At 61.5% G+C, this 221926-nt stretch carries 230 protein-coding genes, 1 tRNA gene and 2 pseudogenes (2 of these 233 only partly in view); 123 read left to right on the top strand and 110 right to left on the bottom strand.

Annotated features, from left to right (window positions below):
- The 5 genes in view from ACT54B_RS03470 to ACT54B_RS03450 are tightly spaced (at most 35 nt apart) and all read left to right on the top strand, a layout consistent with a single transcriptional unit that may run on beyond the window.
- Window positions 1-1537 carry the 3' portion of a hypothetical protein gene (locus tag ACT54B_RS03470; protein WP_476042861.1) on the top strand. It extends 332 nt beyond the left edge of the window, so only the last 1537 of its 1869 coding nucleotides appear in the window; its start codon lies off the left edge, out of view; it ends in the stop codon at window positions 1535-1537.
- A gap of 1 nt (window position 1538) precedes the next feature.
- A complete protein-coding gene (locus ACT54B_RS03465; protein WP_476042860.1) occupies window positions 1539-2384 on the top strand; it encodes a hypothetical protein in 846 nt (281 codons plus the stop codon).
- Window positions 2377-3135 carry a DUF6339 family protein gene (locus tag ACT54B_RS03460; RefSeq protein WP_476042859.1) on the top strand — a complete coding sequence of 253 codons (759 nt, stop codon included), beginning with the start codon at window positions 2377-2379 and terminating at the stop codon, window positions 3133-3135. Before ACT54B_RS03465 ends, ACT54B_RS03460 begins: the two co-directional genes overlap by 8 nt.
- Window positions 3136-3170: 35 nt before the next feature.
- A complete protein-coding gene (locus tag ACT54B_RS03455) occupies window positions 3171-4952 on the top strand; it encodes a hypothetical protein (protein WP_476042858.1) in 1782 nt (593 codons plus the stop codon).
- Window positions 4949-5932, top strand: a complete 984-nt coding sequence (locus ACT54B_RS03450; protein ID WP_476042857.1) for an HNH endonuclease — start codon at window positions 4949-4951, stop codon at window positions 5930-5932. Before ACT54B_RS03455 ends, ACT54B_RS03450 begins: the two co-directional genes overlap by 4 nt.
- Before the next feature lie 35 nt (window positions 5933-5967).
- On the opposite strand, the gene ACT54B_RS03445 is transcribed toward ACT54B_RS03450, so the two are convergent.
- Window positions 5968-6915: a hypothetical protein gene (locus tag ACT54B_RS03445; protein WP_476042856.1), complete on the bottom strand. Its 948-nt coding sequence runs from the start codon at window positions 6913-6915 to the stop codon at window positions 5968-5970.
- A 201-nt stretch (window positions 6916-7116) separates the two neighbouring features.
- Here ACT54B_RS03445 and dcm point away from each other — a divergent pair, with 201 nt between their 5' ends.
- From dcm to ACT54B_RS03405, 8 genes are all read left to right on the top strand, one after another.
- Window positions 7117-8373 (top strand): DNA (cytosine-5-)-methyltransferase, encoded by a 1257-nt coding sequence (gene dcm / locus ACT54B_RS03440; protein ID WP_476042855.1) that lies wholly within the window; start codon window positions 7117-7119, stop codon window positions 8371-8373.
- The gene (locus ACT54B_RS03435) at window positions 8366-8818 is read left to right on the top strand and encodes a very short patch repair endonuclease (protein WP_476042854.1); all 453 of its coding nucleotides are present in this window, start codon (window positions 8366-8368) and stop codon (window positions 8816-8818) included. Before dcm ends, ACT54B_RS03435 begins: the two co-directional genes overlap by 8 nt.
- A gap of 1 nt (window position 8819) precedes the next feature.
- Window positions 8820-10037, top strand: coding sequence for a type II restriction endonuclease (locus tag ACT54B_RS03430; RefSeq protein WP_476042853.1), 1218 nt, complete (start codon window positions 8820-8822; stop codon window positions 10035-10037).
- A 104-nt stretch (window positions 10038-10141) separates the two neighbouring features.
- Window positions 10142-10381 carry a hypothetical protein gene (locus ACT54B_RS03425; protein ID WP_476042852.1) on the top strand — a complete coding sequence of 80 codons (240 nt, stop codon included), beginning with the start codon at window positions 10142-10144 and terminating at the stop codon, window positions 10379-10381.
- A 136-nt stretch (window positions 10382-10517) separates the two neighbouring features.
- The gene (locus tag ACT54B_RS03420; RefSeq protein WP_476043497.1) at window positions 10518-10682 is read left to right on the top strand and encodes a DNA -binding domain-containing protein; all 165 of its coding nucleotides are present in this window, start codon (window positions 10518-10520) and stop codon (window positions 10680-10682) included.
- Window positions 10636-10848, top strand: a complete 213-nt coding sequence (locus ACT54B_RS03415) for a DNA -binding domain-containing protein (RefSeq protein ID WP_476043496.1) — start codon at window positions 10636-10638, stop codon at window positions 10846-10848. The genes ACT54B_RS03420 and ACT54B_RS03415 overlap by 47 nt, the downstream gene beginning before the upstream one ends.
- Window positions 10849-10982: 134 nt before the next feature.
- The gene (locus ACT54B_RS03410) at window positions 10983-11186 is read left to right on the top strand and encodes a transcriptional regulator domain-containing protein (RefSeq protein ID WP_476042851.1); all 204 of its coding nucleotides are present in this window, start codon (window positions 10983-10985) and stop codon (window positions 11184-11186) included.
- A 100-nt stretch (window positions 11187-11286) separates the two neighbouring features.
- The gene (locus ACT54B_RS03405) at window positions 11287-11766 is read left to right on the top strand and encodes a DUF2285 domain-containing protein (RefSeq protein WP_476042850.1); all 480 of its coding nucleotides are present in this window, start codon (window positions 11287-11289) and stop codon (window positions 11764-11766) included.
- A 13-nt stretch (window positions 11767-11779) separates the two neighbouring features.
- Here the strand turns inward: ACT54B_RS03405 and ACT54B_RS03400 are convergent, their stop codons facing one another.
- Window positions 11780-12067: a DNA -binding domain-containing protein gene (locus ACT54B_RS03400; RefSeq protein WP_476042849.1), complete on the bottom strand. Its 288-nt coding sequence runs from the start codon at window positions 12065-12067 to the stop codon at window positions 11780-11782.
- A gap of 459 nt (window positions 12068-12526) precedes the next feature.
- Here ACT54B_RS03400 and ACT54B_RS03395 point away from each other — a divergent pair, with 459 nt between their 5' ends.
- The 10 genes and pseudogenes from ACT54B_RS03395 (at window position 12527) to ACT54B_RS03350 (ending at window position 21943) form a co-directional block, all read left to right on the top strand.
- Window positions 12527-12799: a helix-turn-helix transcriptional regulator gene (locus ACT54B_RS03395; RefSeq protein ID WP_476042848.1), complete on the top strand. Its 273-nt coding sequence runs from the start codon at window positions 12527-12529 to the stop codon at window positions 12797-12799.
- Window positions 12800-13942 (top strand): annotated as a pseudogene (locus ACT54B_RS03390) (replication initiator protein A).
- The gene (locus ACT54B_RS03385; RefSeq protein ID WP_476042847.1) at window positions 13939-14457 is read left to right on the top strand and encodes a DUF2840 domain-containing protein; all 519 of its coding nucleotides are present in this window, start codon (window positions 13939-13941) and stop codon (window positions 14455-14457) included. Before ACT54B_RS03390 ends, ACT54B_RS03385 begins: the two are co-directional and overlap by 4 nt.
- Window positions 14454-15020, top strand: a complete 567-nt coding sequence (locus ACT54B_RS03380) for a S26 family signal peptidase (RefSeq protein ID WP_476042846.1) — start codon at window positions 14454-14456, stop codon at window positions 15018-15020. Before ACT54B_RS03385 ends, ACT54B_RS03380 begins: the two co-directional genes overlap by 4 nt.
- Window positions 15021-15022: 2 nt before the next feature.
- Window positions 15023-15355 (top strand): DUF736 domain-containing protein, encoded by a 333-nt coding sequence (locus ACT54B_RS03375; RefSeq protein ID WP_476042845.1) that lies wholly within the window; start codon window positions 15023-15025, stop codon window positions 15353-15355.
- A 3-nt stretch (window positions 15356-15358) separates the two neighbouring features.
- On the top strand, window positions 15359-16267 hold the full coding sequence (locus ACT54B_RS03370) for a lytic transglycosylase domain-containing protein (protein WP_476042844.1): 909 nt from the start codon (window positions 15359-15361) through the stop codon (window positions 16265-16267).
- An 871-nt stretch (window positions 16268-17138) separates the two neighbouring features.
- Window positions 17139-18644 carry a DUF3363 domain-containing protein gene (locus tag ACT54B_RS03365; RefSeq protein ID WP_476043495.1) on the top strand — a complete coding sequence of 502 codons (1506 nt, stop codon included), beginning with the start codon at window positions 17139-17141 and terminating at the stop codon, window positions 18642-18644.
- Window positions 18645-19147: 503 nt separating this feature from the next.
- The gene (locus tag ACT54B_RS03360) at window positions 19148-20146 is read left to right on the top strand and encodes an AraC-like ligand-binding domain-containing protein (RefSeq protein WP_476042843.1); all 999 of its coding nucleotides are present in this window, start codon (window positions 19148-19150) and stop codon (window positions 20144-20146) included.
- A gap of 183 nt (window positions 20147-20329) precedes the next feature.
- The gene (locus ACT54B_RS03355) at window positions 20330-21037 is read left to right on the top strand and encodes a helix-turn-helix domain-containing protein (protein ID WP_476042842.1); all 708 of its coding nucleotides are present in this window, start codon (window positions 20330-20332) and stop codon (window positions 21035-21037) included.
- 501 nt (window positions 21038-21538) lie between these two features.
- On the top strand, window positions 21539-21943 hold the full coding sequence (locus ACT54B_RS03350; RefSeq protein WP_476042841.1) for a Ros/MucR family transcriptional regulator: 405 nt from the start codon (window positions 21539-21541) through the stop codon (window positions 21941-21943).
- Window positions 21944-22085: 142 nt separating this feature from the next.
- Here the strand turns inward: ACT54B_RS03350 and ACT54B_RS03345 are convergent, their stop codons facing one another.
- Window positions 22086-22811, bottom strand: a complete 726-nt coding sequence (locus ACT54B_RS03345) for a M48 family metalloprotease (RefSeq protein WP_476042840.1) — start codon at window positions 22809-22811, stop codon at window positions 22086-22088.
- A gap of 286 nt (window positions 22812-23097) precedes the next feature.
- Here ACT54B_RS03345 and ACT54B_RS03340 point away from each other — a divergent pair, with 286 nt between their 5' ends.
- From ACT54B_RS03340 to ACT54B_RS03330, 3 genes are all read left to right on the top strand, one after another.
- Window positions 23098-23886 carry a hypothetical protein gene (locus ACT54B_RS03340; RefSeq protein ID WP_476042839.1) on the top strand — a complete coding sequence of 263 codons (789 nt, stop codon included), beginning with the start codon at window positions 23098-23100 and terminating at the stop codon, window positions 23884-23886.
- Window positions 23887-24200: 314 nt separating this feature from the next.
- A complete protein-coding gene (locus ACT54B_RS03335) occupies window positions 24201-26405 on the top strand; it encodes an autotransporter outer membrane beta-barrel domain-containing protein (protein WP_476042838.1) in 2205 nt (734 codons plus the stop codon).
- Between the two features lie 309 nt (window positions 26406-26714).
- A complete protein-coding gene (locus ACT54B_RS03330) occupies window positions 26715-27545 on the top strand; it encodes a sulfotransferase family protein (protein ID WP_476042837.1) in 831 nt (276 codons plus the stop codon).
- A 78-nt stretch (window positions 27546-27623) separates the two neighbouring features.
- Here the strand turns inward: ACT54B_RS03330 and cysN are convergent, their stop codons facing one another.
- Both cysN and cysD read right to left on the bottom strand, forming a co-directional pair.
- Window positions 27624-29501 carry a sulfate adenylyltransferase subunit CysN gene (gene cysN / locus ACT54B_RS03325; RefSeq protein ID WP_476042836.1) on the bottom strand — a complete coding sequence of 626 codons (1878 nt, stop codon included), beginning with the start codon at window positions 29499-29501 and terminating at the stop codon, window positions 27624-27626.
- Entirely contained in the window at window positions 29501-30406 is a 906-nt protein-coding gene (gene cysD, locus ACT54B_RS03320) for a sulfate adenylyltransferase subunit CysD (protein WP_476043493.1), read from the bottom strand. The genes cysN and cysD overlap by 1 nt, the downstream gene beginning before the upstream one ends.
- Window positions 30407-30985: 579 nt before the next feature.
- Here cysD and ACT54B_RS03315 point away from each other — a divergent pair.
- From ACT54B_RS03315 to ACT54B_RS03200, 24 genes and pseudogenes are all read left to right on the top strand, one after another.
- Window positions 30986-31201, top strand: a complete 216-nt coding sequence (locus ACT54B_RS03315; protein ID WP_476042835.1) for a hypothetical protein — start codon at window positions 30986-30988, stop codon at window positions 31199-31201.
- A 41-nt stretch (window positions 31202-31242) separates the two neighbouring features.
- A complete protein-coding gene (locus ACT54B_RS03310; RefSeq protein WP_476042834.1) occupies window positions 31243-31800 on the top strand; it encodes a helix-turn-helix domain-containing protein in 558 nt (185 codons plus the stop codon).
- Window positions 31797-32762 carry an EAL domain-containing protein gene (locus ACT54B_RS03305; RefSeq protein ID WP_476042833.1) on the top strand — a complete coding sequence of 322 codons (966 nt, stop codon included), beginning with the start codon at window positions 31797-31799 and terminating at the stop codon, window positions 32760-32762. The genes ACT54B_RS03310 and ACT54B_RS03305 overlap by 4 nt, the downstream gene beginning before the upstream one ends.
- Before the next feature lie 261 nt (window positions 32763-33023).
- Window positions 33024-33749, top strand: a complete 726-nt coding sequence (locus ACT54B_RS03300; RefSeq protein ID WP_476043492.1) for a SapC family protein — start codon at window positions 33024-33026, stop codon at window positions 33747-33749.
- Entirely contained in the window at window positions 33746-34405 is a 660-nt protein-coding gene (locus tag ACT54B_RS03295) for an invasion associated locus B family protein (protein ID WP_476042832.1), read from the top strand. Before ACT54B_RS03300 ends, ACT54B_RS03295 begins: the two co-directional genes overlap by 4 nt.
- A gap of 200 nt (window positions 34406-34605) precedes the next feature.
- Window positions 34606-35499: a LysR family transcriptional regulator gene (locus tag ACT54B_RS03290; RefSeq protein WP_476042831.1), complete on the top strand. Its 894-nt coding sequence runs from the start codon at window positions 34606-34608 to the stop codon at window positions 35497-35499.
- A gap of 344 nt (window positions 35500-35843) precedes the next feature.
- Window positions 35844-37824 (top strand): annotated as a pseudogene (locus ACT54B_RS03285) (conjugal transfer protein TraG).
- Between the two features lie 11 nt (window positions 37825-37835).
- Complete coding sequence (locus tag ACT54B_RS03280; protein WP_476042830.1) at window positions 37836-38285, top strand: ribbon-helix-helix domain-containing protein; 450 nt, start codon at window positions 37836-37838, stop codon at window positions 38283-38285.
- Between the two features lie 115 nt (window positions 38286-38400).
- Window positions 38401-39366 (top strand): hypothetical protein, encoded by a 966-nt coding sequence (locus ACT54B_RS03275; protein WP_476042829.1) that lies wholly within the window; start codon window positions 38401-38403, stop codon window positions 39364-39366.
- A gap of 314 nt (window positions 39367-39680) precedes the next feature.
- On the top strand, window positions 39681-40676 hold the full coding sequence (trbB, locus tag ACT54B_RS03270) for a P-type conjugative transfer ATPase TrbB (protein WP_476042828.1): 996 nt from the start codon (window positions 39681-39683) through the stop codon (window positions 40674-40676).
- Window positions 40673-41005 (top strand): TrbC/VirB2 family type IV secretion system protein, encoded by a 333-nt coding sequence (locus tag ACT54B_RS03265; RefSeq protein WP_476042827.1) that lies wholly within the window; start codon window positions 40673-40675, stop codon window positions 41003-41005. The genes trbB and ACT54B_RS03265 overlap by 4 nt, the downstream gene beginning before the upstream one ends.
- Window positions 41005-41283, top strand: a complete 279-nt coding sequence (locus ACT54B_RS03260) for a VirB3 family type IV secretion system protein (protein ID WP_476042826.1) — start codon at window positions 41005-41007, stop codon at window positions 41281-41283. The genes ACT54B_RS03265 and ACT54B_RS03260 overlap by 1 nt, the downstream gene beginning before the upstream one ends.
- Window positions 41284-41295: 12 nt before the next feature.
- Window positions 41296-43734 (top strand): conjugal transfer protein TrbE, encoded by a 2439-nt coding sequence (gene trbE, locus ACT54B_RS03255; RefSeq protein WP_476042825.1) that lies wholly within the window; start codon window positions 41296-41298, stop codon window positions 43732-43734.
- A 2-nt stretch (window positions 43735-43736) separates the two neighbouring features.
- On the top strand, window positions 43737-44504 hold the full coding sequence (trbJ, locus tag ACT54B_RS03250) for a P-type conjugative transfer protein TrbJ (protein WP_476042824.1): 768 nt from the start codon (window positions 43737-43739) through the stop codon (window positions 44502-44504).
- A 20-nt stretch (window positions 44505-44524) separates the two neighbouring features.
- Entirely contained in the window at window positions 44525-44803 is a 279-nt protein-coding gene (gene trbK-alt / locus ACT54B_RS03245; RefSeq protein ID WP_476042823.1) for a putative entry exclusion protein TrbK-alt, read from the top strand.
- A 3-nt stretch (window positions 44804-44806) separates the two neighbouring features.
- Window positions 44807-46162 carry a P-type conjugative transfer protein TrbL gene (gene trbL / locus ACT54B_RS03240; RefSeq protein WP_476042822.1) on the top strand — a complete coding sequence of 452 codons (1356 nt, stop codon included), beginning with the start codon at window positions 44807-44809 and terminating at the stop codon, window positions 46160-46162.
- Window positions 46162-46851, top strand: a complete 690-nt coding sequence (gene trbF / locus ACT54B_RS03235; RefSeq protein ID WP_476042821.1) for a conjugal transfer protein TrbF — start codon at window positions 46162-46164, stop codon at window positions 46849-46851. Before trbL ends, trbF begins: the two co-directional genes overlap by 1 nt.
- Window positions 46848-47801 (top strand): P-type conjugative transfer protein TrbG, encoded by a 954-nt coding sequence (gene trbG / locus ACT54B_RS03230; RefSeq protein WP_476042820.1) that lies wholly within the window; start codon window positions 46848-46850, stop codon window positions 47799-47801. The genes trbF and trbG overlap by 4 nt, the downstream gene beginning before the upstream one ends.
- Window positions 47802-47839: 38 nt before the next feature.
- The gene (locus ACT54B_RS03225; protein WP_476043490.1) at window positions 47840-48952 is read left to right on the top strand and encodes a TraB/TrbI/VirB10 family type IV secretion system protein; all 1113 of its coding nucleotides are present in this window, start codon (window positions 47840-47842) and stop codon (window positions 48950-48952) included.
- A 3-nt stretch (window positions 48953-48955) separates the two neighbouring features.
- Window positions 48956-49177, top strand: a complete 222-nt coding sequence (locus ACT54B_RS03220) for a DUF2274 domain-containing protein (RefSeq protein ID WP_476042819.1) — start codon at window positions 48956-48958, stop codon at window positions 49175-49177.
- 145 nt (window positions 49178-49322) lie between these two features.
- Window positions 49323-49649, top strand: a complete 327-nt coding sequence (locus ACT54B_RS03215) for a hypothetical protein (protein ID WP_476042818.1) — start codon at window positions 49323-49325, stop codon at window positions 49647-49649.
- Window positions 49646-49999 (top strand): toxin-antitoxin system TumE family protein, encoded by a 354-nt coding sequence (locus ACT54B_RS03210; protein WP_476042817.1) that lies wholly within the window; start codon window positions 49646-49648, stop codon window positions 49997-49999. Before ACT54B_RS03215 ends, ACT54B_RS03210 begins: the two co-directional genes overlap by 4 nt.
- Window positions 49996-50385 carry an HVO_A0114 family putative DNA-binding protein gene (locus ACT54B_RS03205; RefSeq protein ID WP_476042816.1) on the top strand — a complete coding sequence of 130 codons (390 nt, stop codon included), beginning with the start codon at window positions 49996-49998 and terminating at the stop codon, window positions 50383-50385. Before ACT54B_RS03210 ends, ACT54B_RS03205 begins: the two co-directional genes overlap by 4 nt.
- Window positions 50382-52037, top strand: coding sequence for a recombinase family protein (locus ACT54B_RS03200; protein ID WP_476042815.1), 1656 nt, complete (start codon window positions 50382-50384; stop codon window positions 52035-52037). The genes ACT54B_RS03205 and ACT54B_RS03200 overlap by 4 nt, the downstream gene beginning before the upstream one ends.
- Here the strand turns inward: ACT54B_RS03200 and ACT54B_RS03195 are convergent.
- Window positions 52008-52084 (bottom strand) — tRNA-Arg (locus ACT54B_RS03195). The two genes, ACT54B_RS03200 and ACT54B_RS03195, sit on opposite strands and share 30 nt — an antisense overlap.
- 413 nt (window positions 52085-52497) lie before the next feature.
- Here ACT54B_RS03195 and ACT54B_RS03190 point away from each other — a divergent pair.
- A complete protein-coding gene (locus ACT54B_RS03190) occupies window positions 52498-52938 on the top strand; it encodes a MarR family winged helix-turn-helix transcriptional regulator (RefSeq protein ID WP_476042814.1) in 441 nt (146 codons plus the stop codon).
- A 126-nt stretch (window positions 52939-53064) separates the two neighbouring features.
- Here the strand turns inward: ACT54B_RS03190 and ACT54B_RS03185 are convergent, their stop codons facing one another.
- From ACT54B_RS03185 to ACT54B_RS03175, 3 genes are all read right to left on the bottom strand, one after another.
- The gene (locus ACT54B_RS03185; RefSeq protein ID WP_476042812.1) at window positions 53065-53871 is read right to left on the bottom strand and encodes an ATP-binding cassette domain-containing protein; all 807 of its coding nucleotides are present in this window, start codon (window positions 53869-53871) and stop codon (window positions 53065-53067) included.
- A 12-nt stretch (window positions 53872-53883) separates the two neighbouring features.
- The gene (locus ACT54B_RS03180) at window positions 53884-55206 is read right to left on the bottom strand and encodes a sugar ABC transporter permease (RefSeq protein ID WP_476042811.1); all 1323 of its coding nucleotides are present in this window, start codon (window positions 55204-55206) and stop codon (window positions 53884-53886) included.
- Window positions 55207-55461: 255 nt separating this feature from the next.
- The gene (locus ACT54B_RS03175; protein WP_476042809.1) at window positions 55462-56502 is read right to left on the bottom strand and encodes a substrate-binding domain-containing protein; all 1041 of its coding nucleotides are present in this window, start codon (window positions 56500-56502) and stop codon (window positions 55462-55464) included.
- Window positions 56503-56724: 222 nt separating this feature from the next.
- Here ACT54B_RS03175 and ACT54B_RS03170 point away from each other — a divergent pair, with 222 nt between their 5' ends.
- Complete coding sequence (locus tag ACT54B_RS03170) at window positions 56725-57957, top strand: ROK family protein (protein ID WP_476042807.1); 1233 nt, start codon at window positions 56725-56727, stop codon at window positions 57955-57957.
- A 6-nt stretch (window positions 57958-57963) separates the two neighbouring features.
- Here ACT54B_RS03170 and ACT54B_RS03165 read toward each other — a convergent pair whose 3' ends face one another.
- The 3 genes from ACT54B_RS03165 to iolG form a co-directional block, all read right to left on the bottom strand.
- On the bottom strand, window positions 57964-58338 hold the full coding sequence (locus ACT54B_RS03165; RefSeq protein WP_476042805.1) for a helix-turn-helix domain-containing protein: 375 nt from the start codon (window positions 58336-58338) through the stop codon (window positions 57964-57966).
- On the bottom strand, window positions 58331-58651 hold the full coding sequence (locus ACT54B_RS03160) for a type II toxin-antitoxin system HigB family toxin (protein ID WP_476042804.1): 321 nt from the start codon (window positions 58649-58651) through the stop codon (window positions 58331-58333). The genes ACT54B_RS03165 and ACT54B_RS03160 overlap by 8 nt, the downstream gene beginning before the upstream one ends.
- Before the next feature lie 92 nt (window positions 58652-58743).
- Complete coding sequence (gene iolG, locus ACT54B_RS03155) at window positions 58744-59736, bottom strand: inositol 2-dehydrogenase (RefSeq protein ID WP_476042803.1); 993 nt, start codon at window positions 59734-59736, stop codon at window positions 58744-58746.
- Window positions 59737-59923: 187 nt separating this feature from the next.
- Here iolG and ACT54B_RS03150 point away from each other — a divergent pair, with 187 nt between their 5' ends.
- Complete coding sequence (locus tag ACT54B_RS03150; RefSeq protein WP_476042801.1) at window positions 59924-60151, top strand: hypothetical protein; 228 nt, start codon at window positions 59924-59926, stop codon at window positions 60149-60151.
- Window positions 60152-60162: 11 nt separating this feature from the next.
- On the opposite strand, the gene ACT54B_RS03145 is transcribed toward ACT54B_RS03150, so the two are convergent.
- From ACT54B_RS03145 to ACT54B_RS03125, 5 genes are all read right to left on the bottom strand, one after another.
- Window positions 60163-61683, bottom strand: a complete 1521-nt coding sequence (locus tag ACT54B_RS03145; protein ID WP_476042800.1) for an ABC-F family ATP-binding cassette domain-containing protein — start codon at window positions 61681-61683, stop codon at window positions 60163-60165.
- A gap of 276 nt (window positions 61684-61959) precedes the next feature.
- A complete protein-coding gene (locus tag ACT54B_RS03140) occupies window positions 61960-62460 on the bottom strand; it encodes a hypothetical protein (RefSeq protein ID WP_476042799.1) in 501 nt (166 codons plus the stop codon).
- A gap of 78 nt (window positions 62461-62538) precedes the next feature.
- The gene (locus ACT54B_RS03135) at window positions 62539-63372 is read right to left on the bottom strand and encodes a transglutaminase family protein (RefSeq protein ID WP_476042797.1); all 834 of its coding nucleotides are present in this window, start codon (window positions 63370-63372) and stop codon (window positions 62539-62541) included.
- 27 nt (window positions 63373-63399) lie between these two features.
- Window positions 63400-64341 carry an alpha-E domain-containing protein gene (locus ACT54B_RS03130; RefSeq protein WP_476042796.1) on the bottom strand — a complete coding sequence of 314 codons (942 nt, stop codon included), beginning with the start codon at window positions 64339-64341 and terminating at the stop codon, window positions 63400-63402.
- Between the two features lies 1 nt (window position 64342).
- Entirely contained in the window at window positions 64343-65737 is a 1395-nt protein-coding gene (locus ACT54B_RS03125) for a circularly permuted type 2 ATP-grasp protein (RefSeq protein WP_476043488.1), read from the bottom strand.
- Between the two features lie 268 nt (window positions 65738-66005).
- Between ACT54B_RS03125 and ACT54B_RS03120 the strand changes: the two genes are divergently transcribed.
- Entirely contained in the window at window positions 66006-66890 is an 885-nt protein-coding gene (locus ACT54B_RS03120; RefSeq protein WP_476042795.1) for a DMT family transporter, read from the top strand.
- 77 nt (window positions 66891-66967) lie between these two features.
- On the opposite strand, the gene ACT54B_RS03115 is transcribed toward ACT54B_RS03120, so the two are convergent.
- From ACT54B_RS03115 to ACT54B_RS03100, 4 genes are all read right to left on the bottom strand, one after another.
- Entirely contained in the window at window positions 66968-68473 is a 1506-nt protein-coding gene (locus tag ACT54B_RS03115) for a DEAD/DEAH box helicase (RefSeq protein ID WP_476042794.1), read from the bottom strand.
- Window positions 68474-68757: 284 nt separating this feature from the next.
- A complete protein-coding gene (locus ACT54B_RS03110; RefSeq protein ID WP_476042793.1) occupies window positions 68758-70149 on the bottom strand; it encodes a sensor histidine kinase in 1392 nt (463 codons plus the stop codon).
- A complete protein-coding gene (locus tag ACT54B_RS03105; protein WP_476043487.1) occupies window positions 70146-70805 on the bottom strand; it encodes a response regulator transcription factor in 660 nt (219 codons plus the stop codon). Before ACT54B_RS03105 ends, ACT54B_RS03110 begins: the two co-directional genes overlap by 4 nt.
- On the bottom strand, window positions 70805-71128 hold the full coding sequence (locus tag ACT54B_RS03100) for a PepSY domain-containing protein (protein WP_476042791.1): 324 nt from the start codon (window positions 71126-71128) through the stop codon (window positions 70805-70807). Before ACT54B_RS03100 ends, ACT54B_RS03105 begins: the two co-directional genes overlap by 1 nt.
- 133 nt (window positions 71129-71261) lie before the next feature.
- Here ACT54B_RS03100 and ACT54B_RS03095 point away from each other — a divergent pair, with 133 nt between their 5' ends.
- Together ACT54B_RS03095 and ACT54B_RS03090 are read left to right on the top strand one after the other, a co-directional pair.
- Window positions 71262-71540, top strand: a complete 279-nt coding sequence (locus ACT54B_RS03095) for a PepSY domain-containing protein (RefSeq protein ID WP_476042789.1) — start codon at window positions 71262-71264, stop codon at window positions 71538-71540.
- Entirely contained in the window at window positions 71540-72103 is a 564-nt protein-coding gene (locus ACT54B_RS03090; RefSeq protein ID WP_476042788.1) for a cytochrome b/b6 domain-containing protein, read from the top strand. The genes ACT54B_RS03095 and ACT54B_RS03090 overlap by 1 nt, the downstream gene beginning before the upstream one ends.
- Window positions 72104-72115: 12 nt before the next feature.
- On the opposite strand, the gene ACT54B_RS03085 is transcribed toward ACT54B_RS03090, so the two are convergent.
- Together ACT54B_RS03085 and ACT54B_RS03080 are read right to left on the bottom strand one after the other, a co-directional pair.
- Entirely contained in the window at window positions 72116-72421 is a 306-nt protein-coding gene (locus ACT54B_RS03085; protein ID WP_476042786.1) for a DUF1905 domain-containing protein, read from the bottom strand.
- Between the two features lie 25 nt (window positions 72422-72446).
- Window positions 72447-72743: a hypothetical protein gene (locus ACT54B_RS03080; protein ID WP_476042784.1), complete on the bottom strand. Its 297-nt coding sequence runs from the start codon at window positions 72741-72743 to the stop codon at window positions 72447-72449.
- 93 nt (window positions 72744-72836) lie between these two features.
- Between ACT54B_RS03080 and ACT54B_RS03075 the strand changes: the two genes are divergently transcribed.
- Window positions 72837-73508 (top strand): helix-turn-helix transcriptional regulator, encoded by a 672-nt coding sequence (locus tag ACT54B_RS03075; RefSeq protein ID WP_476042782.1) that lies wholly within the window; start codon window positions 72837-72839, stop codon window positions 73506-73508.
- A gap of 141 nt (window positions 73509-73649) precedes the next feature.
- On the top strand, window positions 73650-73817 hold the full coding sequence (locus ACT54B_RS03070; RefSeq protein ID WP_476042781.1) for a hypothetical protein: 168 nt from the start codon (window positions 73650-73652) through the stop codon (window positions 73815-73817).
- A gap of 51 nt (window positions 73818-73868) precedes the next feature.
- On the opposite strand, the gene ACT54B_RS03065 is transcribed toward ACT54B_RS03070, so the two are convergent.
- Window positions 73869-75455 carry a trimethylamine methyltransferase family protein gene (locus ACT54B_RS03065; RefSeq protein ID WP_476042779.1) on the bottom strand — a complete coding sequence of 529 codons (1587 nt, stop codon included), beginning with the start codon at window positions 75453-75455 and terminating at the stop codon, window positions 73869-73871.
- Window positions 75456-75679: 224 nt separating this feature from the next.
- On the opposite strand from ACT54B_RS03065, the gene ACT54B_RS03060 reads away from it, so the two are divergent.
- A complete protein-coding gene (locus ACT54B_RS03060; protein WP_476042778.1) occupies window positions 75680-79414 on the top strand; it encodes a response regulator in 3735 nt (1244 codons plus the stop codon).
- Here the strand turns inward: ACT54B_RS03060 and mnmC2 are convergent.
- Window positions 79401-80111: a tRNA (5-methylaminomethyl-2-thiouridine)(34)-methyltransferase MnmC2 gene (gene mnmC2 / locus ACT54B_RS03055; protein ID WP_476042777.1), complete on the bottom strand. Its 711-nt coding sequence runs from the start codon at window positions 80109-80111 to the stop codon at window positions 79401-79403. The two genes, ACT54B_RS03060 and mnmC2, sit on opposite strands and share 14 nt — an antisense overlap.
- Between mnmC2 and ACT54B_RS03050 the strand changes: the two genes are divergently transcribed.
- The 5 genes from ACT54B_RS03050 to uraH all read left to right on the top strand — a co-directional run bounded on the left by ACT54B_RS03050 (window position 80110) and on the right by uraH (window position 83684).
- Window positions 80110-81303 (top strand): NAD(P)/FAD-dependent oxidoreductase, encoded by a 1194-nt coding sequence (locus ACT54B_RS03050; protein WP_476042776.1) that lies wholly within the window; start codon window positions 80110-80112, stop codon window positions 81301-81303. The genes mnmC2 and ACT54B_RS03050 overlap by 2 nt on opposite strands.
- A gap of 104 nt (window positions 81304-81407) precedes the next feature.
- On the top strand, window positions 81408-82334 hold the full coding sequence (puuE, locus tag ACT54B_RS03045; protein ID WP_476042774.1) for an allantoinase PuuE: 927 nt from the start codon (window positions 81408-81410) through the stop codon (window positions 82332-82334).
- On the top strand, window positions 82334-82831 hold the full coding sequence (uraD, locus tag ACT54B_RS03040; protein ID WP_476042772.1) for a 2-oxo-4-hydroxy-4-carboxy-5-ureidoimidazoline decarboxylase: 498 nt from the start codon (window positions 82334-82336) through the stop codon (window positions 82829-82831). The genes puuE and uraD overlap by 1 nt, the downstream gene beginning before the upstream one ends.
- Window positions 82831-83331 (top strand): ureidoglycolate lyase, encoded by a 501-nt coding sequence (locus ACT54B_RS03035; RefSeq protein WP_476042771.1) that lies wholly within the window; start codon window positions 82831-82833, stop codon window positions 83329-83331. Before uraD ends, ACT54B_RS03035 begins: the two co-directional genes overlap by 1 nt.
- Window positions 83328-83684, top strand: coding sequence for a hydroxyisourate hydrolase (gene uraH, locus ACT54B_RS03030; RefSeq protein ID WP_476042770.1), 357 nt, complete (start codon window positions 83328-83330; stop codon window positions 83682-83684). Before ACT54B_RS03035 ends, uraH begins: the two co-directional genes overlap by 4 nt.
- Before the next feature lie 12 nt (window positions 83685-83696).
- On the opposite strand, the gene ACT54B_RS03025 is transcribed toward uraH, so the two are convergent.
- From ACT54B_RS03025 to ACT54B_RS03000, 6 genes are all read right to left on the bottom strand, one after another.
- Window positions 83697-83939, bottom strand: coding sequence for a hypothetical protein (locus ACT54B_RS03025; protein WP_476042769.1), 243 nt, complete (start codon window positions 83937-83939; stop codon window positions 83697-83699).
- Window positions 83936-84367 (bottom strand): putative toxin-antitoxin system toxin component, PIN family, encoded by a 432-nt coding sequence (locus tag ACT54B_RS03020; protein WP_476042768.1) that lies wholly within the window; start codon window positions 84365-84367, stop codon window positions 83936-83938. The genes ACT54B_RS03025 and ACT54B_RS03020 overlap by 4 nt, the downstream gene beginning before the upstream one ends.
- Before the next feature lie 49 nt (window positions 84368-84416).
- Window positions 84417-85745, bottom strand: coding sequence for a guanine deaminase (gene guaD / locus ACT54B_RS03015; RefSeq protein ID WP_476042767.1), 1329 nt, complete (start codon window positions 85743-85745; stop codon window positions 84417-84419).
- Window positions 85742-86983, bottom strand: a complete 1242-nt coding sequence (puuD, locus tag ACT54B_RS03010; protein WP_476043486.1) for a urate hydroxylase PuuD — start codon at window positions 86981-86983, stop codon at window positions 85742-85744. Before puuD ends, guaD begins: the two co-directional genes overlap by 4 nt.
- Before the next feature lie 141 nt (window positions 86984-87124).
- Complete coding sequence (locus ACT54B_RS03005) at window positions 87125-87460, bottom strand: hypothetical protein (RefSeq protein WP_476042766.1); 336 nt, start codon at window positions 87458-87460, stop codon at window positions 87125-87127.
- A gap of 93 nt (window positions 87461-87553) precedes the next feature.
- Window positions 87554-88462, bottom strand: coding sequence for a LysR substrate-binding domain-containing protein (locus ACT54B_RS03000; protein ID WP_476042765.1), 909 nt, complete (start codon window positions 88460-88462; stop codon window positions 87554-87556).
- Window positions 88463-88560: 98 nt separating this feature from the next.
- On the opposite strand from ACT54B_RS03000, the gene ACT54B_RS02995 reads away from it, so the two are divergent.
- Complete coding sequence (locus ACT54B_RS02995) at window positions 88561-88746, top strand: hypothetical protein (protein WP_476042764.1); 186 nt, start codon at window positions 88561-88563, stop codon at window positions 88744-88746.
- A gap of 11 nt (window positions 88747-88757) precedes the next feature.
- Here the strand turns inward: ACT54B_RS02995 and ACT54B_RS02990 are convergent, their stop codons facing one another.
- Both ACT54B_RS02990 and ACT54B_RS02985 read right to left on the bottom strand, forming a co-directional pair.
- Window positions 88758-89168: a DUF6691 family protein gene (locus ACT54B_RS02990; protein ID WP_476042763.1), complete on the bottom strand. Its 411-nt coding sequence runs from the start codon at window positions 89166-89168 to the stop codon at window positions 88758-88760.
- Between the two features lie 10 nt (window positions 89169-89178).
- A complete protein-coding gene (locus ACT54B_RS02985; protein WP_476043484.1) occupies window positions 89179-89595 on the bottom strand; it encodes a YeeE/YedE family protein in 417 nt (138 codons plus the stop codon).
- Between the two features lie 510 nt (window positions 89596-90105).
- On the opposite strand from ACT54B_RS02985, the gene ACT54B_RS02980 reads away from it, so the two are divergent.
- A complete protein-coding gene (locus ACT54B_RS02980; RefSeq protein WP_476043482.1) occupies window positions 90106-91431 on the top strand; it encodes an HD domain-containing phosphohydrolase in 1326 nt (441 codons plus the stop codon).
- Window positions 91432-91657: 226 nt separating this feature from the next.
- Entirely contained in the window at window positions 91658-92083 is a 426-nt protein-coding gene (locus ACT54B_RS02975; RefSeq protein WP_476042762.1) for a hypothetical protein, read from the top strand.
- 12 nt (window positions 92084-92095) lie between these two features.
- On the opposite strand, the gene xdhC is transcribed toward ACT54B_RS02975, so the two are convergent.
- The 4 genes from xdhC to ACT54B_RS02955 all read right to left on the bottom strand — a co-directional run bounded on the left by xdhC (window position 92096) and on the right by ACT54B_RS02955 (window position 97675).
- Window positions 92096-92881, bottom strand: a complete 786-nt coding sequence (gene xdhC, locus ACT54B_RS02970) for a xanthine dehydrogenase accessory protein XdhC (protein WP_476042760.1) — start codon at window positions 92879-92881, stop codon at window positions 92096-92098.
- 42 nt (window positions 92882-92923) lie between these two features.
- Window positions 92924-95272: a xanthine dehydrogenase molybdopterin binding subunit gene (gene xdhB, locus ACT54B_RS02965; protein WP_476042758.1), complete on the bottom strand. Its 2349-nt coding sequence runs from the start codon at window positions 95270-95272 to the stop codon at window positions 92924-92926.
- A 3-nt stretch (window positions 95273-95275) separates the two neighbouring features.
- Window positions 95276-96748: a xanthine dehydrogenase small subunit gene (gene xdhA / locus ACT54B_RS02960; protein ID WP_476042757.1), complete on the bottom strand. Its 1473-nt coding sequence runs from the start codon at window positions 96746-96748 to the stop codon at window positions 95276-95278.
- A 153-nt stretch (window positions 96749-96901) separates the two neighbouring features.
- A complete protein-coding gene (locus ACT54B_RS02955; protein ID WP_476042756.1) occupies window positions 96902-97675 on the bottom strand; it encodes a 3-hydroxybutyrate dehydrogenase in 774 nt (257 codons plus the stop codon).
- A gap of 213 nt (window positions 97676-97888) precedes the next feature.
- Between ACT54B_RS02955 and glpK the strand changes: the two genes are divergently transcribed.
- The 5 genes from glpK (at window position 97889) to sbmA (ending at window position 103942) form a co-directional block, all read left to right on the top strand.
- Entirely contained in the window at window positions 97889-99382 is a 1494-nt protein-coding gene (gene glpK, locus ACT54B_RS02950) for a glycerol kinase GlpK (protein ID WP_476042755.1), read from the top strand.
- A 103-nt stretch (window positions 99383-99485) separates the two neighbouring features.
- Window positions 99486-100526, top strand: a complete 1041-nt coding sequence (locus tag ACT54B_RS02945; RefSeq protein ID WP_476042754.1) for an LLM class flavin-dependent oxidoreductase — start codon at window positions 99486-99488, stop codon at window positions 100524-100526.
- A gap of 64 nt (window positions 100527-100590) precedes the next feature.
- Entirely contained in the window at window positions 100591-101346 is a 756-nt protein-coding gene (map, locus tag ACT54B_RS02940; RefSeq protein WP_476042753.1) for a type I methionyl aminopeptidase, read from the top strand.
- Between the two features lie 77 nt (window positions 101347-101423).
- Window positions 101424-102590, top strand: a complete 1167-nt coding sequence (locus ACT54B_RS02935; protein WP_476042752.1) for a YbfB/YjiJ family MFS transporter — start codon at window positions 101424-101426, stop codon at window positions 102588-102590.
- 113 nt (window positions 102591-102703) lie between these two features.
- The gene (gene sbmA / locus ACT54B_RS02930; protein ID WP_476042751.1) at window positions 102704-103942 is read left to right on the top strand and encodes a peptide antibiotic transporter SbmA; all 1239 of its coding nucleotides are present in this window, start codon (window positions 102704-102706) and stop codon (window positions 103940-103942) included.
- A 16-nt stretch (window positions 103943-103958) separates the two neighbouring features.
- Here sbmA and ACT54B_RS02925 read toward each other — a convergent pair whose 3' ends face one another.
- The gene (locus ACT54B_RS02925; protein WP_476042750.1) at window positions 103959-105005 is read right to left on the bottom strand and encodes a polysaccharide deacetylase family protein; all 1047 of its coding nucleotides are present in this window, start codon (window positions 105003-105005) and stop codon (window positions 103959-103961) included.
- A gap of 108 nt (window positions 105006-105113) precedes the next feature.
- Between ACT54B_RS02925 and ACT54B_RS02920 the strand changes: the two genes are divergently transcribed.
- From ACT54B_RS02920 to der, 3 genes are all read left to right on the top strand, one after another.
- Window positions 105114-105704, top strand: a complete 591-nt coding sequence (locus ACT54B_RS02920) for an NnrU family protein (RefSeq protein ID WP_476042749.1) — start codon at window positions 105114-105116, stop codon at window positions 105702-105704.
- A 98-nt stretch (window positions 105705-105802) separates the two neighbouring features.
- Window positions 105803-106474, top strand: coding sequence for a tetratricopeptide repeat protein (locus ACT54B_RS02915; protein ID WP_476042748.1), 672 nt, complete (start codon window positions 105803-105805; stop codon window positions 106472-106474).
- A gap of 89 nt (window positions 106475-106563) precedes the next feature.
- Window positions 106564-107988, top strand: a complete 1425-nt coding sequence (der, locus tag ACT54B_RS02910; RefSeq protein WP_476042747.1) for a ribosome biogenesis GTPase Der — start codon at window positions 106564-106566, stop codon at window positions 107986-107988.
- Window positions 107989-107994: 6 nt separating this feature from the next.
- On the opposite strand, the gene ACT54B_RS02905 is transcribed toward der, so the two are convergent.
- Entirely contained in the window at window positions 107995-109083 is a 1089-nt protein-coding gene (locus ACT54B_RS02905; protein ID WP_476042746.1) for a glycosyltransferase family 4 protein, read from the bottom strand.
- Between the two features lie 90 nt (window positions 109084-109173).
- Window positions 109174-110103: a sugar kinase gene (locus ACT54B_RS02900; RefSeq protein ID WP_476042745.1), complete on the bottom strand. Its 930-nt coding sequence runs from the start codon at window positions 110101-110103 to the stop codon at window positions 109174-109176.
- A 225-nt stretch (window positions 110104-110328) separates the two neighbouring features.
- On the opposite strand from ACT54B_RS02900, the gene bglA reads away from it, so the two are divergent.
- Window positions 110329-111978 (top strand): beta-galactosidase BglA, encoded by a 1650-nt coding sequence (bglA, locus tag ACT54B_RS02895; RefSeq protein WP_476042743.1) that lies wholly within the window; start codon window positions 110329-110331, stop codon window positions 111976-111978.
- 87 nt (window positions 111979-112065) lie between these two features.
- The gene (locus tag ACT54B_RS02890; protein ID WP_476042741.1) at window positions 112066-112524 is read left to right on the top strand and encodes a hypothetical protein; all 459 of its coding nucleotides are present in this window, start codon (window positions 112066-112068) and stop codon (window positions 112522-112524) included.
- A 24-nt stretch (window positions 112525-112548) separates the two neighbouring features.
- Here ACT54B_RS02890 and ACT54B_RS02885 read toward each other — a convergent pair whose 3' ends face one another.
- Genes ACT54B_RS02885 through ACT54B_RS02870 form a run of 4 tightly spaced genes read right to left on the bottom strand, consistent with a single transcriptional unit; the run spans window position 112549 to window position 115930 of the window.
- Window positions 112549-113334 (bottom strand): ion channel, encoded by a 786-nt coding sequence (locus ACT54B_RS02885; protein WP_476042739.1) that lies wholly within the window; start codon window positions 113332-113334, stop codon window positions 112549-112551.
- Window positions 113335-113342: 8 nt separating this feature from the next.
- A complete protein-coding gene (gene ade / locus ACT54B_RS02880; RefSeq protein ID WP_476042738.1) occupies window positions 113343-115037 on the bottom strand; it encodes an adenine deaminase in 1695 nt (564 codons plus the stop codon).
- Window positions 115038-115076: 39 nt separating this feature from the next.
- Window positions 115077-115604, bottom strand: a complete 528-nt coding sequence (locus ACT54B_RS02875; RefSeq protein ID WP_476042736.1) for a GNAT family N-acetyltransferase — start codon at window positions 115602-115604, stop codon at window positions 115077-115079.
- A complete protein-coding gene (locus tag ACT54B_RS02870; protein WP_476042734.1) occupies window positions 115601-115930 on the bottom strand; it encodes a type II toxin-antitoxin system TacA family antitoxin in 330 nt (109 codons plus the stop codon). The genes ACT54B_RS02875 and ACT54B_RS02870 overlap by 4 nt, the downstream gene beginning before the upstream one ends.
- Before the next feature lie 325 nt (window positions 115931-116255).
- Here ACT54B_RS02870 and ACT54B_RS02865 point away from each other — a divergent pair, with 325 nt between their 5' ends.
- Window positions 116256-116480, top strand: a complete 225-nt coding sequence (locus ACT54B_RS02865) for a hypothetical protein (protein ID WP_476042733.1) — start codon at window positions 116256-116258, stop codon at window positions 116478-116480.
- Here the strand turns inward: ACT54B_RS02865 and ACT54B_RS02860 are convergent.
- The 7 genes from ACT54B_RS02860 to ACT54B_RS02830 form a co-directional block, all read right to left on the bottom strand.
- Window positions 116453-116803 carry a GFA family protein gene (locus ACT54B_RS02860; RefSeq protein WP_476042732.1) on the bottom strand — a complete coding sequence of 117 codons (351 nt, stop codon included), beginning with the start codon at window positions 116801-116803 and terminating at the stop codon, window positions 116453-116455. The genes ACT54B_RS02865 and ACT54B_RS02860 overlap by 28 nt on opposite strands.
- 184 nt (window positions 116804-116987) lie before the next feature.
- Window positions 116988-118316 (bottom strand): omega-aminotransferase AptA, encoded by a 1329-nt coding sequence (gene aptA / locus ACT54B_RS02855; RefSeq protein ID WP_476042730.1) that lies wholly within the window; start codon window positions 118314-118316, stop codon window positions 116988-116990.
- Window positions 118317-118798: 482 nt separating this feature from the next.
- On the bottom strand, window positions 118799-119116 hold the full coding sequence (locus ACT54B_RS02850; protein WP_476042729.1) for an ArsR/SmtB family transcription factor: 318 nt from the start codon (window positions 119114-119116) through the stop codon (window positions 118799-118801).
- Window positions 119117-119225: 109 nt separating this feature from the next.
- On the bottom strand, window positions 119226-119975 hold the full coding sequence (locus ACT54B_RS02845) for a HugZ family pyridoxamine 5'-phosphate oxidase (protein WP_476043481.1): 750 nt from the start codon (window positions 119973-119975) through the stop codon (window positions 119226-119228).
- 32 nt (window positions 119976-120007) lie between these two features.
- Window positions 120008-121060: a choline ABC transporter ATP-binding protein gene (gene choV, locus ACT54B_RS02840; protein ID WP_476042727.1), complete on the bottom strand. Its 1053-nt coding sequence runs from the start codon at window positions 121058-121060 to the stop codon at window positions 120008-120010.
- Complete coding sequence (choW, locus tag ACT54B_RS02835) at window positions 121057-121932, bottom strand: choline ABC transporter permease subunit (RefSeq protein WP_476042725.1); 876 nt, start codon at window positions 121930-121932, stop codon at window positions 121057-121059. Before choW ends, choV begins: the two co-directional genes overlap by 4 nt.
- A 138-nt stretch (window positions 121933-122070) precedes the next feature.
- Complete coding sequence (locus ACT54B_RS02830) at window positions 122071-123027, bottom strand: choline ABC transporter substrate-binding protein (protein ID WP_476042723.1); 957 nt, start codon at window positions 123025-123027, stop codon at window positions 122071-122073.
- Window positions 123028-123264: 237 nt separating this feature from the next.
- Between ACT54B_RS02830 and ACT54B_RS02825 the strand changes: the two genes are divergently transcribed.
- The 7 genes from ACT54B_RS02825 (at window position 123265) to ACT54B_RS02795 (ending at window position 131278) form a co-directional block, all read left to right on the top strand.
- The gene (locus ACT54B_RS02825) at window positions 123265-123858 is read left to right on the top strand and encodes a thymidine kinase (protein ID WP_476042721.1); all 594 of its coding nucleotides are present in this window, start codon (window positions 123265-123267) and stop codon (window positions 123856-123858) included.
- Between the two features lie 128 nt (window positions 123859-123986).
- Window positions 123987-124370: a c-type cytochrome gene (locus tag ACT54B_RS02820; protein WP_476042719.1), complete on the top strand. Its 384-nt coding sequence runs from the start codon at window positions 123987-123989 to the stop codon at window positions 124368-124370.
- Between the two features lie 239 nt (window positions 124371-124609).
- Window positions 124610-125698 carry a hypothetical protein gene (locus ACT54B_RS02815; protein ID WP_476042718.1) on the top strand — a complete coding sequence of 363 codons (1089 nt, stop codon included), beginning with the start codon at window positions 124610-124612 and terminating at the stop codon, window positions 125696-125698.
- A 41-nt stretch (window positions 125699-125739) separates the two neighbouring features.
- On the top strand, window positions 125740-126891 hold the full coding sequence (locus ACT54B_RS02810; RefSeq protein ID WP_476042717.1) for a hypothetical protein: 1152 nt from the start codon (window positions 125740-125742) through the stop codon (window positions 126889-126891).
- A gap of 3 nt (window positions 126892-126894) precedes the next feature.
- Window positions 126895-128823, top strand: a complete 1929-nt coding sequence (locus tag ACT54B_RS02805) for an AAA family ATPase (RefSeq protein WP_476042715.1) — start codon at window positions 126895-126897, stop codon at window positions 128821-128823.
- 45 nt (window positions 128824-128868) lie between these two features.
- On the top strand, window positions 128869-130167 hold the full coding sequence (locus ACT54B_RS02800; RefSeq protein ID WP_476042713.1) for a DUF6638 family protein: 1299 nt from the start codon (window positions 128869-128871) through the stop codon (window positions 130165-130167).
- Window positions 130160-131278, top strand: coding sequence for a DUF2333 family protein (locus ACT54B_RS02795; RefSeq protein WP_476042711.1), 1119 nt, complete (start codon window positions 130160-130162; stop codon window positions 131276-131278). The genes ACT54B_RS02800 and ACT54B_RS02795 overlap by 8 nt, the downstream gene beginning before the upstream one ends.
- A gap of 38 nt (window positions 131279-131316) precedes the next feature.
- Here ACT54B_RS02795 and ACT54B_RS02790 read toward each other — a convergent pair whose 3' ends face one another.
- The 4 genes from ACT54B_RS02790 to ACT54B_RS02775 all read right to left on the bottom strand — a co-directional run bounded on the left by ACT54B_RS02790 (window position 131317) and on the right by ACT54B_RS02775 (window position 133834).
- Entirely contained in the window at window positions 131317-131763 is a 447-nt protein-coding gene (locus ACT54B_RS02790) for a PAS domain-containing protein (RefSeq protein WP_476042709.1), read from the bottom strand.
- A gap of 73 nt (window positions 131764-131836) precedes the next feature.
- The gene (locus ACT54B_RS02785; RefSeq protein ID WP_476042707.1) at window positions 131837-132559 is read right to left on the bottom strand and encodes a helix-turn-helix transcriptional regulator; all 723 of its coding nucleotides are present in this window, start codon (window positions 132557-132559) and stop codon (window positions 131837-131839) included.
- 175 nt (window positions 132560-132734) lie between these two features.
- Window positions 132735-133196 carry an Lrp/AsnC ligand binding domain-containing protein gene (locus ACT54B_RS02780; RefSeq protein ID WP_183364542.1) on the bottom strand — a complete coding sequence of 154 codons (462 nt, stop codon included), beginning with the start codon at window positions 133194-133196 and terminating at the stop codon, window positions 132735-132737.
- A 110-nt stretch (window positions 133197-133306) separates the two neighbouring features.
- Window positions 133307-133834, bottom strand: a complete 528-nt coding sequence (locus ACT54B_RS02775) for a TIGR00645 family protein (RefSeq protein WP_476043480.1) — start codon at window positions 133832-133834, stop codon at window positions 133307-133309.
- A gap of 226 nt (window positions 133835-134060) precedes the next feature.
- On the opposite strand from ACT54B_RS02775, the gene ACT54B_RS02770 reads away from it, so the two are divergent.
- Entirely contained in the window at window positions 134061-135740 is a 1680-nt protein-coding gene (locus tag ACT54B_RS02770) for a formate--tetrahydrofolate ligase (protein ID WP_476042705.1), read from the top strand.
- Between the two features lie 204 nt (window positions 135741-135944).
- Here the strand turns inward: ACT54B_RS02770 and ACT54B_RS02765 are convergent, their stop codons facing one another.
- Both ACT54B_RS02765 and ACT54B_RS02760 read right to left on the bottom strand, forming a co-directional pair.
- A complete protein-coding gene (locus ACT54B_RS02765) occupies window positions 135945-136346 on the bottom strand; it encodes a type II toxin-antitoxin system VapC family toxin (protein ID WP_476042703.1) in 402 nt (133 codons plus the stop codon).
- A complete protein-coding gene (locus ACT54B_RS02760; protein ID WP_476042702.1) occupies window positions 136346-136585 on the bottom strand; it encodes a type II toxin-antitoxin system Phd/YefM family antitoxin in 240 nt (79 codons plus the stop codon). The genes ACT54B_RS02765 and ACT54B_RS02760 overlap by 1 nt, the downstream gene beginning before the upstream one ends.
- Window positions 136586-136894: 309 nt before the next feature.
- Between ACT54B_RS02760 and ACT54B_RS02755 the strand changes: the two genes are divergently transcribed.
- Together ACT54B_RS02755 and queF are read left to right on the top strand one after the other, a co-directional pair.
- Window positions 136895-139084: an anthranilate synthase gene (locus tag ACT54B_RS02755; protein ID WP_476042700.1), complete on the top strand. Its 2190-nt coding sequence runs from the start codon at window positions 136895-136897 to the stop codon at window positions 139082-139084.
- Between the two features lie 115 nt (window positions 139085-139199).
- Entirely contained in the window at window positions 139200-139664 is a 465-nt protein-coding gene (gene queF / locus ACT54B_RS02750; RefSeq protein ID WP_476042699.1) for a preQ(1) synthase, read from the top strand.
- A gap of 31 nt (window positions 139665-139695) precedes the next feature.
- On the opposite strand, the gene ACT54B_RS02745 is transcribed toward queF, so the two are convergent.
- Window positions 139696-140211 carry a HupE/UreJ family protein gene (locus ACT54B_RS02745; protein WP_476042698.1) on the bottom strand — a complete coding sequence of 172 codons (516 nt, stop codon included), beginning with the start codon at window positions 140209-140211 and terminating at the stop codon, window positions 139696-139698.
- 252 nt (window positions 140212-140463) lie between these two features.
- Between ACT54B_RS02745 and ACT54B_RS02740 the strand changes: the two genes are divergently transcribed.
- The 3 genes from ACT54B_RS02740 to ACT54B_RS02730 all read left to right on the top strand — a co-directional run bounded on the left by ACT54B_RS02740 (window position 140464) and on the right by ACT54B_RS02730 (window position 143327).
- On the top strand, window positions 140464-141048 hold the full coding sequence (locus tag ACT54B_RS02740) for an ATP-dependent Clp protease proteolytic subunit (protein ID WP_476042696.1): 585 nt from the start codon (window positions 140464-140466) through the stop codon (window positions 141046-141048).
- Window positions 141049-141211: 163 nt separating this feature from the next.
- On the top strand, window positions 141212-142108 hold the full coding sequence (locus ACT54B_RS02735; RefSeq protein WP_476042695.1) for an alpha/beta hydrolase family protein: 897 nt from the start codon (window positions 141212-141214) through the stop codon (window positions 142106-142108).
- A gap of 31 nt (window positions 142109-142139) precedes the next feature.
- The gene (locus tag ACT54B_RS02730) at window positions 142140-143327 is read left to right on the top strand and encodes a benzoate/H(+) symporter BenE family transporter (RefSeq protein WP_476042694.1); all 1188 of its coding nucleotides are present in this window, start codon (window positions 142140-142142) and stop codon (window positions 143325-143327) included.
- On the opposite strand, the gene ACT54B_RS02725 is transcribed toward ACT54B_RS02730, so the two are convergent.
- Window positions 143321-143941, bottom strand: a complete 621-nt coding sequence (locus tag ACT54B_RS02725) for a DUF2799 domain-containing protein (protein WP_476042693.1) — start codon at window positions 143939-143941, stop codon at window positions 143321-143323. The genes ACT54B_RS02730 and ACT54B_RS02725 overlap by 7 nt on opposite strands.
- Before the next feature lie 422 nt (window positions 143942-144363).
- Between ACT54B_RS02725 and leuA the strand changes: the two genes are divergently transcribed.
- Window positions 144364-146079 (top strand): 2-isopropylmalate synthase, encoded by a 1716-nt coding sequence (gene leuA / locus ACT54B_RS02720; protein WP_476042692.1) that lies wholly within the window; start codon window positions 144364-144366, stop codon window positions 146077-146079.
- Window positions 146080-146085: 6 nt separating this feature from the next.
- The gene (locus tag ACT54B_RS02715) at window positions 146086-146847 is read left to right on the top strand and encodes an alpha/beta fold hydrolase (RefSeq protein ID WP_476042691.1); all 762 of its coding nucleotides are present in this window, start codon (window positions 146086-146088) and stop codon (window positions 146845-146847) included.
- A gap of 33 nt (window positions 146848-146880) precedes the next feature.
- On the opposite strand, the gene ACT54B_RS02710 is transcribed toward ACT54B_RS02715, so the two are convergent.
- On the bottom strand, window positions 146881-147441 hold the full coding sequence (locus ACT54B_RS02710; RefSeq protein ID WP_476042690.1) for a tetratricopeptide repeat protein: 561 nt from the start codon (window positions 147439-147441) through the stop codon (window positions 146881-146883).
- A gap of 56 nt (window positions 147442-147497) precedes the next feature.
- A complete protein-coding gene (locus ACT54B_RS02705; protein WP_476042688.1) occupies window positions 147498-148448 on the bottom strand; it encodes a metallophosphoesterase family protein in 951 nt (316 codons plus the stop codon).
- A 40-nt stretch (window positions 148449-148488) separates the two neighbouring features.
- On the opposite strand from ACT54B_RS02705, the gene ACT54B_RS02700 reads away from it, so the two are divergent.
- Window positions 148489-148977: an NUDIX domain-containing protein gene (locus ACT54B_RS02700; protein ID WP_476042686.1), complete on the top strand. Its 489-nt coding sequence runs from the start codon at window positions 148489-148491 to the stop codon at window positions 148975-148977.
- 4 nt (window positions 148978-148981) lie between these two features.
- Here the strand turns inward: ACT54B_RS02700 and ACT54B_RS02695 are convergent, their stop codons facing one another.
- Both ACT54B_RS02695 and ACT54B_RS02690 read right to left on the bottom strand, forming a co-directional pair.
- A complete protein-coding gene (locus ACT54B_RS02695; protein WP_476042685.1) occupies window positions 148982-149887 on the bottom strand; it encodes a homocysteine S-methyltransferase family protein in 906 nt (301 codons plus the stop codon).
- A gap of 12 nt (window positions 149888-149899) precedes the next feature.
- Window positions 149900-150877: a glutathione S-transferase family protein gene (locus ACT54B_RS02690; RefSeq protein WP_476042684.1), complete on the bottom strand. Its 978-nt coding sequence runs from the start codon at window positions 150875-150877 to the stop codon at window positions 149900-149902.
- A gap of 254 nt (window positions 150878-151131) precedes the next feature.
- On the opposite strand from ACT54B_RS02690, the gene ACT54B_RS02685 reads away from it, so the two are divergent.
- Window positions 151132-151635 (top strand): GNAT family N-acetyltransferase, encoded by a 504-nt coding sequence (locus tag ACT54B_RS02685; protein WP_476042683.1) that lies wholly within the window; start codon window positions 151132-151134, stop codon window positions 151633-151635.
- A 6-nt stretch (window positions 151636-151641) separates the two neighbouring features.
- Here the strand turns inward: ACT54B_RS02685 and ACT54B_RS02680 are convergent, their stop codons facing one another.
- Genes ACT54B_RS02680 through ACT54B_RS02665 form a run of 4 tightly spaced genes read right to left on the bottom strand, consistent with a single transcriptional unit; the run spans window position 151642 to window position 158443 of the window.
- Complete coding sequence (locus ACT54B_RS02680) at window positions 151642-153708, bottom strand: hypothetical protein (protein ID WP_476042682.1); 2067 nt, start codon at window positions 153706-153708, stop codon at window positions 151642-151644.
- Window positions 153708-156512 (bottom strand): DUF4159 domain-containing protein, encoded by a 2805-nt coding sequence (locus tag ACT54B_RS02675; RefSeq protein ID WP_476042681.1) that lies wholly within the window; start codon window positions 156510-156512, stop codon window positions 153708-153710. The genes ACT54B_RS02680 and ACT54B_RS02675 overlap by 1 nt, the downstream gene beginning before the upstream one ends.
- Window positions 156509-157426: a DUF58 domain-containing protein gene (locus ACT54B_RS02670; RefSeq protein WP_476042679.1), complete on the bottom strand. Its 918-nt coding sequence runs from the start codon at window positions 157424-157426 to the stop codon at window positions 156509-156511. The genes ACT54B_RS02675 and ACT54B_RS02670 overlap by 4 nt, the downstream gene beginning before the upstream one ends.
- A gap of 3 nt (window positions 157427-157429) precedes the next feature.
- Entirely contained in the window at window positions 157430-158443 is a 1014-nt protein-coding gene (locus ACT54B_RS02665) for an AAA family ATPase (protein WP_476043478.1), read from the bottom strand.
- A gap of 147 nt (window positions 158444-158590) precedes the next feature.
- Between ACT54B_RS02665 and ACT54B_RS02660 the strand changes: the two genes are divergently transcribed.
- Genes ACT54B_RS02660 through ACT54B_RS02650 form a run of 3 tightly spaced genes read left to right on the top strand, consistent with a single transcriptional unit; the run spans window position 158591 to window position 161140 of the window.
- Window positions 158591-159214 carry a DUF1285 domain-containing protein gene (locus ACT54B_RS02660; RefSeq protein ID WP_476042678.1) on the top strand — a complete coding sequence of 208 codons (624 nt, stop codon included), beginning with the start codon at window positions 158591-158593 and terminating at the stop codon, window positions 159212-159214.
- Window positions 159198-159863 carry a CoA pyrophosphatase gene (locus ACT54B_RS02655; RefSeq protein WP_476042677.1) on the top strand — a complete coding sequence of 222 codons (666 nt, stop codon included), beginning with the start codon at window positions 159198-159200 and terminating at the stop codon, window positions 159861-159863. Before ACT54B_RS02660 ends, ACT54B_RS02655 begins: the two co-directional genes overlap by 17 nt.
- Window positions 159860-161140 carry a CCA tRNA nucleotidyltransferase gene (locus tag ACT54B_RS02650; protein WP_476042675.1) on the top strand — a complete coding sequence of 427 codons (1281 nt, stop codon included), beginning with the start codon at window positions 159860-159862 and terminating at the stop codon, window positions 161138-161140. The genes ACT54B_RS02655 and ACT54B_RS02650 overlap by 4 nt, the downstream gene beginning before the upstream one ends.
- 21 nt (window positions 161141-161161) lie before the next feature.
- Here ACT54B_RS02650 and ACT54B_RS02645 read toward each other — a convergent pair whose 3' ends face one another.
- The 3 genes from ACT54B_RS02645 to hemF all read right to left on the bottom strand — a co-directional run bounded on the left by ACT54B_RS02645 (window position 161162) and on the right by hemF (window position 162835).
- Complete coding sequence (locus ACT54B_RS02645) at window positions 161162-161350, bottom strand: DUF1059 domain-containing protein (RefSeq protein ID WP_476042673.1); 189 nt, start codon at window positions 161348-161350, stop codon at window positions 161162-161164.
- Window positions 161351-161496: 146 nt separating this feature from the next.
- Window positions 161497-161808, bottom strand: a complete 312-nt coding sequence (locus ACT54B_RS02640; RefSeq protein WP_476042672.1) for a hypothetical protein — start codon at window positions 161806-161808, stop codon at window positions 161497-161499.
- A gap of 115 nt (window positions 161809-161923) precedes the next feature.
- Window positions 161924-162835, bottom strand: a complete 912-nt coding sequence (hemF, locus tag ACT54B_RS02635) for an oxygen-dependent coproporphyrinogen oxidase (RefSeq protein ID WP_476042671.1) — start codon at window positions 162833-162835, stop codon at window positions 161924-161926.
- Window positions 162836-162999: 164 nt separating this feature from the next.
- Here hemF and ACT54B_RS02630 point away from each other — a divergent pair, with 164 nt between their 5' ends.
- Window positions 163000-163257, top strand: coding sequence for a hypothetical protein (locus ACT54B_RS02630; protein WP_476042670.1), 258 nt, complete (start codon window positions 163000-163002; stop codon window positions 163255-163257).
- Window positions 163258-163263: 6 nt separating this feature from the next.
- Here ACT54B_RS02630 and ACT54B_RS02625 read toward each other — a convergent pair whose 3' ends face one another.
- From ACT54B_RS02625 to ACT54B_RS02615, 3 genes are all read right to left on the bottom strand, one after another.
- A complete protein-coding gene (locus tag ACT54B_RS02625; RefSeq protein ID WP_476042669.1) occupies window positions 163264-164121 on the bottom strand; it encodes an EAL domain-containing protein in 858 nt (285 codons plus the stop codon).
- 18 nt (window positions 164122-164139) lie between these two features.
- Window positions 164140-164361, bottom strand: coding sequence for a hypothetical protein (locus ACT54B_RS02620; RefSeq protein WP_476042668.1), 222 nt, complete (start codon window positions 164359-164361; stop codon window positions 164140-164142).
- Window positions 164362-164482: 121 nt separating this feature from the next.
- On the bottom strand, window positions 164483-164953 hold the full coding sequence (locus tag ACT54B_RS02615) for a tRNA (cytidine(34)-2'-O)-methyltransferase (RefSeq protein WP_476042667.1): 471 nt from the start codon (window positions 164951-164953) through the stop codon (window positions 164483-164485).
- A 328-nt stretch (window positions 164954-165281) separates the two neighbouring features.
- Between ACT54B_RS02615 and ACT54B_RS02610 the strand changes: the two genes are divergently transcribed.
- Window positions 165282-167186, top strand: coding sequence for an ABC transporter ATP-binding protein (locus ACT54B_RS02610; protein WP_476042666.1), 1905 nt, complete (start codon window positions 165282-165284; stop codon window positions 167184-167186).
- A 37-nt stretch (window positions 167187-167223) separates the two neighbouring features.
- Here ACT54B_RS02610 and ACT54B_RS02605 read toward each other — a convergent pair whose 3' ends face one another.
- The 3 genes from ACT54B_RS02605 to ACT54B_RS02595 all read right to left on the bottom strand — a co-directional run bounded on the left by ACT54B_RS02605 (window position 167224) and on the right by ACT54B_RS02595 (window position 168400).
- Window positions 167224-167562, bottom strand: coding sequence for an addiction module antidote protein (locus ACT54B_RS02605; RefSeq protein WP_476042665.1), 339 nt, complete (start codon window positions 167560-167562; stop codon window positions 167224-167226).
- On the bottom strand, window positions 167552-167854 hold the full coding sequence (locus tag ACT54B_RS02600) for a type II toxin-antitoxin system RelE/ParE family toxin (RefSeq protein ID WP_476042664.1): 303 nt from the start codon (window positions 167852-167854) through the stop codon (window positions 167552-167554). Before ACT54B_RS02600 ends, ACT54B_RS02605 begins: the two co-directional genes overlap by 11 nt.
- Before the next feature lie 84 nt (window positions 167855-167938).
- A complete protein-coding gene (locus ACT54B_RS02595) occupies window positions 167939-168400 on the bottom strand; it encodes a hypothetical protein (protein ID WP_476042663.1) in 462 nt (153 codons plus the stop codon).
- Window positions 168401-168492: 92 nt separating this feature from the next.
- Here ACT54B_RS02595 and ACT54B_RS02590 point away from each other — a divergent pair, with 92 nt between their 5' ends.
- The 6 genes from ACT54B_RS02590 (at window position 168493) to ACT54B_RS02565 (ending at window position 174636) form a co-directional block, all read left to right on the top strand.
- Window positions 168493-170361 (top strand): ABC transporter ATP-binding protein, encoded by a 1869-nt coding sequence (locus tag ACT54B_RS02590; RefSeq protein ID WP_476043476.1) that lies wholly within the window; start codon window positions 168493-168495, stop codon window positions 170359-170361.
- Window positions 170362-170634: 273 nt separating this feature from the next.
- Window positions 170635-171213: a ubiquinol-cytochrome c reductase iron-sulfur subunit gene (petA, locus tag ACT54B_RS02585; protein ID WP_476042662.1), complete on the top strand. Its 579-nt coding sequence runs from the start codon at window positions 170635-170637 to the stop codon at window positions 171211-171213.
- Window positions 171214-171226: 13 nt separating this feature from the next.
- Complete coding sequence (locus ACT54B_RS02580) at window positions 171227-172495, top strand: cytochrome b (RefSeq protein ID WP_476042660.1); 1269 nt, start codon at window positions 171227-171229, stop codon at window positions 172493-172495.
- Between the two features lie 27 nt (window positions 172496-172522).
- The gene (locus ACT54B_RS02575) at window positions 172523-173398 is read left to right on the top strand and encodes a cytochrome c1 (RefSeq protein WP_476042659.1); all 876 of its coding nucleotides are present in this window, start codon (window positions 172523-172525) and stop codon (window positions 173396-173398) included.
- Window positions 173399-173512: 114 nt separating this feature from the next.
- A complete protein-coding gene (locus ACT54B_RS02570; RefSeq protein WP_476042658.1) occupies window positions 173513-174055 on the top strand; it encodes an adenine phosphoribosyltransferase in 543 nt (180 codons plus the stop codon).
- A gap of 122 nt (window positions 174056-174177) precedes the next feature.
- Entirely contained in the window at window positions 174178-174636 is a 459-nt protein-coding gene (locus tag ACT54B_RS02565; RefSeq protein WP_476042657.1) for a DUF4440 domain-containing protein, read from the top strand.
- 78 nt (window positions 174637-174714) lie between these two features.
- Here the strand turns inward: ACT54B_RS02565 and ACT54B_RS02560 are convergent, their stop codons facing one another.
- On the bottom strand, window positions 174715-175182 hold the full coding sequence (locus ACT54B_RS02560; RefSeq protein WP_476042656.1) for a MaoC family dehydratase: 468 nt from the start codon (window positions 175180-175182) through the stop codon (window positions 174715-174717).
- Window positions 175179-175649, bottom strand: coding sequence for a MaoC family dehydratase (locus tag ACT54B_RS02555; protein ID WP_476042654.1), 471 nt, complete (start codon window positions 175647-175649; stop codon window positions 175179-175181). The genes ACT54B_RS02560 and ACT54B_RS02555 overlap by 4 nt, the downstream gene beginning before the upstream one ends.
- Before the next feature lie 67 nt (window positions 175650-175716).
- Here ACT54B_RS02555 and ACT54B_RS02550 point away from each other — a divergent pair, with 67 nt between their 5' ends.
- From ACT54B_RS02550 to ACT54B_RS02535, 4 genes are all read left to right on the top strand, one after another.
- Window positions 175717-176379 carry a Crp/Fnr family transcriptional regulator gene (locus tag ACT54B_RS02550; protein ID WP_476042653.1) on the top strand — a complete coding sequence of 221 codons (663 nt, stop codon included), beginning with the start codon at window positions 175717-175719 and terminating at the stop codon, window positions 176377-176379.
- Between the two features lie 77 nt (window positions 176380-176456).
- On the top strand, window positions 176457-176663 hold the full coding sequence (locus ACT54B_RS02545; RefSeq protein ID WP_476042652.1) for a YgaP family membrane protein: 207 nt from the start codon (window positions 176457-176459) through the stop codon (window positions 176661-176663).
- Window positions 176664-176753: 90 nt separating this feature from the next.
- Window positions 176754-177848: a hypothetical protein gene (locus ACT54B_RS02540; RefSeq protein ID WP_476042651.1), complete on the top strand. Its 1095-nt coding sequence runs from the start codon at window positions 176754-176756 to the stop codon at window positions 177846-177848.
- A gap of 75 nt (window positions 177849-177923) precedes the next feature.
- Window positions 177924-179759 (top strand): acyltransferase family protein, encoded by a 1836-nt coding sequence (locus tag ACT54B_RS02535; protein WP_476042650.1) that lies wholly within the window; start codon window positions 177924-177926, stop codon window positions 179757-179759.
- A gap of 6 nt (window positions 179760-179765) precedes the next feature.
- Here ACT54B_RS02535 and ychF read toward each other — a convergent pair whose 3' ends face one another.
- From ychF to ACT54B_RS02505, 6 genes are all read right to left on the bottom strand, one after another.
- A complete protein-coding gene (ychF, locus tag ACT54B_RS02530) occupies window positions 179766-180869 on the bottom strand; it encodes a redox-regulated ATPase YchF (protein ID WP_476042649.1) in 1104 nt (367 codons plus the stop codon).
- 89 nt (window positions 180870-180958) lie between these two features.
- A complete protein-coding gene (locus tag ACT54B_RS02525; RefSeq protein ID WP_476042648.1) occupies window positions 180959-181189 on the bottom strand; it encodes a hypothetical protein in 231 nt (76 codons plus the stop codon).
- 234 nt (window positions 181190-181423) lie between these two features.
- On the bottom strand, window positions 181424-182149 hold the full coding sequence (gene pth / locus ACT54B_RS02520) for an aminoacyl-tRNA hydrolase (RefSeq protein WP_476042646.1): 726 nt from the start codon (window positions 182147-182149) through the stop codon (window positions 181424-181426).
- Between the two features lie 90 nt (window positions 182150-182239).
- Window positions 182240-182992, bottom strand: a complete 753-nt coding sequence (locus ACT54B_RS02515; RefSeq protein ID WP_476042645.1) for a substrate-binding periplasmic protein — start codon at window positions 182990-182992, stop codon at window positions 182240-182242.
- Window positions 182993-183125: 133 nt separating this feature from the next.
- Window positions 183126-185504 (bottom strand): EAL domain-containing protein, encoded by a 2379-nt coding sequence (locus tag ACT54B_RS02510; RefSeq protein WP_476042644.1) that lies wholly within the window; start codon window positions 185502-185504, stop codon window positions 183126-183128.
- A 314-nt stretch (window positions 185505-185818) separates the two neighbouring features.
- The gene (locus ACT54B_RS02505) at window positions 185819-186412 is read right to left on the bottom strand and encodes a 50S ribosomal protein L25/general stress protein Ctc (RefSeq protein WP_476042643.1); all 594 of its coding nucleotides are present in this window, start codon (window positions 186410-186412) and stop codon (window positions 185819-185821) included.
- A gap of 256 nt (window positions 186413-186668) precedes the next feature.
- Between ACT54B_RS02505 and ACT54B_RS02500 the strand changes: the two genes are divergently transcribed.
- A complete protein-coding gene (locus ACT54B_RS02500; RefSeq protein ID WP_476042642.1) occupies window positions 186669-188114 on the top strand; it encodes a hypothetical protein in 1446 nt (481 codons plus the stop codon).
- An 86-nt stretch (window positions 188115-188200) separates the two neighbouring features.
- On the opposite strand, the gene ACT54B_RS02495 is transcribed toward ACT54B_RS02500, so the two are convergent.
- From ACT54B_RS02495 to lgt, 6 genes are all read right to left on the bottom strand, one after another.
- Window positions 188201-189133, bottom strand: coding sequence for a ribose-phosphate pyrophosphokinase (locus tag ACT54B_RS02495; RefSeq protein ID WP_476042641.1), 933 nt, complete (start codon window positions 189131-189133; stop codon window positions 188201-188203).
- A 218-nt stretch (window positions 189134-189351) separates the two neighbouring features.
- Entirely contained in the window at window positions 189352-190185 is an 834-nt protein-coding gene (locus tag ACT54B_RS02490) for a hypothetical protein (protein WP_476042640.1), read from the bottom strand.
- A 110-nt stretch (window positions 190186-190295) separates the two neighbouring features.
- Window positions 190296-191447, bottom strand: a complete 1152-nt coding sequence (locus ACT54B_RS02485; protein WP_476042638.1) for a M24 family metallopeptidase — start codon at window positions 191445-191447, stop codon at window positions 190296-190298.
- Between the two features lies 1 nt (window position 191448).
- Entirely contained in the window at window positions 191449-192243 is a 795-nt protein-coding gene (pgeF, locus tag ACT54B_RS02480; RefSeq protein WP_476042636.1) for a peptidoglycan editing factor PgeF, read from the bottom strand.
- Between the two features lie 60 nt (window positions 192244-192303).
- The gene (locus ACT54B_RS02475; protein ID WP_476042635.1) at window positions 192304-193410 is read right to left on the bottom strand and encodes a class I SAM-dependent methyltransferase; all 1107 of its coding nucleotides are present in this window, start codon (window positions 193408-193410) and stop codon (window positions 192304-192306) included.
- Entirely contained in the window at window positions 193407-194288 is an 882-nt protein-coding gene (gene lgt / locus ACT54B_RS02470; protein ID WP_476042633.1) for a prolipoprotein diacylglyceryl transferase, read from the bottom strand. Before lgt ends, ACT54B_RS02475 begins: the two co-directional genes overlap by 4 nt.
- Window positions 194289-194500: 212 nt before the next feature.
- Here lgt and ACT54B_RS02465 point away from each other — a divergent pair, with 212 nt between their 5' ends.
- The 4 genes from ACT54B_RS02465 (at window position 194501) to ACT54B_RS02450 (ending at window position 196883) form a co-directional block, all read left to right on the top strand.
- Complete coding sequence (locus ACT54B_RS02465; protein WP_476042631.1) at window positions 194501-194761, top strand: accessory factor UbiK family protein; 261 nt, start codon at window positions 194501-194503, stop codon at window positions 194759-194761.
- A gap of 455 nt (window positions 194762-195216) precedes the next feature.
- Entirely contained in the window at window positions 195217-195717 is a 501-nt protein-coding gene (locus tag ACT54B_RS02460; protein WP_476042629.1) for a type III secretion system chaperone family protein, read from the top strand.
- 2 nt (window positions 195718-195719) lie between these two features.
- Window positions 195720-196538: a pyrroline-5-carboxylate reductase gene (proC, locus tag ACT54B_RS02455; protein WP_476042627.1), complete on the top strand. Its 819-nt coding sequence runs from the start codon at window positions 195720-195722 to the stop codon at window positions 196536-196538.
- A gap of 3 nt (window positions 196539-196541) precedes the next feature.
- Complete coding sequence (locus ACT54B_RS02450) at window positions 196542-196883, top strand: tRNA-binding protein (RefSeq protein ID WP_476042625.1); 342 nt, start codon at window positions 196542-196544, stop codon at window positions 196881-196883.
- Between the two features lie 7 nt (window positions 196884-196890).
- Here the strand turns inward: ACT54B_RS02450 and ACT54B_RS02445 are convergent, their stop codons facing one another.
- From ACT54B_RS02445 to ACT54B_RS02435, 3 genes are read right to left on the bottom strand one after another with little or no spacing between them, the layout of a single operon-like run.
- Window positions 196891-198282, bottom strand: a complete 1392-nt coding sequence (locus ACT54B_RS02445) for an ATP-binding protein (RefSeq protein ID WP_476042623.1) — start codon at window positions 198280-198282, stop codon at window positions 196891-196893.
- A gap of 53 nt (window positions 198283-198335) precedes the next feature.
- The gene (locus ACT54B_RS02440; RefSeq protein ID WP_476042621.1) at window positions 198336-199040 is read right to left on the bottom strand and encodes a response regulator; all 705 of its coding nucleotides are present in this window, start codon (window positions 199038-199040) and stop codon (window positions 198336-198338) included.
- On the bottom strand, window positions 199037-199528 hold the full coding sequence (locus tag ACT54B_RS02435) for a MarR family winged helix-turn-helix transcriptional regulator (protein WP_476042619.1): 492 nt from the start codon (window positions 199526-199528) through the stop codon (window positions 199037-199039). The genes ACT54B_RS02440 and ACT54B_RS02435 overlap by 4 nt, the downstream gene beginning before the upstream one ends.
- Before the next feature lie 235 nt (window positions 199529-199763).
- On the opposite strand from ACT54B_RS02435, the gene ACT54B_RS02430 reads away from it, so the two are divergent.
- A complete protein-coding gene (locus tag ACT54B_RS02430) occupies window positions 199764-200411 on the top strand; it encodes an MBL fold metallo-hydrolase (RefSeq protein WP_476043475.1) in 648 nt (215 codons plus the stop codon).
- 59 nt (window positions 200412-200470) lie between these two features.
- On the opposite strand, the gene ACT54B_RS02425 is transcribed toward ACT54B_RS02430, so the two are convergent.
- From ACT54B_RS02425 to ACT54B_RS02415, 3 genes are all read right to left on the bottom strand, one after another.
- Window positions 200471-200905, bottom strand: a complete 435-nt coding sequence (locus ACT54B_RS02425; protein WP_476042617.1) for a BA14K family protein — start codon at window positions 200903-200905, stop codon at window positions 200471-200473.
- Between the two features lie 350 nt (window positions 200906-201255).
- Entirely contained in the window at window positions 201256-201471 is a 216-nt protein-coding gene (locus tag ACT54B_RS02420) for a cold-shock protein (protein WP_476042615.1), read from the bottom strand.
- A gap of 366 nt (window positions 201472-201837) precedes the next feature.
- The gene (locus ACT54B_RS02415) at window positions 201838-202731 is read right to left on the bottom strand and encodes a DMT family transporter (protein WP_476042613.1); all 894 of its coding nucleotides are present in this window, start codon (window positions 202729-202731) and stop codon (window positions 201838-201840) included.
- Window positions 202732-202877: 146 nt separating this feature from the next.
- Here ACT54B_RS02415 and ACT54B_RS02410 point away from each other — a divergent pair, with 146 nt between their 5' ends.
- Window positions 202878-204242, top strand: a complete 1365-nt coding sequence (locus ACT54B_RS02410; RefSeq protein ID WP_476042611.1) for an NAD(P)/FAD-dependent oxidoreductase — start codon at window positions 202878-202880, stop codon at window positions 204240-204242.
- A gap of 24 nt (window positions 204243-204266) precedes the next feature.
- On the opposite strand, the gene ACT54B_RS02405 is transcribed toward ACT54B_RS02410, so the two are convergent.
- Together ACT54B_RS02405 and ACT54B_RS02400 are read right to left on the bottom strand one after the other, a co-directional pair.
- On the bottom strand, window positions 204267-204434 hold the full coding sequence (locus ACT54B_RS02405) for a hypothetical protein (protein ID WP_476042609.1): 168 nt from the start codon (window positions 204432-204434) through the stop codon (window positions 204267-204269).
- 117 nt (window positions 204435-204551) lie between these two features.
- Window positions 204552-205490: an EAL domain-containing protein gene (locus tag ACT54B_RS02400; RefSeq protein ID WP_476042608.1), complete on the bottom strand. Its 939-nt coding sequence runs from the start codon at window positions 205488-205490 to the stop codon at window positions 204552-204554.
- Window positions 205491-205728: 238 nt separating this feature from the next.
- On the opposite strand from ACT54B_RS02400, the gene ACT54B_RS02395 reads away from it, so the two are divergent.
- Window positions 205729-206931 (top strand): pyridoxal phosphate-dependent aminotransferase, encoded by a 1203-nt coding sequence (locus ACT54B_RS02395; RefSeq protein ID WP_476042606.1) that lies wholly within the window; start codon window positions 205729-205731, stop codon window positions 206929-206931.
- Window positions 206932-207181: 250 nt separating this feature from the next.
- Entirely contained in the window at window positions 207182-207445 is a 264-nt protein-coding gene (locus ACT54B_RS02390) for a DUF2188 domain-containing protein (RefSeq protein ID WP_476042604.1), read from the top strand.
- A gap of 4 nt (window positions 207446-207449) precedes the next feature.
- Here the strand turns inward: ACT54B_RS02390 and ACT54B_RS02385 are convergent, their stop codons facing one another.
- Both ACT54B_RS02385 and ACT54B_RS02380 read right to left on the bottom strand, forming a co-directional pair.
- Window positions 207450-207836, bottom strand: coding sequence for an ACT domain-containing protein (locus tag ACT54B_RS02385; protein ID WP_476042602.1), 387 nt, complete (start codon window positions 207834-207836; stop codon window positions 207450-207452).
- Window positions 207837-207852: 16 nt separating this feature from the next.
- On the bottom strand, window positions 207853-208731 hold the full coding sequence (locus ACT54B_RS02380) for a LysR family transcriptional regulator (RefSeq protein ID WP_476042601.1): 879 nt from the start codon (window positions 208729-208731) through the stop codon (window positions 207853-207855).
- 95 nt (window positions 208732-208826) lie between these two features.
- Here ACT54B_RS02380 and ACT54B_RS02375 point away from each other — a divergent pair, with 95 nt between their 5' ends.
- Window positions 208827-209792, top strand: coding sequence for an NAD-dependent epimerase/dehydratase family protein (locus ACT54B_RS02375; RefSeq protein ID WP_476042599.1), 966 nt, complete (start codon window positions 208827-208829; stop codon window positions 209790-209792).
- A 40-nt stretch (window positions 209793-209832) separates the two neighbouring features.
- Here ACT54B_RS02375 and ACT54B_RS02370 read toward each other — a convergent pair whose 3' ends face one another.
- The 4 genes from ACT54B_RS02370 to trxB all read right to left on the bottom strand — a co-directional run bounded on the left by ACT54B_RS02370 (window position 209833) and on the right by trxB (window position 213919).
- Window positions 209833-210957: an alkene reductase gene (locus ACT54B_RS02370; protein ID WP_476042597.1), complete on the bottom strand. Its 1125-nt coding sequence runs from the start codon at window positions 210955-210957 to the stop codon at window positions 209833-209835.
- A 58-nt stretch (window positions 210958-211015) separates the two neighbouring features.
- Entirely contained in the window at window positions 211016-211309 is a 294-nt protein-coding gene (locus ACT54B_RS02365) for an ArsR/SmtB family transcription factor (RefSeq protein WP_476042596.1), read from the bottom strand.
- 708 nt (window positions 211310-212017) lie between these two features.
- A complete protein-coding gene (locus tag ACT54B_RS02360) occupies window positions 212018-212914 on the bottom strand; it encodes a LysR family transcriptional regulator VtlR (RefSeq protein WP_476043473.1) in 897 nt (298 codons plus the stop codon).
- A gap of 30 nt (window positions 212915-212944) precedes the next feature.
- A complete protein-coding gene (gene trxB / locus ACT54B_RS02355; RefSeq protein WP_476042594.1) occupies window positions 212945-213919 on the bottom strand; it encodes a thioredoxin-disulfide reductase in 975 nt (324 codons plus the stop codon).
- A gap of 235 nt (window positions 213920-214154) precedes the next feature.
- Between trxB and ACT54B_RS02350 the strand changes: the two genes are divergently transcribed.
- Window positions 214155-214622 (top strand): Lrp/AsnC family transcriptional regulator, encoded by a 468-nt coding sequence (locus ACT54B_RS02350; RefSeq protein WP_476042592.1) that lies wholly within the window; start codon window positions 214155-214157, stop codon window positions 214620-214622.
- Window positions 214623-215133: 511 nt separating this feature from the next.
- Window positions 215134-216363 carry a phosphoethanolamine transferase gene (locus ACT54B_RS02345; protein ID WP_476042590.1) on the top strand — a complete coding sequence of 410 codons (1230 nt, stop codon included), beginning with the start codon at window positions 215134-215136 and terminating at the stop codon, window positions 216361-216363.
- A gap of 24 nt (window positions 216364-216387) precedes the next feature.
- Here the strand turns inward: ACT54B_RS02345 and ACT54B_RS02340 are convergent, their stop codons facing one another.
- Window positions 216388-217443, bottom strand: a complete 1056-nt coding sequence (locus ACT54B_RS02340; protein WP_476042589.1) for a glycosyltransferase family 4 protein — start codon at window positions 217441-217443, stop codon at window positions 216388-216390.
- 37 nt (window positions 217444-217480) lie between these two features.
- Window positions 217481-217957, bottom strand: a complete 477-nt coding sequence (gene greA, locus ACT54B_RS02335) for a transcription elongation factor GreA (protein WP_476042587.1) — start codon at window positions 217955-217957, stop codon at window positions 217481-217483.
- 280 nt (window positions 217958-218237) lie between these two features.
- On the opposite strand from greA, the gene ACT54B_RS02330 reads away from it, so the two are divergent.
- Window positions 218238-218777, top strand: a complete 540-nt coding sequence (locus ACT54B_RS02330) for an SRPBCC family protein (RefSeq protein ID WP_476042586.1) — start codon at window positions 218238-218240, stop codon at window positions 218775-218777.
- A 35-nt stretch (window positions 218778-218812) separates the two neighbouring features.
- On the opposite strand, the gene ACT54B_RS02325 is transcribed toward ACT54B_RS02330, so the two are convergent.
- The 4 genes from ACT54B_RS02325 to carB all read right to left on the bottom strand — a co-directional run.
- Window positions 218813-219283, bottom strand: coding sequence for an SRPBCC family protein (locus tag ACT54B_RS02325; RefSeq protein ID WP_476042584.1), 471 nt, complete (start codon window positions 219281-219283; stop codon window positions 218813-218815).
- 3 nt (window positions 219284-219286) lie between these two features.
- Window positions 219287-219742, bottom strand: coding sequence for an SRPBCC domain-containing protein (locus ACT54B_RS02320; protein WP_476042582.1), 456 nt, complete (start codon window positions 219740-219742; stop codon window positions 219287-219289).
- Window positions 219723-220079 carry an ArsR/SmtB family transcription factor gene (locus tag ACT54B_RS02315; protein ID WP_476042581.1) on the bottom strand — a complete coding sequence of 119 codons (357 nt, stop codon included), beginning with the start codon at window positions 220077-220079 and terminating at the stop codon, window positions 219723-219725. Before ACT54B_RS02315 ends, ACT54B_RS02320 begins: the two co-directional genes overlap by 20 nt.
- Window positions 220080-220271: 192 nt before the next feature.
- Window positions 220272-221926: the final stretch of a carbamoyl-phosphate synthase large subunit gene (gene carB, locus ACT54B_RS02310; RefSeq protein WP_476042579.1), read on the bottom strand. Its footprint extends 1828 nt past the window's final position; the window shows 1655 of its 3483 coding nt (coding positions 1829-3483); its start codon lies off the right edge, out of view; the stop codon is at window positions 220272-220274.

Raw genomic sequence — 221926 nt, 5'->3', positions numbered from 1 at the left:
AAACACCACAGGCTTGACGGGACCTATCGATGACCCCGGCTCCGTATTCACGGCCCTTGTGAAAGGGGATGGCATCACCAACAAGCCCGATGAAACGTCCGCCGGTTCATTTGGTATCGGTAAAAATGCGGCTTTTGCCATATCCGAACTCCAGACGGTCATCTATTCGACCTGCTATGAAGATTCAGACAATGTTGTCCAGTTCGCCGCACAGGGAAGGCTACGTCTGATCTCTCACAATGACGGAGAGCGAAAATGCTCGGCCGAGGGTTACTGGGGGGATTCAGGTTTCAGGGCCATTGAAGATCCTGCCGCGGTACCGGAGTGGCTGGCTAGGGAAGAAATCGGTACCTCGATTTATGCGATGGGCTTTGATGAGCGTGATCATTGGGCATCGCGAATGACGCTGTCACTTGTTACCAATTTCTTCGTCGCGATTGACCGCGGTCAAATCGAGTTTGTCGTCGATGGCTCCGTGATCAATAGTACGTCACTGGATACCGTGCTGGAAGACAAAGGTCTGGAGGCGCTTGCGCATGAACATGATCAGCTTGCTGAACTGGATCGTGCTCGCCGACTTCTGTTATGCATAAGGTCAGAAGCTGCGACACGGCATGGCATCACTATCTCGGGGCTCGGGGATTTTACGCTCCACCTGCTCGTCAGCGAACAGCTTCCCCGCGAAGTGCACGTGTTGCGCAACGGCATCTACATCACCGACAATTTCGCAAAGTTTTCGCAGCCGATGCGCCAATTTCCGGGTACCAGAGAATTTATTGCTGTGCTTGAACCTGCTTCGGCAGATGAAGGTCGCGCTCCGAGCGCGTTGCTCAAGCAACTCGAAAATCCTGCTCACGATGCGTTTGAGCCGGACCGGATTGTTGATGAGAAAGGTCGAGCGCTCGCGCGTGAGCAGATCAAAAAGCTTATCAGCGAGGTACGCAAAATCATCCGCTCGGTAGCCAAGATCGATGAGGTGCAAAACAGCCGCCTCGATGAACTCTCGTCGATGTTCGCGGATACCGGTACGACGCGCGATGAGGGCCGCGAAGACGAAGAACGAGATCCCGACGCTTACATCTACCAGGAGCCGCGGCGGGGGACACGTCGACAGGCCACGGGAGCGACCGGGAAGGGAAAAGCCAAAAAGCGGGGCGGCACTGGCCGCAGCCAGGTCGGTTCTAGGACAGGAGAGAGCCGCAAAACTCAACGCAGGATGGGAACCGGCGCTGCGGTGCCTCTGGATGCCATACGTTCAACGGCGAGAGCCGGCAATCCAACAATCCGTAGCGTCTGGTTCACGCCGACCGCATCTGGCAACATCGAACTCGCACTCGAGGCTTCGGGTCTTACTGATGATGTCAGTCTCGACGTGCAGTCGAGTTCTCCTGGAACGGTCAGCAAAGGGCGGGTGCAAATGAATGTTCGCGCCGGCCAGCGCGTGCAGCTTGAGATCACGCTTACCGAGCCATTTGCGGGTCCAGTTGAGCTCAGTGCGGTCAAATTCACCGCGGCTGAAGAAAAGGAGCCCGTGTAGGATGAAAATTTCGGAAACCACGAGCTACCCGCATCCGGTGCTAGCACCCTGGTCGAGTGATATTGATGGAGCTTCATTTCATGCAGAGCTCACATTGCGTGAGGATGGGGCGGCGCAGCAGGTCGATATTCATTGCAAGGTAACGCTGGAACAACCTGAGCTGGTAGCGCTGATTGAGCAGGGTGACGCTACGTTTGGATGTTTCATCACCTGCGTTGCTACAGGCTTTCGCCGCCTGCAGCGCTTCGGATTCCCCTCTGGATCACACCAGTTTGCGCCGGGTGCTTTGCTGGGCCGGGTGCAGATCCGGCCTATGGTCTGGGCATTGCGTCCTATTGCAGCCTATGCTCCAAACGGGGGCCATCCCGAGTTCGGCGGCCCGATCGATGTTGAGGTCGGACAAATACTCGCTTTGGATGACGAGCTCCGGGTTGACGTGCTGCGTCCCGCCTTACCCTCGATTGAATCGATTTTCGAAATATTTGCTTCCAAGGAGGTCCCCGAAGGAGAGTTCGAAGTCGACCTCTCAGGAGACAGGATTCACATCATGATGGGGGAAACTTCGTTCTCTCTGGTTCAGGGTTTAAGACAGACGGACGAGGCAACGCGGGGAGTGGTGATGAATGCACTGTATGTGCCGGTCGTCATGGAGGTTCTCCAGCAAATAGCTGGAGGGCCTGACCAGCACTCTCACTGCAGATGGTTTGAACCCTTCCGGAAGCGCAGTGAACTCCTTGATATCGACCTGAAGTCACCGGATTTGCTTACGGACGCCCAGATACTGCTTGGCAAGCCCTTCGCTGGCCTGAACCGGTTGATCGAACAGGAGGATCTCGTGAATGACTGAGGCCGTCAGACTTGTGTCGCAGCCGGTGGTCGATCGGCTTGCAGAGACGATAACGCAAAACATCGATCGGTATCGCACTGGTGATTTTTCCGATCTTGCTAGAGAAAACGGCTGGGCGATCGAATCGCGGATTGCGGCCTGGGATCCCGGGATTGCTTCCAAGCTTGATCCTGCTGGAACGCCCGAAGCTGAAATCCAGAATTCACTCCTCGTCTGGAATGGGTTTTCCGGCATGACGCCCGCGCTCGCCCGGGAAGAGAGGCTCTGGACACGTCTATGTCACGTTGAATGCCTTGATTTCGCGCGCGGTCGCTGGCTAAAGGGCAACGACAAGGACGCCAACATGGTCAGGATTCACTTTTTTGCCAACGGCATCACAGGTTGCCGCGACGACAATGCGATTGGCCGGCTCTGGTGGAACGGTCACGTTGCAGCCTTGGCTTCTCCGGGGAACGTTGAGCGTGGGTTGCGTCGGTTGCTGGCCCGGGCGAATTACCGGATGCAGATCATTGAGAGAGCCAATACGGGCTTCCGTGAGCCGCTGGTACGCGGGATCGTGCGTTTGCTGGACCAGGAGCCTTGGCTCAATATAGACGATGAAGCAATTGTTGATTTCATGGTCGAGGTCAACAAACGCAGCGGTAGCTTTGTGTTCGAAGCTCTGGATGATGCGGGGATTGATCTTCATCTGCAACACTGCGTCGCGTTCGCAAAAGCTCGCAAGCCACGGGCAGCATGGGTAGCCGCTTGAGCAAGTGGGAAAAGCAAAAGATCAGCGGCTCCTGAATGACACCTGACGAGCGGGACATTATCAGGGACTTCCTGAATCAGCTGGCGAGTGAGGAAGAGACTCTTCATCGCGACATCCGGCTGGATCGCGTCGGCCTCGCGTTTCGGACGGCCATCAATGAACTTGACTGGTACGTGTGGAACTACCGGCAGCAGCAAGAACCGACCGAGGAACAGGAAGAACAGTATTACCTCATCTCGCTTGGTGTAGCGCGTCTGGTTTTGCTCTCAATGCAAATACACCGCGGCTATCCCGTTCCAGCGCTCACTTTCAGGCGGCAGCGCCGGCTGTATGGCGAGGTTCTGTCGCTGGTCAGTCATCTTGGTTTTATCCAGCATGGTCGTCGAGTTTCCGACTCGGCTTTCGCGGGCTTTTGTCAGGTCACCCGCGATACTGAAGGGCGCTTTAATTTCATTCTGCCGGCGGGCATTATCGATCACGGTGCTGTAGAAGATGATGTCAGTCACCATTTCTCGCGGGAAATGGCGCGGGTCAGGCATGATTTCATGCGAACATCGGAGGGCCGTAATCTTCAAAACGTCATTGATGAGCTACACACTGACAATGTGTTTGTCTTTCGCGAGCACTTCATGGGCTATAATGCTGACCCTCTGCTTGACGAATTTTATTTTCAGGCAGCCTGGAGCGATCTTAAAAATGCGATCGGGTTTGATTCATTCAACGAGCTTCGCGAGTTTGGAGGCATCTCCTACCTAAAATACACGCTTGCAGCGGCATTTGTGGCTTCGCTCTGCCTTAAGCACGAAGCGTTCTGCCGTGTCATGGTGAAGAAGCATCCGGAAATCCGGATTGAGGATATCCTGACGATATCCGCAGATAAGGCGGGATTTATAACGTCTATCCGCGAGGCTCTCAATTCTTTTGGTCTCAACTTCCGCCACTACACCACCACAACGGAAGACCAGGCAGAAAGGATCTATGAAATAATTGCAATCACCCCTCGTAACGCCAATCTTCTGAACAATTCGAGCCCGGCGCTGCCCTGTGTAATCGAATTTGCGAACGACGGAATCATCAAGTGTCTCTCCGGAAGACATCATCAGATGGAGTTTCTGCTTAACTCGCTGAAGCATACCTACCCCCGCGAGTACGATTCGTATCAGCAGCTTCGAGAGGGGTCATTCCAGACTGCAGTTGAAGGTTTGCTTAAGTCGTCATTCCCTGATCTCGTCATACGGAGAAACATCAAGCTTCGTAAGGACGGAAGGGAATTAACCGATGTCGATGTGGCTGTTATCGACAGGCGGCATGGTTACCTGCTGCTTGTGCAGTTGAAGTTTCAGGATAGCGCTGCCCGTGATTTCCGGGCGGACGCCTCGCGGATGGCGCGATTTCGAGAGGAATCCCTACGATGGCTCGATGTCGTGTCGACCTGGCTTGAGGAAGCCGACGAACAGATGCTGCGGTCGGCATTTCGCATACCCCGTGGCACGCAGATCAGGCAAATCCGCAAGCTGGTACTCGGCAGACACCATGCCTGGTCGTTGCGATCCGTCAGTCTCGACAACGATACGTCCTTTGCTTCATGGAACCAGATGATCAATACCGTCATGCTCATGGAAAAGCAGCAAGGGGATTTCCGCACACTCGGCGGAGTTCATACACTGCTCCGCAAATATGTCGTAGATGCGCCCGACCGCCACCATCGCGACCAGGCTCCCGTCGAATATGTTCTTGATAAACTGAAATTTTCTGTCGTGCAGACCCGCAAGGACGAGCCGCCTGTTTCCGGCTCTGCAGAGACCAAAGCATCATGAACCGCGTCTGGTCTCTTCTTACAATCGACGGCGACCGTCAGTATGGCGGCAACACGGGTTATCGAGATGATCCGGGAGCTGTTTATCGATATGACAGTGACGTCGCCAATCATCTGCGCGTTCAGGTTGGCGATATCATATTTGTCCGTTCTCGTTCCGAAGTGCTGGGCATCGCTGAAATCGAGAGCATTTCTGAAGGAGCAGGTCCGAAGGATCGGTTGCGTTGTCCGGAATGCAACGCGACAAACATCAAACGGCGCATAACCAGGATGCCGCCTTGGGCATGCAAAAACGGTCATTTTTTCAGCGAGCCGATCAACGACCCTGTCAGAGTGACCACTTACGAGGCACAGTACGCCAATTCATTCCGCCCCGTATCTCCCGAGCTGACAGTAAGCCGGCTGCATGAGGCGGTGCTGAGGCCCAGTGACCAGATGTCGATCAAGGAAGTTGATCTTTCCCGTCTTGAGCCCTTTCTCGATAATAATGCATTCGCACTGTTGAGGCGTTACGTCCGTCGAATGCAGGTGCCTGAGGAAAACCGATCACGACTAAAAGATGATTTCCCATCGATTGTGGCGAGGCGGCGCCGTGTTTTACGAGAAATCAGTCTCCGTCGGGGCCAGCCGCAGTTTCGTGAGAGACTTCTGCGGCGTTACGGAATGCGCTGCCAGATAAGCGGTTATGGTTTTGCCGAGGCCCTCGAAGCTGCCCATATCAGGCCCTATGCAATCCATGAAGAAAACGGCGTCGGGAATGGACTTTTGCTGCGCAGTGATCTTCACACGCTGTTCGATCTCGGTTTCATCGGTGTTGATCCCAATACCCTTCGTGTTTCATTCAACCCGGCTTGCTTGTGCACGGAATATGCTGCCTACGATGGGATTGTCCTTTCCATCAATGGTTCCAGCGGGCCAGATCCCAAGGCTCTTGAAGAGCATTGGGAAATCTTCCAAAGTCGAATGTCGGGAGAAGCATAGCTGGAAACCGCGACTATAGCGTTCAGGTCCACGATTCAGATCTGTTCCAACGCTTTTGCATCGAGTTCGCGGAATGCAGTGCGGGGGATTCTGACAACCATGCTCGTGCTTCCTCCCATGCTTTGCCCGCCGCTTCGAGGCACCCAGGACGCATATTGAGCTAACTTGTCGAACTCGGTGAACAGCCAGCGTTTGAAGGTACGCGTTGTTGGATCCTCGATTTCGCGCACAACGAATAGCGAATGCAGGTTTCCACGTCTTGCTGCGTAGTGGGCCAGTTTGACGAACGGCCCGGTATCCAGCCCAAACCACTCTCCTATATCGTTGTCACGGGCAGGAGCTTTCTCCTTGATTTCGATGGGGTATGTGTATCGCTCGCCCCAAACAATCCCGTCGATATCGGATGTCTCGCACATGAAGCGGTCTTCGACAAAGACCCTCAGGTTCTCATGAGAAAACTGTACGAGAACGTCCGCATCGGATAGCGACGATACATTGGTGCTGTATCGCAGATAGTTGTATCTGCGCGAGCGACGAATAAACGCTGTAAAGGCCAAATCTGCATCCGCAAACTCGGTCTGCCATGGAACCCCAAGCTGAATGAGTTTCCAAACCACAACTTTTCCCGTACTTCCTCCGGAAATCACCGGATGTGCGTAGAAACTCCTTATGCCGATCTGATGCATAGTTGCGCAGATTGTGTGCAGGGTAAGTGGGATATCGGTGCGTGAAGGCTCCTTCGAGTAGTCACGGTCAGCATCCAGACAATGTGGGAACACTGCGACAGTGCTGTTTCCGAAATCGTGTTCTCCCTTTTGCCGAAAAATCCAGCCGCCCGGTGAAACCCGTTGCGATGCGCCCAGACTCTGAACGTAAGATCGAAAGCTGGCTTCGGCTTTCATGCCGTGGAGTTTATTGGCATTGAGGCTGGAAGTCGACCGTTCAAGATAGGCCCTCATCTCCGGGATTGACATTTGCTGCATGGTTTCCGATCCGGAATGGTAATCGCGGTTGTGGTACGGCCTTATCGCGGAAGCTCGCGCCTGTTCAAGAGAGTTGTAGTCAAATGGATTTGAGGGGTTGATATCCCAAAAAACTTGAGAACAATAAGAGAACAACGATTGCTATCTGGGAAATTTTTTGTCAGTTTGGCAAAAAATTACCCAGAGAATGGCAGGTGATTCGTGCAGCAGACACGTCAGGACGAAAACGAGTTCAACCAGCTGTGTCAGCGAGCAGGGCTCACGCCGGGTGAGGCCGGTACAGTACTTGCTGTTTCAGACCGCACAATTGCCAGGTATATAAACGGCAGCAGCCGTCCGACCGATCTCGCTGTTCGCACGTTGAAGCAGGAAGCTGAAAAGAGGAGTGCTGGTACCGGGCCGATCTCATTCCGTTTCATTGATCTGTTTGCAGGCATCGGCGGGTTGCGTATTGGCTTCCAGGGTATCGGCGGACATTGTGTGTTCACGTCGGAATGGGACCAGAATGCCCAGAAGACCTATGGCCTGAACTTCCGCGATAGTCATCGCCTTGCGGGGGATGTTCGCGAATACGCCGAAAACCCGGACCTGATCCCTGAGCATGACATCCTGCTTGCGGGCTTCCCCTGCCAACCATTCTCGATCGCCGGCGTTTCGAAGAAGAATGCCCTTGGTCGCCCCCACGGGTTTCTATGCGATACCCAGGGCACGCTGTTCTTTGATACCGCCCAGATCATTGCGCATCATCGACCCGCAGCTTTTGTGCTCGAAAACGTCAAGAACCTTGAAAGTCACGACAAGGGCCGGACGTTCGCCACGATTATCAATGTGCTCACGAACGAGCTTGGCTATCACGTTCAGACGCGGGTGATCAGTTCCGAGCACTGGGTACCGCAGCGCCGCGAACGTATTTTCATTGTCGGTTTCCGTGAACCGACCGACTTCGATCTGAAATCTCTCAAGCTTCCGGGAAATGGACCGAAACTTGGCAGCATTCTTGAGCCGCATGAAGAGGTCGACCCGAAATACACCCTGACCCCACGTCTTTGGGAATACCTGCAGGCCTACAAGGAAAAGCATAATTCGAAAGGCAACGGGTTCGGATACAGCCTGTTTGGTCCTGATGATGTGACGCGGACGCTCTCTGCCCGCTACTACAAGGATGGGTCGGAAATTCTCGTCGCTCAACCTGGTAAGCGGCCACGTCGACTGACGCCCCTTGAATGCGCCCGTCTGATGGGCTTTGACAGGGGCGATCGCCGCTGGAAGATACCAGTTTCGGATACTCAGGCTTACCGTCAGTTTGGTAATGCTGTCGTGGTTCCGGTGGTAGAGTTCCTTGCGGACTCGATGAAGCCATTTATTGAGTCCGCATTGCTGAGAGGCGCCGGTCGCTCATTGGCAGCGCCTGTGACTGTAACTCGCCCCGATCGGGAGCCAGTTAGCGCGCATGGCTGATATCGTCCCGGCTGAAGTTCGCAGCCGGATGATGTCGGGCATCCGTGGTACCAACACGAAGCCGGAACTTCTGCTGCGCAAAGGGCTCCATGCTATGGGGTTTCGCTTTCGGCTGCATGATCGCTCGCTTCCCGGCAAGCCGGACATTTTCCTTCCGCGCTACAAAGCGGTGATATTTGCACATGGCTGCTTCTGGCATGGCCACGATTGCCACCTGTTCAAATGGCCCTCAACCCGCCCGGAGTTCTGGCAGACGAAAATCGCGCGCAATCGCGCTGTCGATGAGCGGACTGATGCAGCTCTGACAGAAGCTAGTTGGCGCCAGGCAATCGTGTGGGAATGTGCCCTGAAGGGCAAAACGCAACAGCCTCTCGAGGACGTCATTCAGTCGTGTGCCGAGTGGCTGAGATCGGACCGGCCGCGACTGGAAATCAGGGGAGGGTAGAATGCGCCGCGGGCTTTTGTCAGATCTCTTTACCGGAGTTGTCGCCAAGCGTTTGACGCTGGTTGAAACCATCACGCACAAATCGAACCAGCACGAATTTCAGGGCACAAGACCACTTCGCCGGCTTCTGGGCGACGATGATCGCAGAGGTATCGCGACACGCTTCATCTGGATATCCGGCGAGCAGGAGGCCTTGGCGGAAGAAGGCTTCATGAGCTGGTCTAATGTCCGCAAAGGAAAGCCGCGCGCACCCGAGTATCACCTCTACTATTCCTCAAACGCCGTCACCGAGCTGATGCAGCCTGGCGACATGCTGTTTCTGGCTTTGCAGCAAGATGGCTCGATCCTCGTCGTTGTAACGCCCTCTGCTACGATCCAGAACCAGCTTCTCTGGTTGTTTGCGCTGGAGGAGCAGCCCGAATTCGCTTTCACATTCCAGGAGATCGACGGCGCACATAGCGCCGAACTCGATTTTGCAGCGCGCTATATTCTTGATGAGTTGGGGATCGAGCCGGAAGAGCCTGAAGCCGATCGGCTCGATAGCCTCATCGAACGGTTCGGTCTCGACTTCCCGAAAACACGCGTGTTCTCTGAGCTTGCGCGGACATCGATGCCGGAGGTTTCTGCTGCCGACGATCCAGACCTTGCGCTGATCTCATGGATGGATCGCGAGGAGCAGCTTTTCAAAAGGCTGGAACGGCGTATCGTCGCCGCACGTATTGGAAGCGGCTTTGGTGCGGCTGGCGACGCTGACGTTGAAGGATTTCTGGCGTTCTCGTTGAGCGTCCAGAACCGACGAAAGGCGCGGGCGGGACAGGCTCTCGAAAATCATCTTGAGGCAGTTTTTGCCGCCCAGCAGATTCGCTACGTTCGGGGCGCGGAGACAGAGAACCGGAACAAGCCCGATTTTCTGTTCCCGGGGCAGAATGAGTATCGTGATCCGCTGTATCCGGAAGCAAGGCTGACGATGCTCGGTGCCAAGTCGACGCTGAAAGATCGCTGGCGCCAGGTTTTGTCGGAGGCTCTACGCATCCCGGAAAAACACCTTCTTACCCTTGAACCCGGGATATCAGAAAACCAGACGGACGAGATGCAGGCCAAGAAACTGCAGCTCGTCGTGCCGAAGCGGTTGCACAATACCTATCGGCTGACACAGCAGGCGTGGCTGATGGATGTTGCCGACTTTGTCTCTGTGGTGCGATCTCGTCAGGAGACCTGATCCACTCGCTCAAGTTAGCAAGTGCTGCGGTCGCGGGCTCTCACAGCCCGGCATACGGAACGTGCCATGCGGGGTCAGTCGGTCCCGCTTCTTTAGCGACCGCTATGCTGAAGCTCCTGCGGCTGACCTGTTTCCGCCTGTCCCGTGTCGAGAACTCCCGAAATCCCGCTTGCCGCGGCGCTATGCTGATTTCTCCGGTATTCTTCATTGTTCCTCTGAACGATCGCTATCAGGCGATCGAGGCAACTCGCCGTACTTCGATTGGTACCGGTCGCCGGGTGCACGCCAGTTTTTCAGGAAATCCAGAGGATCTATGCTACCCATCATTCGGCGAGCGAGTTTGACCCGCTCTTCCAGGAATTGTCGCTGCTCTTCAGCCGCCTCCACCAATCGATCCTCGACATCATTGAAAAAGCGTTCAACGAGCATTGCCTTGCCCCAGACCAGCCTATCTCGACTTTCTGTGGAACAGTCCTGCCGATGGATGACCTCTACGATCCACGCGCTCACGCCGCCCGGAGGCTTTGGCGCTCTCTCAAAGGCCCACCGCCCGGTCCTGATTTTCGCGCGCTGCCGGACCTGCTTCGGCAATGGCAGAATCTATCCCTGCGCGCACTCGACGCCCGTCTTCGCAGCGAGAGCTAACCGCGCGATCGCTGAAGTTCTGCTCGGCTTCCGTGGCACCAAAGAGGATTTTGAGGTCGACCCGCGCAAGAACAAGGCCCGTCGCCTTGTCGCCCATGGCATAAAGATGATGCGCGGTGACTATCGGCTGTTGCTGCATTATCCGATCAAAGCGTTGGACAAGTAAACCTAGATAAGTGGCGCAGCGATCTGATTACACGCTCCAGTTATCTGAATAGAGCGGCTACAAAGATATTGTCGGCTCTGTGACCATCTCCGTCCGGGCTTGGTCCTGCATCGCCCGGATTGGGGAGGTGAGCCATGCTGAGTATCGACTGGCGCTCTCCGGCGGCCTATGCGCACACAAAAACCATCACCGCCGCCGGTTTTGCTTGGGAGTATCTTCGTCGCAACGACGAATACCGGGAGGATTTCCTGTCTGCCAGGGCAGAAGGGAACGCTGGCGTTGATCGCCTCGAACACTTAATTCGGCGCTGGGGGTTGCGATTTCCCATGCGATCCTGACGCACCGCCCGATCTTGAGCCTCCGGTCTGGTCGCCGCGCTTACGGCCGCAAGCGGTCATGTTGTCGTCCGCCGAGTTTAGGGACGGCAAGACAGAACCGATGATCGTGCTCGCGCATCTCGACGGCCTTCAACTGCGTCAGGCCGAAGATGGCTGGCACGGCATCTGGCAGGCCGATGGCGTCGTGCATCAATTCTGGCTGCGCGTCGCCGTACCGGACGCCGCCGCCTCCTATGCCGCATTCCTGCCGATGGATTCCTATCTGGAGCTTCGCGCCCACGCCGTGCGGCGTCTCTGGCGCGCGCTGGCCGGACGCCCGCCAGGCGCGGACTTCCGGGCGCTGCCCGCCCAACTTCGACAATGGCATATCCTATCGCTACGCGCGCTCGACGCCCGGCTAGGTGGCGAGAGCTATCGCGCCATCGCCGAAGTCCTGCTCAGCTTTCATGGCAGCAAGGAAGATTGGGAGGTGGATCCGAGCAAGAACAAGGTTCGTCGCCTCGTTGCGCACGGCGTCAAAATGATGCGTGGCGGCTATCGCTTGCTGCTGCACTATCCCATCAAATCGGATACGCGCTGACAGCATCAGTCCGTCAGGGCTTATTGGCCGCCGCCTCTTCCAATATACGCCGATAGCCTTCGCGCGACAGCCATTGCGCGCGTTCGAGATGGCTTTGCCAGCAGCGCCGGGTGCGCAGTTCATCGGCGACCGGATCACGATGCAGCACGATTTGCGCGACTTCCCGCCAGTCCGCGTTCTCCGCTTTGGCGTCCAACAGCCGCATGTACGTCACAAAATGCCGCTCGTCATAGGGCGTGATCACATCGCCGTTCGGCGCTTCGTCATCCACATCGGGATCGAGTTCGGGAGGTGTTTTCATCGTCGTTCCCTCTACCTTTGGAGAGGGGTAGTCTGCGGTACGCCCCCGCAAACATCCTCTCTGACTCCTGGTGATCGGGGAGTTAGTAACCGCGTTGGACGGCCCCATGGCCTTTAGTTCGAAGAACCTGTTGCATACACCACAGGCTCCCCGACCATAGGATCAAGGAGTGTGGTGCCGTCACGGCCGGCACCAACCGCCAACAGGGGTTACTACGCCCCCGGAACAGCGCGTCACTGCTCCTAGCCCACCTTTATCTGAAGCAGGCGGAAAAGTCTCTCCCTATTCGGTGCAACAGGCGGTGAGCCGCTGAAAACTCTTGTCTTTTCGGTCTCATAGGGGTGCCGCCAGTGCATAGGCGCAAATGCGGCACGCTACCGACCGCCGATCCCTCGCCATGGTTCGCCACAGCCCGCTCGCCTTGTGGCAGCGGCATCAACCACGAACCACAGGTGATCCATGGCCATCCGCCCCAATGCGGATTTGCCGCCGCGCTTGTTGCGCACACAGGAAGCCGCGCGCTTCCTCGGCATTTCCATCCGAACCCTTGAGAAGCACCGCACCTATGGCACCGGCCCGACCTATCGCAAGGTCGGCGGCCGCGTCCTCTACGCCGTGCGCGATCTCGAAGCCTGGACCGAGATCGGTTCGCGCAAATCCACCCGTGACACCAATGCCGGTAGGGTCTTTCCGGCCCGCCCGCTGACGCCGCAAGAGCGGGGTGAGTGCTGAATGCTGCGCGACAACGATCATTACCGCGCTGACGCTCACGGCCGCGATTCCAGCGAGCGCAGCCGCCTCGAACCCTTCGTGGTCGTGACCGGCGATGCCGCGCCCCGCGACCAGCGCGACCTGATGGAACGGCCGTTCTTCTCGCTTGCCAAGGCCAAACGCACTGAGCCGATCCTCTACGAATCCGCGGACGTCCGCGTCGAGGTGTTTGCCGGGGCCGATTGCGGTATGGCGACAATCTGGGATGCCGACGTACTGATCTGGGCTGCCTCGCAGATCGTTACCGCCGAGAACAATGGGCTGCGAACCTCGCGCTTCTTCCGTTTCACGCCCTATCAGCTCCTTATGGCGATCGACCGCGCCACCGGCGCGCGCGAATATCGCCTGCTGAAGAGCGCTCTGATCCGCCTGCAATCGACGTCCATCCGCACGACGATCCGGCAGGGCGAGCATTGGCGGCGACATCAATTCTCCTGGATCAACGAGTAGGAGGAGCTGATGACCCGTGACGGCCGTGTCGAGGGTATGGAATTGGTCCTGCCCGATTGGTTCTATCGCGGCGTCACCGACCGATCGCTGGTGCTCGCGATCGACCCAGCCTATTTCCGCCTGACCGGCGGCATCGAACGCTGGCTCTACCGCGTCGCCCGCAAACACGCCGGCCATCAGCAACACGGCTGGCGCTTTGAGGTTGCGCACCTTCACCAGAAATCCGGCTCGATGGCGCGGATTTCGGATTTCGCGCTCGACCTTCGCCGCATCGCCGCCAAGCAATCGCTGCTCGGATACCGCCTCGAAATTTACCGCGAGGGCCGCCGCGAACTACTGCACATCCGGCCCGTCGGCGAATCCACAGTGCCTGTTGAAAAGGGTGTGGAAACACTCGTGACTTCGGGCGCAAAGGGTATCGGGACTTCGGGCGCAGCACTATCGGGATTTCGGGCGCACAAGCCGCAGTTAAGCCTTTGGCCCGGCGAGCTGAATCCGACCGCTAACTTAGAGTCTAACCCAGAATGTAACTTTTCTTCCGAGGCGCACGCGTACGCGATGCGTGGTGCCAGTGCCGCCCGTTCCGTTGCCGACGTGCTGCGCGACCTGTTCACGCCCGACCCATCTGACAGCAACGGAGGGCGGCGCTTATGAGTGGCAAGGAATCGCGCCACGCACATGGCCGTCAGCAGCCGGACGGGCCTGCGCCTTTCACCACGCTGGTCGAACTGACCTTCGAGAAACGCCGGATCGAGCATTGGATCAGGTTCGGCCACAAGAGCTACGAACAGATTATCGACCGGCGCCGCAGCATCGTCGGCTTTGCGCCCGACAGCCTGTTCGCCTTCGTCCGCTGGGCGGCCGGCCAGCATGGCACCGTCGTCTCGCGCATCGACGTCGTGCGGGCTATCCGGCGCGGCGAGCCGTTCCAGACGCTGTCCTTCGTCCGGCCTGGCGGCGATATCCTGCTCAGGCTCGACGGCTGGCCAAAGGTCCAGCGCGTCCTTGCCGCGATCGACGCGGTGGAAGCGCTGAGCGTCGATCCGGCCGACGCATCGCCTGATCACTGGCGGCACGTCCATAACCGGCTCAGTTCCGGGCTGGAGCCGAACGCCTACACGCCCGAGCGTCATGCCGCTTGGATCGGTCGCCGGAGGATCGAGCCATGAGCCGCCGCATCCTTGGCGTTGCGCTGCTCGCTGTCGTTGCTGTCGCCGCGCCCTTAGCCGTCGACATGCCGACGGAGCTCCTCTGGAACGCCACCGCCAGCGCACCGCTCGGATTATACGTGATGCAGCCGGCCGACCGGCTGACCGCGCCCGAACTGGTCGCCGTCATGCCGCCCGAACCGCTCGCCGCCTTCATGGTTGGCCGCGGCTATATCGTCGACGGTGTGCCGCTCCTGAAGCGCGTCGCCGGTCTGCCCGGCCAACGCGTGTGTCGCACCGGCCGCGCCGTCACGGTCGACGGTGTGGCGATAGGCGATGCGCTCGATCGGGACCGCATCGGTCGCGATCTGCCCGTCTGGCAGGGATGCCGCGTCATCGCAACGGGCGAACTCTTCCTCATGAACAGCGGGATCCGCGACAGCCTGGACGGCCGCTACTTCGGTCCCATCCCCGCGCGCTTCGTCATCGGTCGGGCGGTTCCGCTCTGGACCGATGAGGAAGGCGTCGGCCGCTTCGGTTGGCGCGCGCCGACGTCCGATTTCCGCCAACGAGAAGGAGACTGACTATGGACAACCTGATCTTTGAACGCACCGCTGACGGCTATGCCGGCCGAATCCGCCTGTTCGGCATCAACGAGGCGATCGTGCTTATCGCGGTTGATCCGGGCGACGCCGAGAATGCGCCCGCTTTCCGGATTCACATCGACGATGAGGACGGCCCCGAGATCGGCGCGGCGTGGAAGCGTGTCGGCGAGCGCGCCGGCGACTACATCGCGCTGGAGATCGACAGCCCGCTTTTCCCCGCGTTGTTTCGTCCGGCGCTGTTCCAAGCCGATGACGAAGCACGCACCCTCCGGCTCGCGTGGAAGCGGCAAAAGCCGCGCGAGGATCGGAGCTAGGCGATGTTCGTTCCGATTATTCTTTTGTTCGCGAAAAGGCCGTCTCATTCCTTCGTCCCGCTCGACCGCAGGACGGCCGGCGCTGCGCGCGCACCCTTGACCGCAGCGAGTGCGCTTGCAGGCTGGCGTCGCGGGGGAGACATGTTCGCCCGGCGTTCTGCTGTTCTCGTGTCTCTGGCGATACTGGCGATCACGTCGGGACCGGGCGTGACGATAGCGCAATCGGCTGTCGTCACGCGGCTCGTCGACGATTCTCATGGCGTGCATATCGTTGAGGCGTCGCAGCGCTTCGGCATCCCCGAGCACTGGATTCGCGCCGTCCTGCGCGCCGAAAGCGCGGGCGACTTGCGCGCGGTCTCGACATCCGGCGCGCTTGGTCTGATGCAGGTCATGCCCGAAACATGGGCAGGCCTGCGCGTGCGCTACCGGCTTGGCCGCGATCCCTACGATCCGCGCGACAACATCCTCGCAGGCACCGCCTATCTGCGCGAGATGTGGGACCGTTACGGCAATGTCGCGGCGATGCTCGCCGCCTACAATGCCGGCCCCGGCCGCTATGACGATTATCACACGACCGGCCGGCCGCTGCCCGCAGAGACTCGCGCCTATGTCGCGGCTCTCCTGCCGCTGCTCGGCGGGGCCGCGCCCACCGATGCGCCGGAGAAGCGCGTCGAACCGCCGCTCGATTGGCGCGAGGCTCCGCTGTTCATTCCGCGCGCGGGCGACATCCGCAATGCCGCCGAAACGTCATCCGGCCCGCGGCCGAGCGTATCGGACGGGCAAACCGACGCACAGTCCGGCGAACAATCGAGCGACGGTCGCGCTGCCATTGCGGTGCGCGATCCTGTCGATGCGGAGCGGCAGGGCGGCACGATGTTCCTCGCCCGCGCGAACCGCGGGGGATTGCGATGAGCATTGCGTACCCGCGTTCTCGCGAGTTTGTTCCGGTGTGCAGTCGGGTCGGCGGTCGCCTGGCTGCATATCTGGATCGAAGGGCAGAACGGGAAGAAAGGGCGGAGGGCAAGATAAAGGAAACCGGCACTGCGTTGGCGCGGTTTCGGGGCAAGCCTTTGTCTGCACACTGTTTTGGGGCGGCGCGGACAGCACCTTTGTTTTGGAGGCCGCGTGCCGCGACTTCGCGCAAAGCCTTGGCTTTGCTTGGTTTTGAGCGGCACCATGGCCCGAATTCGGCGGTTTTCCGCGGCTTTTCCTCGGAGGCGCTGGCTTGAGCGACGACGATGAATTCCGCTTCCGTCCGAGGCCGAGCCGTGTGCGCGTCGATGCGCCCAAGCTCGGCAAGGCCAAGAGCTTCCTGACGCAGGCGAAGAAGATTGCCCGCCAGCATAGCAACATCCCATTGCGCTCATCGGCAGCATCGTCGCAGCGTTCCCGATCGCAAGGCACGCCCAAGGGCACGAAGGCGTCGCGGAAGAACGGCGGCCCGGGCCTGAAACGGGGACGCGGCGCGGCCTTTGTGCGCGCCCGCACCCTGTCGGGCGGCTGGCGTCACGGCGCGCCCGGCGCGCGTCGCGTCGTCGTCAAAACCCGCTATGTCCAGAGCGCGGGCAAGAACGGCAAATCCGCCGCGCATCTGCGCTACATCCAGCGCGACGGAACCTCGCGAGAGGGCGAGCGCGGTCAGCTCTATTCGGGGAACGAAGATCGCGCCCACGGCGCCGCCTTTGTTGAGCGTGGTGCCGACGATCGCCACCAGTTCCGCTTCATCGTCTCGCCCGAAGACGCCGCGGACCTCTCCGACCTTACCGCCTATACGCGCGACCTCATGGTCCAGGTCGAAACCGATCTCGGAACCCGGCTCGATTGGGTCGCGGTCAATCACCACAATACCGGCCATCCCCATGTCCATGTCATCGTGCGCGGCGTGGACGAGCTGGGCGGGAACCTCGTCATCAACGGCGACTATCTCGCCAACGGCATCCGCGAGCGGGCGAGCGGTCTCGTGACGCTTGAGCTTGGTCCCGTCACCGAGATCGAACAGGGCCGCAAGCTCACCGCCGAGATCGGCCAGGACCGCTTCACCCGTATCGACCGCGCCATGACCGAGGAAGCCGAAGATCGCTTCCTCGACCTGCGCAACGAGCCCGCCGATCCGAAACGACAGTTCGACAGGACCTGGCGCCTGCGCCGTCTCTCCAAGCTGGAGAACATGGGTCTCGCCACCGAACACGCGCCGGGCGTCTGGGAATTGAGCGAGCGGATGGAACCGGCGCTGCGCGGGCTGGGCGAGCGCGGCGACATCATCCGCAACATGCACAAGGTGCTAAAGGCCGATGGGCTGGACCGAGATCCGATGACCTTCCAGCTTCACGACGCCCCGCCCGAAGTCCCGATGGTCGGCCGCGTCGTCGACAAATATCTGACCGACGAGCTGGGCGAGAGCCTGACCGTCGTGGTCGACGGGATCGACGGGCGCACCCATCATCTGCCCGGCATCGACCCGGCTCGCATCGAGGACGCGCGTATCGGCAGCGTCGTCGAGATCGGCCCGGCCGAGACCGCGAGCCGGCCATCCGATCGCACCATTGCGACAATCGCCGAGGGCGGCGTCTATCGGCCAAGCCGTCATCTCGAACAGGCGAAATTCGAGGGCCGCGTGCCCGGCGGAGACTATGACGGCTATGTCGACGCCCATGTGCGCCGGCTGGAGGCGCTGCGCCGCGCCGGCGTCGCCGAGCGGATCGACGCCGACCAGTGGCGCATCCCCGACGACTTCGAGACCCGTGCCGCGGCCTATGACGCCGGCCACAATAAGCAGGCCAATGCGCGCGTCCTCTCGACGTTCGATCTGGAAAAGCAGATCGGCGCGGAAGGCGCGACCTGGCTCGACCGGCGGCTCATGTCATCGGAAACCTCCGATCTTTCATCGTCCGGGTTCGGCCAGCAGGTGCGTGAGGCGATCGACCGCCGCCGCCAGCATCATATCGACCGCGGTGACGCGACGCCCGGCCCGAACGGCAGCACGCTCTATCGGCGCAATCTCCTCGCCACGCTGCGTGCGCGGGAAATAGAACGCACCGGCGGTGAGATGGCCGCTAGGAAGAATCTGCCGTTTCGCGCCGTGACCGATGGCGAGACTGTCAGCGGCAAGTTCACTGGCACCGTTCAACTATCGAGTGGTAAGTTCGCGGTGGTGGAGCAGAGCCACGATTTCACTCTTGTCCCGTGGCGGCCAGTCATCGACCGGCAGCTCGGCCGCGAGGTCAACGGCGTCGTGCAAGGCGGATCGGTGTCCTGGCAGTTGGGCCGGCAGCGGGGTTTGGGTCTCTAGCTGCATTCTACAAAAAACCTGGATTCTCAAAATGAATGCTCCGAGGGACCGGTGCGCTTCACATCGCCTTGTACAAAACGCCTGATGTCGCATGCAAGCAACGGTGTATCCGCCAGAGGACCACTTGAATCGATTGGATCGATGCTTCCGCCAGAAGATGGCGATCCTAGTCGTCCTCGAATTAAGCATTCTAGGAATGATTTTTCGCAGAATATGAAAGGGACGACCTTCCACTGTTTGGTAATGATGCAGAAGGCACAATACCTCCATCATCGGGAGCGCCGGCACCATACGTTCCGGTCCGCTGAAGGAGGTCTTTTTGAGATTCCTCGACTTTGGCCAGCCAGCCCTTCGTTACCTGAGATGTTGAGAAAGGGTGACGATCCGCGCCATTCCAGCGAATTCGATTCGAAGGCACCTGCTCCTTCAGAACTGAAGGGGGCTTCAATCATGTTGAGCGCCAGGACTAAGATGTTATGCTCTAACTAAAATTGGCGAGTTCAATGCTAGAATTTGCACATTTGACAACGGGTCTCGTGAGTTCGCAAACGAAATTGTTGCTCGCAAGCAATGATATCGATGAAACCTTGGACATATGCCAACGCACTCTAAGGCCACATCTACTGACAGTCAGTGGGCAATACGAAGAATTCAACGCAAACCTCTATAGCATAAATTGCGGAGATCACGTTTCGATCAATCGACTTCGTTATGGTGCGCCTGTCGACATCACCTCGGTCGTTCCGCAGGATAACGAATTTTGCATTTGCATACCGCGAAGCGGCACAGCCAGATTCCACTCTGGATCGAACGCGATGGATCTCTCTCCTGGAAAAGGCGCGATAATCGGGCCTTATGAGAGCTTCCGGTTTGAACTGGACAGCGCGTTTGATCAGGTCATCGTGAAAATCGACCGTGTTTTTGTTGAGAGCGCTCTCGCGAACATAGTGGGTATTGAAGCGGCAAAACAGGTTCGTTTCGACGTCGCATTGCGCACCGTTCCTCAATTGTGGGCCAACCTGGTCGAAGCTGCGACAAATCTGGCTGCGCTGGACAACACATCAACACGGCTACTGTTTCCGCAGTTGCAGGACATGTTCGCGACCTCGCTTCTTTTGAGTCAGCCGAACTCCTGGAGCGAAAGGATACACAATTTCTGTAGTGCTGCCCCTCATCTTCAGGTTCGTCGCGCCATGGAATACATGTGTGATCACATCGCAGAGCCAGTGCGGCTGAGCGATGTCGCGAAAAATTGCGGAGTGAGCCTGCGGAGCCTGCAGGCAGGCTTTCAACGTGATCTCGGAATCTCTCCCTGCCGGTGGCTCCGGGCGCAGCGCCTGGAGAGGGTTCATGACGCGCTCCGCATAGCTACGCCGGATTGTACAACGGTTACTGAAATTGCGCTGCGATGGGGCTTCTGCCACCTTGGGGAGTTTGCAGCCCAATATAATGCCCGGTACGGGGAAAGACCCTCTGAAACTTTGGCCAAGATGCCGCGCTGACGATCTCCTTCGCGGAAAAATGCACAAATCCGATAAAGCCGAGCGCAATTCCGCTAGCGCCTAACCCCTCAATTTTTGGATTTACGACAGCAGAAGACGTTGCTCGTCGGGGTTCCTTAAATAGTGGGGGGAATAGATATGCTATTTGTTCTCGTTCCCCCTCACAAGTATAGGGATGGGACCTTGGATCAGCTACGCTCGCAGCTGGAGGCAGCCGGACTCGAAGTTCATATGCCGTTGACCGATGGTCGCCTGATCAGCGACGAAAAGAATGTCCCGCTTTCAAGCGTCATTCAATCTGTTTTCGCCTTCATAAAGGACTATGTGCTGCTCGATCGCAATGCTAGCAGTGGCGTAAGTTCGCAGATCGCCATCGGGATGCCGGATTGTTCTCCCAGCCGGCTTGTCAAGGCATTTGAGGGTGTTCTCTCGGCATATCTCGCAAGTGACTACTCGATCACCGATGTCCAGCCGCAGGAGACCGCAAGTGTTGAAAGACCTCTAGACGGGCGCCGCTTGGCGCGCGTGATAGAGTTTGTCCGTGCAAACCTTGACGGTGAACTTACCGTCAGCCAGATGGCAAAGGTCGCCAATATGAGCACGGCTCATTTTGCGCGCCGCTTCCGACTCGCTACGGGTTATCCACCACATGAAATGGTCAGCCGCGAACGCTTGGCGGTAGCAAAATTGCGCCTGCTCAGCGAAGAGAGCCCCATTAGCGAGATTGCCTTCGCTGTAGGGTTCTCATCGCAAGCGAACTTCGCCAGGGCCTTCCGAAAGTCGGAGGGTGTTACTCCTTCCCAGTTTCGCAACCAGACGGGTCACCGGCAGCAACCTCATCGTGCGCCAAATGGCGCGGCTGCGGGGCAATCCCCAGTGTCCTTTCTGTAGATCCGAGCGACGGCACAATGCGGAGACTGTCGAGCCACTTCAGGACTCAGTCGCTCCGGATGGACGCCTCAGATCTGAAAGAGTCCGGTGGCCATCGTCTTCATCTGCAGCCATTATGGCGGCCCCGTTGGTGTTGACTTCGCCCTGCTGTGCACCTTTCCGCAGCGCGTCGCATCAATCGGCGCAGCGAGCTGTTACCGCGCCCGGAGAACGGTAGAATTGCAGCGAGAAGACTGACCACAACGTACAGATCGACTCCCGCGGAGCAAAACTGTTCGAATGAGACATATACCGGGACTGCATCTTCCAACTTGGTCTCTGCGGCCCCCATTTCTCAGTCTAGGAATGCGCTTTCGCAGTCCCTGAAAAGCGACGTTTTTGCCGCCCCGGTATCCTCACCCGATCGATCTTTGTAACAGTCCACCGTTTGGGCCGCTTAACAAGGTTTTAAGTGACATCGTGATCGGGCTCACGTCTCGGTCATCCAACTCTTTGGAGCGAATGATGGCTGAGGCCAGAGAACACCTAATCGGTCTGGTTGCCGATATCGTTTCGGCTTATGTTTTGAACAACCACGTGCCCACAACCGATCTTCCAAACCTGATCGCAACCACATATGCAGCCATTGCTGGCCTGGGTGGCGGCCGTACGCGTCTAGCTGAGGAAAAGCTGATGCCTGCGGTGTCGGTGACCGAGTCGATTTCCACCGATTTTTTGATCTGCCTTGAGGATGGAAAGAGATTTAAATCGCTGAAGCGGCACTTGCGGACCTCTTATAACATGACCCCGGACGAATATCGTACGCGTTGGGGGCTTCCGCCTGACTATCCCATGGTTTCTCCTGCCTATGCTGAAGTTCGATCCGTATTGGCCAAGAAAACTCGGCTAGGTCTGAAGCATCGGTAACCTTGGTGCGCTGCCACACAACCAAGGTGGGAATGATTGCGGCGTCGGCCTCACTCGGATTGGCGAGCAGCCCCTGCCTGCCGCAGAATTGATGCGCCAACCCCTGCTTCTAAAGCCGTGCGACTGTCTTCCGACGCAGCCTTCAGGAAGGCGTCATGTCGCGAACGGCGTTCAAAAATGCTTTGCGGTCGCGATTGCCGGTACCGGGCGGACCAAATTGTCGCGCTTCGTTGATCGCGTAGTTGATGCGAACAAGCGTGGAGGGGTGCATCGCCGGGGTGTCTGGCTTGGCTGACTTGCATTTCTGACTGGCACACAGCGCTCGCTGTGTGGCCGAGCGATCAAGGGATTGCAGCATGCGCACAGCGCCATAGGGGTCGTAACCTGCTTGGCCGATGACCTTGACGCTTATTGCATCGGCCTCGAGTTCCTGTTGGCGTGTGACGCTTGCCAACCGTTGCGCCTGTCCGGCCTTTTCGAGCTCAATGCGCAGCAAGGAATGCCTAGCAATCACGTGGGCGATCTCGTGAGCCATAACTGCGGCCACCTCCGAGCCATCGTTAGCCAGCGCAAGAAGGCCAACTGTGATGTAGAGATCGCCAGACGGGACGGCAAAGGCATTCGCTTTCGAGGACCTCAAAACGGTGACGTGATTGATCTCTGTTTGCCCACCTGACGAGGCAGAGAGCTTGGTGAGCATCTCATCGAGATATCGCTGAAGTGGCGCATTTCGATATAGGTCCTCAAAGAAAGGCGTTGGGCTTTTGCGCTCGACAAATCTGTCATCGTCGCGCACGGAGCAAGCGCTAAACATAAGTATATTTGCAATAATTATGCATTTTTTTGTTTCAAAAATCCTGATTATCATCGGATTGTTGCTTTCTTAGCTCTGTTTTGTTTCCAAATAGAGCCGACTGTGTTTCAATTATAATTGATGCCGTCCCAGCCGCCTTAGGGCGGCGTCTCGAGTGTGTGTCGACTATTGCTCCATCTGGGGCGCAATCCAATTCAGCGCCCCCGCATTTCGCAGTCCGGGAATGCTCTTCCGCAGTCCCCGAAAAGCGTAAACGCCCCCAACTCGGTAAAAATGCGCAAGCAATGCGTGAATCTACCGTAGCCACCGGCGTGCGGTCTTGACGGGGATGTGAGAGAATATGAAAGACATTATCGAAAGCAATACTACAGAATACTTGCCATCCTCCACCACAAACCCGATTTTCGGACTTAAGACAAATGACTGCCGCAAGGCTCGTTCGCTTCCCGTACGTCGGGCGCTCTTACTCGGCACCGTGGCTCTGACTGTGACCTTTGCTGCCGCGCTCGTGGCGCCTGTGGCGTATGCTGCTGACTTCACGGGCGGCGATGGGGCCGGTAAAGCGGGTACCGCAAACGGCGGCGGCGGCGGGGGCGGAGCCGGCGCGGGCGGTGGGGGCGGAGCCAGTCCTCAGCCTTTTGCCGGAGGTAACGGTGGTTCCTACGGCGTCATCGTCGGCGGCAATGGCGGGGCGACGAGCAGTCAGGCGGGTGCCAACGGGACCGCGACTGGATCATCCATCACCACTAGTGCTGGCAATAAAATTCAAGGTGGTCGGGGTGGCCTCGCGAGTTACAGCGGTGGCGGTGGTGCCGGCGCGGGCATCGGTGGCGGTGGCGGTGGCGGCGGCAAATATTCAGGGCGGAGCACTTCCGGCGTTGGTGGCGGCCTGAGCGGTGGCTTTACCATCTACAACGCGGGCACGATTCAGGGTGGCAGTGGTGTTTCCGTAAACGCCACCTTCAATGGCGGTGGTGGCGGTGCCGGTGTCGGCGGCGGCGGGGGCGGCGGCTTGGGCAACAGAATCGAAAGCCTTGGGGGGGCTGGCGGCGATATCAATGGCGATGTCAACATCATCAACAAGGGCACCATCGTTGGTGGGAATGGGGGTGGGGGGGCTCGAATCTAAGTCAAGGCGCAGGCGCAGGTGGTGCGGCGATTGGTCGTGGCGGCGCGGGCGGCGGCGCAAGTGGCAGCTCTGGTGGCCAAGCATATACACGAGGTGGTGCGGGCGGCACTATCAATGGTAATGTCACGGTCGTAAATTACGGGACAATCCAAGGAGGCAAAGCTGGCGCTGCCGGTGCCCACTATCATGGGGAGCGTTATACGAACAATACAGGTGGCGACGGCATTGGCGGCGTTGGCGGCACGCTGACGATCACGAACAATGCAGGAGCGACCATCCAGGGCGGACAAGGCGCGGTCAATAAGAAGGGCGGCGTGTCAACGGTTGGCGGTTCGGGTTTTTCGGGCAGCAATGTGACCGTAGTCAACGCCGGCACGATCAGCGGCGGCATGGATGGCAGCAACACCAAGCGGGCCAATGCCGGCACCTTTACCGGCGGCACGAACAGCTTCGAATTGCAGGCGGGATATGAGGTCAATGGCAATGTCGGCAATGCCAACGCGTCAACGGTGGCGACCAACACGTTTATCCTCGGTGGCGACGAAGACGCGGAGTTTGACGCCTCGAAGATCGGGCAGACCGCTCAGTTTCGGGATTTCTCCGAGTACGACAAGAACGGAGCTAGCACCTGGAGACTGACCGGCACGACGACGGCGCTGACGCCCTGGAGCATCAACGAGGGCACGCTGAGTATCTCGGACGATGGCAGTCTCGGCGATGTGAGCGGCGGATTGACGCTGAACGGTGGAACGCTGCAAACCACGGCGAACATCACCACCAGCCGCAACATCAACGTCACGGCAAACAGCGGTATCGACACCGCTGCCGGCACGACCCTCCAGCTGGATGGATCGATCACCGGGTCCGGATCGTTGACGAAAGGTGGGGCCGGCAGCCTGGTACTGAATGGCGACTCCAGCAGCTTCACGGGTACGACCACTGTCGCTAACGGCACGTTTGTTCTCAATGGCAAGCTGGGTGGCACGATCACCGTGGCCGCTTCCGGTAAATTGGAGGGCACCGGCAGCTTTGGCGACGTTATGGTCGATGACACCATTTCGCCCAGCGACCCGGTGACCGGGGGTGCTTTCGGTACGCTCGATGTCAACACCATCACCTTCAATGCCGGCTCTATCTACGAGGTCGACGTGAATGCAGAAGGGCAGAGCGACAAGATCAATGCATCGGGTACAGCCACGATCAACGGCGGCTCCGTCAAAGTGACGGCGGGCTCGGGCAATTATGCCAAGGGGACGACCTACACCATCTTTACGGCAGCGGGCGGAGTGAGTGGCACGTTCACGGGCGTGACCACGAACCTCGCTTTCCTCGATCCCTTGCTCAGCTATGACGCCAATAACGTCTATCTGACGGTCGCCCGCAACGACATTAGCTTTGCCAGTGTCGGCATCACCCGCAACCAGGTGGCCGTCGGCGGCGGTGTTGAGGGCCTCGGCCTGGGCAACGCGGTCTACGATGCTGTGCTGAACCTCTCGGCTCCGCAGGCGCAGAATGCCTTCGACCAGCTCTCCGGCGAGATCCATGCGTCTGCCCGCAGCACGATGATCGAGGACAGCCGCTTCCTGCGCAACATTGTCAACGACCGCATTCGCGCGGCGTTTGATGGGGGCGGCGCAACGCCGATGCCGGTCATGAGCTATGCGGAAGGAGGGCCGCAAAACGTGCCCGCCACCGATCGCCTCGCGGTCTGGAGTCAGGGCTTCGGCTCCTGGGGGCAGACCAATGGCGACGGCAATGCCGCGCGTCTCGACCGCTCGACCGGCGGCTTCCTGATCGGTGCAGATGCACCGGTCTTCGATACCTGGCGCTTCGGCGCGCTTGTCGGCTACAGCCGCACCAGCCTCGATGCGAAGGATCGCCATTCGTCGGGAACCAGCGACAACTACTCCATCGGCCTCTACGGCGGCACGAGCTGGGGTGACCTCGCCTTCCGGACCGGCGCGGCCTACACCTTGCATGACATCTCGACGTCGCGGAATGTGTCGTTCCCGGGCTTCAGTGACAGGCTGAAGGGCGACTACAATGCCGGCACGGCGCAGGTCTTCGGCGAGGTTGGCTACGGCATCCGCGCGGGCAACGTCGCGTTCGAACCCTTCGCCAACCTCGCTTATGTGAACCTCCATACCGACGCCTTCTCCGAAACCGGCGGAGCTGCGGCTCTGACCAGCCAGGGGACGACGACGGATGCGACATTCACGACGCTGGGCCTGCGCGCCTCAACCACCTTCGACGTCAACGGCGCGACCCTGACGGCCAAGGGGATGCTCGGCTGGCGGCATGCCTATGGCAACGCGACGCCGCTCTCGAAGGTGCGTTTTGGCGGTGGCGACGTCTTCTCGGTCAGCGGAGTTCCGATTGCCCGTGACGCAGCAGTGGTCGAAGCCGGTCTGGACTACGCGCTGACGCAGAATGCCACCCTCGGCATCAGCTATGGCGGCCAGTTCGGCTCAGGCGTCTCCGACCAGTCCGTCAGAGCCAACTTCAACGTCAAGTTCTGAGGGCGGCACTACCCCACTGCCGCACTCAGTCATCGGGGGGAGGCGCGATCCTCTCCCCGATGACCATTTTCGCCGATCGGGCCAAGGCGGGCCCGCAATGACAACGGGTCGAGGCTGTTCCGCAAAGACCATGCCGTGATGGAAATGGCGGGCGGACCGTAGCAAGAGCCTAACGGCTCTGGTGTTGAGAACGATCAGCCAATTCAAGTGCTTTCGTCGGATACCGTCATGCGTACCAGGAAAAGGTTAGGACCGGTCGGCATTGGCGCACAACCACTGTTTTTCCTCTATTGAATCTAGGAGATGTTCTTGACTGGAGAAGCCCTAAATCGTCGCTTTCATTTTATCTCTGGTCTTCCAAGGTCCGGTTCGACGTTGCTGTCAGGCATTCTGCGGCAAAACCCGCGCTTTCACGCTAGCATGAGCGGACCAGTGGGGGGTGTCGTCGATACACTGACGAACGAGCTTAGCGACCGCAACGAAAGCGCGGTTTTCATTACCAACGACCAGCGGCAGCGAATCTTGATGGGCATCTTTGACGGCTACTATGGGCCGGAATTCGACGCCGAAGTGATCTTCGACACCAATCGCGTTTGGTGCAGCAAGTTGAATCAGCTTAAGCAGCTCTTTCCGCATGGGAAAGTCATCGCTTGCGTTCGAGAAGTGTCATGGATTGTCGACAGCATCGAGCGGCTTGTTTCCCGGAATCCGTTTCAGCCTTCAGGCATATTCAACTACAACGCCGGAGGCACTGTTTACTCGCGAGCCGAGGGCGTTTCCAAAGGCGATGGCATGGTCGGCTTTGCCTACAATGCGCTGAAACAGGCGTTCTATGGTGCTGATCCAGCCAACCTGATGTTGCTACGCTATGAAACGCTGACCAGCGAGCCCAAGCGTGCAATCGCTGCCGTCTACGACTTCATAGGCGAGCCTGTATTTGCCCATGACTTCAACAATATCCGTTATGACGCTGACGAATTTGATCGACGGTTGGGGACGCCCGGCTTGCACACAGTGCGCCCGAAAGTCGAGCCAACAAAGCGTGCGAGCATTCTGCCGCCGGATCTGTTCGCTCGGTACCAAAACGATGTGTTCTGGGACAACCAGGCTCTCAACCCGCATCATGTGCAAGTGGTATAAGGCGTCTTCTTGCAAAATATGAAGAAAACACTGTGGATTTTGCCCTTGTCGGCAAGATCCATGGAGGATCGCATGTCTCTATCGCTTATTGAGAAGTGTGCAGAGCAACTTAGCTAGCTCGTCGGGCGTCGTATCGAGAGTTTCGAGATGGACTTCGGGATTTTCCGGCACCTCATAGGGTGAACTGATCCCCGTGAAATTGGCTATTTTGCCCCCCATCGCTTTCTTGTAGAGGCCCTTTGTGTCTCGCCGCATGCATTCTGTGATCGGCGTGTCAACAAACACTTCGATGAACTCGCCTTCGACCATGAGTTCGCGGGCAAAGCGCCGCTCGGATCGGAAGGGGGATATGAAGGATACGAGAACGATCAGACCTGCATCGGTCATCAATCGTGCGACTTCGGCCACTCGGCGGATGTTCTCGACGCGATCCTGAGCCGTGAAACCGAGATCCTTGTTCAGGCCATGGCGAATATTATCCCCGTCGAGCAGGCACGTATGGCGCCCGCTGGCATGCAAAAGTTTTTCCAGACGATTGGCGATTGTGGATTTGCCGGAGCCGGACAGGCCAGTGAACCAGACGACGGCAGGCTTCTGGTGCTTGAGGGCCGCTCGCGCTTCACGATCGACATCGATCGCCTGCAAATGTACGTTCTCAGCCCGACGTAACCCGAAATCAATCATGCCGGCTCCAACCGTGCGGTTGCTCATCCGATCAATCAAAATGAAGTTCCCGGTCACGCGATTGGCGGCATAGCTATCGAAGGCAAGCGAGGAGCGGGATGCAAAGTTGCAGACAGCGATGCCATTCATGCTGATTGCCTTGGCGGCAAGGCGGGCCAAGGTGTAAACGTCCACTTCATATTTGATAGCGGTCACGGTTGCTTCTGTGCAGTCCGCTTCGGTGCGAAGGATATATGTGCGGCCGGGGATCATGGGGACCGCGTCGAACCATATGACATGGGCCCGGAATTGATCGGCGACAGTCGGGCGGTCGTCGGACGCTACGAGCATGTTACCGCGGGAGAGCTCAAGCTGATCCTCAAGCACGAGCGTTACTGCCTGCCCTTCGACAGCGTGATCCAGCGATCCGTCCCAGCTAACAATCTTCTTAATCCTTGTCGTTTGGCCCGATTTTGCAACAGTCACATGATCGCCTACAGCGACGGTTCCTGACGCAATCTGGCCCGAGAATCCTCGGAAATCGAGATCCGGGCGGGTCACGTATTGCACAGGAAACCGAAAGGGCTTCTCACTATCGACATGTTCGATCTGAACGGACTCGAGATGTTCGAGTAGGTGGGGCCCGCGATACCAAAGTGTATTCTTCGAATGCGCCGTGACATTGTCGCCTTGGCGGGCGGACACCGGGATCGCCAAGAGCGTTGCGAGTCCAAGATTGTCTGCAAAGGCCCGAAAGTTCGCGACGATGCCGTCGAACACTGTCTGGTCGTAGCCGACGAGATCGATCTTGTTCACGGCGAGCACAATGTGTCGAATGCCAAGCAACGAAGCAATGAAAGCATGGCGCCGCGTCTGGCGCACAACGCCCTGGCGAGCATCGACCAGCACGATTGCGAGATCGGCAGTCGAGGCCCCGGTCGCCATATTGCGGGTGTATTCCTCGTGGCCAGGCGTATCGGCGACAATGAATTTTCGACGGGACGTCTCGAAAAAGCGATAAGCGACATCGATCGTGATGCCCTGCTCGCGCTCAGCTTCCAGCCCGTCGACCAGAAGCGAGAAATCGAGCTCGCCGCCTGTCGTGTCACGCTTGCGGCTATCTCGTTCCAGCGCGGCGAGCTGGTCCTCGAAAATCAGCTTCGTGTCGTAGAGCAAGCGGCCGATCAAGGTCGACTTGCCATCATCCACGGAACCGCAGGTGAGTAAACGGAGCAAGGACTTGTGTTCCTGCTCACGCAGATAGTCGGTGAGCCCCGCGGCGGCGGCCCCCATCAGAAGTATCCCTCGCGCTTCTTCTTCTCCATTGAGCCGGCCTCATCCCTATCGATCATACGGCCCTGGCGTTCAGTGGTGCGCGCGGTCAGCACTTCGCGCACCACGTCCTCCAAAGTGGAGGCATCGGAGTCGATTGCACCTGTAAGAGGGTAGCAACCGAGTGTCCGGAAACGAACAACGCGTTCCTTGACCTTGTCGCCCTGCAGGATGGGCATGCGTTCGTCGTCCACCAGGATCAGCATGCCGTCTCTGTCGATAACCGGCCGGCGTGCCGCGAAATAGAGCGGCACGATAGGAATGTTCTCCTTGAGGATGTACTGCCAGATGTCGAGCTCAGTCCAATTGGAGAGTGGGAAAACCCGGATCGATTCTCCCGGAGCCACACGCGTATTATAAGTTTTCCAGATCTCAGGGCGTTGGTTCTTAGGGTCCCAGCCATGAGTGGCATTGCGGAAAGAGAAGATGCGCTCCTTGGCTCGCGATATTTCCTCGTCGCGTCTGGCGCCGCCGAAGGCAGCATCGAAACCGAATTTGTCGAGCGCTTGACGCAACGCGACCGTTTTCATCACATGGGTGTGGATGCTGGACCCATGTGTGAAGGGCGAAATCTGTTGCTCGATGCCCTCCGCGTTGGTGTGAACGAGCAGATCGAAACCGTACTCAGCCGCCATGCGGTCACGAAAGGCGATCATCTCCTTGAATTTCCAGTTCGTGTCGACATGCAAGAACGGAAAAGGTGGCTTGGCTGGATAGAAAGCCTTCACCGCCAGACGCAGCATGACCGACGAATCCTTGCCGATCGAATAGAGCATGACAGGTTTGGAAAAACTTGCGGCGACTTCACGGAATATATGGACCGCTTCTGCTTCCAACCGCTCGAGATGTGTAAGAGACGTCAACACCGATTCCCTTTTTGGCATCAAACAACTCGCCTTTTACATCGCGCCTATCCGGGCAAGTTCCTTGCCGTCGTATTATGTGCTTTCGAGCCGCCGTCCGATACTTCAATCGAAACTGGCGTTGCTTACGCACCTGTCGTTCGGAGACAATTCAGCAGCTGAATAGGTTCGATATTTATCTGATAAAAGCTAGGTCTCGATCGACAATATTGACCTCGATTTTTTCAGCGCGATCTATTTCGTGGGAGAGTCTCGCCTCAATCATTCACAGCATCCGGCTTGGAAATCCCACAACACAAGCTGACTTCTGATGGATACAATGGCTCAAGCCAATCCCATCCCGGGAAATGCGCAGCTTGGGAATGTTATTCCGCAGCAGATGAAAAGCACAGACTGCCCCCAACCAGTAAAATCAGAGCCAGATACATGATTGCTACCTTGGGGGATTGGAATGCTCTCTTCGAACTTGATCAGATGCAGCCGACGGGCCCGCCGCTATTCTCGATCCCCATTCCGCATTGAGGTCGGTTGCGGCGGCGACGGGCTCGTGCTGTGGAGTGCGGCTGCTGGAGGAGATCTGTGATGTCCGATTTCCTGCGCTCACAGAACCGAGCTTCCGATGTTAACGACGATCGGAGCGAAGATCGCGCGCCCGTCGTCATCACGATGATTCCGGCTGCTCTCTCCGGCTTCATAGCTGGCGCGCTGTTGAGTGGCGAATTCTTCAACGCAGGCGTTCTCCTCTGCGTCATCGTTCTGTCAGCTGGAGTCGGCTGGTGGGCGCGAGGTGTTCTATGAAGTCGCCTCGCACGTTTTCAGGCTCGGTCAATGGATCACCTATGCGTGAGGTGGCGGCGCGCGTTGCCTTCGGCCGACGCGAGCGCTCGCCGGAACAGGAAGTCTCTTTTCGTAAGGCTCGACTTGAGATTCTGGGCGCGGAACTGGAGCTGCTCTTTTCCGTCCACGAGACGACGGGTCGGTCGGGCTTCGTGTCCGTTATGGGCGACGACGAACCCTCATTGTCGATTGGCGGCAGGGAAGCGCGGCTCTCGGTCGAGATTGACCCGGCTACGGGGTACTTTATTCTCCGCGAGGACGGGCCGAATGCCTGCGTGCTGATCACTGCGAGCGTGGAGCGGCTGTGTGATCATATCGTCGGCCAGGTGGCCTGCAAGTCCGGTGAATTGACCCCTCGCACCATTGGGGAGGCTGCCGCGATTTTCGTCGGTCGGTCGCTTGAAGAGGTTGAACGGCAACTGATTTTGCGCACGTTAGTGCATTTCAAAGGCGATCGGCAGAAAACCGCCTTCGCGCTCGGCGTTGATGAAGCGCAAGTGCGGGCTCGGGTGCGGCGCTATCTGCTGTCCCCTTCGCGCACAATCGAGGGGCAGCAATGAGTATGCTGCCTCCAAACGCGATTCACCAAAACCCGTGCGGCGGGCCTGACGGGGGCTCGGCGGAGATTCAGCTAGGTTTCTCCGCCGAGCCCGTCGTTGATCTCGTCAATTTCGACGCCAGTACTCTTTATAGCGAATGTCTGGCTCGCATGATGGTCGCAGAGGGTGTCCTGCTCAAGGGCGGTGACTTCATCGGCGAGTTGGAAAAAGACGGCGGAATTGGGTTCCTTGATGCCGCTATGGTTGATCTGACACTGGATGCTCTTGCCGATGAGCCGCTTGCCCGTTTCGGCTGCAATATCTCCCCACACACGCTCGTCGACGCGGAAGGCTGCTCCGCGTTTATGCGTCGTCTTGCTGCCCGCCCCTTGCTTGCGCAGCGGTTGACGCTGGAGATTACGGAAAGCGCACCGCTTCGAGAGATTCCTGATGTCGTGCAGCGGCTGGCGGAAATTCGGAAATTTGGGTGCCGGCTTGCAATCGACGATTTCAGTGCGGGCTACGCAACCGCACATTACCTCTACGGTCTCAATGTCCAATGGGACATCATCAAGATCGATCGTAGTTGCTTCGATGGTCTGTGCCAGGCGCCTCCACATTGTGAAGGTTTGGCGTCTTTGATTGCGACTGCCCGATCCTTCGCTCCCATCGTCGTTGTGGAGGGCATCGAGACCGAGGAGCATCTTGCCGCGGCTCTTAACGCAGGCGCCCGTTTCGGCCAGGGGTGGCTGTTCAAGGATCTGGTACGGGAGCGTTGGACCGCCCTCCACGGGAGTGCAGGAGAGCGTCTGGCCACCGCGATGGTGGCAAACGGTGCGGCGGCGCGCGCGGCCCCTTCTGTTTCAGAGGCGTTGTTACCTGCTGCGGGTCAGCCGAATGAATACGCCTTGGCTCGCGTGGCGCGCTTTGATGAGCAGATGCGGTCACTGCGCACGTGGGGAAGGCCCAAGGGGAACTCCTGACCCATCATTCGACCCTCCAACATCACGTTCTGAGTGCGACATGCCCCTCGTCGTATTAGGTCGATCGGGGAGGAGCGATCTTCCCCTGGTCGGTAAAGTGTATCGCCCTTCGGTTGACCGGAACTTGTTCCGGAAAGTGCATCGTCAATTGAGTTCAGCGCTCTCGGCGTGGCACCATGAAAAGGATTGTAATTTATTTTGACAACTGACAATCAGACCAAAGCTAGTGCACCACCGCTTCCGCTTTTCTACAAGAGCCCAGTGCTTCTTCGCCTGGAGGAGCACAGTGACGCCGGTTTGGCACCGCCCATGGGTTTCAGCTTCGCGCGCGAAGCTGTCGCCATTCCGCTCTGCATCGGCGAGTTCGCCGTGGCTATGCGTCACTACCCAATCGTGTTCGCAATGGGCGAGCGAGCCTCTCCGATTGCACTTGTCGCGATCAGAAAGGACCACAATCTCTTCATCGAGCGTGACGGAAGCTGGCAGGCGGGAAGCTATGTGCCCGCCTATGTGCGCCGTTATCCCTTCATCGCCATGGAGACGGCGGACCGGGCGAAGCAACTGCTCATGGTGGATCGTGCTAGTGACCGATTCATCGGATCCGTGACTGTACGGCGCGATGCGCAGCGCGTCTTCGACGAAGCGGGCCAGCCAACGCCTATGGCCCGAGGTGCTATGGCGTTCTGTCATGCCTATCACATTGACTACACCAACACGATCGCCTTCGTCCGTGCTCTGATCGCCGCGAAGATGTTGGAGTCCTATCATGCCGATTTCCGCTTGGCGGATGGATTGCAGCATCAGGTGAACGGCTTTTGTGCCGTGAACGAAGAGGCATTCCGGGCGCTTCCAAAGAAAACTGTTGCCGAGTGGCATGCCAAGGGCTGGCTCGGTCTGGTGAACCTCCATATCGCGTCCCTGCAAAGCTTCCAGGCCCTGCTGGATCTCTATGCGCAGCGCACAAATGAACGAAAGGCGCTCGCATGATGAGCAAGAAACTGCGTTTCATCTGTTGTTCCTCCCTCGCAGCGGTGGCTATTGCCGGCGGCGTCAGCCTGGGGTTCGTATCGGAAGGAGCGGTCTCAACCCCGACCATGGCCGCGCCGATTGCTGACAGGCAAGGTGATCCGGCACCGCAGCGCTTCGAAGTCGCACAGGCCCAAACAGACGGTCAACCAGCGGGTGGAGCCGCTGCGAACCTTCCGGGAGGCGCATCCTCGCTTAATGAGACCTACAAGGATTGGCGTGTTACCTGCGCCCAGCAGGGGAACGTCAAACGTTGCGTACTATCCCAGGTGCAGACACAGCAGGACGGCCAGCGCGTACTCGCCATCGAGCTCAACGCGCCGAGTGGCAATAGCGTCGCCGGCACGCTGGTCCTGCCATTTGGGTTCGCGCTCGATTCAGGTGTGACTTTCCAGATCGACGAGAAGCCTCCGATGCAGCCGCTTCGCTTCCGCACCTGCCTGCCCCGCGGCTGTTTAGTCAACGTCAGCTTCGATGCGCCGGTATTGGTAGCGCTGCGGGCCGGCGTGGCACTCAAAGTCAAGGCAGTCGCTGACGACAATTCAGCTGTTGTGCTCTCGATTTCGCTGCAGGGCTTCGCCACGGCGCTTGACCGGCTGGCGGTGTTGGCGCGTTAAGGACGGTCGAATCTTTGAAGCAAGAGACAGCCTTAAACTCTGGATCCCATCGGCCCATACTATCAAGCCCGTCGGACAAGTACGGCAGCCGCTGTGTGTCTGCGCGCGTACCCACGCCATTCGGGTAACCAGCGATGAGGCGCCTCAACAAACTCTCCGAAAATTGGCAATCACGCTCGTGCCTTGGCGGGCGGATTCCGATGATCTCACTGGTGGAAACGTTGGCAGTCGCCGAGTATTTGAACTTTCGACATGCGGCTAAGTTTCTCGGTGTCAGTCCGTCCAGTGTCAGCGAACGCATCAGGACTCTGGAAAATGATCTTGGCATACTTCTATTCGAGCGCCACGCCCGAGGCGTTCGATTGACCGAAGCTGGGCGGCATTTCGTCGAAGGCGTCGCTACCGGAATCGAGCACCTCGATCATGCCATCAAAACTGCCGGTGCATTCGCACGGGGCGACACTGGGCGCCTCCGTATTGGCATCTACGCCCTGACACCGGGCAGCTTTCTTGACAACCTGATCTGCCGATATCGAGCGGCTCACCCACATGTCGCAATCGAAATCACCGAAGGTAGCGCGCGTGACATCATTACCCAGCTCCGTGCCGACCAGCTCGACATTGCGTTCGTCGCGGGAGCCCCAGATCTGCCCGATTGTCACTCGCGCCGCATCTGGCACGAACGCCTTGTTGTCGTACTGTCGATCAATCACCCTATTGCCGATAGCGATCAGGTTACCTGGGATGATCTGGCCGGGGAAGCATTCCTGGTTCGCCAGAGTGGTACAGGGCCGCAGGCCTATGACCATATTGTTATGCGGCTTGCGGGGCGCTGGACAATCGCACCCTCGATCCTCCGTTGCGATGTCGAGCGCGGTACGTTGTTGCAGATGATTGCACAGGGATTTGGCATTTCGATTGCTGGACAGGCCGCCGCGTTAGTGGATTTCCCAGGAGTCGCATTTCGCCCCTTTCGGGATGAACCCGAGCCGATCCCATTTTCCGCAGTTTGGTCACCCTACAATCGAAACGCAACGTTGAGGAGTCTACTTGATCTCGCAAGCACCTTGGGCCGGTCTCTACCGTCAGCGTAGCCTACCGGTGGGTATGGCCTTTCTCCGACACAATGATAACGTCGGTGCTTCTGGCGGAAAGCTACATCGCTGTGGAGGCCGAGGCACCGAGCGATAGCGTCACGCAGCTCACTCCACATTTCACACCTTATGCGCGCTTACTGTCGCTAAGTCGGCCGAGGCATTCCGGGTATGGGTGGCCCGAACTGCGGGTGAGGGGCGGTGCTAGAGCCATCGCTGATCCCCGACCGTCCTATTTCTACGCCATGGTATCCGGCGGCCCTCGCGGCATACATCGGCTATTGCAACTCGCGAGAATGCCTATTCTCTGATCGGCTCCAACATTCTTGCCAATTGGAGCCTGTATGCGCGGAGGTCGAATACTCTGGGGTCAGATTGCCGTTGTCTTCGCCATTGTCGTTATGACGACCTGGGCGGCGACGGAATGGACGGCATGGCGGCTGGGGTTTCAGCCGCAACTCGGTCGCCCCTGGTTCGAACTGGCCGGCTTGCCGATCTACCATCCGCCCGTCTTCTTCTGGTGGTGGTTTTCCTACGACGCCTATGCACCTGCGATCTTCACCGAAGGCGCGTTCATTGCCGCATCTGGCGGCTTCATCGCCATCGTTGCCGCCATCACCATGTCGATCATCCGCGCGCGCGAAACCGGCAACGTCGCGACATACGGTTCCGCGCGCTGGGCCGACGATACGGAAATCCGTGCCGCCGGCCTGCTCGATCCCGATGGCGTCGTGCTCGGCCGATATGAGCGCGACTATCTGCGCCATGATGGCCCCGAGCATGTGCTGTGCTTCGCGCCGACCCGCAGCGGCAAGGGCGTCGGCCTCGTCGTGCCGACGCTGCTGACCTGGCCTGGCTCTGCCATCGTTCACGACATCAAGGGCGAGAACTGGACGCTCACGGCAGGCTTCCGCGCGAGACACGGCCGCGTCCTTTTGTTCGACCCGACCAATACCGGATCGTCCGCCTACAATCCGCTGCTAGAGGTTCGGCAAGGCGAATGGGAAGTCCGTGACGTGCAGAACATCGCGGACATATTGGTCGATCCGGAGGGCAGCCTCGACAAGCGCAACCATTGGGAAAAGACCAGCCATTCGCTGCTGGTCGGCGCGATCCTGCACGTGCTCTACGCCGAGCCTGACAAGACGCTTGCCGGCGTCGCCAACTTCCTGTCCGATCCCCGGCGCCCGGTGGAAGGCACTTTGCGCTCGATGATGGACACGCCGCACCTCGGCGAAGCTGGCGTTCATCCTGTCATTGCATCCTCGGCGCGCGAGCTGCTGAATAAGTCCGACAACGAACGGTCGGGCGTGCTCTCGACTGCTATGTCGTTTCTCGGCCTCTATCGCGATCCTGTCGTGGCGCGCGTCACGGCGCGCTGCGACTGGCGCATCGCCGATCTCGTCGGCGGCAAAAAGCCGATCAGCCTCTATCTCGTCGTCCCGCCGTCCGACATCAACCGCACCAAGCCACTCATCCGGCTGATCCTCAACCAGATCGGCCGCAGGCTGACCGAAGAATTGACGACATCGGGCAAGCGTCATCGCCTGCTGCTGATGCTCGACGAGTTTCCGGCGCTCGGCCGGCTCGACTTCTTCGAATCCGCGCTCGCCTTCATGGCAGGCTATGGCCTGAAATCATTCCTGATCGCGCAGAGCCTCAACCAGATCGAGCGCGCCTATGGACCGAACAACGCCATTCTCGACAATTGCCATGTCCGCGTCAGCTTCGCCACGAACGACGAGCGCACGGCCAAACGAGTGTCGGACGCACTCGGTACCGCGACTGAGATGCGCGATTCCACCAACTATGCCGGCCACCGGCTTTCGCCTTGGCTGGGGCATCTCATGGTGTCGCGGCAAGAGACCGCGCGGCCCTTGCTGACGCCTGGCGAGATAATGCAGCTCCCCCCCCAGCGACGAAATCGTCATGGTCGCCGGTACACCCCCGATCCGCGCCACAAAGGCCCGATATTTCGAGGACGCGCGCTTGCAGGAGCGCATCCTGACGCCACCCAAACTGGCAGCAGTAGAAACCGTCCCGTCCGATGACTGGACCGGCCGCGTCACCGTGTCGGGGAACCACATGCCTCCGGCGACCGCCGACGACATGGGCGGCGATCCTGCCAATGCCGGTATCCGCCGCGAACCGGATTTGCCCGAGCATGAGGAAATCGTCGCGCCGCAGCCATCACCCGAGCACGAGTTCGACCTTCTCGACGGGGAACCCGACGTTGACGCGGCAAAGGCGAAGACGATGCGCGCCCGGATGCGGGTGGTGGCGCGGCAAGCCTCGCTCGACCCCGGCGACGGCATCGAGCTTTGAGAGGAACGCCGATGACTGCGCGCACCCGCATGAACGTCTATTTCGATCCGGCTTTGCTGAAACAGGTCGAGGCGCTGGCGCTCCGGCGCAACGTCTCGAAATCCGCCATCGTGGAGGCGGCAGTCGCGTCCTTTCTATCGGGCGATACGACCGAGCGGCTGGAAGCGGCCATGTCGCGCCGCATCGATAAGTTAGGCCGCCAGATGGACACGCTTGACGAAGACCTCGCCGTGCTCGGCGAGGCCGTCTCGCTGTTCGTCCATTTCTGGCTGACCACCACGCCGCCAGTGCCGGATTCCGCGAAGGCGTCGGCCCGCGCCAAGGGCAACGAACGCTACAAGGGTTTCATGCAGACGCTCGGCAGGCGTTTGGCAACCGGAGACAGGTTCCTCAAGGAGCTGTCGCGGGACATAGAGCCATCCGACCACCAGACCATGACAGAGGCTGACAAAAGCACTTGAGAATATCGCTGAATCTGACGTTCATTTCTCCTGTATCCACGACGACATATGACTATATTGACGGAGCAGATAGCATCTATGGCGACCAGTGTTGGATGCCCCAGAAGATTAGAAGATGACCATGGTAAAGCCATCAACACCCGCCCGCACAGTCGCTGAAGTCGTGAAGTCGGTAGAGCGCACGGCCGCACGTCGAAGACAATCTCGTGAAAAGCTAGCAGCCGAAATTGCGGCACGCGTGCCGGGTGAAGGCTATGAGCCGTGCATCGTCAGTTTCATCGACGTACTGGGCTTTCGCGATCTTCTCGCCAAGCGCCATGCTCACGACATACGCGACATCATGCTGCGGCTGCGCAAATTCACCGCTCCGGACGAGATCGAGAAACCGCGACGGATGAAAGATGCGCGGCTTTATAGTCGGCCATTCGCGGATTCGGTTTCGGATGCCGTGGTTCGTGTGCGCGTCTTCGATACTCAGTATCGTGACGGCGCGTTCTTCCACGAACTGCTCGACCTGCTCCACGCGCAGATCCAGTGTGTGGGAAATGGGGTGGTGGTCCGCGCCGGCGTGACGATCGGAGACGCGCATGTCGGATTTGACGGCAAAGGCCCAGTGTTTGGTCCGGCGATGGTGCGTGCCTACGAGATTGAGACCCATGAGGCGGTTTACCCACGTATTGTCATCGACCAGAGCGCCTACCAGACGTTTCTCACAGACATCCGTCTGCATAAGGAAGGCCATAGCTCCAAGATGGAAATCAGCTATGTCGACAAGCTGCTGCGGGTCGACGCCGATGGTACAAGGTTTATTGACTATCTCGCGGGCGGCGAGCCAGAGTTTGACCACCCCGGTGAATATTTCGAGTTTCTCGGCCGCCATGCCGAACTGGTTCGCAACAAGCTTGAGGAAACCACCGACAAGGTACGCGCGAAATTCGAGTGGCTCGCCGGCTACCATAACTGCGTCGTCAGGCAGATTATCGATGAGTTTACCCACGGCTCACGATCGAGCGAAGCGTTTTGGGAAGAATTTAATTGCGACCCGTTTCCGATCCTTGAGGAGATGATCGTAAAAGTCTGATGACCATGCGCGCGCGTCGCGAATGCACTGGTCTCATCCGACAACGAGCGATGACATAGGTTCGGAATATCTTCTAAGATCGCGGCAGAAAACCAGTTGAGCGGCAAATAGAGAGCCTTCACAAGCTGAACGTCCGGCTCTGGGTCAAGTTTGATTAACCACCTTTCCGAGACCTAACCCATCCTATTCCCCGCCGATGGCCGCCGATCCCCGCACGCGCTTCGATACTTGTTGAATCGACCTGATTTCAGGCTCTTTTAATCGACCCGGATCCGGGGACCGTCTGTTGCGCCTCGTGAAGAAACGGGGCCGACATGACCACATCACACCACAGACCGGAGGCGATCCAGCGCGGCGCGCGCATGTTGCGCACGGCGCTCGGCCCCGCCATCGCGCGCTTTCTCGAAGACCCGGCCGTCGTCGAGGTGATGCTGAACCCGGACGGGCGCATCTGGATCGACCGGCTCTCCGAAGGATTGTCCGACACTGGCGAGGTGCTGTCGCCTGCCGATGGCGAACGCATCGTCCGCCTGGTCGCCCATCATGTCGGCGCTGAGGTTCATGCCCGATCCCCGCGCGTTTCGGCCGAACTGCCCGACACCGGCGAGCGGTTCGAGGGGCTGTTGCCGCCAGTCGTCGCCGCACCCGCCTTCGCGATCCGCAAGCCAGCCGTCGCTGTCTTCACGCTCAATGACTACGTTGCCGCCGGGATCATGTCGGCGAACCAGGCAGCGACTTTGCGTGCGGCCGTTGCGGCGCGGGCCAACATCCTCGTCGCGGGCGGCACCTCGACCGGCAAGACCACACTGACCAATGCGCTTTTGGCCGAAGTCGCCAAGAGCGCCGATCGCGTCGTCATCATTGAGGACACGCGCGAGCTTCAATGCGCCGCGCCCAACCTCGTCTCCATGCGGACCAAGGAGGGGGTCGTCACGCTCTCCGATCTCGTGCGCTCCTCGTTGCGCCTGCGCCCCGACCGCATCCCCATCGGCGAGGTGCGTGGTTCCGAAGCGCTCGATCTCCTCAAAGCCTGGGGCACAGGCCATCCGGGTGGCGTCGGCACCATCCACGCCGGCACCGGCATTGGCGCGCTACGCCGTCTCGAACAGCTCATCCAGGAAGCCGTCGTCACCGTCCCGCGCGCGCTGATCGCTGAGACGATCGACCTCGTCGCCGTCCTCTCCGGCCGCGGCTACGCACGCCGGCTCACTGAGCTCGCCCGCGTCGATGGGCTCGGCCCGGACGGGGACTACCGCATCAGGCATCCCATCCCTTTGGCCACCCCCACCAGCACAGGAGAACCTTCATGATCCGTATCCCTATGCCCTTGCATCGCAGCGTCGCCACCCTCGTCGCCGTTGCCTACGTCAATCTCGTCCTCGTTCCCGCCGCTCACGCCTCCGGCTCCTCGATGCCGTGGGAAGCGCCGCTTCAGAAAATCCTTCAGTCGATCGAAGGTCCGGTCGCCAAAATCGTCGCCGTGATCATCATCATCGCAACGGGCCTCGCGCTCGCCTTCGGCGACACCTCCGGTGGCTTCCGCAAGCTGATCCAGATCGTGTTCGGCCTTTCGATCGCGTTTGCGGCGTCGAGCTTCTTCCTGTCGTTTTTCTCATTCGGCGGCGGGGCGCTCGTCTGATGGCGGTCGCCTTCGAGCAATTGGACGTGCCGGGTTTCGCCGTCCCGGTCCACCGCGCACTGACCGAGCACATCCTGCTCGGCGGCGCGCCGCGTTCTATCGCGATCCTCAACGGGACGCTTGCTGGGGCCGTGGGCCTCGGCCTGCGCCTCTGGCTGGTCGGCCTGCTCATCTGGGCGGTCGGCCATTTCGCGGCGGTCTGGGCCGCCAAACGCGATCCGCTCTTCGTGGAGGTCGGCCGTCGGCATCTTCGCATCCCCGCTCATCTCTCGGTCTGACGGAGCGCGGCAATGATGAATCTCGCCGAATACCGTCGCAGCGCCAGCCGCCTTGCCGATTTCCTGCCCTGGGCCGCACTGGCCGGCCCCGGCATTGTCCTCAACAAAGACGGCTCGTTCCAGCGCACCGCGACGTTTCGCGGGCCTGATCTCGATAGCGCCGTCGCGGCCGAGTTGGTCGCCGTCGCCGGCCGCATCAACAATGCCTTCCGCCGTCTTGGCTCCGGCTGGAGCATCTTCGTCGAGGCGCAGCGCCATGAGGCCGCGACCTATCCGGCGGACCGGTTCCCCGATGCCGCATCTGGCCTGGTCGATGCCGAGCGCAAGGCCGATTTCGAGGAAGCAGGCGTTCACTTCGATTCCGGCTACTACCTGACCTTCCTCTATCTGCCCCCGGTCGAGGAGACCGCCCGCGCCGAAACCTGGCTCTACGAGGGCCGCGGGCGCACCGGTGTCGATCCGAACGAGATCCTGCGCACCTTCATCGACCGCACCGGCCGCGTACTGGCGCTCCTCGACGGCTTCATGCCCGAATGCGCCTGGCTCGATGACACCGAGACACTTACTTATCTGCACTCGACGGTTTCGACCAAACGCCACCGCATCCGCATTCCCGAAACCCCGATCTATCTCGATGCGCTGCTCGCCGACCAGCCATTGACCGGTGGGGTCGAACCGCGCCTTGGCGACGAACATCTGCGAATTCTCACCATCATCGGCTTTCCGACGGCGACGACGCCCGGTCTGCTCGACGATCTCAACCGGCTGGCGTTCCCGTATCGCTGGAGCACCCGCGCGATCCTGCTCGACAAGACCGATGCCACGAAGCTGCTGACGAAGATCAGGCGGCAATGGTTTGCGAAGCGCAAGTCGATCGCCGCCATCCTCAAGGAAGTTCTGACCAACGAAGCCTCGGCGCTGGTCGACACCGATGCGTCCAACAAGGCGGCCGACGCCGACATGGCCTTGCAGGAGCTGGGGGCCGATGTTGCAGGCATGGCCTATGTCACCGCGACGATCGTGGTGTGGGACGCCGATCCGCGTCTTGCCGACGAGAAGCTGCGTCTGGTCGAGAAGGTCATCCAGGGCCGCGATTTCACCGCCATGGTCGAGACCGTCAACGCGGTCGACGCATGGCTCGGCAGTCTGCCCGGCCATGCCTATGCCAACGTCCGCCAGCCCCCCATCAGCACGTTGAATCTTGCTCACATGATCCCCCTCTCCGCCGTGTGGGCGGGGCCGGAACGGGACGAGCATTTCGGTAGTCCCCCCTTGCTTTACGGCAAGACCGAAGGCTCGACCCCGTTCCGGTTATCCCTTCATGTTGGGGATGTCGGCCACACGCTCGTCGTCGGTCCGACCGGCGCGGGCAAGTCCGTACTGCTCGCGCTCATGGCCTTACAGTTCCGACGCTATGAGCGGTCCCAGGTCTTCGCTTTCGACTTCGGCGGTTCGATCCGCGCCGCTGCGCTCGCTATGGGCGGTGACTGGCACGATCTCGGCGGCGGGTTGACGGAGGGGGACCAATTCTCCGTCTCCCTCCAGCCTCTCGCTCGCATCGACAACACCTATGAACGCGCCTGGGCGGCCGATTGGATCGTGGCGATCCTGACGCGCGAAGGCATCAGGGTCACGCCGGAGGTGAAGGAGCACATCTGGACCGCGCTGACCTCGCTCGCCTCCGCGCCGGTCGAGGAACGCACCATCACTGGCTTCGCAGTCCTGCTCCAATCCAACGACATCAAGCAGGCGCTCCGTCCTTACTGCGTCGGCGGTGCCTACGGACGCTTGCTCGACGCTGAGGCTGAACATCTGGGCTCCGCCGACGTGCAGGCGTTCGAGATCGAAGGTCTTGTCGGGGCTGGCGCGGCACCAGCCGTACTCGCCTATCTCTTCCATCGCATCGGCGAACGGCTCGACGGCCGCCCGACGATGCTCATCATCGACGAGGGCTGGCTTGCGCTTGACGATGAAGGATTCGCTAGCCAGCTCCGTGAATGGCTGAAGACGCTGCGCAAGAAGAACGCATCCGTCATCTTCGCCACGCAGTCACTGTCCGACATCGACAATTCGAGTATCGCGCCGGCCATCATCGAAAGCTGCCCGACGCGCCTCCTGTTGCCAAATGAACGGGCGATCGAGCCGCAGATCACGGCCATCTATCGCCGCTTCGGCCTTAACGACCGCCAGATCGAAATCCTCGCGCGTGCCGTCCCCAAGCGCGACTACTACTGCCAGTCTCGGCGCGGCAACCGCCTGTTCGAGCTGGGTCTGTCGCAAGTCGGCCTCGCACTCTGCGCCGCCTCATCCAAATCCGACCAGACGTTGATCGCCAACCTCGTCGCCGAACACGGCCGCGAAGGTTTCCTCGCCGCTTGGCTGCGCGCCCGCGACGCCGGATGGGCGGCGGAACTCATTCCGAATTTCCCCCTAGCCGCAAAGGAGTCCTGACTATGCAAATCCGTCGATCCCGCTCGCGCGCCATGGCGCTCGCTGCAAACCTGTTCGCAGCAGCGCCGCTCGCGCTCTCTCCGATGGTGGCGACGCCAGCGCACGCCTTCATCGTCTTCGATCCCTCCAACTATGCGCAAAACGTCCTGACCGCCGCGCGCACGCTGGAGCAGATCACCAACCAGATCACCTCGCTTCAGAACGAAGCGCAGATGCTCATCAATCAGGCGAAGAATCTGGCGAGCCTACCCTACTCGGCGCTCCAGCAGCTCCAGCAGAACGTGCAGCGCACCCAGCAGCTTCTCAGCCAAGCTCAGGGCATCGCATTCAACGTCCAGCAGATCGACCAGGTGTTTGCCCAAAAATACGGCAACGTCTCGATGTCGACGACCGACAGGCAGATGATCGCCGATGCGCGCTCGCGCTGGCAGAACACCGTCGGCGGACTTCAGGATGCCATGCGCGTGCAGGCCGGCGTCGTGTCCAACATCGACACCAACCGCACGCAGATGTCGGCGTTGGTCAGCCAGAGCCAGGGCGCGACCGGCGCGCTTCAGGCCACGCAAGCCGGCAATCAGATCCTCGCTCTACAATCGCAGCAGCTTTCGGACCTCGTGGCGCTGCTCGCCTCCAACGGCCGCGCCAGCGCACTCACCGAGGCCGAGCGCACCGCCGCCGCTGAGCAGGGTCGCGAACAACGTCGCCGCTTCCTGACGCCCGGCTCGAGCTACGCGCCTGGTAACGCCCAGATGTTCAACACCGGCAAGTAACCTCCAGAAGGAGCATTCCCATGGACGGCAAGATGCTGGCCCGCCTCGGCGCTATCGTGTTCGTCGCCATCGCCATCACTGCGACGGTCATCGGACTGAACCGCGAGGAGAACGCGCCGGCTTCTTCGCCGGCCGCACTTCATTCCCCCGACCGCGATCCGCTGCGCGAAGGCCAACGCCGATGCCAGCGGCTCGGCCAACAGGCAGCCAGCGACAACGAGTGCATGGCTGTATGGGCCGAGACCCGTGACCGCTTCCTTGGCCGCGCGCCCGCGCCGATCGCACCCGAAGGGCGGTGAGCCATGGGCGGCGCAGGCGTCATCGACAATTTCCTCGGCGTATTCACCAGATACATCGACAGCGGATTCGGCCTTCTCGGCGGTGAGGTCGGCTTCATCGCAACCACTCTGATCGTCATTGACGTGACGCTCGCCGCGCTCTTCTGGTCCTGGGCGGCCGATGACGACATCATCACGCGCCTCGTCAAGAAGACGCTCTTCGTCGGCGTCTTCGCCTATCTCATCGGCAACTGGAACAACCTCGCCAAGATCCTGTTCGAGAGCTTCGCGGGCCTTGGCCTGAAGGCGAGTGGAACGGGGTTTTCAACCGCCGACCTGATGCGGCCCGGCAAAGTCGCACAGACCGGCCTCGACGCCGCCCGGCCGCTGCTCGAATCCATCTCCGATCTGATGGGCTGGGTCGCGTTCTTCGAGAACTTCATCCAGATCGCGTGCCTGCTCTTCGCCTGGGCGCTGGTCATCCTCGCCTTCTTCATTCTGGCCATCCAGCTCTTCGTCACCCTGATCGAATTCAAGCTGGCGACGCTCGCCGGCTTCGTCCTCATTCCGTTTGGCCTCTTCGGGAAAACCGCCTTTATGGCCGAAAAGGTGCTTGGCCACGTCATATCCAGCGGTATCAAGGTTCTCGTGCTGGCGGTCATTATCGGCATCGGCTCGACGCTTTTCAGCGAGTTCACCAAGGGTTTCGGCGGCACCACCCCCAGCATCGATGACGCCATGGCCGTCGTGCTGGCTGCGTTGTCCCTCGTGGCCCTCGGCATCTTCGGTCCCGGCATCGCCAACGGTCTCGTCTCCGGCGGCCCGCAGCTCGGCGCGGGCGCGGCCATTGGCACCGGCCTTGCGGTCGGCGGCGCGGCCATGGCCTTCGGCGGCGGTGCGATGATGGCCGCCAAGGGCGGAGCCGCCGTGCTCTCCGGCGGGGCCGCCGCCGCCCGCGGCGGTGCAACCGCAGCTGGCGCGGCCTCCTCGGCCTATTCGCTCGGCTCTCTCGGCAAATCCGGCGCATCGGGCGTCGCCTCCGGTGTCGGTGGGGTCACGCGTGCCGCCGGATCGGCGGCCACGTCGCCACTCCGCCGTGCCGCATCGCGCGCCGCCGACTCCATGAAATCCAGCTTCTCCGATGGCGCGAAGGCTGGCTTCGGGGCGACCGGCGGCATTTCGACCATGGGGACGATCGGGGGTGCAGCCGCCGAGGCCGCTGCCACCCCGACCGTGACCGGCAGCGCTCCCGATTGGGCTAAGCGCATGAAGCGCAACCAGACCGTCAGCCACGGCGTCAGCGCCGCCGCCCACGCCATCCGCTCCGGCGACAGCCACGGCTCCGGTTCTTCCATCAACCTCTCTGAAAGCGACCGCTGATGAACCTCTTCAAAAGACCCGCCGCCCACTACGGCAAGACCCCGCAACCCGAGACACCTTACCAGCGCGCCACGCAGGTCTGGGACGACCGGATCGGATCGGCCCGCGTGCAGGCCAAGAACTGGCGTTATATGGCCTTCGGCTCGCTGATCCTCTCGGCGGGCTTCGCCGGGGCGTTGGTCATCCAGTCAGCGCGCGGGACCGTGGTGCCCTGGGTGGTTCAGGTAGACAAGCTCGGCCAGGCCCAGGCGCTCGCGCCGGCCGTCGCCGACTTCCGTCCGACCGATCCGCAAATCGCATGGCATCTCGGCCGCTTCATCGAGCAGGTCCGCTCGATCCCCGCCGATCCAATCATCGTCCGCCAGAACTGGCTTCGCGCCTATGAATGGACCACCGATCGCGGCGCGGGCGCACTCAACGACTATGCCCGCACCAACGATCCCTTCACCAAGGTCGGAAAGCAGCAGATCGCGGTTGACGTCTCCAGCGTCATCCGCGCGTCGCCGGATTCGTTTCGCGTCGCCTGGACGGAGCGGCATTTCGAGAACGGCGCGCTTGCCTCGACTGAGCGCTGGACCGCGATCCTCACGGTCACGCTTCAGCCGCCACGCGACGCCGAGCGCCTGAAGGCCAATCCACTCGGCATCTACGTCAACGCCATCAACTGGTCACGGGAGATGGCCCAATGATCCCGGCAATCCGTAAATCGACCGTCGTATTGATGTTGCAGTGCGCAACGGTTTTGGCAGGGTGCGCGACCTACAAGCCACCCGAAATCAGCTACGACGCCAGCGTGCCGCCGTTGCCGGCTGTCCCGGCCGCCATAATCGATGATCGTCCCAAACCCCTCAACGTGCCACCCGCCTGGACGGTCGCGCGCGGCGGCGAGACCGCCTCCACCCCGACAGGCCGCGTCGAGAATGCCAATGCCGCCGCCCGCGTGCAGCCGCGCCGTGAGGGCTATTACAACGCCATCCAGGTCTATCCGTGGTCGGAAGGCGCGCTCTATCAAATCTATGCCGCCCCCGGTCAGATCACCAGCATCGCGCTCGAACCTGGCGAAGCTCTGACGGGTGCCGGGCCGATCGCCGCTGGCGACACGGCGCGCTGGATTATCGGCGACACCGAATCCGGCTCCGGCGTCGGCCGCCGCGTGCTCGTGCTGGTGAAGCCCTCGCGGGCCGACATCACCACAAACCTCGTCATCACGACCGACCGGCGCACCTACATGATCGAGCTGCGCTCTGGCGAGAAGCCTTATATGCCCGCGGTCTCCTGGGCCTATCCGCGGCCAAGCGGCGGCCAGCAAGCGTTTCCGGCAACGCCGGCCATTCCGGCCGTGGCCGCTCGCAACTATCGCTATGGCCTCACCGGTGACACCCCGCCATGGAAGCCCGTCGCCGTCTATGACGACGGCCGCCGCGTCTATGTCGAGTTTCCGCGCGGCATCGTTCAGGGCGAAATGCCCCCGATCTTCGTCCTCGGCTCCAATGGCGAGACCCAGATCGTCAACAGCCGCATCTATCAACACATCCTGATCGTCGATCGCCTGTTCGGCGCGGCCGAACTGCGTCTTGGCGCGGGAGACAAGCAGCAGACCGTCAGGATCGTCCGCACCGACGGGAGGCCGCAATCGTGAATGAGACCGAAACCCCAGCAGAAACCAACGCGGCCCCGATGCGTCTTCGCGCCGAGGCACCCCGTGTCACGCGCCTGTCGCGCAAGATGCTCGCCAGCGTCGCCGCCGTTGCGCTTGTCGGCATCGGTGGATCGCTGATTTACGCGCTTCAAACGCGCGGGCCGGACGATGGCGGGACCGAACTCTATTCAACCAACAACCGCCAGACGGCCGATGGCCTGGCCGGCTTGCCGAAGGACTATACCGGCCCGATCCTCGGGCCGGCGTTGCCCGGCGATCTCGGCCGCCCGATCCTTGATGCGCAGAACAACGGCCAGCCCGTCGCCGCACCCGTGGTCGCGACGCCCGGCGTCAGCGAGGCCGAGCAACGCCGCCGCGCCGAGGAGGAGGCCGCCCGACTCAGCACCGTCTTCTTCCAGTCGCGGCAGGGCTCGACGGCCGCCGGCACGGGCGTGACGCCTGGCCTTGCGGGGCTCGACCTCTCCGGCGCTGGCGCTGCAGCCGCGACCGCACAGGACAAGCAGCTCGCCTTCCTCAATGCGGCGGCCGACCGGCGCACCGTGACGCCCGATCGCGTGACGCCGCCGGCGTCGCCCTTCGTGCTGCAGGCCGGCGCGGTCATCTCGGCGGCTCTCATCACGGGTATCCGTTCCGATCTTCCCGGCCAGATCACCGCGCAGGTCACGGAAAACATCTACGATAGCCCGACGGGCCGCATCCTGCTCGTGCCGCAGGGCACACGGCTGATCGGCCAGTATGACAACAGCGTCCAGTTCGGCCAGCGCAGGGTCCTGCTGTTGTGGAACCGCCTCATCATGCCGAACGGCCGCTCCATCGTTCTCGAACGCCAGCCGGGCGCCGACACTCAAGGCTATGCCGGTCTTGAGGATGGTGTCGATTACCACTGGTGGGATCTCGCCAAGGCCGCCGCGCTGTCGACGCTTCTCGGCGTCGGCGCGGAACTCGCCACCGACGACAACGACCGGCTGCACCGTGCCCTGCGCGACGGCGCGCAGGACACCGTGAACCAAGCCGGTCAGCAGATCGTCCAGCGCCAGTTGCAGGTTGCACCGACGCTGACCATCCGGCCCGGCTACCCGGTCAGGGTCATCGTCACCCGCGACATCGTGTTCGAACCCTACAGGAACTAACCTATGACCAAGCTGAAACTCGGCCCCATCGCCGACGACAAACCCGTCAAAGTGACGCTGGAGCTGCCCGCCAGCCTGCATCGCGATCTTGCCGCCTATGCCGCCGCGCTGGCCCGCGAGACGGGCCAGCCAGCCGCCGATCCGATGAAACTGATCGTGCCGATGCTCGAACGCTTCATCGCCACTGATCGCGGCTTCGCGAAGGCCAGAAGTTCCACCACCTGAACCCATCGCGGCACTCGATCGCCTGGAGTGCCGTCAGCACAGCAGAATGAATGCGGCACGCTACAGACCGCCATTCCCCCTCTAAGCTTCGCCTAATTCCGGGCTGTCCAGCGCCCGGAACCCTGTCGCAACCACGGAGGATTTTATGTCCGCGAAACGACACCGTGCCGCAAGAGGGCGGCCCCGCCATGCAGCGCCGAGGGTGCTCCCCAATGATCTTTACGACTATGGCGACGACCCCGCGCCGCGGCCCGGCCCGAAGCGCAGCCCATCCACGGACGTATTCGACATCGAGAAGCTGTCCATCGCCGACGACTGGCCCGAGCGCGTCCCGATTACGGTAGCCGAGGTCGATATCTTCGAAAGCTATTTCGGCGATGTTTTGGATCGGCTCTTTCACCCCGTCGTCGTATTGAACACCGACGTATCCGGCTTGAATTTGTTACCATCAGATGGTAACAAAACGCGGTGAGTGAGGATCGTGATCCGAGCCTCGACATGCTTCTGGACCTCGATGGTCAGGTGCTCGTTGTCGATCCCGAGGGCGGCTATTGGGTGAAATTCGTTGTTACTCGCGTTCCGGCATCGCCGGAAAAGCTGCACGGGCTCGATTACTCCCTCACGCTTCACGGCCGTTCGGGCGAACGGTTGGTCGGCTTTGACAACGCCCATCCGGTCGGCCGGGGCAGGCGCGGCGAGCCGATGGATCATCGACATCGCCTTCAGACCGTGAAGCCCTACGCCTGGGAGGATGCGGCCACGCTGTTGGCCGACTTCTGGCAGGCGGTGGACGCGGTTTTGAAGGAGCGAGGCGTGCTATGACCACATTGAAAGTCGGGATCGCTGACTATGAAGAAATGAAGGCCCGCACGATGCGGATCGCCAAGGGCGAAGAAAAGCCCGCACCGGACGATCCCAAGGTGTGGTTCACCTCTACCGAGTCCTTCGCGCAAATCCTGTCCAGTGGAAACCGCGAATTGCTGCGCGTCATCCACGATCAGGCTCCGGCCTCGCTGGAGGAGCTGTCGCAGATCACGGGACGCACGAAGCCGAGCCTATCCCGAACTCTCAAGACGATGGCGACCTATGGGCTTGTCCGCATGGAGCCGGGTGAGGGGCGAAAGCTCATGCCGAAGGTGCTGCATGACCGCGTCACGCTGGAATTGCCTTTGCTGCACCGGCGCGATGCCAAGGGAGGCCGCGCATGAACGTTCAAGGTCCACATGTGGCGCAACGCGCCGCCCTCTATCTTCGCGTCTCGACCACGCGGCAGGCCGAGCATGACGTGTCGATCCCCGACCAACGCAAGCAGGGCGAAGCCTATTGCGCCTCGCGCGGCTATCAGCTCGTCGAAACCTTCGTGGAAGCGGGCGCGTCCGCCACCAACGATCGCCGTCCCGAGTTTCAAAGAATGATCGAGGCCGGCACCACGAAACCCGCACCGTTCGATGTCGTCGTGGTCCATTCGTTCAGCCGCTTCTTTCGCGACCATTTTGAGCTTGAATTCTACGTCCGCAAGCTCGCCAAGAACGGCGTCAAACTCGTCTCCATCACACAGGAGATGGGTGACGATCCGATGCACGTCATGATGCGGCAGATCATGGCATTGTTCGACGAGTATCAGTCGAAGGAAAACGCCAAGCACGTTCTGCGCGCCATGAACGAAAATGCGAGGCAGGGCTTCTGGAACGGTGCTCGGCCACCGATTGGTTATCGCATCATTGCGGCTGAACAGCGTGGGTCGAAAATCAAGAAGAAGCTGGAGATCGACCCGCTGCACGCGGAGACGGTCCGGCTCATTTATCGCCTGTTCCTGGAAGGCGACGGCATCTCCGGCCCGAAAGGTGTCAAGGCAATAACCACCTACCTGAATGAACGCCACATGTTTACTCGTGACGGCGGGAAATGGGGCCTGGCGCAAATTCATGCGATCCTGACACGCACGACGTATATTGGCGAGCACCGGTTCAATACTCGCTCTTTCAAGAACCGCGAGAAGAAGCCCGAGGGCGAAATAGCGGTCATGGCGGTGCCGCCGCTGATCGAGCGCGATACGTTTGACGCGGTGCAGGCTCGCCTCAAATCGCGAAACCCCATTGTGGTGCCTGCACGGGTGACGAGCGGTCCGACTCTGCTCACCGGCATCTGCTTCTGCGCCAAATGCGGAGGCGCGATGACCATGCGCACCGGGCGGGGCAATGGCGGGCAATATACCTATTACACCTGCTCGACTAAAGCTCGGCAAGGAGCCACTGGCTGCGAAGGTCGTTCGATCCGTATGGACAAGCTCGACCATCTGGTCGCGAGCCATCTCGAAGACCGTCTCCTCCAACCCAAGCGGTTGGAGATGATCCTGTCGAGCCTTCTTGATCGCCGTCAGGAACGGACTGAACGCCGTCGCGAGCATCTGGCGGAGTTGCATCGACGAATCACCGAAACGGACCAACGGCTCGGGAGACTCTACGACGCTATCGAATCAGGTGTGGCCGCGCTTGATGACATGGGACTGAAGGATCGTATCGCTAGCCTGAAGGGTATCCGCGATCAGGCGACGGCCGACGCCGAGCGGATACAGGTGACATTGGACAGCTCTGGCAGTCGGGCCGTTACCGCAGACATGATCGACACACTCGCGAACGCGGCGCGCAGCAGCCTGCGGATCGAAGGAGGGGGTTATCGGCGGGATCACCTGCGCGCTTTCGCACAACGCGTCGAGGTCGCCGACGATGAGGTTCGTATCATGGGATCGAAATCTGAACTGCTTCAAAGCCTCGTCGCCGCTTCGAGCGGGAAATCGGCGGCTTTTGCGGTTCGCAGTTCTGTACTTAAATGGCGCACCCGACAGGATTCGAACCTGTGACCTTTGGAATCGGAATCCAACACTCTATCCAGCTGAGCTACGGGTGCACTGAGGAGCGTCCGGATTCGACCGGCGTCCTGTGGGGTACTTAACCCAGCTTGGTGCGCCTATCAATGGATTTTTTGATTTTTTCGCACCGCCGGCTCCGGCAGGCGGATTTCCTGACAGGCGAGGGGTTGGCAGCGCGATGGCGGCACATGGTGTGCTGTGGCGGGAGCTGGCCCGGGCCGGCTTGCATCATTTCGGAACGGGTTTTTATTTATATATACTAACGGTTATATTTCACAGGATATAAATAATAAGAATTTTCCGGTTAGAATTAGCATATTCGTTAGTTTTTTCTCTCTATATAAGGTTCTTGCAAGATGATTGGTGAAGGCGATGATTCACTCCGATGGGAAGTGTCTTTGGCAACATCCGCAGGCTTTTTTATCAGGATCATAATTGGGAAGGATTTGAGATGAACATTTCGGTAGATTTTACTGCCACGCATGTCGAGGAAGGAATTGGCTACTGGTTGCGTCGAGCCCAGCAGACGGTGCTTCACGATTTCAGCGAGACCTTTGTGCCTTATGATCTGCGTCCCGCCGAATTCTCGCTGCTGATGCTTCTTGCCAATCATCCGGGGATCAAGCAGTCGGATGCGGCTGAAATCCTCGGAATCCAGCGGGCGAATTTCGTGGCCCTCGTGGATGCCCTGCAGCAGCGCGGCCTTGCAGAACGGCGCAAGCCGGAAAGTGATCGCCGCGTGCAGTCGCTGTTCCTCACCCGGCAGGGGACGGATTTCGTGGTGGAGACCAGCGGCAAGTGGCGCCAGCACGAAACTCGGATGATCGCCCGGCTGGGTGGCGTCGAGGAGCGCGACCAGCTGGTGGAACTGCTGACCCGCCTTGCCTGCTGATGCCGCCATAAACCGCAATCATGCGACGTCCACTGAATGAAAAAGGCTCCGATCGGAGCCTTTTTCATTTCCAGCGTCCGGTCTGACAGGACGGGGCCTGCCTTGCAGGTCCCCGTCCGTGCGCGATCAGAGTTTTGCGGCACCCGGTCCCGGTGTCGCGCCCGGAGGGCACTTGCCGAGAATGATCATGCCGAGGACTTCATCCTTGGTCACGTCGGTGGTCTTGGCATGGCCGACCACCTGACCATTCTTCATCACCGTGACACGGTCCGCCAGATCGAAGACATCGTGGATGTCGTGGCTGATGAGGAAGATGCCGATGCCATCCTTCTTCAGTTCCTTGATGAGTTCACCCACCTGCGCGGTTTCCTGAGGGCCAAGCGCCGCCGTCGGTTCGTCCATGATCAGGATACGGGCATTGAAGAGGATCGCGCGGGCAATGGCAACGGACTGGCGCTGTCCACCGGACAGTGCCTTCACCGGCTCCTTGAAGCGGCGGAAGTTGGGGTTGAGGCGCCCCATCACCTTGCGCGCTTCCGCCTCCATGGCGGCATCATCCAGCGTCCCCCAGGGGGTCAGCAGCTCGCGGCCGAGGAAGAGATTGGCCGCGGCATCCACATTGTCCGCCAGAGCGAGCGTCTGGTAGATCGTCTCGATCCCGTAGGATTTCGCGTCGCGCGGATTGTTGATGTTGGCTTCCTCGCCATTGATCATGATCGTGCCGCCATCACGCGGATAGGCGCCGGAGAGGATCTTGATCAGCGTGGATTTGCCCGCGCCGTTGTGCCCCAGCAGCCCGACCACCTCGCCGGGATAGAGCGACACGGAGGCGTGATCCACGGCCTTGATGCCGCCGAAGGCGATGGAAATATCGCGCATGTCGACAAGGGGCGTGCGGGTTTCAGGTTGAATATGTTCAGCTGTCGCGTTCATCGACGGGCCTCCTTACTTCACACGGCGCTGGTAGATCGTGTCGAGCCAGACAGCCACGACAAGAACCCCACCGACGACCATTTGCTGCACGGCCGAGTCGAAGCCGACCAGCACCATCCCGGATTGCAGCGATTGCATGACAACAGCACCGAGCATGGCGCCGTAAATGGTACCCATGCCCCCGGCGAGCGAGGTGCCGCCGATCACGGTGGCGGCAATGACGTAGAGTTCATCGAACTGGCCGAGCGCGTTGGTGGCCGAGTTCAGGCGAGCCGAAGAGATGGTCGCGGAGATGCCGACGAGGAAGCCCATGAGCGCGAAGATCAGCATGGTCATGCGCTTGGTATTGATGCCGGCAAGTTCGGCGGCTTCCGGGTTGCCGCCAATGGCGAACACGTAGCGGCCGAAGCGGGTGCGTGTCGCCAGGAAGGTCATGGCAATGCAGACGAATGCCGCGATCAGCACCGGAATGGCAAAGCCGTGGGAAATATTCAGGCCGCCTTCCGGAATGGTGATGTTCTTCGCAGCGGCATATTGCTTGACGATGCCGACCGGCCAGAAATACTGGTTGGCGATATAGGCCGCGCCGATGATCAGCAGTGCGGAGAGGGCGGCGAGGAACACCTCTGCCCAGACCGGGCGCAGCGGGAAGCCGAAGCGAGCGCGCTGGCGGCGACCGGAGGCGAGCATGAAGGTGACGGCGACGCAGCCGATCAGGGCCACGATCCAGGTGCCCCAGTAACCAATGGATCCATAGGGACCGCCACCGATCAGGGCAAAATTGGCATCGACGGGGGAAATGGTTTCGCCGCGCGCCACCCACCAGGCTGCGCCGCGCCATACCAGCAGGCCACCGAGTGTGACGATGAAGGAGGGAATCTGGAAATAGGCGACCAGCATGCCCTGGAAGGCGCCGATCAGCGTGCCCACCGCCAGGCCGAAGATGACGGTCAGAACCCAGATCATCGGATGGCCGAGGCCCAGATATTGAGGCAGGAACCAGACCTGGAAAACGCCCATGAGCATGGCCGTGATGCCCAGAACCGAACCGACCGACAGGTCGATGTGACGGGTCACGATGATCAGCACCATGCCTGTCGCCATCACCGCGATGGAGGAGGTCTGGACCGAAAGGTTCCACAGGTTACGATAGGTCAGGAAGGCGCCGTTGCCGTTATAGACGATGCCGTAGATCTGGAAGCCGAGCCAGATCAGGATGAGCGCGCCGAACATGCCCAGCATGCGGGTATCGATTTCCGTGGCCCGCAGAAAGCGCTTTACGGCCCCTTCGTCGACCAGCCCGGGACCGGCGCTGGCTTGAGATATTTGATTCATGGGTACTTCTCCCTTGTGCCCCTGCATTCAGGTCAGCGTACGCCTCCAGTCACCACCGGCACACGACCTGCCTCACATTGGGGAATATACAACACTTCCCTGGGTCAGCCCCGGAAGTTTTCGCGCATTGCCTGCCCATATTTTCCGCCCCGGCGGAGAAGCCGCGGGCCTTTGCACGCAATGGTTCTTTAAAAAACCGCGCCGCTTGGGGCGGCGCGGTCTTCAGTCGGCACTCTCAGGCCTCAGCCCGGAGCCTTATTTGCAAACTTCGACCGCATTGGCGTCGACACCGGCGCAGAGCGTGGCCTTGTCGATCCAGTTGGCGTCCAGAACGTCCTTCAGGCGGTCCTTGGTGATTGCTTCGGGGGTCAGGAGAACAGCGTTCATCTCGACGCCCTTTGCACCATCCTTGAACTTGCCGACGTTCGGGATGTCGGTCATGGCCTTGCCGTCTGCCAGCATCAGAGCGGCGTTGGCAGCCACTTCGCCGAGCTTGCGGCTGTCCTTCCAGACCGATACCAGCTGGGTGCCGAGGGCAACGCGGTTCAGAGCAGCCTTGTCGCCGTCCTGACCCGTGACCGGAACGGTGCCGGCGAGACCCTGGGCAGCAAGAGCGGCAACCACACCGCCGGCCATGCCGTCGTTCTCGGAGAGAACGGCATCAACCGCGTTGTTGTTGGCGGTCAGGATCTGCTCCATGTTCTTCTGGGCGTTTTCCGGCTTCCAGCCGTCGCTCGAGGCTTCGCCGACGATCTTGATGTCGCCGGAATCGAGCTTGTCCTTCAGCACTTCCTTGAAGCCGCGGTTCAGGAACGACGCGTTCGGGTCGCCCTTGTCGCCGTTGATGATGGCGAAGTTGCCCTTGTCCTTCACCTTCAGCATTTCCTGCGCCATCAGGCGGCCGACGCCGACGTTGTCGAAGGTCATGTAGAGGACGTTCGGGTCTTCGATCTGAACGTCATAGGCGATGACCGGGATGCCTTCGGACGTGGCCTTCTGCACGGCCGGCAGGATGGCTTCGGAATCGTAGGGAACGATCAGGAGCACGTTGGCGCCCTGCGAGATCAGCGACTCGACGTCGGTCAGCTGCTTTGCTGCGGAGCCCTGGGCGTCAGCAGAAATATACTTGTCGCCATTGGCTTCGACGATCTTCTTGATGACGGCTTCGTCCGTCTTCCAGCGCTCTTCCTGGAAGATTTTCCAGGACACGCCGATGACCTTGTCCTTGGCCAGCGCATGGCCAGCAACAGACATGGCGAAAACTGCGCTCGTCAGCGCAAGGGTCAGTTTCTTCATTTGGGTCCTCCCAGGTGGTTGCCGTGATTGCGGCCTCCCCACAACGCCCGGCTTTTCTCGGTTGCTGCCGGAAAAAATGTTTTTCTCGACAGTCGAGAAAATAGATGTCAGAGTTTTTGGACCCTGTCAACAAGCCCTTCTTTCATCGGCGTTGACAAAGGGCGAGGGCTTGTGGAGGAGGCTTCGTCCGGGGTCGAAAGGCATAGGGAGAGAGGCTGGGTCATGCTGGCGAAGTCGAGTACGGAGATCGTGCGCCAGCAAAACAGCGCACTGGTGCTGGCGCAGCTGCGCCGGCACGGTCCGCTCTCGCATACCGAGCTGTCGGACCGGACCGGCCTGTCGTCGGCAACGGTTTCGGCGATCACGGCGGATCTCGAACGCTATGCCGTGATCGAACGGCAGGAGCAGGCGCCGCCGGCGGGCCGCGGGCGTCCTCGGGTCTCCTTCACCCAGCGGCGGCGCAGCGGCTACTTGGTGGCGGTGCGCATTTCTTCCGATCAGGTGGAGCATTCGCTCGTCGATTACGGCGGAACCCTTATCGATCGGCTGGAAGAAGCCCGGCGGGGGCAGGAGGAAGCCACGGATTTTGCCCGCGTCCTCCGGGCAACCATCGAGCGGCTTTGCTCCCGCTCCGGCCTTGCTCTGGGGGATATCCGCGTCGTTTCCATTTCCAGCAAGGGGTTGGTCGATCCGGTGGAGCCGGTGCTGCTCTGGTCGCCGGTTTTCGGGGATGCCGCGATCGATTTCGGGTCGATTCGGGGGCAGGGGCTTGAGCCTGACATCCTGCTCAGCAACGAGACCAGGCTGGTGGCCGGTGCGCTGGCGCGTATGGTCGAGCGGCTCGCGGACGAAAAGGCCGAGCCGCGCCCGCGTGCGCTGTGCGCCCTCTCGCTCGGTCACGGCATCGGACTGGGCATTGCCCATCTCGATTCCGGCGGGGAATACCAGGTTGTCGCGCCTGATTTCGGGCACATGCTGCATCTGGCGAATGGCGGTCTGTGCCGGTGCGGATCGATCGGCTGCATCGAGGCAACGGCAGGCTTCTACGGCATTCTCCGGACGGCCTTCGAGGTGCCGGCCGACCGCATTCCGGCCCGCTTTGTGCCGCTGGTCGAGATGGAAAAGCTGGCGGCCAACGCCCGCCGCGGCGACAGGCAGGCCCAGTTCGCCTTCCGCCAGGCGGGGCTGGCGCTGGGGCAGGGGCTCGGGCGCATGCAGAGCCTCAACGAGAAGATGCCGGTCTATTTCACCGGTCCGGGCGTCCGTTTCTACGATCTGATGGAACGCGGGCTGAAGGAGGGGCTGGCCCAATCCCGGGCGATCCGTCGCGAAGGCCTTCCGGAAATCCATATCATCCTCGATGAAACGGCGCTGGTTTTCACGGGCCATCTGGATGTCGGGCTCGGTTATATGGACCGTACCGCCATTTCGACAGCGCAGGAGCAGACGAGCTAGACGGTATCAAGCCGCGTGGGACATCGGCCGGATAAGCACTTCAACGGGAATTCCAAGACCTGCGCTCAGCTTCCGGATCATGTCGAGTGATAAATGCCGCTTGCGGTTGAGAATTTCGGATACGCGTCCTCTGTTGCCAATGAAGGGTTCCAGGTCTGCTCGCGACAAGCCCTGCTGTTCCATTCGAAAGAGAATGGCGTCGACAGGGTCGGGAAAATCGATGGGAAACGCCTGCGCCTCATAGGCTTCCACCAGCGCCACCCAGATATCAAGCCTGTCGCCTTCCGGCGTCCCCGGCGATGCTCCCCAGAGCCTTTCGATCTGTTCCAGAGCGTTCGCATGCTCCTGCGGAGTCCGCACGGGACGAATTTCATCATTCATGACGAACTTCCCTCACATCGATCTTGTCATAATCTGCATGCGTTCCAATCCACTTTATCCAGACAATGGATCGCTCATAGTCGACTGCGACAACCAGACGATAGTCATTTCCCTTGATATTGAAGACCACTCGCTCCGCCGAGACGATGCTGGCCGTCGCAAAATGCTGTTTGACGTCCGATGCCCTTCGCCATTTGGCGCGGGACACTTCATGAAACCAGGCATTCAATGACGCTGCGACGGCCTGGCGGTCCCGTTGCCCGTTCAAGGTGTCCAGAAAGGTAACCAGCGTGCTGCGCGCTATAATCCGCATGGCATATCCTAGCATGTTCCCATTTTGGGAGCAACGCCCATATGCGAAGGGCCGGACCGGGGTCCGGCCTTCCGGGCGACAGGCCGTCTGCTTCAGCCGAGCTTGATGCGGCGGCCTTCCTTGACGGACTGGACAGCGGCATCGGCGAGGGCCAGGGCCTTCAGGCCATCCTCGCCGTTCGGGGTGATGGTTGCACCCTTCTCGATGGCGGCGATGAAGCTTTCGATTTCCGCCGCATAGGCTTCCGTGTAGCGGGTCATGAAGAAATCATGCAGCGGCGGACGGGTATAGCCCTCGGCATTGGCGACCTCGATGGAAACGGGGCGCTGGTTCTCCGCGCTCGCCACGCCCTTGGAGCCATGCACTTCTATGCGCTGGTCGTAGCCATAGGTGGCGCGGCGGGAATTGGAGATCACGCACTGCTTGCCGGAAGCGGTTTCGAGGATGACGGTGACGCTATCCCAGTCGCCGGCCTCGCCGATGGCCTTGTCCACCAGCACGGCGGCGTGGGCCGAGATGGAGACCGGCTCTTCCCCGAGCAGGAAGCGGGCCATGTCGAAATCATGGATCGTCATGTCGCGGAAAATGCCGCCGGAGCGCTTGATGTAGTCGATCGGCGGAGCACCGGGATCGCGCGAGGTAATGGTGACCATTTCCACGGTGCCGATCTTGCCTTCGTCGATGACCTTGCGGACGGCCGCAAAATGCGGATCGAAACGGCGGTTGAAGCCAACCATCAGCTTCGCCTTGGTTTCCTTCACCACCTTCAGGCAGGCCCGGACGCGCTCTGCGTCGAGATCGACAGGCTTTTCGCAGAAAATTGCCTTGCCGGCGCGGGCGAAGCGCTCGATCAGGTCCGCATGGGTGTCCGTCGGGGTGCAGATGACAACTGCATCAATATCTTTTGCGGCTTCGATGGCCTCGATCGTCCGCACGTCGCAGCCATAGGCGGACGCAATCGCCTCCGCCGCAGCCGGGAAAGCATCGGCAACCGCAACGAGCTTTGCCTGCGGATTGCCGCTGACGGCCTTTGCATGCACCTTGCCGATACGTCCGGCACCCAGAAGACCAAATCTTACCGTCATCGTCGTGTCTTTCTCCGAAATGCAGACCTTGCCCTCCTCCGGGCGGTCGCGAAAGGGTTGCCATGAAGCACTCCAGGCTTCAAGGTGCCCTCGAAATGCCTCTCAACAGGATGGAACAAAAGAACCGTTTCAATCTTGTTTCGGAATAAATATTCCATATTTATGGAGCGCGTCAAGCGAGGAAAGCATGCAGATCATCGATCCCAAACATCCTTTTTACCGGCCCCTGTGGGTCCGTCTGCTGGTGGTGGCGATCTGCGCTGTCTGGTTCGTGGTGGAACTGGTGTTCGGCTCGCCCTTCTTCATGGTCATCATGGGGGCCTTGACCGTCTATACGCTGCTGGTGCTGATCATCCGCTTCCCGAGGGAAGGGGCTGCCGCCGACAATAACGGAGCCGGCGGCAAGGACGTCTGAGGGAGGATCCGCTAGCCGCCGAGGCTGCGGAAGAAGTCTTCCGGGGTCTCCACCTCCTGCAATCGCTTTCCGGCGATCAGCCAGAACCGGTTGCCGGCGCTGCGCACGAAGGTGCGGTCGTGGGAGACGAGCAGCGCCGCGCGCCCTTCCGAGGCCAGTTCACCGGCGAGGTTCTCCTGCCCTTCGATATCGAGATGATTGGTGGGTTCGTCGAGCAGCAGAAAATTCGCCTCGGTCAGCCGCAGCATCAGCAGGGCAAGCCGTGCCTTCTGGCCTCCGGAGAGGCGGTCGAGCGGTTTTTCCTGCTTTTCGATGGCAATGCCGGCCCCCGCAAGGAGGCTTCGCGCCCTTTGTTCTCCCAGCGAGAACAGCCGGACAATGGCGCCCATGGGTGTTCTGGCGCCCTCGAGCAACGCAAGCGCCTGATCCATGTATCCCGGTTGCAGGGAAGGCGTCGGCTGAATGACCGCCTCGTCGGCGCTGCCGCCGGCAATGGCGCGCAGGATTCGGGCCATGAAGCGGCTTTTTCCGGCTCCGTTCTCGCCGAGCAGCACGATCCGGTCGCCGCGGCAGATGAAAAGCGGACCGCTGCGGAACAGAAGCGTGCCGTCGGGCAGACGTTCCTCGAAGGGCGCGATGCGGATGAGCACGCGGGCGTTCGCCTCGCTGCCGCCGAGGGCGACCAGTCCGGCGCTGCGATCGCGATGCGCCGCCTCCGCCTCGGTCTCGATCCGCTGCGCGCGCTCGCGCAGCTGCTTGGTTTTCACCGTCAGCAGGTCACTGCCCGAGTTGATGCCGATATTGTTGAGCTTGGCGGCCTGCCGGCGCAACTGCTCGACGGTCTTCATGTCCTTCTCGAACTTGCGTTCGCGGGCAAGGTCTTCTTCCGCCAGCGCCTCCCGTGCCTCGGAATAGGCGAGCGCAAACAGCCGGCTTTCCGGATGGCGCAGGAAGAGGGTGCGGCGGGTGACGCGGTTGAGAAAGGCCCGGTCGTGGCTGGCAATCACCACCGCTTTCGCGGGTGCGAGCCCGTTCAGCCAGCGTTCCAGCAGCACGATCTTGGCGAGGTCCAGATGGTTGGTGGGCTCGTCCATCAGCATCAGGTCGGCATCGGCGAGCGCCAGCCGGGCAATCAGCACCAGCCGCTGCCAGCCGCCGCTGAGCTCTGCAACCGGCCGGTCGCGAAGGTCTTCCGGCACGCCTATTTCATCGAGCACGATCTCGGCCCGCCATTGTTCGTAGTCGCGGAGGTCGGGGGGAAGCGCATCCGCCACCGCATCGCGGAGCGGCAGGGACATCAGAGGGGCGGGAACATCCTGCTCCATGTAGGAGAGGGTGAGCGACCGCGCCCTCGTGATCGTGCCTTCGCCGGGCTCCATCCGGCCGGCGATGACATTGAGGAGGGTAGACTTGCCGCGACCGTTGGCCGCCACGAGCCCCAGCCGTTCGCCGGGCAGGAGGGTGAGATCGAGTTTCTGGAACAGGGGCGCGCCGAGCGTGACGCCAAGAGAGTTGAGGGTGACAAGAGACATAGGATCAGGAACCTGCATGAGCCGCGGGCCGGCCTCTTTAAAAAGGCAGGGGAGGCGGCAATCAAGGGAACCGCGCATGGCGAACATGTCCGCATGCGACGGCAGTCAGGCTGACCGGTGTTGATGAGCAGCGTTGTCTCTGGTCAGCCCTGCAAACGCATCTGCAGGGCAAGATCAGGGCCAAAGGTGGTGCTCCTGTTATGGTAAAACAGCGTCACGATAGGCTCCATTGATGCCGAATCGATAGCAAAAACCCCTGGCTGTTTCAACCCGGCGTCAGAGAAGGCCGAGTTTGCGGCTGGCTTCGATGCGGGCTATCGCCCGGTCGACGAGCAGATTGGCAGTCGTCATGCGGGATGTCGCGGCCTCCCGATGCGCGGGGTGAACAATATCCGGATGGTTGGATCGCGCGAAGAACCGGCGCCGTTCCGCCAGAATATCCAGCGTGTCATCGGGCCGAAGGCCGAGGTCTTCGGCGATTTCGGCAGACAGTTGCCGGGCGAGATGGGCGGGAAGCGGCGGCGGCTGGTCTTGCACCCCGTCGTTGAAAACGGGCTCCGGATCGGAAAGGAACGCGGCCTCCGCTTCTGCGGCCAGGTCTCGATAGGCGTCGTCGATCCGGTGCAGGCTGACCGACACGCCTTCCATGGCCGGCGCGACGAAGCCGGAGGTGAAGCCACGGATGCGCGCGCTTTCCTCCTCGCGTTCCTCGGGCGGGGGCGTCTCCTCCTCCAGACGGGTGAGGACGGAATCAAACAGGGATCGGCCAAACAGCATCGGGCGGGGTCGCTTCCATGAACCGGGGCGCCAGCATGGGCGATGCCGCTTGCGCCGGGCTTTCCCCGGCGAAAGAGGTCAGGACTGGCTTTGAGACTGGCTCTGGCTTTGCGCCCGATCCTCGACCGTCAGCGCCACCCGCAGATGTTCGCTTGCCGAACCGAGGCGCAGACCGGAGACCGGCGCCGCACCCTGATAATCCAGTCCGCAGGCGATCCGCACATAGCGGTCGTCGGGACAGATCCGGTTGGCGGCGTCGAAGCCGACCCAGCCGAGGCCGGGCACATGGGCTTCAGCCCAGGCGTGGCTTGCCGTCTGTTGTTCCACGCCATCCATGAAGAGATAGCCGGAGACGTAGCGGGCCGGCACATCCAGCAGCCGCGCGGCGGCGATGAAGGCATGCGCGTGATCCTGGCAGACGCCGACGCCATTGGCGAGAGCCTCCTCCGCCGTGGTTTCCGCATGGGTTTCGCCGGGGCGATAGGCAATGGCGTCGCTGAGGGCCCCCATCAGCCGGTGCATGCGGGCGAGCACGTCACCCTCCGCCCCGATCTCCGATGCGAGGGCGCGGATGCGCTCGCCCGGTGTGGTCAGCGGCGTCTCGCGCTGGAAGAGCCAGAGCGGGCAGAAGCCTTGATGCGGGCCGAACACGCCGGCCTTATCCTCCGTCTCCACTTCGCCTTCGGCAATGATCACCGTTTCCTTCGGTTCCTCCATGGTGGACCAGAGTTCGGTGCGGTTGCCGAACTGGTCGAGGAAACTGGCCTGCCGCGATGCATTTTCCATGCGCACGGACCAGTTGAGCACCCGCTGGCCGGGGCCGGTCTGGGGCGTCAGGCGCAGGCGCTGGAGCGCGTAATGAACCGGGATGTCGTAATGATAGCCGGTGCTGTGCGATATCTTCAGATGCATGGTGTTTTCTCCGGCTGCGGCTCCCCGTCAGGTGTAGAACCGGTAGCCCTCGCTGATCTCGATGCCCAACTGGTTGTTGTGCCGGATGAAGTCCTCCAGAAACTCGTGCAGGCCCTGATCGATGATGTCGCGGATGTTGCGGCTGCGCAGCGTATCGTAGATGCTTTCCGCGGTCTGATGGCATTTCAGGCGCTGCCCGTAATCCGCCGCCAGATGATGGAGATCGCCCACGATCTTTTCATAGCAGTGGGCGAGCGAGCGCGGCATCTGCACGTTGAGAATCAGGAAATCGGCGATATTGGCGGCGTGATAGCCGCCGTCATAGACCCAGCCATAGGAGCGGTGGGCGGACACGGAACGCAGGATCGATTCCCACTGCACATTGTCGAGCGATGTGCCGACCGAGGAGACCGAGGGCAGCAGCACGTAATATTTTACGTCCAGGATGCGGCTCGTATTGTCGGCCCGCTCCGTATAGGTGCCGATGCTGGCAAAGTGGTAGATCTCGTTGCGCAGCATGGAGCCGTGGAAGGCGCCGCGGATCAGGCCCGTGCGCTGCTTGATGGCGTGGATGATTTCCGGCAGTTGCTTGGCATTGAGCGGCTTCGAAAGGGCCGCCTTCAGCTCCATCCAGCATTCGTTCGTGGCTTCCCAGGTGTCGCGCGTCAGGGCGGTGCGCACCATGCGGGCATTGTTACGGCCCGCCTCGATGCAGGCAAGCACGCTGGAAGGGTTCGATGTGTCACGCAGCAGGAAATCCACCGCATCCCCGGCGGTCAGCCGGTCGTGACGGGCGCCATAGGCGGCGCGTACGCCTGCACTCTGCAGCACGCCGTCCCAGTCGTCGTCGGTCGCGCCGCTGCGGGTGAGCGCCACGCGCAGGCCCGCATCGACCAGTCTTGCAATGTTTTCCGCCCGCTCGATATAGCGGAACATCCAGTAGAGCCCGTCGGCCGTTCTTCCGAGCATGTCAGTCCTCCAGCACCCAGGTGTCCTTCGTGCCGCCGCCCTGGCTGGAATTCACCACCAGAGAGCCTTCCTTCAGCGCCACGCGGGTCAAGCCGCCGGGGATGATCTTCACCTTGTCGCCGACCAGCACATAGGGCCTCAGATCCACATGGCGGGGGGCAATCCCGCTTTCCACCAGCACGGGCACGGTGGAAAGGGCGAGTGTCGGCTGTGCGATGTAATTGTCGGGCCGGGCCCGCAGCTTGGCCTGGAAGTCATCGAGCTCCGCCTTTGAGGCGGCCGGGCCGACCAGCATGCCGTAACCGCCGGAACCATGCACCTCCTTCACCACCAGTTCCGCCAGATGATCGAGCACATAGGCGAGGCTGTCGGCCTCCGAGCAGCGCCAGGTGGGCACGTTTTCGAGCAGCGCCTTGCGGCCCGTGTAGAACTCCACGATCTCAGGCATGTAGGAATAGATGGCCTTGTCGTCGGAAATGCCGGTGCCAGGTGCGTTGGCGATGGTGATGTTGCCGGCGCGGTAGACATCCATGATGCCGGGCACGCCGAGCGCGCTTTCCGGCTTGAAGGTGAGGGGATCGAGATAGTCGTCATCCACGCGGCGGTAGAGCACGTCGATCGCCTGATAGCCGCGGGTGGTGCGCATCTTCACCTTGCCGTCGATGACGCGCAGGTCCGATCCTTCCACCAGCTCCACGCCCATCATGTCGGCAAGGAAGGAATGCTCGTAATAGGCGGAGTTATAGATGCCGGGCGTGAGGATCGCCACGCGCGGCGTGCCATCGCAACCGGGGGGCGCCAGCGACTGCAGGCTCTGGCGCAGCAGAGACGGATAATCCTCCACCCGCTGCACCTTGTTGCGGTGGAAAAGTTCCGGGAACATCTGCAGCATGGTTTCCCGGTTTTCCAGCATGTAGCTGACCCCGGAAGGCGTGCGGGCATTGTCTTCCAGCACGTAGAACTCGTTCTCGCCCGTACGAACGATATCCGTGCCGACGATGTGAGTATAGACGCCACCCGGCGGGCGGACGCCGATCATCTCGGGCAGGAAGGCCTCGTTGTTGGAGATGAGCTGGCGCGGAATGCGGCCCGCGCGGATGATTTCCTGCTTGTGATAGATGTCATAAAGAAAGGCGTTCAGCGCCACGACGCGCTGCTCGATACCCTGGGCCAGCCTCCGCCATTCCTTCCCGGAGATGATCCGCGGCACGATGTCGAAGGGGATCAGCTTTTCCGCGCTTTCCGCATGGCCGTAGACATTGAAGGTGATGCCGGTCTTGCGGAAGATGTGTTCCGCTTCTCTGGATTTTGCCGCGAGCAGGGCCGGATCTTGCTGCGCGTACCAGTCGTAATAATCAACATATGGTTGTCGCGGACGGCCGTCCGCATTCATCATTTCATTGAATGCCAACGCTTCATTTCCCCTTTTTTTAACATCAAATGCCATTGTTTCGGGCAATGCAAGCGGCTTCTTTAAAATGTTTCGCCGATGCTGTGCGCATGAGGTTTGCCGCCACCCGCGGTTGCCGCATTTTCCGACAGGGACTGCCTTCGGAACAGGCAGGCTGCCTGAAAACAGGGCTTTGACTTCGTCTCCGGCTTGGGCCTACAAGAAGGCGCCTCTAATGGGCCCACCCCGCATCCCATCCTGTCCGGAGCCTCCCATGTTCAACCGGTTCGTCCCGGTGATTTTCGTTCTCCTGTGGTCCTCCGGCTGGATCGTCGCGAAATATGCGGCCTTTCATGCGGACGCGCTCTTCTTCCTGTTCATCCGCTTCGGGATTTCGGCGGCGGCCTTTGCGGCCTTCTGCCTGGTGGTGCGTGCGCGGTTTCCGCGGGAACCACGGCTTGTCTTCAACGCCATGGCATCGGGCGTCTTCCTGCACGGGCTTTATCTGGGGCCGCTGTGGTGGGCGATAGAACAGGGCGTTCCGGCCGGTCTTTCGGGCATCATTGCGGGCATGCAACCGCTGTTGACCGCCATCGCTGCGGCTTTCTTGCTCGGCGAACGGCTTTCCGCGCTGCAGAGATTTGGGCTGCTGGTCGGTTTCGTCGGTATCGGGATTGCGATCTCGCCCAAGCTCGCTGCTCTCGATTTCAACATGCTGCACGATCAGGCGCTGCCGCTTGTCGTCAATCTGCTGGGCATGGTTTCGGTCACGGCAGGCACGCTTTACCAGAAGCGCTGGCTGCAATCGGGCGATATTCGCTGGATCGCGACCCTGCAATATGTCGGTGCGGTCATCGTACTCTTTCCGGCCTCGATCTTTATCGGGGAATGGCATTATGACGGCAGCCTGACGATCAATCTGGCCATGGCCTGGTCGGTCATCGGCCTTTCCATGGGGGCAATCGGCCTGTTGCTCATGCTGATCCGGCAGGGGCAGGTGTCCCGCGCCGCCTCGCTCGTCTATCTCATGCCGCCGCTGGTTGCCATCGAGGCAGCCCTGTTCTTCGGCGAACCGCTGACGCCGGCAATCGTGACCGGTGCGCTGGTGGTGGTGATGGGCGTCTATCTCACGAACCGGAAGGCGAAAGAGCGGGAGTAGTGAGTAGTGAGTAGTGAGTAGGTGGGCGTCTTAAGAGAAAACCGGCGGAAGTTGCCTTCCGCCGGTTTCTTGTTTGCTTATGCCGTTTCGCGCTGGCGATTGCCGCCGCCGTGGCTGCGCTGGCCCTGACCCTGGCCGGGGCGCTTGCCCTGCGGGCGCGGACCGCGGTGATGCGGCTTGCCGCCTGGGCGGCCGTGGCCGGCGGGACGTTCGGAGCGTTCACCGCCACGACCGTCGGCGGCGCGGTGTTCGCTGCGCTGGCCGTCCTGGCCGCGATGCGGCTTGCGGGCCCGCTTCTCGCCGGTGCCTTCGCCCCGCTCGGCCTGACCGCCGACGAAGCTTGCCGGACGCTCGCGCCGTTCGCCGCCACCTTCACCGGGGCCGCGACGGCCACGATGACCGCGCGCGCCGCCCTTCTTCGGGCCGTCCTTGACTGAGGGGCCATGGCCTTCCGGTGCCGTGCCGCCGGCAACGGCGATGGAAATGCCCATCAGCTTTTCGATGTCGCGCAGCAGGCGATATTCGTCCGGCGCGCAGAAGGCGATGGCAAGGCCGTCGCGGCCGTTACGGGCGGTACGGCCGATGCGGTGCACATAGGCATCCGGCACTTCCGGCAGGTCGTAATTGTAGACGTGGCTGACGGCCGGGATGTCGATGCCGCGGGCGGCAACGTCGGTCGCAACCAGCACCTTGACTTCACCGTCCTTGAAGGCCTTGAGGGCACGCTCGCGCTGGCCCTGGCTCTTGTTGCCGTGGATGGAGGCGGCCTTGTAGCCGACGCTGTCGAGGTGCTTCATCAGCTTCTCGGCGCCGTGCTTGGTGCGCAGGAAGACGATGGCGCGGCCATCCGGATTGGCGTTCAGCTGATCCTTGAGGAGGGTGGTCTTGTCGTTCTTGCCGGAGACGAAGAAGACCGACTGTTCGATCTTGTCCGCAGCCTTGCCGGCGGGAGAGACTTCCACGCGCTTGGGATCGGTGAGGTAGGAACCGGCGAGATCGGCAATCGCCTTCGGCATGGTGGCCGAGAAGAGCAGGGTCTGGCGCTTGGCCGGAACCATCTTCGAGATCTTGCGCAGGTCATGGATGAACCCGAGGTCGAGCATCTGGTCGGCCTCGTCGAGGACGAGATGGGTGACCTTGTGCAGCGAGATCGCCCGGCGGGCGATGAGGTCGAGCAGGCGGCCGGGGGTGGAGACGAGAATGTCCACGCCGCGGGTCAGCTGTTCCTGCTGCTTGTTGATCGACACGCCGCCGACGACGATGCCGACCTTCAGCGGCGAGCGCCGCACGAAGAGCTTCAGGTTGGTGGCGATCTGGTTCACCAGCTCGCGGGTGGGGGCGAGGATCAGCGTGCGGCAGGTGCGGTGATCGACGCGGATGTTCTCCGCAAGGAGCATTTCGATGATCGGCAGGCCGAAGGCCGCGGTCTTGCCGGTGCCGGTCTGGGCGAGGCCGATCAGGTCGTGCCCTTCGAGAACCAGCGGAATGGCCTGGGCCTGGATGGGGGTGGGCTTTTCAAAGCCGTTATGGGCAAGCGTCTCAAGCAGCTGGCTCGACAGGCCAAGCGAAGCAAAGTCAGTCAATTCAATACCTTTCGGGGCGCCAACAGGATCCGCCGCCAAGGCGGGATTGCCCGGGCGGATCAGGTGGCGTCAAGAACCCCGCGTGATTTGGGAACTTGTCTTGTTGGATATGTGGCTTTCGGTGCCTGTTTCAGTCAGACCCAGCGGGACGGTCATTGCGACCGCGCCATCCAATGGCCGGCACCTCTTTCCCTTGGCGAAGATCTCTGCTTCGCTCGGCACGCTCACGCGGCGGCCCTGGGGATGTAAGCACGAGCCGCATGTGGCCCTTTCTTGCGGGAAAGTCAAGCCGTCCTTGGCCGATTGGCCGGTTCGGTGGCCGAAAACTTCAGTTCAGCCCGCAAACCGCTGCCCTCCGGACGGTTGGAGAGGGTGAAGGCGATGCCATAGACCTCGGCGATCTCCCGCACGATGGACAGGCCGAGACCGGTCCCGGGCTTGGCATTGTCCAGCCGCCACCCGCGCCGGGTGAGATTGGCGAGTTCCGCTTCCGGCACGCCCGGTCCATCGTCCTCGACCGAAAAGACGATCCCGCCTGCCTGGGATGCCCAGCTTATCCGGACCGCCGAATGGGCCCATTTGACGGCATTTTCGATCAGGTTGCCGGCCAGTTCGCGGAAATCGCCGGGATCGACGGGCAATGTCAGGGTATCGGAGCCGTCGGTCGTGATGTCGAGCTGCTCGCCGGAAGGCGTGCGTTTCAGCGTGCGGGTGATTTCCCCGGTGAGCTTGGCGATGGCGCTGTCGCCCCGGCGCAGATCGGGACGGGCGGCGATGCGGGAGAGAGCAAGTTCGCGCTCCACATGGGCGCGCATGGTGCCGGCCAGATGATCGAGCTCGTCGGCCATTTCCGTCTCGCCTTTTTCGCGAAGGGTCAGGGCGTCGTTGGACAGGACCGTCAGCGGCGTGCGCAGGCCATGGGCAAGATCGGCCGCCCGGGCGCGGGCCTTTTCGATCATGGCGCTTTGGGTTTCGAGCAACTGGTTCACCGCATGAACCGTACTGCCGAATTCCGTCGGGAATGCCCCGGTCAGCCGCAATTCCCGGCGCTCGCGGATGCGGTCTATGCCCTCGCTGAGGGAGGAAAGCGGCTTGAGTCCGAAGGCGAGCTGGGCAATCGAGGCCCCGATGAGAAAGAGTCCCAGGCCGGCCAGTGCGGGAAGAATGTCGCGGACAAAGCCCGCTTTGGCCTCTTCCAGCGTGTTCTCGTCAATGGCGACGGCAATACGCACGCTCCTTTCGCCTTCCGGCGCGGCGATGCGGATCAAGCGTTCCAGCACGATCAGCTGGGTACCTTCAGGGCCGGGCAGAATATAGCGATGCACCGTTCCATCCGTATGCAGGTCGTCGGGCAGGTCCATCGAGGTGTCAAAAAGCGAAACAGAGCGGATGACCTGTTTATTGCGGTCGTCCACCACCTGCCAGTAGAGGCCGCCATAAGGGATGCCGAACCTTGGATCGACCGGACCGTTCGGTCTTGTCAGCCTGCCCGAGGCATCGAAGGAAAGGGCACCGGCCAGCATGTTGATATGGCTGGTCAGCTCGAGATCGATGCGCTTTCGGATATTGCTCGAGAAGAGCGAGACCAGCAGAGCAAAGGTGAGCGCGAGCGCCAGCCCCACCGTCATCGCCGAGAGAACCAGAAAACGCCCGCGGATCGAGGACAGCCACCTCATGAAAGGGCGATCCTGTAGCCGTAGCCACGGCGGGTCTCGATCAGGTCCTTGCCGAGCTTGCGGCGCAGGCGACCGATGAGCACCTCGACCGAATTGCTCTCCCGCTCGAAATCCTGGGCGTAGAGCTGTTCGGTCAGCTCCAGTTGCGTGACATGACGGTCGCGATGCTGCATCAGGTGATGAAGGCATCGATATTCGAGCGGCGTGAGATCCACAGGCAGGCCGGCCACCGTTACCGCCTTGGTGCGGGGATCAAGCTTCAGCTCGCCGGCGGAGAGAACCGGATTGGCCTGTCCGGCGGAGCGGCGCAGGATGGCGCGCAGCCGCGCCAGCACTTCGGCCACCTGGAAAGGTTTGGCGAGATAGTCGTCGGCCCCCGCATCGATGCCTTCCACGCGCTCTTCCCAATTGCCGCGGGCCGTCAGGATGAGCACGGGAAAATCCCGCCCGGCTTTGCGCCAGCGCTTGAGCACGGTCATGCCATCCATCAGCGGCAGGCCGAGATCCAGGATCGCGGCGGCGAAATCCTCGCTGTCACCCGCATACCAGCCGGATTCGCCGTCCTTCTCATGGGCAACGATGTAGCCGGCCCGTTCCAGATGGGCGATGAGATCGCGGGCGATGAGGGGGTCGTCTTCGACAAGAAGCAGGCGCATCATTCATTCTCGGTTTCGAGGATGCGGCCGCTGGCAGCATCCATCTCTATCTCCACCAGACGGCCGTCCTCTTGCAGCACCTTGAATTCATAGGTGATCATGCCGCGCTTGCGGTGCGGCTCGATGCGCACGATCTCGCCCGGAAACCGGGCGCTGACGATGGACTTGAGTTCGGGAAGCGGTTTCAGCGTGCCCTTTTCGACCGCTTCGTGCACGGCGTCGAGCGTCTCTCCCTCGTCGCCGTCATCATCGGCATGGACGGGCGCGCTTGCGAGCGCGAGAAGCAGGGCCAGGAGGGCGGAAGTCGGGAAAGAGTGACGCATCGGCAAAACCTAGCATGCCGAAACTGAAATTTCCCTGACATTTGTCGTCAGTTATCGCTCAGGGCCGTTCCGCTAAAAGCTTTCTCAACGGTCGGACACGGTGTCACGGACCGTTCAGCTAGGAGCATCTCCCATGAAGAAAATCGTACTCGCCGCCGCCCTTCTTTCCGCATTTGCCGCCGGTGCCGTTCGCGCCGAAGACGAAGGCAAGAGCTGCGATGTGCCGAAGGACAAGTGGATGACGGAAGACGCCATGAAGGAAAAGGCCAAGGCCATGGGCCTCGACGTTCGCCAGGTCAAGGTCGAGAACGGCTGCTACGAAGTCTACGCCATCGACGCCAAGGGCAACAAGGTCGAGCAGATCTTCAACCCGGCAACCGGCGAGCAGGTCGGCGCCGAAGGGGCTGAATAATGACTGAGCTGTCTGCCGAAGGCCGGGTACTCCCCGGCCAGAGCGGCGGCCGGATCAAGGTGTGGGATCCGCTCGTGCGGATCTTCCACTGGTCGCTGGTAGCCCTCTTCACCTTTTCCTTCTTCACCGGTGACGAATGGAAATCCGCCCATATCTGGTCGGGCTATGCCATTGCCGCCCTCATTGCCATCCGGATCATCTGGGGTCTGATCGGCACGCACCACGCGCGCTTCGTCAACTTCCTCTACTCTCCGGCGACGATCCTCGTCTTTCTGAAAGAGAGCCTTTCCTTCAAGGCAAGGCGCTATGTCGGCCACAATCCAGCCGGCGGAGCTATGGTCATCCTGCTGATCCTCATGATCTCCGGCATCGTGACGACAGGCTACATGATGACGACCGATGCCTATTGGGGTATCGAATGGGTGGAAGACACGCACAAGGTGCTCGTCTATTCGACCTTGGGCCTGATCGCCCTGCATGTGGCAGGTGTAATCCTTGCCAGTCTCGAACACCGGGAAAACCTGGCCCGCGCCATGGTGACCGGCTGGAAGCGGGCGGACTGAGGTTCCGCCCGTTCAGGAATTGACCGTCAGGGAGACCCGGACCGGGTCTCCGGCGGCAAGGCCTTCCTTTCTTCTGACATCCGCTTTCACGGGAAGCAGGAAGGAGCCGCTTTTCGAATCCGGAAAGATGCTGGTTCGAAAGGCCGTCGTACCGATGCGACCTGCCACCCGCAGCTGACCGAAACCCCGACGTGGGCCGGACAGCATCCTGATCGCATCGGCAATATCGATCGGGAGCGTGATGAAATGCCACGCGCCCTTGCCAGAGTAGAGCCAGAGTTCGGCCTCGAAATCGAAGGAAAGGTCGGGCTCCAGCATGCTTCTCCCTGAGGGTACTGCCCTTTTAAATGGCCGACTTGATCTTGAAGTGCTGCATCATCACCACTTCGCCTATCGCGCCCATATAATCCGCGAATTCCGGATCCGTCATGACATTCTTGCCGGCCGCGCTGGCATGCGCAAGGCTTTGCCATTCCACGACGTCCACGATGAGCAGAGGGTCCTCGACGCCTTCCATGGCTTTCCAGCCGACAAAGCCCGGATAATTCCTGACGGCCTGCATGGCCTTGTCCCGCGCGCCCGTGTTCGCCTGTCCAGGCTTCAGCTTGCAGATGGCAATTTCCAGAACGGTTTCAGTCATTGGTCTTCCTTGCTTCAGGTTGTTGACCTCTTGACCTGATCACACTGCTCCTGACAGGGTTATGGCCACAATCTTGGGCAAGGAGTGCCTTTTGTGCGTCCCGCGGACCGTCTTTTCAGAATCATCCAGCTGATGCGCTCCACCGGTCGGGCGATGACCGCTGCCGAAATTGCCGAGCGGATGGAGGTGGCACCGCGCACCATCTATCGCGACATGCAGCATCTCATGGCATCCGGAGCGCCCATCGATGGCGAGAGGGGTGTAGGCTATCTTCTGCGGGAGGATTTCGATGCTCCGCCGATGACCTTTACCTTCGAGCAGCTGGAAGCTTTGGCCTTTGGCCTCAGGGCGGTGCGGATGCTTGGTGATGTCCGCCTGGGACAGGCAGCGCGCGAGGCCTTCGAAAAAGTGGCCGAGCGATTGCCGCCCGACCATCGCGAGCGCCTGCGGCAGGTGCCTATCCGTGCCTTCCGCTCGTCCTCATCGGAACCGCCCCATCTGCTGGAGCCCATACGCACCGCCATCGCCGAGCATCGCTGCCTGTCCATCGGTTACAAGGATGGACAGGGAGAGGAGACGAGACGCGTGGTGCGCCCCCTCGGTCTGTGTGTCTTTGGCTCCATCTGGCTGCTTGCCGCCTGGTGCGAGCTCAGGCAGACCTTCCGGGATTTGCGAGTTGACCGAATCTCCGATCTCGCACTGACCGGCGCGCGGTTCGAGGCAGGGCCGGGATGCAGCTTCGAGGATTATCTTGCGGCGTCCTGAATGTCGGCGTGACACCAAGAACGTCCTGCTTGCAATTGGGTTCGAAAGCCCTAATATGGAGTATGGCCGGAGCGATGAGCCCCGGCCACCTTTTACTGATTTGACTTTCGGAATGATACCCGCACGGAGATTTGCCAGCTCGTGCGGGTTTTCCGTATGGTCAGCGTGATCGTGATGGGCTTTTCGCGCATCGGATCGACCTCCATTCGAATGCAGGGCGGCTCCCTGCCACAGCCCGGGACGCCCATTCGCCCAAGTCGCGCCGCTGGCACGGCGCTGCTGCTTCTGCATTCGACGGAAGAAGGCTAGTCCGAAACGGGAAATCAGTCCATTCGAATATTCAGTGTTTATGATGTTGCCTTAGAAATCGGTGGCGACCCCGCCTTCTTCCTTGCGGCGGGCGACGAAGGCTGCCAGCTCTTCGGCGACGGCCGGATCGATCGGGGGCGCTTCATAGCGGTCCAGCGTCTGCTTGAAGATGCGGTTCGCATGATCATAGGTCGTGGGTCGGCCGGCCTCGGTCCAGGTCTCGAAATTCCGCCAGTCGGAAAGGATCGGGGAGTAGAAGGCGGTTTCGTAACGCGCCAGCGTATGCGGCGTACCGAAATAGTGGCCGCCGGGACCGACATCGCGGATGGCGTCGAGGCCGAGGGCGTCGGCGCTGACATCGATGGGCTTCAGGAATTCCGCGACCATCTGCAGCAGGTCGACGTCCAGGATGAACTTTTCGAAGGACGCGGTCAGGCCGCCTTCGCTCCATCCGGCGGCATGCATGATGAAGTTGCCGCCGCCCTGGGTCACGGCCCAGAGGGAGAGGGCGGACTCATAGGCTGCCTGCGCATCCAGCGTGTTGGCCGCGTTCACGTTCGAGGTGCGGTAGGGCACGCCGTAGCGGCGCGCGAGCTGACCGCCGGCAATCACCGCCTTCATGTATTCCGGTGTGCCGAAGGCGGGGGCGCCCGTCTTCATGTCCACGTTGGAAGTGAAGCCGCCATAGATCACGGGCGCACCCTTGCGCACCATCTGCGCGAAGGAGAGGCCGCAGAGCGCCTCCGCATTCTGTTGCACCAGCGCCCCTGCCACCGTCACCGGCGCCATGGCACCTGCCAGCGTGAAAGGTGTGAGCACGACGATCTGGTTTCGGCTCGCCATCTCGATAATGCCCTGGAGCATCGGTATGTCGAGGCGCAGCGGCGAGTTGGAGTTGATGATGGTGAAGAGCGACGGTTCGCTGTCCATCTGTTCGGCGGTGATACCGCGGGCGATGCGGGCGATCTCGAGCGCATCGATATTGCGCTGCTTGCCCAGAGAATAGGCGTGGAACGGCTTGTCCGTCAGCGTCACGATGTCGGACAGGCATTCGAGATGGCGCACGGAAGCGTGAATATCGATGGGTTCGACCGGATAGCCGCCGTTCACATGCACCACGTCATAGCTCTGCATCAGCTTCAGCAGCTTGCGGAAATCGTCCCGGTTGCCGGCGCGACGGCCCCCTTCCCGGTCGGCCACGAAGGGGGCGCTGGCGATCTGCGCGAAGACCAGATTGTTACCGCCCATCTGCACGTTGCGCATCGGGTTGCGGCTGTGGAGGGTGAATTCGGACGGCGCATGGGCCATCATCTCCAGGATCAGGCCACGGTCGAAACGCACGCGTTCCGAACCCTCGGTGACGATCGCCCCGGCCCTCTTCATGATCTCGCGGGCTTCCGGGAGCATCACGTCGACGCCGATCTCCTCCAAGACCTGCAGCGAGGCATTGTGGATGTCCTCCAGCGCCTCGGGCGTCAGAAGCTCGGTCCGGGCCAGGGTGTTCTTGATGTTCAGATAGGTTGCCGCGGGCGCCTTGCGCACCCGGTCGCCACCCCGGCCACCGCCACGCCGGGCTCTGCCGGACCCTGCGGTGTTCTCGACGGAAGAGGTGGAGACTGTCGCCAAAATGTCGCTCATGGATAACTCGCTGTAATTTCCTCGACAGGATTTGTGGCAGAAATCCAAGCGCGCCGTCCTGATCATTTGCGACAGGTTGCTGACTTCTTTGGGATAGTGAATGTTCCGGAAGCGACCCCGGGCTCAGAGGCGTCAAAACAGCGACGCAAGGTTAACGCATTGTCAACGTGGCAATGGTATTTCCGGCAGACAGGGAGGATAAAGCCTCCCGGGAGCGCTCTATTTTGACACAGGCAAAGCCCGATTTGCTTGCGTTGGCATGCCAGCGGATACAGGAACTGGACAGGCCAGCCTTCATCAAGGACCACATGCTTCGCTATGTGGCGGCCAATGACGCCTATCTGAAACTGCACGGTTTGTTGCCCGGCACGGTGCGGGTATTCCCGTCCTACCGCGACCGGGTGCGGGAAGATATGGAGCGGTTGACCCTCTCGGGCGGCGACGAGGCGACGATGGTTGTCACGGCCCGCGACGGTCATTCGCTTGGACTGGCTGAAATCGAACGCTTCATCACGGAAGACGGCAATGTCTATCTGTTTGGCCAGATGCCGGAACGCGCGCAGGGCAATGCTGCCGATCTGGCTGCCATCCGAAAGGGGCTCGATGCCCTTTCCGAGCCGGTGCGGATCGTTGCGGCCGATGGCCGGGTCCTCGTGGAGAACGCCGCGGCGCGGCAAGGCGAGCAGACCGAGGCTTCACGAAGCGTCGAGGCGGCCCTCAAGCGTTCGGTGGAAAATGCTCTCGAAATGCTCGACGTAGGCGTCGCCGTCTTCGATGCGGAGGGGCAGCTTCTTTACAGGAACCTCCGGATGGAGGGGCTTTATGGCGAGGCGCTGGGCTCCCTCCGGCCCGGCCTCACGCTGCAGGCCTTCTTCGAGGGACTCTATGATTTCGGCGTGAAGCATTACCCCGATCTCGCCCACCGCCTGGGTTCCCGTGCGGCCTGGGTCGATGCACGGCTCGATTTCTTCGATCAGGATTTTACGGAAACGACCGAACTGGCCTGTGACGGGCGCTGGCTGCGCTGCCTCAATCGACGGCTGGACAATGGCATGCGGATCCTTGTCCGGCTGGACGTTTCCGACATGAAGCAGCAGGAGCTGCTTTTGCGCGATCATGTGGCGCGCAACGAGCTTTATCAGTCGATGATCGAAGAGCTGCCCGTTGCCGTTTTTGCGCGGGACAGGCAGCACCGCATGGTCTTTGCCAATGCGGCCTTCTGCGAATTGTTCGGCCACGAGCCGGGTGAGCTGATCGGCCGCACGGAATGCGAAAGCTATGGCCGGGAAGGCCAGGACATCTATGCCAACAATGCCATGGTGCTGGAAAGCGGATTGGTGTCGACGGTGGAAGAGGTGCTCAGCCATTCTTCCGGCCGTACATTTTCCGCGATGTCCCGCACAAGTTGCGTGCATACGGAAAATGGCGACCCTTTTCTGATCGGATCGGTAATCGATATTTCCGAACTCAAGGCCCGGGAAGAGGCGCTGCGCGATGCGCGGGCCCATGCGGAAGACCTCAGTCGCGATCTCAGCGGGATCCTGTGCGGCCTTCCGGCGGGCGTTCTGGTCTTCAACGATAATCTCGCCATCGACTATGTGAACGAATCCTTCTTCAAGGTCTGCGGTCTTCCCCCGGATAGCGAGATATGCGGCCAACCGGTACATCACGCCATCGAACTCATCTATTTCCGCGCGGGAGCGCCGGAGGCGGAGGGCGAGGCTCTCGCCGAAAAGCTTTCCCTGCTGTTCGAGAGGGGAAGCGAAGCATCGGTGGAATTTCGGGTGGAAGGCGGCCGGTCCGTGGTGGCCGTTTCGCGCAATCTCACCGGCGGCAAGACGCTTCTGACCTTCGGTGACATTACCGCTCTTCGCGAGCAGGAACGGGAGCTGACGGAACAGCAGAAGCAGCTGGAAACCATCGGCCAGATCATGCGCGACACGGCCATGGTCATGGCGCAAGGCCTTTTCGTCATCGATGCCGGCATCATCACGCTGTCCAACCGGGCCGCTGCCGAAACCATGTGCGTGCCGCCCGAGCTGGTCGAGGCGGGACGCCCCTGGCACGATTGCTTCCGCTATTGTCTGGAAAGGGGCGATTTCGGCACATCGGAAGAGGGCCTGCGTCTGGCGGCCGACTGGCAGGAGAGCATGCGCCAGGCGGGCTCGCTGAAAGCCAATTTCATGGTCGATGGCCGGCGCTGGGTACAGATGCGGGCGACGCTGAGTGCCGAGGGTCAAATCCTGGTGGTGCTCAACGACCTGACCGACATGAAGCAGCGGGAAGAGGAACTGGAAAAGCTGCTCGCGCGGAGCGAGGCGGCAGACCGGGCCAAGACCGATTTTCTCGCCCATATGAGCCACGAAATCCGGACACCGATCAACGGCGTTCTCGGCATGGCCGAGCTTCTTTCCAAGACCCATCTGGATTCGCGTCAGCGAACGTTCACGGAAATCATCACCAAATCCGCCAATACGCTGCTCACCGTTTTCAACGATATTCTGGATTTCTCGAAGATCGACAGCGGGCAACTGGAACTGAAGCCCCAGGCGTTCGACCTTCTCGAGGCCGTCGAGGATGTGGCGGCGTTGCACAGCGCTGCGGCGAGCGAGAAGAATGTGGATCTTCTGGTCCGGGCGCATCCCGGTTTGCCGCGCAAGGTGGTGGGCGATGCCGGTCGGTTCCGGCAGATCGTCTCCAACTTCGTCAGCAATGCCATACGATTCACGGAACAGGGGCATGTGCTGGTTGAACTCCGCGCCGAGACGGCGCCGGACGGACGCTCCACGATTTCGGTCAGCGTCGAGGATACGGGGATCGGGATCGATGCATCCCGGCTCGAGACGATTTTCGAAAAGTTTTCCCGCGGCAGCATGACCGAGCAGCGGCCGAGCGACGGAACCGGTCTCGGACTGGCGATCACGGCAGGCCTCGTTGCGCTGTTCGGCGGTCGCATCGAAGCGAGAAGCCAGCCCGGTGCCGGGTCTACCTTTACCGTGCACCTGCCCCTGCCGGTCGTGGAAACGGCCGATCTGAAGCGACCGCTGCCGGCCAATGTCCAGGGCGCTCGAATCCTGGTTCTCGACGAGAGCCCGCTCAACAGGACGATCCTGATCGATCAGCTGGGCTCCTGGGGTTTCGATTGCTGTGCGGCCGAAGACGTCGAGACCGCGCATCTCATTCTGGATGCGGCCGAACGGGCCGGCCTGACGGTGGATGCGGTTCTTCTGGACGGCCATATCCGCAATGGCGGCGCATTGACCTTCGGACAGGCGCTGAGGGGCGCCAATCGCCCGACCGGTCCTGCAGTGATCCTGCTTTCGACCATCGACCATCCCGATCAGACGCTGGCCGAAGCCGTGCAGGCGGACGCGCAGGTGGCCAAACCGGTGCGCGCCAATGTGCTGCGCAACACGATCATCGATGTTCTGCGCGTGCACCTGTCGCGTCAGCGGGAAAGCGTGCCGGCGTCAGGAAATCCGCCCGCCCGGAGCGAGGCCCTGAAAAGCCTTGTGGCCTCTCCGCAGACATCGCCCGACAAGGGGGAAACCGTGCCGGAAAAGGTCAGTATCGTGGTGGCGGAGGACAATGAGGTAAACGCCTTCGTGTTCTCGCAAATTCTCGAGGCTGCCGGTCATCCCTATGCACTGGCGGCGAATGGCGAGGAAGCCGTGCGCCTCTGGAAACAGCATCAGCCGGATGTGATTCTCATGGATATTTCCATGCCGGTCATGGATGGCCTTGAGGCCACGCGCCGGATCCGGCACATGGAACGGGTGGCCGATATGGCGCCTGTCGCCATCATTGCGGTGACCGCCCATGATACGCCTTCGGGCCGGGAGCTTTGCCTCTCGCACGGAATGGATGACTACCTTGCCAAGCCCATCAGCCCCGAGGCTTTGGAAGAGAAGCTTTCCCGCTGGCTGAAAGAGCCGGCTGTCGCCGTCAGGCCGGCCTGACGCCGCAGAGCATCTCGCGCTTGCCGGCAAAACCCTTGCGTTTCTGCACCGCAAAGCCCGCGCCGATGAGGTTGCGGCGCACGAAGCCCGCTGCGGCATAGGTGGCAAAGGTGCCGCCCGGAACCGTATGGGCGAAAACGGCGCGCATCAGCGCTTCCGACCACATTTCGCCGTTCCGCGAGGGCGCGAAGCCATCCAGGAACCAGGCGTCGAACAGGCGGCGCTCGGCCTGTACGCCATCGAGCGCCTTGCCGCAGACGACGCGCAGCCGGGTTTGTGCATCGAGATCGAGCTCTACGATACCCTGCGGCTGGTCCGGCCAGAGGGCAGTCAGCGCCTGGCGCTCCGCATCGATTTCGGGCCAGCGGGACAGGGCGCGGTCGATATCGGCCCGCTGCATGGGGAAAAGCTCAAAGGAGGTAAAGGTCAGGTGGCCGGTGGCCCGTCGCACCTCTTTCCACTGCCGGAACGTCTCGCAGAAATTCAGCGCCGTGCCGAAGCCCAGTTCGCCGATCTCGAATGAGGTGCAACCGTGCCAGCGCTCGGGCAGGCCGTTGCCGGCCAGAAAGACATGGCCGCATTCGAGCCGGCCATCGGTCTGGCAATAAAAATGGTCGCCAAAGGCTTCGCTATAGGGCATATCGCCCTCGCGCCAGTCGAGGCGTTCATGGCTGGGATCAGCGGGAGTATCGGTCATGGTGACTGGCGATAATGCCGACGGGCGCGGGCGTCAATCGTCCCCTGCCAAACCGGTCAGGGATCTCCTCGTCATCGGCGGCGGGATCATGGGGCTATGGGCGGCCCTGCATGCGGCCCGGGCCGGAATGGATGTGACCCTCCTCGATGCCGGCGCGCTTGCAAGGGGAGCAAGCGGCGGACTGCTCGGCGCGCTGATGCCGCATATGCCGGATCGCTGGAACCCCAAGAAACAGTTCCAGTTCGATGCGCTCCTTTCGCTTGAGCACGCCGTGCGGGCGCTGGAGGCCGATACCGGCCTTTCCGCCGGCTATCGTCGGTGCGGGCGGCTGATCCCCCTGCCGAAGCCGCATCTTGCCGAGATCGCCCATGGCCATGAGGCCGATGCCACGTCGCACTGGCTGGCGGGCGACCGGCGCTTTTCCTGGCGGTGGCGGGAGCGCGATTTTGCATCGGGTCTGCTCGACGGAGAGGCGCTTGCGGCGGGGATCGTCGAGGAAGATTTCTCGGCACGGGTCAATCCGCGCGGTCTGACGGCGGTTCTTGCGGCGGCGCTTCGGCAGACCGGCCGGGCAACCATCCTGGAACATACGGATTTGATGCGGCTTGATCCGCATACCGGAGAGGCGATGCTTTCCGATGGCTCCGCGCTGGCCTGCGGACAGGTCATCCTGGCGGCAGGCTACCAGACCGGCGTTCTTCTGGAGGGCATCTACGGGCCTTTCGCAAAGCCGGCGGTCGTGCCGGTGAAAGGGCAATCCGCGCTGCTTGAAGCCGATCTGCCGGAGGAGATGCCGATCGTCTATCTGGACGGTCTCTATATCGTGCCGCATGAAGGCGGCCGGGTGGCCATCGGCAGCACAAGCGAGAACCGGTTCGGCGAAGCCTTCTCCACCGACGACCAGCTCGATCAGCTGATCCGCGATGCGCGGGCCCTGATGCCGGCCTTGCGGGACGCACCCGTGATCGAGCGCTGGGCGGGTCTGCGACCGAAGGCCATCGGCCGGGATCCCATGGTGGGACGACTTGCCGAATTCCCCCGCCTCAGCGTGCTGACGGGCGGATTCAAGGTCAGCTTCGGGATCGCCCATGTGGTCGCGGCACAGCTCATGGAGGGACTGCTGCGCGGCGATGGGGAAACGGGATTGCCGGAGACATTTTCTCCCCAATCTCATCTCGCCCTTGCCCGTTGAGCGGCGTTCTCCGGCCCGATTGTCCCCCGTTTTCGAATTTTGCCCGTCTCGACATTCCTGTTCGGGGTGATACCGTCAGGCAAACAACTCTAATGGGGCTTTTCATGGATTTTTCGAATTATCCCCGCGACATGCGCGGCTATGGCAAGGATATGCCCGACGCGAAATGGCCGGATGGCGCCCGCGTGGCCGTGCAGTTCGTGGTGAATTACGAAGAGGGCGGCGAGAACAATATCCTGCACGGCGATGCGGCATCGGAAGCCTTCCTTTCGGAAATCGTCGGTGCGCAGCCCTGGCCCGACCAGCGCCATTTCAACATGGAATCCATCTATGAATATGGCTCCCGTGCCGGCTTCTGGCGGCTGTGGCGGCTGTTTCAGGAAAAGCAGATCCCGGCCACCGTCTATGCGGTGGCGACGGCCATTGCCCGCAGCCCGGATGCGGTTGCCGGCATGAAGGAAGCGGGCTGGGAAATCGCCTCGCATGGCTACAAATGGATCGACTACAAGGACTATACCTACGAGGCGGAAAAGGAACATTTCGACCTCGCCATGAAGATCCATGAAGAGGTGACGGGCGAGCGCCCGCTCGGCTGGTATACGGGCCGCGCCTCCATGCATTCGGAGCGGCTGGCCATGGAAGATGGCGGGCTTCTCTATTCCTCCGACAGCTATGCGGATGATCTGCCCTACTGGATCAAGGGCAAGACCCCGGACAGGCCGCATCTGATCATTCCCTATACGCTCGATGCCAATGACATGCGCTTTGCAACGCCGCAGGGCTTCAACACGGGCGCCCATTTCGAGGATTATCTGAAGGACAGTTTCGATGCGCTCTACCAGGAGGGTATCGAGGGCAAGCCGAAGATGATGTCCATCGGACTGCATTGCCGTCTCGTCGGGCGTCCGGGGCGCATCCAGGGGCTGCGTCGCTTCATCGATTATATCCAGAGCCATGAGAAAGTGTGGATCCCCCGCCGCGTCGACATTGCCCGCCACTGGCACGCCCACCACAAGCCGGAGACGCTGTGATGGTGAGCCGCGCGGACTTCGTAGAACGCTTCGGCGGGATCGTCGAGCACTCCCCCTTCATCGCCGAGCGCGCCTTCGATGCCGGACAGATCAGCGAGCCGCTGACCGCTCCGGGCGTCCATGCGGCGCTGGTCGAGGCGCTGCGTTCGGCAAGCCATGCGGAGCGCCTCGGCGTTCTCCGCGCCCACCCCGATCTGGCCGGGCGGCTGGCGATTGCCGGGGAGCTGACCGAGGATTCCAAGAAGGAGCAGGCGGGGGCCGGCCTCGACCTGCTGACGCCGGAGGAACATCGCCGCTTTACCGAACTCAACGATGCCTATCAGGCCCGCTTCGGCTTTCCCTTCATCATAGCGGTGAAGGGGCTGAACCGGCATGACATTCTCGCCGCCTTCGAAAAGCGGGTGGGGAATTCTCCGGAAGAAGAGTTTGCCACCGCCTGTGCGCAGGTGGAGCGGATCGTCCGGCTGCGGCTCGACGCCCTGTTGCCGGAGGCATGATGGCCGATATCCTTGCGATCGAACCGCTTACCCGCGAAGCCTTCGCGCCTTTCGGCGATGTCATCGAATGCCGCGCCGACAGCGTGCGGATGATCAATGGTGGCACGACGGAGCGCCATCATGCGCTCGCTCGGCCGGATGTGGTGGGCGAGGGGGCAAGCGTCATCCTCAACATCTTCCGGGGCCAGCCGCGTGCCTTCCCCTACAAGCTCGACATGATGGAGCGGCATCCGCTCGGCAGCCAGAGCTTTTCGCCGCTCTCCGGCCGGCCCTATCTGGTGGTGGTTTCGCCGGATGAGGGCGGTCGACCGGGTCGCCCCCGCGTCTTTCTCGCCGGTGCGCATCAGGGCGTGAACTATCACCGCAATGTTTGGCACCACCCGCTGATGGCGCTCGGCGCGGTCTGCGACTTCCTGATTGCCGACCGCGAGGGACCGGGCAACAATCTCGAAGAGTATTTTTTCGAACAGGCCTACAGCATCGAGGAGCCCCAGCCATGACCGGCCTTACCACCCATGTGCTCGACACCGCGCTCGGCAAACCGGCTGAAGGGCTTCAGATCGATCTCTACCGGCTGACGGGTGACACGCGCGAGAAGATCCACAGCGTCACCACCAATGCCGACGGGCGCGTGGATGGCGGCCCGATCCTGATCGGCGATACATTCGTGGTGGGCGAATACGAGCTGGTCTTCCGGGCGGGCGATTATCTGCGCCGGCTCGGCACGCCGCTCACCAGTCCCGCCTTCCTCGATGTGATCCCCATCCGCTTCGGCATATCCGATACGATGGCGCATTACCACGTGCCGCTGCTGCTCTCGCCCTATGGGTACTCGACCTATCGCGGGAGCTGAGACCGGATCTTCCTATTCGATAATCGAATCACCCGGTGCCGGGGGAATGGCAGGTGCGCGGTTCAGAATTCCGAGCGCCGCTTCCGTATCCGCTCGCTCTGCGCGCGCCTTGAGCGACAGAATTGCCCTGCGGTGGCCGATGCCTTCGGCGATGAAGGTCGCGAAGAGCTGGTTCAGTGAAACATTGTCTTCCGCCGCTGCGCGTCGGGCCTCTTCCATGATGTGATCCGCGATGCGGAGGGGATAGGTGCTCATTGGCAACGTCTCCTGATGTCTGCGACCAGTTCTCCGGCAGTCATGACCGAAAGGCCAAACCTACTGACTGCAGGATGTTGAAAGTGTCGGTCGTTGCTGATGATGTGCGTTGCACCTGCTGCCAGCGCACATTCGATATAGATGTCGTCCTTCGGATCATCGAGGAAAGGTCTGAACCGGAACCAGGGCAAAACCAGGCTGGCTGTCTTGCACAGGGCGTCAAGCACCTGCTCGATTTCGCCCGGCGTGATCCAGCCCAGATATTCCTTCAGTTCAGGCCGCTTCAGGACGGCCTCGTATTCCAGCATGATGGCCGGTGAAAGTGCGAAGGACAATGTTCCACTCAGCATGTCGCGCAGCACGAGGTGGGATGCACCGCGCGATGAACGGAGAGCAGAAACCATCACATTTGAATCGACCACTATCATGGATAGTGCGATATCACATGCGATGTCAAATTAGAACATTATAAATTTATTATTTTGTGATCGCCTTGTCTCTTATCGGTGAGAGCGAGGCCTTCCCCGCCACATAGGTCTCCACCACGGAACGGTCGTCTCCCAGCGTCTGGAGAAGGAAGAGTTCTTCGGAAAGCGTGGTCACGGCTTCCATCTTCAGCGCCATGGCTGGCGTTGCGGCGGCGTTGAGGACGACGAGGTCCGCATCCGTGCCGGGCTCGAGCGTGCCGATCCGGTCCGAGAGCGAGAGGGCTTCCGCATTGCCGAGGGTGGCGAAATAGAAGCTTTCGAACGGGTTCAGCCGTTCGCCCAGCAATTGCTGGATCTTGTAGGCTTCGTCCAGCGTGCGCAGCATGGAATAGCTGGTGCCGCCGCCGATATCGGTCGCGAAAGCGACGCGCACCGGCTTTGCGCGCTGCGTGAGCTTGCGAAGCGGGAAGAGGCCGGAGCCGAGGAAAAGGTTCGACGTCGGGCAGTGGACGGCGACCGAGCCGCTCTCGCTCATCACATCCGCCTCGCGGTCGGAGAGATGGATGCAGTGGCCGAAAAGGCTCTTCTTCCCCAGAAGACCGTAGCGGTCATAAATATCGGTGTAATCCTTGGCTTCCGGGTAGAGCGAGCAGGTGAACTCGATCTCTTCGCGGTTTTCGGAAAGATGGGTCTGGATATGGAGATCGGGATATTCGCGGGCCAGCGCGCCGGCGGCTTCCATCTGTTCCGGCGTCGAGGTGATGGCGAAGCGTGGGGTGATGGCGACGTGGTTGCGGCCCTTGCCGTGCCAGTCGGCGATGACCTGCTTGGTGTCGTCATAGCCGGATTGCGCGGTGTCGCGGAGCGCTTCCGGCGCATTGCGGTCCATCATGACCTTGCCGGCGATCATGCGCATGTTGCGCTTCAGGCTCTCGGCGAAGAAGGCATCGGCGGAGGCCTTGTGCACCGAGCAATAGGCGACCGCCGTCGTCGTGCCGTGGCGGACCATTTCATCGAAGAAATGCACGCCGATCCGGGCCGCATGGGCGGGATCGGCAAAGCGCTGTTCCTCGATGAAGGTGTAGGTGTTCAGCCATTCGAGCAGGTTGGCGGCATAGGAGCCGATCACCTGCATCTGCGGGAAATGCAGGTGCGTATCGATGAAACCGGGCAGGATCAGATGCGGACGGTGATCCACTTCCGGCACGCCGTCGTCTGCTTCTTCCAGAACTTCGCCATAGCTGCCGGAGGCGCGGATCTCGCCATCGACCACAAGCACGGCGCCGTCTGGCTCATAGGTATAGCTTTCCGCATCGTCGCGGGAAAGCGGTGCGCGCTTGAAGGACAAAAGCCGTCCGCGGATGAGGAGTGCCGTCATTGGGTTTTCGCTCCCGTTACCGCCGTTTCATACCAGGCGACGATCAGCTTGCGCTCTTCGGGAGTGAGATCGGTGACGTTGCCCGGTGGCATGGCATGGCTGCGGCCGGCCTGCAGGTAGATTTCGCGGGCATGGGAGGCAATTTCTGCTTCATTTTCCAGCTTCACCTGCTTCGGCGGACGGGCGAGCCCTTCCCAGACCGGTTCCGCCGCATGGCACATGGAACAGCGGGCCGAGACGGTTTCGACGACGGCGCCGAAATGCTGGTTCGTCGCAAAACGCTGGAAGGCAGGCGCTGCCGCCGCATTCTCCTCCTCACCCGTGAGCGCTTTCGGCACGGTCGACAGCCACATGATGAGGATGAAGATCAAGAGCGTGACGATCCAGGTCCAGGTGGGGCGACCCTTGCGGGCATGGGTGGTGTTGAACCAGTGGCGGATGGTCACGCCCATCAAGAAGACGAGTGCTGCAATCACCCAGTTGAACTGCGTGGCAAAGGCCAGCGGATAGTGGTTCGACAGCATGAAGAAGATGACGGGCAGCGTCAGGTAGTTGTTGTGCAGCGAGCGCTGCTTGGCGATCACGCCATATTTCGGATCCGGCGTGCGACCCGCGATCAGATCCGCCACGACGATCTTCTGGTTCGGGATGATGATGAAGAACACGTTGGCCGACATGATCGTCGCGGTAAAGGCGCCGAGATGCAGGAAGGCCGCGCGGCCGGTAAAGATCTGCGTATAGCCCCAGGCCATGGCGACGAGCGCCACGTAGAGCACGGCCATCAGGCCCCAGATGTTCTTGCCGAGGGGCGACTTGCAGAGCTGGTCATAGATGATCCAGCCGACCGCGAGCGAGGCCATGGAGAGTGCAATGGCCTGCCACTGGGTGAGATCCAGCACATGCCGGTCGATGAGGAAAAGATCCGCGCCGCCATAATAGACCACCGCCAGCATGGCGAAGCCGGAGAGCCAGGTCATGTAGCTTTCCCACTTGAACCAGGTCAGGTGCTCCGGCATCTGGGCGGGGGCGACCAGATATTTCTGGATGTGGTAGAAGCCGCCGCCATGCACCTGCCATTCCTCGCCATAGGCGCCGACGGGCAGATGATCGCGCTTTACCAGCCCGAGATCGAGGGCGATGAAGTAGAACGACGAGCCGATCCAGGCAATGGCGGTCACCACATGCAGCCAGCGTACGGCAAAGGCCAGCCATTCCCAGGCGATCGCATATTCATACATCGGCATGCCCCTCTCAGCGTCTTTTCCCGCAAATTGCGAGAATTCTGCCAAGAAGGAAAGGGCAATTTGCCGAAATCATGGGGATGGCGCGTCTGCGGGCTTTTGAAGCGGCGGGTGCGCAAGCGGCTGTTCCCCGCCTGTTCAGACATTCAGGACGCGATTGCCGAACGGCGTAGCCGGATCGAAGCTCGGCTCATCGGCCGGAACCGGCCCGGCGGTTTCCGGAGCCGTCATGACCTCCGTATTGTCGCCGCCATTCTTGCCCTGCCTGGTTTTCAGATCCTCGATCCGCTTTTCCAGCGCGCCGATTTCGGCGTGTATCGCGTTCTTGTCCTCTTCCGTTTTCGCGTCCCTGAATGCGGCCTTCTTGGCCGTGAGCTGGGATTCGAGAGCAGCAAGGGACTCGCTGCGGGGCTGCGACGTGCTTGTCGTATTCGAAGACGATACGAGCGATAGGCTGGAAATGCTGCCGACCATGATTGCCTCCCAAAACTAAAAACAAGAATATCTAATTTAGATTTTACAATAACAGGGCCCGGTAAAAGAGCGGTTAATCGGGCATCTTGCGGCTCAGCCGGCGGCCAGGCGAAAGCTGTCGCCGAGTTCGGCCAGCAACCAGTCCCGGAAAAGGGTGATCTTGCGGGAGCGCGCCCTGTTTTTCGGATAGGCGAGCCAATGGGCGGTGCCATCGGTGCTGAGGCTGGGGAAGGGGATAACCAGCAGTCCGGCGGCGATTTCATCCCGGTAAAAGCCGGGTGTGAGGATGGCCACGCCCTGGCCGGCCATCGCTGCATTGGCTTCCAGGGCCTGGGTGCCGAACTGGTTCTGGGGTCGGCCCGCAAGATCCGGATCGTCCACCCCAGCCTGCAGGAACCAGTCCTGCCACCAGGAATCCGCCGGGTCGAGAATAGGCAGGCGCAGCAGGTCGCGGGGGTGCTTGATCGGGCCCGCGCTTTCCAGCAGCCGGGGCGAGAGCATGGGCGTGAAACAGGTCTCGAACAGCTTGTGCAGTTCCAGCCCTGGCCAGTTTCCCTTTCCCACGCGGATCGCAATATCCACCGGGTCGCTGTCGAAGTCGCAGATGCGGTTCGTGGAGAAAAGCTGCAGCGCCATCTCGGGGTTCTGCTGGTGGAAGGAAACCAGGTGCCGGGTCAGCCATTGGGCGGTGAAGGTGGCCGTGGAGGTCAGCACGATGGTGTTGTCCTCTTCCCGCGTGAAGCTGGTCATCGCCTTTCGCAGCGTTGCAAACGCTTCCGAGACGTCTGGCAGCAACCGTTCCCCTGCCTGGGTGAGAGAGATTTGCCGCGGCTTTCGAACGAAGAGCGGCCGCCCCAGCATGTCTTCCAGAAGCTTGATCTGGTAGCTGACCGCCGCCTGCGTCAGGCCAAGCTCCTCACCTGCCCGTGTAAAGCTGAGGTGCCGTGCGGTGGCTTCGAAGGCTCTCAGCGCGGTGAGAGGTAAAGGTTTTTGCGTGCTCATGGATAAGGCAGTTTAATGCATAACCAAAAAGCTTCAATTGGAAATACAGGCCTATCTGGCGGTATCCTTCTTTCATGGATAGAAAAAGGAGCCTAGCGATGATGACCGTCCTTCCCCTGCGGGCCGTTGTGAAATTCGCCGATTTCTTCCGGCGTTTCGATCGGTCCCTTCCCGCTGCCGACCTGACCATCCTTGACGAAGCCGAGATGCCCGAGTGGCAAAGACGGGATCTCGGATTCCAGGATGGGCGGCCGAATTTTCGCGATGATATCCTGCGGCGTTAGCCGCATCGGGATCAGGCCCGGGTGGTCAAGCGATGAACCGCCATCCCCGCAAACATGGCGCCGAGGAACAGGAAGACACCGCCCTGGCCGCTGATGACCGCGGTCAGGGCGGGGCCGGGGCAGAAGCCCGCAATGCCCCAACCCAGTCCGAACAGCACGGCGCCGGCGATCAACCGGCCGTCTATCGCGTTGGTGGTGGGCAGGTGAAAGCGCTCGTCGAAAAACGGTGCAGCGCGGCGGCGAGCCAGCCAATAGGCCAGCCCCGAGACGGGAAGGGCGCCCGCGAATACGAACAGCGCCGACGGGTCGCAGGTTCCGGCCAGATCCAGAAAGGCCAGAACACGGCTGGGATTGGTCATGTCAGAAATCGCAAGGCCTGCGCCGAACAGCAATCCGCAGGCTACGGCAATCCAGTATCGCATACCGGTCTCCTCACACATGCCGCAGGATAAAAACGGTGATCATCGCCACCGACATGAAAACGGCGGTGGAGACGATGGAGCGTTTCGACAATCGGCCCACGCCGCAAACGCCATGGCCGCTCGTGCAGCCCGAGCCCAGGCGCGCGCCATATCCGACCAGCAGCCCGGCAAGGACAAGGGGTAGCCCGGATACGGGCAGTTCGACGTCGGGTGTTCTGAGGAAAACCGCCGCCAGCCCCGCGCCGCCCACCATGGCCAGCACGAAAACGGCCGCTTCCGGCCGAAAGCCACGACGGGCGAGCCCCGCTGCTCCGGCCGCCAGTTCCGATATGCCTGCGATTCGTCCGGCCAATAGAAGATAAAGGCCCGCCGAAAGGCCAATCAGCACGCCGCCCGACAGCGGCCAGAGAGGGTTGAGTGGGTCCATCGCCATGCCTCCGGCAGATCCTGCCGCTGAGCTAAGCGTTCTTATGTTTGGAAGCAAATGGTTTTAGTTGATAATTAAATCGGTCGACCCGGAGGGCGCTTTGCGAAGCTGATCAGCGGGCCACCTGCTTTTTGCTGCGCGGCCGAATGGCGCTCATCACCAAAGGGAAAGCGCCTTGCCGAAATGATTTCCGCATTTGGCCCCGAAGCGGCCATTGGCGGCCAAATGCGACATGAAGGCGGTTTTGCGCCTTCATGTCGGTCGTTGAGCCTGCTTGGTTGAACACCAATAAGCAGCCGTTCCGCTTACCAAATCCGCAAAGCGCCAAAACTGCCGCAACGCGCGGCTCGGTCGATCCGCGACGGGACATGCTTTGGAAAGATCATTTCGTGCACGGGCCGCTCGACTTCCGCCATTAAGAAAATGAAAGCAGAGCTCCGCTATTCTGCCGCAGCCCACTTTGACAGGATATCCGCTTTGACCAGTCCAGCCATACGTGTCGCCGAGATCATGGGAGCGCTCAGTCATGCTCTTGACATGACAGAAGGGCAGCCTCCCGGTCACTGTGTCCGCTGCTGCTGGATGGGTATGCAGGTGGGGCAATATATCGGATTTGCCCCCGACATCCTCGCCGACCTCTATTACACGCTGCTCCTGAAAGACCTCGGTTGTTCATCCAACGCCGCGCGGATTTGCGAGCTTTATCTTGCGGACGATCTGACCTTCAAGAAGGACTTTAAGCTCGTTGACAGCAGCCTATCCCAGGTGTTGGGTTTCGTCCTCAGCCATACCGGCCTGAAGTCGGGATTGGCGGAGCGTTTTCGCGGCGTCCTGAACATTCTTCAGAATGGCGGCACGATTTCCCGAGAGCTCATCGAGACCCGATGCCAGCGCGGCGCGGAGATTGCGCGCGCAATGCATTTTCCCGAGACCGTTGCCCGAGGCATCCTTGATCTTGACGAGCATTTCGACGGCGGGGGAAAGCCCCAAGGTCTCTCGGGCGGTGCGATATCGCCGCTCGCCCGCATCGCGCTGATGTGCCAGGTCGTAGACGTGTTCTACGTCAGCGGCGGACGCACGGCAGCCATAAGAGAACTAAAGAAGCGTCGAGGCAACTGGTTTGATCCCGTGCTCGTTGATGCCTTCCTATCCGTTGAGCATCAGCCTGGATTCTGGGACACTCTCAGGGCTCCGAACGTCGAACTCGAGATGACCGTGCTCTCGCTCGAACCCGCAAGGTTGGAGCGCCTGGCCGATGCTGCCTATCTCGACGACATTGCTGCAGCCTTCGCACGCGTGATCGACGCCAAGAGCCCGTTCACTTCAGGGCACAGCGAACGCGTCGCGCTTTTCACGGACATGATCGCCGAAGAACTTCGCTACAGCTTTGACGCCCGCCGCAAGATCAAGCGGGCGGCGTTGCTCCACGATATTGGCAAGCTCGGGGTCAGCAACATGATCCTGGACAAGAACGGCAAGCTCGACGACGAGGAGTGGAAGGCCATGCGAAGTCATGCCGCTTACTCGGAACAGATTCTCGAACGCATCGCGGCGTTCGCCGATGTGGCGAAGATAGCAGGCGCTCATCACGAGCGGCTGGATGGACGCGGCTATCCCGCTGGTCTCGCAGGCGATGAAATCTGCATGGACACAAGAATTATTTCGACGGCGGATGTTTTTGACGCGCTAACAGCCGACCGTCCCTACCGGGCCGCCATGCCCGTCGCAAAGGCTTTCGAAATCCTCGATGCGGAGGCGGGCAAGTCGCACGATCCGATTTGCATCGACGCCCTCAAGCGGGCGATCGCTCGCGCTGACCTGATGCGCGCAGCCTAGTAGGCTCCGGAGGTGTTCGATACGCCGCCGCGTCCGATCAAAAGGGACTTGAGGCGATGATCGATTCGGGTTTCGATTTTTTCCCGCGAGGCGGCTGTCAATTGCCTGTATTTGGCGATATTCTCATATTGTTATGATCCTCCGGTGCGCGTTAGATCGAGTGAGCGTAGTTGAGTGCTTCGTCCATGAAAGGACGCCCAGAGCCACGAGAAAACGGATAGCCGCCATGACGAGCGTGACCCCAACTTCATCGATCCACATCCAGAAAACGCTGCAGGTCCGCCCGGACACAGCCGCTGAATCGCTGATGCCGGAGCCTTTGGTTCCCGATGTGCCGAAATCCCGCGTGCAGGCCAGCGCCTCCGCCGATGATCCATCGCCATCCCTGCAGCAGTTGATGGGCAAGGCCATGGATATTCTCACCATGATGCAGGCGGACCGTGCGGCGGCCGGCGATGTCATCGAGCCCGCCTTCGACAGCGCGGAAGCCCCCGGCGAAATGAACGAGCTGTTCGAGGCTCTGGGAATCAAGGGTGACGAGCGCGCCACCCGGGCCGATCTGGAGGCGGCCCGGCAGGTGCTGCCGCCGGTGGGCGATAGTGCTGCCGAAGTCCTTCGCCTGCTCGGTGGCAAGGACGCGGATCAGGCCTGACGGGCTAGCCCCTCAGGGCAGAGCCAGCAGTTCCGCGGCGACCAATGCCGCAATCACGGCGGGGCGCTTGTCCTTCACGGACGTTCCGCCAATTGGCATGGTCAGCTTCTGAAGACGGTCTTCGGCGCCGCCATTCCTGCGCCAGAAGCCTGCAAAGGTCGCCCTTTTGGTGGCCGATCCGATCATGCCGACATAGGCGAGATCGTCGCGCATCAAGGCCTCGCGCGCGACAAGAAAATCCAGCGCATGATCATGGGTCAGGATCAGCACGGCTGCCTGCGGTGGCAGGGCCTTCAGGGCCTGTTCCGGCATGGCGAGCCAATGGCCATGCACCGTGGGGGGGAGCCCCGCCAATTCTTCCTTGCGGGTTTCAACCATGTGCAGGCGGAAGGGCAGGGGGTCTAAGGCCTGTACCAGTGCCTTGCCCACATGCCCTGCGCCGAAGATCATCACGCTGCGGTCCGCATGGCGTGCCTGTTCCTCGTGCTGAAGAAGCGTGGCCGCAATGCCGTCGGTCACCCGTGCGAAGGACAAGGTCAGCCGCCCGCCGCAGCACTGACCCGTATCCGGTCCCAGAACGATCTGTTTTTCCCCGGCGCGTTCCTCGCCCGAAATCATGGCGCGGGCATGGGCGATGGCATCGAATTCGGCAAAGCCGCCGCCGATCGTGCCGAAAAGGGCGCTTTCGGTGACGAGCATATAGGCCCCCGCCTCGCGGGGGGCCGAGCCTTCGATGCGGGCCAGCCGTACCAGAATTTTCTCCCCCGGCAGGGCGAGGAAGGCAGCCAACTCGGCCATCCCCCTGACCCTGCCCGGCGCGCCCACCGTTGCCATTGGCCCTCAGCCTTTTTCCGATTTCAGCCGTTCGATGGCCATCAGCACGCGCTCGGGCGTGGCCGGGGCATCGAGGCGCGGGCAGAGGCGGTAATCCGCCGTGCTTGCCACGGCCATGGAAAGCGCTTCCAACACGGAGATCGCCAGCATGAAGGGCGGTTCGCCGACGGCTTTCGATTTGCCGATGGTGGCTTCCGTGTTCTCCGACCATTCCGCCAGACGCACGTTGAAGATCTTCGGGCGGTCGGAGGCGAGGGGGATCTTGTAGGTCGAGGGGGCATGGGTTCTGAGCCGGCCCTTGTTATCCCACCAGAGTTCTTCCGTGGTCAGCCAGCCCATGCCCTGCACGAAGGCGCCTTCCACCTGGCCGATATCGATGGCCGGGTTCAGCGACTTGCCCACATCGTGGAGGATATCGGCGCGGTCGACTAGGTATTCCCCGGTCAGCGTATCGATGGAGACTTCCGAGACGGAGGCGCCATAGGCGAAGTAATAGAAGGGCGTGCCCCGACCGGCGGCGCGATCCCAGTGGATCTTCGGCGTCTTGTAGAAGCCGGCGGCAGAAAGCTGCACCCGGGCGAAATAGGCAAGCCGGATGAAGTCAGGGAAGGGGATCGTCTCCTTGTTGCCGATTTCGATGCGGTTCGGGGCAAAGCGGATGGTTTCCGGCGCCACGTTCCAGCGCTCGGCGGCAAAGGCGATCAGCCGCGCCTTGATCTGCCGCGCGGCATCGAAGGCCGCCGCACCGTTGAGATCCGTGCCGGAGGACGCGGCGGTTGCCGAGGTGTTCGGCACCTTGGCGGTCGTGGTGGCGGTGATCTTCACCCGGTCGATATCGACCTGGAAGGCATCGGCCAGCACCTGCGCCACCTTGGTATAGAGGCCCTGGCCCATTTCCGTGCCGCCATGGTTCAGGTGGATCGAGCCATCCGAATAGACATGGACCAGCGCGCCCGCCTGGTTGAAGGCGGTCATGGTGAAGGAAATGCCGAACTTGACGGGGGTGAGCGCGATACCCTTCTTGATCACCCGGTTCCGGTTGTTGAAATCGAGGATCGCCCGGCGGCGTTCGCGATAATCGGACGAGGCTTCCAGCTCCTCCACCACGCGGGCGATGATATTGTCCTCCACCTGCTGGTGATAGGGCGTCACATCCCGGCCGGAGCCCTTCGGTCCGTAGAAATTGGCCTTGCGGACATCCAGCGGGTCCTTGCCGAGTGCATAGGCGATTTCCTCGATGATGCGCTCGCCGCCCACCATGCCCTGCGGGCCGCCAAAGCCCCGGAAGGCGGTGTTGGAGACCGTATGGGTCTTGAGCGGTTTCGAGGTCAGGTGGACATGCGGATAGAAATAGCTGGAATCCGCATGGAAAAGCGCGCGGTCGGTGACCGGGCCGGACAGATCCGCCGAATAGCCGCAGCGCGCGGCATAGGTGGCATCCACCGCCTCGATGCGGCCGTCGTCATCGAAGCCGACATCGTAGGAAACGAGGAAATCATGGCGCTTGCCGGTAGCGGTCATGTCCTCGTCCCGGTCAGGGCGGAACTTGACGGCCCGCTTCAGCTTCTTGGCGGCCAGCGCGGCAAGCGCGGCAAACTGGTTGCCCTGCGTTTCCTTGCCGCCGAAGCCGCCGCCCATGCGACGGGTGTTGACGGTGACCGCATTGGAGGCGATGCCGAGCACATGGCCGACCATGTGCTGCACCTCGCTGGGATGCTGGGTGGAGGACCAGACGGTCACATCCTCGTCCTCGCCCGGAATGGCCAGTGCAATATGGCTTTCGAGGTAGAAGTGCTCCTGCCCGCCGATGCGCATCTCGCCCTTCAGGCGGCGCGGGGCTGTTTCCAGCGCGGCCTTCGCATCGCCGCGCGCAAGCGTCATGCCGTCGGTGACGACCGGGGCGCCATTCGCCAGTGCGCCATCGATGTCGGTCCAGAAGGGCAGATCGCGATAGTCGATCCGCGCAAGGCGCGCCGCACGGCGGGCGGCGTCGCGGGTTTCGGCAATCACGGCGAACATGGGCTGGCCATGGAACTGCACCAGCCGGTCGGCCAGTAGCGGTTCGTCATGCTTGCCCGAGGGGCTCACATCGTTTTCGCCTGGCACATCCTTGCCGGTGAGGACCGCGACCACGCCCGGATAGGCGGCGACGGCGGAAAGATCCATGGAGAGGATTTCAGCATGCGCCCGGTCGGAGAGGCCGAGCGCACCATGCAGCAGGCCCGCCGGTTCCGGCATGTCGTCGATATATTCGGCGCTGCCGCTCACATGCTTGTGGGCGCTGTCATGGCGGAGCGTCTGGTGCATGGGCCCGCGGATTTCGAGCGCGGTCGGGTTTTCGGCTTTCGTATCCATGGCTCAGGCCTCCCCTGCCGCAAAACGTTTCAACTCCTGCGGTTCGCCCGTGGTTTCCAGATAGAAGCGGGTCAGCAGGTTCTTCGCGGTCAGCTGGCGGTATTCCGCCGTGGCGCGCCAGTCGGTGAGCGGCTGGTAATCGGCATCGAAGGCCGCGCGGGCGGCCTCTACCGTTTCCAGCGTCCAGGGTTTGCCGGTGAGCGCGGCTTCCACGGCGCTTGCCCGCTTCGGGGTGGCCGCCATGCCGCCGAAGGCAATCACGGCCTGCTCCACGCGGCCCTGCTCGCCCAGGCGCAGATGGAAAGCGCCGCAGAGGGCGGAAATATCCTCATCTCGGCGCTTGGAAATCTTGTAGACGGCAAAATGGGCATCGTCTGCCGGGAAAGGCACCGTCACGGCCTCGACGAATTCGCCCGGCTCGCGGGCCTGTTTGCCATAGGCGATGAAATAGTCCTGCAGCGCTATGGTGCGTTCACCCCCGTCGCGGGATCTCAGGTGCAGCCTGGCGCCGAGCGCAATCAGCGGCGGCGGCGTGTCTCCGATGGGCGAGCCGTTGGCGATATTGCCGCCGATCGTGCCCATGTTGCGCACCTGCTCCCCGCCGAGCCGCCACATCAGCGGTTCGATGCCGGGAATATGGGCAGCGAGCACATCCATGGCGCGGCTGTAGGTCACGCCCGCGCCGATGCGCACATATCCATCGCCGAGGGTCATGGACTGCAATTCGCTGAGGTGGTTGATAAAGACGACCGGGTTGATGTCGCGCATCTGTTTCGTCACCCAGAGCCCCACATCGGTGGAGCCGGCGACGATGGTGGCTTGCGGATGGGTGGCGAGCACATCGGCGAGATCGGCAACCGAATGGGGCACGACGAGGCTCTTGCCATTCTTTTCGATCACGATCCGCTCGGTGACCTGCAGACCCCAGAGCTTGGCCATGATTTCCGTCCGCGCCTTTTCGAGCGGATCGAAGAGCGCGCTCGGACGGGCGGCGGTGACCTCGAGCGCCGCCTTCACGATTGGCTCGTAGCCCGTGCAGCGACAGAGATTGCCCTGCAGCGCCCGCTCCACGTCTTCACGCCCCGGATTGTCCCTGCCGAGCCAAAGTCCGTAGAGAGACATGACGAAGCCCGGCGTGCAGAAGCCGCACTGAGAGCCGTGATGATCGACCAGCGCCTGCTGGACCGGATGCAGGGATCCGTCTGCCGCGGCCAGATGCTCGACCGTCACCACATGGGTGCCGGACAGCGAGCCCATGAAGCGGATGCAGGCATTGACGCTTTCATAGATGAGGGCGCCATCCACAAGCCGCCCGATCAGCACCGTGCAGGCACCGCAATCGCCCTCCGCACAGCCTTCCTTCGTGCCTGTCAGGCGGCGGCGCAGCCGGAGATAGTCGAGCAGTGTCTCTGTCGGTCCGATGTCGGAAAGAGTAACCTCTTCGGCATTCAGCAGAAAGCGGATCGTGGATGTCATCTGGTCCCCTGAAGGTCTTTTTGTCTTATGCTTCGACGGCGGAGTGTGAGACAGATTTGCGCCGTTTTATACCAAAAAGTCAAAAAAAACCTCTGCGGCCGGCCGGGGCGCGATCCGCAGAGGGCAAATTCGGGCGAAGCGAACCGGATTTTGCTATTGCGCCGTCCAGCCGCCGTCGATGGAAATATGGGTGCCGGTGATCTGCCGGGCCTCGTCGGAGGCGAGGAAAAGGGCGGTGGCCGCCACTTCTTCCACCGAGACGAAATCCTTGGTCGGCTGAAACTTCAGCATCACGTCGGATTTCACCTGCGCCTCGGTGATCCCCCGGGTGCGGGCGGTGTCCGGGATCTGCTTTTCGACCAGCGGCGTCAGCACATAGCCGGGGCAGATCGCATTGACGGTGATGCCGAATTCCGCAAGCTCCAGCGCCGCCGTCTTGGTGAGGCCCATGATGCCATGCTTGGCCGCCACATAGGCCGCCTTGAAGGGTGAGGCGACGAGGCCGTGCGCGGAGGCGATGTTGATGATCCGGCCCTTGCCCTTCGCCTTCATCAGCGGAATGGCCGCGCGCATGGTGTGGAAGGAAGATGAGAGGTTGATGGCGATGATCTGGTCCCACTTCTCGACGGGGAAATCCTCGATCTTCTCCACATGCTGGATGCCGGCATTGTTCACCAGCACGTCGACGCTGCCGAAGGTGCTGTTGGCTGTGGCCACGAGATCAGCAATCTCGTCCGGTTTCGTCATGTCGGCGGGATGATAGGCGACGCCGTTGCCGAAGCCCTTCAGCCGCTCGACGATGGCGGCAATTTCCGCCTCCGGGCCGAAGCCGTTCAGCATCACATCCGCCCCCGACCGGGCAAGGGCCGTGGCAATCGCAAGGCCGATGCCGCTGGTCGAACCGGTGATGACGGCCGTTCTCTTCATGGATGCACTCCCTCTCTATCCTCAAGGGCGGATGCCTTGTTGCATCGCGCCCGGCTTTCCGGAAACTATGACCAAAGCGGCCTTCCTGACAATCAGCCAAACGGCGATGGCGGAGAAAGGCGATGTTCGTTTCATTTTCGTTTGACATTCGTTTTTGCACTTTGTTGAGTGAGCCGAACATAAACGGCCATTCGCAACACCGGGGGGAGGACCATGGCGAAATTTGTGCTGGCGATCGATCAGGGCACCACGTCGAGCCGGGCGATCCTGTTCGATCAGGACATGAAACCCGTGGCGTCTGGCCAGAAGGAATTCACGCAAATCTTTCCCAAATCCGGCTGGGTGGAGCATGATCCGGAGGAAATCTGGGAGAGCGTGGTCTGGTCGGTGAAGGAAGCGATTCGCAAGGCTGGTATCGCCGCCATGGATATTGCCGCGATCGGCATCACGAATCAGCGGGAGACCGTCGTCGTGTGGGAGCGCGACAGCGGCAAGCCGATCCACAATGCCATCGTCTGGCAGGACCGCCGCACCGCCGGCTATTGCGAGAAGCTGAAGGGCCAGGGGCTCGAAAAAACCTTCACGAAAAAGACGGGGCTGCTGCTCGATCCCTATTTCTCCGGCACGAAGCTCTCGTGGATGCTCGCAAACGTGAAGGGCACGCGGGCGCGCGCCGCCAAGGGCGAGCTCTGCTTCGGCACCATCGATACGTTCCTGATCTGGCGGCTGACGGGCGGCAAGAGCTTTGCGACCGACGCCACCAATGCCTCGCGCACGCTGATGTTCAACATTGCGACCCAGGAATGGGACGAGGAACTGATCGAGATCCTCCGCGTGCCGCGTGAGATGCTGCCGGAGGTCAAGGACTGCTCGGCGGATTTCGGCGTCACGGACAAGGCGCTGTTCGATGCGGAAATCCCGATCCTCGGGGTTGCCGGTGATCAGCAGGCAGCGACCATCGGCCAGGCCTGCTTCGAGCCGGGCATGATGAAATCCACCTATGGCACGGGCTGCTTTGCGCTGCTCAACACCGGCAAGGACATGGCCCGCTCGCGCAACCGCCTGCTGACCACCATCGCCTACCGTCTGGATGGTGAGGTGACCTATGCGCTCGAAGGCTCGATCTTCGTGGCCGGTGCCGCCGTGCAGTGGCTCCGCGACGGGCTGAAGGTGATCGGCAAGGCCTCCGAGACAGGCGATCTCGCCGAGAAGGCCGATCCGACGCAGGAGGTCTATCTGGTGCCGGCCTTTACCGGGCTCGGTGCGCCCCACTGGGACCCCGATGCGCGCGGCGCGATCTTCGGAATGACCCGCAACACCGGCCCGGCGGAATTTGCCCGGGCTGCACTGGAGGCCGTCTGTTACCAGACGCGCGACCTGCTGGAGGCCATGCGCAAGGACTGGAAGAGCGAGGGCGAGGGAACGGTGCTGCGCGTCGATGGCGGGATGGTCGCCTCTGACTGGACCATGCAGCGCCTCTCCGACATTCTCGATGCCCCTGTCGACCGGCCTAAAATCCTTGAAACGACGGCGCTCGGGGCCGCCTGGCTTGCCGCCTGCCGTGCCGGCCTTTGGCCGGACCGCAAGGGTTTTGCAAAGAAGTGGGCGCTGGACCGCGAATTCAAGCCCGCCATGGACGAGAAGGTCCGCCGCCAGAAGATCAAGGGCTGGCAGCAGGCGGTGAAGCGCACGCTGAGCCAGGGCTGACCGAACTATCCGCCGGGCTGAACGCTGCGTTCAGCCCGCGGCCTTTGCCAAAATGCTCCGGCTTGCTTATGTCGGTTGCAGTCCGCAACCGGAGACCCCGCCCATGGAACTCGGCCTTTACACCTTTGCCGACGTCAATCCCGATCCCGCTATCGCCAAGGGGCCGGAGGGCGCGCGCCGCCTCAAGGAGCTTCTGGAGGAGATCGAGCTGGCCGATCAGGTGGGGCTCGACGTCTTCGGTCTCGGCGAACATCACCGGCCGGATTATGCCGCCTCCGCACCGGCGGTAATCCTTGCGGCCGCCGCCGCGCGCACGAAGCGCATCCGCCTGACAAGTGCCGTCAGCGTGCTTTCCTCCGACGATCCGATCCGCGTTTTCCAGCAATATTCGACCGTAGATCTTCTGTCCGAAGGACGGGCGGAGCTGATGGTGGGGCGCGGCTCCTTCATCGAATCCTTCCCGCTGTTTGGCTATGATCTCGGCGATTACGACATGCTCTTTACCGAGAAGCTCGACATGCTGCTGAAGATCCGGGAGAGCGAGAAGCTCACCTGGTCGGGCGAGACGCGGCCACCGGTCAATGGCCTCGGTATCTATCCGCGACCCTTGCAGGAGAAGCTGCCGGTCTGGATTGCCGTCGGCGGCACGCCGCAATCGGTGGCGCGGGCGGGTTATCTCGGCATACCGCTGGCGATTGCCATCATCGGCGGCGAGCCGCGACGGTTTCAGCCGCTCTTCGACCTTTATCGCGAGGCGGGCGCGAAGGGCGGGCATGATCCGGCGACGCTCAAATGCTCCATCAACGTCCACGGCTTCGTAGCCGACACGTCCGACGAGGCGGCCGACATCTATTACGGTCCGCATACGGAGGTGATGAACCGCATCGGCCGCGAGCGTGGCTGGGGGCCCTCGGGGCGGCGGGAATATGATGCACAGCGCGGGCCGCACGGGGCCTATTTCATCGGCGATCCGGAAGCGATGGCCGAGAAGATCGTCGCCCACCACCGCCTGTTTAGGAACGACCGTTTCCTGCTGCAGATGGCCATCGGCCCGATGCCGCATCGGGACATCCTCCGGGGCATCGAGCTTTTCGGGACGAAAGTCGCGCCGCTCGTCAGAAAGGCGTTGACGGAGACGGCCTGAGAGACCAAATCCCCCCGAAATGATGCAGGCGTTCCGCCGGCAGTGAACGGCGGAAGGACATGCCATGATCGTAAAGACCGACGAGGAGCTCGAAAAGCTGAAGGCAATCGGGCGGATCTGCGCCGAGGCCCTGAAGACCATGAGCGAGGCGCTGCGTCCCGGCATGACCACCGGGGAACTCGATCTCATCGGCCGCCGCGTGCTTCAGAGCCAGGGAGCGGAGTCCGCGCCGGAATTCTGCTACCAGTTTCCGGGCGCCACCTGCATCAGCGTGAACGAGGAAGTGGCCCACGGCATTCCGGGCGACCGGGTGATCGCGGCGGGCGACCTCGTCAATATCGATGTTTCCGCGGTCAAGGACGGCTTCTTTTCCGATACGGGTGCCTCCTTCGCCGTGCCGCCGGTTGCTGCCAAGACCTCCCGGCTGCTGCGCGACGGCAAGCGGGCGCTGTGGATCGGGCTGAACCAGGTGAAGGCCGGGCAGCCGATGGCCAAGATCGGCGAGTCCATCGGGGCCTTTGCCGCCAAGAACCGTTATACGCTGATCCAGAATCTGGCGAGCCACGGCATCGGTCGCTCGTTGCACGAGGAGCCGTCCGAGCTCTCCACCTGGCCGGACCCGGATGAGGAACGGATCATGGAGGAAGGGCTGGTCTTTACCATCGAACCTTTCCTTTCGCTTGGCGGCCACTTCGCCGAAGATGGCGGCGGAGAGGACAAGTGGACGCTCTACAGCGCGCCGAAGGCCTTGACCGTCCAGTTCGAGCACACGCTTGTCGCCACCCGCAACGGGCCGTTGATCCTCACGCTCGCCGATTGATCCTCTTCAATTTTATTGGCCTTTGCTGTCAGGGAAAGGCGTTTGCCTTCATGGACCGAAGGAGGCACGGATAGGGCATGAACCGTTCTGCTTCGCCTTTGCCCGTCCTGCTTCTCGGCCTTGCCGGGGCGCTTTCCCTTGCCTGTTTCATGGGGTTCGGCCGCTTTTCCTATACGCCGATCCTGCCCGGCATGATGGCGGACCTGAAGCTGACGGCGAGCGATGCCGGGCTGATTGCGGCGGCGAATTTCGCGGGCTATCTCGCCGGGGCGTTCGGTGCTTCCGGCGGCTGGGGAAGGGGCCGCGAGCGGGCCATCGTGTTCCTGTCGCTGGCGGCCACGGCCCTGTTGCTCTCCTCCATGGCCTTCTTTTCCTCGTTGCCGGTCTTCATGCTGATCCGCTTCCTGGCGGGCGTCGCCAGCGCGTTCGGACTGGTCTTTACCTCGTCGCTGGTGCTTTCGGCAGCGCTTGGGGATCCCCGCGTGCAATCCATGCATTTCGGCGGAGTGGGCTTCGGCATCGCCTTTTCTGCCTTCATCAGTTTCGTCCTGGTGCCGCAGCTCGGTTTTGCCGAGCCGCACTGGCGGACGGAATGGCTGGCAGGGGCGGGCTTTGTGCTCCTTGCCTCGCTGGTCGTCGCGGCACTTTTGCCCCGCGGCGGCCGGCTTTCCGGCTCGGTCGCGCATGAACCGCCGCTCCGCTGGACGGCGCCCATGCTGCGGCTGATCTTTTCCTATGCGCTTTTCGGGTTCGGCTATGTGGTGGCCGCGACCTTCCTTGTCGCCATGGCCCGGGCAGGGGCGTCCGGCCATTCGGTCGAGTTTCTCTGCTGGCTGATCACCGGGCTTGCCGGCATGGTGTCGCTCTTCGTCTGGCATCCGGTTCTGGTGCGGGTGGGTACGGAGACCACCTATCGGCTGGCTCTCGGGCTCGAGGCGCTCGGCAGCGTTGCCATGGTGCTTCTTCCAGCCTCAGCCGCGCCCGTTATCGGCGGCCTCCTGTTCGGTGGCACCTTCATCGTGGTGACGGCCTATGCGCTCCAGATCGGCCGAGCCTTTTCTCCGGAGAGCCCGCGCAGGGTGATGGCCCTGATGACCGCCGGCTTCGGGGTAGGGCAGATCATCGGACCGGTGGCCGCAGGCTATCTGGTCGACCTGACGGGCGGCTATCTGGTGGCGGGGTTGATGGGGGCGGCGGCGCTCGGTCTCGGCGCCATGATCGCGCCCGGCAGGCGCGCAGATTAATTCGCCGTAAGGCGGCAAGGGGAAACTTGCTGAAGGCGGCGGCTTTGCATTAGGTTCGCGCGACAAGGTCGGAACGAACCGGCCATCTGCAACCACCAAAGCTGGGCTCACCCTTGTTCAAATCCTTCTTCCCAAATCCTCGCCTGTTCTTCCCCTCGGTGGTGGTGTGGACAATCCTCTCCATCGCCCTCTGGTATGCCGGGATCGATAGCCTCGGCGCGTCCATCGGTCTGCCCAATCCTGCGCCGGATGCGCCACCCGTCATTGGCGTCACCACCTTCATCCAGCCGGATTTCATCTGGTTCTACATCTATTTCGCGGTGATGACCGGGCTTTTCTATGCCGCATGGTCGTTCCTCTCGCCACATCCCTGGCAACGCTGGTCGGTGCTGGGCTCGATCCTCATCCTGTTCGTCACCTATTTTCAGGTGCAGGTGAGTGTGGCAATCAACAATTGGTACGGTCCGTTCTGGGATATGATCCAGGCGGCGGTTTCCAAGGCTCGGGTTGTCACCGCAGCGGAATTCTACGGGCAGATCTGGATCTTCCTGTCGATTGCGCTCGTGGCGGTCGCCGTTTCTGTCGTGACCCGCTTTTTCGTCAGCCATTATGTGTTCCGCTGGCGCAATGCGATGAACGACTACTATATGCAGCATTGGCCGAAGCTGCGGACCGTTGAAGGCGCTTCGCAGCGCGTGCAGGAAGACACGATGCGCTTTGCCCGCACGACGGAAGACCTCGGTGTCAGCCTGATCGACAGCGTGATGACGCTGATCGCCTTCACTCCGGTGCTGATCCGCCTGTCTGCCAATGTCACCGAATTGCCGATCGTGGGCGCTGTCCCGTATCCCCTGCTGCTGGCCGCGATTTTCTGGTCACTGTTCGGCACCGTGCTTCTGGCGGTCGTGGGCATCAAGCTGCCGGGCCTGGAATTCCGCAACCAGCGCGTCGAGGCGGCTTTCCGGAAGGAACTCGTTTATGGCGAGGACAAGCCCGAGCGGGCCGATCCCATGACGGTCGCCGAACTCTTCGACGATGTTCGGAAGAACTACTTCCGTCTCTATTTCCACTACCTCTACTTCAACGTGGCCCGCAGCTTCTACCTGCAGATCAACAATGTCTTCTCGATCCTGGTTCTTGCTCCGTCGATCATCGCCGGCAAGATCTCGCTCGGTGCCCTGAACCAGATTTCCGGCGCTTTCGGGCAGGTGGCCTCGTCGTTCCAGTATCTGGTCAGCGTCTGGCCGACGATCATCGAGCTTCTTTCCATCTACAAGCGTCTGCGCGCCTTCGAGGCGCAGATCGAGGACAAGCCGCTCGATGCCATTGAGGAGGAGCCGGTCAACGCCTGACCGGACGGGGACATGTTCAAAGAGGGGAGGCGGTGCCGGAAGCGGTGCCGCCTTCTGCCTTTTCCACGGGAATGCGGGTCTTCAGCCGGTCGAGCGCTTCGCTGTAGGAAACGCAGGCAACGCCGGGCTTCCGGCAGGTTTCGGTGAGAAAGGTGTCCAGCGCACGCCAATAGGCGCCGGCGTTCATTTCCACGAAATGGAAGCCCAGTTCCAGCGGCTTGCGGCTGCCCTGATATTCCCGCTCGAAGGCCGAGCGGAAGGCCGCGAGTGTCCTCGCCTCGAATTCGGCGGAGCGGTCCGGCTCTTCCCGTGTCTTCGAATGACGGGCATAGAAATTGTAGTCCATGGCAATGACCGGCTTTCCGGACGGCCCTTCCGGGATGCGCGGCAGGCTGAAGCGGGGCAGGCCCCGGTCGAGCACCGGCAGGCTCGGGCCGCGCGAGACGAGGCTCGCATCGTAGCGGAAGCCCGCGGCCCTCACCGCCTCCGGCAGGGCCTCGCCCATCGCAAGGTAGGGCGCGCGGAAGCCGACGATGTCCGTTTCCACGAAGCGTTTCCAGCCGACGGGTTCCTGTTCCGGAATGCCTGCAACCCTCCATCCGTCCAGCAGCGCCTGACGGAAGGAGGCGAATTCCTTCAGCCAGTCGTCCTTCGACCAGGTGCTGCCGTCGAAATGGCCGCAGGCATGGTTCGCGATTTCGTGGCCTTCCTGCCGGGCATTCCAGATATGACCGAGCCTCAGGCGGATCTCCCGGTCGGTCTGGGCAAAGCCCGTTGCGGACTTGCCGGCACCATGATGGGGCGCGCGATAGGCCTTCTGCTCCGGCGATCCCCAGCGCTTCAGGAAGGTGCAGGAGAGAAAATAGGTGAAGTGCGCGCCGGTGCGTTCCGCCATAGCCCGGCTTTTTACCCATTGCGCATTGTCATGGGCGCCATCGAAAGACACGATGACGAGCTGTTCCGGCTTGTCCGACGCAAGGGCCGGACCGGACAGGGCAAACAGGGCGAGGGCAAGGGGCAGGGAACGCAAACGGAAATCCTTGAACTGACGGACTGGCTTCATGCCTTCAGAATGCGGCAAAGCTTTGGTGAGGCTTTTCAACGGCAGCCGGAGCGGCTAGGACTTGAGGCTCACGATACGGCGCTGCCGCCTTTCCGGGGAATCTGCTTCATGGCTCTACTCATCATCGGTCTCATCGCCTTTCTCGGCGTGCATTCGCTCCGTGTCTTTCTGCCGGGCCTGCGCGCAAACCTGATTGCCAGCCTCGGCAAGGGGCCGTGGATGGGGCTTTATTCGGTTGCGTCGGTCGCCACGCTCGCGCTTCTGGTCTACGGCTTCGGGCAGGCGCGCATGGAAAGCGGCGAGCCGCTCTACACCACGCCTCCCTTCATGGTGCACATCACCGTCACGCTGATGCTGATTGCCCTGATCCTCGCCGTTTCGAGCGTGCTGCCGGCGGGCTATATCGCAACCCGGACGCGGCATCCGCTGATCACATCGGTAAAGGTCTGGGCGCTTGCCCACCTGCTCGTGAATGGCGAGGCCTATGCGGTGGTCACTTTCGTTGCCTTCCTGGCCTGGGCGGTCCTGCTGCGCATCGCGGTCAAGCGGCGCGCCCGTGCCGGCGAAATCACCGAGCGGGCCTATGTGGGCTGGATCTGGGACCTCGTCTCGGTCGTGGTCGGCCTTGGTCTTGCCATTGCCTTCATCAAGGGGCTGCATCTGTGGCTCATCCATGTTCCTATCCCCATGGCCGGATGAGAACGGACTGATAGGGGCTTACAAAGCCCGGAAAATAACGGTAGAAGGCGCCGGAGACCGGAAAGATCAGCCGGGGCTCGCAGGCAGCGGAGACAGGAATGGCATTCAACGACGACAGTTTCATTCGCGAAGTCAACGAAGAGCTTCGGTCGGACCAGTTCCGTACCGCATGGCAGCGTTACGGTCGCTTTGTCATCGGTCTGGCTGCCGTGATCGTCATCGGCACGGCTGGCGAGCGGATCTATGCCTACTGGCAGCATGGTCAGGCGTCGGCGTCGGGCGATGCCTTCCTCGCGGCAACCGATCTTGCCAAGGCCAGCAAGCCGGATGAGGCACTGGCCGCCTTGAGCCAGCTCGAAAAGGATGGCTTTGCGTCCTATCCGGTGCTGGCCCGCATGCGGGCCGCCGCGCTGAAGGCTGAAAAGGGCGATGCGGCCGGCGCGATCGCCGATTTTACCGCCATCGCCAAGGATAGTGCAATTCCGGCCTCGATCCAGGATGTGGCGCATCTGCGCGCCGCCTGGCTGATGGTCGATACGGGCACCTATGAGCAGGTTTCCGCCGAAGCCGAAGGCCTGACCGCCACCGGCAACCCGATGCGTCATTCGGCGCGCGAGGTTCTGGGGCTCACCGCCTATCGCCTCGGCGACTACAAGCGGGCGAAGGACTGGTTCCAGGCGATTGCCGACGATCCGGAATCGCCGCGCAATATCGGCCGCCGTGCCCAGATGCTGCTGGATGTGATCGCCTCCTCCGGCAAGGCCGCCTGACAGACCGATTTCCAAAGCCCTCCGCCACACAGCCTGCGGACGGCCAAGAACAAGAAGAGCCCTCGCGGCCAGAACACGAAAGTAGACCGATGAGCTTTACCGTTGCCATTGTCGGCCGTCCGAATGTCGGGAAGTCCACGCTGTTCAACCGGCTGGTCGGCAAGAAGCTCGCCCTTGTGGACGACACGCCGGGCGTGACCCGCGACCGTCGCCCGGGCGATGCGAAGCTCATCGATCTCCGTTTCCAGATCATCGATACGGCTGGCCTCGAAATCGCTGCGCCCGACACGCTGCAGGGCCGCATGCGCCAGCAGACGGAAACGGCCATCGACGATGCGGACCTGACGCTCTTCGTGGTCGATGCGAAGGCGGGTCTTACCCCGGTCGACATGACGCTCGCCGAGCTGCTGCGCAAGCGCGGAAAGCCGGTGGTGCTCGTGGCCAACAAGTCCGAAGCCCGCGGCTCCGACGGTGGCTTCTATGATGCCTTTACGCTCGGCCTTGGCGATCCCGTGCCGATCTCCGCCGAGCACGGGCAGGGCATGCTGGATCTGCGCGACGCCATCGTCGCTGCGGTCGGAGAGGATGTCGCCTTCCCGGAACCGGAAGATGTGGCGGAAACCGACGTGGTGATCCCGCGCCCGGAGGAGGGCGCGGAAGAAGCCGAGGAAGAGCCCGCCTATGACGACACCAAGCCGCTGCGCGTGGCGATCGTCGGGCGGCCGAATGCGGGCAAGTCCACCCTGATCAACCGCTTCCTTGGCGAGGACCGGCTGCTGACCGGCCCCGAGGCCGGCATTACCCGCGACTCCATTTCGGTCGAGTGGGACTGGCGCGGCCGCACCATCAAGATGTTCGACACGGCCGGCATGCGACGCAAGGCCAAGGTGACCGAAAAGCTCGAAAAGCTGTCCGTTGCCGACGGTCTCCGGGCCATCCGCTTTGCCGAAACGGTCGTCATCGTCTTCGACGCGACCATCCCCTTCGAAAAGCAGGACTTGCAGATTGTCGATCTGGTGCTGCGCGAGGGGCGCGCGGCGGTGCTCGCCTTCAACAAGTGGGACATGATCGACGACCGGCAGGCGGTGCTTGCCGATCTGCGCGAAAAGACCGAGCGGCTGCTGCCGCAGGCGCGCGGCATCCGGGCCGTGACCATCTCCGGCCAGACCGGCGAAGGCCTCGACCGGCTGATGCAGTCGGTCATCGATACGGACAAGGTCTGGAACAAGCGCATTTCCACCGCCCGGCTCAATCGCTGGCTGGAGCAGCAGCAGATCCAGCATCCGCCACCGGCCGTTTCCGGCCGGCGCCTGAAGCTCAAATACATGACGCAGGTGAAGGCCCGTCCGCCGGCTTTCATGATTTCCTGCACCCGGCCCGATGCGCTGCCGGAAAGCTATACGCGCTTTCTGATCAACGGCCTGCGCACGGATTTCCAGATGCCGGGCGTGCCGATCCGCATCCACTATCGCGCCTCCGAAAACCCGTTCGAGAACCGCAAGAAGAAGCGCTGAGCCGCTTCAGGGGCCGGCCATGCCCGGCCTCTTCCGGGTGATGCGGGCGACAACCTTGCTCATCAGCCGCTTGCGCGGCATCACGTCATTTGCCTCGAGAATATTGTCCAGAAACTGGCGGCTTGCGGCTTCCCAGCTATAGGTCAGCGCCAGCGCGCGGGCCGCTTCCGGCTGGCAGGACAGCGCGGCGAGGCAGGCCTCGCCCAGGTCCTGCGAAAGGGCGCCTGCCTCCGGATGGCCGGTGAGGATGTCGACCGGTCCCGTCACCGGATAGGCTGCCACGGGGACACCGGATGCAAGCGCCTCCAGAATGGTGTTGCCGAAAGTATCGGTCTTCGAGGGAAAGACGAAGACATTGGCTTCCGCAAAGAGAGCGGCCAGTTCTTCGCCATGCTTCACTCCCGTAAAGAGCACCTGCGGATAGCGCGCCCGCAGCGCGGCCAGATCCGGCCCGTCGCCGACCACCATTTTCGAGCCTGGAAGATCGAGATCGAGGAAAGCCGGCAGGTTCTTTTCGCGGGCGACCCGTCCGATGGTGACGAACAGCGGGCGTTTGAGGCCCAGTGGTTCGGCCGTTTTAGGACGGGGTTTGAACCGCTCGGTGTCGATGCCGCGGGACCACCGCACCAGGCGCGTCAGGCCCTTGCCGGCCAGTTCCCGCTCAAGGCTCTCGGTGGCGACCATGCAGGCAGCGCCGGCATTGTGGAACCAGCGCACGAACCGGTAGAGCAGCGCGACCGGTACGGGAAAGCGGGCCGCGACATATTCCGGAAAGCGGGTGTGGTAGCAGGTGGTGAAGGGCTTGCCGTTGCGCAGACACCAGCGCCGCGCCATCAGACCGAGCGGGCCTTCCGTGGCGATATGCACGAAGGACGGGCCGCAACGCTCCAGCGCTTCGGCGACCTTGCGGTAGGAGGCGAGCGACAGGCGGATTTCCGGATAGGTGGGGCAGGGTATGCTCCGGAAGCCGTTCGGCGTGATCAGGCGGATATCGGCATCCAGATCGCTGAGATGGAGGATGGTGTTCTCGATGGAGCGGACAACGCCGTTCACCTGAGGGTGCCAGGCATCGCTCACAATGGTAATTCTGTGCATCGGCTTTTGCAGATCTCCCGTGGCAAGCGGCTGTCACGACCGCTTCGTCGGGCAATTATCGGTGGCCAATGTGAGAGGCGGATGACAGTTTCAGCGCGAGCCGGCGGTGAGGCGGGGGCTGAGCTTGATCAGCGCTCCGCGCTGGCCGGCGACTTCCGCTGCAACGATGGCCGCCTTGCGCGCGGCCCAGTCGAGACCTTCGCCCCGCATGAGATGGGCGATGAGCGCGCCGTCGAAGCTGTCCTCGGTGGCCGTGCGGTCGACAAGCCTTGTCGTCAGGGCTGCGGGTATGGCGGTTGCAACACCCGCTTGCCAGACAAGAGTGCCCTGGCTGGCCTTCTTCAGGACGATCTTCTCCACCCCCAGTGAGCGATAATGGGCAATGATCGCATCCTGGCCGGGGTGAGCGAGGTGGATTTTCTCCGCCTCCAGATCCGTCAGAAGCAGGGTGGCGGCCCGCGCTGCCTCCAGGGCCTCAGCCTGCATGGCTGCCCGATTTTCCCAGAGGTCTGGCCGGAAATTCGGCGCGAAGGACACGAACGCCCCTGCGGCCCGTGCGCGGCGCAACTCGGCCAGCAGCAGGTCCCGATCGGAGGGAGAGAGAATCGCCAGCGTGGTGCCGGAGAAATGAATGTAACCGGCGCGCTCCATGGCGCGGCGCAATGAGGAGGGATCGGCGGCAAGATGCCGGGCCGCGGATGTGTCGCGCCATTCGACCAACACGCGCTCGCCATTTTCCGCGATCGTCGTCATGGACAGACCGATCCGCGCATGGGGAACGATACGCATCGCACTGACGCCCATTCCCGCATCGTGCATGAAGCCGATCAGGGTTTCGGAGAGGGCATCGTTGCCGACGGCGGAGGCAAAATCCACATGGAAGCCGGCCGGCAGCAATTCCCGCGCATACCAGGCGCTGTTGAAGGTGTCGCCGGAGAAAGACGAACGAAAAAGACCATTCTCCATGGGGGCCATGTCGACCAGACATTCGCCGATCGACAGAAGTCGCTGCCTGTCCATCTCCGTCCCGTCTCCCCCGCTGTCCAGGCACTCGCGCTGACACCGCTGCGGACTGCGATCCATCCACAATCTTTCATCAAGAAGATTGAATAAACCAGACTTTTCTGAAATGGCACCCGTTTACGGGACCCCGGCGGCCCGTTAGATGGTTATCCTGTTGAAAACCTATTTCGATAGCGGTCCTTTCGCGGTCCGCGCCAGCCCGGAAACGACAAGGATTCATCGATGACCGAGACGAAGCGTGTGTCCCGCGGGGCGGATTGGTGGCGCGGAGCCGCCATCTATCAGGTTTATCCGCGATCGTTCCAGGATACGACGGCGGACGGTATCGGCGACCTGCAAGGGGTGACGCTGCGGCTGCCCTACATTGCCTCACTCGGCGTGGATGCCATCTGGCTTTCGCCCTTCTTTACCTCGCCTCAGGCCGACATGGGCTATGACGTGTCGGATTATTGCGACGTCGACCCGATGTTCGGCACGCTTTCCGATTTCGACGAAATGCTAGGCGAGGCCCACAGGCTGGGTCTGAAGGTCATCATCGATCAGGTGATTTCCCATACGTCGGACCAGCATCCCTGGTTCAAGGAGAGCCGCGCCAGCCGCACCAATCCCAAGGCGGACTGGTATGTCTGGGCCGATCCCAAACCCGATGGCAATCCGCCCAACAACTGGCTGTCGATTTTCGGCGGTCCTGCCTGGGAGTGGGACGGGGTGCGCCGGCAATTCTACATGCATAACTTTCTGACCTCGCAGCCCGACCTCAATTTCCACTGCCCCGAAGTGCAGGACGCGGTGCTGAAGGTGCTGAAATTCTGGATGGACCGGGGCGTGGACGGTTTCCGTCTGGATACGGTCAACTACTACTTCCACAGCAAGGGTCTGGAAAACAATCCGCCGGCCGATCCCGAGGCGGAAATGGGCAATGATGCGCCCGATACCAATCCCTATGGCATGCAGCAGCATCTCTACGACAAGAGCCAGCCGGAAAATGTGGAGTTCATGAAGCGCATCCGGTCGCTGCTCGATCTCTATCCCGACCGCACGACGGTGGGCGAGGTGGGCGACGGAACACGCTCGCTGCAGACGCTGGCCGCCTATACGAGCGGCGGCGACAAACTGCACATGTGCTACACGTTCGACCTGCTCGGTCCCGAATTCTCGGCGGCGCATTTCCGCAAATGCATCAGCGCCTTCGAGACGAAGGTGCGCGAGGGGTGGGTCTGCTGGGCTTTTTCCAATCATGACGTGCAGCGGCATGTCTCCCGCTTCATCGCCCATCCGGACGAGCGGGATCACATGGCCAAGCTTTGTGCCACGCTGATCGCCACCCTGCGCGGTTCCATCTGCCTCTATCAGGGCGAGGAACTGGGCCTGCCGGAGGCGGAACTGGCTTTCGAGGATCTTCGTGACCCCTATGGCATTCGCTTCTGGCCGGCCTTCAAGGGGCGTGACGGATGCCGGACGCCGATGGTCTGGGATTCGACTGCCCGCCATGCGGGCTTTACGGCTGCCGACAAATCATGGCTGCCCGTATCACGAGCCCATACCGGCCTTGCCGTCGATAAACAGGATCGCGACCCGGCCTCGGTGCTCAACCACTATCGACGCACCATGGCCTTCCGCAACGATCACACGGTGCTGCGCGAGGGAAGCTTTCGCTTCCTCGAGACCAACCAGGATCTGCTGGTCTTCGAGCGGGAGAAGGATGGCGAATGCCTGCGCTTCTACTACAACCTGACCCGGTCTCCGGTGGCGGTGGCGCCGGATCAGGCTCTGGCCACGGCGTCGCCCGTCGCACTGCCGGGCTTCGCTCCACAGGAAGCGGATGAAAGCGTGTTGATCCTGCCTTTGTCCGTCGTCTGCTTTCGTTTGTAAAAAGAAATTCGAATAGTCGAATTTTCTTTACTTTCTGCTGGAATAGGCTGAAGCTCGCACAATCCTTGATCCATAAGGGGTTGTGTCATGCGATATCTACGGTGTCTCGGTCTTGCCCTCGGGGCGGCAACAGGTTTGTGGCTTGCCGCGCCTGCGGCGGCCATGACGATGAAGGACTGCAGCGCGAAATATCAGGCCGCAAAGGCGGCTGGTTCTCTTGCGGGGCGAAACTGGACCGCGTTTCGCGCCACGGAATGCGCCGGTGTTACGGCCAAGCCGCAGGTGACGACGGCGGCTGTCGCGGCGCCGGATCCGGCTGCTGTCGGAGCGGCTCCGGTGACCCAGCCGCAGGCGCTTTCGCTGCCGTCATCGATCGACCCGAAATATGCGGCCGAAAAACCGTCCCGTGCGCGGCTTCACACCTGCGCCGATGCCTATCGCACCGCAAAGAAGACCGGCACGCTGAACGGGCTCCGCTGGATCCAGAAGGGCGGCGGTTTCTACAGCCAGTGTGCCCGCAAGCTGAAGGCGAGCGCCAAGGGTTGATTGTCTCGGTTCAACGACTGTTCTTCACAGCCCTTCGTCCGGAATGTTCAGGAGATGGCCGCAGGCCTTGCAGTGGACCGCATCGGTGTCATGCCGGGAAAGCCCACATTTCGGGCAGGGAAACGTGACCTTGAAGGGCCGTACGAGCGCTTGCGCCAGCCGGACGAAGAGGGAGATGCCGACGATCATCATGACGATGGAGGTCAGCTTGCCCGCCGTGCCCGGCAGGGTGATATCGCCGAAGCCCGTGGTCGTCATGGTGGTCACGGTGAAATAGAGCGCATCGACAAAGCCGTTTCCGGTTTCCCTGCTCTGGAAGAAGAAGCTGTAGACAAAGCCGGACGCGGTGAAGAGGAACACCACCATATTGATGGTCGCGCGGACCACGTCGGTCCACATGGTCAGGTGAAAATGGCGCAGCGCTGCCCGAAGGATGGGTCGCCGCGCGATGGCCCAGATGCGCATGGCCCGAAGGAAGGCGAAGCTGACCAGCAGATGCGGCAGCAAGAGGGTCGCCAGCACCGCCAGATCGATGTAGATCATCGGACGCAAGAGGAAGCGGCGGCGATCACGGGCAATGAGATACTGGGCGGTAATATCCGCCATGATCCACAGGGCAAAGGCATAATCCAGAAGAAGATAGCTCGCCTTGTCCCGCAGATAGGGTTGCGAGAGAAAGAAAGCGATGATGCCCAGATCCACGACGGCCATGACGAGCTGGAACCGCAAGGCAGCACGGTGCTGGCCCTGATAAAGGCTGCGCAGCTGCCGCACGAAAGGGCTTCTTCGATGCATCTCACCCGGGTTCATGGCAATCTTCACAAGAGCACGAAGCGATCGACATCCACCATGCCCCTGTCGGAAATCTTCAGGTGGGGAATGACGGGCAGCGGCAGGAAAGCGACCTGCAGGAAGGGCTCGGTCAGGGTGGTGCCGAGCGCATAGGCCGCCTGCCGGAGATGATGCAGCGTATCGCGCACGGATTCATAGGGTTCGAGGCTCATCAGGCCGGCAACGGGGAGGGCGATCTCGCCGGTCACGCGCCCCTCTTCCACCACCACGAAGCCGCCCTTGATCTCGGAGAGGCGGTTGGCGGCAAGCGCCATGTCCTCCTCGCTGACGCCGACCACGCAGATATTATGGCTGTCATGGCCGACGGTAGAGGCAATCGCGCCCTTCTTCAGACCGAAGCCCTGGACGAAGCCGTTGGCGTGATTGCCGTTCTTTCCGTGGCGCTCGATGACGGCGACCTTGATGATGTCGTTGTCGAGGTCGAGGCTTGTCTGGTTGCCTCTTGCCGGCAGGCGATAGCGCCTGTGCTCGGTGATGATCTTGCCCGGCAGCACGCCGATGACAGACACTTCGCCCTCACTGACCGGCACGGCGAAATCCGCCGCGTTGACCTGGGGCGCCCGCACGCTGTCGAGGCCGACCGGGGCCACGGGTTTGCGGGTGGCGAAAAGAGCCGCGGTCACCCGCCGGCCGGCGGCAAAGACCATCTCGGCCTTGCAGTTTTCCAGACTGTCGACAACCACCAGATCGGCCCGCCAGCCGGGCGCGACGAGGCCGCGATCCCGGAGGCCGAAGGCGCGGGCGGCGGATATGGAGGCCGCGCGATAAATGGCGAGCGGTTCCACGCCATGGGCGATCGCCGTGCGGATCATGTAATCCAGATGGCCTTCCTCGGCGATATCGAGCGGATTGCGGTCATCGGTGCAGAGCGCGAGGAAGGGCGAAAGCCGTTCGGTGATGATCGGTAGCAGGGCGTGCAGGTCCTTCGAGACCGAGCCCTCGCGGACCAGGATGTGCATGCCCTTGCGGATCTTTTCGAGCGCTTCCGGCACATGGGTGCACTCGTGCTCGGTCCGGATGCCAGCGGCGAGGTAGCCGTTCAGGTCGCGGCCCGAGAGGAGCGGCGCGTGTCCGTCAATATGGTCGTCGTAGAAGGCGTCGAGCTTGGCGAGGCATGTCGGATCCTTGTGGACCACGCCGGGGAAATTCATGAATTCGGCCAGACCGATCACCTTCGGGTGATGGCGGAACGGCAGAAGCCGCTCGATGGGCAGATCGGCGCCGGAGGTTTCGAGGTGGGTAGCGGGTACGCAGGAGGAGAGCTGCACCCGGATATCCATGATGGTTTCGGTGGCGGAATCCAGAAAGAACTGGATGCCCTCCGTGCCCAGCACATTGGCGATCTCGTGCGGGTCGCAGATGGCGGTCGTCACGCCATAGGGCAGCACGCAGCGGTCGAATTCATGGGGGGTGACGAGCGAGCTTTCGATGTGAAGATGGGTATCGATGAAGCCCGGAACGACGATGCGCCCGGCGATATCGATCTCCTCGCGGCCCTCGTAGGTTTCGCCCGTGCCGACGATGCGATCACCGGAGAGCGCGATATCGGAGGCGACAAGCTCCCCCGTCACCAGATCGAAGAAGCGTCCGTTCTTCAGCACGATATCGGCCACCTGCCGCCCCGTGCCCTGATCGATCAGCCGCTCCAGTCTTTCGCTCATGCGTGGTCGCTCCCATCATGCGATTCAATCCTGCATAGTCTATCCGGGAAGAGAGGAGCATGAAACGGGTGCTTCCTTCAATTGCGCGATGGGAAGGTAAAGGATCCGGCTTGATTGGGGAAATTCAATGAATTCGGCGGCGGAGAGATAGAAGCCGCGGGCTTTCTCATCCAGCGCCTGAACCAGGATTGCAGCGATGCCGAGTTGATCGGCCACATTTCCTATGCGCGTGAAAGCGTCCTGTAACAGGCTCTTGCCCAATCCCTGACCCGCATGCGCGCGATTGACGGCCAGGCGGCCTATTATGGCCACGGGAATTGCCTCCGGGCCATTCCGGCGCAGACGGCCGGGCATGGCTTCCCGCCGCACTGAACCGGCAGAGAGGCAGTAGAAACCCGCAATGGCGCCGTCGGACAGAGCGACAAAGGTTCGCGAAAAACGCCCCTCATTATTTAAGGCACGGTTTTTTAGCCATAGGTCGAGCTCAGGCGTTCCACAATCAAAAGAAGATGGATCGTGCTCCCTACCCAACGGCACAGGGACTTCAAAGACTATGGTCGATTTCACCGCTTCCAGACCGGATCTGTCTGCATCAGTGATCGAAGGCGCGGGCCTGAATTCTCGGAGCCTCGAAGGGCCTCAGAAAATTCTTCAAAGGCGCCATCGTCCAAGGTGAAAAGACGTTGGTCCAGTACAGTGTCGATGGCCTCCCGGCGGGAGCAATCGAGGATGAACTCTGTGCGGGTCTTGCCTAGAAGGGCCGCTGCCTCATCGATCAATTGGCGCGTATCGTCGGCAACGCGCAGATTGATGCTGCCTTTCGCACGCTGCACCGCGTCGGAGGACAGGCTTATCTCAGTAGTGAACGATAGCACTTTACGACCCTTTTTCATGACAACAGTCTAGCGCTTCGCGCCTCACTGTCAATTCAATCAAAAACATTCTTATTTACTTATACATCAAGGGCGGTATGGTTGCAATCGTGCGGGCCACAGCCTGCATGGGGACTCAAAACCCCGGCTACAAAGGTCAGCCCCCCTTTCGGGGGAGGGTGAACCCGTGCTTTATAAGCACTCACCTGCCTCTCAAGGCCGGGGAGGTTGCTGCGTATGTCCAGGGCGCAAGCCTAAAGGCAGCGACGGCCGTGTAGTCGGCTTTTTGAGCTCCCCTGGCCGCCAGAGAATGGGCTCTGGTGGTCACCTTTTGGGGGACTTACCGATGTATTGCGGTTTTTCGATCATAAGCTATTACGAAGCCTCGCCAGACTGGATCAAGGCAGTCTGGGTGTTGAGCCTGCCCTTCTTCGTGGTCGGCATGACAGGTCTCATTCTCCATCATCGCGTGGCGATGCGCCGGCTTCGGGCGGGCGCATCGGCGGAGGAGAGGGCGGTGTCCAGTCCGGACGCTCCGCTCTCTCAGAAGGACGCGCCGTCCACCTTGTGAAGCGAAAGCGCATCGAGATCGCAGGCGGGCACGCAGCGGAGATTGACGGCGGCCATCGGCGTTCCGTCCGGGCCGCTGCCATAGGCGAAGCTTTGGGTTCCGCAGGTCTTGCAGAAGAGGTGTTCCAGGCGATGGGTATTGAAGCGGTATGTCTGAAGCGCTTCTTCGCCAGCCGTGAGGGTGAAGGCCGTGCGCGGCAAGAAGGCAAGCAGGAACCCCTTGCGTCGGCAATGGGAGCAATTGCAGCTGATCGCAGTTTCCGGCATGTCGCCGTCAACGCTGTAGGTTACCTCGCCGCAGTGGCAGCTGCCCTCAAAAGCCATGATTCGTCCTCCGGTTTCCGACGAAACTAGGCCGGACCTCCGCTTGTCGGCAAGCACGAGAACAGGGGCCTTGACGGGCCTGTGGAAAAGGTCCGCTGCGGAGCCCCGGCGCTTTCACGCATGCCCGGGCACCGGGTTGCACGAAAAACGGCCCTTCCGGAGGGCCGTTTCTGCTGTTTTCGTCTCAGATGTTGTTCATCAGAACGTCGCGGAGCTTGGTGAACAGCTCGTCGATTTCTGACTTCTGGATGATCAGCGGCGGCGAGAGCGCGATGATATCGCCGGTGGTGCGGATCAGAAGGCCCTTTTCATAGGCCTTCAGGAAGGCAGAGAAGGCGCGCTTGGTTGGTTCGCCTGCAATCGGTTCCAGCTCGATCGCGCCGATCAGGCCGACATTGCGGATATCGATCACGTTCGGGCAGTCCTTCAGGGAGTGCAGGGCATTTTCCCAATAGCCGGCGAGATCGGCGGCGCGGGTCAGCAGGCCTTCTTCCTTGTAGGTATCGAGCGTGCCGAGCGCGGCAGCGCAGGCGATCGGATTGCCTGAATAGGTATAGCCGTGGAAGAACTCGATCATGTGCTCCGGGCCGGTCATGAACGCATCATGGATCTCGTTGGTCACGAAGACGGCGCCCATGGGGATCACGCCATTGGTCAGGCCCTTGGCGGTTGTGATGATGTCGGGCTTCACATCGAAATACTGGGCAGCAAAGGGCGCGCCAAGGCGACCGAAGCCGGTGATGACTTCATCGAAAATCAGCAGGATGCCGTGCTTCGTGCAGATTTCGCGCAGCTTCTGCAGATAGCCCTTCGGCGGAATCAGGACGCCGGTCGAGCCGGCCACCGGCTCGACGATCACGGCCGCGATGGTGGAGGCGTCGTGCAGCGTGACGATGCGCTCGAGTTCGGTGGCGAGATCGCCGCCATGCTCCGGCATACCGCGGCTGAAGGCATTCTTCGCCAGGTTGTGGGTGTGCGGCATGTGATCGACACCAGTCAGCAGCGTGCCGAACATCTTGCGGTTGGCCACGATGCCGCCCACGGAAATACCGCCGAAATTCACGCCATGATAGCCGCGCTCACGGCCGATCAGCCGGGTGCGGCTGCCCTGTCCCTTTACCCGCTGATAGGCCAGCGCCACCTTGAGCGCGGTTTCCACGGATTCCGAGCCCGAATTCGTATAGAGAACATGCCCCATGCCTTCCGGCGCGATGTCGATCAGGCGGTTCGCCAGTTCGAAGGCTTTGGGATGGCCAAGCTGGAAGGCCGGCGCATAGTCAAGTTCACCGGCCTGCTGGCGGATCGCTTCGGTGATCTTCGGGCGGCAATGGCCCGCATTCACACACCAAAGGCCGGCGGTGCCGTCGAGAACGGTGCGGCCATCATGGGTGGTGTAATACATATCCTTGGCGCCAACGAAGAGGCGCGGTTCCTTTTTGAACTGCCGGTTTGCGGTAAACGGCATCCAGAAGGCGCGCATGTCGTTCGGCGTTGCGTTCATTCGGTCAGACATCGATCTTCTCCTTGGCCCTCATGGAGGCCCTTTCCCCTGATGTGGCGCGAATTTTTCGGGCGGAAGGGGCGAAAGTCAAAACAAAAGCGCGAATGAATCCATCGAAACCTGTGATTCCGATGCCGCAACCACGCGCTTGCGACAGAAGCGTGGGCCACTGACCCTCCGGTTGAGGCGGAGCCATCCTGGGGTTGCTGGCCATTCGAACGTTATAATCCAAAAAAAAGTTGATATAGACGGGCCTTGGCAAGTTTTGGGCAAGTTGCCCCTGCCATCTCTCTTGTGCGGATCGGAGCACGGACCTGGACAGGGCAAAAAAGAACAGGTCTCTAGCGCCACTCCCCTGACCGGCGGTCAAAAGAACAGGCCCCTGCGGCGCGCGCCGCAGGGGCCTTGTTTTATCCGGCTATCGGTTGTCGGCGCGAATCCGAACCCGGCCGCCTCGTCAGGAAGCCGGAATACGGATCGGACCGAACCTTTCGTCAGGCGGCAGAGCGCGCCTTTTCCGGCTGGCTGTAGATACCATCCAACGTCTGCAGCAGGCTGATGACAGCCGCCGAGTCGCAAGAGTAGTAGATGGTCTGTGCATCGCGGCGCGTGTTGACCAGATGCTGGGCACGCAGCTTGGACAGATGCTGGGACAGAGCCGACTGGCTCAGGCCTACCTGGTTCGCGAGGACGCCTACCGGAACTTCATCCTTAACCAGAGCGCACAGAATCATCAGGCGCTTCGGATTGGCCATTGCAGACAGCAGGCCGGCGGCCGCGGCGGTGTGGTGGTCGAGTGTCTTTGTCATCATCTCTTTGTCTCTCCAACGCTGGCGGTCGTTGGTGGTTGGATGGTTACAGTGCAGGAATGTTGCACTGACTATATGATACCGATTACAACATAATTGTATATCACTAAAATTAGGGTATTGAACATGCTACTTTTCGAATGTCTGAAACCATGTGAGCAATGTTCACATCCTGGAATGGAACCTCCAACCTCAGGAGAATATCTTTTGCGCAGAGATCAATGCCGCCCATATCAATGGCTGTAATTTCCCAGTTTTCTCCGCTCAAGTGGAATTTTATTCTAGCAACTTCCGATGCAAGACTTTTATTTAAAGTTGCAATTTCAGCCAGAATTTCCTGTTCCTGCCCGGCCAGGCGCTCTGTATCGGGATGCCGGATCAACAGGTCATTACCCTCGATTTGGTAGGCTTTGCCGAATCCCCCGTTGAGATTCGCCTGCACCGGATCGAGCTTCACGAATCGAAAATCGTCAAAATCGATATAGAGCCGGGCTTTCGGGTGACGGCGCAGGAAGCGGCCCCTGAGCCAGCCATGCAGCGGCTCGTCCCGCTCCACGCGGCGGGCGCGGGCCTGAAGGCTGAGACGCGGATGGGCGAGGGGGTCGCCCTTGCCCGGCTCGCCTGCCAGAAGCGAGCAGCGGGCATCCGCCTCCAGGGCGCGGGTATGGGCGGACAGGGAGGAGACGAGAATGACAGGCGCGCCATCGGGCGCGGTTGCCGTCAGCACGCGCGAGGCGCTCGGAAAGCCGGTGTCCGGATCGATGACCGCCAAAGCGCAGAAGCGCGCTCCCCGGATGAGGATGCGCGCTTCCGATCTTGCGTCGTCGTCGGTCTCTCGCAGGACCGATGCCCTGTCTTTCACTGGCATGCCCTTCCCGTCTGGAAGGGCGCCGGTCAGCCGTCCTTGCGGCGGTGGCGGGTCAGCCCTTCAATGATGTTCTGGGCATTGATTGTGCCAATTATTGTGCCATTGTCCACTACCCCGATGTTTCCCGGCTTGCGTGCAAGCGTATCGAGAATGTCGACCAGCGGCGTCGTCGGCGAGGCATTGCCGGAGACCGGCGCTTCCGCCGGGCCGGGCCGGACGCCGTTCTGCATGACGTCGGCGGCGGTCAGCATGTTGATCGGGTTCATGTTGGCCACGAAGTCCGCCACATACTGGTTGGCCGGGTTCTTGACGATCTCCTGCGGCGTGCCGCACTGGATGATGCGACCGCCCTCCATGATGGCAATGCGATTGCCGATGCGGAAGGCTTCGTCCAGATCGTGGCTGACGAACAGGATCGTCTTCTTCAGCCGGCGCTGGAATTCCAGCAGTTCGTCCTGGAGGCGCGTCCGGATCAGCGGGTCGAGGGCCGAGAAGGGCTCATCCATCAGCAGGATCGGGGCGCCGGTCGCAAAGGCGCGGGCGAGGCCCACGCGCTGCTGCATACCGCCGGACAGTTCGTTGACCTTGCGGTTCGCCCATTTCGTCAGGTTGACCAGTTCCAGCTGTTCGGCCACGCGCTTGGAACGCTCTTCGTCCGGCACATTGGCGAGTTCGAGACCGAAACCCACATTCTCGGCCACCGTGCGCCAGGGGAGCAGCGCGAATTGCTGGAAGACCATCGAAACGATGTGCATCCGGAAATCACGCAGCGACTTGGCCGTGGACTTGTACGGGTTGATCGGGCCTTCGGGCGTGGCGACGCTTACCTCGCCCCGCACCACGGGCGCAAGCCCGTTGACGGCCCGCAGCAGGGTGGATTTGCCCGAACCGGACAGGCCCATGAGGACGAGGATTTCCCCTTCCTCGATGGTCAGCGTCGCATCCGCCACGCCCAGCACCATGCCGGTTTCGTGACCGATCTCGTCTCGGGTCTTGCCCTGGTCGACGAGGCGGAGGGCAGAGCCCGGATCCTTGCCGAAGATGATCGATACGTTGTTGAAGGTCACTGCAGCCGTCATGCCACGTCTCCCGCATCAGAGGTCCGGAACACACGGTCGAGGATGATCGCCAGGATCACGATGCACAGACCGGCTTCGAAGCCCTTGGCCACATTCACGGAGTTCAGGGCACGCACGACCGGGACGCCCAGACCGTTGGCGCCCACGAGCGCGGCGATCACCACCATCGAGAGCGACAGCATGATCGTCTGGGTCAGGCCCGCCATGATCTGCGGCATGGCGAAGGGCAGTTCCACTTTCTTCAGCACCTGACCGGGCGTCGCGCCGAAGGCCTGGGCGGCTTCCACCAGCGACGGCGGTGTGGAGATGATGCCGAGGCGCGTCAGACGGATCGGTGCGGGGATGGCGAAAATCACCGTGGCGATCAGGCCCGGAACCATGCCCAGGCCGAAGAGGATCAACGCCGGAATGAGGTAGACGAAGGTCGGGATCGTCTGCATCAGGTCGAGGATCGGCCGCATGATGGCATAGACGACCGGCCGACGGGCGGCGGCAATGCCAAGGGGAATGCCGACCGTCATGGAGACGGCGCTGGCAGCCAGCACGAGCGCCAGGGTTTCGGTCGTTTCCTTCCAGTAGCCCTGGTTCACGATCAGCAGCAGGCCGAGCGCGGTAAAGAGCGTGACGCCCACCGAGCGGCGCATGTACCAGGCGAAGGCCGAGATCAGCACGATGATCAGCAGGGGATAGATCTGCTCCAGCGAGGTTCCCTTCAGGAAGGGACCCTGCAGCAGGAAGAGAAGGAGATTGATGCTCGCCTGGAGTATGGCGGATAATGCGTTGAAGAGCCATTCGCCGCTGGTGGTCAGCCAGTCGACAAAGATCTTCGCTCCCTGCCCGATCGGCAGTTTGTAGGATGATAGCCAGTCCACGGTTCTAGCCTGTTCGTGTTCGCCGTCGGGCCCCACGCAAGAACAAAAAGGGGTGCCGATCGATATCTATATCGATTGAATGGGGGGATGGAAGAAAGGGCGGGCCGCTTGCCGGTTCCCGCCCTTTTCAAACGTCCGTCAGAGGCCGAGAGCGGCCTTGACGGCGGCCAGGCCGTCCTTGCCATCCAGCGTGGTGACGCCGGCCAGCCAGGGCTCGATCGTCGCCGGGTTGGCCTTGAGATATTCGGTGGCGGCCGCTTCGGGCTCCTTGCCCTCGTCGGAGATCTTGCCCATCACATCCGCTTCCATCGGCAGGGTGAAGGCGAGGTTCTGCAGGAACTTGCCCATGTTCGGGCATTCGGCTGCATAGCCGCCGCGCACGTTGGTGTAGACGGTCGCACCACCATAGTTCGGGCCGAAGACGTCATCGCCGCCGGAGAGGTAGGTGAGCTTGAAATTGTTGTTCATGGGATGCGGGGCCCAGCCGAGGAACACGACCGGCTTGCCGTCCTTTTCGGCACGGGCGACCTGCGCCAGCATGCCCTGCTCGGAGGATTCGACCACTTCGAAATCCTTCAGGCCGAAGGTGTTCTTGTCGACCATGTCGAGGATCAGGCGGTTGCCGTCATTGCCCGGCTCGATGCCGTAGATCTTGCCTTCCAGGTCTTCGGAATGGGCGGCGATGTCCTTGAAGTCCTTGATGCCGAGTTCGGCACCCTTCTCGTTGGTGGCCAGCGTATATTTCGCGCCTTCCAGGTTCGCGCGGACCACTTCGACGGACTTGTCTTCGCGGTAGGGCTTGATATCGGCTTCCATGGTCGGCATCCAGTTGCCGAGGAAGACGTCGATGTCCTTGTTCTTCAGCGAGGTGTAGGTGACCGGAACAGAGAGGACCTTCACGTCCGTCTGGTAGCCGAGCGCCTTCAGAACCACGGAGGTCGTGGCGGTGGTGGCCGTGATATCGGTCCAGCCGACATCGGCGAAACGCACGGTGGCGCAGGATTCCGGATCTGCGGCGAAGGCCGGGGCACCGGCAAAAGCGGCAAAGGAAATGGTAGAAGTGAGTGCAAGCTTCAGTATCAGCTGCTTATTCATTGTTGTGGGCTCCCAGTTTTTTATCCCTACAGGATAGAGCATATGACAGAAATGGGGAAGGTGCGCGGTGCAATTGCGCCGGATTCGCAGTCCCGAATGCGACATCGACGTTTTCGTGCCGAAAAAATCCTCAAATCTGGCATTTGTCACTAAATCCCCTGTGGATTATGCGACTTAAGCGCTCAAATTTGCGTCGCGCGATTGCGAGAAATCGCATCCCGGCACTAGGTGTGGCGCATGGCCAAGCTCTATTTCAGTTATGCGGCAATGAATGCCGGAAAATCCACGCTGCTCCTGCAGGCATCCCACAATTACCGGGAGCGCGGCATGCGGACCGCGATCTTCATTGCCGCCTTCGACGACCGGGCCGGACGAGGCCGGATTTCGTCACGCATCGGGCTCGAGGCGGAGGCTTATCCCTTCGACCGCAGGGAAGACCTCTTTTCGATCATCGAGGCGATGCATGCCGAGGGGCCGCTTGCCTGCGTCTTCGTGGACGAAGCGCAGTTTCTTTCGGAAGAACAGGTCTGGCAGCTCGCGCGGGTATCCGATCTCCTGCATATCCCGGTCATGGCCTACGGCTTGAGAACGGATTTCCAGGGCAAGCTCTTCCCGGGCTCGCGGGAACTGCTCGCCATCGCCGACGAGCTGCGCGAGGTGCGCACCATCTGCCATTGCGGCCGCAAGGCCACCATGGTGGCCCGGCTGGATGGAGAGGGGCGTATCGTGCGGGAAGGGGCACAGGTGGATGTGGGCGGCAACGAGAAATATGTCTCCTATTGCCGGCGTCACTGGAGCGAAATCATGCGCTGCGACCCCGTTGCCGGGTGATGCTTTCGTTCGGTTATTGATAATTGTCAGGCTTGCGTCATTCCGCCGTGCGGCAAACCCGCGCGAGGCTGCTATATCTTCCGGATTGAAGCGGGGCTGCGGTTCCGCCGACAATCAAGGAGAGACCCATGACATTCAAAACTGCAATCCTTGCCGCAGCCTTCACGCTGACGGCCGGCGCTGCCCTGGCCGATGGCGATGCCAAGGCTGGCGCGATCATCTTCAAGAAGTGCGGCGCCTGTCACACCGCCACCGAGGCCACCAACAAGGTCGGCCCGTCGCTGATGGGTGTGGTCGGCCGTCCGGTCGCCACGGCTGCCGGCTACAATTACTCGCCCGCGATGAAGGCCTTTGGGGCCGGCAAGACTTGGGATGAAGCCACGCTGACCACCTACCTTGCCGATCCGAAGACGATGGTAAAGGGCACCAAGATGTCCTTCGTCGGTCTGAAGAAGGCCGAGGACGTGGCCAATGTCATCGCCTATCTGAAAGATCCGGCATCCGCCAAGTAAGGCGGGCAGGCCTCCCGCCTTCCCGGCGCCAGCCTTCGGGCCGGCGCCGCTGCCTGGCTTGCCAAATTGTCGCACCCGCCACTTGCACTCGCTGCGCCAGACCCCACATTCCAACGGCACGGCCCGCCGTGCACAAGAAATCCGGTTGCGTTTGCGGTTTCCTGGCTCTGCATGGGTTGCGGAAGGGAAATGTCGGGCGCTAGTTTCCGGTAACGACGAGAGATGGGAGTTCGGAACCGATGGCCAGCCTGCAATCCTTTGATCAGCAGATCGAAAGCACCAAGACCCTGGTGCAGGACATGAGGGGCAAGCTCGAGCAGTCAGGCCAGGTGCTGGACCAGTTCGCCAAGGCGGACACGAAGCTCGGCGATGCGGCCTTCGATATCGAGAATGCGCGTATCCAGGACGTCATCAACCAGCAGAAGGTGATGGAAACCAACATTGCCGATCTCATCATCGGGCTCGAGGATGCGACCAATGTCTTCGGCTCCGAATTCGAGAGCATGAAGAACTATACCGGCATGGAAAAATTCATCGGTATCTTCTCCAAGCAGAAGATGCAGCGGATGCGCACCGACCGTGTCCGCAACATGTCGCTTGCCGGCAACCTGCAGGAACTGCTCTCCAAGTCGGATACGATCGTCGGCATCCTCAAGGAGCAGCGGACCGTCCTCGACCAGCGCTACAAGAGTTCCGAGGCCAGCCTGATCAACGTGATCGAGCGCCGCAAGCAGGCGGTGGCCGCGCTGGGCGAAACGCAGAAGAAGATCGAGACGCTGAACCCGGCGCTGCTCGACATCGAGAACCGGATTGCCGCTTCCACCGACCAGAACCAGCGGACCGAGCTGGAGGCGGAGCGTTCGAAGCTGGCGACGGAGTATAATCAGGCGCAGGCCCGCGAGCAGGAGCTGCTGGCGGAAAGCCAGACGCTGGAGCGCTACACCTCCATGTTCCAGACCTTCGTGGATTCGCTCAACAACCAGATTGCCGCGCAGAACACGCTGATCAACAAGCTGACCATCGATACGGAACAGCGCATCGTGCTCTACAAGGCGCTCGAGGACTCGCTGAAAACGGCGGCCCAGCAGGATGTGGCCCACAAGATCAATACGCTCGGCAGCCAGGTGGACACAGCAGCGGAAGAAACGATGGCTGGCATCGGTTCGGCGGCCCAGCGCCATATTGGCGACCTCCTGGAGCTGCATGAGAAGAACATGCTGGCGACGCAGGATATCCAGCGCCGCAAGAAGCTCGCAGACGAGGCCTTTGCCCGCCGCTTCCAGGCTGTGATGGACAAGCACAATACCGCCAATTACGTGAAGTCCTGAGGCCGGCCTGACGCGACGCTGAGAACGGGGCCCTTGCTGCCATGTTGACACCCACTCCGGCCGTTTCGGACTATTTCCAGCGCATGGCGGCGGCACTTCGCGGGCTGGAAACGCTTGCCAGCCCGGACAAGGAGCGTCAGGCGCTCTCCGGTGAGGAATTCGCGGCCAGCGTGGTGCTTCCCTATATCCGGCGGCTCAGGGCATCCTTTTCCGCCTGGGAAAGCCGCATCGGCTTCATGGAGCAGTTTCGCATTTCGCGGGCGGAAAGCGGGTTTCCGGTGTTCCAGACGGTGCTGGAGCTCGAAAACGACCGGGCGCAGGCGAAAGACCGGCTCGCCACCATACCGGATGCGCAGGCGCTCAAGCGCGAGATGGCGGATTTCATCCTGACGAAGCGCGCCTTTCCGCAGGCGCTGCAATCGCGCCTGGCGGAGCGGCGCTATCTGGAGCAACTGGCCGACGGACAATTCTTCCAGCCCGTGACACTGCCGGAGACCCTGCATGTGGCGGTCAATCCGGACAACCGGCGGCCGGTCTATTTCGCCAGCTGGGCCGCCTATGACGGCACGGCGACGCTGCCGATCGTCTACACGGTGCGGGTGGAGGATTCGTCCGAAAACGTCTCACGCCTGCTCGTCACGCGCGACGGGCGGCTCGATCCCGATGTGAAGATCCCGCTGCCGGTGGGCGGGATTCTCAATCCGGAACTGGCCGTGGCCTTCGACCGGTTCGTCACGGCCAACAGCAGCTATTCGCTGACCCCGGCCACGATTGCCACCGCCATGGACAAGGATTTCCCGACGCTGCATCCGAAGCGGCTTACCCGCTTCGTGCTCGGGCCCTTCTATGCGAGCGGGATCACCGAGAACAATTCGAAGATCAACGAGATCCTGTCCCGCGTCAGGCGGTCTGAAAATGCCTGGCTGATGACATGGACCTCCCAGGAAGTGGTCTCCGCACGGGAAATACCCGAGAGCCGCGGCTTCTTTTCCTCCAGTCCGGCGATGCAGGAGTTCCATATCGATACGGGCAATCTCGAGGCGGCCCGCATGGGGGTAAGCGCCTTCAGCAAGCATGCGCTCGTGCCGCACGAGGCCTATCAGGCGCTCTACGCATCAGGCGAAGCCGAGAGCATTTTCGATGGTTTCAAGGTGCATGTGATATCAGGTGACAACGTAATCAGCGAGGTTTGATCCATGGCTTCTCCCACGGGACAGGATGCGGGGTTGACGCTGATTGCCGAAGCGGACCTCGTGAAGAACAGGCCACTGGCACAGACCCTGGTCACCCGCTTCGCCCTGGTCGGACCGGCAGAGGGGCCGTCCGGCGCCGCGATTGCCGGAACCGGGCGCCGGTTCGTACCGACGGTCTCGACCGCGGGCCTGTCGCGCACTCGCGAGGTGGAACTGGTGAAGACGGTGGCCGCGCGCCGGCCGGACGATCCGCTTCTGTCGCCGGAGGCGCACGGCCTGATCTACCGCACGCGGCGGGCCGCAGAGGTCGGTCTGGCGGCCTCCGCCCTCTTCGCCCGGCAGACCGAGCTGGAGCTTCTCCAGTCGCGCAACGCACAGGCGCCGCTGGCCGGCGCGGATGCGGAACGGTTTCGCTCGCTGCTTGCTGCGTCTGCCTATGTCGCCGCCTTTGCCTTTGCCGCCTATCTCGCCCGGACGATCCCCGGCGAGGGGCAGGCCACCGGCGATGTGCAAGGACCGGATTTCCTGTTCGACACGCCGCAGGATGCGCTGAAATCGCTGATATCCGGGCTCGACCGCGTCATTGCGGGGGCCGCTGACGATGCGGCCATGCTGGCGGCCGCGCGGCACTATGCCGGGGCTGCCATTGACGGGCTGATCGAACGCAAGGGGCGCTTCAGCGGGCTTTCGGCCTTCATGAATGCGCATCTGAAGCTGGAGAGCGAGGATTTCGTGCTCGACGGTTTCGACCGCCCGCCTGTCGAGCGCACCCGGCCGCTGGTGATGACCTTCCGCAAGCCGGAGGAAATCGTCGGCAACCATGTGGCCAAGCATCAGGCCATGCGGCTCGCCCGCATGGTGGTCGCCTATGATTTCGAGCGACGCATGAACCCCTTCGTCGAGGTGGGCGGTTTTCTCTTCACCTTCATCGGCGACGGCATGCCCGGCACCGGCAAGACCATGCTGATCCAGATGATGGCGGGCATGATCAACGATTACTGCCAGATGGCCGGCTATCCCTTCCATTACGAGAATTTCGGTGTCGACCAGATCTCCTCCTATCAGGGCAAATCCGGCCAGAACTGCAAGGAGTTCGTGCGGGCGGTGATGAATCCCGATGTGATCGGCTTCGGCACCATCGACGATATCGACCAGGTGGCGGCGCGCCGCAGCGACGACCGCGCCTCCGCGGGCCAGCAGGAAGTAACCGCCGTGCTGATGGAAAGCTTTGCCGGCGCCTCGACCGTGGTGCGGGGCAATGCGACTTTCGGCATGTTCTCCAACTATCCGGAGAATGTGGACGATGCCCTGCGCCAGCGGGCCGGGGCACGCTGGCTGGTGGACGGGCCGCAGACCCGTGACGACTATATCGACATCTTCAGCATGCTGGTCGGCAAGAACCATGCGATCCCGACCGGCGAGCATGCCGTGCTGCAGGGGCAGGGCATCCGCAAGCCGGTGGCGGAAGCCTATGAGCGCTTCTCCCGGCCGTCTGAAGAGGCGCTGCTCGGCATCTGGGAGCGCTTCGAGAAGGAGACGGGCGGCATTCGCACCCTGACCGATATCGGCACCTATCTCTACCGGATCCGCGAGGCCGAGCCCCGCTTTACCGGCCGCGCAATCAAGAACATTGCCGATGCGGTGAAGATGCGGGCCATGGATGTGGATCTGCCGGATGACTGGTTCCAGACGCCGGAGACCTTCCTGCACAAGCCTTATGAAGAGAAAGTGGCGATGATATCGGCGCTGCGCGGCCCCGTGACCATCGAGATGGTGCTTCAGGAAATCAACCGTTACGCAGACAGCGAGTTCCGCTATTCCGACAAGGCCGATGCTGCCGCTGTCGCCGAGATTATCCGCCGGGAACGTCAGCGCGAGCGGGCTGTCGGCGAGATCGAAAGCCTGAAGCGGGACGGGCGTTGGGAGGTCTGAGATGACATCATTTGCCACCGGCTTCCTGATGCGGGAGGAGAGGGGATGAAGCATCTCCTTGAATCCGAACTGGTCTACGGCCGGCTCCTCACCATCGAGGAACCGCATCTGATTGCGCGCTACAACAAGGCGCTGCAGGGGTTCGGCGTGCCGCCCGTGTCGCTCGACCGTTTCCGGATCGACATGCTGGGCTTTTCGCCCGAAGTGGCCGAGGTGCTCGGCGACATGGATTATCTCGATCCGTTGAAGGTCAACCGGCGTTTCATCATCCTGACGCCGGAGCAGGAGCGGCTGCCACTCGCCCATTCGAGCTTTTCAAATACGGCGGCGCTGATGCACCGCTTCTTCGAGGCGAATGCGCGCTCCCTGCATGCGGTGACCATCAAGGATGCCGTCTATGGGGAAATCGAGGATTCCGTCGCAGCGGTGGAAACGCTCGACGACCTTCTCTCCATCAACGAGGTGCGCTTTCGGGTTCTGTCGGCCGACGACGTGCTCGGCAAGGCCGCGGAATTGCGCGGGCTCGTCGACCGGCTGGTCGGCGAGGAGGACCTCTGGCGCGACGATACGGTGCTCACCCGCATGGTGGACCTCGCCCGGATCACCGGCGACATCCGCCAGAACATGCTGGTGCCGGACCAGCTCGTCTTCCGCCACGATGCCTTCTGGGCCAATCATTTCGGCGGGGTCTACATTTTCCTCGATGACAAGACGGCGACCGTGATCTGCGACCCGGATGCGCCCGGTTTCCGACGCTCGCGGCCCTGGCAGGTCAGCTACATTCCCTCGAACGATCCGAAGCTGATCTTCGATTTCCTTGCCAAGACCGGACGCCTGCAATTGCCGCGGGCCAGCTGGGTCAAGCAATCGGGGCTGATCGAACATCGCCGGGCCATGGCGGTGGAGGATCTCATTGCCCATATTGCGCCCGATACGGATTTCTCTCGCCTCGACCCCGCCTTCGTGCAGACTTTCCTCCAGAGGAATGCTTCCGATGTCACGAAAGAGGGGACCTATCCCTTCCTCACGGAGAAGCTGCGGGAGCTCGGGGATACGGGCGAGGTGCGGCTCGATCTGGTGGCGCCGCGGCAGCGTTTCCTGCTCGTCCGGGCCGAGCCCGGCCACCGGGACGCCTGGCTCACCAACCGGCTGATCGCGGCGCAGGTGCCGCAGGACTATCTCTCGCGGTTCATTTTCGACCGGGAAGGCTTCTACCTCAGATATGAGAATTACAGCGATAATTTCCGAACGCATGTTGTCTCGCGGCTGACAAGTTCATATCTCAATGACAAGCGAGCCATTCGCGAAAAACTCTATGCAATGGGAGAGGACGACCATGCTTGATCCGATCATCGCCTTTTTCGAGCGCGTCTTTCGCGCCATCGGTCACGGGTTCGGCCTTCTGGTCGCCTGGCTGGTGTGGCCCTTCATGGCGGCGCATGGCTGGTATCGCGGTCGCAGCTGGATGGTGCGTCTGCCGGTTGCGGGTTTCGTTCTGCTGCTGATTGTTTCCTACGGCTATTTCATCGTGCAGACGCAGATGTGGTCGAATTTCAATCCCAACTTCGTCGACAGCTACAAGCTCGGCGAACGCAACCTTTCGGCGGGGCTGGAGAAGCCTGCCGCTGCCGGCGCGGCCAAGACCTGCCAGCGCTCGGCCATTGTCGATGTCACGGCCAAGCTGATCGATGACAATGTGAACCAGAATGCGTGGATCTCCTCCATGCTGCTCTACAAGATGGGCCTGTTCGGAACCGACTGGGATCACACGCCCTTCCTCGACAACAAGGCCTCGTTTCAGCGCGGGGTGAACGAGGCGGTGCGCCGCACCACGGTGGAACTGGTGGATACGCTGGTGCGCATGCGGGGAACTTCGGCCATCAACAACAATCTGCAGAGCGCGCGCAGCAAGCTGCAGTATGAAGAAACCAACTGGTATTTCGGCCTTTCCCCCTTCGGTCCGCTGACGCCGACGCCCAGCCAGTACCGCGCGGCGATTTCGGATCTCCAGGCATTCAACGCGGAGCTTGAAAATTGCACGGCGAATTTCGATACGCGCGCCGACAATCTGCTCGTCTTCGTCGATCGCGTTGCGAATTCTCTCGGGGGCACATCGGCAATCCTGAAGGAGCGGGCGGAAAAACACGCCAATGGATGGTTCGACACCCGCGCCGATGACCGGTTCTGGTTCGCCTATGGGCAGCTTTATGGCTATTACGCGATCCTTTCGGCCGTGAGGGCCGATTTCGACCAGGTGCTGAACGAACGGAACCTGAAGCCGATCTGGGTCGAGACGCTGAAGCAGTTCCAGGGGGCGCTTGCGGTGCAGCCGGCCATTATTTCCAACGGTCGCGAGGATGGCTGGATCATGCCGAACCATCTGTCCACCATGGGTTTCTATATTCTGCGGGTCCGCTCCAATCTGGTGGAAATTCGCTCCATCATCGACCGCTGACCCCACGCGAACGGGGGCTTTCGCGCCCCCCTGCCATGTCACGACGTCATGACGAGCTGTCGGACGTGTTCGCTTACGGCATGGGTGATGCCGACCACTTCGCCGCCGCCGGCGGCGGTGTCCCGAAACATGCCGATGCTGCGCACGAAGCGATAGCCCTGGCCGCTAGCCACACGGTAAGTGACCATGAAACTGCTGTGGCCATCGATGGTGGCGGCAATCGCTTCCGAAAACACCGGCAGATCGTCCGGATGGATGCGATCCCGATAGGCTTCGAGCGTGTGCACCTCTTCCTTGCCGGAAAAGCCGTACAAGTGCCGGCAGCTTTCGGAGAGGCGACACTGGCCTGTTGCGACATCGATACGCCATATGCCCAGCCGGTCGAACCGGGTGAGCAGGCTGACAATATCTTCTGCCGAGAGTTCCAGCCGCTCGGCTTCTTCAAGGGAGCCGATTTCGGATCGGAGATCGAAGTGTAGTGGCATTGGCGCAATTTCCGGCATGCCCTGTTTCTTGCCGAACCGGGCGTTTCCGAGCCGTTTTCCCGGTCTGGTGAAATCAGGCGATCAGTTTGAGGCGGATGGATTTCGCGACGAGCTGCGTGCGGTTTACGCAGTCGAGCTTGCGGATGGCATTGGTGAGGTAGGCATTGACGGTGTGGTCCGACAGGGACAGGATCTGGCCGATTTCCACCGAGGTCTTGCCCTGCGCAGTCCAGCTCACCACTTCGAGCTCGCGCGCCGACAGCGGATTGTGGTTCTGATCCTTGGCAATATGGATCTGCCCGAAGACATCGAGCGCATGCAGGGACAGGAGCGTGAGCTCGTTCATCTCGCTCTGCGTCAGCACGGCGCGCTGGCCATCGAAACGCACCGCATAGCGGTTTCCATCCGTCAGGTAGAAGGAGAAGACCGAACCGGTCATCAGCTTGTGGCGCTCCATGAGGGCGATCACGTCGCGGACGGGCTGCTTGGTTGCCGCTTTGGACATTTCCTGCACCGACCAGGAGATCGGAAGCTGGGAGCGACGCAACTGTGTCGCAATCGGGCTTGCAGGCAGCAACTGGGCGCGGTCATATTCACGAACGAAAACACCCGGAAGCGTCGATTCCAGCATCAGCGGCGCTATGGCACGATCCTGCTCGGTGGGGACGCGCATGAGGGTGACATGGTCGTAGTTGAAAGACTGGCGCACGTTGCCCAGCGCAATCCTCAACGCTTCCCGGCTTTTGGCTGCGGCAAGTTCTCCAGTCAGCAAGGTCTGGCGTCCGGTGTTAATCATTGAACCGTTCCGGCCCGAACATCGCCCTGCGATCGTCCGGGACTCAATCTGTTTAAGATATATGTCTTTGCTCGACGCGGAATGTAAGACGCAAGTCTAAGGCTTTGCAATGCTAAATCTTGCATTCAAGCATCATAATATTATAAATTATATCAAAAATTGCAATTGACGGTCGTCAAACCGGCAGCAGCGCGGTGCCTTTTACTTCTTCCATCACGGCATAGGTGTGGGTTTCTCGCACGCCGGGCAGGGGCAGGATCACTTCCGAAAGAAACTGGCGATAGGCCTCCATTCCGGCCACCCGTGCCTTGACGAGATAGTCGAAACCGCCCGCAATCATATGGCATTCCATGACGTCGTCGGAGCGTTTGACGGCCGCATTGAAGGAATCGAAAACATCCGGCGTCGTCCGGTCGAGCTTTACTTCCACGAAAACCAGGAGATTGCGGCCGAGCTTTTCCGGCGACAAAATCGCCATATATCCGGTGATGTAGCCATCCCGGGTCAAACGTTTCACCCGTTCTGCCGTCGCGGTTGGCGAAAGATTAACCCGTTCGGACAATTCGATGTTCGACAGGCGCCCTTCCTTCTGAAGTGCACGAAGGATCTTGCGGTCCAGCCGATCGAGTTCCTTCATTTTTCCCTGATCCTGTCCTGAAATTCCGGCGAATAGTTCCAGATTTCTCGCAAAAATTGGCGAATGAATCAACCGTGTCCTGAAAAAGAACAGGGCGCTTCACCTTGCTTTTACCCTTCCGGCGAGGATTTTTTCTTGGCGACCGTCTTTTCGAGAATGCCCAGCATCAGGGCAGAGAAGACAAATGTCAGATGCATGAGCGTGAACCAGAGCAGTTTGTCGTTTTCATACTGGTTGGCATTCATGAAGACTTGAAGAAGGTGGATGGAGGAAATCGCGACGATCGAGGACGCCACCTTGATTTTCAGGCTGCCGCTGTCGAGTTTTCCCAGAAACGACACTTCGTTTCCGCCATTCTCCTCCTCGGCTTCTTCGAATCGCGACACGAAATTCTCGTAGCCGGAGATCATGACCATCACGATGAGGCTGGCGACGAGGGCTGCGTCGATCAGGCCAAGGATCGCGAGAATCATCCCGGCTTCGTCATAATCGAGCACGTGGATGGCCATTTTGTAGAATTTTCCAAGGAAAGAAACGGCATAGACCGCGAGGGCTCCGACCAAGCCCAGGTAAAACACCACCAGAATCCAGCGGCTCGACAAAATGATCCGCTCGATCACGAGTTCAATGGACTTCATCTGCTCCGCAACCCCCAAAGCCTGCAAAATCCGTATGTGCCACGGATGTATACCGAGCTTCAAGCGGCAACCGCCGGCCCTCGAGCCGCGATGCGAAAGGCAGGCAAGCGACGTGATGTCGCAATTGGCCAACAAGGTGGCAGATCCCGGCGTGTCTTTGATTGGTAATTGCGGCTCTATTGCCGCATCTTGCCTTCCAATCAATTTGCCCAGGGAGCGAAAGCAAATGGCAGAAGTGAAATCCGATATCGAAATCGCGCGCGGCGCGAAAAAGAAGCCGATCATGGAGATCGGCGCCAAGCTGGGCATCCCGTCCGAACACCTGCTGCCTTACGGCCATGACAAGGCAAAGATTTCCGCCGAGTTCATCGCGCAGCAGAAGGACAAGAAGAACGGCAAGCTCGTTCTCGTGACCGCCATCAACCCGACCCCGGCCGGCGAAGGCAAGACCACGACGACCGTCGGTCTGGGTGACGGCCTGAACCGCATCGGCAAGAAGGCCGTGATCTGCATCCGCGAAGCCTCGCTCGGCCCCTGCTTCGGCGTCAAGGGCGGTGCGGCTGGCGGCGGTTATGCCCAGGTCGTCCCGATGGAAGACATGAACCTGCACTTCACGGGTGACTTCCACGCCATCACCTCTGCCCATAACCTGCTGGCAGCCCTCATCGACAACCACATCTACTGGGGCAACGAACAGAACATCGACATCCGCCGCATCGCCTGGCGCCGCGTGATGGACATGAACGACCGCGCACTGCGCGAAATCGTCTGCTCGCTCGGCGGCGTTGCCAACGGCTATCCGCGCGAAGCCGGCTTCGACATCACCGTGGCTTCCGAAGTCATGGCGATCCTCTGCCTGTCCAACGACCTGAAGGACCTGGAAAAGCGCCTCGGCAACATCATCATCGGCTATCGCCGCGACAAGACCCCGGTCTTTGCCCGCGACATCAAGGCCGATGGCGCCATGACCGTTCTGCTCAAGGACGCCATGCAGCCGAACCTGGTGCAGACGCTGGAACACAACCCGGCCTTCGTGCATGGCGGCCCGTTCGCCAACATCGCGCATGGCTGCAACTCGGTCGTGGCGACCACCACCGCGCTGAAGCTCGGCGAATATGTCGTGACCGAAGCTGGCTTCGGTGCCGACCTCGGCGCCGAGAAGTTCTTCGACATCAAGTGCCGCAAGGCCGGTCTCTCGCCTGACGTTGCCGTCATCGTCGCGACTGCCCGCGCCATGAAGATGAACGGCGGCGTGAAGAAGGAAGACCTCGGCAAGGAAAACATCGACGCCGTCAAGAAGGGCTGCGCCAACCTTGGCCGTCACATCCAGAACGTGAAGAAGTTCGGCGTGCCTGTTGTTGTCGGCATCAACCACTTCTACTCGGACACCGACGGCGAAATCCAGGCAATCAAGGACTACGTCGCCACCCTCGGCGCGGAAGCCATCCTCTGCAAGCACTGGGCGCATGGCTCTGCCGGTATCGAGGAACTCGCCAACAAGGTTGTCGAGCTTGCCGAATCCGGCCAGTCGCAGTTCGCTCCGCTCTATCCGGATGACATGCCGCTGTTCGAGAAGATCGAAACCATTGCCAAGTCCATCTACCATGCGGGCGACGTCATTGCCGACAAGTCGGTGCGCGACCAGCTCCGTTCGTGGGAAGAGCAGGGCTATGGCCACCTTCCGATCTGCATGGCGAAGACCCAGTACTCCTTCTCGACCGACCCGAACCTGCGCGGCGCGCCGTCGGGCCACACCGTTCCGGTTCGTGAGGTTCGCCTCTCCGCCGGCGCCGGCTTCATCGTCGTCATCACCGGCGAGATCATGACCATGCCGGGCCTGCCGAAGGTTCCGTCCTCGGAAAAGATCTTCCTGAACGAACAGGGCTACATCGAAGGCCTGTTCTAAGAACCGGCGTTTCGCTGAAGCGAACTGCAAGGCCCGGCGCAGCGATGCGCCGGGCCTTTTTTTGGGTTGGCATTGCCATCTCTTCCGTCATGCTCGGGCTTGTCCCGACCATCTGCCAACCCCGCACTCTCGCTTGACGATTGCAGATCCTTGGGACAAGCCGGAGAATAACCAGGGGCGAGCTAACCTTCAGGGGAGCTTGTCCTAACGGATCACTTTAACGCCGTTCCTCAGTGCTGCGGCTTCGAGCGCTTGATCGGCCGTCACCAATGGACTGCCTCTTTCCATCGCCAGGCCCAGATAGCTGGCATCATAGGCGGTCAGTCCCTCTTTCAGGCAGAGGGAGAGAATAAGCTGGTCGTTGCCGCTGCCGTGATCATCCAGCGGCAGGTTTCGCAAATGGCTCATGGCTCTCAGCAAACCAGTTTCTTCCAACCGCCCTCGTTTGTGTGCCTTGACCAGGATATTGCGGATTTCGAACCAGAAGAGGGAAGGGACGCTGGCACTTTCGTAATTCAGCCGGTCGAGGATATCATCTGCGCGATCATCATTCTCATCGGGCAGGAACCAGATGGCGGCGATGGACGCGTCGATAACCAACGCCATCAGCGCCGACCTTCATCCCGCCATTCGAGGATTTCTGACGTCTTGGTTGATGTTCCGGCGATGCGCTCGGACCTGATCGCTGCAATGGTGGATGCGGTGTTGAGCCTTGCGGCAATGCCGGTCATTCGGGCGACGGGCGTGTTGCCCCGCTGGATGATAACGTCTTCACCTCCTTCGACTTTTGCGAGGAGGTCTGCAAGGCCAGCTTTGTCTTCGCCAATCTTGACGACCACGGTCATCGTTGATCTCCAGAACGCACACATTCATTACTTAAGTTATTTCTGATGTTGAGTCAAGGAGAGCGCATATTTGCCGCCGGTATGGCTGCCGCGTGACGCTTTTCTCTTGCGCCGCACCAAATCTGCCGTTAGAAATTCCTGCCATGAACACGTCCTTGAACATGATTGCAAACTGGTGGTGGGCTCGCTGAAGCGGCCTTGACCAGTCATGTCCACAAAGGACGAAAGACCAAGCCGCCCGACAGTTTCGAGGCGGCTTTTTTGTTGTCCGCCCCGAGCCCGGGCTGAGACCAGAAGGGGAAATGCGTAATGGCCACGATCATCCGGGATGACGGCGGGGAAGTCTACGAAACCAAGGGCGGCATATCCGTCACCCGCCAGCGCCGGTCGACGCCCTATGCGGATGCGGTCTCCTCCTATGTGGAGCGGCTGGACGAACGGCGCGGCTGCGTCTTTTCCTCGAATTACGAATATCCGGGCCGCTACACCCGCTGGGACACGGCGATCATCGATCCGCCGGTCGGCATTTCGAGCTTCGGCCGCTCGCTCTGGATCGAAGCCTATAACGAACGCGGGGAGGTGCTCCTCTCTTTCATCAGCCGCAAGCTGGAAACCGTCGAGGAGATTGCCATCACCGGCGTGACCCCGCGTCGCGTGGATGTGACGGTGAAGCAGCCGGATCGCGCCTTTACCGAAGAAGAACGTTCGAAAATCCCGACGGTCTTCACGGTTCTGCGTGCGATTACCGATCTTTTCCATTCGGCCGCTGATGCCAATCTCGGCTTTTACGGCGCCTTCGGCTATGACCTCGCCTTCCAGTTCGATGCCATCGATTTCAAGCTTGAGCGGCCCGCCGACCAGCGCGACATGGTGCTCTATATTCCGGACGAGATCCTTGTCGTCGACAACTATGCCGCCAAGGCCTGGATCGACCGCTATGATTTCGCGATGAACGGCCAGACGACGGCGGACAAGGCGGGCGATATCGCGCCCGAGCCCTTCCGGATGACCGACACCATCCCGCCGCGCGGCGACCATCGCCCGGGCGAATATTCCGACCTGGTGGTCAAGGCCAAGGAAAGCTTCCGTCGCGGCGATCTCTTCGAGGTGGTCCCTGGCCAGAAATTCATGGAGCGCTGCGAAAGCAAGCCGTCGGCGATCTCCAAGCGCCTGAAGGCCATCAATCCCTCGCCCTATTCCTTTTTCATCAATCTCGGCGCGCAGGAATATCTGGTCGGCGCGTCGCCGGAAATGTTCGTGCGCGTGTCCGGCCGCCGCATCGAGACCTGCCCGATCTCCGGCACGATCAAGCGCGGCGACGATCCGATTGCCGACAGCGAGCAGATCCTGAAGCTGCTGAATTCCAAGAAGGACGAGTCCGAGCTCACCATGTGCTCCGACGTGGACCGCAACGACAAGAGCCGCGTCTGCGAGCCCGGCTCGGTGAAAGTCATCGGCCGTCGGCAGATCGAGATGTATTCGCGCCTCATCCACACGGTGGATCACATCGAGGGCCGTTTGCGGGACGGCATGGATGCGTTCGACGGCTTCCTCAGCCATGCCTGGGCGGTGACGGTCACGGGGGCGCCGAAGCTCTGGGCCATGCGCTTCCTCGAGGCGCATGAGAAGAGCCCGCGCGCCTGGTATGGCGGGGCGATCGGCATGGTCGGCTTCAATGGCGACATGAATACGGGCCTGACGCTTCGCACCGTGCGCATCAAGGACGGCATTGCCGAAGTGCGGGCGGGCGCTACCTTGCTCAACGATTCCATTCCGCAGGAAGAAGAAGCCGAAACCGAACTGAAGGCCTCCGCCATGATTGCCGCGATCCGCGATGCCAAGTCCGCCAATTCCGAAAGCAAGGGCCGCGATGCGGCGAAGGTCGGCACCGGCATCAACATCCTGCTCGTCGATCACGAAGACAGTTTCGTGCATACGCTGGCGAATTATTTCCGCCAGACGGGGGCGACCGTCTCCACCGTCCGTACGCCCGTGCCCGAAGAGATCTTCGACCGGTTGAACCCGGATCTCGTCGTGCTGTCCCCCGGTCCCGGCAGCCCCAAAGATTTCGACTGCAAGGCAACGATCAAGAAGGCGCGGGCGCGGGATCTGCCGATCTTTGGCGTTTGCCTCGGTCTGCAGGCGCTGGCGGAAGCCTATGGCGGAGAGCTGCGGCATCTGGCGGTCCCCATGCATGGCAAGCCGTCGCGCATCCGCGTGCTGGAGCCGGGCATCGTCTTCTCCGGTCTTGGCAAGGAGGTGACCGTCGGTCGTTATCACTCGATTTTCGCCGATCCCTCCTCGCTGCCGCGCGATTTCGTCATCACGGCGGAGACCGAGGACGGGACGATCATGGGCATCGAGCATAGCAAGGAGCCCATTGCAGCCGTACAGTTCCATCCGGAATCGATCATGACCCTTGGCGGCGATGCCGGCATGCGGATGATCGAGAATGTGGTGGCCCATCTCTCGCGCAAGGCGAAGACCAAGGCCGCCTGAGGGCTCTATCTCCCTGGACGGAGAACCGTTAAAGGAAAACCGCGCCGGCCTGTCTTGCCGGCGCGGTTTTTTGTTTGGCGCCTGTCTTGCGCCGTAACGTCGAAGGAGAAGTCTCATGGGCAAGACCGATGTGTCAGGCCTGTCCCAGCTCGGGCAGAATGTGGAAGCCCCCAAGAGCCCCGAGGAGGCCGTGCTGGAGCGGGTTCCCGCCTCGCATGCGGGCACGGATTATGTGGTGCGCTTCACCGCACCGGAATTCACCTCCATCTGCCCGATGACCGGGCAGCCGGATTTCGCCCATATCGTCATCGACTACGTGCCGAACGAATGGCTGGTGGAATCGAAGTCGCTGAAACTTTTCCTGCATTCCTTCCGCAATCACGGCGCTTTCCACGAGGATTGCTCCATTGACATTGCCAAGCGGCTGGTTGCGCTTCTCGATCCGAAATGGCTGCGCATCGGGGCCTACTGGTATCCGCGCGGCGGCATTCCGATCGATGTGTTCTGGCAGACCGGAGCTCCGCCGGAAGGGGTCTGGTTGCCGGATCAGGGTGTCCAGCCCTATCGCGGGCGCGGCTGAAAAGACAAGGGGAGGGGATCCTCCCCTCCCGTCACCGGATCGCCGGCAGGAGGCCCGGTTCCGCAGCACGCAGCAGGCGCCCACTGACAAAGCCGCTAGCGATCAGGCTTGCGGATGTCAGAAGAAAACCGATGGCGAAACCGGTCGGATGGGCGCCGGCTTCCAGTCCATGCGCATGGCCGTGAAAGATCGCAAACCCCGCGACAAGCGCGAGAGAGGCCCTGTAGCGCGGGGGCAAGAGCGCCATGGCGGCCAGCACCAGCCCGGAAATCAGGATTACAGCCTCTCCCGCCGGAAGCGGCAGGCCGAAACGGGCAAGGCCGAAGCCGAGGGCCATCGCCACCAGGAATGCCATGGCGAGCCCGCCGGCCTTCCTGGCCTCGAAGGACGACGCGGCAAGGCCGGCGGCCAGCATGGCGGCCACATGGTCCAGTCCCGTCAGGGGATGCATCAGGCCGGCGGCAAGGCCGGACGCTGCAACAGGGCCGTCATGGGCAAAGGCCGGGGAAGCGAGAACGAGGGGGAGAAGGAAGGTAAGTTTTTTCATCGGCAAGGTTCCGTCGTGGGAGAAGGGACAGCAGAAGATACTCATATTGCGTCGCACAAGATGACCTGCATGACGGCCTTCTGTCCATAGGCATGTCCGGAATCCCTCGCATTCGCCCGCATCCGTTCAAGGTCTCCGGACGCACCGGCCCCTAAGCATTCCTTCACCCTGAAGCACCTTGGCGCTTTCTTCCATTGTCATCATGGGTGACTCGCATTATCTGCTTTAGGGAACGACATCTGGAGATGGTTGATGAGCGAAGAAGACGACAAGAAGACCGAACTGCCCTTGGGCAAGGAAACGGAAGCGAACCTGTTCAAGTCCCGTTCGATCTTCATTTACGGCCCGATCAATATGGAACTGGCGCAGAAGGTCTGCTCGCAGCTCGTGGCGCTTGCCGCAGCCGGTGACGAGGACATCCGCATCTTCGTCAACTCGCCGGGCGGTCATGTGGAATCGGGCGATTCCATTCATGACATGATCAAGTTCATCAAGCCGAAGGTCTGGATCATCGGGACCGGCTGGGTGGCGTCCGCCGGCGCGCTCATTTATGTGAGCGTTCCGAGAGAGCGGCGCCTCTGCCTGGCGAACACCCGTTTCCTGCTGCACCAGCCGTCTGGCGGCACCCGCGGCATGGCATCCGACATCGAGATCCAGGCGCGCGAAATCATCAAGATGAACGAGCGCCTCAACAAGATCTTCGCTGCCGCAACCGGGCAGCCGATGGAGAAGATCGCCAAGGACACGGACCGCGATTACTGGCTTTCCGCCGAGGAAGCCAAGGAATATGGTCTGGTTTCCAAGATCATCTCCAGCCAGGCTGAAATCGGCGTCTGATCGCCGACGCCAGGGCACAAGGCTTTGAAAAAGCGCCTGCAGCAGCGGGCGCTTTTTTTGTGTGTACGGAAAGCACTTGTAAGCCGCCGCTATTTGTCGGAATAGTCCGGGCTTGCGAAGTCTGCTTTGATCTTGTCGGACAAGGCCTGTCCGGGAGGGAATGATGGGAAAGCACATTGTAGGACGGCATGGCGGCGCGGGCCGGACATGGCTTTTCCGGCTGGCGGCCCTGTTCCTGCTGCTGGCGGCCCGGCCGATGCTCGCGCTGGCGGGGGAAACGACCGTGATGCTGAATGGCGGCATCGCCGCAACACTCAATATTCCCGATACGGTCAAGCCCGACTCGCCACCGGCGCCGGCCGTGCTCATGCTGCACGGCTTCGGCAGTTCGCGCGACGAAGTGGGCGGACTTTTCGCCCGGCAGGCCGAAGCGCTCGCCGCGCGTGGCATCGCCTCGCTGCGGATCGATTTTCGCGGCTTCGGAAAGAGTGACGGCGATACGGGGGCGACCACCGTCGACAGCCAGCTCGACGATGCCAAGGTCGGGCTTGCCTATCTCACCAAGGTCAAGGGGATCGACAGCGCCCGTGTCGGCGTGCTCGGGTTCAGCCTGGGCGGCGGCATCGGCATGCTGGCTGCGGCCGACGAGCCGCAGAAGATCAAGTCGCTTGCCACCTGGTCCTCGGTCGGCGATTTCCGCGCCGATTTTCTCTCCGAGCTCGGCCAGAAGGTCTTCGACCGCGCCAAGGAAGACGGTGTGGTGGGGATCGATCTCGGCTGGCGGACGATGGCGTTGAAGCAAGCCTTTTTCGACAGCCTCGGCACGCGCAAGCTGGACGAGGCCATTGGCCGCTATACCGGTGCCTATATGGCCATTGCCGGCTCGAAGGATTTTTCAGCCTCCTATCTGGTGAATTTCGCCAGCCTCTCCAAGGCGCAGACGAAACTGACCCATGTGATTGCGGATGCCGATCATATCTTCAACGTGCTCGGGGATGATCAATCCAAGGCAAAGGACGTGATTCTGAAAACCACGGACTGGTTCGCCCGCACCCTCTGACCTTTTTCTCCCGCCCTTTCGGATCCTCGGCATGTTGAAAGACCTCTCCCCGCAAGCCTTCTTCATGGGCCTGCTCACCGCCTTCGTGGGTTTTGCCAGCTCCTTCGCCGTCGTTTTGCAGGGCCTGAAGGCGGTGGGGGCGAGCGATGCGCAGGCGGCCTCGGGCCTCATGGCGCTGTCGATCTCCATGGGGCTGTGTGCCATCGTCCTCAGCCTTGCCACCCGGCTTCCTGTCAGCATCGCCTGGTCCACCCCGGGCGCGGCCCTGCTGGCCAGCGCCGGCGCGGTTGCGGGCGGTTTCGCCGCATCGGTCGGTGCCTTTCTCGTCTGCGCGGTGCTGATCGTCATTGCCGGCCTCTTCAAGCCGCTCGGCCGGGCGGTCGCCGCCATCCCGGCACCGCTCGCCAATGCCATGCTGGCGGGGGTGCTCGTCGGTCTCTGTTATGCGCCGGTGAAAGCCGTGTCCTTCAATCCGGCCTTCGGACTGCCGATCGTGATCGCCTGGCTCGCCGTGGCCGCGTGGAAGCGGCTCTATGCGGTTCCCGCCGCGCTCATCGCTTTCGTCGGCGTGCTGGCCTTCGGGGTCCAGATTCCCGAGGGAGCCCTGGCCGCCTGGTCGCAGTCGCTGGGGCCGACGGTGGTCTTCGTCTGGCCGGAGTTCCATCTGGCCAGCATCGTCTCGCTGGGGCTGCCGCTCTTTATCGTCACCATGGCCTCGCAGAATATTCCGGGCATTGCGGTGCTGAAGGTCAACCATTACGAGCCCAATCCCGGGCCGCTCTTTGCGACGACCGGCCTCTTCTCGCTGTTCTCGGCACCCTTCGGCGGCCATGCCGTCAATCTGGCGGCCATTACGGCGGCCATGTGTGCGGGAGAAGATGCTCATCCCGACCCGAAGCGACGCTACTGGGCGGCGATCATTGCCGGCGCGGGTTATGTAATCTTCGGATTGCTGGCGGGGGCGGTGACCGGGTTCGTGGCGCTGGCGCCGCCGGTGCTCATCCAGGCCGTGGCGGGGCTTGCGCTGATCGGCGCCTTCTCCGGCTCCGCCTTCGCGGCGCTGAAGGAACCGGAGAGCCGCGAGGCGGCCGCGATCACCTTCATCGTGACCGCGTCCGGCGTGACGTTCGGTGGCATTTCGGGTGCGTTCTGGGGCCTGCTTGCCGGTGGCCTCGCCCTGGGGCTCGCAAAGGCCGCGAAGCGCCGCGCCGGTCAGTAACCGGCCGGCACCAGGATCGCGTTCGGGTTCTGGCGGAAGCGCTGCACATCCATCTCGATCGGATAGAGGTCCGTCTCCGCGTCATAGGCGTTCTGGCGTGCCCAGCGCATGTCGCGGTCAAGATCGTCGATCTGCTGGCGGATATCCGCCTTGCGCTGCTGGTCCTGGGTCTGTTTCAGCTCGTTGTACAGCTGGTCGATCTGAGACTGCTTGGACGACACCTCGTTGCGCAGACTGTTCAGCCGCGACCGGGCCTCGTGCGCGCGCTTGCCGATGCCGTAACCCTTCAGGAAGCCCGACGACAGATTGGCCGGGCAGACATTGTAGTAGCTATCGCCGGCCTCGCCGCGCTGAAGGCCGTTCAGCGGCGTGCAATAGCGGGTCACGCCGACCTTGTAACCCTCGCTCCAGAGCGACTGATCCGGCACGATCTTGATGCGGGCGCAGGACTTGGAGTGGTCCGCAAAGCGGGACTGGGGGTCATAGCCGGCCGCGCCATCCGCTTCCCCGATCACGCGCCAGTCCGCAGCGCGACATTCTTCCTTCGACAGAGAGTTGCAGGACGCCAGGCCGACGGCACAGGCTGAAAGGGCAATGGCAATGGCAAGACGCATGTTCCACCTCGGTTTGTTGTTAATACAATATTAAACGGTACGAACTTGAGAAGCGGAAATTTCAGACTAATCCAAAGTCAATTTTGGGCGGATGCTCTTGACCGGCGCGTCCGCCGCGCTTAGCTTCCGCGGCATGGACACGACGATTGCTTCCATTGCTGGGGTCAATATCCCGCGCACCGCTGGTGCTGCGGCTGTTTCGCGTGTTCCAAACTCGCTTCTTCTTCTCGGCCTTATCCGCGGTTGCCGGGTCCGTTGAGGAGCGCCCGGCGGCCGGGCAAGCCCTTGAGGCCAACAGCTCCTCGATCCATCTGAAAATCCGCATATGAGACCATGGATGGTCCCCGCAGACTATCGCCAGCCGCGTTCAAACAGGATATGAGCGGTGCCGACGCTGCGGTCGAACGAGACGAGAAGACGTAATGGAAGCCACCCGCAATTCCGCCCGCAAGGGCATGCCTGAAGCCGCCAAGAAGTATCAGTCCTATCCGCAGGTGAACCTGCCGGAACGGTCCTGGCCCTCGAAGATCATCGACAAGGCGCCGATCTGGTGCTCCGTCGACCTGCGCGATGGCAACCAGTCGCTGGTCAACCCGATGGGGCACGACCGCAAGGCCCGGATGTTCAACCTGCTGCTCGACATGGGCTTCAAGGAAATAGAGATCGGCTTCCCGTCCGCCTCCCAGACCGATTTCGACTTTGCGCGCTGGTGCGTGGAAGAAGGGAATGTGCCGGAGGATGTCTCCCTGCAGGTTCTGGTGCAGTGCCGCCCGGAGCTGATCACCCGCACCTTCGAGGCGCTGGAGGGGGCACACAGGCCCATCATCCATTTCTACAATTCCACCAGCGAGTTGCAGCGCCGCGTGGTGTTCGGCAAGGACGTGCCGGGCATCAAGCAGATCGCGGTCGATGCGGCCAAGATGATCATGGACATGGCGGCGAAGGCCAGCGGCAATTACCGCTTCGAATATTCGCCGGAAAGCTTCACGGGCACCGAGCTTGAAGTGGCGCTGGAGATCTGCAACGCGGTGATTGCCGAGGTGAAGCCGACGGCGGACAACAAGCTGATCCTGAACCTGCCCTCGACGGTGGAAATGTCGACGCCGAACATCTATGCCGACCAGATCGAATGGATGTGCCGCAATATCGACAGCCGCGAGAACGTGCTGATCTCGTTGCACCCGCACAATGACAGGGGCACCGGCATTGCCGCGACCGAGCTCGGCCTGATGGCCGGCGCCGACCGCGTCGAAGGCACGCTCTTCGGCAATGGCGAGCGGACCGGGAATGTGGACATCGTCACGCTGGCGCTCAACATGTACACGCAGGGCGTCGACCCCATGCTCGACTGCTCCGACATCGAGCGCATCAAGGCGGTCTTCGAATATTCCAACGAAATGGCGATCCCGGAGCGTCATCCCTATGTGGGCGAACTGGTCTATACGGCCTTCTCCGGCTCGCATCAGGATGCGATCAACAAGGGCATGAAGGCGATCAAGTCTGCCAACAAGCCCCTCTGGGAAGTGCCTTACCTGCCCATCGATCCGCAGGATGTGGGGCGCACCTATGAGGCGATCATCCGCATCAATTCGCAGTCCGGCAAGGGCGGCATCGCCTATGTCCTGCAGCAGGATTACGGCCTGAACCTGCCGCGCAACCTGCAGGTGGAGTTCCGCGAGGACATCCAGCGCATCACCGACGAAGAGGGCAAGGAGCTTCCTTCCAAGGCCATTTACGAGCGCTTCCTGGAGCGCTACGTGAACCAGCCGGGCGCCCGCATCCAGTTCGTTGACCATCACACCTTTGCCGATCCCGAGCATAAGGGCCAGCGCATCGTCGATGCGGAAATCCTCGACAACGGCGTATCCACCCGCATCGAAGGCCGTGGCAACGGGCCGATCGACGGTTTCGTCAATGCGCTCTCCACCTATCTCGGCATCGACATGAGCGTGCTCGACTATTCCGAACATTCGCTGCATCACGGCTCGAATGCCTCGGCGATCTGCTACATGGAAATCGCCCATGGCGGCGGCAAGCTCTTCGGTGTCGGCATCAACACCAATATCGTGGCAGCCTCGCTGGAGGCGGTGGTTTCTGCCGCGAACCGCGTGCTGTCCGAGCGCGGCGCGAAGGCCTGACGGGTCATGGCGCTCCATGCCGAAACCTTCGGGCATCCGGCGGGGGAAACCCCGCTGGTGCTGCTGCATGGTTTCGGCGGGATCGGCACCGTCTGGAGGCCTGTGGCCTCGCAGCTTCCCGAGAACCTGCCGCTTCTTGCCTATGATCTTCCCGGTCACGGAGGATCCCTGGAAGAGCCAGCAGGGGGAGCCGGGCGGATCGCGAAGGCGGTTCTGGCCGATCTCGAAGGCCGAAATCTTTCCCGTTTTCATCTGGCCGGCCATTCGCTTGGCGGGGCGGTTGCCGCTCTCATGGCTCTGCGGAACCCGGAAAAGGTGCTGTCGCTGAGCCTCCTGGCGCCGGGCGGTTTCGGCCCCGAGATCCATGCGGGAGCGCTGGCGGACTGGCGGGATGCGGTGGAGGAGGAAAGCCTTCGGCAAGCTCTGCAGCCCATGGCTGCGCCGGGCTTCGTCTTTACCGAGGCCGTGCTGGCGGAGCTTGCGGCGGCGCGTGCACGTCCCGGATCGCAGAATGCGCTCCGGACCATCTATGCCTCGATGTTCGTAGGGGAGGGGAGCGCGCAAGGCGTGCTGCCCGTTGCCGACCTTGCGCGGCTGACCTGTCCCGTCAGGGTGCTGTGGGGGCGGAAGGACGCGATCCTGCCGATCACCCAGGCCGATCACTTGCCGGCGACCGTGGATATCGTAAGGCTCGATGACACGGGGCACATGCTGATCGAGGAAGCACCCGACGCGGTCGCTGAATTTCTGCGTCTTGCTGCCGGATAGAGCGGGGGCGCGCCGGGCACGCCCCCGACGGTATCAATAGGTGCTGTAGCCGTTCAGGGCCTGCAGCAGAGAGCGATAGGCCCAGGTGTTTTCACCACCGCGATCGCGGATCTCGACGAGCTGCACCTTGGCGGCCTTGACATCCCCCTGCTCGATGAGAGCCTGGCCCATGTAGGAGCGGGCGAGGATATAGTTCTCGTCTGCCTGCAGCGCCTTCTTGTAGAAGCTCATGCCGAGTTCCATCCGGCCTGCCTTGCGGTTCGAATAGCCGAGATAGTTCAGGATGCGCGGATCGTTCTGGTTCTTTGCGAGCTGCAGCACATGGATGGCATTGTCATACTGCTCGGCATAGGCAAATTCGCGGGCTGCTTTGTAGAGATCGTCATCGTTGAAGCCGCTCTGATCGGCCTTCACGCATTCCTTCTTTTTCTTGTCCCAGACCTTGCCATCCGTGCATTTGGTGGTGGTTTCGGTCTTGGGCGGCGGCGAGGTTTCATCCGTTTCCTCACCCGCGGCAAAGACCGGAGCGGCAAGCCCCGCGGTCAGGCCGGCAAAGAGGGCGAAGGCCGTGAGGCGCTTGAGGGGGGCGTTCATGATGGTTCTCCTCCAGATCTGTTATCCGGGAGAGAATAGGCTCGCCGTGCGCTTCGTCAAACCGTCCGACCGAGCAAATTCCCGTGATCACCCATGTGATGGGGCAGCAGGGGAATATGGGCCGTCGGCTCCATGGCATTGCCCGCCGCATTCAGCTGATGCCGTTCCTGCACCAGATGCCAGTGACCCGGCGTACCGGATATGTGGAACAGGTTATAGGCGGCGCGCGGCTTGTGGCCGCCCGGGCCCTGGCTGGCGGAGGCGATACCGGCCACCGGCACCCGGCCATTCTTCCCGTCGAGCCAGAAGAGCGAATTGACGTGGGTGTGCCCATGAATGACGAGTTCGGCGCCGGCTTCCGCCAGCACCTCCCCGAAACGGCCGATCCCGACCAGACGCTTGTGGGTTTCGGCCGCGCCCCTGACGGGCGGGTGGTGGATCATGATGACGCGGAACAGGCCCTCTTCCCCCGCCTTCTTCAGCAGGTTCACCGTTTGCCGTGCCTGACGTGGACTGAAGAAGCCTGCCGCGGAAAACGGCGGCGTGGCGATGGCGCTCGAGCAACCGATGAGGGCTACGGGGCCACGGCGGCGAATATAGGGGAAGAGTTTCCGGTCCGGATCAAAGGCGGCCGGTGTCTCGTCGCCCCGGACGTAATCGTACCAGAGCTGCATGGCGCGTTCGTAAGCGCCGCGCACATAGGCATCGTGATTGCCGGGGACGACGGATGTATCCAGCGGCTTGCCGGTCATTTCCAGCCAGTCGCGCGCACCGATCAGCTCGGTCTTCGAAGCGAGATTGACGAGGTCGCCGGTGATCGCCAGATGGTCCGGCTGACGGCGGCGGATATCCTCCAGCACCTCGATGAGAGCATTGGGAAAAAGATGCTTGCGCCGGTTGCGGTGCCAGTTCACAAAGCCCGTAATCCGCTTCGAGGCGAGTTCAAGGAGCGTGAGCTTCGGCAAGGGCCCGAGGTGGATGTCGGAAATATGGGCGAGCGTGAACATAGCCGACACATAGACAGCGGGAGCCGCGGGGGCAAGGGATATGGCGGAAAAGGGCGTTCCGGAACTGGAGGGGCGAATGCGGCGGCTGGCAATTTCGCTGCTGCATGTCTTTTTCCGCTTGCGCCGGGGCATGACGCTGGGCGTCCGCGCTGCCTGCTTCGATGACGAGGGACGCATCTTTCTCGTGCGCCACACCTATGTGCCCGGCTGGTACATGCCGGGCGGCGGGGTGGAGCGCAACGAAACGGCCTTCGACGCCCTGGAAAAGGAGCTGCGCGAGGAAGGTAACCTCGAGCTTCTGGAGCCGCCGGTGTTGTTCCATGCCTATTTCAACACTCGGATCAGCCGCCGCGACCACGTGCTGTTCTACCGGGCGCGCGTGCGGCAGACCGCCCCGCGACGGCCAAACCGGGAAATTGCCGAATGCGGCTTCTTCGCCCTCGATGCGCTTCCGGACGACATGACGCGCGCCACGATGGACCGGCTCGCGGAACTGTCCGGCGAGCGGCCGCCCAGCCACTACTGGTGAAGGCTCAGGCGGGTTTCATCGCCTCCGCCAGCGCCCGGATATGTTCCGGGCCGATGCCGCAGCAGCCGCCGATCAGGCTCGCACCGGCCTTTACCCACTTCTCGGCGAAGCGACGGTAATTTTCCGGCGTCAGGTCCGGGCGGATCTCATGCAGGTCCGCATTGGCCTCCGTATCGTCCGCCTCCGTGGCGAAGGCATTGGCATAGATGCCGATGCGGATCGATGGCGGCAGGGCGGCGCGTGCTGCCTTGACGGCGGCTTCCATCACTTCCGGCTGGCTGCAGTTGAAAAGCAGCGCCTCGGCCCCGCAGAAACGGGCGGCCTCGGCCGCCGCGGCAATGGTTTCCCCGGAGCGCAGCGCGGGCGCCTGGGTCCCCGTTTCCACCGCCTTCGCGTCGGAATCGTCAAGCGTGAAGGAAATCCAGAGAGGTCGGCTATCCCTGCCCAGAAGCGTTCGCACCAGCCGGGCCTCGGCGGTGGAGCTTAGCGTTTCGGCCAGCCAGAGATCGACGGATGGGGAAAGGGCCTCGATCAGGACCTTGAGGATTGGCGTCGCCCCGGCCTCGGTGAAAAGGTCCGGGCGATAGGACCCCAGCACTGGCGGCAGGGAGCCGGCCGCACGCACGCCCTTTTCATCCGCTGTCTTGCGGGCGATTTCGCCGGCAAGCCGCGCCAGCCGGAACCCGTCCTGCCGGAAGCGCTCCTCACCGATATGGAAGGGCACGACCGCATAGGAATTGGTGGTGATGACATCGGCGCCCGCGGCGGCAAAGGCGTCATGCGCCCGGCCCACGAAGTCCGGCGCCTCGATCAGCGCCAGTGCCGACCATTCAGGCTGGCGGAAAGGTGCCCCGGAACGGGCAAGCTCCCGTCCCATGCCGCCGTCGAGAAGTGTCACCAGGTCGCGCATCGTCCATTCCCCTCAGAGTGCCTCCCGTCCATGGGGGCTGTCCAGATCCATCTCCGGGCCCACGGGAACGATGCCGGTCGGGTTGATCGTCTTGTGGCTCCGGTAGTAGTGATGCTTGATGTGCCGGAAATTGACGGTCTCGGCAATGCCGGGATGCTGATAAAGCGACTTCAGATAGGCCTGCAGATGCGGATAATCCGCTATGCGGCGAATGTTGCACTTGAAGTGGCCGACATAGACAGGATCGAAACGCACGAGAGTGGTGAAGAGACGCCAGTCGGCCTCCGTCAGCGCGTCCCCCATGAGATAACGTCCGCCGGAAAGCCGGCTTTCCAGCCTGTCGAGCATGGCAAAAAGGGCGGATACGCTCTCCTCATAGGCGTCCTGGGAGGTGGCGAACCCTGCCTTGTAGACTCCGTTGTTCACCGCATCGTAGATTTCGGCATTCAGCGCATCGATCTCTGCGCGCAATCCGTGGGGATAGAAATCCAGCCGGTTGCCCGTAAGGTGGTCAAAGGCGCTGTTGAACATGCGGATGATTTCGGACGATTCGTTCGAGACGATGGTGTTCGTCCGTTTGTCCCAGAGGACCGGCACCGTCACGCGGCCGGAATAGGTTGGCTCGGCGCGGGTATAGATCTGCCAGAGGTAATCCGAACCGAACAGGGCGTCGCCGGTCGCGCCGTCCCTGTCGTGAAATTCCCAGCCGTTCTCCAGCATCAGTGGATCGACCACGGACAGGGTTATCAGGTCCTCGAGCCCCTTCAGTTTGCGGAAGATCAGCGTGCGATGGGCCCAGGGGCAGGCAAGCGATACATAGAGGTGATATCGCCCGGCTTCCGCCTTGAAGCCGCCTTCCCCGGAGGGACCGGGGGCGCCATCGGCCGTAACCCAGTTGCGGAAACGCGATTGCGCCCGTTTGAAATGGCCGCGCGTCTTTTCGGTATCGTACCAGACATCGTGCCACACGCCCTCGATCAACATGCCCATGATTTCAGACTTTCCATTTTTCTATCGCTGGCAAGCATAATGCGTGGAAAAACGAAAGCGAGTTGTCAGGCAGTGAACACTGCGTTTTTTCTTGGCGTGGCGAAAATTTCCTGCTATCGGCGATTTCACATTTCTTATCGGGACGGTGTACCGCTTCATGATGACCAGGATTTTGCGACGACGCTGAAGGAAGACAGCACGCCCATCCGGCGTGATCGCCCCCTTTTGCCTGCCCGCATGATCCGGACCCTTCCATGAAGAAGCATGACTTTGCCTACCTCCCCGAGGACGCCTCCCACGACGCCATCATCGAACTGATCAATGACGAGGCCTTCGGCCCCGGCCGGTTTGCCCGTGCGGCGGCGCGTATCCGCGAACAGGGGCCGCATGACCGGTCGCTTTCCTTCGTCTGTACGGACAAGGGCGAAGTGATCGGATCGGTCAGGATGACGCCGGTCGATGCCGGCGGGGTCAAGGGGCATCTTCTCGGCCCGCTTGCGGTCCGGCCTTCCCACAAGAACCTCGGAATCGGCCAGAAACTCTGCCGCATTGCCCTGGAGGCGGCGGAGAAAGCCGGCTCGGAGGGCGTGGTTCTGGTGGGCGATCCGCCCTATTACCAGCGGATCGGCTTTGAGCGGGTGCAACCGAAATCCCTGGAATTTCCCGGCCCCGTGGATCAGCACCGGGTGCTGGTCGTGCCCTTCGCGCCGGATGTGCATGAACGGCTGAAGGGTATCATTGCGTGGCGGGCTTGCTGACGAGACCTACCGCCCCTCGCGCCACCAGCTGAGGCCAAGGCCCATGAGCAGGATGAGCACGCCGGCATAGCCGCCCAGCAGGGGCAGGGTCGACACGCCCTTCAGAACGGTTTCGTTGCTCATCCGCAGCAGGATGCGTCCATCGGCCTCGATACGCGAGCCGTCGCGCACCGGCAGGATCGAGGGGAGGGTGGGATTGCCCGGATCGCCGATGCGGGCGACGATGCCACCCGTTGCCTCGGCCACCGGCTTCAGCCGATCCTCGGTGGAAATCATCGCCTTGAATTCCGGCGCATCCGCCGTGCCCACATGGGCCAGGGCGGTGAAGTCGCCGTTCTTGACCTCGAAGAGGCCCGTTTCGTCGACGAATATCTCGCTGCGGTAGAGGCCCGGTTCGCTTTCGGCAAGCTTGACCACGATCTCCTTGCCCGACGGGGTTTTTACCCGGGCAGGACCGGGATCGTCGGTCATCGTCTGGCGGGTGATGAGCAGGCGATTGCCCGAGGCAGTGGCCGTCAGCGCCTCTTCTTCCAGATCGGGGTCTTTCATCAGCCAATGGGCGATACGCCGATACAGGGCGGCATGCGGACCGCCGCCTTCGAAATTGCGGGCCCAGAGCCAGCCCTGATCCGACAGAAGCATGGCGACGCGGCCTTCCCCCGCCCGGTTGAGGACGAGCAGAGGGCGCTTGTCGGCGCCTTCCAGCACCACCTTGCCCTGCGGCGGCTCGACGCCGATGGTGCGGAACCAGCGACCCCAGGCCGGCGGTTCGCTTGCGCCGCCTTCGAGGCCGCGGGTGACGGGATGTTTTTTCCCCTCGTTCGAAATGCGCGGGTAGAAGCCCTTTTCGATCACCATGCCATCAGGTGCTGCGGGCAGAACCGCCTGCAGGGGCGTCATGGCGATGGAATCCTCGCCCGCATGTTCCGGCCCGGCGGCAATCAGCAGCGCACCGCCCCGGTCGACATATTGCGCGATGTAATCGTAATAGAGCAGCGGCAGCACGCCGCGATGCTGGTAGCGGTCGAAGATGATCAGGTCGAATTCGTTGATCTTGTCGACGAAGAGCTCCTGCGTCGGAAAGGCGATCAGCGACAGTTCGTTGATCGGCGTGCCGTCCTGCTTCTGCGGTGGGCGCAGGATGGTGAAGTGGACCACATCCACGGAGGCATCGGATTTCAGCAGGTTGCGCCAGGTGCGCTCGCCCGCATGGGGCTCGCCGGAGACGAGCAGCACGCGCATGTTCTCGCGAATGCCCTCGACGAACTGGAGGGCCCGGTTGTTGGCTTCGGTGATTTCGCCGGGCAGGGCCTCTGCGGAAAGCTCCACCACATTGGTTCCTGCCCGCCCGATCTCGAAGCGGAAAGGCGTGGGTTCCCCTGTCACGGCATTGAGGGTCGCCGATTCGGTGCCGTTGACCCTTACGGTGACCGTGACCGGTTGCCCGGCCGGTGCGCCATCGTCGGTCACGCGGAACAGCACTTCCACTTCCTTGCCCTTCAGGCCGAAGCGGGGCGCCTTGACGATCTCGACGCGGCGGTCGGTCTCGCCGGCGCGGCCGGTGATCAGGCTGCTGACGGGAACGGTGAGGCCCTGCGGCTTGCCGCTCGACGGGACGTCATGCACCTGCCCGTCGGTCACGAAGAGCGCTGCGCCGATGCGGCTTGCCGGCACTTCGGCCGTCGCATCCGCCAGCGCGGTGAAGAGGCGGGTGGAGGGGCTGTCGCTTTCGGGATCGGACTTTGCCTCGACCAGCCGGGGCTCCACGCCCGGAATGCGCGACAGGCGCTCTTTCAGCGCCTCCGCCGTCCGACGCGTGCCTTCCTGCCGCTCGGGCAATTGCTGGCTCTGGCTCTGGTCGATCACCACGGGAACGATGGTGGAGAGCGGCTCCCGGTCTTCCTGGCGCAGGACGGGATTGGCAAGGGCGGCCACCAGCGCCAGGCCGGCCAGCACGCGCAACACGGACCCGCGCAGCGACCGGTAAAAACCGATGCCGCCCACGAGAACGATGGCAAGTGCCGCAAGCGAAATCAGCGGCCAGGGCACCAGGGGCTGAAAGGCGATATCCATCAGTTGCCCAGCCTTTCCAGAAGCGCCGGCACATGCACTTGATCGCCCTTGTAGTTGCCGGTCAGCATGTACATCATGATGTTGACGCCGGCCCGGTAGGCATATTCGCGCTGGTTTTCATCCGGTGGAACGGTCGGCAATTGCGGATTGCCCATGTCGTCGATCGCCCAGGCGCCCGCAAAATCATTGGCGGTGATCATGATCGGGGACACACCGTCGGCGGAAACCGGCGCAACATCGCTCTTGCGGTCTCCCTGCCCGGCCTCCACCCAGAGAGGCGAGTCCGCATAGCGGCCCTGGAACTGGCTCAACAGATAGAAGGATCGGGTCAGCACATGGCCGCGCGGCACCGGCTCCAGCGGCGGAATATCCAGATTGGCGAGGATCGCCCTCAGCCTTTCGCCGTTGGGCGTCACCTGTTCCGTACCGCCGAAGGACTGCTCCGACTGGTCGCGCGTATCGAAAAGCACCGTTCCGCCCGCCCGCATATAGGCGCCGATCCGGGTAATGGCCTGCTCCGACGGCATGGGCGCATTGGCGCTGACCGGCCAGTAGATCAGCGAGAAGGGCGAAAGCTCGTCTTTCACCGGGTCGATGCCGACGGGGTCGCCGGGTTCCAGCGCGGTTCGGAAGGTGAGGAACTGGGTGAGGCCGTAGAGGCCCATGCGGGAAATATCGTCCACCTCCTGCTCGCCGGTGATCACATAGGCGAGATGGGTGGTGTCCAGCCGTTTCAGCAGCACGTCGTCGCCCGGCCTGGAATCGTCCGCGCGGAGCGGATGGCCGGGCAAGACGAGGGCGATGGCGACGAGAAGCGGCAGAACGGCAGCCTTTGCGGTCTGGCGAGACAGGCGGAAAGCGCCGTTGAGCCAGAGCATGGCGAGGCCGTCGAGCAGGATGAGGATGATGGCGGCGGCGATCAGCATGGGCGTCAGGTCGCGCGGTTGCGGTCCGGCCACCGGCAGCCGCCGGATCCACGGAGCAGCCTGGGCGCCGGGATCGAGGGCAAGGAGTTTCTGGCCGGGCGGCAGCAGGTTGAGGGCCACGAAACCATCCTCCTCGCCGTAGAGGCCGGGGGGATGGGTGAGGTCGGCGGGCCTGGCAAGATCGCGCGCCGGATTGACGGGACGGGCCGCGCCGGTTTCCTGCGAGAGCGCTCCATCGGCGTTCAGGAGCCGGTAGGGGGGCAGCGGTTCGCTCTTGCCGTCCGCGCCGGGTTTGCCGACCGGAGCGCGGGAGAGCTGCACGAGCTGGCGCAGCATTTCCACGAAATGGCCTGACAAAGGCAGGTCCGACCAGCTCGTTTCGGCGCTGACGTGGAAGAGCACGATCGTGCCCTTGCCCAGCGCGCGCGTGGTGACCAGCGGCGTGCCGTCGGCAAGGCTGGCCAGCGTACGGCTCGCCAGATCCGGGGAGGGCTCGGCCAGAACCTGCCGCCTTACCTTCACGTCTTCGGCAGGCGCGAGCCCCGCAAAGGGGCCGGTCTCGGGGAAGGGGGCCAGTGCTTGCGGTTCGCTCCAGGAAAGAACGCCGCCGAAGCGACGCTCGCCCTCCCGCAGCGGCACGGTGGCGAAGGGATCGTCGCGCCCGGCGGCGGCCAATTGCGGGCCGGCAAAGCGGATCAGCGTGCCGCCGGCCTCGATATAGGCCGTCAGGTCCTTCGCGGCGGGGGCGGGGACCTTGCCCACATCGCTCATCACGATGGCGGAGGGGCGGGTGGCAATCAGCTCCTTCAGCGCCCCTTCGATGCCGGTGACCCGGCTTTCGGACATATCGGCAAAGGGGGAGAGCGCCCGGCGGATATAATAGACCGGCGAGAGCAGCGGCCGTTCGGAATCCGCCACATCGCCCCCGACGATCGCGACCCGCCGGCGCTTCGAGCCCTCGTCCAGCAGATGGACCGACCCGGCATTGGCCTCCCCGCCGAGGGAGAGGCGGGCAAAATCGTTGCGGATTTCCAGCGGTGCCTTGAGGGTCACCCGGCCTTCCGATGCACCCGCCTGGAAGACAAGCGTTTCCGAGGCAATCGACCGACCCTGGCGGTCGAAGGCGACAAGCGGCAGTTCTGCGCTGTCGCGGCTGTTCAGGCGCGATGCCGTGACCTGCATGCCGTCATTGACATTCCTGACATCCGTGATGGCAAGCGTTGCCTTGCCCGGTCCGGCGATCAGCCGGAAATCCTGCGGCTTCAGGGCGGTCAGCGCTTCGAGGGTGCCGTCCTTTGCCGACAGCGCGACGCCGTCGGTGATGAAGGCAAGCGTGCCCGGTGCGGTCTCGCCCAGGCCGGACCGGAGCTGGTCGGCAAGCGACAGGCGAAGGGCTGCGACAGGCTTTGGCCGGGCGGCGAGCAGGCGGGTGCGCGCCTCGGCCGCGCTGGCGGGGGTCGCGTCCGGCTTGTCGTCCACGGTCAGCAGGAAAGACACCGGACGATTGGTGCTCTCGGCTTCGTCGATCAGTTCGCCGGCAGCGGCGACACGGCTATCCCAGTCATTGGCGGCGGCCCAGCTGTTGTCGATCACCAGGACCAGCGGCCCCGCGGCCGAGAGGGCGGCCTGTCGCGGATTGAGAACCGGGCCGGCCATGGCGAAGATCACGGCTGCGGCGAGCAGGATGCGCAACAGCGTCAGCCACCAGGGGCTTTGCGCAGGCGTTTCCTCGCGCTTCAGGATGGATGCCAGAATGCGGAAGGGTGGAAAGACTTCGCGCTCGGGCCGGGGCGGGGTGATCCGCAGCAGCCACCAGATCACCGGCAGCGCCAGAAGGGCCGCCAGCACGGCGGGGGTTGCAAAGCCGAGCGCGTTCATGGCCGCCCTCCCGTCGGAAGAGACGAGCCGGAGGAGAGCAGCAGGTGCAGCGCCGTCAGGGCCTCGGAGGCGGGCCTGTCGGTGCGGTGGGTGACATAATTCCAGCCCATGCGGCGAAGTTCGGCGGATAGGGTTTCGCGCCGGGCCAGATAGGCGTCGCGATAGTCGTCCGCGAGACTGTCAGCACGCCCGGCGGTGAGGGCCTGACCGCTTTCCGGATCGACGAATTCGGTGCGACCGACATAGGGGAAGCTTTCCTCCGCCAGATCGGCAATCTCCAGCAGATGGCCGCGGATACCGCGATGGGCAAGCGGCTTCAGCGTGGCGAGGATACGGTCGGGATGATCGAGGAAATCGCCGATGACCACCAGATCGGCACTGATGCGCACGAGGGACGGATCGGGGAGCGCCGGAACGGCCGTCGCATGGGAAAGGGCCACCGCAATACGCTCGGCTGCCTGCCGGTTGGCCTGCGGTTCCAGAAGACCGGGCACGCCGATCCGTTCGCCGGAGCGGGCAAGGGTTTCCGCAAGCGCCAGCAGGATGACCAGCGCGCGGGCTTCCTTGGAGACCGGGGCCAGTCGCGAGCGGTAGCGCATGGAGGGCGTGAGGTCCGCATGCAGCAAGATCGTGTGGGCGGCTTCCCACTCCCGATCGCGCACATAGGTGTGATCGTCGCGGGCCGAGCGGCGCCAGTCGATCCGGCTGAAGCTTTCTCCATCGGCATAGGGGCGGAACTGCCAGAAATTCTCGCCGATCCCACGCCGGCGGCGGCCATGCCAGCCGGAAATGACCGAATTGGCGATGCGGCGGGCTTCGACGAGGCAATCGGGCATCAGCGCCGCGCGTTCATGCGCAAGCTGCAAGGCCTTCTTCGAGGCGAAGGCCGGGCTCGTCTCGCCGATCGGTGCCACGATTTACTGTCCGATCTCCGCCGACAGTTCGGCGATCACCTGGGCAACGGTCATGCCCTCGGCCCGGGCGGCGAAGGTAAGGGCCATGCGGTGCTGCAGGACCGGGGCTGCCAGTGCCTTCACGTCGTCGAGCGAGGGCGCGAGGCGTCCCTCGAACAGCGCGCGGGCGCGCACGCAGAGCATCAGTGCCTGCCCGGCGCGCGGTCCGGGGCCCCAGGACACATGGCGGGCCGCGCCCTTGGCGCCCGGTTCGGGACGGGCCGAGCGGACGAGGGTAAGGATGGCATCCAGCACGCTTTCGCCGACCGGCATCTGCCGGATCAGCTTCTGGATCTCGATCAGCCGGGCCGCGTCGATCACCGCCGTGGGCTGGGCTTCGCCGAGACGGGTGGTTTCCACCAGAATCCGCTTTTCATCCGCCCGGTCCGGGTAGCCGATATCCACCTGCAGCAGAAAGCGGTCGAGCTGGGCCTCGGGCAGCGGATAGGTGCCTTCCTGCTCCAGCGGGTTCTGGGTGGCGAGCACGTGGAAGGGCGACGGAAGATCGAGCCGCTTGCCGGCGACCGATACGTGATATTCCTGCATGGATTGCAGCAGGGCCGACTGGGTGCGCGGGGAGGCGCGGTTGATCTCGTCGGCCATCAGAAGCTGGGTGAAGACCGGGCCTTCGATAAAGCGGAAGGAGCGACGGCCGGATGCATCCTGCTCCAGCACCTCGGAGCCCAGAATGTCGGAGGGCATGAGATCGGGCGTGAACTGGATGCGGGCCGAGGCGAGGCCGAGCACGGTGCCGAGCGTGGTCACGAGCTTGGTCTTCGCGAGGCCCGGTACGCCCACAAGCAGGGCATGGCCGCCGGCCAGAACCGCCACAAGCGTGTTTTCCACCGCCGCGCCCTGGCCGAAGATGACCTTTGCGACTTCCAGCCGGACGGCTGCGATATCCTGCAGCGCGCTTTCCGCAAGCGCCACCATCTCCGCATCCTTGAGCGGCGCGTCGGTACCGGTCGTTACATCCATCATGGTCTCCGCGTGACGTTCGACGGCGCGAATCGCCGTCTTTCCTGTCTCTGTTCTGCCCGAGCGCCGCTTATAGCAAGTTGACGGCTGACAAGCGCGTATCAAATGACTATCTCATTGGTTCTAGAAATAAAGCGAGACGCAATCATGGCAACCGAGGGAATTCAGGCAACGGGCGATGCGGCGGGGCTGGCCGCGCTGATTGCACGGGCCGCTGCCGATACCAATGCGGGCGCCGGGGGGCTGCCGCCGGTGGAGCGCTGGAACCCGCCCTTTTGCGGCGATCTGGATATGGAAATCCGCGCCGACGGCACCTGGTACTATCTCGGCACGCCGATCGGCCGGGCGCCGCTGGTGCGGCTGTTTTCCACGGTTCTCCGGCGCGACGAGGACGGCAAAACCTATCTGGTGACGCCTGTGGAAAAGGTCGGCATCCGGGTGGAGGACGCCCCCTTTGTCGCCGTCGAGATGCAGCAGACCGTGGATGACGGGCAGCCGGTTCTGACCTTCCGCACCAATGTGGGCGATGTGGTCAGGGCCGATGCGGACCATCCGCTGCGCTTTGCGATCCAGGGAGAGAACCGCGAGCTGAAGCCCTATCTTCTCGTGCGCGGCCGGCTTGAGGCGCTCGTCTCCCGGGCCGTCATGTACGATCTGGTCGAATTGGGCGAGGTGGTCGATGTCGGCGGCGTCGCCATGTTTGCGGTGCGCTCGGGAGGGCAGGTTTTTCCCATCATGCCGGCGGAGGAACTCGATGCCCTGGCACGGTGAGGCGCTGGAACGGGCGGGACCGATGCCTGCCTTCACCGCCGATGATTTTCGCCTCCGCGCCCTCGACCAGAAGGGCAGTCCCGTGGCTCTCGCCTGGCGGGACCATGGCGATCATCTGCTCAATCCCGAAACGATCAGCCATATCGAGGGTCTCAACCTCCGCGATGCCGCCGTGCTTGTCCCCGTGATCGACGATGCGGACGGGGCGAAGGTGCTTTTGACCCAGCGCACGCAGTCGCTGCGCAAGCATTCCGGCCAGATCGCCTTTCCGGGCGGGGCGATCGATCCCGAAGACGGTTCGCCGGAGGTGGCGGCGCTTCGCGAGGCGGAGGAAGAAATCGGTCTTCCGCGTCATTTCGTGGAGCCGGTCGCCCGGTTGCCCGACTACTATGCCATGACCGGATTCCGGATCACCCCGGTGCTCTCCGTCGTGCGGCGCGGATTTGAAATCCGTCCGAACCCGCATGAGGTGGAGCATGTGTTCGAGGTGCCGCTTGCCTTCCTGATGGACCCCGACAACCACCAGCGCGACAGCGGCGTGTGGCAGGGAGCCGAGCGGCATTTCTACCGCATGCCCTATGGCGACTGGATGATCTGGGGCATCACGGCCGGCATCCTCCGGACCATGTTTGAAAGGCTTTATGCATGAGCGATGACAAGGCTTCGGACCCCTCGGTGGCCGAAGAGAGCTGGTTTCAGGCCCCCAATCTTCAGCGCGTGCTGGCGCTGCTCAACGGGGGCGAGGCGGAAACCCGCATCGTCGGCGGCGCCGTGCGCAACAGTCTGATGGGTTTTCCCGTGGCGGATGTGGATCTTGCGACCACGCTGCATCCGAAGCAGGTGATGGCGCGTGCCGCGGAAGCCGGGATCAAGGCTGTCCCGACCGGCATCGAACACGGCACCGTCACGCTCGTCGTCGACGGGCAGCCCTTCGAGGTTACCACGCTTCGCCGCGACATCAGCACGAATGGCCGGCATGCGGAAGTCGCCTTCGGTACGGACTGGCAGGTGGACGCCAACCGGCGCGACCTCACCATCAACGGGCTTTATGCCGACCGCGAGGGCAGGGTGATCGATCTCGTCGGGGGCCTTCCCGATATCGAAAGGGGTACGGTTCGTTTCATCGGCAATGCAGCCGAGCGGGTCGACGAAGACTATCTGCGCATCCTGCGCTTCTTCCGCTTCTTTGCCTGGTACGGCCAGTTCCGCCCCGATGCGGAGGGATTGCGGGCCTCGGCCCGGGCCCGGGACAAGCTGAAGACGCTGTCGGCGGAGCGCATCTGGTCCGAATTGAAGAAGCTTCTGGCTGCCCCCGATCCGGGTCGCGCCCTTCTGTGGATGCGGCAATCCGGCATTCTGACCGAAATCCTGCCGGAGAGCGAGAAATGGGGCATCGATGCCATTCCCGGCTTGGTGGATACGGGTGCGACGCTGGGCTGGAAACCCGAGCCGCTGTTGCGGCTTGCCGCCATCGTGCCTCCCGATGCCGAGCGGCTGCAGAGCCTTGCCGAACGCCTGCGCCTCTCCAAGGCGGAATCCGGCTGGCTGCAAGCCTTTGCGCTTGCGCCGCCCGTCAAGCCGGAGACGGCTGGCACCGCGCTGGACCGGCTGCTTTACCGGTTTGGCGAAACGGGCGTGATCGTGCGGCTCAAACTGGCCATAGCCGCAGCGCGCCAGGCCGCGGCGGGTAATCCCGCAGGCATGGAGAACGCGCTTTTGCTTCAGGGCCTTCTGAAGCGTGCGGAGGCTTTTCAGAAGCCCTCGCTGCCGGTCAGCGGCGCCGATCTGATCGCGAATGGCATCGCGGCCGGGCCGAAGCTGGGGGAAATTCTTGCGATGATGGAAAACTTCTGGGTGGAGAAAAACTTCGCGCCGGACAAGCAGGCGCTGCTTGCCCGGCTCGGTGATTTTTCCACGCGGGTGTGAGGGCGGGCTTTTCGCCAGAGGTCAGGCGGCGTCTACCCTCTCCGCCGTAATCCGCTCCTTGATGCGGTCGATCATGCTTTCGCGGACGACCTCCTCGCCATGGGCGGTCTTCAGATGATCGACGGCACGGCGAACGATTTCCGCATCCTCTTCGGCGCGGGTGTGCCAGGCGCAACCGGGCACGAGGGAGCCACATTCGAACAGTCTCATATGTCGTCCTCCTTTGCATGCATCAGAGCAACCGGCTCTTGCAGGGAAGATAGAACAGAACGAGAGGGAGGCCATGGCCAGATCTGGCCCATGGCCCCTGGATGTTGCCGGACGCCGACCGCGGCATCGGGACCCGTTTCCGGGTCTCAGTCCCGCATGGCCCAGGCTTCGAAGCAGGCCGAGCCGCGATAGGCGGCGGCCGACCCTGTCCTGTACTCCCCCGTTCGCTCGAGCGAACGATCGAAGGCGGGGCTGCCCGCCAGTTGCAGCTTGACCTGTTCGACAAAGTAGCCGTGCGGCAAATCGAGACCGCTTTTCAAACGCATGGCGTGGGCAAGTCGATCGATCATTTCGGCCCGGCCGAGAAGCCGCGATCCATCTGGGGATCCTGATGCGTCTGGCCTGACCGTTTCGACGGCGAACGATGACGTCACCGTCTTCTGCGCAGTATTATCCATGAGGCCCTCCCGGAATGGATTCATGCTACAAGGATATTGCCAGCGCACATTACGCCCGAATCAGTCGATCTCCCAAAGAAAAAAACCGTGGATTGTCGTTTTCAGGCCAGTCCCTTCAGGGCCATCGGGCCAGCGGGGGCAGGGACGACAGGATGGAATCGACATTGCCGCCGGTTTTCAGGCCGAAAATGGTGCCCCGGTCATAGAGAAGATTGAACTCTACGTAACGGCCGCGGCGCACGAGCTGCTCATCTCGATCCGCGTCCGTAAACGGCTGGTTGAAATTGGCCCGCACGATCTTCGGGTAAACCATGGAGAAGGCCCGCCCCATGTCGCGGGTGAAGGCAAAATCCGCAGCCCAACCACCCGTTTCCTGATCGGAATGCAGCCAGTCATAGAAAATGCCGCCCACACCACGGGGCTCATTGCGGTGCTTCAGGAAGAAGTATTCGTCGCACCAGGCCTTGTATCGGGGGTAATCGGCGACGGGATGGCGCGCGCAGACGATTTCCATCGCCTTGTGGAACAGCTCGGTATCCGGGTCTTCCTGGGTCCTGCGCCGGTCGAGAACCGGGGTCAGGTCAGCCCCCCCGCCAAACCAAAGGCTCGTCGTGACGACCATGCGGGTGTTCATGTGCACGGTCGGTACGTTCGGATTGCGGGGATGGGCAATCAGCGAAATTCCGGATGCCCAGAAACGCGGATCTTCAGCCGCGCCGGGTATCTGGTTGCGGAAATCGGCGGAGAATTCCCCATAAACGGTGGAGGTGTGGACGCCGACCTTTTCGAAGACGCGCCCTTCCATCATCGACATCAGGCCGCCACCGCCCGCGCCTTCGTCACGCTGCCATTCCTTCTGCACGAAGCGACCGGGCGGACGTTCGCTGAAGGGGCCGGACAGTTCGTCTTCCAGGCTCTCGAAGGTCAGACAGATATTGCTGCGCAGATGCTCGAACCACTGTCGGGCAGCCATCTTCTTCTCTTCCAGGTCGTCGGGAAGCCCGCGCGGCAAGTCCGGTCTTTCCATGTCCGTCTCCAAATGCAGTTTTTGGCCGATTTCTAAAATAAGTCTCCGGTGGTCTAGCAGCCGAGCCAAGGGCCTGTCAGCAGGGCGATGGGCTATATTAACCGTTTTTGACTCGCAAGCCGAACGGAGGTTTATTATCTTTCTCAGGAAAGGAGCTGCAAGCCATGGCACGCATTCCCGGCCCGCCCGCCTTCGATGGCCTCAAGCGACGGATTGCCGCGCATCGCGCCGGCAAGAACACGTCCAGTCCGGGTTTCGTGCGGGAGACCTTCTGCCTGAGCCGCGAAGATGCGCGGCTGAAGGCGCGGGAGTGGTTCGACGCCTTTCCGAAGGCGGCCTACTGGACCGAAGTGGAAAGCTGGCGTCAGCTCGAGGGAGACCGCATCGAGTTTACCATGCGTCGCTTGCCCAGCGCGGACTGAGTGTCCTCACGCCGTCCGGTAAAGTCTCGGTTTGTCGCGTGCATCCGTCTCGCGCGTGTCGTGGAGGTCCGCCCGATCCACTTTCGGCCGGAAGGCAAGCGCAAAAATCTCGAACTCCTTCGGCGGCAAGGGGCGCGACCACAGGAAACCCTGGGCCAGCGAGCAGCCGATCGTGGACAGGCAGGCGGCCATGGCTTCCGTTTCGACGCCTTCCACGACCGCTGCCAGACCCAGCTTGCGCGTGAGATCCAGGATCGCTTCCAGAAGGGCCAGGCATTTGGGATCGTCCTCGATATTGTTGAGGAACAGCTTGTCGATCTTGAGGGTCCGGATATCCAGTTGGCCGATACGGGCGAGATTGGAATAGCCCTTGCCGAAATCGTCGATGGCCACCCGGACGCCCGTTGCGGCGATGCGGCTGATCTGGCCGGTCGTGTCCGTTTCCTCGAGGGCCTGGCTTTCGGTGAGTTCGATTTCGAGCAGCGAGGGAATAAGACCCGATTGCCGGAGTGCATTCTCCACGATCCGCTCCAGGTCTCCCCAACGGAACTGCACGGCCGAGACATTGACCGATACCGGCAGGTCGGTCAGGCCGATTTCCTGCCAGCGGCGGCAATTCCGGCAGGCTTCCTCGATCACCCAGGCACCGATGTCCCGGATCAGGCCTGTCTCTTCGGCAATGGGTATGAAGCTGTCGGGCGGAACCAGCCGTCCATCCTGCTCCCAGCGCAGCAGGGCCTCGGCTGAAACGATCTTCCCCGTGTCGATTTCGATGCGCGGCTGGAAATGGAGCCTGAGTTCTCCTTTGGCTTCCGCCTGTTCCAGCCTCCGGTCGATCACAGCGGTCTTCTTCTTTCGCGGCATGCCGTCTCCGTTTCCGGGCTAGAGAAAAAGGGTGGTGAAGGGTTCCCCGAGCACGCCGAGCACCAGGGCAATCAGGACGGCTTGCACAAGCCTGTCCGTGACCGGAAGGCTGAGAAGCCACGCAAGGCCGACGATCGACAGGCTGCGGCCGAACAGGCAAAGCGCCTTGACGATTTTCCGGCCGCAACCCGTGATTTGGGGCTCGGAGGAAGTCTCCGTGTCTGTTTCCGGTTCGGTCAACCCTGTCATCCCTCATTCGACGTCGTCGAGGACGGGCGACCTTCTTTCAGCTCGCTCCATCATCTGTTCCGAATATCAGATAACACTGAAGTCTAAATAAATGCGTAATGGTTACGGTTGCTCAACCCGGCGGAAAGCCATTCGTCTGACGCAAGGCTTCGCCCGTAATCATGGCCACGGAAACGGCGAGATTGATGGAGCGTTGCCCCTCCCGCATGGGGATAAGAATACGGTGATCGGCCCGCTCATGGACGTGATCAGGCACGCCGGCACTTTCGCGACCGAACAGCAGAATGTCGTCGGGTCGGAACGCAAAGTCGCAGTAGGGGTGCGATGCTCGGGTCGAGGCAAGGACAATTCTCCTGCCCGAGGCTGTCACAGAGTCCAGGAACCGTTCGAACGTGACATGGCGGGTAAGGGCTGCCAGCGCGAGGTAATCCATTCCCGCCCGTTTCAAGTTTCGGTCGGACAGGTCGAACCCGGCCGGCTCGATGATGTCGACCTCGAAACCCAGACAGGCGGCGAGCCGCAGGATCGTCCCGGTATTGCCGGGTATGTCTGGCTGGTAAAGGGCGATGCGAAGCAAACTCATGGCGGATGGTCTAGCGTTTCTGTGCTGTTCCGGCAACATGACCGCACCGAAGGGCAAACCCGTCAAATTTGACAGTTTCCAAATCGGACACGTCAGGATAGTGTCCGCTCATCTTCAACGCGAACAGGAGGCCGCCGTGACAACAGACGCTGTGATGCGCCGCCTCGCATGGCGACCAGCCAAGCCCTGACATTCGGTCAGGAATCGCGCTTATATCCCACAACTGATCTCTTTGGGTGCCTCGGCACCGACCGGCTATCCGCCTTTTGCCCTGCCGATCCGTTTGCAGGGTGGGGGTATCCGGGTTCATCCATCAAGGACAAAATCCATGTTTGCCTGGTTTGAAAACCGACTCAATCCTTTCCCGGAAAAGGCTCCTGTCGCTCCACCCCGGGGTCTTTTTGCCTTTTGCTGGCATTATTCCAGAGCGGCAGCGCCTTGGCTGCTGCTGCTCGGCAGCCTGACCGCGATTCTCGGTATCGGCGAAGTGCTGCTGTTCAAATTTCTGGGAGAAATCGTCGACTGGCTCTCGACGGCGAGCCGCGAGACCTTTCTGGCGGACAACCGGACGACGCTGATCGGCATGGTTTGCGTGCTGGTGGCAATGCCGGTGCTCGGTCTCTTCCACAGCTTCGTGATGCATCAGGTGCTTCTCGGCAATTACCCGATGATTGCCCGGTGGCAGATGCACCGTTTCCTGCTGCGCCATTCGATGAGCTTCTTTGCCAATGATTTTGCGGGCCGTGTCGCCACCAAGGTCATGCAGACATCGCTTGCCGTCCGCGAAACGGTGATGAAGCTTCTCGACGTCTTCATCTATGTCGTCTCCTACTTCGCCTCGATGATCTTCGTGGTGGCGAGTGCCGACTGGCGTCTTGTCCTGCCGATCCTCGTCTGGCTGGTCATCTACATCTCGCTGATCGCCTTCTTCATTCCGAAGCTTCGCAAGAGCTCGTCCGATCAGGCCGATGCCCGCTCGACCATGACGGGACGGGTCGTCGACAGCTATACGAACATTTCGACGGTGAAGCTGTTTTCCCATGCGGGACGGGAAGAGACCTATGCCCGGGAAAGCATGAACCTCTTTCTCCAGACCGTCTATCGCCAGTTCCGGCTGGTCACCTGGCTGCAGACGCTGGTGGAGATCAACAATTACCTCACGCTGTTTACTGTGGCGTCCCTGTCCATATGGTTCTGGCTGACGGGTGAGGCGACGGTCGGTGCGATTGCGATCGCGATTGGCCTCGTCATGCGGATCAACGGCATGTCGCACTGGATCATGTGGGAGGTTTCGGCCCTGTTCGAGAATATCGGCATGGTCTATGACGGCATGGACATGCTGGCCAAGCCGCATGACATTCTCGACGCAAAGGATGCGACCCGGCTGTCCAGTGAAAAGGGCGGAATTCGTTACGAGAATGTCCGCTTCCACTACGGCAAGGCAAAGGGCGTCATCGACAATCTGTCGCTGGACATTCGTCCGGGCGAGAAGATCGGCCTTGTCGGGCGTTCCGGTGCCGGCAAGACCACGCTGATGAACATGCTGCTGCGCTTCTACGATCTGGAAGGCGGTCGCATCCTCATTGACGGTCAGGACATTTCGAAGGTGACGCAGGACAGCCTGCGCTCCATGATCGGCGTGGTCACGCAGGATACGTCGCTGCTGCACCGCTCGATCCGAGAGAATATTGCCTATGGCCGTCCGGATTCCACCGATGAGGAAATCATCACGGCGGCCAAGCGCGCCAATGCCTGGGAGTTCATCCAGCAACTGGAAGACCTCCAGGGCCGCAAGGGGCTGGATGCGCATGTGGGCGAACGGGGCGTCAAGCTCTCGGGCGGCCAGCGCCAGCGTATCGCGATTGCACGGGTCTTCCTGAAAGATGCCCCGATCCTGATCCTTGACGAGGCCACATCCGCCCTTGACTCAGAGGTAGAGGCCGCCATTCAGGAGAACCTCTTCTCCCTGATGGAGGGCAAGACCGTGATTGCCATTGCCCACCGGCTCTCCACCCTGACCGAGATGGACAGGCTCGTGGTGCTGGACAAGGGCGCCGTCGTCGAAACGGGCACCCACCAAGCGCTTGCAGCGGGCGACGGGATCTATGCCGACCTCTGGGCCCGCCAGTCCGGCGGCTTCCTGGCCGACCAGGTGGACCACGAGGAGGAGGCCCGGAAAAAGGCGCGTGCCGATGCCGAGGCCGACTATGAAAAGGAAGAGGAATGGGAGTGATCCCTTCCTCCTGGTGATGCCGGCCCGAGCGCCGGCATCATGCTTTTCGGCGACCCTTGCGCAGGGGCGGCGTCTCCGTCTCGTCGGCTATGGTCTTCTCCACCACGGACAGGCGCAGACCCATCGCATCCAGAACGGAGAGCACCGATTTCAAGGTCGGATTGCCATTTTCCGTCAGCGACCGGTAAAGCGCCTCTCGCGACAGGCCCGTCCTGCGCGCGATTTCCGTCATGCCCTCCGAGCGGGCCGCAATGCCCAGGGCATGGGCGATGTATCCGGGATCGGTGGTTTCAAAGGCTAGGCCGAGGAAAATGGCCAAATCTTCTGCGTCTCGTATCCCTTCGGCAAGGTCGTAAGGCCTGAGTTCAACCGGCACCGTCGATCTCCTTTTTAAGATGCTTTGCCATAGCGATGTCACGGCTTTGGCTGCCTTTGTCCCCGCCGCAAAGCAGGATGACGATCTCCCCACCCCGATGCGTGCAATAAAGCCGGTAGCCCGGGCCGTGGTGAATGCGCAGTTCGAAAATGTTCCCACCGACGTTTGCGACATCACCGTAGTGTCCGCATTCCAGTCGCGATAGACGACGCAAAATCAGCATTCTGGCGATGCGATCGCGGAGGCCTGCTTCCCATCGCTCATATACATCGGTCCGAACTATCTTGTACACTGTAGACCTGTAACATAAAAGCTACAATTATTTAATCAATAAATATCTTTCTAATTAAATTCTAAAATTACGGCAAGTCCTTTCTCATAGGCAAGGAAGGGAATGAATGCTCTTTCCGATACGCTTGATCAGGCCGTCGTAGCTGATTTTCCGGAGTGCTGGATATTCGAAGCGGACGGTAATGACCGCATCGTCGCAGCCCTCTATGGACTTCGTGTAAAAGAGGGTTCTGTCGCGGATGCCCGACGTGACGAACCATTCCTTTCCGAACGCGAAGTAACGGTTGGCGGGGTCGGATTTCGCTGCGGTTTTTTCCTCTGAAAAGGAAGAGGCAAAGCTGCCATAGGCGATCAGCTCCGCATAGCCGTCCGGGGTGGTCCATTTCTGTCCGTCGCCATTGTCCGGGGCAGGCTTGGCGGTGAAACCCGCAGGCACATCCAGTGCAAAGCGGAAGCGGGCATTCTGGTAATGCTCCCAGTCGGTAGCGAAGGCAGAACTTCCTCCTGCGCAAAGGATGACAGGAACCAATGCGATGACCACTTTCATTTTCGGGACTCCCGTTCCGGATGAACAATTCGTCATCCATCATGACACGAAATTCAGTTGGACGGCGAAGCGATCGGTCCTATATGGCGGGCATGCTCATGCGCTCCGTCCTCCGCCTTTTTGAAAACTGGATCGATCCCTTCGCCCCGCGCAAGGATCTCACGCCGCCGTCATCGCTCTGGGCCTTTGTCTGGTTCTACATATCGCCGGCCCGCTGGGCTTTCCTGGCCATGCTGGTGCTGGGTGGCGTCGTGGCCATGCTGGAGGCGGGGCTCTTCTATTTCGTCGGGCGCCTGGTGGATATGCTCGCTACCGTCTCGCCTGCCGCGGGATGGCAGGGGTTGATCGCCGCCCATGGCGGAGAACTCGGCTTCATGCTGGGCGTGGTCGTGCTGGCGCGCTTCCTGGCGGTCACGCTCGGCGCCCTCGTGGAGGAGCAGACGGTCATCCTCGGCTATTACACCATGTCGCGCTGGCAGGCCTATGCCCATATTGCGCGTCAGTCGGTCGGCTTCTTCCAGAACGACTTCTCCGGACGGATCGTCACCAAGGTCCTTTCCGCGGGACAGGCCACCGGTGACCTCATGGTCGCGCTGCTGCAGAATGTCTGGTTCATCGTCATCTATACGGCCTCCACCATGTTCCTCTTTGCGCAGGTGGACTGGCGACTGGCGGCGATCGTCATGGTCTGGGTTCTGGGTTTCCTGGCCATTTCCCGCTTCTTCGTGCCGCGCATCCGCAAGTTGTCGCGCGGCTCTGCCGAGGCGAATTCGCAGCTCACGGGCCGGATCGTCGATGCCTATGCCAATATCCAGACACTGAAGCTCTTCGGTCGCGAGGAAGACAACGACAATTATGTCAAGGCGGGCTTCCAGAAGGTGCATGATGCCGTCAAGCATTTTGCCCGTCACATCACCGGTGTGCGCGCCTCGCTGGCGCTGCTTTCGGGCATCATGATTGCGGCGGTTGCCGCCTATTCGGTCGATCTCTGGTTTTCCAGCGCGATCACGGCCGGTGGCGTCGCCGTCACGCTGGGTCTGGTGCTGCGTCTCAACATGTTGCTGAGCCGCATGATGACCCATTTCAATTCGGTGATGCGCAACATCGGCACGATCCAGAATGCGGCCGAGATGCTGGCCGAGCCGATCCGCCTGCAGGACAGGCCGGGCGCTGCGGCCATCCGGCCGTCCTCGACGGAAATCCGCTTCGAGGGCGTAACCTTCCATTACGGACGGGGCAAGGGTGTGATCGAGGATCTCAACCTGACGATCCGCCCCGGCGAGAAGGTGGGTATCGTCGGCCGCTCCGGTGCCGGCAAGTCGACGCTGGTCAATCTGCTGTTGCGCTTCCATGACGTGGAAGCGGGCCGCATCCTGCTGGGCGGGAGCGATATTGCCACCGTCACGCAGAAATCCCTGCGAGCCGAGATCGGCATGGTCACGCAGGATACGGCGCTGCTCAACCGGTCGATCCGGGACAATATCTTGCTCGGGCGGCCGGAGGCGGATGACGCGCAGCTCAACCGGGCGATCCGGCTCGCCGAGGCCGATCTCTTCATCGCCGGCCTGCAGGACCAGAACGGTCGAAAGGGTCTCGATGCGCATGTGGGCGAGCGCGGGGTAAAGCTGTCCGGCGGCCAGCGCCAGCGCATCGCAATTGCCCGGGTGCTCCTGAAGGATGCGCCGATCCTCGTGCTGGACGAGGCGACCTCCGCGCTCGATTCCGAAGTGGAGGCGGCGATCCAGTCCAATCTCGACCGGCTCATGGAGGGCAAGACCGTGCTGGCTATCGCCCACCGTCTTTCGACCATCGCCGCGCTGGACCGGCTTGTGGTCATGGACAAGGGCCGGATCATCGAAGAGGGCACCCATCAGGACCTGATTGCGGCCGGAGGCCTCTATGCGGAGCTCTGGGCCCGCCAATCCGGCGGCTTCATCGCACTCGACGAGGCTGCGGAATAGGACGCGAAGCCCGACGGCAACCCGTCGCATGTCGGTTATGAACCATACACAAAGGGGGAAGCGTCATCGGCTGACGGCTTCGCCTGTTTGTCACCATAATTTCCCGCGACAAACCGTCCTTATCTCCTTGCGAAGGCTGGACATAAACGCTGATCAGGCATAGAACGCGCCGGATTGCCGGGGAATCTGTGGCCAAACTGTGGCCACGGGATTGATTCGGCGGGGGCACTACGGATCAATCGCAGACTTATTGCGTGAGAGGATGGTTAAGCCGTGAGCGAACACGACATCAAAAGCGAAACCTTGGGCGAGCCAACTCGCCGCGATTTCCTTTATCTGACCACAGGAATGGCCGGCGTTGTCGGCGCCGCGGCCGTTGCTTGGCCGTTTATCGACCAGATGCGGCCGGACGCTTCGACGCTCGCCCTCGCTTCGATCGAAGTCGATGTTTCCGCCTTGCAGCCGGGCATGTCGCTGACGGCCAAGTGGCGCGGAAAGCCGATCTTCATCCGTAACCGTACGGACAAGGAAATCGAGGAAGCCAAGGCCGTACAGCTGGCCGACCTCAAGGATCCGGTTGCGCGCAATGCCAACATTGCTGCCGATGCCCAGGCCACCGACGTTGCCCGTTCGGCTGGCGAAGGCAAGGAAAACTGGATCGTGATGATCGGCTCCTGCACCCATCTCGGCTGCGTGCCGCTCGGCCAGGCAGGCGATTTCGGCGGCTGGTTCTGTCCCTGCCACGGTTCCCACTACGATACGGCCGGCCGTATCCGTAAGGGCCCGGCACCGATGAACCTCGCCGTACCGAACTTTTCGTTCATTTCCGATACAGTGATCAAGATCGGTTAAGGGGATACTGATTATGAGTGGTCATTCGTCTTACGAACCATCGACCGGACTTGAGAAGTGGATCGACGCGCGCCTGCCGCTGCCGCGCATGATCTATGACAGCTTCGTCGCCTATCCGGTGCCGCGCAACCTGAACTACGCCTATACCTTCGGCGCCATGCTGTCGGTCATGCTCATCGTGCAGATCCTGACCGGCGTCGTGCTGGCCATGCATTATGCCGCCGAAACCACCGTTGCCTTCGCATCCGTCGAAAAGATCATGCGTGACGTGAACCACGGCTGGCTGCTGCGCTACATGCATGCCAACGGCGCATCCTTCTTCTTCATCGCGGTCTATCTGCATATCGCCCGCGGTCTCTACTACGGCTCCTACAAGGCGCCGCGCGAAATCCTCTGGATCCTCGGCGTGGTGATCTACCTCCTGATGATGGCGACCGGCTTCATGGGCTATGTTCTGCCCTGGGGTCAGATGTCCTTCTGGGGCGCGACCGTTATCACCGGTTTCTTCTCCGCCTTCCCCTGGATCGGCGAGTGGATCCAGCAGTTCCTGCTCGGCGGCTTTGCCGTGGACAATCCGACGCTGAACCGCTTCTTCTCGCTGCATTACCTGCTGCCCTTCATGATCGCAGGCGTCGTCGTGCTGCACATCTGGGCCCTGCACGTGACCGGCCAGACCAACCCGACCGGCGTTGAAGTCAAGACCAAGACCGACACCGTGCCCTTCACGCCCTATGCGACGCTGAAGGATGCCCTCGGCGTCTCGATCTTCCTGATCGTCTATGCCTGGTTCGTCTTCTACATGCCGAACTATCTCGGCCATCCGGACAACTACATTCCGGCCAACGCCCTGAAGACCCCGGCCCACATCGTTCCCGAATGGTATTACCTGCCCTTCTACGCGATGCTGCGCGCCATCACCTTCAATGTCGGCCCGATCGACTCCAAGCTTGGCGGCGTTCTGGTGATGTTCGGTTCGATCATCATCCTGTTCTTCCTGCCCTGGCTCGACACGTCCAAGGTCCGCTCGGCCGTCTACCGTCCGTGGTACAAGCTGTTCTTCTGGATCTTCGTGGCCAATGCGATCATGCTCGGCTGGCTGGGTTCGCGTCCGGCAGAAGGCCTCTATGTCGTGCTGTCGCAGCTGGGTACGCTCTACTACTTCGGCTTCTTCATCGTGATCATGCCGCTGCTCGGCCTGTTCGAAACGCCCCGGCGCATTCCGAACTCGATCACCGAAGCGGTGCTCGAGAAGAGCGGCAAGCCGGCCGGCGCAAGCGCCTGATTGAAGCGACAGAGAGGGATTGAAACAATGAAAAAGCTTGTTGCAAGCATTCTGTCGCTGGGCATCCTCGCTGGCGCGGCTACGGCCGTGCTGGCGGCCGAAACGGCTGACCTCAAGGAGGCCGTGGAGCACGCCGAGAAGAACCTGCATTACCCGGTTCTCAAGCCGACGAACATGAAGTGGTCCTTTGCCGGCCCGTTCGGCAAGTATGACAAGGCCCAGCTTCAGCGTGGCCTGAAGATCTACAAGGAAGTCTGCTCGGCCTGTCACTCGATGAACCTCGTCTCCTTCCGCAGCCTGGAAGAACTGGGTTACTCCGAAGAGCAGGTGAAGGCCTTCGCCTCCGAGTACGAAGTGCAGGATGGCCCGAACGGCGATGGTGAAATGTTCACCCGCAAGGCGATCCCGTCGGATCACTTCCCGGCTCCGTTCCCGAACGTCGAAGCGGCTGCTGCCGCCAACAATGGCGCGGCTCCGCCGGACTTCTCGCTGATCGCCAAGGCGCGCGGCGTGGAGCGTGGCTTCCCGACCTTCATCTTCGACATCTTCACGCAGTACCAGGAAGGCGGCCCGGATTATATCTACTCGCTGCTGACCGGTTACCAGGAGCCGCCGGCTGGTGTGGAAGTGCCGGAAGGCACCCACTTCAACCCGCACTTTATCGCCGCGAAGTCGCTGGCCATGGCCCAGCCGATCACCGACGGTCAGGTGACCTATGACGATGGTACGCCGCAGACGCTCGACCAGTACGCCCAGGACGTCGCTGCCTTCCTGATGTGGGCTGCCGAGCCGCACCTGCCGGAGCGCAAGCGCACCGGTTTCATGGTCATGGTGTTCCTCGCCATCTTTACCGCGCTGATCTACGTCACCAAGAAGTCGGTCTACGCGAGCAAGGAACACTAAGCTCTTCCGCATAAAGCTTTGAAGGCGGCCCTCGGGCCGCCTTTTTTATGGCGGGGAGTTGGCCCAGTTGCTACCATCCGCCCCGGTCCTTTTTCACAGCCCCATGGATAGCAAATGCCCTTCAATCGCCAGGAACTCGCCGCCAGCATCCGCTCCATCCCGGACTATCCGAAGCCCGGCATCATCTTTCGCGATATCACCACCTTGCTGGGCAATCCGCGCGCCTTTCGCCGGGCCGTGGACGAGCTGGTCAATCCCTATGTGGGGCTGAATGTGGGCAAGATCGCCGGCATGGAAGCACGTGGCTTCATCCTCGGCGGGGCCGTGGCGCACCAGCTTTCCGCTGGCTTCGTGCCGATCCGCAAGAAGGGCAAGCTGCCGCATGAGACCGTGTCCATCGCCTATAGCCTGGAATATGGCGTCGACGAGATGGAGATCCATCGGGATGCGGTTCTGCCCGGTGAAAAGGTCATCCTGGTGGATGACCTGATTGCCACCGGCGGCACGGCCGTGGGTGCGGTCCAGCTGCTGCGACAGCTGGGAGCGGAAGTCGTCTCGGCTTGCTTCGTCATTGATCTGCCCGATCTGGGCGGACGGGCCAAGCTGGAGGCGCTCGGTGTCGAAGTGCGCACACTGGTGGAGTTTTCGGGGCACTAGGGGCGGCTACAACTTGTGCATTTTTACAGGCCGGGGCTTCCTCCCCGGCCTTTTTATATGTTAAGTAGCTTATGCAATGGATGTCTAAATCGAAGATTTGCTGTTTTGGAGGAGGAATTTTGATGAAGTCGATTGCAAGAGGTCTTCTCGGCGTTGCTGCCGTGATGATCGGTACCTTGCCGGCCTATGCTGGCCCCGCAGAGGATGTGGCTGCGACGGCCACCGCGTTTTTCGCCGCGCAGAATGCTCATGATATCGAAACGGTCAGCCATATCTTGGCGGATTCGGAGGATTTCCTGCTGATCCGCGGACCCGTTCTCCTGTGGGGGCATGATGCGGTCGTGAAGCAATATGCGGAGCTCTACAAGGGTGTCTGGGCGGTCAAGACCGATGGAAAGCCGCCGAAAGTGGTGATGTTGACGGATACCACTGCGCAGACTTTCGTGCCCGTCACCTTCACGGTCGGTCCCCAGCAAGGGGACACGAAGACGTTTACCCTCAACGTGACCCAGATCTGGGTGCAGAAGGGTAAGGACTGGCATATCCAGAGCATCCTCGCGACGCCCGTCAAGCCATCCTGAAAGCGCGTCAGGGAAGCGGTGCTTCCAACCGGGTGTAGCCCGCAAACGAGAAGCGAAGCGGGCATAAAGCCCGCTTCGTCAGGCAAATTCCACGATGGCGCTTTCGAAGCGCACGACGGGTTCGCCCTTCTGGTTCTCGCCTTCGCAGAGAACCTGGTTCATGATCCAGCCGGGACGCGAGGCCAGCGCGCGATGGCCGAGCGGCGTGACCGAATAGGTGATGGTATCGCCGGCGAATACGGGCTTCAGCCAGGAGAGCTTCTTGAAGCCCGGGGAAGGCCCCATTTTCGGGGGCTCCTTGCCCTCGGAGCGAAGGCGCTTCTCTTCGGCGTCGAAGAAGGAGACATAGCTCTTCATCCAGCCGGAGCAGGTATGCCAGCCCGAGGCGCACAAGCCGCCAAAGAGCGATTGCCGGGCTGCCTCTTCATCCACGTGGAAAATCTGCGGATCGAAGCGCTTGGCGAAACGGATGATGTCGTCGGCCGAAAAATGCACCGTGCCGATCGTGACCTTTTCACCGACGGGGTAAACTTCGGTCAGCTTCATGCGGCATTCTCCCGGGCGTGGCGCATGCCCATCATGATCGCGTTTTCGCCCGTGCAGACGGGCTCGCCCTTCTGGTTGACGATTTCATGCCGGAACCGGACCAGGCCAATGCCCGGACGGGATTTCAGGGGGCGGGCTTCCACCACGGTCGTCTTGCCCGAAAGCGTGTCGCCGGCCAGCACCGGGTGGCGCCATTCCAGAAAATCGATGCCCGGCGAGCCCTGGGAAGACGACTCGAGCAGGAAGCTGTCCGTCAGCATCCGCATCATCATGCCGCTGGTATGCCAGCCGGAGGCCGAGAGCCCCCCAAGAATGCTGGCCTCGCCATCTTCCTTCGAGAGGTGCATGGGTTGCGGATCGAATTCCCGTGCGAATTCAATGATTTCTTCGGCAGTGACAGGGCGCGGTCCCAGCGCGAAAGCACGTCCTACGGTAAAATCTTCATAACAGTAACGCTTTTCAGCCATGCCTCTTCCCCTGGCGGAATTCGGGCTGCACAATGGCGAGCAAATGCTTGCTTTTCAAGGTGCTTTCATGCCGCTTTGGTCTCATGCGCTCGGTATTTCCGAGGATATCGCCGAAAATATCCGGGCGGAACTTGCCCTCCTGCCGCTGCATCGCGTGGAGGCCGGGCGGGTGCTGTTTCGACCGGGCGATCCCGCCCGGGGCTTTCTGGTGCTTGTCTCGGGCCGTATCCACATCTACCTCACCGGCCGGAACGGGCGCGAATTGCTGCTCTACCGGGTCGATCCCGGGGAAAGCTGCCTGCAGACCACGCTCGGCCTTCTCGGGGATGCCGCCTATCACGGGGAAGGCGTCGCGGAGACGGATGTCGAGGGATACATCATTCCGCCCGCGCTGTTCCTGCGGTTGATGGCGTCTTCCGAAGGGTTCCGCACCTTTGTCTTCAAGGCTTTCGCCACCCGGCTTTCCGACTCGCTCTTCGTGCTGGAGCAGGTCGCCTTCGTAAAGGTGGAAGAGCGGCTGGTGCGCGCCCTGCTGGCAGAGGCGGATAGCCGCGGTGTGGTCAGCGCGACGCATCAGCAACTGGCAGTCGCCATCGGTTCTGCCCGGGAAGTCGTTTCACGGCGGCTGGATGCACTGGCCTCGGCCGGCCTCATCGCGCTCGAGCGCGGAGAGATCCACATCCTCGACCGACCGCGCCTTTCGCACCGAATGCGCGACGAGCGTGACTAAATCACCGACGGGGACGGTGGCGGTGTCTAGAAAAGGTTCAGGCTCGCTTCGGGGCTGTTCGCTAAAGGAGACCCATCATGTTGAAAACCAATGTCGGCACCATCGACCGTATCCTCCGGATTGTTGCCGGGCTCGTCCTGCTTGCCCTGTTCTTTATCTATCCGGACGCATCCTGGCGGAATTTCGCGCTGATCGGGATCGTGCCGCTTGCGACGGGTCTGTTTTCGACCTGCCCGCTCTACAGCCTCCTGGGCCTGTCGACCTGCCCGATGAAAAAGGCCTGACGGCGCGCCGCTTTCCCGCCTTTCATTCACCGGAATCCCGTTTAAGAATGTGCCCTGTCCGGATTGGATGAGCAGGGAGCGTTTGACGGCATGAACGGTTTGATCGAGCGGCAGCTGGCGGCTGCCGCGGGGGAGGGGATCATCTCCCCCGAACAGGCGGAGAGACTGGGTATCTTTCTGGCGGGACGTCTCGGCGGGCCGCAGCTGTCGGCGCCGCGCGCGGCCGACGAGGCCCCCAATCCCCTCGAGGAAACGGAAATGCCCCGCTTCGTGCGGGGTTTCCACGACATTCTCATCACTATCGGGATCGTCATCCTGCTCGCCGGCATTTCGGGGCTCACGCATCCGGCGGCGGCTCTGCTCGCGATCATTCCTCTTGCCGAGCTTCTGGTGCGGCGGCAGCGGCTGGCCCTGCCGGCCTTCACGCTGACACTGGCCTATGCAGGCAGCGTTACGGCGCTGCTGCTCTGGTTCATGAGTTATGTGTTTGCCAGCACGACGGAGGAGGGCCCGACCGTCTTCCTCTATTTCCTCGCTGGCTATGCGCTTCTCTTCATTCCCTTCTACTGGCGTTATCGGGTGCCGGTGGCGCTCGCCGCCATGATCGCGCTGACGGGAGCTGCCTTCATCCTGATGCTCGCCGCCTTTGCGGAGGTGATCGTCTATGGCGATGGCACGCGTCATCCCGTGATGATGCTCGCCTTCTGCCTGGCGGGTGCGCTCGGCCTGCTGGCAACGGCATTGTGGTTCGATCTCTCCGACCCGGCCCGTATCACCCGCCGTTCGGATGTCGCTTTCTGGCTGCATCTGGTGACCGCGCCGGCGCTGCTCTATTCCCTGCTAGCGCTGATCTTCTACTCCAAGGGCGCGGGCGATGGATGGGATGTGAGCACGATTGCCACATCGCAGCCGATCACCGTCGTGACGGTTGTCTCGGTCTTCGTGCTCTTCGGCCTCGCCATGGACCGGCGCGCCTTCGTGACGGCCTCGCTCGTCTCGCTCGGCTTCTCGCTTTCCTCGCTGCTGGAACACAAGCTCTCCAGCCTCGGCAGCATCTTCTTCATCTCCCTGTTGGTGCTGGGGCTGATCGTGCTCACCATCGGGGTGCTGTGGCCTGCCTTGCGGCGCGTGGTCATCGGGCCCCTGCCTCCGGCGCTGCAAAAGAAACTGCCGCCCCTCCGATGATCTGGGAGCTGATAACGGTTGTCAGGTGACTTCTGAAGTGGGATAGGAGATTTGTTTTGACAGGGGATATATCAAGTGAGTGAACACCGCTTTAGGCCCGATATACAAGGAATGCGGGCAATAGCGGTTACCTTGGTTGTTGTTTTTCACGCAAATAGGGACGTGTTGAGAGGTGGCTTTGTAGGTGTAGACTTCTTTTTCGTAATTTCGGGGTTTATCATAGGTTCCCTGTTGCAGGAGCAATTTCAGTCGAAAAGGTTTTCCTTTTTCGATTTCTTGTTGGCGCGGATCAGACGAATTGTTCCAGCCTATGGTTTTTTACTTGCAGCAACAGCTGTATTTGCCTCATTATTGTTTCTGCCGCGCGACTTTGAAACGTTTCTTGGAAGTCTTCAATCAGCGACCTTCTTTTCTAGTAATAATTTTTTCGCCAATCAAGCAGACTATTTCGCGCCATCGTCTCACGAACTTCCCCTTTTACACACTTGGTCACTTGCTATAGAGGTGCAGTTTTATCTCTTATTTCCGCTCATTTATAAGATTTCGTCTATACGTTTGCGGTCGGCGGTAATGTTTTTGATTGCTGCTGCACTTGTGGCATTGTCTACTATAAAGATGCAGGATTGGGGGCATCAAGCAGAGTATTTTAGTCTCGCGGGACGCGCCCCGGAGTTTCTGGCAGGTGCTTTGGCAGCCGGTATTCCACCTGCCGCATTGAGCGCATCTACAGGCCAATGGTGGAGAAGTTGCTTGGGTTTAGCCCTTGTCTTAGGTAGCGCGTTGTTTCTGAACGAGGAAACCGCCTACCCGGGCGTCAATTCTCTACCGCTTGTCGCAGGCGCGGTTTTGCTAATATGTTCTCCCCAAGGATTAGTTAATGCTATCCTTCAGCACCCCTTGTTTTTATTGTTAGGTAATATTTCCTATTCTGTTTATCTTTGGCATTGGCCCGTTCTGAGTTTTTGGCGTTATTGGAGCGGCCAGTACCAAATACCGATCTTGCCTCTTTGCGTTTTACTGACGCTTATCCTGTTGCTGTCATATGTCTCGTACAGATGGGTGGAAAGGCCATTTCGGGCTCGTGACTTTATTCGGTGGCGAGGATGGTTGCTTGCAAGTGTTGGGCTACTGTCGGTTACAGCCAGTGCAGTTCAGAGCAATCAATTGGTAGCACCTGCGATGCCGACAGAATGGACACGTTACGCTGATCCAGGCAGCATATGCCACGGACACATCATTGGCGACTGCGTACGTGGGCCGATGAGCGGGTCAAAAGAGATACTCTTGCTGGGGGATAGCCACGCTGCGCAGCTTAATCTAGCATTTTCGGAAATTGGGAATTTAGCGGGGGTACGCATTCGTATCGTCTCCGCGAGTAGTTGCGTTCCGGTTGAGGGTATCGATCTTGCTAGACTTCCCAAGTGGGCCCAAAAGCCGTGCAGCTTTATGATTGAGCAAACGAAAGCTTATCTGGAAGAAGCTGATGCGGTCATACTAGCCGGAATGTGGACATACCAGGTTGATAGTCCAAGATCTCTGGCGGCCATTGGGGAATTCTTAGATGCTGTTCATTCCCGCGGGTTACCGGTACTTGTGTTGGGCCAGATTCCGCAGTTTCGGCAAAATCCGCTTCGAGTTTATAGATTTGGTGAAATAGGGCTCCCCCTACCGGAGATGTTGCGGGACCCCAAGCTTCCGGTGACCAACTCGATTATCCGTGCACTGGGGCAACGTCACGGCCAGGCGGAATTCTTGGACGTAGGTTTGTTACCCATGTTTCGTGATGCGCCGTATTTTGATGCAAAGCCGATATATCAAGATAGCCACCATTTGAACGAGATCGGCGCTCGAATGTATGGTGAGATGGTGGGCCCTCTGATAGCGTCATGGGCCCACCGGGTCTTGCCGTGATATAATTCAGGTGTTGAACTTGAAATGGATGACGTCGCCGTCCTGGACGACGTATTCCTTGCCTTCGTCGCGAGCCTTGCCCGCTTCCTTGGCGCCGGTTTCGCCACCGAACTTGACGAAGTCCTCATAGGCGATGGTGTTGGCGCGGATGAAGCCCCGTTCGAAATCCGAGTGGATGACGCCGGCGGCCTGCGGGGCCTTGGTGCCGCGCACGATGGTCCAGGCGCGGGTTTCCTTCGGGCCCACCGTGAAATAGGTGATGAGGTCGAGCAGGTGGTAGCCGGCGCGGATCAACCGATCGAGACCGGCTTCGTGGAGACCGAGGGCTTCCAGGAATTCCGTGGCTTCCTCGTCCGGCAGCTGGGCCACTTCCGCCTCGATATTGGCGGAGATCACCACGCATTCAGCGCCCTGTTCCTTCGCCATGGCCTCGACGGCCCTGGTGTGGGCATTGCCGCTGGCCGCATCGGCTTCCGCTACGTTGCAGACGTAGAGAACCGGGTGGGAGGTGAGCAGGTTGAGGCTGCGCAGGATCTTCACTTCGTCCGCGCCGAGGGTCGGCACGAGCACGCGGGCCGGCTTGCCCTCGGAGAGCAGCTTCTGTACCGCTTCCATGATCGGCAGCTGTGCCATGCTGTCCTTGTCCTTGCCGGTCGCGCGCTTGCGGGTCTGCTCCACGCGGCGCTCCAAGCTGTCGAGGTCGGCGAGCATCAGCTCGGTCTCGATGGTCTCGGCATCGGCGACGGGATTGATGCGGCCCTCGACGTGGGTGATATCGTCATCCTCGAAGCAGCGCAGCACGTGCACGACCGCATCCACTTCACGGATGTTGGCCAGAAACTGGTTGCCGAGGCCTTCGCCTTTCGAGGCGCCGCGCACCAGGCCGGCAATATCCACGAAGGAAATGCGGGTCGGGATGATTTCCTTCGACTTGGCGCTGTCGGCGAGGATCTTCATGCGCGGATCCGGCACGGCCACTTCGCCGGTATTCGGTTCGATCGTGCAGAAGGGATAGTTGGCGGCCTGTGCAGCGGCCGTGCGCGTCAGCGCATTGAAAAGGGTGGACTTGCCCACATTCGGCAGCCCGACGATTCCGCATTTGAAACCCATGGGAGGTCCTGACTTCGTCTCGATTTCGTGTTGCAAGCCTTTTGCGGAAAGGGGCGCGGAAGGTCAAGGGCGGAAGGGCAAATTCCGCCTTAGGCGAGGGGCAGCATGATTTTGTTAATGCGTATCTGCTTACCTTGGGCTTTGCCGAGACCGAGACCTGCATGGTGCCCACGTTCTATTATCTCGTTGCCCTTCCGGTTTTTGGCCTGTTGGGCATTGTCGTTCATCTGCTTCGCGCCCTGTTCAGCGCGCTGCCCTTCGGCAGCGCGGCCGAAGGGCTCCTCGATGCGGCCATCCTGGGCGACGATCCCCTGACCCACGGGCCCGGGATGGTTCTTCGATCTCTTTTCGACCCGCCAGACGGATGCAGGCCGCTATGATCTTGCCAGCCTTCAAAACATCCGGATCTGCTGTCAGGTCTGCATAGGCCTGGGGATGGCCGCTTTGATCTTATTCCCGGTCTCGATCAGCTTTTCCGCAGCGCCGTGGATTTCGCATCCGTCTGGCTTGCCGATCTCTTCCTGTTCCGGCTGAAGACCCTCACGCTGTTCTGATCAGTCCTTACCGCCAAAGAGTTTCTTCAGCATGTCCGCCATCGGGCCGGTTGCCGGCAGTGCCCGCGGCTGGTTGTGATTGCGGGCCTGATGAATATGGGATTTCCCGGGGGCAGGGGATTTCGGCTGGGCACCCTTGCCGGGCATGTCTTCCGCTTTCCCGCCTGTCATCAGTGCGATCTTGTTCAGAAACTGGGATTCCTCGCCACGCAGCAGCATATCGGTGTGGTCGGCAACCGCATCCAGAAGCGGCTCCAGCCAGACCCGGTCCGCCTTGGCAAAGTCACCCAGCACATGATTGTGCACGGCTTCCTTGGAACCGGGATGACCGATACCCAGGCGAACACGGCGGTATTCCTTGCCGCAATGGGCATTGAGCGATTTGATGCCGTTGTGGCCGCCATGGCCCCCGCCCAGCTTGACCCGGACCTTGCCGGGCGGCAAATCGAGCTCGTCGTAGAGCACGACAATATCTTCCGGCTTCAGCTTGTAGAAGCGCATGGCTTCGCCGACGGCCTCGCCCGAGAGGTTCATGAAGGTTTGGGGCTTGATGAGCATCACCCGTTCGCCGCCAATCTCGCCTTCGGCAATTTCTGCCTTGAACTTTCGCGACCAGCCGGAAAAGCCGTGCCGGCGATGAATGGCATCCACGGCCATGAAGCCGATATTGTGCCGGTTTCCGGCATATTGGCTGCCCGGATTTCCCAGGCCTGCAATCACCCGCATCGCTTCACTCCCCTCGCTGGCACGCTCCTGTCCGGTTCGGCGGGCAGGAGGTCGGTGCGGCGGATTACTTGGCGTCGGGCGCGCCTGCCGTCAATTGGTTTTTCGCACGAAAGTCTGCAGATTCTGGGCCGGCATTCCGTATTTGCCGTAGATCGCATCCTGTTCCCCGGCCAGAACGAGCGCATCCAGTTCCGCCTGGAGCGCCTTGATCGTCTCCTTCGGGACATCCAGCGTGCAGGCGAGCGCATAAATCGCGGCTGGCATGGACATGACTTCTTCCAGCGGCTTGCCCTTGGCCACTTCGGCGCGGAAGGCGGCTTCCGACGTCATGGCAAGGTCGATGCGTCCGCTCACCAGCTTCTTCAATGTCAGACCGAAATCGGACGCGTAATCCAGGCGGGGGAAGCCCTGCTTCTGAAGATAATCGGCCGCATAATCGCCCCGCTGCACCCCGACCGTGAAGGTTTTCGCTTCCTCGATGGTTTTCGGGTCAACTTTCGAGCCGGCCTTGCGCACCAGCATGACCTTGCCGGCACCGAGCGGCTCCACCCACTGAAACAGCTTGTGGCGGTCTGCCGTGTGGTTGGTGGCGTAGAGGCAGATGTTGGTTTCGTGGGTGGCGAGATTATAGGCGCGCGCCCAGGGCATGATCTCCATGCGATAGTCAATTCCGGCGCGGGTGAGAATGGCGTGGACCTGATCCGCTCCCGCTCCCACAATCCGGCCGTCCTTTTCGAAGGAATAGCCGGGATACGGTTCCGTGAGGATCTTCAGGGGGGCTGCGAAAACGCAGGTCGAACCCAGGAAGAGGAATAAGCTTGCCGATGCCAGGATACGCTTCATCTCGATCTCCCGTCGAGCCAAAGAAGGTATAGAAGCCGCGGCCCGACCGGAGAGGGGCCCTCGGAAGGCGAGCCTTCGTCGGCGATCCGTCCTCCTCCGGTCCCCTTTTATGTTTGTGACGGTAAGGAGAGGATCAGGCCGGCGTTCTGGCCTGCGCTACGTCGTTCTGCATCATCTGTGTCAGTTCATCGATGGGCAGCGGTCTGCTGAACAGGTAGCCCTGTCCGCAATCCACGCCCATCTCCAGAAGTATGCGCCATTGTTCCTGAGATTCAATCCCCTCTGCGATGACGGTGCAGGCCATCTTGTGCGAGATGGTGGCGATGCCTTCGACCAGCATGCGGCTGCGGTCGTGAACGGCGCTGTTTCCGGCCGTGAGGGCGTGGACGAAGGATTGGTCCACCTTGACGATATCCACCGGAAAGCGGTTCAGGTAGCTCAGCGACGAATAGCCTGTGCCGAAATCGTCGAGCGCAATGCGGCAACCGAAGCGGCGGATCTGGTCCAGAATGGTCAGCACTTCCGGATTGCCCTGCAGGAGCACCGCTTCCGTGATTTCCACCACGAGTGCCTCCGGCCTGATGCGGTGGCGCTCCACCAGCGCCGCGAGACGCGCGGGCAGGCTGGATTCCACCTGCAGCGGGGAGAAATTGATCGCCACATAGGCATTCGGCAGATCATGCTCGGCGGTGAGACGGGCAAAATGAGCCAGGGATCTCTCCAGCATGCGGTTGCCGATGCGGATGATGCTGCCGGTTTCCTCGGCGACCGAGATGATTTCACCCGGGGGCAGCACGCCCTTTTGAGGATGGAGCAGGCGCAGAAGCGCTTCAAAGCCGACGATATCGCCGGTCTTCAGATTGACGACGGGCTGGAAATAGGCGTCGATCCAGTCGCTGGTGAGACCGGTCTCGATAAATTCTTCCAGTTCGGCTCGCCGGCGGGTCTGGTCGGTCATGGAGGGATCGTAGACCTGGGCGCCGTTCTTGCCTTCGCGCTTGCGCGCATACATGGCCATGTCGGACATCTGAAGCAGTTCTGCCCCGGACCGGCTGTGTTGCGGATAGAAGGCGATGCCGATGCTGGCGGACAGACGGGCCTCGATGGTGGTGCCGGTGTCGAAGGGCTTCTCGAACAGCGCGGTGATGGATTTCGCAAGCTGGAAGGCGGAGTGCTGCGCCTCCGGGGCCATGCGCAGGATAGCGAATTCATCGCCGCCGAGGCGGGACACACAATCTTCCGGCTTCAGCACAGGCAAGATTTTCGACACGACATCGCACAGGACGATATCGCCGGCAGCGTGGCCGAGATTGTCGTTAATCCACTTGAAACGGTCGAGATCGATGAAAAGGCAGGCCAGTTCCTGGCCCGTATCGTCGGCCTGCCGGATCTTCTCTTCCAGAGCGGCCTCGAAGCCCTTGCGGTTCATCAGACCGGTCAGGTGATCGGTCACCGCCTGACGGCGAATGCGCGCTTCCGATTCCTTCAGCGCGGTCACATCCGTCATGACGCTGAGCGAGAAGGAACTGCGAAGATCGCCGCCGCCGGGCGGCGTCTCCACGATCAGGACGTCCATCCGCTCGCCATTGGCCTTCACGAAGCGCACGGTGACATCCTTGCGGGCGCCGGAGGCGTCCTTCTGGTCGCCGCGGCCGTTGTAGAGGTCCAGGTCGGCCTGATCCACCATGCTGGCAAAGAAGCGCCCGATCACCTCCGCACGGCTATAGCCGGTGGCCACCAGCCAGTAATCGCTGACGGCGGTGATCCGGTCGTCGGAATCGATCGAGTAGAGCATGGCCGGCGTGCGGTTATAGATATCCGTGGCGCGGCGATGGGCGAGGCGAAGCTCGCGTTCTTCCTTCTCGAGCTTGCTCTGCATCTCGTTGAAGCGCGCGGCCAGATCGCCCATCTCGTCGCGCGAATCCCAGTTCACGCGCTGGCGCGAGCCGAATTTGCGGGTGGCATCCACCGCTGCCGTCAGGCGCATCAGGGGCGTGATGATCATGATGCGATTGCCGATGATCGCAGCGGCGGACACGGCCATGACCGCAAAGGCAAAGATCGAGATGAAACCCAGCTCGATGGGTTTCAAGGACGAGAACAGCCCCACTTCCGGATAATAGACGATGAGTTCGCCAATCCTTTCCTGCCCCGCCGATCCGGCATGCAGGATGGGAAGCGACACGGAATCCATTCGCTGGCCGCTGGCCCGCGAAGACTTCGCATCACGGATAAGCTGAAATTCGTTCGTATCGCGGATGAGGACGCGCGTCACCGTCGGATCGGTGAGGATGGTGTCGGCAATGTTGGCCACACTGGCGGTGTCGAAATCCCACAGCGGCTGTGACAAGGCCTTTGCATTGCTTGTCGCCACCATGCTGGCATGGTTGACGATCTCCGTACGGGCGCGGGCCGAGGCCAGAAACAGGAACAGCACGAAGAGCGGTGCGACGAAAATCAGCAGGGCGCCGCTCAGAATGGCCAGGAACCGGCTTTCGACCGAATGCGTCATGCGCACCGATCCCGCAGGGGCAGGCCGGTGGGTGCCGAATGGCTGTGTCGTCTCCTCATCAGCGGCATGTCATCCCCGGGATAATCTCTATCAGGATGAAATTCGAGCGTACCGAACAATGGATGCCCGGATCCGTAAGCACACGATTCAGTCTGCCCTCGATCCAATATAAACATCCCATGATTTGTTAGGGAAGTACAACTGTTATACTTGATACTAACAAAAAAGTCCCACAGTGTGTACTGCGGGACTTTCCATTTGCATTCTTGCCTTGAAAAACTGCTCGAAGGCAGCTTTTTCCGGGAAAAAAACGATTAAGCTTCTTCGCCGGAGGTGCCGCCGGCCGGAGCGACCAGGGTGGCAATGGTGAAGTCGCGATCGGTGATGACCGGGCTGGAGCCAGCCGGCAGCTGCACATGCGAGATGTGGATGCTGTCGCCGATCTTGTGGCCGGAGAGGTCAACGGTCAGGAATTCCGGAATGGCGTTGGCCGGGCAGTGCATTTCGACTTCGTGACGAACGATGTTCAGCACGCCGCCGACCTTGATGGCCGGGCACTTTTCCTGGTTGATGAAGTGAACCGGCACTTCAACGGTAACCTTGCTGTCGGCAGAAACGCGAACGAAATCCACATGCATGGTGAAGTCGCGAACCGGATCCAGCTGGTAGTCCTTCGGCAGAACGGAGATCTTCTGGCCGTTCAGGTCGATGGTGGCAACCGTGGTCATGAAACCGCCGGCATGGATGCGCTTGGTCACTTCATTGGTGTTCAGCGCGATGGAAATGGGGGCCTGCTTGTCACCATAGATGACAGCGGGAATCTGGCCATTGCGGCGAAGTTCACGGGAGGACCCCTTACCTACCCGTTCGCGCGCCTCGGCCTTGAGCTCGTAAGATGCGTGGCTCATGGCATTATCCTTTCGAGGTTATATGGAGAGTTCGAAGCGGCGTGCCGCCCGAACGGAAGCCTTTCCCGCAAGGAAATGCTCCATCCGCGTTGCCTCCAAGGGTGTCTACGCGGACTGGGGGCTCATAGACCAAAGGGGCCTGCTTGGCAAGGCTTGCCGGGACATTTCACCTCTTCCCTCAATTTCGGCGGGCAAAGGTTGACAGGACAGCGGCTCCAAACCACCATTTGGACGAAAGCCAATCCGGAGATCCCGCATGTCCTACCGTTCGTTCCTGCTCGGCACCGTCGCCGCGCTCAGCCTTTCCACCGCCGCGCCTGCGGCGCAGCCGACGCCGGAGGGGGCCGAGGCGATCGTCAACTCGCTGACAGGATTGCTGCCTGCGGCGGTCAAGAACACCGGTTTCATTGCCGCCATGCCGGAAGGCGACCATTATCGCCTGAGTGTCGATCTCGGCAAGCTGGTAACGCTCTTCAAGCCCGAAAAGGGCAAGTTCAACCTGTCTTCGCTCTATGAATTGCAGGTTTTCCCCGCTGGCCCCGACGGTCTCATGAAAGTGAAGCGGGAATCGCAGCCTCTTACGGTGAATGCGGACTGGGACGTCGGTACCGAAAAGGGCAATCTGTCCTACCTGATCAAGGATTTTGTCTTCGAGGGCGATTTCGACCCCGCGATCGCCTATTTCCGTTCGGGCGTCGGCCATGCGAGCGGCGGCACGATGACCTCCTTCGATGGCAAGGCCGACATGAAGGCCAGCTTCGGCCCCTCCGACTACACGATGGCCGGCCAGAAGAATGCGGCCGGCGCGGTGGATTTCTCCACATCCGGGACGGTATCTGGTCTCAGTGAAACGATCACGGGCCCCGATACGCCGCCGGTGACGCTCACCATGGGCAATATCGGTGTCGATGGAAAGGTCACCGGGTTGAAACTCGCCGAAGTGAGCGACCTGATCACCTTTGCGATGGCCCATGCGGATGAGAAGCCTCTTTCGCCAGCCACCAAACGGGCCGTGGCGGATCGCATCGGCAAGGCCATGCCCTTTCTGGACGCCTTGACCGAGGAAGTGAAGATCGACGATCTGGCAGTGCTTGCCAATGGCATCACGGCCAAGTTCGGTTCGGTGGGCTACCGGCTGGGCTTTGCCGGTTTCAAGGATGATTCCGAATTGCATTTCGGCATTTCGGTCAAGGATCCCCAGATCAATGGCGTACCGGAGGTGGTGGCGTTCAGCGATCTCATTCCGAAGACGATGACCATGACCGTTTCGGTCAACCATCTCAATTTCGCGACCATGGCCCAGAAGTTCATCGAGCAGGCGGAAAGCCAGCTGACCGATGCCCAGATGGACGAGATCGGCAAGGCGATCCTCAAGGATGGCCGCGTGCATGTGGAAGTGTCGGAATTCGCGGCGACCTCACCGCTCTACAATCTCTCGGTCAAGGGCCATATCTCCACGGATGCCAAGGCCGATCAGGCGAAGGCCAATGCGGAATTCGACGTGACGGCCCGCGACCTCGACAAGACGATCAAGGGGATCCAGGACCTCGCGCAGACGGTTCCTGACCTGAACACGGCCTCCTTCGGCCTGATGATGGCCAAGGGCATGGCGAAGAACGATGCCGAGGGCAATGCGACCTGGAAGGTGGAAGTCTCCGAAGACGGCGCCGTGAAGATCAACGGGCAGCTCATGCCCCATTGAGCCGCTCGGGCCGGCCGAAAAAACAAAGCCCCGGGGCGCAGGCTCCGGGGTTTTTTGATGCTTTTCAGAATGGGTCGTAAGACAGATCAGTCGAACAGGCTCGACACGGATTCTTCCAGCGCCGTGCGGTTGATGGCTTCGCCGAGCAGGGTGCCGGTGGAGATCACGCGGATGTTCGGGGCAGTCTGCACCGCCGTCGTCGGCTGGATGGAATCGGTGATCACCAGTTCCTTGAGCTTGGACGAGGAAACACGGGCAACCGCGCCTCCGGAGAGAACGCCATGGGTGATATAGGCGGTCACGCTGGTCGCGCCGTTTTTCAGAAGGGCCTCGGCCGCATTGCACAGCGTGCCCCCGGAATCGACGATGTCGTCGATCAGGATGCAATCCTTGCCGGAGACGTCGCCGATGACGTTCATGACTTCGGACTCACCCGGACGGTCGCGGCGCTTGTCGACGATGGCCAGCAGGCAATCGAGGCGCTTGGCAAGCGAGCGGGCGCGCACCACGCCGCCGACATCAGGCGAGACGACCATGACGTTCTGCAGGTCGTAATGTTCCTTCACGTCGCGGGCCAGAATCGGCACGGCGTAGAGGTTGTCCGTCGGAATATCGAAGAAGCCCTGGATCTGTCCGGCATGCAGATCGAGCGTCAGGACGCGATCGGCACCGGCTTCGGTGATCAGGTTGGCCACGAGCTTGGCGGAAATCGGGGTGCGGGGGCCGGGTTTGCGGTCCTGGCGGGCATAGCCGAAATAGGGGATCACGGCGGTAATGCGCCGGGCGGAAGATCGCCGGAACGCATCGATCATGATCAGCAGTTCCATCAGGTGATCATTCGTGGGGAAGGACGTGGACTGGACGACAAAGACGTCCTCGCCGCGCACGTTCTCCTGAATTTCCACGAAGATTTCCTGGTCTGCGAACCGCCTGACCGAGGCCTTGCCCAAAGGTACGTTGAGATATTTGCAGATCGCTTCGGCCAGCTGCCGGTTCGAATTGCCTGCGAAAACCTTCATCTTGCCCCGCCTGTTCAGGTCAGCGTCCTGCGTCTCGATGACGCCCCAAAGAAGGGACGCTGCGCGATAAGTGAAAGCGGATGGCATGTCGTCGGAACCAGGAGGGTAACGGGCCATACGCTAGCTTTTGGCGCTTTTTAGCGCCCCTCCGCCCGATTGCAAGACCAATCAGCCGGCTTTCCCTATTTTCTTCGCAGAAGCCTGCCGTCACCCGCCCTTCAGGGGCCGGCACTCCAGTTGACGTAGCTGTCCATGGTCTTGGTGGCGATGGTCTGCATGACCGAAGGCGGTACCGCGCTCCAGGGGTCGGCTGCGTTGCCGGGGAAGGTTTCCTGCCCCTGGATGCGGTTCAGCCGCCCGCCATTGGCGTCCAGAACGTCCCAGACATAGGTGATGGTGATATTGCCGCCCCCCGCGACGGCCGAGAAATAGCCCTTGAGCACGTGCTTGGCGGTCTTGTCGGACGAGCTGCGAATGGCAATGCCGCGCGCTCTGGCTTCCGCGCCGAGCTGGCGGGAGAGGGGGGTGACCGCCGGCAGCGGCGCGCCGATGATGGGCAGAAAGCGCAGTGTCTGGCCGCTTTCCGCCGAAAGGCTCGCCGATTGCTGAGGCGCTGGCTGCTGCGGCGCTGGCTGTTGCGGCGCCGGTGCCGAGGGAGCGGCAAGGCTGGTGCCGCTCTGCTGCGGCTCAGACGGGGCTGCGAGCGTTCCATTCCCCCCATTTCCGAGGGAGGCGGCCTGCTGCTCGAGCGTTGTCGGCGGAGCGCCCGGGCCGGGCGTCGCATTCGAGGCGGGATAGGAGGGGGCGCCGCCCGGGGGCGGCAGGGAGGATGAGGCCACCGGCTGGCCGGGAACGGCGGCCTGCGGCTGGGAGGGATAGACGGGCTGCTGGGTCCTTGCCATCTGGTCCAGGTCCCGGTCGGTGACGGGGGAGGACGACGGCGCAAGCCCGCCGCCCACGTCGACCTGGGGCGTCAGGGCATCCGTCGTGTTGCAGCCGGAAGCGAGAAGCGCGACACACAGAACGCCGATGGCTGTTCTTCCGTGGTGCATCGTCGGGCCATCCCTTCCCCTGTGCGCTTCCCGGGCGCGTTCATGCAACTGTATGAAGGCCGTAGCTTGCCTGTCAATTGCCGCCCCTCCCGGCGGGGGAGATTTCACCTCTATCGCACGATCAGTTCAAGCGAATGGCGCGAGAGGCTTCGCGGTGCATCGGCGGTGGTCAGGTAGGTCTGTCCCAGCGTCATGGCGGTCCCGGTATCGGAGTCCATGATGATCATATGCACGAACAGGGACATGTCCGCCTCGATCGGCTGTGGATTGCCGGCGTGGAACATCTGGTGTTCCATCCAGGATGGGGAGAACCGGGCGCCGAGCGAATAGCCGCAGGCGTTCAGCCGGTGTCTGGCCAGATCGCGTTCATCCATGATCCGCGCGTGAATGTCGAACACATCGCCGAAGGTATGTCCGGGCTTCAGCACACCCTCGATCGCGAGGATGGTTTCGCGGCAGGCCTCGTAAAGCTCCATATGGCGGGGCGAGGGGGTGCCGATCACCACCGTCCGCATCATGGCGGCGTGGTAGTGGGCGCTCACGCCAGCCCATTCCAGGGTGAGCTGGTCCTGGCTGTCCAGCGTGCGGCGGCCAGCCTTGTAGCGGCACAGAAGGGCATCCGCGCCGGAGCCGATGATGAACTCGTTGGCGGGATAGTCTCCGCCACCGAGCAGAACCGCGCCCTGCATGGCGGCGAGAATATCCGCCTCGCTGCCCCCGGCGCGGATCAGCGGCAAGGCGGCATCCAGGGCATCGTCCGCCAATTCGGCCGCCCGGGCCACCTGAGCGGCCTCTGCGGCGGATTTTACCAGCCGCAGCCTGCTGACCAGATAGGATGCATCGATCAGCTGGCAGAAGCTCATCAATTGATGATCAACCAGCCGCGCCACCCGTCCGGTCATGCCATGGGTGTCGTATTCGATGCCGATGCGGCAACCGAGCAGGTCCATGTCCGAAAGAAGGTTGCGCAGATCCACCGACGGGTCGGCGTTTACGCGGTCGACCCAGATGGAAATCGTCTCGATGGTGGAGGTGTGCCGCGCCTGCCGCAAGTCCGCTGAACGGGTCAGCAGCGTCATGGTGCCATCGGACTTGACGACCAGTGTCTGGAAGAAGCAGTAGCCGAAGCTGTCATAGCCCGTCAGCCAGTACATGCTTTCCTGGGCAAACAGCAGGATGGCGTCGAGTTTTTCCTCGCGCATCCGCGTCGTCAGTCGCTGCATGCGTTCCGCATATTCCGCGGTGGTGAAGTGAAGACCCATCTTATGCATTCTCCTCGATCGCAATCGCCGAAATCTGCCTGCCGTAATCGGGCTCCTGCCGGTGCGTGGTGCGGCGGTAGGAGAAGAAACGGGCAGCGTCCGGATAGGTGGACAGACCCAGGCTGGAGGCCGCGACGCCTGCCGCCTTCAGCCGGTCGACCGTCAGGGTGGGCAGATCGAACATCGCATGGCCAGCCTTTTCCGAGGGAATGAAATAGCGCGCATCTTCGGGATTTCTCGCGAGAAAACGCTCGACGAATTCGGGTCCGACTTCGTAATGGGGCTGGGCGATGGAGGGACCGAGCACGGCGACCATCCGTTCACGCCGGGCGCCAAGCCTTTCCATGGCGTCGATGGTGGCTTCGAGCACGCCATCCAGCGCGCCCTTCCAGCCCGCATGGGCAGCGCCGATCACGCCCGCATCCCGGTCCGCAAACAGGATCGGCCCGCAATCGGCCGTGAGAACGCCCAAGATGATGCCCGGGCGATCCGTGACCATGGCATCGGCCTGGTTGCGGGGAAGGTGTTCCGGATCGGACATCACCGTTACGTCAGGCGAATGGACCTGGTGCTGGGTGGCCAGCCGGCTGACCGGCAGACCGAACCAGCGCGCCACGCCGGCCCGGTTCTCTTCCACGGCGGCCCGGTCGTCCGATGATCCGAGGCCGACATTGAGACCGGCGAAAATACCGGTGGACACCCCGCCTTCGCGGGTGAAGAAGCCGTGACGGATGGGCGGTCCGAGCGCGTCGAGCGCGGGACTGAGGAGAGGGGACGGCCTGGCAAGATCGGTCAAGCTTCGCTCCTTATGCACTGTCAGAGATAGGGGACGCGGCTTCGTTGCCGCGCGCCGTCTTCAATGGGGGATCGGCCGGAAAGGCAGGAGATCCACCGCCGGGCTGGACACGACGAGCACCTTGAACAATTCGCCCATCTTGCCTTCGCCCTCGTCGGCAAGGCGGCTCGCCGCCGCCTTGATCAGCGATGCAACCGCCGGGTCCTTGCCCTCGGAAAGGGCGTTGACGCGCTGCTGGATGCCGAGACCGTAGAGAAAGTCACCCTGCCTGAGGCAGCCATTGATCGCCACGCCGCTCGCCTTGGCCACTTCGGCCAAATGCTGGAAATCCACATGGCTGGTCAGGTCCGCCTCGCCGGGATGGGCCAGCGGCGGGTCGTAATCATGGCGCAGGACGGCTTGCAGCGTATCGCCGAAACCCGTCACCATGGTGCCGTAGTCGATGATGATGGCCGTGCCGCCCGAGTTCTTCAACCGCTCGCAAAGCGTGCTCATCACAGCCTGACGGGCTGGGGCGATCTCGAAGATCGTGCCGTCCGGCACGGCGCCGGGATCGACCGGCAGCAGGGCGGGGTCGATGCCGGCCACGCCCGCGCCGAAGGCGAGCTGGTCGGATTCGTCCAGCAGGATCATCCGCTCGCGAAAGCCGAGGGGTGTCTTCACGAACTGTCGGATCGGGATCGCGTCGAAAAGCTCGTTCGCCGCAAGAAGGGTGAAGCCGGAGGGCACCGTATCGAAACTGGTATGCCATTCGATCCGGCCCACATGGGACGACAGGGTTTCCTGCTGCACATCCTGCAGGCGCAGGCTGGTTTCCACCAGATGCACACCGACCGAATGATAGAGCGGGGGAGCAAGCTTGGCCACGACCCGCAGTATATCGGACATCATCGTGCCGCGGCCGGGACCGATCTCCACGAGCCGCGTGTTGGCGGGCATGCCGTGTCGTTGCCAGGCGTGGACCAGAAAGATGCCGATCATTTCCCCGAAGAGCTGGGAGATTTCCGGCGCGGTGATGAAATCGCCTTCCTGGCCGAAGGGTTCGCGGGTCTGGTAATAGCCGTGCTCCGGATCCGCCAGGCACAGGGAAAAGAAATCGGTGACGGAAATGGGACCGTTGGCGCGGATGAGCGCCTTGATCTTTTCCGCAAGTGGCGTCGTTGTCATCCCTGTCCCCCATTCGTCCGGGTGGCATCGCCATCCGTGCCGATCGTGCCGTTCCTGCCCGAACGGATGATCGCCCAAAGACCGGCCAGCACCAGCGGCAGTGACAGGATCATCCCCATCGTCAGCCAGCCTCCGCCGAAATAACCCAGATTTGCATCCGGTTCCCGGAAGAACTCGGAGAAAATCCTCGCAAGACCATAACCGCAAGCGAAAAGCCCCGCCAGTCTCCCCGGATGTTTCAGGATGGCTGTTCCCCATGCAAGTGCCTGTAGAACCAAGAAAAGTAGCAGGCCCTCCAGCGCTGCCTCATAGAGCTGGCTGGGATGGCGCGGCTCCGGCCCCCCATTGGGGAAAATCATCGCCCAGGGCACGTCGGTCACGTGGCCCCAGAGTTCGCTGTTGATGAAGTTCGTCAGGCGCACGAAGAAGATGCCGAGCGGGGCAACCGAGCAGATCGTGTCGATCAGGCTCCAGGTGGAAATGCCGTTGCGGCGTGAAAACCAGATCATCGCTACCAGCGTGCCGATCAGGCCGCCATGGAAGGACATCCCGCCGTTCCAGACGCGGATGATGTTGAGGGGATCGGCGAGCGTCCGCTCTCCATCATAGACGATCGCATAGACGATACGCCCGCCCAGAACGATGCCGAGCGTGGCCCAGACGATGAAATCGCCCAGCGCGTTCGGCCCCATCGGCGCCCGGTTTCCCGGCCACAGCCTTTCGCGGGCGACGAGACGCTCGGCAATCTGCCAGGCCGCCAGGATGCCCGCCACATAGGCGATCCCGTACCAGCGGACGGCGACCGGGCCGATGGTGAAGGCGACGGGGTCGATGGCGGGGAAGGGCAGGAGTGCGAAAAGTCCGGCAATCGTCTGCAAATCGGTGATCCTGTTTATCGGGCGGAAGATGACCGCCACGCTTCGTCCGGTCAAGCCGCTTGTTGGCATGCGGGCGAGGCCGGCGGCCTGCGGCTTCAAATCACTTGCATCGCATCGCACATGATCCTACCTCCATAGCCAGGAATTCAGCTGTGCGGTCCGGGTCTCCCTCAGGGAAACCGGCGGCCGCGATCCGACGGAAGGAGATGACCATGACCTCGGGACCGAACCGCCTACTCGACGATTTCGCCAAACTGATGACCGATGCCGCAGGGGCAGCGCAGGGCCTGCGCAAGGAAGTGGAAACGGCCTTCCAGGCTCAGGCGGAACGCTGGATGAACGCCATGGATCTGGTCAAGCGCGAGGAGTTCGACGTCGTGCGCGACATGGCTCTCAAGGCCCTTGAAGAGAATGAGGCCCTCAAGGCGCGGATCGACGCCCTCGAAGCCAAGAAGGGCTCTTCCAAAGCCTGATATTTCTTCCCTTGCACCGCCCGGAATTTCTGGGTCCGGACGGTGCATCGGTTCATTCTTGTTAACCTTTTGTTAACCAATTCTTGCAGGGTCTTTCGAGGGAATCATCCAGGGCCCTGTCTACAGTTAAAAAAATCATAATTTTTTCCACCTGTGGACATCTCCGAAAAAGCCAATGGGCAGAGTCATTTATGACTCAACGCTGAATCGGATTGCGAAGTGCTGTCCACAAGCCTCACGCTCAAAACGCGCCCTGAGGGCTGGCGCGTGGATTCAGTCATTATACACTGATTTTAAATGATGATTCGAAACAGGCCCGGTCAGCTTCGTGCAGGGTACAGTCGGCAGGATCGAAGTCCGTTTCTCAGTCATCCTGGAATGAGTATCCGGTATTTTTGCGTTCTTGGCGTGCTTAGGCGCGAGGGGAATGTCTTTGCCGGTCGAAAAGGTGCCGCATGAGCTTTTTGGAAATGGATGTGCAACGCCAGTCAAACCCGGTCGACATGATCGAGTTCGTTGCTGCAAGCAATGACTGGTCCTTCGAGCGGTCGGGCGAAGACGAGATCGCCATGACGGTCAAGGGCCGCTGGGCGGATTATCATGTCTCCTTTTCCTGGATGGAGCAGTTCGAGGCGCTTCACATCGCATCCGCCTTCGACATCAAGGTGCCGGAAAATCGCGTCAATGAAGTGATCCGCCTGCTCTCCATGATCAACGGACAGGTGCTGATGGGGCATTTCGACCTGTGGCGCGCAGAGGATGTGGTGATCTTCCGCCAGTCGCTGCTTCTGGCAGGCGGTGCCGAGCCCAATAACCAGCAGGTGGAAGTGCTTCTGTCCAACGGGCTGGATTGTTGCGAGGCCTATTATCAGGCATTCCAGTTCGTCGTCTGGTCGGGCATGGAAGCCAAGGCGGCCCTCGACGCGGTTCTCTTCGAAACAGCAGGCGAGGCTTGAGCATGAGCGTTTCTCCGTCGGGTCCCATCGTTCTCGTCGGGGCAGGCAACATGGGCGGCGCCATGCTGACCGGCTGGCTGAAGAGCGGTGTGCCGGGATCCTCGGTGACCGTGATCGATCCACGCCCGTCCGATGCCATCCAGCAGCTGATCAACGATGCCGGCGCCACCCATGCCACGCAACCGCCGCCGGGGCTTGAGGCGAGCATTCTCTTCCTCGCGGTGAAGCCGCAGGCCATGAACGACGTCCTGCCGCCCCTCCGGCCGGTCGTGGGCGCCGGAACGGTGGTCGTCTCGGTTGCTGCCGGAAAGACGCTCTCAACCATCGGCTCCCAGCTCGGCGCATCGGCCATGGTGCGCGCGATGCCCAACACGCCTGCCATGATCGGACGCGGCGTGACCGGTGCCTTTGCCAACGGACAGGTCAGCGCAGAGCAAAAGCAGGCCGTCCAGGCGCTGCTGAAGGTCAGCGGCCCCGTCGAATGGGTCGGATCCGAAGCCGATATCGATGCCGTCACCGCCCTCTCCGGCAGTGGTCCGGCTTATGTCTTCTATCTCGTGGAGTGCATGGCAGAGGCAGGCCGTAAAGCGGGCCTGCCGGCGGACCTCGCCATGCGTCTTGCACGGGAAACCGTCTCGGGGGCCGGTGAATTGCTTCACCGGTCCCCCGACGATGCGTCCAGGCTTCGGCAGAACGTAACCTCTCCCGGAGGAACCACGGCTGCTGCTCTTTCCGTTCTGATGGCCGATGACGGCATGCAGCCGTTGTTCGACCGCGCCATCGAGGCTGCCCGAATCCGGGCCGGCGAACTGGCGGGTTGACCGATGGCGGGCATGATCGGTTTTGACGATTTCGAGAAGGTGGACATCCGGATCGGCACGATCGTCGAGGTCATGGCCTTTCCCGAGGCGCGCAAGCCCGCCTGGAAACTGAAGATCGATTTCGGGCCGGAGATCGGCGTCAAGAAATCCTCCGCCCAGATTACCGTGCATTATGGCGAGACCGATCTGGTGGGCCGTCAGGTGATGGCCGTGGTGAATTTTCCGCCGCGGCAGATCGGGCCTTTCCGTTCCGAGGTCCTGACGCTGGGCTTCGCAGACGACAAGGGCGATATCGTTCTGGCCATGCCGGAGCGGGCGGTGCCGAACGGCCAGAAACTGATGTAAATCCGACTCAGACCGGAACACGCACGATCGCGCGGAGGCCGCCGAGCGGGCTGTCTTCCAGCGTGACATTGCCGCCGTGGCTGCGGGCGATATCGCGGGCGATGGCAAGGCCGAGACCCGTGCCGGACGCATCGAGATTGCGCGCTTCGTCCAGCCGGAAGAAGGGTTTGAACACATCCTCGCGCGACCCGGTGGGAATGCCCGGTCCGTCGTCGTCGAGGGTGATGGTCAACCAGCGGCCGCCCAGCGTGGCCGAAAGCTCCATCCGTCGGGCGTAGCGCAGGCTGTTGGAAACCAGATTGGACATCAGGCGGGAAAAGGCTGTCGGGCGCACATTCGCGACCCGAGGGCCGGTCAGCGACCACGTCAGGTTCTTTCCATGGATTTCCGCCTCAGCCTCCAGCTTGGAGAAGAGCTCGCTCAGGTCCAGCTGGCCGAGATCTTCTTCGGATTCGCCCCGGGCAAAGGCCATGTAGCCTTCCAGCATCGACTGCATGTCCGCGACATCCTCATTCAGGCCGGCCAGGTCGGGATTGTCTCCGGCCAAAGCGAGTTGCAGTTTGAAGCGGGTGAGAATGGTGCGCAGGTCATGGCTGACCCCCGTCAGCATGGCGGTGCGCTGTTCCATCTGTCGCTCGATCCGCTCCCGCATCAGGATGAAGGCAAGCCCGGCCCGCCGGATTTCGTCGGCTCCGCGGGGTGAGAAGTTCTCCGGCATCTTCTGGCCCTTGCCGAAGGCTTCCGCCGCCTTGGCAAGCGCAACGATCGGGCGAATCTGGCCGCGCAGGAAGAGAATGGAGATCGCGATCAGCACCAGCGCCGTGCCGACCATCCACAAAATGAAGATATGGGTGTTGGAGGCGTAGGTCTCGTTGCGCTTCACCAGCACGGTCAGGATCTGCTCCCTGAGCAGAATTTTCACCTCGACCATGCTCGGTCCATCCGAAGGCATCAGGATGTTGATGCGATACGGCAAGCCGATCTGGGTCTCGATCTCCGCGCCGAGCGTCTGTTCGAGCAGTCCGAAGAGGGGAATTTCTCCGCCGGGCGGCAGCGCCTCGCCGGGGGTCAGGGAGACATCGAGACCCAGCCGGTCCTTGGCAAGTTGCAAGGTTTCCGCCACCTCGTCGGGCGCGGGGTGACGGGTGATGAGATAGATGATCGCGGCAATGTCGCGGGTCGTGCCATTGGTCAGGCGCTGCGTCACCATATGCCAGTGCCGCTCCATGAAGACGATGGAGACCGCCACCTGCAGCATGACCATGGGAAGGACGATGATGAGCAGCGAGCGGGCATAGAGGCCGGTGGGCAGGCGACGGCGCACCCAGCGCGCCAGCGAGGAAAAAAAGGACGGTGACGGCCGGTCGGGTTCGGGACGAATAGTATCGAAGGTCGTCATGACAGTGCTGCCTCCCGAACGGTTTCAACGCATCCTATGGTAAGACACCCGGATCAGTCGACGCAGAGCCGGTAGCCGATCCCGCGGACGGTCTGCAAATAGACGGGATTGGCGGGATCGTCCTCGATCTTGCGGCGCAACCGGTTGATCTGGACGTCGATGGTGCGTTCGCCGATCTCCCCGTCGTTGCCCGCAAGCTCATGCCGTGCAACCGTCTCTCCGGCACGCGCCGCGAAAAAGCTCATGATCTCGGTTTCCCGGTCTGTCAGGCGCACCAGAACGGACGCCTTCTTCAGCTCCTTGCGCGGCAGGGAGAAGGTGTAGGGGCCGAACATCACCTGATCCATCGCGGATTGGTCGAGACCGGGGGCCCGCTTCAGAATATTCGTGATGCGCAGGACCAGTTCCCGGGGGTCGAAGGGCTTGGAGACATAGTCATCGGCGCCAGCCTCCAGTCCTTCGATGCGGGAGGGGGCTTCCGCCAGGGCGGTCAGAAGAATGATCGGTATGTGGCGGATGGATTTCAGCGCCCGGGTCAGGGACAGGCCGGTCTCGCCGGGCATCATCACATCGAGAATGATCAGGTCGAATTCCATTCCGGCAAGTTTCCGGCGCGCCTCGGCCGCATCGGCTGCGACGGTTACCCGGAAACCGTTTTCCGAGAGATAGCGGTTCAGCAAGGCCCGGATGCGGGTATCGTCATCGACGACGAGCAGATGGGCGGCATTGTCGGCAATGGCAATCGGCTGGGGGCTCATGCCTTCTCCCTGTTCTGCATGCCTGTCAGGAACTGCCGCACCGCGGCGCGCTCGGCGGGCGTCATGCCCTGAAATGCCTCTGCTATGCGGCGGGATTGCGGCTCGGCCAGCGCCAGCGCCAGTTCCCGGCCGGCGAGCGTGGGATAGAGCTTGCGCTGCCGGCGATCGGCATGGCCCGCCATCTGCCGGATATAGCCGCTGTCGATCAACTGCTTGAGGACACGGGAGAGGCTCTGCTTGGTGATCTGGAGCGTGTCGAGGAGATCGGCGACCGTCATGCCGGGATAGCGGTTGACGAAATGCACCACCCGGTGATGGGCGCGGCCAAATCCGCTCGAGGCGAGAATCTGGTCCGGATCGGATACGAAATCGCGGTAGGCGAAGAAGAACTGTTCGATGGTTTCGAAGTCGATATGGCGGGCGTCCGCCATGGGGGCGTCCAGCACCTCCTGCTCCGCTTCCTTTTTCTTGCCTGCCTGCCTTGCCACGTCTGCCTGTCCTGTTCTGGATCGCGGTCTTCCCGCCGCTGCCCCTGCCGGAGCAAGAAAACTTCCCCGGCCGCACTCCGACTTGGATAGACCGTATCCGCGGGACAAATCAACTCCATGTGATCGCGTACACGGCTGCGTGATCTTTCCCCCCGCTGCAGCGCGCCATATATGAACCCCTGAACAGGGATTCGGCCATCTCGGAAGCCGGATGCGTCACAGCAGAGAGGTTTTCATGGGCATGTTGCAGGCCGGTATTATCCCGGTCACACCCTTCCAGCAGAATTGCACCATCCTGTTCGATCAGGATACCAAGGAAGGGGTCATCGTCGATCCCGGCGGTGATGTGGAAACCATCCTGCAGATCGTTCACGAAAACGGCCTGACGCTCAAGGAAATCTGGTTGACCCACGGCCATATCGACCACGCGGGCGGTGCGGACGAGCTGCGCGAGCGGCTGTCCATTCCCGTGATCGGGCCGCACAAGGATGATCTCCCGCTGCTCTCCCGCATCGAGAAGCAGGCTGAAACCTACGGCATTCCCGGTTCGGTCCGGAACGTGACCCCGGATCGCTGGCTGGAGGATGGCGACGAAGTGTCCTTCGGCGATCATGTTTTCGAAGTCCGCCACTGTCCGGGGCACGCGCCTGGACATGTCATCTATTTCAACCGGGTGCAGGGTTTTGCCCATCTGGGCGATGTGCTCTTCAACGGTTCCATCGGGCGCACCGATCTGCCCGGCGGCGATCACGCCACATTGCTGCGCTCCATCAAGGAAAAGGTTCTTCCGCTCGGGGATGATGTGGGCTTCATTTGCGGGCACGGCCCGGGCGGGCGCATCGGCGAGGAGCGCCGCAACAACCCCTTCATTCGCGGCTTGTAAGCCAAAGAAAAAGGCGGGCTCGAAGCCCGCCTTTCCGTTTACGTACCGTCCCGATAGGGTCAGCGGCAGAAATGCTCACGGCCGTCATAGCCGATGAACGTGCCGGTCGACGGATCGAAGGACCGGTAGCGGGCGCTGCAGTAGCGCAGCCAGGACCGGGTCCACGGACGCATGCCGGACGATTCCACGACATAGCGGCGCTCGACATAGGCCGGGCGAACCACGACCCGGTTCGACCGGTAGACATAGTTCGGTTCATCGACCGGACCTTCCAGAACGCTGTAGTCATCGACATAATGACGACGCGGCGGGGCAGCCAGCGCACCGCCGATCAGGGCGCCGACGGCAAGGCCAGCCACGCCGGCTGCCAGCGCATCGCCACCATCGCTATGGTGGTGACGGCGCCATCCGTCAGCGGAAGCGGTTCCGGCAGAGGCGACCACGGTTGCGGCAATCGTCGCCGAAAGCACCAGTGTCTTGAAAATCTTGTTCATCGCGCGATTCCTCTTCGTTCCGACCGGTGGCCCGGGCAGGAAAGCCTGCCACCCTTATGAAGCAGAATTAATCACAAGCGAGCTGAATGCAACCTGAATGACAGGTCATGCCGCTTCACGGTTACTGAAGCACGGGCCCCGACTGTGGTTTTTACGGAGGCGTCTTTACAGGTGAAGAATAACGATACTTACCCAAAACAAAGAAAGGCCCGGATCTTGATGACCGGACCTTTGAAATGCACACCAATACGGAACCCTTCATTGCTGACAGATGCCGCACTGCACGGACGGTTTTCAGAGGGATCGGGAGCTGGCGTCACCCGCTCCGACTTCACCGTCCCGGCGGGGCATCAGCCCGCGATCTGAAGGTTAACGGCCTTCGGACCTTTGCCGCGGCGATCCGGCTCGGTGTCGAAGGTGACCTTCTGGTTTTCGGACAGGCCGGAGAGACCCGAAGCCTGAACGGCAGAAATGTGAACGAAGATATCAGCGCCGCCGTTGTCCGGCTTGATAAAGCCGAAACCCTTGTCGGTGTTGAAGAATTTTACAGTGCCACTTTCGGCCATGCGTCATGTCCTTTTCTCTCTGCCTGTGTCAGACCAGGCAGCATCGGTAAATTGCCCTTGGTGGGCGTGGGGCAGGCAATTCTCGAATATGGAGGAAAGGGTCCCATGTTACCGCGGCCGGCACAGGACAAAGCTTGCTTCTTCGCCCCGCTTCGACCGCCCGAGGTATTACGACTTCGGCGCGCTCTGTTTATAAGGTCTTCCCGTGTTCGCTAAATGCCCGAACGGCGGTAGATTGATGCGTTTATGGCCAATTGGCAAGCGAAAGTTTTCATCATGATGGCCACAGGAAATACTCCATAAAAATTCGTAATCATTGAGTATTTCCGCGCAGTAATTGTCGAAATAGTCCGTTTTCTAAACGATTTACCCTATGCCGTGTGTTTTCCGGCGCAAGACTTCCGGAATGATCTCAACCATAATCATTGCGACGAAGATTATTCCGCATCCGACATATCCGGCAGTGGTCAGGGTTTCGTTCAGCAGGAGGGCTCCGAAGAGCCCGCCGAACAGGGCTTCCGCCGAAAGCATGATGGCCGCCTGCGAAGCGGAGGTGTGCCGCTGGCCGATAACCTGCAGGACAAACGCAAAGCCTGACGAGAAGATTCCGACATAGAGAATTTCGAGACCGGCGCCGCGGATCGCCTCGAGGCTGAGCGGTTCGCTGGCAAGGCCGACGGCCATTCCGCCGACGGCGCAGACGGCGAATTGTACCGTGGAGAGAAGCAGCGGGCGGCCGCTCTCGCCGACGAACAGTCCCACAAGCGTCAACTGCACCGCCCAGAAGAGGGCGCAGAGGATCGTCAGGCCATCGCCTGCGCCCAGCCGGTCGAGGGCGCCGCCGCTCAGCAGATAGATGCCGGTGAGCGAGAGGATTGCGGCGGGCCAGATGATCCAGTGCGGCGGCTTGCGCAGAAAAATCACCGAGATCGCCGGGACGAACACCACATAAAGACCGGTCAGGAAGCTGGAATTGGTCACCGTGGTAAATTGCAGGCCCACCTGCTGGGTGGCAGCGCCGAGAAAGAGGGCCACACCGATCAACAGAAACTGGACCCAATGCCGGGACGAGAGGGGCGTAACAGCCGAGCGCCCTTCGCGCAGAGCAAAAGGCAGGACGCAAAGCGTGGCAATGGCAAAACGCAATCCAATGAACCAGAACGGCCCAAGCGAATCCATGGCCGTCGATTGAGCCACGAAACCTGCTCCCCAGATGGCGGCTGCCAGCAACAAGACGAGGTTGGCCTGCATACGGCTCATGATGGCCCTCCGGGCAAAACTGATGTTATTGTGCAATTGTACAGTAATGGTTCGACCGAAGCGCTCATAGGCGAATTTCCGCTGTTTTTCAAATGGCTGGTTTCGTCTATGGATTGGGTCATATCCAGTCTGGATGGAGAATGCGCATGCCTGGCCCCACACTCGTACCGGTCCGCGGTGACGCGGAACTGCCCGGACATACCGACGTCGTCGTCATTGGCGGCGGGGTCATCGGCACCTTTACCGCCCTTGAACTCGCCGAGCGCGGCCATCGTGTGCTGCTGCTGGAAAAAGGCGTGATCGGCGGGGAGCAATCGAGCAGGAACTGGGGCTGGGTGCGGATTGCCATGCGCGATTTGCGCGAAGCGCCTCTCATGCTGGAAGCGATCGGCCTGTGGCAAGGTCTCGACCGGCGCCTTGGCGCAGAAAGCGGATATACGCGTTCCGGCCTCGTCTTTGCCTGCGAAGACGAGGCGGCGGTGGAAAGCCATGAAGGCTGGCTGCGGGATTTCCGGCAGGGCGGTTTTGCCGATGAACTGGAGGGTGGCCCCGGCCTCGAGATGATCGGCCGGCAAGGCCTGTCCGGTCTTTATCCGGGCCTTTCCTTCCGGGCGGCGGCAGCCCTTCATGCGCCGGTCGACGGCCGGGCGGAACCGCAAAGAGTGGCGCCCGCGGTGGCGGAGGCGGCGCGAGCCCGGGGTGCGGCGATTGCCACGCAATGCGCGGTCCTTGGCATCGACTGGGAGGCCGGACGGGTGGCAGGCGTCGATACGGAGCGGGGCTATGTCAAGTGTCAGGCCGTGGTCATTGCCGCCGGCGTCTGGACAGGTGCGCTTTCCCGGCTGGAAGGCATTTCCCTGCCTCAGCTCAAGGTCTTGAACACGGTATTGCGGACCAGTGCGCCATCGGCCGGGGAGTCCCCGCCGGAGGCAGCCCTCTGGACCAGCCGTTACGCTTTCCGCCGCCGCGCGGACGGGGGCTATACCGTCGCCTCGGCTGCGGAAAACATCGTGGAGATCGTGCCGGATTCCTTCCGCTTCGCATCCGACTTCCGAACGATCCTCAGTCAGGAGTGGAAATCGTTGCGCCCGCGCCTTTCCCGTGCCCAGTGGGACGAATGGGCCGCCTGGGCTGGCGGTTCGGAGGGCATACGATCCCTCTTGCAGAAATACCGGGTTCTCGACCCGAAGCCGGCCTCGGGAACGCTCCGGCGTGCGTGGAACCGGTTACAGGCAGATTATCCGCTTTTCCGGACGCTCTCCGTGCAGCAGGAATGGGCGGGCATGATTGAAGTCGTGCCGGATGCCGTTCCGGTTATCTCGAAGGTGGAGGACAGGCCGGGCCTCGTCATCGCGACGGGCTTTTCCGGCCATGGTTTCGGCATATCGCCGGCGGCAGGCCGTCTTGCGGCCGATCTGGTCAGCGGCGACCGTCCGGTCGTCGATCCGCAGCCGTTCCGCTTGTCCCGTTTTCAGGATGGCACACCGATTACCGTCATGGGGGGTGTGTAAGACGCGCTGAACCGTCCTCGACGGTCAGGCCATAGAGGTGATCGTGCCCACCACCGTCAGCAGACAGGCAGCCACGGTGGTCAATGCGATTATGATCACCGGGAAGGGGCTTCCCCGGCGGTGCCGTTCGGCCAGAATTTCGTCATCGATAAACATCGGCGTGTTCCATGACTGGGTCATGATCAGGGTCATGACGGATAATCATGGCAACAAAACGCAAAACTTTGGAAAAAGCTTCACGTCGAGCAAAAAAATATTGCCATTCGTGGCGAAATCTGGGCTTGAGCGCCGAATCGTGCTGCGAACCCTTCAGCCCGCAGCGCCGCGCCTTCCGAAAACCGGGGTGGAGCGCCGGCTTGGCGGGGATCGGGTTTCCTCGGTGACGGCCGGAGAATGAACCGGTCTTCCGGCCAGCGGTATGACGGGCCTTTGCGGATCTCCCTTTTCCATCGTCAGAGGCGCGCTTCGCTTGACCGGCAGGTTGGTGGGGCGGTCCGGATGGGCAAGCGCATGCCCTTGGAGGCGCGGCATCTGGATCCTTTCCAGCTGGCGCACGTCATCCTCATCGTCGAGGCCTCCGGCAATCGCCAGGATATTGCGATCTGCAAGCTGGCGAATGACGACGCGCAACAGGGCGATGCCCGCCGTATTGGTCAGGAAGCCCCGCAGCCAGGCGTGATCGAACCGCACGAAACTGGGGCGGATTTCGCTGACGCGCTTCAGGTCCCGGTCTTCGCCGGCATAGCCGTCAATGGCGACCAGCATGCCGGCGCGCCGGAGGTGGGCGGCAAAGTTCACCGTCCTGTCGAGATCGTCGAAGTCGCGCATCTGCAGTTCGCACACGACATCGCGGGGCTGCAGACCCGCCGTGTCGATGAAGTGCCGCAGTCTTTCCGCATCCGCGCGCATTTCATGCGAGGTGTAGAAATGGCGGGGGTCACGCGGGATGTGAATTTTCGTGCCCGTTCCCGCAAAAAAGCGACCGTTGAGGGCATGAAGCGCCGCCAGCTTTCCGTCCACTTCCGGCAAGTCGCGCGGATCGACCGAATTGAGGAATTCGACGGGGGCATAGGAATCGCCCTGGCGTTCAATACGCACCAGGCCATGAAAGCCCGCAATGCGGGTTCCACCCAGTCCCGGTTCGAAAATCGGCTGAAACTCCGAGCGGAGTGTGAAGGGGCCGTAGGCGCAGGTAAAGGATTCGTCCGCATCGCGGACATAGGCGTCAAAGGTCTTACGAGCCGTCATGGCGAGCATCCCATCCGGTGAGTCATTCACTGAATGGTTATGTATTAGCTCCAATCCGTTACCCAGCGGTGAACGCGGTCCCATTTCTGAACATTCGTTCATCTCGCGGGCCGTCTCTCTTTCCTGTCCCTGTGACGTGTTTTTCCTTGAAATGCGGGGATTTATTCGACATAGAGCGGGCGTCGGAACCGCGAGCTTCCGCCGGTTCCCCCGTTCAACCATTTCAGGATCAAATCCGATGGCTTTTCTCGCCGATGCCCTTTCTCGCGTAAAACCCTCCGCAACCATCGCCGTGTCCCAAAAGGCACGGGAACTGAAGGCGAAAGGCCGCGATGTGATCGGTCTCGGCGCCGGCGAGCCTGACTTCGATACGCCCGACAATATCAAGAAGGCGGCGATGGACGCCATTACGCGCGGTGAGACGAAATACACGGCCGTTGCCGGTATTCCCGAGCTGCGCGAGGCCATCGCCAGGAAATTCAAGCGCGAAAACAACTTGGATTATACGGCGGCCCAGACCATCGTGGGCACGGGCGGCAAGCAGATCCTGTTCAACGCCTTCATGGCGACGCTGAACCCGGGCGATGAAGTTGTCATTCCCGCGCCCTACTGGGTGTCCTACCCGGAAATGGTGGCGCTGTGCGGCGGCACGCCGGTTTTCGTGTCGGCCTCGCAGGAAAACAAGTTCAAGCTGACCCCGGACGCGCTGGAAAAGGCCATCACGCCGAAGACCAAGTGGTTCGTGTTCAACTCGCCCTCCAACCCGTCCGGTGCGGCCTACAGCCATGCGGAACTGAAGGCGCTTACCGACGTGCTGATGAAGCACCCGCAGGTCTGGATCCTCTCGGACGACATGTACGAGCATCTGACCTATGGCGACTTCAAGTTCGTAAGCCCGGCTGAAGTGGAGCCCGGCCTCTACGACCGGACGCTGACCATGAACGGCGTGTCCAAGGCCTATGCCATGACCGGGTGGCGTATCGGTTATGCAGCCGGCCCGCTGGCGCTTATCAAGGCCATGGACATGATCCAGGGCCAGCAGACGTCGGGGGCCTGCTCCATCGCGCAGTGGGCCGCCGTCGAGGCGCTCAACGGCCCGCAGGACTTTATCGAGAAGAACAAGAAGATCTTCGAAGGCCGTCGCGATCTCGTGGTCTCCATGCTCAACCAGGCCAAGGGAATCGAGTGCCCGACGCCGGAAGGCGCCTTCTATGTCTATCCGTCCTGCAAGGGGCTGATCGGCAAGACCGCCCCGTCGGGCAAGGTCATCGAAACGGACGAGGATTTCGTATCCGAGCTTCTGGAAACGGAAGGGGTTGCCGTTGTGCATGGGTCGGCTTTCGGTCTCGGCCCGAACTTCCGCATTTCCTACGCCACGTCCGAAGAATTGCTCGAGGAAGCCTGCAAGCGCATCCAGCGCTTCTGCGCCGCCTGCAAGTAAGGGCAAACGCCCGCCTGACTTCTCGAAAACCCGCCGGTGACGGCGGGTTTTTGCGTTCCAGGACCGATCGCCGCAGAGGATGAACCGAATTGCCCGCCTGCGCGTTTGGTGGAATAATGCGGGCCGGGCCGGATGGCCCCTTGCTTTCCGGTCCGGCAGCCGCTGCCGCAGTCCCTGATATGCGTCGCAGTGGCTGGCACGGTGCGATATCCCGTGCTCCCAAAACACACGGGTCCAGTGGAGGCAAGGCATGACCAAGATCGTCTATGAAGTGGTTCCCCATGACGGGGGTTGGGCTTACCGGCTCGGAACCGTCTATTCCGAAACCTTTCCCAGCCATGACGAGGCCCTCGAAGCGGCCCGCATCGTGGCCGCAGAGCAGCAGATGGGCGGGGAAAGCGAGGAGATCAGTTATCAGGATGAGAATGGTGTCTGGCACCAGGAAGTTGCCGACGGCAATGACCGGCCGGAGATCGAGATCATCGATACGGCAGGCCAGTCAACGGGCGCTTGAGGCTTCAGGTAAGGATCAGGCGGTGCCCCGCAGCCGTGAGGAAGCGGGCAGCTTCGGTCTTTTGCGCGGCCTTGATCAGGATATGATCGCCGTCAAAGGTCGAGACAACGAAAATTCCGATGCCGTTCGTCGAGAGCGGCGCGATGACGGAAAGCACCACGCCCGTCTCGTCGAAAGCGAAAGGGCCGGCCAGATGGAAGCAGGTCCACCCCCGATCCTGCCGGATCTCCGGCGGCACCCGCTCGCTGCGGCACAGGATCGACAGTTCCCGGTCGTTGCGCGTGATCGAGACGACGCCTTCGCCGTCAGCCCAGCCGGGTATGGTGTCTCGGGGGGCGAGGCGAGCCACGCTGTAGAAACCGGGCAATTCCGCAAGGTCATAGCCTTTCAAGACCAACCCCCTCTTTTCAAGTGTGTTTCCGCAAACCTTCGACCAGGGCGTCGAAGGTTGCCCGACATCGCGGCATGGACTTCATGTCCTCGTGCATCGCAACCCAGGTGGGCAGCGGCAGCCGGAAGTCCGGCAGGAGGCGGACGAGATCCGCATGGCGGCGGGCCAGGTTGACCTGACACAGACCGATCCCGCACCCCGCCCGGATGGCCGCAAACTGGGCGAGGTTGCTGTCCGCCCGGAAGCTGAACCGGACCGCGGCGGCTTCCGGAAAGCGATCGGCAAGGGCGCGGATATAGGGCATCTGCCGATCGAAGCCGACCAGCCGGTGACCGTCGAGCGCGGCGAGGTCCTGCGGCGTCCCATGTCGGTCGAGGTAGGATTTCGTCGCGTGAAAACCCAGCTCGACAGTGCCGATAAACCGGACCAGCAAGGCATCCTGTTTCGGCTCCGTCATCCGCACGGCAATGTCTGCCTGCCGTTTCAGCAGGTCTTCGACTTGGTCGGTTGCGGAAAGCTCCACCTGCAGGGCGGGATGCCGCTCCTGAAGCCCGGCGATGATCTCCGGAAGAAGTTCGACACCGACGATCTCGCTTGCCGAAATCCGCACGGTGCCCGATATGGTGCCGGCCATGCCGCTGGCGGTGCGGGCAAGCGCTGCCGCTGAATAGGCCATGGCGCGGGCATGGGGGAGGAGCGCTTCCGCCTGCTCGTTCGGGAGAAGGCCGGCGGAGCTGCGCAGGAACAGGCTGGTGCCAAGCGCCGCTTCCAGATCCGATACATGCCGTCCCGCCGTGGGCTGGGTTATCCCGAGTTCCCGGGCGGCAGCCGAGAGCGAGCCGTGATCGATCACGGCAAGAAAGGTTCGAAACAGATCCCAGCTCGGCATATCCATGCATTTATGTATAGATGATATAGAGGCTTCGTCAATTTTCCTTTTGGCTTGGGGCGGGCATCATGCCCTTACAGCAAACCGGAAGGAGTCCTTTCATGAACCACCAAGCCCTCGACAAACCCCTCGCTCTCATTCTCGGCGCCACTGGCGGTATCGGCGGCGCGCTGGCGGAACGCCTGCATCTCGACGGCTACCGGATCCGCGCGCTCCATCGTCAGCCGGAGGTCGCATCCGCACGCAACCCGGCCTATGACTGGGTGCGCGGCGACGCCATGGTGGCCGATGACGTGCTGAAGGCCGCCGTCGGTGCCTGCCTGATCGTGCATGCGGTCAATCCGCCCGGATACCGGGATTGGGACAAGCTGGTGCTCCCCATGCTCGACAACAGCATTGCTGCCGCCCGAGCGAACGGCGCGCGCATCATCTTGCCGGGTACGATCTACAATTTCGGACCGGACAGCTTCCCCGTTCTGCGGGAGGATAGCCCGCAGCATGCCCATACCGAGAAGGGGCGCATTCGCGTGGAGATGGAGCGGCGGCTGGAGGCCGCGTCGCGGCGGGGCGTCCCGGTGCTGATCGTGCGTTGCGGCGATTTCCTGGGTCCGGGTGCGGCCAATAGCTGGTTCAGCCAGGGGATGATCCGTGCGGGGAAAAGCCTGACATCCATGGCGCTTCCCGGTGCGTCCGGAATTGGACATAGCTGGGCTTTTCTGCCGGACGTGGCGGAAACCGTGATGCGCCTTCTCGCGCTTGGACCCAAACTTCCGGCTTTTGCGCGGTTTCACATGCGCGGGATCTGGGATGAGGATGGCACAGCCTTGCTGGAGGCCGCCCGCCGGGTCACCGGAAGGCGAATTGGCGCAAGCAGACTGCCATGGTGGGCGCTGGAACTCGCTGCGCCGTTTCACCGGTTGTCGCGGGAGCTCGTCGGCATGCGCTATGTGTGGCAGGCGCCGATCCGGCTCGACAACAGCCTGCTGGTCCAGACGCTGGGCGAAGAACCGCACACCCCGCTCGATGAGGCGATGCGACGGACACTGAGCGCTTTCGGGGCTTTGTAAGGCATGAGGGAGGGGGCTTGCGCCCCCTTCCGGGATGATGTCAGGCGTTTTCCGCCTGAAGCGCGGGATAATCCGTATATCCCTTTGCGCCGCCGCCATAGAAGGTCGCCTGGTCCGGCGTGTTCAGCGGAGCGCCCGCCTTCAGCCGTTCGACCAGATCGGGATTGGCAATGAACGGACGGCCGAAAGCGACCAGATCCGCCTTGCCGCTGTCGACTGCCGTTTCGGCGAGGCCCTTGTCATAACCGTTGTTCGTCATCCACGCGGCCTTGCCGCCTGCCTTCTGGTAGCTCTGGCGCAGAGCATCCCAGTCAAAGGCGGTTTCGCCTTGGGAGAAGGCGCGGTCGCCGCCGGTGGCCCCCTCGATCACATGGACATAGGCGAGGTCGTGACCGGCGAGCAGTTCGGCGACACGGTTGAAGAGCGGCTGCGGGTTGCTGTCGGCCGCATCATTGGCCGGCGTGACGGGGGAGATGCGGATGCCGGTGCGGTCCGCGCCGATTTCCTTGACCACCGCGTCCAGCACTTCCTTGAGGAAGCGAATGCGGTTCTCGATGGAGCCGCCATAGGCATCGGTGCGCTTGTTCGAGCCGTCCCGCAGGAACTGGTCGATCAGATAGCCGTTGGCGGCATGAACCTCGACACCGTCGAAGCCGGCATCGATCGCGGCGCGGGCGGCCTTGCGGTAATCCTCCACGATGCCCGGGATCTCGCCCATATCGAGCGCGCGGGGTTCCGAGGTGGGGACGAACTGGCCCTTGCCCTGCTCGTCATAGATGAAGGTCTTGGATTTTGCGGTGACTGCCGAGGGTGCAACGGGCTTGCCGCCGCCCGGCTGAAGCGTGGTGTGGGAAATCCGGCCCACATGCCACATCTGCACGACGATCCGCCCGCCCGCTTCATGAACGGCATCGGTCACCTTCTTCCAGCCTTCGAGGGATTCCTTCAGATAGAGACCCGGTACATCCGCATAGCCCTGGCCCTGATGGCTGATCGGCGTGGCTTCGGTAATGATCAGGCCGGCGCCGGCGCGCTGGCGATAATATTCCACATTGAGATCGTTGGGCACGGCACGGGGCGAACGGTTGCGGGTCAGCGGCGCCATGGCGATGCGATTCTTCAGGGAAAGAGCACCGATCTTTACCGGTTCATAGAGCTTGGACATGATTTTCCTTTCGGGATTGGGCCGGGCGGGAGGTGGCCCGGCAGAGAGGGGAGAAGGTTCAGAGTTCCTCGGCAAGACGTTTCAGGAACGCGGCTATGACGGGTTCGTTGCGCTTGTAGAAAACCCATTGGCCTTGCCGCGCGGAGGTGACGAGGTTGGCCCGTTGCAGCGTGGCGAGATGGGAGGAGACCGTCGATTGCGACAGGCCGCAGCGTTCGAACTGACCGGCGCAGACGCCGAAATCCAATGGCATATGCTGTCCGGTGAAGTGTTTTTCCGGTTCCTTCAACCATTGCAGGATCTCCACCCGCGTCGGGTGCGACAGCGCCTTCAGGATATCGTCCTGATCCATCATTCTCTCCATATCGACTCATCGCCATATCGGGATACATCGATATATTGGATTGTTTCCGCGATCCGTCAAGGAGGAGACGGCAGAATTATTTGTCATCGTGCGATCAGAAAGCCATGTCCCATTCCGATCGATCTGACGTCGCAAACGGAGAGAAGGCGCCTTGCGGCGACAGGCCAAAAAAAAGGGCCTCAGGATTGCTCCGAGGCCCGTATAGTTTTGAAGGTCTAATAAAACCTCCAGAGGGGAACAGCTGATGCGGTGGCACTGGGAGGAAAAAACCACCGGCTGCATCAACTGAGGGCGATATGATACTTTTTTGTGCGGTGAACAATCCCTGAAAACGCATGACTGCTATGCGAGAGAGCATAGCTTGCCTTAAAACGCGGCATTTTGTCCTGTAATGCAGATGAAATTACCTCATTTCCAGCGTGCGCAAGCGGATCTTATCCAGTTGTGCAGCAAGGGGTGTGGCCAGTCGAAAAGGCCTTTTTGCAGTGCAGCAATGGCGCCTTTTTGAGCAAATGATTTTGGCGGAAAACACGACTGATTTTATAGGCTTACGGTGCGCAGGATCGGCGGTTGTGAAGCTTTTGCGACGCAATATTCTATTCGCGGCAGGGGCATGCGGGGAGGGCTGGCCGGTTTGCGACCCGCCCTCTTTTTCTCCTCCTCGGTCCCGTCGCCTGCCGGAGGAGGGAGCGTCTGCTAGAAACTCCAGTTTCTGGCTTTGGCAACGATAAAATCGCGGAAAGCTTTCAGCTTCGCCGCATTTTTCATTTCGTCGGGGTAGCAGAAATAGGTGTCGAAGGAGGGCACATCCGCATTCGTGACCAGCTGCACCAGTCCCGGATCGCGACCCACGATGTAATCGGGCAGCATGGCGATGCCGATTCCGAGCAGGCAGGCCCGCTTGATCGAGGTGAGGCTGTTGATCTGGAGGATGGGCAGGCGTGGATTGTCCGGCGAGCGGCCTGCCGTTTCCAGCCAGTTCACATCGAGAAGATAGCTCGGGGCAGGTTCGCCGAAGGAGATGATCCGGTGTTTGTCCAGGTCCTCCAGGCATTTCGGCTCGCCATAGCGGTTGATGTAGGACGGCGCGGCATAGACATGCATGTGCACGGTGAAGAGCTTGCGCTGGATCAGGTCCGACTGTTGCGGCTGGCGCAGCCGGATGGCGCAATCGGCCTCGCGCATGCGCACGTCCAGCTCCTCGTTGTCGAGCAGCAACTGGATCTGCACGTCGGGGTGCAATTGCAGGAATTCCTGGATCTTGTCCGTCAGCCAGCCCTGGCCGAGACCCACGGTGGTGGTCACCCGCAACTTGCCGGTGGCCATTTCCGTGGTTTCCGTCAGCTGCATCTTGACTGTTTCGAGCTTCAGCAGCACGTCATGGGCGGTGCGGTAGAGAAGCTCGCCCTGCTCGGTCAGAATGAGGCCACGGGCGTGGCGATGAAACAGCTTCACCCCCACATCCTGCTCCAGCGCGCTCACCTGCCGGCTGATTGCCGACTGCGAGAGATGCAGCGTATCCGCTGCATGGGTGAAGGAGCCGGCTTCCGCCGCTGCGTGGAATATGCGTAGCTTGTCCCAGTCCAGCGGCATGCCCGTTCCCCTCATGGTGAAATCCGCCCCTTATTCGGCTGCGATGGCGGCGGGCATGTGGCCCGCCAGATATCGTTCCGCCTCCAGCGCCGCCATGCAACCCATGCCTGCCGCCGTAATGGCCTGACGGAAAATGTCGTCGGTCACGTCACCGGCGGCAAAGACGCCCGGAACATCCGTCGCGGTGCTGTCCGGTGCCGTCCAGAGATAGCCATTCGGCTTGGTCTTCAGCTTGCCCTGGAACAATTCGGTAGCGGGAGCATGGCCGATCGCCACGAATACGCCGTCGATGGCCATGTCGGTGACGGCGCCCGTTCGTGTGTCGCGCAGCTTCACCCCGGTCACGAAGGCGGGCATCGGAGGCTTTGCCGGCTCGCCGGTATATTCGGCAATCTCGCTGTTCCAGAGGACCTTCACATTCTGTTTGGCGAAGAGCCGTTCCTGCAGGATCTTTTCCGAGCGGAAACTGTCGCGGCGATGAACCACGGTCACGGACCGGGCGATGTTGGAGAGGTACAAGGCCTCCTCCACGGCGGAATTGCCGCCGCCGACAACGATCACGTCCTTGTTCCGGTAGAAAAAGCCGTCGCAGGTGGCGCAGGCCGATACACCGAAGCCCTTGAACACCTTCTCGCTGTCGATCTCCAGCCACTTGGCCTTCGCCCCCGTGGCGATGATCAGCGTATCGGCAGTCCAGACCGTGCCGCTGTCGGTCCGCGCGATGAAGGGACGGGCATGGATGTCCACTTCGGTGACGAGATCGTTGACGATTTCCGCGCCCACATGTTCGGCCTGCTTCAGCATGGCCTGCATCAGGTCCGGCCCCATGACCGGTTCGGCAAAGCCCGGATAGTTTTCCACATCCGTGGTGATCATCAACTGGCCACCCTGCTCCATGCCGGCAATCAGCACGGGCTTCAGCATGGCGCGTGCGGCATAGATGGCGGCGGTATATCCGGCAGGGCCGGAGCCGATGATCAGAACTTTGGTATGGCGGGCACTCATCGTTATTCCTTTCCATGCCGCCGGGGGAGGGGCGGCCACGCACCGGCACACGGGGCCGACACTTCTTCAATTTGCATTTAGGAGTGCTCGCGCGTCGAGTTCAAGGGGAGGCATGCGTTTCCAACAAGGCAAGTTTTTGTCGGGGAAACAATCATACGTCGCTTTGACACAATCTTGCGCGATGAGGGCGTGTTCATACAAGATAAAGTCTCGAAGACAAGCAGGAGCGATTCAAGTGTTGCGTGCCGAACTGGATGCCATCGACATCAAGATCCTGCGGGAACTGCAGCGGGATGGCCGCATGACCAATGTGGATCTGGCCGACCGGGTGGGCATTTCCGCGCCCCCCTGTCTGCGCCGGGTGCGCAAGCTGGAACAGGCGGGCGTCATCGAAGGCTATCACGCGGCGCTCAACGGCCCGAAGCTGGGTTTCGATCTGGTCGCCTTCTGCATGGTGGGGCTGAAGCACCAGTCTGAAACCAATCTCAAATCCTTCGCCCAGGCCACGTCCGGCTGGCCGCTGGTGCGTCAGGCGTGGATGGTCTCCGGCGACAGCGATTTTCTCCTGCATTGCGTCGCCGAGAACCTGACCCAGTTCCAGGACTTCGTCATCGAGGTGCTGACCGCCAACGAACATGTGGATACGGTGCGCACCATGCTGACCATCCGCCAGGTCAAGAGGCTGGGTCTCGCGGAAGTTTAGATTCAAATTCGTGTTTAAATTCGAATAAAAGAATTTAATAAAATATTGTGATCCGACATGCTGCTTCCTCGTTTGGGGAGGACATCGGGCATGCGGGCGGCAGTGTGGCAGGCGGCAAGGACTTTCGGCTGGCTGCCGCTGGCGGTCTCTCTCGGATTGCTTGCCGGCGTCGCGCCCGAGCGGGTCGTGCCGCTTGCCCTCATGCCGCTTCTGATCGGCCTTCCCTTCATGGCGCTCTCGCTCGGTCCATGGCGGCTCAAGCCCTGGCTGATCGGGCTTTACGGGCTCTGGGCACTCAGCTGGGCCTTCGGGGCAGGGGTGGAATTCTATCTCGCCAGCCGCTACCAGCTGCTTCCCCAATCGAGAGAGGTGATCGAAGCGCTGATCCACGCACCGGAAAACGAGGTGCGGGAGATGGCGGCGAGCCTCGTCGTTCCCCAGATGGCGGGGGTGCTTGCGGCTTTCGGCCTGGCACTCTGGCTTGCGGCAAGCTTTGCCCGGATGACGGCGCTTGCCCGCGCGCCTCGCGCTGCCACGGGTCTATGCGCTGCCGGTCCGGGCGCTCATGCTTGTCCTTCCGGTCGTGCTACACGGGAACAGCGTGGTGGAGCGCGCCGATCCCATCGCCTTCTGGCCCTCCATCCTCCAGGAGGGGCTGGCGCTCCAGCGGGAGGAAGCGGCGCTCGACACATGGCGGGTTGCAGCCAACGCCCGTGTGGGGGAGTGGCAGCCGATTTATACCGGGCCGAAGGAAAAGACCGTGGTTCTCGTCATCGGCGAGAGCTCCAACCGGTGGGACTGGTCGCTTTACGGCTATCCGCGCAAGACCACGCCGGGCCTGGATGCGATGCGGCCGGAGCTTGTCGTCTTCCGGGATGTGATTTCCTCCTATGGCAACACGATCATGGAGCTGACCCGTGCGCTGACGCCGGCCCATGTGGGCGATGACGCGGCGTGGCGGAAGACCCCCCGCGTTCCCGCGCTGGCAAAGGCTGCGGGCTACAAGCTCTTCTGGCTCACCAACCAGAGCACCGCCTATACGAACATCCTCTTTGGCGGGGAGGCAGATGTGTTTCAGCTCGTCTATCGCGGCCGGGTGGGGCGTCATGACCGCAGTCTGGACGGGCAGTTGCTGCCGCCGCTCGAGGCCGCGCTTGCCGATCCTGCGCCTCGCAAGCTCATCGTCCTGCATGGCCTTGGGTCGCATGAGGATTATGCGCTGCGTTACCCGCCGGAATTCGATGTCTTCGGCCACCGGCCGGATGCGGTTTCGGACAGTCTGTCCGCCCGCTGGTGGTGGGTGCGGCAGGCGCGCGACGCCTATGACAACTCGATCCTTTATACGGATAACCTCCTGGTCTCGGCGATCACGCGGCTGAAACGGGTGAAGGGGGACGCGAGCCTGTTCTATTTCTCCGATCATGCGCAGGATGTGGGGCATCTCACCGCCTCCCACGGCCACCAGTTCTGGCTGGAATCGGGCTTTACCGTGCCGATGATCCTCTGGCGCAATCGGCCGGGCTATCCCGATGCCTCCGCGCGGGCAATGGAAAGCCGGCCCTATCAGACGGACGAGCTGGACTGGACGCTGCTTTCGCTTCTCGGCATCGGCACGCTCCATGACGAGCCGCAGCACGATCTTCTGGGGCCGGCCTTTGAGCCCTGGCAAAGGACGATCAAGGGGAAAGCCTATGTGCCGGGCCTGTCGCACCGCGTGCCGGAAGGCGATACGGCGTCTTAGGCGATCAGACGCGGCCCCGGGTGATCAGGGCGCGAGCCCGAGCAGCCGATCATAGACGCGTTTCAAGGCGTTCGCCTCGTTTTCCAGGGCGAAGGTGCTCCGCACATGGGTGAGGGCCGCTTCCGCCGCCCGGGCCGTGCGGGCGGGGTCGGCGAGATAGGGTTCGATCGCCGCTTTCAGCGCTTCATAGTCGTCGACGGGCACCACCTCACCGGTGGCACCGGGCACGATCATCTCGGCATAGGCGCCTGCGGTCGTTGCGACAACGGGTGTGCGGGACGCCATGGCTTCCAGCGGCGTCAGGCCGAAGCCTTCGTTTCTGGAGGGCGCCACGTAAAGCGACAGGCGGCGGTACCACACCTTGATGTCGGGCACTTCGCCCTGGAAGACGATCCGGCGGGTCAAGCCCGCCTTGTTCACCATCTCCTCCAGAGCCTCGCCAAAGGCCCGGTGCTCCGGCGTGACGCGGCCGCAGATCACGGCGGTCCATGCCGGATAGGCGGGCAGCAGTTCGACCATGGCGCGGACGAAGAGATCCGTGCCCTTCTGGTGCCGTATCCGGCCGAAACAGCCGATGAGATAGTGTCCGGGCAGGCCGGTTGCCGCCATGGTATCGTCAGGGCGTTCCGGCGGATGGAATATGTCGAGATCCACCCCGTGGCGGATCACCGTGTAGGGCACCTTCAGGAACGAACCGGAAATGGAATTGGTGGCCACCACCGCATCCATGCGGCGGATCATCCATTTCGTGAACGGCTTGTGATCGCGCTGCGCTGCCGAGGTAAAGAGCAGCTTCAACCGCATGCCCAAGCCATATTTGAGCAGGATTCCCGTCAGCATCTCATTGTTGCGCCGAGCGTGCCAGACGCGTGTTGCCGCGCCGCGCGGCTTGCGCCACAGCTGCCAGAGATCGGAAAAACGGATGGAGGGAAGGCCCTTCGGCAGACCGGGGCCGAGCGTTGCGACCCGGTGGCCCAGCCGATGCTGGACCGGGGCAAGCTGCACGATGGTGGAGGTCACGCCGGACAGCCGGCGCTTGAAATTGGGCGCGATCACCAGAACATCCCGGATATCGACCACGCCCAACTCCTTCATGCCTTTTACAGAACGCCTGCCATCAGCCCCAGGAGACCGACAGGATTTCGTAGGCGCGGGAGCCGCCGGGCGCCACGACCTCGATGCTGTCGCCGACTTCCTTGCCGATCAGCGCGCGCGCAATCGGAGAGGAAATGGAGATGCGGCCGGCCTTCACGTCGGCTTCCTGATCGCCGACGATCTGGTAAACCTTTTCCTCTTCCGTGTCCTCATCGACCAGCTTGACCTTGGCGCCGAACTTGACCTTGGAGCCCGACATCTTCGAGAGGTCAATCACTTCGGCGCGGGCGATCAGGTCTTCCAGCTCGCCAACGCGGCCCTCATTGTGGCTCTGCGCTTCCTTGGCCGCGTGGTATTCGGCATTTTCCGAGAGATCGCCATGGGCGCGGGCTTCGGAAATCGCTTCGATGATGCGCGGCCGCTCTTCCTGCTGGCGCCAGCGCAGTTCTTCCTGAAGCTTGACGAAGCCACCCTGGGTCATCGGTACTTTTTCGACCATTTCCTTGTCCTTCAGCTTTATGCCGCGGTCGCGCGGACACAAAAGAAAACAGGTCCCGAAGCGTTGCCTCGGAACCATGCCACAGTCACGAAGCAAGGCTTATAGCAGAACCGGCAAATGAATATCCAGAAAATTTGACAGGCCTCCCCAGCCGGTTGTGTCTGCCTTTTGACAATCGGCAAAGCCGGAGCCAAGATGCTACGGCAGGCGTGGACCGCTGGGGAGCATGCGCAACCTATTTTGAGTTGCAAGGTCCGCTGCTTGTCATACGGGGGAATCTATGTTCAGGATCTTCAAGATCGCGCTGGCCATCCTTGGCTTGGCCATCGCTCTGCTGGTCGGCTTTGCTTCGCTGCAGCCGGATGATTTTTCAATCGTCCGCCAGACCACCATCAATGCGCCGCCTGAAAAGGTCTATGCCCTGCTCGTCAGTTTTCGTCAGTGGAACAAATGGTCGCCCTGGGAGGGAAAGGACCCCGGCATGCGCCGCTCGTTCTCCGGTCCCGAAACGGGTGTGGGCGCCGTCTATGAATGGAGCGGCAATGACGATGTGGGCGCGGGCCGCATGGAGATAAGAGAGGCTGTTCCGTGGAGCCGGCTGGCAATACGGCTGGTGTTCAAGAAACCCATCGAGACGGAAAACATCGTCGCCTTCATGCTCAGCGCCCGGGATGGCCGGACGGATGTGGAATGGGCGATGACCGGCAAACAGCCGCTGATGGGCAAAATCTTCGGCGTGTTCCTGAACATCGACCGTATGGTCGGGTCGGATTTCGAAAAGGGGCTGGCCTCGCTCAAGGCGGAGGCGGAAAAGCCGTAGTCGGGGCGGCGCGCCCGGGACGCGCCGCCAAAAGTCTATCGGGCGTTCCTGATATCGCGGACATAGGCATCCAGTCGCGCCAGGGTCTGTTGGCCACCGTCGGTTGCGCCGTGAGCGAGGGCCCCTTCCAGCGATTCCCTGGTGGGGAAGAGCAGGCGCAGGGTCACCTTCGTCTGGTCTCCCTGGTCCTCGAAGGTGATCTCGCCCTTGAAATGGGCCGGCTCGTCGAGTTCCCCGCCGTGGTCATAGACCAGACGCACCGGTGGCTCGATCAGCGTGTAGCGAATCCAGTTCGGCCAGGCTTTGCCATCGGGTCCGTGCATGGTGTAATGCCACAACCCGCCGATGCGGAAATCCATCGCATGGGTCTCGTTGCGAAAACCGTTCGGGCCCCACCATGTGTCGATGTGTCCGGGCGTCGTGAAAACCTCGAAAACCAGCGCGCGCGGCGCGGTGAGCACGCGACTGATTTCGAGGGTGAGCGCCTTTTGCTGTTCCTCATTCATGTTTCAATGATCTCCCAAAGTGGCGAGCACCTGACCAAGACGGTCGAAGTTCTGCTCGTTGGCAACGGCTATGAATTTCCTGATCTCGAGGTTTTCGCGGTTGCGCTCGAAATGCATGCGCCAGGTCAGGCGTGCTTCTTCACCCGCGGTGGCGAATTGCATGTCCATGGTGAAGACATGCATGGGCTCGTGATGGACGTATAAAATCCGGCTTCCCGGTTCTACGATCTCGAAGGTGCAGCGATTGTGAAAATCCTGCCCGTCGGAATTGGTCATGGTGATGTGCCATTCCCCGCCGGGCTTCAGATCGAAGCGGGTGACGCGGTTGGTGAAGCCATCCGGCCCCCACCAGCGCTCCAGAAGCGAGGGGTCCGCAAAGGCGGAGTAGAGCCTGGGGACCGACACCGGAAAGACGCGGCTGGAGAGAATTTCCAAAGGATTATCGATTCGGGTCGTCATTTTGCGCGCTCTCATTCTGCAGGTGATCGAGATAGGACTGGAGGCGGTCGAAACGGTCTTCCCAGATGATCCGGTATTCCTGCAGCCAGCCGTCCAGCATCCGGAGCGGTTCTGTCTCCAGACGGCAGGGGCGCCATTGGGCCGTGCGGCCACGGGAAATGAGACCGGCCCGTTCCAGAACCTTCAGATGCTTGGAAACGGCAGGCAGCGACATGTCGAAAGGTTCGGCCAGTTCGTTGACCGTTGCCTCGCCCCTCGAAAGCCGCGCGAGGATGGCCCGCCGGGTGGGATCAGCCAATGCCGCAAACGTCTCGCTGAGTGGATCGCTGATGTTCATCGTTTAACCGGAAAGTTAATTATCCTATCGGTTAAATATAGGGTCCGGGACTGCGCGTCAAGGGCTTACGGAGTGTCCGGCTGAAAGCGCTTTTTCACTGACGAGCGATTGTGGGCCGCAGGGGTTCACAAACAAAATCCGCCGCCCCTTGCGGAGCGGCGGATCGGAGTGTTCGTCGAAACCAGGTCTGGATCAGAAGTAGCTCTGCAGCGGTCGGACCTCGAGGCTGCCGGCCTTCAGCGCGCGGATGGCTTCCGCTGCGGCCTGGGCGCCGGCCATGGTGGTGTAGTAGGGCACCTTCTGCATCAGGGTGGCGCGGCGGAGCGATTTGGAGTCCGAGAGCGCCTTGGTGCCATCGGTGGTGTTGATGACCAGATGGACCTGACGGTTGCGGATCGCGTCCTCGATATGCGGGCGGCCTTCCAGAACCTTGTTGATCTTAGTGGCCTCGATACCCTTTTCGGCCAGGAAGCGGGCGGTGCCGCCAGTCGCCAGAACCTTGAAGCCGATGCCGGTCAGGATCTCGATGGCGGGCAGCACGCGCTCCTTGTCCTCGTCACGCACGGAGACGAAGACCGTGCCTTCGCGCGGCAGGTCGACGCCGGCGCCGAGCTGCGACTTGGCAAAGGCCAGCGCGAAATCGGTGTCGAGGCCGATGACTTCACCGGTCGAACGCATTTCCGGGCCCAGCAGCGTGTCGACGCCGGGGAAGCGGGCGAAGGGGAAGACGGCTTCCTTGACGGCGATATGCTTGAGATTCTTCGGATCGGGCTTTTCGCCATAGACCCCGATGGCCGCATCGAGCTTTTCGCCGGACATGATGCGAGCGGCGATCTTGGCAATCGGCGCGCCGATGGTCTTGGCGACGAAGGGCACGGTGCGCGAGGCACGCGGGTTCACTTCCAGCACATAGATCGTGCCGTCCTTGATGGCATATTGCACGTTCATCAGGCCGCCGACCTTCAGCGCCTTGGCCAGCGCCACCGTCTGGCGTTCCAGCTCCTCGATCACGTCCTTGCCGAGCGTGCGCGGCGGCAGCGAGCAGGCCGAGTCACCCGAGTGGATGCCGGCTTCCTCGATATGCTCCATGATGCCGGAGACGAATACGCTTTCGCCGTCGCAGAGCGCATCCACGTCCACTTCGGTGGCGTTGGTCAGGTAGCTGTCGAAGAGCAGCGGGTTCTTGCCGAGCAGCGTGTTGATCTGGCCGGTCTTGTCGTTCGGGTAGCGCTGCTTGATGTCCTCGGGAACGAGTTCCGGAACCGTGTCGAGCAGATAGGTCTGGAGCTGGCTTTCCGAATGGATGATCTGCATGGCGCGGCCACCCAGAACATAGGACGGGCGCACCACCAGCGGGAAGCCGATTTCGGAGGCGACAAGGCGGGCCTGCTCGACCGAATAGGCAATGCCATTGTTCGGCTGGGCCAGATCGAGCTTCATCAGCAGCTTCTGGAAGCGGTCGCGGTCTTCCGCAAGGTCGATCATGTCGGGCGCGGTGCCGAGGATCGGGATGCCGTTCTTCTCGAGCGCCTCGGCGAGCTTCAGCGGCGTCTGGCCGCCGAACTGCACGATCACGCCATGCAGCGTGCCGTTGGTCTGCTCGGCCTTCATGATTTCGATGACGTCTTCGGCGGTCAGCGGCTCGAAATAGAGGCGATCCGACGTATCGTAGTCGGTCGAGACGGTTTCCGGGTTGCAGTTGATCATGATCGCTTCATAGCCCGCTTCCTTCAGCGCGAAGGCGGCATGGCAGCAGCAATAATCGAATTCGATGCCCTGGCCGATGCGGTTCGGGCCGCCGCCGAGGATGACGACCTTCTTGCGGTCGGAAATCTGGGCTTCGGAGC

It is taken from the genome of Gellertiella sp. DMC107, from assembly GCF_056313605.1.
Note: the sequence above shows the minus strand (reverse complement) of the source record. Positions and strands in the feature narration are given on the sequence as shown.

What these genes read in the sequence shown, in the direction of transcription:
- ACT54B_RS02885 (WP_476042739.1), bottom strand. Translation starts at nt 113,334, where the DNA reads ATGAACCCGGGTGAGATGCATCGAAGAAGCCCTTTCGTGCGGCAGCTG.
- ACT54B_RS03145 (WP_476042800.1), bottom strand. Translation starts at nt 61,683, where the DNA reads ATGTCTCTTGTCACCCTCAACTCTCTTGGCGTCACGCTCGGCGCGCCC.
- ACT54B_RS02465 (WP_476042631.1), top strand. Translation starts at nt 194,501, where the DNA reads ATGACCTCGGGACCGAACCGCCTACTCGACGATTTCGCCAAACTGATG.
- trbG (WP_476042820.1), top strand. Translation starts at nt 46,848, where the DNA reads ATGATCCCGGCAATCCGTAAATCGACCGTCGTATTGATGTTGCAGTGC.
- ACT54B_RS03215 (WP_476042818.1), top strand. Translation starts at nt 49,323, where the DNA reads ATGTCCGCGAAACGACACCGTGCCGCAAGAGGGCGGCCCCGCCATGCA.
- ACT54B_RS02925 (WP_476042750.1), bottom strand. Translation starts at nt 105,005, where the DNA reads ATGAAGCCAGTCCGTCAGTTCAAGGATTTCCGTTTGCGTTCCCTGCCC.
- leuA (WP_476042692.1), top strand. Translation starts at nt 144,364, where the DNA reads ATGGAAGCCACCCGCAATTCCGCCCGCAAGGGCATGCCTGAAGCCGCC.
- ACT54B_RS03410 (WP_476042851.1), top strand. Translation starts at nt 10,983, where the DNA reads ATGCTGAGTATCGACTGGCGCTCTCCGGCGGCCTATGCGCACACAAAA.
- ACT54B_RS03140 (WP_476042799.1), bottom strand. Translation starts at nt 62,460, where the DNA reads ATGCTGTTTGGCCGATCCCTGTTTGATTCCGTCCTCACCCGTCTGGAG.
- ACT54B_RS02505 (WP_476042643.1), bottom strand. Translation starts at nt 186,412, where the DNA reads ATGAGCCACGCATCTTACGAGCTCAAGGCCGAGGCGCGCGAACGGGTA.
- ACT54B_RS03305 (WP_476042833.1), top strand. Translation starts at nt 31,797, where the DNA reads ATGAGTATGCTGCCTCCAAACGCGATTCACCAAAACCCGTGCGGCGGG.
- uraD (WP_476042772.1), top strand. Translation starts at nt 82,334, where the DNA reads ATGGTGAGCCGCGCGGACTTCGTAGAACGCTTCGGCGGGATCGTCGAG.
- ACT54B_RS02765 (WP_476042703.1), bottom strand. Translation starts at nt 136,346, where the DNA reads ATGGCGTTGGTTATCGACGCGTCCATCGCCGCCATCTGGTTCCTGCCC.
- ACT54B_RS02550 (WP_476042653.1), top strand. Translation starts at nt 175,717, where the DNA reads ATGCCGCTTTGGTCTCATGCGCTCGGTATTTCCGAGGATATCGCCGAA.
- ACT54B_RS02890 (WP_476042741.1), top strand. Translation starts at nt 112,066, where the DNA reads ATGCGATATCTACGGTGTCTCGGTCTTGCCCTCGGGGCGGCAACAGGT.
- ACT54B_RS02440 (WP_476042621.1), bottom strand. Translation starts at nt 199,040, where the DNA reads ATGAGCCCCCAGCCGATTGCCATTGCCGACAATGCCGCCCATCTGCTC.
- ACT54B_RS03465 (WP_476042860.1), top strand. Translation starts at nt 1,539, where the DNA reads ATGAAAATTTCGGAAACCACGAGCTACCCGCATCCGGTGCTAGCACCC.
- der (WP_476042747.1), top strand. Translation starts at nt 106,564, where the DNA reads ATGAGCTTTACCGTTGCCATTGTCGGCCGTCCGAATGTCGGGAAGTCC.
- ACT54B_RS03190 (WP_476042814.1), top strand. Translation starts at nt 52,498, where the DNA reads ATGAACATTTCGGTAGATTTTACTGCCACGCATGTCGAGGAAGGAATT.
- ychF (WP_476042649.1), bottom strand. Translation starts at nt 180,869, where the DNA reads ATGGGTTTCAAATGCGGAATCGTCGGGCTGCCGAATGTGGGCAAGTCC.
- ACT54B_RS02805 (WP_476042715.1), top strand. Translation starts at nt 126,895, where the DNA reads ATGGCTTCTCCCACGGGACAGGATGCGGGGTTGACGCTGATTGCCGAA.
- ACT54B_RS03150 (WP_476042801.1), top strand. Translation starts at nt 59,924, where the DNA reads ATGCAGATCATCGATCCCAAACATCCTTTTTACCGGCCCCTGTGGGTC.
- ACT54B_RS02780 (WP_183364542.1), bottom strand. Translation starts at nt 133,196, where the DNA reads ATGAAGGAACTCGATCGGCTGGACCGCAAGATCCTTCGTGCACTTCAG.
- ACT54B_RS03110 (WP_476042793.1), bottom strand. Translation starts at nt 70,149, where the DNA reads ATGAGGTGGCTGTCCTCGATCCGCGGGCGTTTTCTGGTTCTCTCGGCG.
- ACT54B_RS02560 (WP_476042656.1), bottom strand. Translation starts at nt 175,182, where the DNA reads ATGAAGCTGACCGAAGTTTACCCCGTCGGTGAAAAGGTCACGATCGGC.
- greA (WP_476042587.1), bottom strand. Translation starts at nt 217,957, where the DNA reads ATGGTCGAAAAAGTACCGATGACCCAGGGTGGCTTCGTCAAGCTTCAG.
- ACT54B_RS02990 (WP_476042763.1), bottom strand. Translation starts at nt 89,168, where the DNA reads ATGCGATACTGGATTGCCGTAGCCTGCGGATTGCTGTTCGGCGCAGGC.
- ACT54B_RS03430 (WP_476042853.1), top strand. Translation starts at nt 8,820, where the DNA reads ATGCGCCGCGGGCTTTTGTCAGATCTCTTTACCGGAGTTGTCGCCAAG.
- ACT54B_RS02980 (WP_476043482.1), top strand. Translation starts at nt 90,106, where the DNA reads ATGGGAGCGCTCAGTCATGCTCTTGACATGACAGAAGGGCAGCCTCCC.
- ACT54B_RS02430 (WP_476043475.1), top strand. Translation starts at nt 199,764, where the DNA reads ATGGGCATGTTGCAGGCCGGTATTATCCCGGTCACACCCTTCCAGCAG.
- ACT54B_RS02570 (WP_476042658.1), top strand. Translation starts at nt 173,513, where the DNA reads ATGCCCTTCAATCGCCAGGAACTCGCCGCCAGCATCCGCTCCATCCCG.
- ACT54B_RS03345 (WP_476042840.1), bottom strand. Translation starts at nt 22,811, where the DNA reads ATGATAATCAGGATTTTTGAAACAAAAAAATGCATAATTATTGCAAAT.
- puuD (WP_476043486.1), bottom strand. Translation starts at nt 86,983, where the DNA reads ATGTATGAATATGCGATCGCCTGGGAATGGCTGGCCTTTGCCGTACGC.
- ACT54B_RS03350 (WP_476042841.1), top strand. Translation starts at nt 21,539, where the DNA reads ATGATGGCTGAGGCCAGAGAACACCTAATCGGTCTGGTTGCCGATATC.
- ACT54B_RS03310 (WP_476042834.1), top strand. Translation starts at nt 31,243, where the DNA reads ATGCGTGAGGTGGCGGCGCGCGTTGCCTTCGGCCGACGCGAGCGCTCG.
- ACT54B_RS02785 (WP_476042707.1), bottom strand. Translation starts at nt 132,559, where the DNA reads ATGATTAACACCGGACGCCAGACCTTGCTGACTGGAGAACTTGCCGCA.
- ACT54B_RS02905 (WP_476042746.1), bottom strand. Translation starts at nt 109,083, where the DNA reads ATGCACAGAATTACCATTGTGAGCGATGCCTGGCACCCTCAGGTGAAC.
- ACT54B_RS02415 (WP_476042613.1), bottom strand. Translation starts at nt 202,731, where the DNA reads ATGAGCCGTATGCAGGCCAACCTCGTCTTGTTGCTGGCAGCCGCCATC.
- ACT54B_RS02790 (WP_476042709.1), bottom strand. Translation starts at nt 131,763, where the DNA reads ATGCCACTACACTTCGATCTCCGATCCGAAATCGGCTCCCTTGAAGAA.
- ACT54B_RS02865 (WP_476042733.1), top strand. Translation starts at nt 116,256, where the DNA reads ATGTATTGCGGTTTTTCGATCATAAGCTATTACGAAGCCTCGCCAGAC.
- xdhC (WP_476042760.1), bottom strand. Translation starts at nt 92,881, where the DNA reads ATGGCCGAGTTGGCTGCCTTCCTCGCCCTGCCGGGGGAGAAAATTCTG.
- ACT54B_RS02515 (WP_476042645.1), bottom strand. Translation starts at nt 182,992, where the DNA reads ATGAAGCGTATCCTGGCATCGGCAAGCTTATTCCTCTTCCTGGGTTCG.
- ACT54B_RS02615 (WP_476042667.1), bottom strand. Translation starts at nt 164,953, where the DNA reads ATGAGTTTGCTTCGCATCGCCCTTTACCAGCCAGACATACCCGGCAAT.
- ACT54B_RS02740 (WP_476042696.1), top strand. Translation starts at nt 140,464, where the DNA reads ATGAGCGAAGAAGACGACAAGAAGACCGAACTGCCCTTGGGCAAGGAA.
- ACT54B_RS02325 (WP_476042584.1), bottom strand. Translation starts at nt 219,283, where the DNA reads ATGAATGAGGAACAGCAAAAGGCGCTCACCCTCGAAATCAGTCGCGTG.
- map (WP_476042753.1), top strand. Translation starts at nt 100,591, where the DNA reads ATGATCGTAAAGACCGACGAGGAGCTCGAAAAGCTGAAGGCAATCGGG.
- ACT54B_RS02945 (WP_476042754.1), top strand. Translation starts at nt 99,486, where the DNA reads ATGGAACTCGGCCTTTACACCTTTGCCGACGTCAATCCCGATCCCGCT.
- ACT54B_RS03050 (WP_476042776.1), top strand. Translation starts at nt 80,110, where the DNA reads ATGGTGACTGGCGATAATGCCGACGGGCGCGGGCGTCAATCGTCCCCT.
- ACT54B_RS02800 (WP_476042713.1), top strand. Translation starts at nt 128,869, where the DNA reads ATGAAGCATCTCCTTGAATCCGAACTGGTCTACGGCCGGCTCCTCACC.
- trxB (WP_476042594.1), bottom strand. Translation starts at nt 213,919, where the DNA reads ATGAGTGCCCGCCATACCAAAGTTCTGATCATCGGCTCCGGCCCTGCC.
- ACT54B_RS02645 (WP_476042673.1), bottom strand. Translation starts at nt 161,350, where the DNA reads ATGAGACTGTTCGAATGTGGCTCCCTCGTGCCCGGTTGCGCCTGGCAC.
- ACT54B_RS02575 (WP_476042659.1), top strand. Translation starts at nt 172,523, where the DNA reads ATGAAAAAGCTTGTTGCAAGCATTCTGTCGCTGGGCATCCTCGCTGGC.
- ACT54B_RS03265 (WP_476042827.1), top strand. Translation starts at nt 40,673, where the DNA reads ATGATCCGTATCCCTATGCCCTTGCATCGCAGCGTCGCCACCCTCGTC.
- ACT54B_RS03460 (WP_476042859.1), top strand. Translation starts at nt 2,377, where the DNA reads ATGACTGAGGCCGTCAGACTTGTGTCGCAGCCGGTGGTCGATCGGCTT.
- ACT54B_RS03260 (WP_476042826.1), top strand. Translation starts at nt 41,005, where the DNA reads ATGGCGGTCGCCTTCGAGCAATTGGACGTGCCGGGTTTCGCCGTCCCG.
- ACT54B_RS02330 (WP_476042586.1), top strand. Translation starts at nt 218,238, where the DNA reads ATGTTCAGGATCTTCAAGATCGCGCTGGCCATCCTTGGCTTGGCCATC.
- ACT54B_RS02935 (WP_476042752.1), top strand. Translation starts at nt 101,424, where the DNA reads ATGAACCGTTCTGCTTCGCCTTTGCCCGTCCTGCTTCTCGGCCTTGCC.
- ACT54B_RS02625 (WP_476042669.1), bottom strand. Translation starts at nt 164,121, where the DNA reads ATGCCGCGAAAGAAGAAGACCGCTGTGATCGACCGGAGGCTGGAACAG.
- ACT54B_RS03165 (WP_476042805.1), bottom strand. Translation starts at nt 58,338, where the DNA reads ATGAATGATGAAATTCGTCCCGTGCGGACTCCGCAGGAGCATGCGAAC.
- proC (WP_476042627.1), top strand. Translation starts at nt 195,720, where the DNA reads ATGAGCGTTTCTCCGTCGGGTCCCATCGTTCTCGTCGGGGCAGGCAAC.
- ACT54B_RS03365 (WP_476043495.1), top strand. Translation starts at nt 17,139, where the DNA reads ATGGTCCAGGTCGAAACCGATCTCGGAACCCGGCTCGATTGGGTCGCG.
- pth (WP_476042646.1), bottom strand. Translation starts at nt 182,149, where the DNA reads ATGCGGGTGATTGCAGGCCTGGGAAATCCGGGCAGCCAATATGCCGGA.
- ACT54B_RS03315 (WP_476042835.1), top strand. Translation starts at nt 30,986, where the DNA reads ATGTCCGATTTCCTGCGCTCACAGAACCGAGCTTCCGATGTTAACGAC.
- ACT54B_RS03340 (WP_476042839.1), top strand. Translation starts at nt 23,098, where the DNA reads ATGAAAGACATTATCGAAAGCAATACTACAGAATACTTGCCATCCTCC.
- xdhA (WP_476042757.1), bottom strand. Translation starts at nt 96,748, where the DNA reads ATGACATCCACGATCCGCTTTCTGCTGAATGCCGAAGAGGTTACTCTT.
- ACT54B_RS03180 (WP_476042811.1), bottom strand. Translation starts at nt 55,206, where the DNA reads ATGAATCAAATATCTCAAGCCAGCGCCGGTCCCGGGCTGGTCGACGAA.
- ACT54B_RS02920 (WP_476042749.1), top strand. Translation starts at nt 105,114, where the DNA reads ATGGCTCTACTCATCATCGGTCTCATCGCCTTTCTCGGCGTGCATTCG.
- ACT54B_RS02420 (WP_476042615.1), bottom strand. Translation starts at nt 201,471, where the DNA reads ATGGCCGAAAGTGGCACTGTAAAATTCTTCAACACCGACAAGGGTTTC.
- iolG (WP_476042803.1), bottom strand. Translation starts at nt 59,736, where the DNA reads ATGACGGTAAGATTTGGTCTTCTGGGTGCCGGACGTATCGGCAAGGTG.
- mnmC2 (WP_476042777.1), bottom strand. Translation starts at nt 80,111, where the DNA reads ATGACCGATACTCCCGCTGATCCCAGCCATGAACGCCTCGACTGGCGC.
- ACT54B_RS02545 (WP_476042652.1), top strand. Translation starts at nt 176,457, where the DNA reads ATGTTGAAAACCAATGTCGGCACCATCGACCGTATCCTCCGGATTGTT.
- ACT54B_RS02580 (WP_476042660.1), top strand. Translation starts at nt 171,227, where the DNA reads ATGAGTGGTCATTCGTCTTACGAACCATCGACCGGACTTGAGAAGTGG.
- ACT54B_RS03025 (WP_476042769.1), bottom strand. Translation starts at nt 83,939, where the DNA reads ATGAGCACCTATCCCCTCCGCATCGCGGATCACATCATGGAAGAGGCC.
- ACT54B_RS02395 (WP_476042606.1), top strand. Translation starts at nt 205,729, where the DNA reads ATGGCTTTTCTCGCCGATGCCCTTTCTCGCGTAAAACCCTCCGCAACC.
- ACT54B_RS02405 (WP_476042609.1), bottom strand. Translation starts at nt 204,434, where the DNA reads ATGACCCTGATCATGACCCAGTCATGGAACACGCCGATGTTTATCGAT.
- uraH (WP_476042770.1), top strand. Translation starts at nt 83,328, where the DNA reads ATGACCGGCCTTACCACCCATGTGCTCGACACCGCGCTCGGCAAACCG.
- ACT54B_RS02825 (WP_476042721.1), top strand. Translation starts at nt 123,265, where the DNA reads ATGGCCAAGCTCTATTTCAGTTATGCGGCAATGAATGCCGGAAAATCC.
- ACT54B_RS02755 (WP_476042700.1), top strand. Translation starts at nt 136,895, where the DNA reads ATGGCCACGATCATCCGGGATGACGGCGGGGAAGTCTACGAAACCAAG.
- ACT54B_RS02830 (WP_476042723.1), bottom strand. Translation starts at nt 123,027, where the DNA reads ATGAATAAGCAGCTGATACTGAAGCTTGCACTCACTTCTACCATTTCC.
- ACT54B_RS02975 (WP_476042762.1), top strand. Translation starts at nt 91,658, where the DNA reads ATGACGAGCGTGACCCCAACTTCATCGATCCACATCCAGAAAACGCTG.
- ACT54B_RS03380 (WP_476042846.1), top strand. Translation starts at nt 14,454, where the DNA reads ATGAGCCGCCGCATCCTTGGCGTTGCGCTGCTCGCTGTCGTTGCTGTC.
- ACT54B_RS02320 (WP_476042582.1), bottom strand. Translation starts at nt 219,742, where the DNA reads ATGACGACCCGAATCGATAATCCTTTGGAAATTCTCTCCAGCCGCGTC.
- ACT54B_RS02775 (WP_476043480.1), bottom strand. Translation starts at nt 133,834, where the DNA reads ATGAAGTCCATTGAACTCGTGATCGAGCGGATCATTTTGTCGAGCCGC.
- ACT54B_RS02860 (WP_476042732.1), bottom strand. Translation starts at nt 116,803, where the DNA reads ATGGCTTTTGAGGGCAGCTGCCACTGCGGCGAGGTAACCTACAGCGTT.
- ACT54B_RS03400 (WP_476042849.1), bottom strand. Translation starts at nt 12,067, where the DNA reads ATGAAAACACCTCCCGAACTCGATCCCGATGTGGATGACGAAGCGCCG.
- ACT54B_RS02685 (WP_476042683.1), top strand. Translation starts at nt 151,132, where the DNA reads ATGAAGAAGCATGACTTTGCCTACCTCCCCGAGGACGCCTCCCACGAC.
- ACT54B_RS02500 (WP_476042642.1), top strand. Translation starts at nt 186,669, where the DNA reads ATGTCCTACCGTTCGTTCCTGCTCGGCACCGTCGCCGCGCTCAGCCTT.
- ACT54B_RS03375 (WP_476042845.1), top strand. Translation starts at nt 15,023, where the DNA reads ATGGACAACCTGATCTTTGAACGCACCGCTGACGGCTATGCCGGCCGA.
- ACT54B_RS02390 (WP_476042604.1), top strand. Translation starts at nt 207,182, where the DNA reads ATGACCAAGATCGTCTATGAAGTGGTTCCCCATGACGGGGGTTGGGCT.
- ACT54B_RS03435 (WP_476042854.1), top strand. Translation starts at nt 8,366, where the DNA reads ATGGCTGATATCGTCCCGGCTGAAGTTCGCAGCCGGATGATGTCGGGC.
- hemF (WP_476042671.1), bottom strand. Translation starts at nt 162,835, where the DNA reads ATGGAAAGACCGGACTTGCCGCGCGGGCTTCCCGACGACCTGGAAGAG.
- ACT54B_RS03395 (WP_476042848.1), top strand. Translation starts at nt 12,527, where the DNA reads ATGGCCATCCGCCCCAATGCGGATTTGCCGCCGCGCTTGTTGCGCACA.
- ACT54B_RS03120 (WP_476042795.1), top strand. Translation starts at nt 66,006, where the DNA reads ATGTTCAACCGGTTCGTCCCGGTGATTTTCGTTCTCCTGTGGTCCTCC.
- ACT54B_RS03225 (WP_476043490.1), top strand. Translation starts at nt 47,840, where the DNA reads ATGCGTCTTCGCGCCGAGGCACCCCGTGTCACGCGCCTGTCGCGCAAG.
- ACT54B_RS03295 (WP_476042832.1), top strand. Translation starts at nt 33,746, where the DNA reads ATGATGAGCAAGAAACTGCGTTTCATCTGTTGTTCCTCCCTCGCAGCG.
- trbL (WP_476042822.1), top strand. Translation starts at nt 44,807, where the DNA reads ATGGGCGGCGCAGGCGTCATCGACAATTTCCTCGGCGTATTCACCAGA.
- ACT54B_RS02400 (WP_476042608.1), bottom strand. Translation starts at nt 205,490, where the DNA reads ATGACGGCTCGTAAGACCTTTGACGCCTATGTCCGCGATGCGGACGAA.
- ACT54B_RS02795 (WP_476042711.1), top strand. Translation starts at nt 130,160, where the DNA reads ATGCTTGATCCGATCATCGCCTTTTTCGAGCGCGTCTTTCGCGCCATC.
- ACT54B_RS03170 (WP_476042807.1), top strand. Translation starts at nt 56,725, where the DNA reads ATGCTGGCGAAGTCGAGTACGGAGATCGTGCGCCAGCAAAACAGCGCA.
- ACT54B_RS02810 (WP_476042717.1), top strand. Translation starts at nt 125,740, where the DNA reads ATGTTGACACCCACTCCGGCCGTTTCGGACTATTTCCAGCGCATGGCG.
- ACT54B_RS03385 (WP_476042847.1), top strand. Translation starts at nt 13,939, where the DNA reads ATGAGTGGCAAGGAATCGCGCCACGCACATGGCCGTCAGCAGCCGGAC.
- cysN (WP_476042836.1), bottom strand. Translation starts at nt 29,501, where the DNA reads ATGGGGGCCGCCGCCGCGGGGCTCACCGACTATCTGCGTGAGCAGGAA.
- ACT54B_RS03185 (WP_476042812.1), bottom strand. Translation starts at nt 53,871, where the DNA reads ATGAACGCGACAGCTGAACATATTCAACCTGAAACCCGCACGCCCCTT.
- xdhB (WP_476042758.1), bottom strand. Translation starts at nt 95,272, where the DNA reads ATGGATACGAAAGCCGAAAACCCGACCGCGCTCGAAATCCGCGGGCCC.
- choV (WP_476042727.1), bottom strand. Translation starts at nt 121,060, where the DNA reads ATGACGGCTGCAGTGACCTTCAACAACGTATCGATCATCTTCGGCAAG.
- ACT54B_RS03160 (WP_476042804.1), bottom strand. Translation starts at nt 58,651, where the DNA reads ATGCGGATTATAGCGCGCAGCACGCTGGTTACCTTTCTGGACACCTTG.
- ACT54B_RS02485 (WP_476042638.1), bottom strand. Translation starts at nt 191,447, where the DNA reads ATGGGTCTTCACTTCACCACCGCGGAATATGCGGAACGCATGCAGCGA.
- ACT54B_RS02710 (WP_476042690.1), bottom strand. Translation starts at nt 147,441, where the DNA reads ATGAACGCCCCCCTCAAGCGCCTCACGGCCTTCGCCCTCTTTGCCGGC.
- ACT54B_RS03020 (WP_476042768.1), bottom strand. Translation starts at nt 84,367, where the DNA reads ATGATAGTGGTCGATTCAAATGTGATGGTTTCTGCTCTCCGTTCATCG.
- ACT54B_RS02705 (WP_476042688.1), bottom strand. Translation starts at nt 148,448, where the DNA reads ATGTTCACGCTCGCCCATATTTCCGACATCCACCTCGGGCCCTTGCCG.
- ACT54B_RS03405 (WP_476042850.1), top strand. Translation starts at nt 11,287, where the DNA reads ATGATCGTGCTCGCGCATCTCGACGGCCTTCAACTGCGTCAGGCCGAA.
- ACT54B_RS02815 (WP_476042718.1), top strand. Translation starts at nt 124,610, where the DNA reads ATGGCCAGCCTGCAATCCTTTGATCAGCAGATCGAAAGCACCAAGACC.
- ACT54B_RS02425 (WP_476042617.1), bottom strand. Translation starts at nt 200,905, where the DNA reads ATGAACAAGATTTTCAAGACACTGGTGCTTTCGGCGACGATTGCCGCA.
- ACT54B_RS02715 (WP_476042691.1), top strand. Translation starts at nt 146,086, where the DNA reads ATGGCGCTCCATGCCGAAACCTTCGGGCATCCGGCGGGGGAAACCCCG.
- ACT54B_RS02695 (WP_476042685.1), bottom strand. Translation starts at nt 149,887, where the DNA reads ATGCGCGACCTGGTGACACTTCTCGACGGCGGCATGGGACGGGAGCTT.
- bglA (WP_476042743.1), top strand. Translation starts at nt 110,329, where the DNA reads ATGACCGAGACGAAGCGTGTGTCCCGCGGGGCGGATTGGTGGCGCGGA.
- ACT54B_RS02630 (WP_476042670.1), top strand. Translation starts at nt 163,000, where the DNA reads ATGGCACGCATTCCCGGCCCGCCCGCCTTCGATGGCCTCAAGCGACGG.
- ACT54B_RS02565 (WP_476042657.1), top strand. Translation starts at nt 174,178, where the DNA reads ATGAAGTCGATTGCAAGAGGTCTTCTCGGCGTTGCTGCCGTGATGATC.
- ACT54B_RS03000 (WP_476042765.1), bottom strand. Translation starts at nt 88,462, where the DNA reads ATGAGCACGCAAAAACCTTTACCTCTCACCGCGCTGAGAGCCTTCGAA.
- ACT54B_RS02375 (WP_476042599.1), top strand. Translation starts at nt 208,827, where the DNA reads ATGAACCACCAAGCCCTCGACAAACCCCTCGCTCTCATTCTCGGCGCC.
- ACT54B_RS03175 (WP_476042809.1), bottom strand. Translation starts at nt 56,502, where the DNA reads ATGAAGAAACTGACCCTTGCGCTGACGAGCGCAGTTTTCGCCATGTCT.
- queF (WP_476042699.1), top strand. Translation starts at nt 139,200, where the DNA reads ATGGGCAAGACCGATGTGTCAGGCCTGTCCCAGCTCGGGCAGAATGTG.
- ACT54B_RS02380 (WP_476042601.1), bottom strand. Translation starts at nt 208,731, where the DNA reads ATGGATATGCCGAGCTGGGATCTGTTTCGAACCTTTCTTGCCGTGATC.
- ACT54B_RS02610 (WP_476042666.1), top strand. Translation starts at nt 165,282, where the DNA reads ATGTTTGCCTGGTTTGAAAACCGACTCAATCCTTTCCCGGAAAAGGCT.
- trbF (WP_476042821.1), top strand. Translation starts at nt 46,162, where the DNA reads ATGAACCTCTTCAAAAGACCCGCCGCCCACTACGGCAAGACCCCGCAA.
- ACT54B_RS02955 (WP_476042756.1), bottom strand. Translation starts at nt 97,675, where the DNA reads ATGAAGAGAACGGCCGTCATCACCGGTTCGACCAGCGGCATCGGCCTT.
- ACT54B_RS02665 (WP_476043478.1), bottom strand. Translation starts at nt 158,443, where the DNA reads ATGGATGTAACGACCGGTACCGACGCGCCGCTCAAGGATGCGGAGATG.
- ACT54B_RS03220 (WP_476042819.1), top strand. Translation starts at nt 48,956, where the DNA reads ATGACCAAGCTGAAACTCGGCCCCATCGCCGACGACAAACCCGTCAAA.
- ACT54B_RS02995 (WP_476042764.1), top strand. Translation starts at nt 88,561, where the DNA reads ATGATGACCGTCCTTCCCCTGCGGGCCGTTGTGAAATTCGCCGATTTC.
- ACT54B_RS03455 (WP_476042858.1), top strand. Translation starts at nt 3,171, where the DNA reads ATGACACCTGACGAGCGGGACATTATCAGGGACTTCCTGAATCAGCTG.
- ACT54B_RS03275 (WP_476042829.1), top strand. Translation starts at nt 38,401, where the DNA reads ATGACCATGGTAAAGCCATCAACACCCGCCCGCACAGTCGCTGAAGTC.
- ACT54B_RS03135 (WP_476042797.1), bottom strand. Translation starts at nt 63,372, where the DNA reads ATGCATCTGAAGATATCGCACAGCACCGGCTATCATTACGACATCCCG.
- ACT54B_RS02680 (WP_476042682.1), bottom strand. Translation starts at nt 153,708, where the DNA reads ATGGATATCGCCTTTCAGCCCCTGGTGCCCTGGCCGCTGATTTCGCTT.
- ACT54B_RS02675 (WP_476042681.1), bottom strand. Translation starts at nt 156,512, where the DNA reads ATGAACGCGCTCGGCTTTGCAACCCCCGCCGTGCTGGCGGCCCTTCTG.
- ACT54B_RS02595 (WP_476042663.1), bottom strand. Translation starts at nt 168,400, where the DNA reads ATGAAAGTGGTCATCGCATTGGTTCCTGTCATCCTTTGCGCAGGAGGA.
- trbJ (WP_476042824.1), top strand. Translation starts at nt 43,737, where the DNA reads ATGCAAATCCGTCGATCCCGCTCGCGCGCCATGGCGCTCGCTGCAAAC.
- ACT54B_RS02655 (WP_476042677.1), top strand. Translation starts at nt 159,198, where the DNA reads ATGCCCTGGCACGGTGAGGCGCTGGAACGGGCGGGACCGATGCCTGCC.
- puuE (WP_476042774.1), top strand. Translation starts at nt 81,408, where the DNA reads ATGGATTTTTCGAATTATCCCCGCGACATGCGCGGCTATGGCAAGGAT.
- trbK-alt (WP_476042823.1), top strand. Translation starts at nt 44,525, where the DNA reads ATGGACGGCAAGATGCTGGCCCGCCTCGGCGCTATCGTGTTCGTCGCC.
- ACT54B_RS03005 (WP_476042766.1), bottom strand. Translation starts at nt 87,460, where the DNA reads ATGGTCGGCAGCATTTCCAGCCTATCGCTCGTATCGTCTTCGAATACG.
- aptA (WP_476042730.1), bottom strand. Translation starts at nt 118,316, where the DNA reads ATGTCTGACCGAATGAACGCAACGCCGAACGACATGCGCGCCTTCTGG.
- ACT54B_RS02985 (WP_476043484.1), bottom strand. Translation starts at nt 89,595, where the DNA reads ATGGACCCACTCAACCCTCTCTGGCCGCTGTCGGGCGGCGTGCTGATT.
- ACT54B_RS02730 (WP_476042694.1), top strand. Translation starts at nt 142,140, where the DNA reads ATGTTGAAAGACCTCTCCCCGCAAGCCTTCTTCATGGGCCTGCTCACC.
- ACT54B_RS02365 (WP_476042596.1), bottom strand. Translation starts at nt 211,309, where the DNA reads ATGGATCAGGACGATATCCTGAAGGCGCTGTCGCACCCGACGCGGGTG.
- ACT54B_RS03420 (WP_476043497.1), top strand. Translation starts at nt 10,518, where the DNA reads ATGGATGACCTCTACGATCCACGCGCTCACGCCGCCCGGAGGCTTTGG.
- ACT54B_RS03370 (WP_476042844.1), top strand. Translation starts at nt 15,359, where the DNA reads ATGTTCGTTCCGATTATTCTTTTGTTCGCGAAAAGGCCGTCTCATTCC.
- ACT54B_RS03100 (WP_476042791.1), bottom strand. Translation starts at nt 71,128, where the DNA reads ATGCGTCACTCTTTCCCGACTTCCGCCCTCCTGGCCCTGCTTCTCGCG.
- ACT54B_RS02315 (WP_476042581.1), bottom strand. Translation starts at nt 220,079, where the DNA reads ATGAACATCAGCGATCCACTCAGCGAGACGTTTGCGGCATTGGCTGAT.
- guaD (WP_476042767.1), bottom strand. Translation starts at nt 85,745, where the DNA reads ATGACGGCACTCCTCATCCGCGGACGGCTTTTGTCCTTCAAGCGCGCA.
- ACT54B_RS03130 (WP_476042796.1), bottom strand. Translation starts at nt 64,341, where the DNA reads ATGCTCGGAAGAACGGCCGACGGGCTCTACTGGATGTTCCGCTATATC.
- trbB (WP_476042828.1), top strand. Translation starts at nt 39,681, where the DNA reads ATGACCACATCACACCACAGACCGGAGGCGATCCAGCGCGGCGCGCGC.
- ACT54B_RS02590 (WP_476043476.1), top strand. Translation starts at nt 168,493, where the DNA reads ATGCTCATGCGCTCCGTCCTCCGCCTTTTTGAAAACTGGATCGATCCC.
- ACT54B_RS02900 (WP_476042745.1), bottom strand. Translation starts at nt 110,103, where the DNA reads ATGGACAGGCAGCGACTTCTGTCGATCGGCGAATGTCTGGTCGACATG.
- ACT54B_RS02450 (WP_476042625.1), top strand. Translation starts at nt 196,542, where the DNA reads ATGGCGGGCATGATCGGTTTTGACGATTTCGAGAAGGTGGACATCCGG.
- ACT54B_RS02870 (WP_476042734.1), bottom strand. Translation starts at nt 115,930, where the DNA reads ATGAAAAAGGGTCGTAAAGTGCTATCGTTCACTACTGAGATAAGCCTG.
- ade (WP_476042738.1), bottom strand. Translation starts at nt 115,037, where the DNA reads ATGAGCGAAAGACTGGAGCGGCTGATCGATCAGGGCACGGGGCGGCAG.
- ACT54B_RS03425 (WP_476042852.1), top strand. Translation starts at nt 10,142, where the DNA reads ATGCTGAAGCTCCTGCGGCTGACCTGTTTCCGCCTGTCCCGTGTCGAG.
- ACT54B_RS02700 (WP_476042686.1), top strand. Translation starts at nt 148,489, where the DNA reads ATGGCGGAAAAGGGCGTTCCGGAACTGGAGGGGCGAATGCGGCGGCTG.
- ACT54B_RS03090 (WP_476042788.1), top strand. Translation starts at nt 71,540, where the DNA reads ATGACTGAGCTGTCTGCCGAAGGCCGGGTACTCCCCGGCCAGAGCGGC.
- ACT54B_RS03280 (WP_476042830.1), top strand. Translation starts at nt 37,836, where the DNA reads ATGACTGCGCGCACCCGCATGAACGTCTATTTCGATCCGGCTTTGCTG.
- ACT54B_RS02445 (WP_476042623.1), bottom strand. Translation starts at nt 198,282, where the DNA reads ATGACGACCTTCGATACTATTCGTCCCGAACCCGACCGGCCGTCACCG.
- ACT54B_RS02820 (WP_476042719.1), top strand. Translation starts at nt 123,987, where the DNA reads ATGACATTCAAAACTGCAATCCTTGCCGCAGCCTTCACGCTGACGGCC.
- ACT54B_RS03035 (WP_476042771.1), top strand. Translation starts at nt 82,831, where the DNA reads ATGGCCGATATCCTTGCGATCGAACCGCTTACCCGCGAAGCCTTCGCG.
- ACT54B_RS03065 (WP_476042779.1), bottom strand. Translation starts at nt 75,455, where the DNA reads ATGAGCGACATTTTGGCGACAGTCTCCACCTCTTCCGTCGAGAACACC.
- ACT54B_RS03105 (WP_476043487.1), bottom strand. Translation starts at nt 70,805, where the DNA reads ATGCGCCTGCTTCTTGTCGAAGACGACCCCCTCATCGCCCGCGATCTC.
- ACT54B_RS03205 (WP_476042816.1), top strand. Translation starts at nt 49,996, where the DNA reads ATGACCACATTGAAAGTCGGGATCGCTGACTATGAAGAAATGAAGGCC.
- ACT54B_RS02770 (WP_476042705.1), top strand. Translation starts at nt 134,061, where the DNA reads ATGGCAGAAGTGAAATCCGATATCGAAATCGCGCGCGGCGCGAAAAAG.
- ACT54B_RS03080 (WP_476042784.1), bottom strand. Translation starts at nt 72,743, where the DNA reads ATGACTGAAACCGTTCTGGAAATTGCCATCTGCAAGCTGAAGCCTGGA.
- ACT54B_RS02650 (WP_476042675.1), top strand. Translation starts at nt 159,860, where the DNA reads ATGAGCGATGACAAGGCTTCGGACCCCTCGGTGGCCGAAGAGAGCTGG.
- ACT54B_RS02410 (WP_476042611.1), top strand. Translation starts at nt 202,878, where the DNA reads ATGCCTGGCCCCACACTCGTACCGGTCCGCGGTGACGCGGAACTGCCC.
- ACT54B_RS02690 (WP_476042684.1), bottom strand. Translation starts at nt 150,877, where the DNA reads ATGGGCATGTTGATCGAGGGCGTGTGGCACGATGTCTGGTACGATACC.
- ACT54B_RS02745 (WP_476042698.1), bottom strand. Translation starts at nt 140,211, where the DNA reads ATGAAAAAACTTACCTTCCTTCTCCCCCTCGTTCTCGCTTCCCCGGCC.
- ACT54B_RS03360 (WP_476042843.1), top strand. Translation starts at nt 19,148, where the DNA reads ATGCTAGAATTTGCACATTTGACAACGGGTCTCGTGAGTTCGCAAACG.
- ACT54B_RS02460 (WP_476042629.1), top strand. Translation starts at nt 195,217, where the DNA reads ATGAGCTTTTTGGAAATGGATGTGCAACGCCAGTCAAACCCGGTCGAC.
- ACT54B_RS02475 (WP_476042635.1), bottom strand. Translation starts at nt 193,410, where the DNA reads ATGACAACGACGCCACTTGCGGAAAAGATCAAGGCGCTCATCCGCGCC.
- ACT54B_RS02490 (WP_476042640.1), bottom strand. Translation starts at nt 190,185, where the DNA reads ATGCACCACGGAAGAACAGCCATCGGCGTTCTGTGTGTCGCGCTTCTC.
- ACT54B_RS03450 (WP_476042857.1), top strand. Translation starts at nt 4,949, where the DNA reads ATGAACCGCGTCTGGTCTCTTCTTACAATCGACGGCGACCGTCAGTAT.
- ACT54B_RS02735 (WP_476042695.1), top strand. Translation starts at nt 141,212, where the DNA reads ATGGGAAAGCACATTGTAGGACGGCATGGCGGCGCGGGCCGGACATGG.
- ACT54B_RS02370 (WP_476042597.1), bottom strand. Translation starts at nt 210,957, where the DNA reads ATGTCCAAGCTCTATGAACCGGTAAAGATCGGTGCTCTTTCCCTGAAG.
- ACT54B_RS02850 (WP_476042729.1), bottom strand. Translation starts at nt 119,116, where the DNA reads ATGATGACAAAGACACTCGACCACCACACCGCCGCGGCCGCCGGCCTG.
- ACT54B_RS02915 (WP_476042748.1), top strand. Translation starts at nt 105,803, where the DNA reads ATGGCATTCAACGACGACAGTTTCATTCGCGAAGTCAACGAAGAGCTT.
- ACT54B_RS02540 (WP_476042651.1), top strand. Translation starts at nt 176,754, where the DNA reads ATGAACGGTTTGATCGAGCGGCAGCTGGCGGCTGCCGCGGGGGAGGGG.
- ACT54B_RS02495 (WP_476042641.1), bottom strand. Translation starts at nt 189,133, where the DNA reads ATGAAGGTTTTCGCAGGCAATTCGAACCGGCAGCTGGCCGAAGCGATC.
- ACT54B_RS02360 (WP_476043473.1), bottom strand. Translation starts at nt 212,914, where the DNA reads ATGCCGCTGGACTGGGACAAGCTACGCATATTCCACGCAGCGGCGGAA.
- ACT54B_RS02510 (WP_476042644.1), bottom strand. Translation starts at nt 185,504, where the DNA reads ATGACGCATTCGGTCGAAAGCCGGTTCCTGGCCATTCTGAGCGGCGCC.
- ACT54B_RS03445 (WP_476042856.1), bottom strand. Translation starts at nt 6,915, where the DNA reads ATGCAGCAAATGTCAATCCCGGAGATGAGGGCCTATCTTGAACGGTCG.
- ACT54B_RS03290 (WP_476042831.1), top strand. Translation starts at nt 34,606, where the DNA reads ATGATCTCACTGGTGGAAACGTTGGCAGTCGCCGAGTATTTGAACTTT.
- ACT54B_RS02725 (WP_476042693.1), bottom strand. Translation starts at nt 143,941, where the DNA reads ATGCGTCTTGCCATTGCCATTGCCCTTTCAGCCTGTGCCGTCGGCCTG.
- trbE (WP_476042825.1), top strand. Translation starts at nt 41,296, where the DNA reads ATGATGAATCTCGCCGAATACCGTCGCAGCGCCAGCCGCCTTGCCGAT.
- ACT54B_RS03095 (WP_476042789.1), top strand. Translation starts at nt 71,262, where the DNA reads ATGAAGAAAATCGTACTCGCCGCCGCCCTTCTTTCCGCATTTGCCGCC.
- ACT54B_RS02555 (WP_476042654.1), bottom strand. Translation starts at nt 175,649, where the DNA reads ATGGCTGAAAAGCGTTACTGTTATGAAGATTTTACCGTAGGACGTGCT.
- ACT54B_RS02760 (WP_476042702.1), bottom strand. Translation starts at nt 136,585, where the DNA reads ATGACCGTGGTCGTCAAGATTGGCGAAGACAAAGCTGGCCTTGCAGAC.
- glpK (WP_476042755.1), top strand. Translation starts at nt 97,889, where the DNA reads ATGGCGAAATTTGTGCTGGCGATCGATCAGGGCACCACGTCGAGCCGG.
- ACT54B_RS03125 (WP_476043488.1), bottom strand. Translation starts at nt 65,737, where the DNA reads ATGATGAATGCGGACGGCCGTCCGCGACAACCATATGTTGATTATTAC.
- ACT54B_RS03085 (WP_476042786.1), bottom strand. Translation starts at nt 72,421, where the DNA reads ATGCTGGAGCCCGACCTTTCCTTCGATTTCGAGGCCGAACTCTGGCTC.
- ACT54B_RS02640 (WP_476042672.1), bottom strand. Translation starts at nt 161,808, where the DNA reads ATGGATAATACTGCGCAGAAGACGGTGACGTCATCGTTCGCCGTCGAA.
- ACT54B_RS02660 (WP_476042678.1), top strand. Translation starts at nt 158,591, where the DNA reads ATGGCAACCGAGGGAATTCAGGCAACGGGCGATGCGGCGGGGCTGGCC.
- ACT54B_RS03200 (WP_476042815.1), top strand. Translation starts at nt 50,382, where the DNA reads ATGAACGTTCAAGGTCCACATGTGGCGCAACGCGCCGCCCTCTATCTT.